We start from the raw sequence: 230,686 nt of genomic DNA, 5'->3' as shown, positions 1-230,686 counted from the left end.
TAACGGATTTTGTCTTGCAAAGTCCGGGCATAGCCTACACTCGTCAGAAAATGTATGATTATCAGGAGGAGGCTATAGCATTAATAAGAGCGTTTCCCGCATCGGAGGCGAGAGACGCTCTAGAAGGTTTGGTCCGTTTTGTCACGGAGCGCAAAAAGTAAGGATTTAGCGGGGGCGGCCTGCAATAACGGCCTCAATCCGATGATCGAGGCGGGCCTTATTGCCCTTCCAACTTAATTCTCTATAATTGGCGGCGTCCATGATATTGCCGATTAGGCAAAGGCCGCCCGTAAAAAAATAGAGAATGCCCATGCCTATTTGGCCCAAAATCAGGCGATGTACACCTGAAAATGCGAAGAAAATGCCAATCAGGGCAAAAGCAAGGACCAAGTTGGGATTCACTCGATCATGCTGATAGCGTGTAAAGACCTCTTCCTTTTGGGCGGGGCTGAGGTCGGCTATGCTCTTTCTGAAATAAGCAATTTCTAGGGCATCGGCCTTTGGTAATTTAGTAATGAGTTGTTCTACTTGCATAAATGGGCAAATTAAAAGACCACTCCACCACCGCCATGCAAACTGCCATAAATCTCATCGGCAATTTTGCGGTTGTGTTCCCAGGCCATACTCTTGTGATTAACCGCATCAATGATGTTACCAATCATACAAAGTCCACCCGTTAGCAAATAGAGGATGCCCATACCAATTTGGCCCATCATAAAACGATGAATGCCAGAAATACCAGCAAGAGGAGCTCCAATAGAAAGGCCCAAAACAAGTATAGGATCTAATCTTCGTCCCTTATAAATGCGCAAAAAACTCTTGCGGTCCGCATCATCCATATCGTGAACAATGCCCGCCAAATATTCAACTTCTGCGGATTCTGCTTTAGGTAGCAGGACCATAATATCTTTTCTCATGGGAATGTTTTGTTTTAAAATGTTTTCTGTGCTAAAAGATGCAACTAATTTTCTTCTTGCGCAACAAAGTCAACCAAAAGTTGAAGTTCTCTAGGGTTAAGCGGGACCCAAACCGTGGTCCACTGCCCTTCTTCAAAGTACAAACGGTCCAACTTTTTGCCCGTATAAACATAGCCAATTTTCATTCGGTCAAAAATCTCAGAATGCTGCATGCTCCCCATACGATTAAAGAGCTCTTTGGTCATTTCCTGATTATGATTGACATAAAGTTTTGGCTTGCCCAACTCAAATAACAACTCCTCGCCTTCTAGTTTCCAACTTCCTTCTACAAGGGTAAAATACTTTCCACCACCCGGAATTTCATTTTTGCTATAGCGCTTAAAAGAGTGGTCTTTTTCTAGGATCAAATAAGAGTCTGTGCCCAAGCGGCTTTGCATCCAGCCCCCAATCAAACTTTCCTCCGATTGGTCAAAGTCTGGACCACAAGAAAATAGCGCTAGGCATAAAATAATCGCTAAATATCGCATCTAGAGTTCGGTTTTTTTGCTGTGTTCTTTACGAAATTGCTCCATTTCCTGAATTTCGCTACTGCTGGCGGGCTTCCAGCCCACTCCATCCAATTGCAGTTTGTCATTTTTTTGGCCCGTACAAGAAAAGCTAACTTCTTGGTCCTCCAAGGCTTCCATATTCAGCTCTGGAGCGATCAATTCAATGGCTTTTTCAATGGTTTTTGCACTTCCTTCTGTCGCAATTTCAGGCGTTCCCTTATACTGAATGCGCAATTCCTCATTTTCCAAGCTCCAGCTTCCTCTAGCCACCATCAGCGCCTTGCCGCCCATCGGAATATTGACCTGAATATAGTTGGTTACGCTATGGTCGGCCCCAAATTCCATATAATTTTTCGAGACCAAAGTCACTTGCTTCCATTGCCCCACCACCTGCCGCTCGGCATCGCTCAATAAAAGGCTACAACTGCTCAATAAAAAGAGCAAAATAAAAGAAAAACTGTAGGCTACTACTTTCATAAAGGTTTATGGTTTAATTATTTATGTTCTTTTAGAAAATCTTCAAGCAAATCAATATTAGCCTGGCTATAAGCTGGTATAACTTGCCTCTCCTCTCCTTCTCCTATCGCTAAATCCCCCTCCTCTGTAATTTCATAGAAATGCTCCGTAGCAAAATCCTCTTCCAAACCCTTCAAAAAATCATCCCGCATTTCATTTATTTTCATCCGCATAGCAGTATTCTTCAATGCCGAGTTAATGGCTATTTCTGGAGGATCTTTTTTGTCGAAGCGCAAAGATAACTTCCCATCAATCAGCTCCCAATTCATCTTTACCTTCATAAGAAATTCACCCGTAAATAGATTCGAATAAAAAAAGTAAAAGTTTGCCTGATGATTAGGATTGAGCTGTAGGCATAATATAGCATCATCCTTCTCCTCTCCCCAATTTCCCAACAGCTGCTGCTCTTCCTGAGAAGGTTGAAAAAGACAAGTGACTACAGTAATAGCAAGTAGAACAAATACACTAATTTTAACTAAGGTTTTCATATTTTAAATTTGTTGTTTTTTGTTTGGGGCTGCCCCGCCCTGCGGGCGGGTCGGGCTGTTTCGCAGCTCGCTGTTCGCTCGGCCCTGCGCCGCCTTTGGCGGCTGGGTCTGGCCTTCGGCCACTGCTGTCCATCCCTCAGCCTGCGGCCCTTCGGGCCTGCTCACCGCAAGAGGAGCTAAGCTTTCTAGGCCAACTATTTTTTAAGGGCATAGCCTTCGCTATAGCGGAGAAAAATAGGGCCGACTAGCGAGAAATTGCTGCAAACTATAAAAGTGAGTGCGTTTAAATCTGGCTATTGCCTGCGGCCCTGCTCGCCGCAAAAGGAGCTATGCTTTCCAGGCCAGACGAATAAGTCGATAAATGCGGTGTAAAAGGATAGCAATAGCGGGCAAACCCAAAGGGTGCATTTCCCAAGATTTGGCCAAATTGCCTTGCAGTGCAAAGGCTACCGATCGGCCCAAACCACAACCCCAACAGCTATCAAAACCAATAGCTCGATAAACACAAATACTAAAATGTTCTATCGCATCGGGCTGGGCAAAGAGGGCCAAATAGATTAGCGCAAATAACCAAACAGCTAATTCAAAATAGCCGCGAAAAAGTTTCCGAAGGATCACAATAATCTTAAAATTTCTTTAACGCCCTGCTGAAAAAAAGGCAGAGGCGTCCGATGTCCATGCTCTCCCCAAAGGTAATGCAACTGCTCTTTTTTGGACCAATTGGCCGCCAAAAAGGCTTGGCTGCTAGTCGGCGCAATCAATTGGTCATTTTGGCCAAAAGCCAAAAGCAACAAAGGCGTTTTTTCTCCACTCTGATCGGCCTTTACCTTAACAGAGCGTACGCCCAAGGCGGGATTAAACAACAAGGCGGGAAGATCTAGCAAACGAGCCAGATGATAGGCAAAATAGCCGCCCATACTACTCCCTACCAAAAGTTCTATCTCTTGCTCTAGCACTGCTTTTTGGGTCATTTCAAATAAAAGGGGCTGGCTCTTATATGGCATGGGCGGCGCCCAAACCTCATGGCCCTCTGCTTGGAGCCAGTTGGGTTTGGGGCCGCCCACCTTAGATTCTAGCCCATGGAAATAGGCAATTTTCATCTGCTTATTTTTGGACAATGCTCATGGTAATTACGCCCTTGGCCTTAAAGCCCTTATCAGAAGGATCGTATTTTCTTTTGAGCGCACATTTTTCTAAAAGATCAATTTCTACCGCCTTGGTAAACTGCGCATTTTGAGGAAAATCCTTTACGCTAGCCATCTTGGCCTCAATTACATTTCCATCAGAATCTACCAAGATTTCAATATAAGCGGTACGGTTGCCCGACTCAAACTGAGAGAGTTGGTTGGCGCTCAATTCACAATTACAAGCGCTAAGACAATTTCGGCCAGCGCCCAATTCTCCTGTGCCTTCGCCTTCTTTTCCTTTACCAATTCCGCCTAGGTCATCTTTTTTCCCGGCAGGAGTTCCCTGCTGGCCGGGGCCTGTTTTGTTTCCATTTCCAGCACCAGGAAAGCTAGGCGTATAGGTATTAGAAGAGCTAGATGAAGAGGAAGAAGAATTATTATTGTTGGTGTTTTCGCTAGGTGTATTTTGAGGTGGTGTGGGTGTGGGTTCTGTTTTCACAGCCTCCGACTCCATATTATCATCCGTTTGGACCTCCTCAATTTCTTGGGTAGTTGGCGTAGGATTATTTTCCTCCTGGGGTTGAGGATCTGTAGTTGGCGTAGGATTTTCGGAAGCGCTACCGCCTGCAATTTGAACATTACCAAAAGAGGCTTCTAGTCCACCAGCCTCCTTAAGCGGATATTCATAGCTAAAGAACCGCCAAAAAATAAGCGTGAGCAGGAGAATCAGAAAGACCAGAGCCCCAATGCGGGCAATATTTCGGTCTTTGCTTTGGCTCAGATGATCTGCGCCGGGTTGAAATTCCATTTCTTGAGTAGACATAAGGCTAGATTTTCTAACTAAAATAAGAGTGGTTTGGGCCTATTTCCGCGTTTTGCAGGCCCGATAGGGCCGCAGGCCACAACAAGGCTGCAAGCCGCAGTTCGACGACCAAAGGGAGTAACCGATGTGCAGCAGTGGCCGAAGGCCAGACCGAAGCCTGAAAGGCTGAAGGGCCGAGCGAGCAGCGAGCTGCGAAACGTAGCGCCTGCCGCAGGCAGGAGGCCCCAAAACAGCAGCGAGCTGCGAAACGACAACAAGGCCGTTAGGCCGCAGTTCGACGACCGAAGGGAGTAACCGCCGACGAGCGAAGCGAGGCAGAGGCCCCAAAACAACATACTATATAACATATATAGCCCTAAGCAAAAAATTAGTTCCTCGGCAGGGTATAGAGTTGCAGTTCGGCCTGTTCGAAGGCGTTGGCGACCTGAATGAGGGGGGCTATATCTTGGGCAGTTGCTTTGGGGGGCAAATAAAAGTGGATTTGCATATTGGGGTTAAGATCTTGGTAGCGCTCGACCTTTTGTCGAAGTTTGGGGGCAAAGCCCTCAAAATCTACGGTATCTCCTTGGACCCAATAGCGGCCCTGCGGCAGGCATTCGACTCTGAGAATAGTCGTTTTGTAGCTTTGCAGCAGGGCTTGAGTAAAGAAGTAGAAGAAGCCCCCCATCCCTAAGATGACCAAAAGGAGCAAATAGATGCGCCAGGAAGACAATTTTTGCGGGGCAAGGTTTTGTCGGAATCTGGGCATAGGGCTATAATCGGGTGGCCAAAATCATTTTGACGCCCACATCATTGAGGGCATCGACGACCGAAACCAGGGTTTGGGCATCGACCTTGGGATGTACATCTAGGATGACGGTTACCTCGCCAGCGGCTCGGCCATCGGCGAGGACATATTGGCCAATTTTGGCTTTGAGGGCGGGAATATCCACCTTGAGTTGATTAAATCGAATTTCCTTAGTTTCATTAACCACAATAATTGCGGGTTTATTGGAGGAAATTGGTTTGGAACGGCTGGAGTTGGGCAACTTGAGGTTGATCGCTGTTGGGTTAACCAAAGAAGAGGTCAGCATGAAGAAAATCAACAACAAGAAGATAATATCGGTCAGCGAGGACATATTAAACTCGGCCGAAACCTCTGTACGTTTTTTCAGTCCCATAATAAATTGGAGCTTTTGAGGCCTTAAGGATCGGTGGCCAAGATGAGGCGAGCCTTATGTTTGTTGCTCAGCGCCATGATTTCGACGATGGTGCTGGTGGGCTCATTTTTGTCTAGATTGAGGACAATAGTCACCTCGGTTTTGATTCCTTTTTGACGATTCTTTTCTCTTTCCTCGATAATCCGAAGTTCCATTCGGCGGTCCAAATTTTCTTTAGTGACCAGCTCCGACTCTATAAAATACTCACCTTCGGGGGTAACCGAAAGGGCAATATTTTGGGGAGAAGGGGTAGTACTGCTAGAAATTGGGCGATCGAGATTTTTGAGATTGGGGCTCGTCAGGCTAGAAGTAAGCATAAAAAAGATGAGCAGCAGAAAGATGATATCGGTCAGTGAAGACATATTAAATTCGGCCGATACCGAGCTGCGTTTACTGAGTCCCATAAGCTAAAAGGTTTTGCTCAGGGGCCTAGGCGGGCTCCTGTAGTAGGTCCATAAATTCAACGGTGGCAGCTTCCATCTTAAAGATGACGCGGCCCATGCTTGCGATCAGTGAGTTATAGCCGATAAAGGCGATAATTCCGACAAAAAGACCAAAAGCTGTAGTAATTAGGGCTTGGTAAATACCGCCTGCTAGGGCTTCTGTACTTACATCTCCGCCGGCCATATTCATAAAAGAGAGAATCATTCCGGTTACGGTACCAAAAAAGCCAATCATGGGTGCGGCACCAGAAATAGTGGCCAAAGTAGAGAGGCGTTTTTCGAGTTGGAAGATTTCTAGGTTACCTACATTTTCTACGGCGGCATTGATATCCTCTAGGGGTTTGCCGATGCGTTGTAGGCCTTTGGCGACCAAACGAGCTACGGGCGTATTGGTTTGGCGGCAAAGCGCTAGGGCCGATTCTACATCTCCAGTTTGGACAAAGCCGCGAATTTGGGCCATAAAATTTTCGTCTAGATCACCAGCGCGCTTAATAGTAAGATAGCGCTCGATCAGGATATAAACGGCCATAACGGCTAAGAGGAGCAGAATTACTGCAATGACAACCCCAATAGGGCCACCCGAAAAAATGACCTCAATGAGGGAAAAGCTTACCTCTTCAGGAACTACTTCGCCGCCATCGGTGGCCGTAGTCGTAGGGTCTTGAAACAGAAAGAATGGAAACATAATCTGCCAGTAGATTTAGGGTTAAAAATCGGTATGATGGGCTAGGAAGCTAGCAATTTTAGCAATAATAAATAATATTTCGACAAGAAAAAGGCTTTGAAGGTTTAATTTCTATTTAAAGGCCTTTAATCTGCTGGATTCTATTTTTTACGTCTAGCAGGGCGCAAAGCGCCCGCAGGCAATAGCCAGATTTAAACGCACTCACTTTTATAGTTTGCAGCAATTTCTCGCTAGTCGGCCCTATTTTTCTCCACCATAGCGAAGGCTATGCCCTTAAAAAATAGCTGGCCTAGCCAAAAATTCATAGCAAACTATAGCCAAAGCAGCGCGATTAAATCTGGCTGAGGGATAGATAGCAGTGGCCCGAAGGGCCAGACCAAGGCGGCACAGCCGCCGCAGGGCCGAGCAGACCTGCGAGCTGCGGCACAGCCCGACCCGAAGGCCCATAGGGCCGAAGGGGAAGCCCCACAAAAAATTGATCAAAGAGAGATAAAATTAGAATATTGATTTGGTTAATAAAAGCTTGTATCAGAAGCTTAATAATAACATTTATTTATTAACGACGGCTTAATAAGAAGCCTCCACTTCTTCATGAAGAGCTAAACTTCTGCTAAAATACGGCTAAGACTAGAAGCGTAGCTTTGCAGCAGATTTTTCACCAAAATTATCTTCCATGAACTATTTTCATCTACTACTTTTCAGTTTTTGGGCCAGCTTGGCTGTTGCTCAGGGCTCCGTTGAGGGCATTTTGATTGATGCGAATACCGAACAGCCGCTTATTTCGGCTTCTGTATTTGTAAAAGGAACGGCCAAAGGGACCGTTAGCGACTTTGACGGTTATTTTCGGCTTAGCGGCCTAAATGAAGGACCAAAAACCTTGGTCTTTTCTTATTTGGGCTATGAGGCCATTGAAAAAGAGGTCGATATTAAGGCTGGCGAACCCCTAAAGCTGGGTCAGATCAGTTTGAGCCCTTCTTCGGTGGGTATTGAGGAGGTCAAAGTCATTGCTTCTTTGGCTATTGATCGTAAAACGCCGGTGGCCGTCTCTTCTGTAGATGCCGATTATATTGAAGATAAACTGGGGAACCAGGAATTTCCAGAAATTTTGCGCAACACCCCCTCTATTTATGCGACAAAATCTGGCGGAGGCTGGGGTGATGCCCGAATCAATGTTCGTGGATTTGACCAACGAAATACAGCTGTACTCATTAACGGTATTCCGGTTAATGATATGGAAAATGGCTGGGTGTATTGGTCCAATTGGGCCGGCCTGAGCGAAGTGACCCGCCAAATGCAAGTGCAGCGCGGTTTGGGGGCCTCTCGTTTGGCCATCTCTTCTATTGGAGGTACCATTAACATTATTACGAGAACAACCGACCAGAAAAAAGGCGGTAGCTTTACCTCTATGGTCGGTAATGATGGCTATCTGCGCAATGCCCTTACACTTTCTACGGGCCGACTAAAAGGCGGCTGGGCCATTACGGTTTCTGGCGCCTATACGCAAGGAAATGGCTACATCGATGGCACTAGCTTTTTGGGCGGCTCTTATTTTGCCTCTATTGCTAAAGAATTTGGCGAAAAACACCGGCTCGTTTTTACAGCCATTGGTGCTCCCCAAAGCCATGGCCAAAGAACCTTTAGAGAAAGCCTGATGACCTATGACTCTATCCGCGATTATCGCTATAACTCTGATTGGGGCTACCTAGACGGCAAAGAATACAATATGCGCCGCAACTTTTACCACAAACCCCAAATGGCGCTCAACCACTATTGGACCATCAACGAGAAACTCTTTCTCTCTACTTCTGCCTACTATTCTGTGGGCCGTGGTGGTGGAACTGGCGACCGTGGAAGCATTGATGGCCGAGGCAGCTGGGGCTACCGAGATGATCAAGGCCTCCTCCGTATGGATGATATTGTGGCCTGGAACCAAGGAAGCGATAATATCAGTGGCTTTCCGAGCAGCGGAAAATATCAGGTGGCTGGACTAGGATCTGTGGCCGGAGAAAATGATGGCCTAATTCGCCGTACCTCTGTCAACTCACACAACTGGGCCGGCTTGCTCTCTAACCTGACCTATAATATCAATGAGCAATTTACGGCCTCTGGCGGAGTTGATCTGCGTTACTATAAAGGCATTCACTACCGAGAAGTTAATGATCTTTTGGGCAACGATTATTGGTTGGACTCTAGAGATATTAACGCCCAAAGCGATAGCGTCGACCTGAATGGCGATGGCCAAATTGACCGCAGAGAAAGAGGGGCCTTAAAACAAGAAGGCGACAAAATCCAATACTACAATGATGGCGTTGTGGGCTGGCAAGGCGTTTTTGGCCAACTAGAATATGATAACCAAAGCGGACTCACGGCCTTTTTCTCTGGCGCCCTCTCCAATACCTCTTATAAAAGAGTAGATTACTTCCAATACGAAGAAGGTAATCAGGAAAGTGAGAGCTACAATTTTATTGGATATACCGCCAAAGCTGGCGCCAACTACAATATCAACAAGGCCCATAATGTCTTTGCCAACATTGGCTACTTCTCTAGAGCGCCTATTTTTGATGTGGTTTTTCCCAACTACAACAATGACGCTAATGAAGAAGCCAAAAATGAAAAAACCTTTGGTGCTGAAATTGGCTACGGGCTCCGCCTCCAAAAAGTGATGGCCAATGTCAACCTTTATCACACTCGCTGGATGGATAAGTCCTTTATCCGTGGCTACCAAGATAGCCAAGGCGATAATTTTACGGCCAACCTTACTGGCCTAAATGCTATTCACCAAGGGATCGAAATTGATGGAAAAGCCCTTTTGGCCAAAGATCTCTACCTTACTTTTATGGCCTCTTTTGGCGACTGGCAATGGACCAATAATGTAGAGGCCCTCATCAGTGATGATGATAATGTAGTCATTGATACCGCTTTTGTTTATGCCAAGGGCCTCAAGGTCGGCGATGCCGCCCAAACGACCATGAGCCTCGGTCTAGACTACAAACTTCCCTTTGGCCTACAACTAGATGCCAACTATTATTATGCGGCCAATCTATACGCCAACTTTGACCCCGTTGATTATAACAGCAGCGCAGCAGAAGGTCGCCAAGCCCTAAAATTGCCTAGCTACGGCCTACTCAATGGCGGTATTGGCTACCGTTTTGCCTTCAATAAAGTAGCGCTAAAACTTCGCGCCAATGTCAATAACATCTTGGATAGCAAGTATGTAGCCGAGGCCGACAATTTCTATGCGCCCAATATGAGCAATGAACAAATGTTGCAATCGGCCACAGGTTTCTATGGTTTTGGCCGCACATGGAATATTGCCCTAAAACTTGAGTTCTAAGTCAATTAGAGAAGTTGATATTTATCTTTTCTGCCCTAGTAGTTTATTCTACTGGGGCTTTTTTGGGGGCTGCCCACTCGCTTCGCTCGGGTCGGGCTGTGCCGCAGCTCGCAGGTTTGCTCGGCCCTGCGGCGGCTCTGCCGCCTTGGTCTGGCCCTTCGGGCCACTGCTATCCATCCCTCAGCCTGCGGGCCTTCGGCCCTGTTTACTGCAGCAGGAAACCCAGAGGAGAGTATAATATTTTGTATCTGCCCTTTCCTGCGCCTAGGCGATGATTGGCTGAATTAGGTCCTCTAAGTCCATTGGGTACGTCCCTATACCCCATTGGGCACGTCCTGAACTCCATGAGATACGTTCCTATACCCCATTGGGTACGTCCTGAACTCCATTAGATACGTCCCTAAACCCCATTGGGTACGTTCCTATACTCCATTAGATACGTTCTGAACTCCATCAGATACGTCCCTATACTCCGTCAGATACGTCCCTATACCCCATTGGGTACGTTCCTATACTCCATTAGATACGTTCTGAACTCCATTGGATAGGTTTCTCAACCCCATTAGATACCTCCCTATACCCCATTGGGTACGTTCCTCAACCCCATTAAGTAGGTCTAGGGACCTCCAAATAGACGTCCAGGGACGTCTATTTGGGGTCTTACAACCTATACGATGGACTTCCACAACCTATATGATGGACTTTAACCACCTCTATCATACAGTAAAGGACCGCATCAGAGCAGTACAGCTACTGCATAGCAACAGTAAATGAGTAGAACCAAAGACTAAAGAAGAGGAATAAGGGACTGTTCAGGATGTTGTGTATTAGAATAAAATTTGGGTCTTTAGCCTATTAGGATTTGGCCAATAGTCGCCTAGGGACAAGCCCCTAGGCTAATCCAATGGAGTCAGGCCTCAACTGCTGATATACAAGGCCTTGTTCAGTTATTGTCGCAAAGAAAAACCTCATCCAAAGGCCCTCTTTAGAGGGCTGTCTGAAAAAGCTAGCCTAGGGGCTTGCCCCTAGGCAGCAAAAAGGCGAAACACAAAATGTTAAACAGTTTTTCTTTTCCAAATCTAAGCAGCAAAGAAGCGGCGAAGCCGCCATGGCCGAAGGCCAAACGGCCCAGCGCTGCGGAGCGGGTGGCCGAAGGCCAGACCAAAGGCAGGCATCGCCTGCCTGCAGGGCCGAACAGACCTGTGAGCCCCGCAGCATAGCGGCGGCCGACCTAGGCGGAGCCTAGCCGGCCGCGGGCCCCACCCCCCTCCCTTTATCCTCCTAGCTGTTAAAAAAAACTAAAAGCTTGTTCAATTTATAGGGGCTTGGGGATAGGGTTCATCTTTTGGGCAGAAACAACTTTAATTGAAATCATGAAAGCACTAAAATTTGACAAGAGCCAGCAGCTCGAATTTGTGCGCCAGCTCAGGGCGCGGGTACAAGATTATTTTGCAGAGCAGGAAAAGCGGCCCTCTGGAAATCGGCAATTGTACTTAAAAGCAGTTTTGATGTTGGCCCTTTATGTTCTGCCTTTATTGGCTCTTTTTATTTTTCAGCCTAGTCATTATGTCCTTATTTTGGGCCTCTACTTTTTGATGGGTTTGGGGATGGTTGGCATTGGGGTGAGCGTGATGCATGATGCCGTGCATGCCTCTTTTTCATCAAAATCTTGGGTCAATCGCCTATTTGCCCATAGTATGGAGTTGGTGGGGGGCTCCTCCTTCAATTGGCAGGTGCAGCATAATGTTTTGCACCATAGCTACACGAATATTTCGGGTTGGGATGAAGACATTAGTCATAAGGCGATTTTGCGCTTAGAGCCCGAAGAGCCTTGGCGGGCGATGCATCGTTACCAGCATATTTATGCCTTACCGATCTATAGTTTGCTCACTTTGAGCTGGATCATTTGGGGAGATTATCAGTCGCTTTACCGTTATACCAAAAAGAATTTGCTTTTGGGCAAAAAGCCCTTGGCCGTATGGGCAAAACTGATTGCTTTTAAGCTAGCCTATCTTTTTGTGCAATTTATTTTGCCCATTTTTATTTTGGGGATACCTGCTTTGGCGGTCATTTTGGGCTTTCTGCTCATGCACTTGGTAGCGGGTTTTCTGCTCTCTAGTATTTTTCAGTTGGCGCATGTGGTAGAAGGACCAGATTATCCTCAGGCCGATGAAAATGGGCGTCTTGCGAAAAGCTGGATGGCTCATCAGCTAGCCACCACAGCCAATTTTTCTAGAGGAAAAGCCTGGATATCTTGGTGTATTGGGGGACTCAACTACCAGATTGAGCACCATCTTTTTCCACATATTTCTCATGTGCACTATCCCAAACTGGCTCCTATTGTCCAGCAAACGGCAGCCGAATTTGGTCTACCCTACCATGAGCATCCTAGTTTTTTCAAGGCCTTACAATCGCATTTGCGTTGCCTAAAAAGCCTGGGAAATCAGCCTTAGTGGGTAAAAAGAGAAAGCCAAGGACAGAAGTTCTTGGCTTTTTCTTTTTTTGACGCAAATTTGGGCCTAAAGGCCAGCGGCTTCTCTTTGTTTTTTCAGCCAGGCGATAGCTTCGGCCTCATTAGTAAACATCTTGATAGGATGCTTATGTTTGTTGATGCGAATCATAAAATTGCCTAGAATTTTAGATGCTCCGCTATTGATCAATGCGGCCACGGCATGAAAGTTTGCGTCCTTGGCATCTGCGGCAGTCACTTTACGGGCTTCTTTGCTCATTCCTTTTACTGCACGCATATCGGAAAGGAAATAAATAGGTTCCTTTCCCTTGAGCTGAAAACACTGATCAAAGCAATCGTAGGAATCTTGGGCTTCCAGATAAGCGCCCTCATCCATTCTTTGGATAACAATTCCATTAGCTTCATCTACAATCAGCCAGCTTTTTTTTAATCGTACTTTTTTTTCCATTTTCTCTTATAGTGTGTTTAGCTGACAAAGATAAGGGTTTTCCTTCATTTTTCTAGCTTAAAACTGGACAAAATAGGCTGACGAATAAAGCCTTCTTAAAAAAAGCATAGCCTTAGTTGCGCTTTAGCTAAAATGCCTTTATATTTAAGAAAGACCCAAAACACCTAAGACAATCAGCGACTTTGCCTTTTCGGCTAAGTTTGCCATCTATTTAAATACAGAAGCAGGAGCGCAGCAAGCGTTTCTGCCAGCTACTTTATAACTGGGTCTAGCTGCCAAATGGCAGCTAGGCCTTTTTTTTTACCTCAAACAATAAGATTATGACTTACCCTCATCATTTGCTTCCTGATTTTCAAGCACGTCTTCAAGACTTACCGCAAGAAGACCAGATTCGAATCCGTAAAAGAATTCAGTTTATCAAAGAGAACTTTGACCGAAATTCGAGCCGATTTCAGGGAAAGCATTTCAACAAGGACATTCGGAAAGAAAAAGTAGGACGTTCAGAAAACGTCTATCGGTTAATTTATAAAATTGAAGCAGAGCAACTTTTTTTTCTCACAATTTTTAAGCGAAAAGATAAAAATTATAACAAGATCTATCCTGAAACAGAGAGTTGGTACAACAAGCATTTTTTGGAAGATGTGGAGGCGCTAAAAGCGCAGCAAATTAGTCCGACTAATAAAATGCAGGCCCTAAGAGAAGCACTGCCGCCACCTTTTGACAAAATGCTACAAGAGGTAAAAAACGAAAAGCCCATACTTTCTTTTTTTGAGGCCAAAAACTGGCGCAAAACCATCAGGAAGCACTTTAATGCTAGTTCTAGGATCAAGGTCTTTCTCTATGACCTAATTGAAGCCAATTTAGACAGCTACGATTATAAGGAGTATAATCACAACAGTCTGATCTTTGGAAAGGAAGGACATTATATTTTGGCTGCTCAATTGGCCCAAGACGAAAGCGAGCAGCGGGTGGGCTACCTGCTCTATGCCTTTGGGACCAAAGCAGAAATGGAGAACTACCTAGCCACCTTTGAAAAGCAGCTCATTAGTTTTAAAGAAGACAGTCAGGCCAAAAAACTAGACCGTTTGGCGGTTCGGGCCTATGGCGAGGAAGTCTTATATTCTGATGAACTTTGGGAAATGATTGTGCCCAAACAAATTCAAGACTTTAAGGAAAACATCAACTTGGCCCTTAGTCCGGAGCAAGAGCAGCTTTTGCGTACATTTGACTTTCCGCTAATGATTGATGGACAGGCGGGCAGTGGAAAATCGACCATGCTCTACTATTTATATCGCAACATTCTCAAGGTCTACTTAGAAAAACCTGCTCAGCTTTCCGCTGAGGGCTGGTCGCTACATATTGATCCACCGCTCTACCTCAGCTATAATAAAAAACTGCTCAAGGCAGCAGAGAACACGATTCGCAACCTCTTACGCAGTTCTTCTGAAGAAAGCATGGAATTAGAAAAGAGAATCCAGGCCGAAGACTTTCAACGCTTCTTTTCTTCTTTTAGAGACCTCTTACTAAAGATTTATCGACAGGCCAGCGAAGACCGACAGCAATACAAAGCCCTAAAGTATGTTGATTTTGCCCGCTTTTCTGAGGAATATGCCGCAGACTGTAAAGACGCCAGCAAGGTTTCGGCAGAAGTAGCCTGGTACATTATCCGTAGCTATATCAAAGGCTATCAGAAAGAGATTTTAGGAGAAGACGACTTCAATTTGATTAGTAAAAAGGACCGAAGCATTATCAATCCAGAGCTCTTTAAGCGAGTACATCAGGGGCCCTACAAATGGTATAAGCGCCGTTGTGAGGAGCGTGGGCTTTGGGATGAGCAAGACCTTGTTCGAGAAATTTTAATTAAAGGCTGGTATACCGATAGCAGCTATAGTTTTTTGGTTTGCGATGAGTCGCAGGATTTTTCTCGGCTAGAAATCAACCTCTTACTGCGTCTTTCTCAGTATAGCAACTTCAATTTAGAAGATGTTCGACAATTGCCGCTCATTTTTGCAGGAGACCCCTTTCAGGCGGTCAATCCTACAGGTTTTCGTTGGGCTTTGCTCAAAGGAAGTCTAGGCAATTTGTTGGGCGAAATGCAAGAACAACTCAGCCGAGAGCATTTGTCTCCGCCCGATATTGAGCCTTTGCACCACAACTACCGCTCGACCAGCAGCATTATTCAGTTGGCCAATATTATTCAGTACAAAAGGAGAGATTTTCCCGCCAGCAAAGATATTCTCCCCCAAACCGTATATAAAGATGCAGAAGGGAGCCTAGCCCCCTCGGTCTTTTGTTTTGGCCCGGCAGAACAGGAGGTCAATAGTGAGCTGCTCAAGCGCTTAGATGCCACCACCTTTCTGTTGCCCTTTGACCGTATAGAAGGCGTACAACTCAGTGAACTAGAAGAGAGCGCTATTCCTATGTTTGAGGCTTTGGCCCTAGCTTTTGGGCAGGAGGAAACGAAGAACAAACCCATTTCTAACCTAGAAACGGCCCTTTCGGCCAAGGGACTAGAGTACCCCAACATTATTCTCTATGGCTTTGGGGCCTATTTGGCCGAGCAAGGGCTCAGCCTAGACCTGCTTATTGAGCAACTGAGCGATGAGCAACAGTTCAAACTCAACTATTTTTACAATAAGCTTTATGTGGCCCTAACTAGAGCCAAAGACCGCCTTTATATCATTGATAACCAAGCAGGTATTTCGGCCCTTTGGAGCATTCTCCAAAAAGGCAGAACATTGCTAGAAGAGAAGCAAGAAAACCATAAAGACTGGCTCAACTTTGAATTTGAAGACCGCCTGATCCAACTCAATACCCCCGCCCAAGAACTCGATCATATTGAGCAAAAACCTCTAGAAATTGCTGAAGAACACCGCCAACAGGCCGAAAATGCGGACAATAAGCAGATTGAGGCCAATGCCTACCGCAAAGCGGTCTACTTTTACAATAAAGCCCTCGATAATCCAGAATACAATAATGTCTATAAAGAGATTAGCAGCAAGCGAGATGAGTCGGAAGCCAAAATGCTCTTGGCCGAAGGCCAATATGAGGCCGCCGCTGAAAAATTCAAACAGATGGGCAATCGAAAAGCCGTTTTAGAAGCCTACCTCTGTGGTTGTCTGCTAGACAATGCCCTCAAAGTAGCCAAACAACAAAATGATAAGTTTTGGGAGAAAGTACTAACCTTTATGCTACAGCCCAAAGAAAGAAATCTGGCCGTCTGCCTAGAGCAGCATATACAAAGTAAATTGTTTTTCGAGCTCGACCCCCTGGTCTATCCCAAACGCCAAGCCCTTTTGCTCGAAATGCAAAAGCAATTATTGGCCTTTTTCCAAAAGCAAAAAGATAATCATCGCTTTGATCGCTATGCCTTGCTGGCCCGAAATATCGCCCAACTAGAGGAAGAAGAAATTTCTAAACAGCTACAACTGCATTTGGCCAACAGATACTTCCAAATGCAGCAATACCAAGAAGCACTTGAAATTTGGCAGTATGTTGACCCCAAAATGAAAAGTACTGAAAAACTACTGGCCCAAGTCCGAACGACTAAAGACCCACAAGAAAAAGTACGCATTCTAGACCGAAATGCCAGTGAACCCGCCCTCCTACAAGAACTCTACAGAATCTGGTTGCTAAAAGTAAAAGACAATATACAATATAGCGAGGCCCAACAAAGAGAACTCATCCGCTTAATGATTCGGAAAGAAGAACGCTATATCACCATCATTGAGGCCCACGATATCAAACGAAATATCAAGTTCGATATCTTGTCGCTAGATACCCAAATCAACTACCGAAGTAAACAACAGCTTGCACTCAAGCGCAAACTACTCGACTATTATTTGGAAAAAGAGGACCGCCTAGAACGCCTAGAAGCAGGCAAAAACTTAAGCTGGCTGCTCGAAATTTTAGCCGACCACAAACAGCTAGAAGAACTGCTCTCTGATCAACTCGTTTTGCCCCTCTTCGCTAAAATTCGAGGAAAAAAAGAACGGGCCTACTTGCTCCCCAAATTCCTGAAGTTGGTCCAAGAACGCATGGCTATGCAAAAAGACCCCAATGCCTGGCGATTCAATATTGAACAAGAACCTATGGACCCCAACCTCCGAGGCGAATTGCTAGCCGGTATGCGCCTCTGGCTGGAAGATTTGGCCATAGACAAAGATTGGAGCAATTTTGCCACATATAAAGAAGAGGTTTTCGACTTCTTTGAATGGGTCCAAATGCGCCCATACAAAAAAGGCCGCTTTGGCAGCCCTAGCGATAAGTTTGAAGAACAACTCCAAAGCGTCAACCCCAACATAAAAACATATATCCGAAAACGAAAAGAGCAGTTCAATAAAGACCTACAGCGCTACAAGCAAAGCATTAAACGCAATAAGGACCAAGATGAACTGAACGAAAATAAGCAAGGACAAACTTCTGCCTGGGAAAACCTATTCCCCATTATCATCGACCCCAAACAAGCCAATTTTAGCCCAAGCCTCATGCACTTCGAAAAACAACGACTAGAGGCCAAATGGGGCGATATGAAACTTAAATTCTACCCCAAAAAACTTAAAATTAGCTGGAGTAGCCCAGAGGGAGATGTCGACCTTACCGTTGATTGGAACCAAAGCCCAAAACTCCTCTCCGATGATTATGAAATTGAACACAAAAATGACCGCTACCTCGCCAAGGAAATCGATTTTAGCCTGCAGATTATCTCTACGGAGGTCCTAGAACTTCAAGCCGAAAACAAAAAACTTCGCTTCCAACTAAAGTAAGTTAAGCCAAAAGCAGCCCCCCAAGGGCTGCTTTTTTATTTTAATCCTTACTGTTTAAATAGAGTGGACTATTCTTCTTGATCTTTGAGTTAAATCATTATTTAACCATTATCTAGTATCAAATGAAACTATCTTACCACTCTTTACTTCCCTTATGTCTAGCCCTAATTTTCTTTAGTAGCTGCGAACCAATCAACACCACACCCCCCAAAATCCAAGTTAATACAACGCCCAGTATAACTGCTACCAGCAGCCCAGCAGCTCAAAAAGAAGAACAAAAAAAAGGGAAACCCCTAAATTTAATTGCTCATGACCTACTCATGGAGCAACAAGAATACTTGCATCCATCTTTTGATAGTTTAATTAAATCAAAAAAATTCTATGAGGCCATTGAGGTCCTTAATTTGGCTGCAGAGATGAGCGCCGAACAAACCTTTCAAGACCAACTCAGTGTTCTTCGCAAAAAAGTTTACTTCTTACAGGAAACAAAATTTGACTACGCTTACTACGGTGTTCCTAACGATAGCCTTATCATTGTTGAATCTAAAGGAAAATATGGACTATACAGTACAAAAGGTAAAGAGCTATACCCTCCAACTTTTGACGAGTTAATGCCTTACTTTACTGACAGCTTGCTTATTGTAGAACAAAATAACCTTACTGGATTTCTAAGCTATGAAGGTAAACTTATCCATCCTACCGTATTTTCAGCTATTGATCCCCAAAGCTTCCATCCCCTAATTTTGGTTCATAAAAACAACCGATTTGGCTTTTTAGACCAGTCGGGCAAGGTCGTTCGCCCACTGCAATATAAAAATATTGGCATGGGCGTCTCTGATGGAGTTATCTTTGTCCAAGAAAATAATCTTTGGGGCGGTATAGATACATTCGGACAAACTATTTTTCCCCCTAAGTTTGACAGCCTAGATTTCTCTTTTAATCCTGATGGCCTCGCCCTAGCCCACTTAAATGGTAATCAGTTTTTCATTAACACAAAAGGCGAAAAAGTAGAAAACCCCGCTTTTAAATAATTTTTTCACATTCATATAAAACCACAATATGAAGAAACTTTTATTTCTACTACCTATTACGCTTACATGCTTAGCCTGTGAGAATCCTAATGCACGTAAAGAAAAAGAGTTAATAGAAAGAGAGTTGGCCGTAGCCAAAAAAGAACTTGCCTTAAAAGAGAAAGAGCTCCAAAAACACAAAGACCAAGCAAGCAAAACCTTGGTTTTTACCACAAAAGACCTAAAACAAAAGCCTGATAAAGCACTCTATATTTCAGGACGTCCCTATGAATTAGATGTTGTTCAAAAAAAAACCTCTGATGGCAATCCACCATTTTCTACCCAAACCACTTTTGTCTTTACAGAGATGAATGTCCATCAGTTTGAACAAGCCTCCTCTTTACCTAATTTAAGAATCAATAGTGCGGCGGGAACTCCCATAGCAAAAGACCTAAATGCAGATGGTTTAGAAGAGCTTATCTTCCCCCTTTCTCCTGGGAATGGAACCTGGGGCTCTATTGCAATCTATGCACTAAACAAACAGAAAAAATGGCAACTTGTTAGTAGCTTTTCTCGATGGGCCTTTAGTGAATGTGACGCAAAAGTTTATTGGTTGCCCGCAAGCCAGCAATTAGAAATTTTTAGCGACCAAATGACAGATGAAACTGTTGACTGTAATAAAAAAGAAGTTGTTAACTGGAACATAGATTAACTTTGCCAGAAGCAGCCCCCCAAGGGCTGCTTTTTTACGCCCTCTATTCCCTCTCCTTCAGCAAAGAGACAAGCAAATTCAAGCTATCGTTCTTTGAAAAATGCTCCATATAGCTCCTAGGAAGACTTTGGGTTTTCTCATAAAGAAATCCATAATCAACAGATACATAATATAATGGATCATCTAGCCCCGCCCGCTGCTGACGCAACTCATAAACCCAAAATTCTCGCCCATCCCCAAGCCGATAACGTTTATAGGCCTGAACATAGAGCGGAATGCTGTCTACAGTCAAATCCTCCAAATCATAGGCAATCAATAAGGCAGCTTTATTCTCCTCTTGCCTAGGCAGTTGATACTCCATTTTGTAGCCCTGCAACCCATAAGTATAAATATACAGACTGTCGGTCGTCCAACTTTCCTGATCCAAAATGCTAAACTGCTTAAGCTCTATTTTTTTATCCCTACCCAAACTAATCGTCACTCGCCTAAAATAAGCTGCCGAAGCGCCTTCCCTTTCACAAGAAAATAAAGTGGTTGCCAGAACAAATAGACTGCTGCACAAAAGGAGGATACATCTAGTTTTCATTTTTCTATTTTTTGGGGCTGCCCCTGCGGCCTACGGCCTTGGGTCGGGCCATTGCGCAGCTCGCAAGTCTGCTCGGCCCTGCAGCGGCTGCGCCGCTTTGGTCTGCCGCCTGCGGCGGCCCTGCTACAGCCCCTCAGCCAGATTTAATTGCGCTGCTTTGGCCATGGTTTGCTATGAATTTTCTGCTAGGCCAGCTATTTTTTAAGGGCATAGCCAGCGCTATGGCCGAGAAAAATAGGGCCGACTAGCGGGAAATTGCTGCAAACTATAAAAGTGAGTGCGTTTAAATCTGGCTATTGCCTGCGGCGGCTTCGCCGCCTGCTAGCTGTACCTCTAGGCGGAAACCTAAACACAATGATTTAAGGGCCAAAGAAGAAGGCCCAAAGTAAAAACGCCCCGATGAGCGGCCCAGCGCTGCGGAGGGGTGGCCGAAGGCCAGACCGAGCTTTTGAGCAAAGCGAAAAAGCGAAGGGCCGAACAGCCTTGTGAGCCCCGCAGCATAGCGGCGGCCGGCTTGCCGGCCGCGGGCCCCAAATCCCTATCCTACTCCCCTTTCAAGGCTTTCATTTCTGCCAATCGCTCTTTGGCCGAACGAGGCTGTTTGTTGTAGTTATCGGTTTCTACCAAACCATCTTTTAGGCGAATAATGCGGTGGGTATGCTCGGCAATATCGGGCTCATGCGTCACCACAATAATGGTGTTGCCCTGCGCATGCAGCTCCTCAAAAAGGGCCATAATTTCTACCGAAGTGCGGCTATCGAGGTTTCCCGTGGGTTCATCGGCCAAAATAATCGAGGGTTTATTGACCAAGGCCCGAGCCACAGCCACCCGCTGCCGCTGCCCCCCCGAAAGCTCATTGGGCTTGTGGTCCATACGGCTGCCCAAACCCACAGCCGTCAAGACTTCGGCCGCCCGCTCTAGGCGTTTGCGCTTGCTCATGCCCGCATAAATCAAGGGCAAGGCCACATTTTCTAAAGAAGACAGGCGGGGAATCAAATTAAAGGTCTGAAAAACAAAACCAATTTCTCGGTTCCGAATCTCGGCCAGCTCATCCTCCGTCATCCCACTCACATCCTGCCCATTGAGCAGATAATGCCCCCCGCTAGGCGTATCCAAACAACCCAACATATTCATTAAAGTCGATTTGCCCGAGCCCGAAGGCCCCATCAAAGAGACATAGTCGTTCTCGTAAATATCCAAACTAATTGATTGCAAGGCCCGCACCTCTTGGCCACCCATCTGGTAAACCTTGCTGATGTCTTGAATATTAATAATGCTTTTATTAGAGTTTGCCATAGGGAATCTGCTGATAATCAAAAAGGTAAAGAAGCCGGCCCCAAAAAGAGCTAGCTAAAAGTACAAATTAGAATGGTTTTTTAGGGATAAAAAAATTATTTTAGCCGCAAATTAACGCTTATCGTAAATCAAAATACCTTATGTCTAAAGAGCAACTGCCCTACAAGCATATTGTAGTGGCCGGAAATATTGGGGCCGGAAAAACCTCACTCTGTCGTTTGTTAGGAGAAGAATTTGGCTGGACCGTCAATTATGAATCTACCGATGACAACCCTTATCTAGAAGATTTTTACAATGATATGGGCCGCTGGTCCTTCAACCTACAGGTCTACTTCCTCAATAGCCGATATAGACAGGTACTGAAAATCAAGGCGGGCAATGAAGTGGTCATTCAGGACCGCTCTTTGTATGAAGATGCCCATATCTTTGCCGCCAACCTCCACGAAATGGACCTGATGTCGGTCAGAGATTTTAAAAACTATTTTGACCTCTTCCTCCTCATGGAGTCGCAAATTACCCCTCCCGACCTCATGATTTATCTCAAGTCTAGCGTGCCCACTCTGGTCAAACATATCCAGAAAAGAGGCCGTAGCTATGAGTCGAATATGAGCCTGCACTATCTGCAATCCCTCAACGATCGCTACGAAAACTGGATCGCCGAATACTCCGCAGGTAAATTGCTCACCCTCAGCGCCGACCAACTCGATTATGTGGGCAATGAGGAAGACCGCAAAAAAGTGATTGCTCAGGTCAAAGCCGCCCTAGACGGCTAACCCCCAAAATAACTATCCCCCTAAATCACTAAACTCTATATCTTATGAAAGTCCGAAACCTCTTTTTTGTCCTCCTTTGGCTCCTTAGCCTGACGATTGCCTGCAATACCCAAGAAGCCCCCAAAACCCCAGAAAATGCAGCCCTAGAAGAAGGCCAACTCAGCCAAACAGAAACCGCCCCGCAAAATAATTCTAGCCTAGAAGGAGAAGAATTTCCCGACCGCCCCGGCTTTAAAGGCCGACACAATGATTATGTCTTCTTTATCGAAATGCTCGACAATCAAGAGGTCAAGGGCTTTGTCCGCCATAAAGACCAAAATATCGAAAATGAACTCTCTGGTAAAATGTCCTCTCCCTTCGCCTTCGAAGCCGAAGAATTAGGCGAGGACCCAGATGGCGACGAATTGGTCTGGGCCAAGGTCCGTGGCAAAATCTCGGATGACCCCAACAAAATTGAATTAGACTACAACGATAGCCAAAGCGCTAGCTCTTTTCGCCTAGACCTAAAACGTTAAGTTTTTCGTCTAAGTTCTGAAATTATTGCTTAGCTTTGCCTAGACAAGCAGTGGACGCTTCCGCTGCTTTTTTTTATCTACTGACCAAATGTAAATTATTATGGAAGTACGTAACGATTGGACTACGGCCGAGATTGAGGAAATCTACAACCGCCCCATTCTAGACTTGGTCTATGAGGCCGCTACGGTCCATCGAAAATATCACGAGGCCAGAGAAGTACAGGTTTGTACTTTGCTCTCTATTAAAACCGGTGGCTGCCCCGAAGATTGCGCCTATTGCCCTCAGGCCGCCCGATACAATACCGATGTAGACCACCAATCTCTGCTAGAAGTAGATGAGGTCCTCACTAAAGCAAGTATCGCAAAATCTAATGGCGCTACCCGCTTTTGTATGGGCGCCGCCTGGCGACATGTCAAAAATAATAAGCAGTTTGACCGCGTCCTCCAAATGGTCCAAGGCGTAAATAGCCTCGGTATGGAGGTTTGCTGTACCCTCGGTATGCTGACCGAAGAACAGGCCCAACGACTCAAAGAGGCCGGCCTCTACGCCTATAACCACAACCTCGATACCTCTGAGGAAAATTACGAGAATATTATCACTACCCGAGAGTATCAAGATCGTCTCGATACCATCGATAATGTCCGTAATACGGGCATCTCGGTCTGCTCTGGCGGTATTATCGGCCTTGGCGAAACCGACCAAGACCGTATCGCTATGCTGCACACTCTAGCCAATATGCCTAAGCATCCCGAATCTGTGCCCGTGAACGCCCTCGTCCGTGTGCCTGGCACGCCTCTAGAGGACCAAAAACGGATCACGCTTTGGGAAATGCTCCGCATGATCGCTACCGCCCGCATCATTATGCCCCTCTCTCAGGTCCGCCTATCCGCTGGCCGCGAGGAAATGAGCATCGAGGAGCAGGCCTTCTGCTTTATGGCTGGCGCTAGCTCTATCTTTGCCGGCGAAAAACTACTCACTACCCCTAATCCCGATGTGGATCAGGACCGCCAGATGTTCCAGCTGCTCGGCCTACAACCCCGTGCAGCCTTCAAAGGACAAGAAAACGAAATGGAAGCCGGTAAGTTTGTCTAAACTCCTCCCCCTTCTATAAAAGATACAGATTAGCAGAAAGGCTTTGGCTTTTCTGCTTTTTTTTGGGGGCTGCCCCGCCCTGCGGGCGGGTCGGGCCATTTCGCAGCTCGCAGGTCTGCTCGGCCCTGCGGCGGCTGCGCCGCCTAGGTCTGCCGCCTTCGGCGGCCCTGCTACAGCCCCTCAGCCGGCGGCTTCGCCGCCTCTAGACGCAGAATGGCTTCCTCCTCTTTACAAATGCCGTTTCACAAATTGCGAATAGCGTACCCCGCTTTACAATTGCCATTTCACAAATTGCGAATAGCACACCCCACTTTACAATTGCCATTTCACAAATTGCGAATAGCACACCCCACTTTACAATTGCCATTTCACAAATTGCGAATAGCATAACCCACTTTACAATTGCCATTTCACAAATTCCGAATAGCTTAGCCCGCTTTACAATTGCCATTTCACAAATTGCGAATAGCTTCCCCCGCTTTACAATTGCCGTTTCACAAATTGCAAATAGCTTCCCCCGCTTTACAATTGCCATTTCACAAATTGCGAATAGCACACCCCACTTTACAATTGCCATTTCACAAATTGCGAATAGCATCCCCCACTTTACAATTGCCATTTCACAAATTGCGAATAGCATCCCCCACTTTACAATTGCCATTTCACAAATTGCGAATAGCATCCCCCACTTTACAATTGCCATTTCACAAATTGCGAATAGCTTAGCCCGCTTTACAAATGCCGTTTCACAAATTGCGAATAGCATAACCCACTTTACAATTGCCGTTTCACAAATTGCGAATAGCATCCCCCACTTTACAATTGCCATTTCACAAATTGCGAATAGCTTAGCGCAACTGTAGGATACTGTTTTGCAGCTGCAGAATAGGGCGTAAAGGTTTTGTTGGGCTATTTGTCCTTCGGCCATGGCGGCTGCGCCGCTATCTGCAGCCTAAAGGCCGCAGCCAATTTAGTTGGGCCATCATCTTGCTCGCCGCAGGAGCTTAAAAAGCCCCTGCTTCCAAGATAGAAGGCAGGGGCTTTGGTTTTTCAGGACCTGCGGCTTTTAAGCTGCAGGCCAAGGGGCAGCCAAAAGCTTGCTTAGCTGTTCCAAAATTGGCTGCGGGTTTCAACCCGCAGGTCTATATGTCCATCCTACAGGCCCAAAGGGCCGCAGGCCTAGCGATGCGAAAGGGGGCGGCGAAGCCGCAGACCAAGGCCGTCAGGCCGCAGGGCCGAGCGAGCAGCGAGCCCTGAAGCGTAGCGCCCGCCGAAGGCGGGAGGCCCCAAAAAATAAATAGCTTTCAATTCAAACTGAAAGTTTTAAAAACTGTTAGTTAGGCAAGCCACTAAAAAATGCTAAATTTGCGGCGCATTAGCCATGAAACGAAAACTAGAGATATGTCTACAGCCATTGATACCTTACTGAATGATAGCGCATTAGATGCAGGACTACGTCAGATTGCCCAAGCGGTACAGCAAGAAAAACGCTTGACCGTAGATCAGGGCATTTACTTATATGAGCATGCGCCCTTGGGCTACCTAGGGGTTTTGGCCAACTTTATTCGGGAAAAGAAGCATGCAGATAAAACCTACTTCAACCGAAACTTTCATTTGGAGCCCACCAATGTTTGTTTATATACCTGTACCTTTTGTTCTTACTCTCGCCGAATTAAGAAGCGGGAAGATGGTTGGGAACTGACCTTAGAAGAGATGATGGAAATCATCAAAAAGTATGATGAGGAGCCAGTTACCGAGGTGCATATTGTAGGTGGGGTTTTGCCGCAGTACGATCTAGAATTTTACAGCCAGTTGTTTAGCCAAATCCGTGCACATCGTCCCGACCTGCATGTAAAGGCCCTCACGCCAGTAGAATATCACTACATTTTCAAAAAGGCCAAGGTCTCTTATGAAGAAGGTATGCGCCTAATGAAAGAGGCCGGTTTGCAGTCTATGCCCGGCGGAGGAGCCGAGATTTTCCATCCCGAAATTCGAGAGCAAATTGCAGGCGGAAAATGTACGGGCGAGCAATGGCTGCGCATTCATGAAATCTGGCATGAGCTGGGTATGCGCTCTAATGCTACCATGCTTTACGGACATATTGAAGAGTTTAAGCATCGGGTGGACCATATGGAGCAATTGCGTCAGTTGCAGGATAAAACGGGGGGCTTTCAGACCTTTATTCCCCTTAAGTTCCGCAACCAAAATAATGAGATGTCTCATTTGCCGGAGTCTTCTGCCGTAGAGGATTTGCGCAACTACGCCATTGCCCGTATTTATATGGACAACTTTGAGCATATCAAGGCCTATTGGCCCATGATTGGGCGCACCACCGCTCAGCTTTCGCTAGCTTTTGGGGTAGATGATATTGATGGGACCATTGATGATACCACCAAAATCTATAGTATGGCGGGTTCTGAAGAGCAAAACCCCGCCCTAAGTACCGAAGAATTGGTGCAATTGATTAAGGCCGTGGGTCGCCATCCTATTGAAAGAGGCACCCTATATAATGTGGTCCAAGATTATCAGGATTTTGATTTCAGCCAGCAGCCCAAAAAGGTCAAAAAAGGCTTTGTGGGACTGCCCGTCATTGATAAGACCAAAGCATAAATGACCAAAAAAACGCTATATATCTACCGACATGGCCGCACCCAATACAATTTAGAGCATCGGGTGCAGGGTCGTGGCGTCAACTCTTCCTTAGATGCCCATGGCTTGGCCCAAAGAGATGCCTTTTTTGAGCATTACAAAAGCGAGGGCTTTGAGCTCTTGCTGGCCTCTTCGCTCAAGCGTAGCCAAGAAAGCATAGCGCCCTTTGGGCTAAAGTTGGAGCAAGATATTTGGCATTGGCCCGAATTAGACGAGGTCTCTTGGGGCATTTTTGAGGGGCAGGCCTCTACTCCCGAAATGCACCAAAACTACAAAGCCCTGATGAATGCTTGGGGCCGCGGAGAATATAGCGCCAAAATTCCGCAGGGCGAATCGGCCCTAGAAATGGCGGGCCGTCTGCGCCTTGCCCTACACAAAATCGAACAACTCCCCCAACAGAAAATCTTAATTTGTACGCATGGGGCCACCCTCTCCTTTTTATCGGCCCTGCTTCAGGGGCAAGAACTCAAGGCCTTGCGACAATACAAACACCATAATACGGGCCTCTCTATTTTTGAACAAGATGGGCCGCATTATCGCCTGAAGGCCCAAAACGAAATAGAGCACCTCAGGCTTAGAAATCTGCTCGATTGAGCCCTAGCACTATGAAGAAAAAAATCCGCCTCTCCATTGTCTCCTACCTCAACTCCAAACCCTTTTTATACGGCCTGTTTCGCCACAACCTCGATCAAGAGGTCGACCTTAGCCTAGATATCCCCGCCGATTGTGCCAAAAAACTACTAAACAATCAGGCGGACTTGGGCCTGGTCCCCGTGGCTATTTTGCCCCAATTGGCCCATTATGAATTGGTTAGCGACTATTGCATTGGGGCCTCCTCCCCCGTCAAAACGGTCTGCATTTATAGCCAATGCCCCATAGAAGAAATAGAAACGCTTTACCTAGATTATCAATCGAGAAGCTCGGTGGCCCTGGCCCAGATTCTTCTTAAAAAGTACTGGAAACTTAGTCCCAAAATTGCCCAAGCGAGCAGCGACTATATCCAAAAGCTAGGCGGCAAAACGGCTGGGGTCGTCATTGGCGACCGCTGCATGGGCCTAGAAAAAGACTTTGCTTATGTCTATGATTTAGCCGAAGTTTGGATGCAATATAGCGGCCTGCCCTTTGTTTTTGCGGCCTGGGTGGCCAATAAAACGCTGGCCCCTAGCTTTGTCCAAAAATTTAATGCCGCCCTAGCTGAAGGACTAAATCAGCGACAACAATTGCTGGCCCTACTCCCTCCCCAAAAACAATTTAGCCTAGAGGAGTATTACTATAAAAACATTGACTATCAGCTAGACGAGGCCAAAAGAAAAGGCCTAGAGAAATTTCTTCAAGAGGGTGTAGAACTGGGGTTGTTGTAAGTTGTTTTTTGGGGCCTCCCCCTCCCTTCGGTCGTCGGCGGTTACTCCCTTTGGTCGTCGAACTGCGGCCTAAAGGCCTTGTTGTCGTTTCAGGGCTCGCAGGTCTGCTCGGCCCTTCGCCTGCTTGGTCTGGCCCTACGGGCCACTGCTGCACATCGCTAGGCCATTTACTACAATCGTCAAGAAAAGGTCAAGAAAATAAAAAAGCTTTTGCATCTCTGCTTTATGGCCTATCTTGGCCCTTGCTCAGAGAGCCAAAAATAAAAGTCATCTATGCGCGAATTAGCTTATTTAAATAAATACTTTTACAAATACCGCTGGCGATTTTTGCTGGGGGTTTTGTTTGTTTTGGCCTCCAATTACTTTCGGGTTTTGCAGCCACAGGTCATCCGCTATGCCCTAGATTTAGTCATTGACAATGTCTATTTCTACCGCTTATTGGAGGGCAGCCGCTTACAGGCTGATTTCTTTGGGCAGTTGGCTAAGATTTTACTCTTTTTTGGGGGACTCACGCTCTTGTTTGCCCTTCTGATGGGCCTATTTATGTATTTCATGCGGCAAACCCTCATTGTTATGTCTCGTTTGATTGAGCGCGACCTCAGACAAGAGATTTTCCAGCATTATGAGCGCCTACATCTAGCCTTTTATCGCAAAAACAATACGGGGGACCTCATGGCCCGCCTCACCGAAGATGTGAGTAAGGTCCGTATGTATTTGGGACCAGCCGTAATGTATGGGGTCAATCTCGTCTTTCTGATGGTCATGGTCATTGGGGCCATGCTTTCGGTGAGTGTAGAGCTCACGCTCTATTCCTTGATTCCCTTGCCTATTCTCTCCTTCTCTATTTATTATGTCACCAGCATTATCAATAAAAAGAGTGAGGCCATTCAGGGGCAGCTCTCCACCATCAACAGTTTGGCCCAAGAGGTCTACTCTGGCATTCGAGTGGTCAAATCTTATGGGCGAGAAGAAGCCATGGCCGACTTCTTTGATGAGGAGATTGAAGACTATAAAGAGAAGTCGCTCAGTTTGGTCCGTGTAGAGGCCATGTTCCGCCCCTTGATGATTATTTTGATTGGGGCCAGTACTATTATTAGTGTGCTAGTGGGCGGTATGCTTGTGATTGATGGGAAAATCTCGGCGGGAAACATTGCCGAGTTTATCATTTATATTAACATGCTCACTTGGCCCGTCACTTCTATTGGTTGGGTGGCCTCTATTGTTCAAAGAGCGGCCGCTTCTCAAAAGCGCATCAATGAGTTTTTAAAAACTGCCGTAGCCGTAGAAGATGAGGCCCAAGGACAAACAGCTCCGCCCTTGAAAGGAGCCATTGAATTTAAAAATGTAAGCTTCCGCTATCCAGATACGGGTATTTTGGCCCTAAAAGACCTCAACTTTAGCCTAAAAGCAGGCGAGCGCATGGCCATTATTGGCCGCACGGGCTCGGGCAAAAGCACCATAGCCGACCTTTTACTGCGGATGTACGATATAGATGAAGGCCAAATCTTGGTGGATGGCCAAAGCATTCGGGCCTATCCCTTGGACCAATTGCGGCAGCAAATTGCCTATGTTCCTCAGGATGTCTTCCTCTTTTCTGATACCATTAGTAATAATATTGCCTTTGGTGCTCCCGGAAAAAGCCAGGAAGAAATTGAGCAGGCCGCCCGCTATGCCGCCGTATATGAAGATATCATGAGTTTGGACCAAGGTTTTGCTAGTCAGGTGGGCGAAAGAGGCGTCACCCTATCGGGGGGACAAAAACAGCGGGTATCCTTGGCCCGCGCCCTGATCAAAGACCCTAGTTTGCTCCTATTAGATGATTGTCTTTCTGCGGTGGATACCAAAACAGAGGCAGAAATTACGCAGTACCTCAAAACGGTTTGTGCAGACAAAACCACCATTATTATTACCCATCGGCTATATGCCTCTTTGGCCTTTGACAAAATTATGGTCCTAGAAGAAGGCCAAGTAGTAGAGATAGGCAGCCATGAAGAACTAATTGCAAAAAAAGAAGGCTACTATTACGAGCTTTACGAAAAGCAAAGAGTAGAAGAATTAGAAAAATAAAACAGTAACTACAATGAAATCAACTAAGTCAGCAGCACTATACGCAGAGGCCAAAGGCTATTTTCCGGGTGGAGTGAGCTCTCCTGTACGGGCCTTTAAATCGGTAAAAGGAGTACCTCTTTTCATTAAAGAAGGAAAGGGCGCCAAAGTATGGGATGAAGACGATAATGAATTCATCGACTTTTGTGGCTCTTGGGGTCCCCTTATTTTGGGCCACAACAATGATGAAATCCGAGAGAATATCTATGCCGCCGTGGCCAAAGGGACTTCTTTTGGCACCCCCACTCGTTGGGAAAACAAATTGGGGCAGTTGCTTCTAGAAAACAACCGCTTTGTAGAGAAAATCCGTTTTGTTAGCTCTGGAACAGAAGCCGTGATGTCGGCTATTCGTTTGGCCAGAGGAGTAACGGGCAAAGACAAAATCATCAAGTTTGAGGGTTGTTATCATGGGCATGTAGACTCGCTTTTGGTGAAGGCGGGTTCTGGCTTGGTTACTTTTGGAGAAAGCACCAGTGCGGGTATTCCCGATTCTTTTGCCAAAGAAACCTTGGTCCTCCCATTAGACCGTCCTGACCTCTTGGAAGAATGTCTCAGAGAGTATGGCGAAGAAGTAGCTGCCGTAATCATTGAGCCCGTACCAGCCAACAATGGCCTTTTGCTTCAGCAAAAGAGCTTTTTGGAAGAATTGCGTCGCTTGACCAAAGCTTATGACTGTCTCCTTATTTTTGATGAGGTGATTTCGGGTTTTCGAGTAGGTTTTGAGGGAGCGGCTGGCTACTATGGCATTCAGCCCGACATCATTACTTATGGTAAAATCATTGGTGGAGGAATGCCTGTGGGGGCCTATGGTGCTTCTGCTGAAATCATGGGCCATGTAGCCCCTGATGGTCCAGTTTATCAGGCGGGAACCTTATCGGGTAATCCGGTGGCTATGGCTGCGGGTTATGCTTCGGCCAAACAGTTGTTGGTCCCAGGTTTTTATGAGGAGATGGAAGCCAAAACGCAGGCTTTTGTAAAGAATATTCAGGATTTCTGTGATGAGCGGGAGTATCCTGTACATATTTCGACCATTGGTTCTATTTTCTGGATGGCCTTTGACCGCAGTACGATTCGCCGGGCAGACCAAATTGATGCGGCGAGCATGGAGCACTTTAAGGCTCTACATGCTGATCTTTTGGACCATGGCGTTTATTTGGGTCCTTCTGGTTATGAGGTAGGCTTTATTTCGGCAGCACATACGCCCGAGATTTTAGCCGAGGCTGCCGAAAAAATCAAGGCGAGCTTGGGCCGTGTATTTTAGGTCCTTGCGCATGTATAGCTAAAGCGCCATCAGCCTGAGGCTGATGGCGCTTTTTTTGGGCCCGAAGGGCTTTTGTTTGGCCTAGCGATGTGCAGGGGTGGCCGCAGGCCAGACCGAGGCGGCACAGCCGCCGAAGGGCCGAGCAGACCTGCGAGCCCCGAAACGTAGCGCCGACGAGCGAAGCGAGGCGGAGGCCCCAAAACAGCAGCGAGCCCCGCAACGACAACAAGAACTTTAGTTCGCAGTTCGACGACCGAAGGGAGTAACCGCCGCAGCAAAGCTGCGGAGGCCCCAAAAAACAGTAAGAAAGGGGCAGAAAAAAGCCCCAATTCACGCTTGTAAATTGGGGCTTAAAATCGAATTAGCTTATGGATTAGGCAACAAAGTGATCTTCTAGATTACCTTCTTCATTACCAAGACCTTTAGGATTGCGACCATATTGGTTTTCGCCATGTTCACTATCAGAAACAGCCAAGATGAAGTTGTAGATAGGAATTAGCATAAACCAACCGCTTTTTCCTACATCATGCATACGGCGAACGGCCACAGCGATAGTGGGAACAAGCGTAACGAGCGAGAATATGCTGCCTAAAAAGACACCTGATTCGCCCATAATAGCGATACCTACTCCTGACAATACTTGTTGAATAACTGCGTTGATGATGACGAACATCCAGTACTCTTTTCTTCTGGCTCTACCAGAGAATGTGGCAAACTTTTGCCATGGGGCTAAATACCATTCCATAGATTAAGGTTTTGTTGGTTAGGGATTAAACAATAGTTTAATTTATGGCTAAATATTTAGACTTGCAATTGTTTTTGTGAAAATTATCACAAAACTACAGAATTAAGGCTAATTGGCATCGATAACTTGGCCAGAGCCAGTTGCTGTAACAGTTTTGGCGGGGTTGCCTTTATAATAGAGATTTCCGCTTGAGGAGAGGTTGGCATCTAATAAACTAGAGACCTGGCATTCAATCTGGCCGCTACCTGCATGTTGGTAGCTTCCGTTTTGGCTCAGGAAGTTGAAGCCTGCATAGCTACCACTACCGCTAATATTGACGGATTCGCTGGGGCTATAGCCGCTAATATTGCAGCTACCGCTCCCATTTAGGTAGGCCTCCCATTGATTAGTTTGCAGATCTGGGATCAGGATATTTCCGCTGCCTGTAATTTGGCCGACAGCTCGGCTAGCGCTACCTTCAAAAGAGATATTTCCGGAGCCTGTTATTTCTAAAAAGAGCGCATCTTGTACTGTAATTGCATTTTGGCAATTGATATCACCGGAGCCAGAAGTTTTGAGAACAAGGCTATCAAAATTGGCGGTTCCATCGGTAAAGAGCTGCATATTTCCGCTGCCAGAATTTTCAAAATAGAAGCCTTGGGGGGTATAGACGGTCACCTTTAGTTCGTAGGCGCCATAATTGCCTTGGTCTAAATCTAGCTCTAGGATGCCCTCACTATTGACGGTCCAGAAAATGCGTTTAATAAAATTGGCATGTCCTTCTGCAATCACTTCTAGTTGGGGGCCATATTGGACATCGACATCATAGTCGGCTTCTAGCTCTACGCCAGCCAGGGGACCTTCTACGGGCAGTTGGCTATCGACAATATCGCCTTCCCCTTCAATAGTGCAGCTCATGAGGCTAATAAAAAGGGCCAAAAACAAAAAGGAGTACTTCATAGGGGTTGTAATTAGTGAATAAATTGTTCTAAGCGCTGGCCATCCTCTACTTTATGGATGCTCAGGCGTTTTTGATTGGGGCTGAGTTGCTCAATCAATAACTTATCTTTGTAGGCCGATAGCCAGAAATAGTTATAAAAAGCTTGGCCTACTTTGGGGCGTTGACTTTTGGGTTCAAGCAATTGGCGCCAAAGCAATTTTTCCTCGCTTAGGGAAATGGCCAAGAGCAGCGCACCGGGGGCTCTTTCGTTAAATACGATGGCGTAGAGGGTATCATTTATCAACAAAGTCTTCATTTCTTCATAGCGTTGGATCTGCTCTATGGGCAGGGCAAAAGACTGTTGTTTATAAAGGATTTGAAGTTGTTGATTATCTGGAAGAATTTGCAGAAAGCCTCTAATTTCGCTATCTGTGGCCTCATCCCAAATGAGTCCATCAAAACTAAAGTCGTATTCGCTCAGCTGTCCTTTCTCTAGGTCTAGGACCACCGATTTTTGTTTGCTCTCTAAATAGGAATTGAAGACCAGTTGCTTGCTGCTGTGGCTAAAATAGTTGAGATAGGGCCGAGAGTAGCGCAATTGGGCGTAGCTCACGGAATCGGAATGGGGAATTTTCAGGCCAAAGACCTCTTCGCCTGCAGCATTATATTTATAGACCTTATAGCCTTCGGCTCCTTTGAGGTGCTTAACGCAAACGGCCCCATCTTGGGCCAAAAGCAAAAAGTTTTGGCCCCCACTCAAGGCTTTTTCTTCTCGGTTGAGCAAAGGTTTAGCGGCCTTAGAGCTGAGGTCGGTCATCAGAACGCCCTGCCCAGCAGTGAGCTCAAATAGTTGGCCCTTAAAGGCAATTTTATCTATAGATAAGCCATCAAAACGGCTATGGTATTTGCTTTCGGTCTTAAAGCTCTGGGCGGCGATGTTCTCCGATTCATAGGGCCGCAGTTGGTCCAATTGTACATAACGGCCCGCAAAGGGATAAATGGATAGGGCCAGACTATCTTGGGCAGCCAAGAGGCCCGGCAAACACAAAAGAAGGCAAAAAAAGAAGATCTTATTCATAGTTAAGCTTAGGCAGGTTGAAAATACTGCCCAAAGATACAGAAGTCTCGCCAATTTAGGGCAGTAAGATAAAAAAGGAGCTGGCATTAAGCCAGCTCCTTTTCCTTTAGCGATAAGGCTTTACCACCCCAAAACCAACGCTCGTTCCCTGCCCCAAACCGATAAAGTTGGGCAAAAAGACATTGGTCTCAAAGTCTAAGGTATAGGCCTCTTTCTTGATGCCTTTATAAGATACCCGCTTCAAATCTAGCGGCTCGGTAATATGCACCTCTAGCTCTTCTTCTAAATGCACGCCCATGGCCCCATAAAAGTTGAGGATGTGGTTGCGCAAAATCCGCTCGAGCAGCTCCAAACGCTCCCGCAAGCTGCGGCAAGCCTTTATGGCCCGATAGTTTTCACTGTTTAGGGCCAGCCAATTGTGGAGGCGATACAAACGCGGATGCTCCCAATAATGTAGGTTGTACTCCTGCAAATGCAAGCGATGAATCCGCATATCATGCTGCTTGTCGCCAATCTTAAGGCTCCAATCCGATTGCGTAAAAAAGTGATGAGCCTCCTCTACCCCCCGATCAATGCAAAGCAATAGGGGCCGTCTTTTGTGCAATTTGTACTGAATCAAAGGGTAGCGATAATGAAAACTCTCTTCTTTTTGCTCATCTTCATTGTTGTGGTTGTGAAACCAGTCGTTTTCTAAGCCCACCTTATGGGCCATCGCTCCTCTAAATTTACTCAGTTCCCAAGGCTGCAAATAGGTCTGAAAACTCACTTCTAGCATCCTTAGTTTTTTTAGGGAGGTCTTGTTGTTTGTCATATTGATTGGTTTAGTCAAAAGATTTAGTTCCATACCGGAATCGGCATTTGCGCCATCACACTATAACGATCGCCCAAATTTTCCAGCACGCTTTTCCATAATAATTCATTCTGTGGCTGAAAGATGTAGTTGCGGTCGCTCTCAGCCAATATCCAAGTCTGCACCTCTATTTCTTCCTGCAATTGGCCCTCGCCCCAACCACTATAGCCCACAAAAAAAGTAATGTCGTTTTGCTCCAATAATCCCTGCCGAATCAAGACCTTGAGCTGCTCATAGTTCCCGCCCCAATACAATCCTTCCTCAATTTTCATGGCCCCTTCCAGTAATTCTCCCTTGGTATGCACATAATGTATGCTGTCGGTCTGCACCGGCCCGCCAAAATGTACTTCCGCAGAAAAATCCGGAAAATCATTGACCAAATCCTTAATATCTAGCCCCATAGGCTTGTTCAACACAAAACCTACGCTGCCCTCCCGCTCATGGTCGCAGAGCAAAATTACGGCCCGCTTAAAATGATGATCAGACATAAAGGGCTCGGCCAATAATAAACGCCCCGCCTGCAAACTCAACTTCTCGATGACTGCTGTTTTTAGTATAAAAAAAGATGCCCCTAAGGGCCTTGGGCTAATTTAGTAGAATTCAACTAATTTTTCGCTTTTTCTTTTTCATTTCTACTTTTGGGGCCTTACTCCTTTCAGTCGTCGAAGACGAACTAAAGTTCTTGTTGTCGTTGCGCAGCTCGCTGCTGTTTTGGGGCCTCCGCCTCGCTGCGCTCGTCGGCGCTACGTTTCGCAGCTCGCAGGTCTGCTCGGCCCTTCGGCCTGCGGCCTCGGTCTGGCCTAACGGCCACTGCTACACATCGCTAGGCCAAGCCCCTCTAGGCCCCCTAGCCCAGCCCCTAACAACCAACTCCGCCCCTCCCTTGGTCGAAAAAAAAGCAGGCCCTTGCTTTTTCTCTTAAATTAGCCCTATTTTTCGACCCATTTACACGCCTAGAAAAACTACCTTCAGATTTGAAGCCTTCTACTATATATTATAGCGTCCTTCTTGGACTTTTTTGCCTTTTTGCCGCTCCCCATCTCGCTGCCCAAAACTGCCCCCAACAGGATAGTAGCCAAGCCTTTGCCGCCTTTGAATCCGCAAAAAAGGCCATGGGCCAAGGCCAAGCCGGCCAAGCCTTTGACCAAATGGAGAAGGCCAAAAACCTACTGGCCCAAGCCGGCTGCTGGGAAAACTGGACCCGCATCTCCTATAATAAGGCCATTATGCACAAAAGAGCCGGCCAAATGCAAGCCATGAAAAATGAGCTCCGCCTGGCCCAAACTACCGCCCTCCAACAATTGCCCGAAAATGACCCCTGGCAGGGCCATATCGCCTACCTCTTTGGCCGATTTTATATGGGCCAAGGTGCCCTAGATACCGCCAAACTCTATTTCCTGCAGTCTCGATTTACCTATAAGTTTGCCCAGTCTTGGAACGATTACGCCCAAGCCTCTAGAGCCCTAGCCGAAACGAGCCTCTATATGCAGGATTATAGACTCATGGAACGCTATTTAGATGATGCCTTTACCGTTACTCAAGAACAGCTCAATAATGATTTGCCTTCTTTGCGCAAAATCCTACAGCTCTATGGGGCCCTCTATTACCGAACTGGAGATTATGAATCGGCCCTAGACCGAACCAAAACTACCCTAGAAATTGTCAAGGAAGCTATGCAGTCTAGACAAGATTCTATCGAGGTGGCTTCTTATTATAATAATATTGGCCTGCTCTATATAGAAATTGGCGATGTGGATAAGGCCGAGGATTATTGCCGCAATGCCCTCAATTTGTCTAGCCAATTAGGCGACCTTTTCCGCATTGCCAATACCTACACCAACCTGGCCGAACTCACTCGCAAAAAGGCCGCCTATAGCCGAGCCTATAATAACTTTAAGAAGGCCGAAGATGCCCTCAATAGAATGTCGCCCAAAGAACAGGCCGCCAATGCCGCTATCCAAGCCCGTATCCAACTCAATTTGGGCTGGGCCGAGGTGGCCTGGGAAATCGGAAAGAAGAAAGAGGCTTTTGCCCTCTTGGCCCAAACCGAAAATTGGCAAAAACGCCTGCGCTTCAAAACCGAATCTACCTTTTTGCTCTATGGCCGCTTTTTTCGCCTGCAAAAAGATTGGGAACAAGCCAAAAACAAACTCGATAAAGCCCTAGAAGAAGGCCAAAAGACCTATAGCTCGGGCAAACATCCCGATTTGGCCCGCATTTACCTAGAACGCGCCCTGCTCTTTGCCCAACAACCCAAAACCGAAATCGGCCAGGCGCTTATGGCCCTAGAACAGGCCACAGAAGCCCTGCAAATGAAGGCGGGCCTAGCCGCTACCGAAGAACTCTCTGCCGTTTCGGACCGAGAACTGCTGCTAGAAGTCATGGAGGTCCAAATTAAACTCTACGACCAAGCCGGCCAAGAAGAAATGGCCTACCGCCTCGCCCTAAAGGCCGCTAGCCTCGCCTATGAACTCCGAAATAGCTTTAAGTCGGAAGGCTCTCGCCTCTTTTTGCTCCAACGCCTGATTCCTATCTATGAGCAGGCCCTGGCCATTGTCTATAAACGCTACCAAAAGCAACCCAAAACAGACTATCTCTTAGAGGCCTTTCAGTTGGTGGAACGCAGCAAGGCCCTACTGCTCTTAGAGGCCCTACAAACCGAAAATGCCCGCGCCTTTGGGGGCCTACCCAAAAAGCTCCTCAAAGAGGAGCGCCGCCTCAGCCGAGAATTGGCCAAAAAACGCAAGCAGTATTTTGAAGCCCAATTGGCCAATAATGCGGCCCAAATGGATGCCCTAGACAAAGAACTGCTGGCCCTAAAAAGAGAAAGCCAACGCCTACAAGATACCCTAGAGGCCAATTACTACGATTATTTCCGCCTTAAGTATGAGGATAAAACTCCTAGCCTAGAGCAACTGCAGAAAAAACTCGATACCGGCGAACGCTTCTTAGAGTATTTTTCGGCCCAAGATGGCTTTTACCTACTGGCCCTTAGCCCCCAGTCTGGAGAGCTCTTTTATTTGCCCAAAGGCGAAGATTTTAACCGCAAAATGCGCAACTTTCGCCTAGCACTGACCAATAGCAGCTGGCTCAAGGAGGAACAAAAAACCTTGGCCCTCAAGCAGCTCCTCATTGCCGAGGGCTGGGACCTCTACCAGCAGTTTGTAGCTCCCGCCCTAAAAGCTGAGGGCATCGATAAAATTCTCTTGGTCCCCGATGGCCTCCTCAATTATATTCCCTTCGAGGTCCTGCTCTCTGAAGCCCCCGCCCCAGAAGAAGTCCGTCAGCCTAGCTTTAAGACCCTGCCCTATTTGCTTAAGCGCTATAATGTGCATTATCATTATTCGGCCGCCTTGCTCTTATATGAAAGGCCCAAAATTAAGTCAGGCCGAGTGCTGGGCATGGCCCCCTCCTATGCCTATGATGCCCAGGCCCATGCCTCGGGAACCGATAGCCGACAGCATCATATTCGCAGCTCGGTAGATGATCTGCCTGGGGCCAAAGCCGAGATTCAGCAGCTCAGTAAGGCGTTTAAAGGGCTCTTTTTGTATGGCCAACAAGCCAATGAGACCGAATTTAAAAAGCAAATTAGCAAAGAAGAATATGCCCTGATTCATTTGGCCATGCACGGCTGGGTAGATGAAGAGCGGCCCGAATACTCTAATTTGGTCTTTAGCCACCGCCACGATAGCCTAGAAGATGATCTCTTACATGCCTATGAGCTCAACTTACTAAAGATTAGGGCCAACTTGGTGGTCCTCTCGGCCTGCGAAACGGGCTTTGGCAAATATGAAAGAGGCGAAGGGGTGGTCAGTCTGGGCAGAGGCTTTATGTATGCCGGAGTGCCCGCCCTAGTCATGACCCTTTGGCCCATTAACGACCAAGCTACAGCCATCTTGATGCAAGACTTTTATGAGGGACTGAGCGCAGGAAAAAGCAAATCGGAAGCCCTGCGACAAGCCAAGCTCAACTACCTAGATGCGGCTGGCGATATCAGTAGCCACCCCTTCTTTTGGGCCTCCTTTATTGAGCTGGGCGACGACCGCCCGATCAAACTTAGTCGGGCCGGCAACTGGAAACTCTATTTGCTGCTCACTGCCCTGATTATCCTGCTTTTGGGCCTTTTGGCTCGTTATTTTCGGCCACAATCAGGAAATTAAAGGCAGTATTTGGATATGCCAAGGGCTTTTTATATTATTGCGCCCAATTAAACAGAATACCTTTTACTACAATAATAAAAAACAAACTAATGGCAACTAATAAAACGCTGACCATGATCAAGCCCGATGCTGTAAAAGCTGGGCACACTGGCGCTATCTTGGCCCAAATCAATGAAGCAGGTTTCCGTATTGTGGCCCTAAAAATGACCCAGTTGAGCACTGCTGCTGCTGAGCGTTTTTATGCTGTACACAAGGAGCGTCCCTTCTTTGGCGAACTCGTTGAGTTTATGACTTCTGGTCCTATCGTGGCCGCCATTTTGGAAAAAGACAATGCCGTAGCTGACTTCCGTACGCTTATCGGTAGCACCAACCCTGCTGAGGCCGCAGAAGGTACTATCCGCGCTAAGTATGCTACTAGCATCGGAGAAAATGCTATCCACGGTTCTGACTCTGACGAAAACGCCCAAATTGAAGGCGATTTCCACTTTGCTGGACTAGAGCAGTTCTAAGCGATTTTTTCCGCTTGTGCATTAAGCCAAGTTCTCTTTTTAGAGGACTTGGCTTTTTTTGTTTTGGGGCCTGCCGCCTTCGGCGGCCGGGCCCTTGCAGGGCTCGCAGGTCTGCTCGGCCCTTCAGCCCTGCGGGCTTCGGTCTGGCCTACGGCCACCCTTTCAGGCCCCTAGGCCTGCGGCCCTTCGGGCCTTTTAACTGTAGGTTGAAACCTACAGCAAGAATGGTATTGCTTCGCAAGAATCTATAAATGAGGGTTGAAACCCTCATGAAATTAACTTCTCGGCCATCCTTTGATAAAAATTTCAGGCTAGTCAAGGCATTTTTTAAAGGCATAGCCCTAGCTATGGCTGAGAAAAATAACGCTGAATAGCAAGAAATTAAAACAAAGGATAGAAGGGGCAGGGCTTTCATTTGGCCTTTGCCGACGGGCCTTCGGGCCTGTAGGATGGAGTCTGTTTAAAATTTTGTGTTTCTCCTTTTTGCTGCCTAGGGACAAGCCCCTAGGCTAGCTTTTTTAGACAGCCCTCTAAAGAGGGCCTTTGGATAAGATTCTTCTTTGCTATAATCATTTAGCAAGACCTTGTATATCGGCAGTTGAGGCCCTTTAGGGCTGAAGCCTAGGGGCTTGTCCCTAGGCGACTATTGGCCAAATTCTAAGCAGCTAAAGGCCAAAATTTTATTATGATACACAAAATCCTGAACAGTCTCCAGCCAGATCTACTCGGCTAGCAGCCAGACCTACTCGGCTAGCAGCCAGACCTACTCAGCTAGCAGCCAGACCTACTCAGCTAGCAGCCAGACCTACTCAGCTAGCAGCCAGACCTACTCAGCTAGCAGCCAGACCTACTCGGCTAGCAGCCAGACCTACTCGGCTAGCAGCCAGACCTAACTTTTGCCCTTTTTGATTTTGTTACATTATTTCTATTTTTAACAATTCACTAACAGTTGGTCCTAAAATTCCTGTTTCTGCAGCCTAAAGGCCGCAGCCAGTCTCTTGGGCCATCATCTTTCTCGCCGCAGGAGCTTAAAAGCCCCTGCTTCATTGGAGATGGGCGAAAGCATTTGGTTTTCAGGTCCTGCGGCTTTTAAGCTGCAGGCCATGGGGCGGCCAAAATCTAGCTTAGTCGTTCCGAAATTGGCTGCGGCTTTTAAGCTGCAGCTATCATGGCCGTCAGGCCAAACGGCCTAGCGATGCGAAAGGGGGCGGCGAAGCCGCAGACCAAGGCCGTCAGGCCGCAGGGCCGAGCAGACCTGCGAGCCCTGAAGCGTAGCGCCGACGACCGAAGGGAGGCGGAGGCCCCAAAAAATAAAGCAGTATCAAATCCGTTTTAAATGCGGCTCGGGAAAAAGCGGAAGGCCTACAAATTGGGTCAACTTGTTTATCTTTGCGGGCAGTTATTCTATTTGGTCGCTATATCAAGAACTTTCATGCCCTATTCTTCGCTACTTCTTCCGTTTCTTTTTCTTCTCTCTCCCCTATTGTTGTTGGCTCAGGAGCGGCCGAGTTTTGCTTGGGGGCAAATGTTATCTAGTCAGACGCAGTATGGGGGGCAGGCAGAAGGTTTGGATCTTTATTTGGGGCCTCGTGGCGAGCTTTATTTGCTGGGTTACTTTAATGGCAGCATTGATTTTGATCCTTCGGCGGATAATCAGGCCTTGCGGAAGGCCAAGGGGAAGAACGATTTATTTGTGGCCAAATACAACCGTCGGGGGGATTTTCAGTGGGTATTGCCCTTGGGCAGTTATGGCAATGATGCGGCTCAGGCCATTGATTTGAATGCGCAGGGGGAGCTCTTGGTGACCGGTTATTTTTCGGACAGCTTATATTGGTCGGAGCAAGACTATTTATTGAGTGCGGGGGCGGAAGACGTCTTCATTCTGCGCATTTCGGAGGAGGGCGAGGCCTTGGAGGCGGTTTCTTTTGGGGGCAAAGGTAGTGATCAGGGATTAGACATCAAGGCCTACAACCACAGCATTTATATTACGGGAGAATATCGGGAAGAATTTAGTGCTTTGGGGAAGAAGCGGCCGGCCTTTGGGGGCTCGGATATTTTTGTGGGGCAGATTGAGGGCTTTTCGGATTGGCGTTGGTTGCGGACCTTGGGGAGCAAGGGGGCGGATTTGAGTACGGCTCTTTCCTTGAGCAGTTTGGGGGAGCTTTATTTGGCGGGGACGGCCAAGGGGAGTTTTATCTATGACGACTTTAGTCTAGACAGTTTGCAGGCGCCAGAGAGCGGGGCCGCCCTTTTGCTCAAGTACTCTCCTTTGGGCGATTTAATTTGGAAAGAAACCCTAGCGGCCACGGAGGGAATGGAGCTGAGAGACATTGTAGTCAACTCGGTGGGGGAAGCCTTTATGACGGGTAGTTTTCGGGGAGAGCTAGAGGGGTTAAAGAGTCGGGGCGAATCGGATATTTTTCTGGCCCAATTTCACAGAAAGGGGCAGTTGAATTGGATCAAGCGTTTTGGTGGAGCAGGAGATGATCGGGGGCAATGTATAGAAATTGTGGGACGAAAGCTCTTGGGGATAGCGGGGCGTTTTTCGGGGCAGATTTTGGAGGGCCAGCAAGAAATTCGGGCGCAGGGCGAGCAGTCGGACCTCTTTATTGCCCAATACAGTTTTGAGGGGGACTTTAAGCGGATGCAAGCCTTTGGGGGCCCCTTGTATGAGGAAGTGCAGGCCATGAAACTCAACCTAGAGGGGCAAGTCTTTTTGACGGGCAGTTTTGAGGGGGCGGCAGATTTTGATCCCTCGCCCAAGCAGGCCTTATTGAACAGCAATGCCATACAGACCTTATTTGTGGCCCATTATCAGGCCGAGAGTTTGGCCTATGACTTTGCCTTTGCCATGGGTTATCGCTACGATGCCTCTTTATCGAGAATAGAGGCCCTTTATCCTAGGGCATCGGGAGAAATTCTGACGGCGGTTTATTTTGAGGGGGCCCTCTCTATCAATTCCGATAGTTTGCTCAAGAGCAAGGGACGTTGGGGCGACATCTTGATTAGTCAGTACGACTCTTTGGGGCGTTTGCGTTGGTTTCGGCAATTTGGGGGCTTGGGGGCCGACAAGGCCGAGGCCTTATATCAGAGCGAGGCGGCAGAAAGTTTTTTGGGGGGAAGTTATGGGGCCGACTTCTGTTTGTCGGACAGTCTTTGTTGGCAGGCCGAGGGCAAGCAAGACGCCTTTTTGCTCAAGCTGGATAGTTTGGGCGAGCTCCTTTGGGCCAAAGAATGGAAAAGTTTGGGGGTGGTAGATTTGCTGGCCATCAAGCAGCAGCCCAATGGAGAGCTATTAGTTTTGCTGAGTCATCGGGGCGATCGTTTAGTGTATGAGGGGCAGACCTTATTGGATAAATCGGGGTTTTTGCTCTTATCGCTTTCGGTAGATTCGGGCCGCTTGGGCTGGTTTAAAACCTTTGATTGTGTGGCGCCGAATCGGGGGCGTTTGGCCTTAGATGAGCAGGGGCAGATTTATTTGGGCTTATCCTTTTCGGAGCAGCTCAAGTTGGGGCATCGGCAGAACCAGCTTTTGCGGGCTGCTGGCGAGCAGGACCTGGCCATTTTGGCCTTAGATCGGGGGGGAGATTTTCGATGGGCGCGGCTATTGGGCGGCCGTTCGGATGAGCGCTTGGGGGAGCTCCTATACCTCCCTAAGTTAGGAGTTTATTTGGGCGGAAGTTTTGAGGGGACGGCCGCATTTGGTCCGAGGACCTATAGTGCTAAGGGGAGTCGCGATGCCTTTTTGGTCCATTACAGCAAGGCGGGAGATTTTCGATGGGTCAAGCCTTGGGGCAGTGATCAGAAAACGAGAATTACGGCCATGGCGGCGGTAGACAGTCAGCAAATTTTGTTGACGGGTTATTTTCAGGGAGAAATGCCTGCTTCGGACAGCCTCATCTTGAAGACCAGCAACCTCTTAAAATCAGATATTTTTTTGATGGAAGTATCGGCCAAGGATGCCCGCTTGAGTTGGGCCAAAGCCTTGGATGGCAGTGGGAACGACCGGACCAAAGCCCTGGTGGTCAGCAACAAAAGCAGCATTTACTTAGGGGCTTCTTTTGAGTCTCGTTTTGATGCCGATCCGAGTAAGGGCGAGCGGATTTTTGAGAACAAAGGCTTGGTATCTACGGCCTTGCTGCTCAAATACCTCAACTTTGCCTTTCAGAAGCTGGAGTTAGTGGCTTTTCGGGCCAAGCGCAAAAACATCAGGGAAGTAGAGTTGCGTTGGACCACCCCTAGAGAGACCGAGAACAAGGGATTTTTGGTAGAGCGTCGTTTGGAGGGCAGTGAAGACTTTCATGCGGTGGGATTTATTCCGGGTTTTGGCAACAGCGAGGCGCCCACCAACTATCGGTTTACGGATGTCAATGCTTTTGATGGGAACAGCTACTATCGGTTTCGGCAATTGTCTAATCATGGGCAGGAGGCCTATTCGGAGGTAGTATTTGTGCGGGGATGGAAGAGCAAAGAGGGGGGCAGTTGGCCATTTACCCTAATCCGGTGCAAAAAGAATTGAATTTGCGCTTTGGTCGTTTGGGCAAGAAGATGAAATCGGCGAGGATACGGATTTACGATCAGCAGCGGCGGATCAAACTGGAGTTAAAGGCGGGTTTGAGTTCTAATGAATTATTGATCTTGGAGGATGTTTCGGACTTAGAGGCTGGGGCTTATATTTTAGAAATCAGGTACAACAACAGGAAGAAGCGGGAGATTGAGTTTATTAAGGCCTAGGGGCCCGCGGCCGGCAGGCTTCGCCTGGCCTGGCCGCCGCTATGCTGCGGGGCTCACAGGTCTGTTCGGCCCTGCAGCCGCCTGCGGCGGCTTTGGTCTGGCCTTCGGCCACCCCTCCGCAGCGCTGGGCCGCTCATCGGGGGGGGGAACTTTTGGGGGAATGCTTTGGCCGTTTAAATTTAGGGGGAACCATGTTAAACTGCTCCCCTATTTGCGGTAGATTTGTTTGCAGATAGCAGGCTGAGGGGCTGTAGCAGGGCCGCCGCAGGCGGCAGACCAAAGCGGCGCAGCCGCTGCAGGGCCGAGCGAGCAGCGAGCTGCGCAATGGCCCGACCCAGCCGAAGGCTGGGGCAGCCCCTAAAAAAGAAGATAATTGTTTATACAATAAAAAATATGACAAGAAAATATGCGGTAAGAGATTTAAAAACAGCCAATTAAGTGGGCTTAGGTATTTTGCCTATAGAGTTCGGGGGAATACACTTAAAAATCGGGGTTAGAAATTGCTTATATTCGGGCGTCAAAATGCAAAATTACCAACAAAGTTTAGGGCAAGAGAAGCTATGAGAACAGAAATGCAATTAAAAAAGAGTTTGCTTTATATGGATGAGCAGACTGGGATTTTGGTCCAGCGAGTGGGCCAGGGAGCTTATTTAGAGGCCGAGGATTCTTTGGAGTGGATAGAGGCCGCCTATCAGATTCGGGGGAGTCAACCATTATATTTTTTGGTGGACATGCGTGGATTGAAGGGGCAGTCTAAGGAATCTAGGCGAGTATCTGGGGACAAAGACCCGCGATTGAACATTGCTGCGGGGGCTGGATTGATTAACAATGGGGCTTCTAAAATACTGGGGAACTTCATGTTAAGTTTAAACAAAATCTCGCATCCGATTCGGTTATTTACCAATGAGCAAGAAGCTATAGATTGGTTATTAGAGATCAAGAAAAAGAACGGGCATTAGCCTAGTTAGCGAAAGAGAGCGGGATAGCGTAGGGGCTATTTCGCTCTTTTTTTTTTGTTTTTGGTTTTGGGGGGAAATGGCTATATTGGGTTTGCATACTAAACCCTTTGCAGGCGAAGCAGCAAAACCCAAAAAGGGGCAGCGAATGATCATTCGCTGCCCCTTTTTTTGCCCCCCCCTCCCCTAGGGGCAAAAAAAAAGCACGCAAGATGCGTGCTTAGCGGTCTGGACGGGACTCGAACCCGCGACCCCCTGCGTGACAGGCAGGTATTCTAACCAACTGAACTACCAGACCAAATTGGTTATTCCCTCTGGGAACGACACAAATATAGGCGCTCCTTTTGGCTTTTCCAAACCTATTTTTTAACAACAGCTTAAATATAAGAATAACCCACTGATTTTGAGTAAACTATTTTTTTATTTTTTTTCGGGCCGAAGATAACTGCCAAAACTGAAAAAATAAGTTGTGCCGGCCCAGCGCTGCGCAGCAGTGCCGCGAAGCGGCAGACCAAGGCCGCAGGCCGAAGGGCCGAGCAGACCTGCGAGCTGCAGAGCATAGCGGCGGCCAAGGGAGGCCAAAGGCCGAACTGGCCGCGGGCCCCAAAACAAACATAAAAAACTCATAGTGAACAGATTAAAACAAAAGTACCGCCTAAAACTATTAGTTTAAACAAAAAATAAAGCGCAGCAACAGCTATTATTTGACAATATTCATAAAAGGTTGTACTTTAGGAACGCTATTGTTCTACAAAAACTAAAGACTAAAATATGGATGCGATCAGCCAGCGCCTAAAAGGGCAACTGACACATATTATCTACCGAAATGAGGAAAATGGCTATACAGTAGCTCGTTTTCAGCCAGATGATGGGGGGACACAAACGGTGGTGGTCGGTAGTCTTTTGGGAGTAGAAAAAGGCGAAAAACTAATTTGTCAGGGCTATTGGACCAATAATAAACGGCATGGCAAACAGTTTCAGGTAGAGCAATTTGAACAACAACTGCCCCAAAGTCCCGAAGATATTGAGCGCTATTTGAGCTCGGGCCAAATTCGAGGCGTTGGCCCAACTTTCGCTAAGCGAATTGTGGCCAAATTTGGTAAGGAGACCCTTGATGTTATCGAAAATTCGCCAGAAAAACTGCTGGATGTTCGAGGGATTAGCCAAAATAAACTGGACCTCATTATTAGCTCTTGGCAGGAGCAACAAAAGGCCCGTAGCCTCATTATTTTCTTGCAAAAAAATGGAATTTCTCCAGCTTTTGCCCAAAAAATATACAAAAAATACGGCTCGGAAAGCATTGCTAAAATTAAGCAAAATCCTTACTGCCTCGCCAATGATATTGAAGGGATCGGCTTTACAAAAGCAGATGAAATAGCAAAGAAAATGGGCCTGCAACAAGAGGACCCCAAACGAGTTTCGGCCGCTTTGCTCTACCTTTTGCAAGAGCTAGCTAGCCAAGGACATAGCTGCTATCCGCTTCAAAGTTTTTTGCAAGAAGGCGGCCAAATGCTGGCCCTTGGACAAGAGCAATTGCAAGGGCCATTGGCCCAACTCAAAGACAAAAAGGAGGTTTTTGTTGAAAGATTTTGGGATGAAAGTAAGGGGCAGGATGAACGCCTGATTTGGAGCAAAAGCCTCTATTATCAAGAAAAAGATATTATTGAGCAGCTCGATCGCCTGAATAAATATCCCCAAACTTGGGCCGAAGATATTGATATTGAGGCAGAACTAGAATTGGCCCAAAAAAATACGGCCATTGACCTAGCCCCCGAACAACTAGAGGCCGTCCGCCGAAGCCTGAGCCATAAGTTACATATTATCACGGGGGGACCCGGGACGGGCAAAAGTACGATTACCAAAATTATCCTCAATATTCTTAGCCGACATAGCGATACGATCTGCTTGGCCGCACCCACCGGCCGAGCCGCAAAACGCCTAGCCGAAGTGACCGGTCAGGAGGCCAGCACGATCCACTCTCTGCTTTCGATTGGAATTGGCGCCTACTACAATCAGCATATTCGCAATATGGAAGAGCTGGATTGTGACGTACTGATTGTGGATGAGGCCAGTATGATTGATACTACCCTGATGGCGATTTTGCTGCATGCCCTGCCGCATCATGCCAAACTCATTTTGGTGGGCGATGTGGACCAGCTGCCTAGCGTGGGGCCCGGCAACGTTTTAGATGATTTGATGGGCTCGGATAAACTAGCCGTGACCCGCCTCAAAGAAATTTTTCGACAAGCGGCTAATTCGAAAATTGTACGCAATGCGCACAAAATCAATCAAGGTATTTTTCCCGATATTCAGACCGAAGCCGATGCCGACTTTTTCTTCATCCCTAAAGCCGATGCCGCAGAGGCCGCCCAGATGATTCCGGAACTTATGGCCAAACGACTGCCCAAACGTTATAATTTTGATGCAAAAAAGGATATTCAGCTCCTCTGCCCTATCCATAAAGGCGATCTGGGCACCCGAGCCCTCAATAAAAGCCTACAAAAAGCCCTCAATCCCAATGGGCCAAAAAAGGACAAAATTGAAAGGGGCGAACAGGTTTTTTATCTGGGCGATAAGGTCATGCAGCTAAAAAATGACTACGAAAAAGGCGTTTATAATGGCGATATTGGCTATATCCGCAAAATTACTCCCGCCGAAAAGACGTTTATGGTCGAAATGGATGGAAAAACCATGATTGAATACCAATATCAGGACCTCCAAAATATGGACCTCGCCTATGCCGTTAGTGTACATAAGTACCAAGGGAGCGAGGCGCCCTGCATCCTGATGCCCATACATGAGTCTCAATATAGCCTGCTTTTCCGCAATTTGGTCTATACCGCAATCACCCGAGGCAAGCGGCTGGTGGTCCTTATCGGCAGCAAAAAAGCCCTGCATATTGCCGTGCGCAACCAAAGAATGCGCAAACGCTATTCGGGTTTGCTCTGGCTGTTGCAAGACCCTAGCGAAAAAAAACTACCTGCTATTCAAATTGCCCCCCTACCCAATAGTCCCGAATATCCCGACTGGTTAGAGCGGCATTTTCCCGATGAAGTCTAAGGCCTATGTCAAATCTACGCCCCAAAAAGTTAGCTCAGTTTACCACACTTTTTCTGCTTTTATTGGGCAGCTTTTTTGTGCTCATCATGCTCAATATTGCCCTGCCTTATCTGCTGCCCCCCTTCCCTACCGATATCGATTTTTTGGCCAATAAAGAGGATTATCTGACCCAAGATGCCTTTTATATGTCGGCTTTTTATACCCATATTACTAGCAGTTGCCTGGTTTTGGCCTTGGGGCTCCCCCTTTTTTGGCCCTATTTTTTGCAGAAATTTCCGCTTTGGCACCGCCGTTTGGGCCGTTATTATAGCTATTTACTGCTTTTTTTGGCCGCTCCTTCTGGACTCATTATGGCTTTTTCGGGCAGTGGCGGAATATGGGCCAAGGTTGCTTTTGTTTGCCAGGCCTTGCTTTGGTGGGCCCTCACGGCCCAAGCGTTTCGACTCGCCTTGGCCAAAAATTTTCGGGGCCATGCCGCTTTCATGATCCGCTCCTACGCCTTCAGCCTCTCGGCCATCAGCCTGCGCCTCTTCAGCTACCTCATCAGTTATTTGCGCTACCAATACGATATTCCCTGCCCTTCCGAGAGCTTTCCCTACCTCTGTTTTCCCCAAATTTACGTTTTCGAGGCCTGGGGCAGCTGGCTCTTCAATGCCCTCATTGCCGAAATTCTAATCGCCAAAGGACTCATTCGCCTCTATCTTGGTCCAAAATTTAATTAAGTTTTTTATTTTTTTGGGCCTCCCGCCTACGGCGGGCGCTACGTTACGCAGCTCGCTATTCGCTCGGCCCTTCGCCGCTTTCAGCGGCTCGGTCTGGCCTGCGGCCACTGCTCCACATCGCTAGGCCGCACAACAGCCGTTTTCACTTTTGGCCTTTCGGCTTTGGCTCCAAAGCAAAACAGCCCGCTCTTTGCAGAGCGGGCTGTTTTTTTTATCCTCTATTAAACTAGATATCTCTATTGAGGTCAAAAGCTTCTAGATAATCTCCTACACGACGAAGGAAAGAACCGCCAAGCATACCATCCACCACTCGGTGGTCATAAGATAGCGAGAGGAACATCATATGGCGAATACCAATGGTATCTCCAGTAGGGGTTTCAATTACTGCGGGCTTTTTGCGAATTGCGCCCACGGCCAAAATAGCCACCTGAGGTTGGTTAATAATGGGAGTGCCCATTACATTACCAAAAGTACCGACATTGGTCAAAGTGAAGGTACCGCCTTTAATTTCTTCGGGCTTGAGTTTATTTCCTCTAGCGCGATTGGCCAAATCATTTACCTTTTTGGTCAAGCCCACCAAATTGAGCATATCGGCATTCTTAATCACGGGCACAATGAGGTTGCCAGTGGGCAAAGCTGCCGCCATACCAATATTGATATCTTTATAGCGAACAATTTGGTCTCCTTTTACGGCTACATTCACCATAGGATAATCTTGTAGGGCCTTCGTTACGGCTTCTACAAAAATGGGCGTAAAGGTAATTTTCTCGCCATATTTTTCGGCATAAACGGCCTTGGCCTTTTTGCGCCATTGTACGATATTGGTTACATCTACTTCTACAAAAGAAGTCACATGCGGAGAAACATGCTTAGACATGACCATATGATCCGCAATGAGCTTGCGCATGCGGTCCATCTCAATAATTTCTACATTTCCAGAAGTATCTACTGGGGGCAAATTGAACTGCTGTACCGCCATTTGCTGCCCATTATTGGCAGGAGCTACCGCTTTGGGCGCTTCTTTTTTCACAGGAGCCGCCGCTTGAGGCGCTTTTTTGCGATTTTCCAAATAGGCCAAAACATCATGCTTCGTCACTCGGCCATTTTGGCCCGTTCCGCTAATGTTGTCCAATTCGTCTAAGCCAATCCCCTCTTCCTTAGCAATGCTTTTCACCAAAGGAGAGTAAAAACGATCCGATTGGCTAAAATCTGTAGCCACAACAGCCGCCGTCTCTGGCTGAGGAGCTGCACTGCTTTCTTCTTTGGCCTGAGGCGCTTCCGCCACAGCAGGAGAAGCTTCAACGCCCTCCGCTTCTGTTTCAATAATAGCAATTGGGGCTCCCACGGCCACCGTGGCGCCATCAGGATGCAGAATTTCCAGCAAGACCCCTTCCACAGGAGAAGGCACTTCTGTATCCACCTTATCGGTGGCAATCGTTAAGACGTTTTCGTCTAGCTCTACGCTTTCGCCTACCTCTTTTTCCCAAGATAAGATAGTGGCCTCAATGATACTTTCTCCCAATTTGGGCATGATTAACTCAACTTTTGCCATTGCTGATTTCTGTTTATGTTGAACAACTTTGAGCAGCGGACTGCACAAGGCGGTTCAGTGGTTGCTAACTTATTTTTTCTTCTGCCCAAAAGCTGCTTGGGCGCCCAAAGTTAAAAAATCTCCTCTGTTATTAAAAATCTTATAGTAGGCTTCTCTTTTTTTTAATAGAGCAGGCCTCTATATTTTTATTTGGAACAGCCATAAATAAAAAATGTTCGACCAATTTATCTTTGGCCGAACATCTAAAAATCTAAATATAATTCCCAATTACTCTTTATAATTAAAACGGACGCAGCCAAAACCCATTGCATTTTTAGCGCCTAGGCCACCTAAATAAGCCAAACGCAAAATTTCTGCTGGTCCTTGTAGCTCAAAATCAAAGAGATAGCCAATTACTCGTTCTGCAAATCGGGGATTATGCGGTTGCAGGTCGGTCCCTTTTCGGCTAATATCTTCTTTTTTAGAAAGCAGCTTAAAGTTTAATTCTGGACCATTGATGAGCTCTTGAGCTGGGGCAAGTAGCCCATGCGGAGAAGCCAATTGATAATTATCAATCAAACGATCGAGCAAAATCTTATGATACCCTTGGTCCATTGGATGCAGATACTGCGGCACCATTTTGCCCTTATGTTCCTCCATACGGCTCAAAATCATAGGGGTTTGGGTGCGCATAGGCGCCGCCCCATCTTCAATATTGGGCATTTGGAGCTCTTCCACCTTAATCACTTCTAGCTCAATGCCCATGCGGCCATCGCCAAGGCGAAGGCGGCGCTGCTCAAAGGCCATCATGATATTTTCCTTTTCCTCTTCTTGGACCAAAAAGCGCAGCTCTAGTTTGACCTCCTCGGCCCAAACTTCCAAGTAGCGCTTAAAGACCTTCCGTCCCTCTTGTGGAATAGACAAGCGAGAGAAGCTCATCAGCTTAAATTGATGTTTGGAGCGACGAAAAGCCCCATAATACAAAAATTTAGAAAAGTTGCGCTTGCCTCGGCTCAGGCAGTAGTAAATCCATTCCGCCAAATTGTATTGGTAGGAAAAGGGGAGCTTTTGTCCCGGTCGAAGGACCTTAAAAGTGAGTTCAATTCGCATTTAATTTGGGTTTTTAACTACTCTAAATATTAAGTTTATTCTAAGGTAGGTAATAATATCTAGATGTTCAAGGGCTCCCCTATTTTTTTTAAGCGCTGGCCGACTTAATTTAAGGGCAAGAATTCGGTTCGGCGGTTGGCTTGTCGCCCCTCTGCCGTATTATTATCGGCAATAGGTCGGCTTTCGCCAAAGCCCTGAGCTTCTAAGCGATCGGCGGCAATGCCTCGCTCAATAAGGTATTGGCGGACGGCCTCTGCTCGACGTTGAGAGAGGGCGAGGTTATCGGCCTGCTCTCCTTCATTATCGGTATGGCCCTGCAAGCGGATGCGCATTTTAGGTTGTTCTATTAACAGGCTTCTTAGCTGTTCTAGCTCTGCTCTGGAGCTGGGCTGCAAGCTAGCCGAATTTGTAGCAAAAAAGACATTTTTCAGTAAAATGGGCGCCACAGAATCTGTTTTACTGGGGTTGGTTTTTAGGGCCTGCAAAGGCATTGGTAGCTGATAGGGCGTTTGGCGGCTATTCGCTGCAGAGAGCTCAAAATGTTCGGAGGCAAAGAGGTAGCCTTTTTCCTTAACGTGTAGGGCATAATCTTGGCCTAGGGGCAGGCAAAGCAAAAACTTTCCTTCTGCATTGGTCCGAATGGCACAAACGGTATCCTGAGCCTGCAAATCAATCAAATAGACCAGTGCTTGATCTAAATTGGCCTTGCTTTCTGCATCAAAAACATGGGCCTCTAAATAAGTAACGGCTTTGGGCCGCAGGGCTTCGGGCAGTTCAAAGCTGTATAGGTCCAAAGAGCCATAGCCTCCAGCTCTTTCGGCAGCCAGATAGGCGAGCTCTCCAGAAAGGCCCACCACAATGGCTTCCTCAATGCCTTCGGTATTGATGGGATAGCCTAAATTGACCGGGGCGCCCCATTTGCCATCTTCGCCTTTTCGGCTAATGAAGAGGTCCTTTTTGCCCATACCGGGATAGCCCTCAGAGCTAAAGTAAAGAGTTTGGCCATCGGGATGGATACAGGGGGCGGTTTCATCATAATCGGTATTGAGCTCAGACAATGGCTGAGGCGTTCCCCAACTGCCGTCCAAATTTCGGTAGCTCATCCAAAGGTCCTTATCGCCTTGGTTGCGGGCGCCCCCACGAGTAAAGTAGAGGGCTTGTGCATTGGCAGAAAGAGAGGGTTGCGACTCCCAATTTCCCGTATTGATATTGGGCCCCATATTTTGGGGGCGGCTCCAGCCTTGGCCCTCCCAAACGCAATAATATAAATCGCAGCTTCCATAATCGCCGGGGCGGTTGCAGACTGTAAAGACCAGATATTGGCCATCGGCGGAGATGCTTTGGGCTCCTTCATTTTCGGGGGTATTTACTTCGGGCAAGGGCTTGGCGGGGGTCCATTCTCCATTGACTTTAAAGCTTTGGTAGAGGTCCTCTTGGGCCTGACGGCCTTCGCCAATGAGTACATTAAAGACAATCTTTTTTTCGTTGGCTGTTACGCTAGGAAAATACTCTCTTTGGTGGCTATTGATATTGGGCCCCATATTTTGAGGTTGAAAAGAGACGGGATTGGCCATGGCTTGGGGCCGAAAGCGGGCATCGGCCAAAAGGCGTTCGGCTGCGGGCCGCAATTTGCTGTTTTTGGGGGCTTTTTCTAAGAACAAGCTCAGCTGCTGCCCCGCCTCTACATAAGTGGCCGATTGCATGGCCAATTGGCCCAAACGATAATGCGAAATCGGCTTATAATCTGGTGCAATTTCTAGGGCCTGCTCAAAACAAGCCTTGGCCTTTTCCCACTCTTTGAGCAACAAATAGCAATCGGCCTCCAATAAATAGGCATTGACAAAACGAGGAGCCTTTTTCTGAATCTTGTCCAGCTGCTTTATGGCCTCCTTATATTTAAAGGCATTATAGCTAGAGAAGGCCTCTCGGTACTTTTTCTTGATCTTATTAGAAATGTCTTGGGTGGTCTGATAGTCTTTTTGCGCCCAAAGCGAAGTGGAGGTCAAGAATATCATCAAAAAAAGGAAGTATCGCATAAATTAGTATTAAGGAATCATCTAAATGGATGTAGAGGCGAGCGCAGCGAGCCTGGCCTAGCGATGTGGCGGGGTGGCCCGAAGGGCCAGACCTAGGCGGCAAAGCCGCCGCAGGGCCGAGCAGACCTGCGAGCCCCAAAACGTAGCGCCCGCCGCAGGCGGGAGGCCCCAAAAAACAGTTATCTACAGGCTCGTTCACAGGCTTCTAAACTGCCATATTGGGCGCTATCTAGGGCTACCTGCAAGCAATTTTGGCCATCGCAAACATAGCCAATGGTATCCGGGACACAGCCCAGTTGCATACAAAGTTCGTAGCTGCTATACTGTGCATTATCGGCAATGGGAATGCAGTTGCCACCCACGCAGCTATAGCCTTGAGTGCCTGGTGTACAGGCAAAAATACTGAGCAAAATACTCAGTGAAATAAAAAGTCGCATAGTTGTAATTTTTCTCAAAAACACAAAAAAAAAGCCGAAAACAAAAATGTTTTCGGCCCCTTAAACAGAATATTTTGAGCGCGCAAATTACTTACCGCCTCGGCTAGAAGAGCGAGAGCGAGAAGAAGAGCCGCTGCTATAGCGAGAAGAAGAGCGAGAGCGTTTAGAAGAAGAGCTACTTACGCTACTGCGTTTGCCTCCTGTGGCCCGAGCGCTGCTTCGGCTAATGCTATTGTTTACTCGGCTTTTTAGGGCAGAGTTGCTTTTCATGCGTTGAGCAAAACTAGGGTTGCTCTTGGCGGCATGGGCAGAACCCGTTCCGTAGCTATATTTTCCAGAAGAATTTACGGAACCATAATAAGGGCGGCGGCCATAATAGCCCCCATAATAGCTGCTATATCCGCCATAACGAACGGGGCTCATGAGGTTGAACATCGTATTGAGGAACATATAACGGCCATAAAATGCCCAGAAAGAATCTCCTGTGCTGGGGTTGGTTTTCCATTGTCCGTAGCGAGAATTGCCCACATATTGGCTGTAGCCGGGAGGGGCTGCTACCTTGGTCAAATCGCCCTCTTTTTTCGACATGATTTCCATGCCCATATTGCTAGAGTGATAGTCAAAATCGGAAGGGCTAACCTCTTTCCAGTCGGTAATTTTTTCTACAATGCCCAAATCGGCGGGACTGGTGGTGCTATCTGCTAGGGCCGTGCTATCTAGGCTAGTGGCTTCGGGAATTTCGGCAGTTTGTTGAATGACCTTATACTTATGGTAGTATTTTTTGTCCTTCACATCCATATCATACAAGATGATTGAAAAGTTCTTGACCGAATCCATAGATTGGGCGATTTTGTCGGCGGGAAAAGCCATGTATTTTTCGTCAGCAGAGCTCCCGCAGCTGCTCATGCTTAGGGCCAAGGCCAAAAATAGAAAGGCCGAAAAAGAAAATATTTTTGTTTTCATTGTTAAAATTTAGTGGTGTTTTAGGCTTGTTCTCTAGGTGTCAAATTACTAAAGGCTTGTTCGGGCTTCCAAGTTCCCAAAGCGGCCTCAAAAGTATTATCGTCCCATTGTTCAATATTTAGGCATTTTTCATCACTATCATCCCAATAATCCCAAAGCATAAATTCCTGAGATTTGGAGTCCTTAATATTCCGCCAAAAGCCTGGATATTCGCCATCAAAATAGTAGCGAATGCCATTCACTTGTAGTTGGCGGGGGGGCTTGCCATTGCTTTTTACGGCGGCCTCAATTTCATCGGCCTGTGGCAGAGTTGAAAAGCGCATTTTTTCAAAAATGACACAATTCAATCCATCATCTTCCTCAATAGACAAAAAGAGTTGTTGGCCGCTGCCATTGTCTAACAAAAACTCATAGGAAAAGTCCTGGTTTCCCCAGTCATATTCATATTCCTCAATGGCCTCCCAGGTCTGAAAATCATAATCGACAAACCAACCTTTGCGCAGGTCGGTGATCCGCAAATTTGTGGGGTCATAATGCGGTTCTTCCTTTTTTTTCTTTCTTCTAAAGAATCCAAACATAGTATACTGTAGTTTATGTTCTATTTATTTTAAGCAATTTTTTGGGGCCTCCCGCCTTCGGCGGGCGCTACGCTGCAGGGCTCGCAGGTCTGCTCGGCCCTTCGTCGCTTCGCTCCTTGGTCTGCGGCTTCGCCGCCCCCTTTCGCATCGCTAGGCCAATTGGACCTTCTTCGCTTCCATCCCCAAAGTTCGCCTTTAAATTAGAATAATTCTGCTAGATAAGCCACCAAAACCCCTAAATAGTTCGCTAGGGCGAGGCCCAAAAGTGAAAAAGCAATAGCGGGCGCTAGTAAGCTCCTATTTTTCAGGCTACTAGAGATCTGGGCCACAAAAGGCGGGCCCATGACCGTAGCGGTAGAGCAAATCATAAAGCTATCTCGATCGATTCGGAAAATATAGGCCCAAAAGAGCTGCAGCAGCAGTAAAAGGCCCAAAAAGCTAGCATTGAGCAGTAAATAACTAGCTCCATCTTGGGCCAATTCTGAAAAATTGGCCAAATAACCTGCGCCTAGACCAAAAACCAGGAGTAAATAATCGGCAAAGGGGTAAACGCCCTGCCAGTTTTTGGTTGGTCCAAAAAACGACAGCAAGATACTGCCTGTTGTGATCGCCAACAACAAAATACTGCTATTGATTTCTCCTTGGGCATTGGGCCAATAGAGGGCCGGCAAGACAGAAAGGCCCAAAATGACAAGGGCCAGCCCTAAGGCCCAAATAATTTGTTTGACATTATATTGCTCTACGCTTATAGCGGGCGCTTCTTCTTCCCCCTCTCCTTTTGGCTTAAATTTAGGCAGCAAACGGCCCAAAAGGCTATTGCCCAAACTGAGCAGCAATAAAAAATAAAGGCCCGAGCAAAGTACATCTGTTGCATTTAATAGTACAAAGAGTCCATCTTCGGCCTCCAAAGCCTGCGAAACAGCCACCATATTGGGTGTGCCGCCAATATAGACGCCCGTAAACATGCCCAAAATAGTGGGCAGCTCTTCATAGGGACCATCGGCTAGGGCGTAGGCAAAAGCCAGGGCCAAAATTAGGGTAGAGCCCAGCATGATAAAGAATACTTTTCCCAAATGGCCCAAATAGCGCAGCCATGAGCGCAGGTCTGAAGTCATGAGTAAAAGCGGCAAGGCCAAAAGCACCGACACAAAAGCGATCAATTTGGCTGTTTCTGCGCTTTGGGCGCCCAGACTTTCGCCAAGGAGTAGCGGCTGCGCATTGCCCAGCAACATCCCCAAAGCATAGCAAATAATAATATTACTCAGGTACTTTTGAAGGCCCAAAAAGGCGTTGATTTGGGCCAAAAGGTAGGGAAGCGCAAAAAACAAAAGCAATTGCGCCAAAAGAAATAAGAGGTCCATAAAACTAAACAATTGTTCAATTTTAAAGCTAATCATTTTTGCCTAAAAAAAGCGCCAGCTCTAAAAAGAACTGACGCTAAAGTTAAGCAATTATTTTGCGTCTTGCAGGGCCGAAGGCCCGCAGGCCTAGCGATGCGAAAGGGGGCGGCGCAGCCGCAGACCAAGGCCGTCAGGCCGCAGGGCCGAGCAGACCTGCGAGCCCTGAAGCGTAGCGCCGAGGAGCGAAGCGAAGCGGAGGCCCCAAAACCAACTACTTTTTGGTCCCTGTCCAGTCTTCGCGCCATTCTCCAGCACGGCCATAGCGCCATTTTCCGGTAAAGCTTTTTTTATCGGCAGAGAGGATGAGTTCGACCTCTCCCCCATCGTCGGGCATGCTATAGCTGGGTGATTCGGACCAAGTTCCGAAGAAGCGGCCATTGCGGAGTTCGCCTTCAATTCGGCCATTATCATGGGTATAAGTTCCTTGGATTTTGCCCTCTTTAAACTCTATGCACATAGTTCCCCAGCTACTTTCCCAGCAGCCCAGATAGGGTTCGATAGCGGCCATATCGTTGCCTGCATCATTTTGGCCAATTTGGCCCATGCTGCCGTCTTGGCAAAGGCCTTGCCCTAGGGCTTGGATGCCTCTATTGGTTTTGCCCAGCACATCCACTAAGAAAACTGCTGGATCATTTTCATGATAATAAGAAATGGCGACGACCACAATTTGGCCATTTTTTTCGTAGCTGCTATACATACATTGAAAGGAGCCAAAATCGTAGAGATAATCGGCAGGAGCTTTGGCGGCATTTGGCGCCGACTCCTTCTCGAAATGTTCTAGGAAAAAGCCCGTATCATCGTAGTGTTTGCTATATAAGCGCTTATAATTTCGGTCTTTGACCAGAATGCTATCAATCAGATAATGCAGATATTTGGGCTTTAGGCCCTCAGCGGTATAGAAGGTAGAAGTTTGGGCCGTTTTGAGGCTGATTTTCTTCCCTTTAGCGCCAAAATAATAGTAATCTGTATTTTTGAGTACATAGGCATCTCGGGCCTTAATTTGTTTGGGTAAATCCCAGCCCACCCCATTTTCTAGGGCATAGGGAAAGCCTTGGTAAACTACGGGCTTATTTGCTTTCACTGTTTCTAGGACCACTCGGGGAAATTCTTCGGGATAGGCGGCAGAGACCATCAGGACCGCCAGCGTTTTGCCATTGGTATAGAGGCTATACCAGACATGATTGCCATAAACTCCTTGATACAATTTGCTGAGCGACTCGGCATTTTTAGGGTCTTGGCCGGTATACAAATAATCAATCATTTGGATCCCGCATTCTTCTTCGCCACGGCAGCGATAAAACTGTTTGTATCCTGCTTGGCAGAGTTGGTCCTCATAATAGGCCTGTAATTTTTCAGCCGAAACTCCTTTGGGCATTTTGTGATTTACGCCTTTCCAACTTCCGCTAATTTGCTGCATATCTTTTTCGCCATCGCCAAAATTGGCTTTACGATGCGGGCGAACGCCTAGGGTATAGAGGTAGGCGGGCTGCTCTTTTTTGGCAGAAAAGACCTCGGAGCCTCCGGGATAGGGCTGGATGTTTTGGCTCCAGCTCTGGGGAGCAAACAGTAGGGCCATCATGGCCAATAACCATAGTTTTTTCATGGGAAAAAATTTAAGTAATGAGATAAAATAGGGGGAGCTAAATTTAATAACATTCATATTTTTGGACTGAGAAATAGCGCATTTCGCCAGGGGGGCAAGGCGAATTGGGGTCTTCTTCCCGAGTTTTGCTGCTATACTCGCCCCAAACGCGGATATTTTCGCAAGAGCGAGGCGCTTCTTCCTCGCCTTCCCAGCAGAGGTAGGTTTTTTCTCCTTTTTGGTCTACTAGCTCGCCAGCTTGAAAGCAATAGCAACTAATTTTTGACTTTACGCCAGTGCGGTTGCGGTACTGCCCTTCTAGCTGGATCGCTTGGGGTTCATTCATATTTGTTTGTTGTGTTTGTTCTGGAGTTTGGCAGGCTAGAGCCGTTAAGCTGAGGCCAATAAGTAGCATTTTTTTGAGCATCTTATTTTCGTTTTCTTAATAATACAAATAGGGCAAAAAGGAACAGCGGTAGGGCCAATAAAATATAATTCCAAGAGCTCTCTTTTTCTTTGATGAGCAAGCTTTTTTCGTCCCCTAATAAAATAAAGGCCGACCAGAGATTAGGGTGTTTGGCCAACTCCTCTGTTTGTTCCTTAAGGTAAGAAAGTTTGGCCTGTTGTAGGGCTTCGGCTTTATTCGCTCCTTGGGCCAACTGAGCATAAAATTGATGCATAATATAGGCCGTTGATTGATCATTGACCTGCCAAAGCGAGACCAATAAGGCGGGGCTACCCGCGTACATAAATGCTCTGGCCAAAGAGGCGGTTCCATTGCCTCGCTCAAAGCGTCCTTGCCCTGTTTGGCAGGCAGAAAGGACCACCAAATCGGCCTGCAGTTCCATTTGAGCAATTTCGTAAGCTTGCAAAAAGTTATTTTCGCTACTATCGTTATCTTCGGTAAAGGCCAGGGCCGATAAACTAGGGTTTTGCTCGTCTAATAGGCCGTGCATGGCCAAATGCAAAACGGCATAATCTCTTGCTTTTTCCTTAAATAGTGATTCTGTAGCCGACTCTCCAATAAAAAAGTCGCCTTGATAGTAATGACTTAGGTGCTTAATTTCTTCTTTGGCTGCGGGCAAATCTTGCAAAACAGATCGCCAATTTTGAGCTTTGGGCGCCCTTTGCTCCGCGGCTTCTCCTTGATAGCTAGCGGCAAGGCCTAAAATTAACCCATTGTTCTTTCGCTTGCTACTATTTTTGTTGTCTAACCAGAGTGCCGCCGAGTAATTATAGCTTATCGCCAAATCTTTGAGGTAGTAAGGCAAATCGCTGTAATTATCCGCTTTGGCTTGTTCAGATAATAGCAGACCAAAGGGAATAAAGGAGAGCTCGGCATCGGGCAAAATGAGCAGCTGCTCAAGTTCTGCAGGAAGAAAACCGAGCAGTTCCTCCCCTAATGTTTGGGCCAACTGCATATAGCTAGTTTTTAGGGCTAGAGCCTCCTCTTTTTTGCGGGGTTTATAATGGCTTAAATTCTTATAGAGTTGGTTCAGCTCTTTAATCAACTGCCCATTTTTTAGGGAGCGACTAATTAAGCGGCTATTATCTTTGTCTAGATAAAGAATGTAGAGCTTTTCTTGCCCCATAAAGTAATCGAGCAGGGCCATTTTTGGCCCCAAAGCGGCCTGTAGATCCTTTATTTTGGGGGTGGCTGTTTGGTAGTAACTAGCGGCTAAGTCTGGATAATTGCTCTGTAGTTCTTTTCTAAACTGATCCAGCTCTCGGTTGCTTTGATTCAAGGCTGCCAAAAGTGCTTCCTGCTGCTTCGCTCCAGCATTCAAATAGGCGCCCCTTAAATTGGCTTGTTTTTGCTCCAACTGATCTTTTCTCTGCTGCCAGTCTTTGGGCAAAGCAGGAGCCGATTGTGCCTGCAAAAGCAAAACGGCCTTGGTCCGTTCTATTAAATCAATGGCCTGATCTACTTCTTCTTCAGCTAATAAGGAAAGGCCTTTTTCTACCCAGCTAGCAGTCTCTTTCAAAAAAAAGAACTGATTATTGGCCTGAGTGGTATTGGCCCGTTCGTTCTCTAGTAGATCCAAAGCCAAATCTACAATAGCTAGTTGTTGCTGCTTTTGTCCCTTTTTGCTGGCCAAAAGGTCTACCCAAACCGCCAAGCTAGACAAATATTCTTCTAGGTAGTTGCTGGCCGGAAAAGCATGAGCTCGCATTTGGTCCAAATAATCCGCTCCCGCCTCCATAGACCAAGAAAGCGAACTATTGGCCACTAGGGCCTCTTTTAAAACCGGAACTGCTTTTTTCGACTGCCCTAGGGCAATAAACATACTGGCTTCTCGATTTAAAGCCGCTAAACGATAATAATGCTTTGGCCCCAAAGCCTGAAGATATCGCTCTTCCGCTCGGCTATAAATAAGCAGTGCTTTTTGATAGTCGCCTTGTTTACTCAAGACATTGGCTTTTCGCATCATGCAGCTGGTTATTACATGATGATCAGCCGGATATATTTGCTGATAAATCGCTATCGCCTGAGTACTTAGGCTAATCGCTTCGGCATAATTTTCCTGAATTTCTGCATTTCCCGACATAGAGAGCAGCAAGCCCGCATACTGGGCCGTTACGGTCCAATTATTCGCTATAAATATGGCCTGCGCCCGCTGATAATATTCCTTCCCCTTTCTCCACTTTCCCATCGTCGAATAAAAGCGAGCCAAGCCCATTAAGGTCACCCCATAGTTCAAATCCTTGGGGCCCAATACCTCTCGGTCAATTTTCTCCGCCTCTAAAAGTAAGGGCTCGGCCTCCTCCATTCTCCGCATCCGCATATAAAGGTCTGCCAAATTGAGCAAACTAGCCGAATAATTCTGATGCTTTTTCCCCAATTCCCGTGCATCTACGGCCAAACTTTCTAAATAATAGTCCTCGGCATCCAACCAACGCCCTTCTGTTTTGGCTAAGTTAGCCAAGCTGTTTAAGCTGTTGCTATAGTCTAACTGATTTCCATTTTTCTGAACCCCCAATGCCATTTTATAAAAGGTTTTTGCCTTGGCCAACTGCCCCAACTGCTCCTCTACATTCCCACAATAAAATAACAATAAGGCATAGTCAACCAGATGTTTTTCACGCACCGCCTCCAAACTCTCTAAGGCTTGCGAATAGTAGGCTTTTGCCTTTTGAGGGTCTCCCAATGCCACATCATAACAATCGCCCATCGCCATTAAGGTCATGGCCAAATCATAGGCCGGCGCCCCAGAAGCTAGCTGCCAATCTACGGCCTGCTCATATAAGGCTAAAGCCCCCTCTGCATCTTCCAAAACATAGTCTATTCCATAGGCTTTATAATAAAGTAAACGCGCCAAACTGCTATCGCCTGCAGGCAAGACCGCCTTTCCTTTTAGGTAGGCCGCATCGGCATAGACTTTCATCAAGGCATAATCTTCTGCCTGCTGGGCCAAAAAGGCTTTTGCCGCTAAATCGGACCAATGATAAACCTGCAAGCTGTCTTGCGCCTGCAATTTAAATAGGACCAAAAAGAGTAGGCCCAAACTAAAGAAAATCTGTTTCATCTGTTTTGAATATGGTAAAGCTATAGGGATTTATTTTAACGCCTTTTTTTCCTAAATAGACTTAGCAAAGCTGTTATTTTTTTAACTATTCTCGATTTTTTGGGGCCTCCTGCCTGCGGCAGGCGCTACGTTTCGCAGCTCGCTATTCGCTCGGCCCTTCGCCAGCAAGCTGGCTCGGTCTGGCCTGCGGCCACTGCTGCACATCGCTAGGCCGTTTGGCCTGCGGCCAAGGGGCTTCGCCCCTGCTGGACCAAAAAAAAATACTCAGCAGACAAAACTACTGAGTATTCAACTTATTTTCTGCGCTTTTTATAAAAACGGCGATACTTCCGCTTTTTCCAGCAACCCATCTTTATCGCTTTGGGCGCCGGAAAGCTATAAGGCGCTCGACAATCCGTTTTTTCATCGGTCATGCCGTTTACCTTATATAAGGTTACCGCTTTTCCTTTTTGCAAGGTATAAGCATAATTGGCCGCTACTGGCCAAGGTCCCTCTGCTCCTGGAAAATCAGCTAGATCTACCTTGGCATCTGGCTCAAAGGTTCCTCTTTCTACATAGCCCGAACTCCAGACCTTATGTTCGGTTACCTGCACCGAATAGCGCTCGGCATCCCAAGAGCAAGGCACAATTTCTAGAGACTTAATTTCTACTAAATACCCCTTTACCTTTTTATTATCGTATTCTCTAGCCACATCATCGCAGCAATCACAATAATCAAGGATAAAAGGATTTTTTTCCAAATAGGTTTTTAGGGCTTCCGCCTCTGTTTTGCTCATACAATCCCAAGGATCAGCCGAGGCCAAAAAAGGAAGGCTTAGCGCCAAAAAGAGCAGGGATAATTTTAGGTAATTCATTGAAGGATAAGTTTAGCGTATTCTCGATAATATTCACTATTTGCAAGGATAGGACCAAGTCTTTCTCTGCCCACAAACAGTATTGTCCAATAAGCACTCTAATAAAAAAAGACCGCTACAATAAAGCAGCAGTCTTTTTTAGATTCGTTTCAGCTAAATTGAATTAGCCAGCTACTACCTTATTCACAAGGTCAGCCGCTTCTTGAAGCGTTACTGCAGAGTGAACAGCTAGGCCAGACTCATCAATAATTCCCTTCGCTTTGTCGGCGCCATTACCTTGAAGGCGAACCACGATAGGCACATTGATGTCTCCAATATTTTTGTAGGCATCTACCACACCCTGAGCAATGCGCTCACAGCGAACAATACCTCCAAATACATTGATCAAGATAGCTTTGATAGCTGGATCGCGCAAAATAATGCGGAAAGCATTTTCTACACGCTGAGCATCGGCAGTACCTCCAACATCAAGGAAGTTAGCAGGCTCTCCACCAGAAAGCTTAATGATGTCCATAGTCGCCATGGCCAAACCAGCGCCGTTTACCATACAACCTACATTTCCGTCTAGTTTAACGAAGTTAAGGCCATACTTTTTAGCTTCTACTTCTGTAGGATCTTCCTCTGTTTCGTCATTCCATTCTGCCAAGTCCTTGTGGCGATACAAAGCGTTCTCATCTAGAGACACTTTAGAGTCAGCCGCAACGATTTTGTTGTCAGAAGTTTTGAGACAAGGATTGATTTCTACCAAAGAAGCATCGGCACCAACGAAAGCAGCATAAAGGCTGTTTACAAATTTGGTCATGCTCTTGTAAGCAGCACCACTAAGGCCCAAGTTAAAGGCAATGCGGCGCATTTGGAAACCTTGTAGGCCCAAATGAGGATGTACATACTCTTTGTGTACAAGATGAGGCGTCTTTTCAGCTACCTCCTCGATGTCCATTCCACCTTCTGTAGAATAAACGATCACATTACACTCCTTGGCACGGTCAGTTAGGATACTCATATAGAATTCATTGGTATCCATTTCGCCCGTTTCAGGATCGGGGTAATACACATCTTCTGTTAGTAGTACCTTACGAACCAATTTACCAGGACCCTCAAGGCCACCTGGAGTTTGAGGCGTTTTTAGCATCATGCCTAGAATATTGTCGACATGCGTCTTCACCTCATCTAGGTTTTTGGCCAATTTAACTCCTCCGCCTTTGCCACGTCCACCTGCGTGAATTTGTGCTTTAACAACAGCCCAAGTGGTTCCTGTTTCTTCTTGGAGCTGAGCGAAAGCTTTTTCGGCATCTTCTTTTTGCTCAATCAGCACCCCTCTTTGGATAGGCACACCATAGCGGTTGAGGAGCAATTTTGCCTGATATTCATGTAGATTCATTACAATTGGTTGTATTAGGTTAGCAATAGAAGTCTGATACAATTGTTGTTGCCCAAAACTAAAAGATTTCGGCTGCTTTTCAAAGAAAGGATAACTTTAATTTCCAGCTTTTATCTAATTTCCTCTATATAAAATGCCCTTCTTTTCTGGCCCTAAATCAAATTAAATCACTAGTTTAGGGGCCTATATTTTCTATCTTTTTAATGCTTTTACCCATGAAAAAAATCTTATTCCCCGCCTTGCTCTTGCTATTTTTAGCCTGCCAAGGCCCAAGCCCAGAAAAAGAAGTAGAACAAGCCCCTAGCCCTAAGGAAGAGGTCGAGCCAGCCCCCTCCAAGGAAGAGGCCGCCCCAAGCAAAAACCTAAGCCTTAATGCCTATAAGTCGGGCGAACAAGAAACTAAGGTCCTTAGCGAAAATGGCTGGCCCAGTAAAGAAGGCGAAACGGTAGTTTGGACAACTGCAGAACAATCGGTGGCTATCCGCTATCAAACAGAGTTTCAGCCAGGCGGAATCTCAGAGTTGCTGCATTTTCAACTGCAAGATGAAGCTGGACAGCCCCTTGGTCCTCCTCTCCTACTCTATATTGGCGAATATAGCGATAGAGATGCCCCAAGCAGCATTATCCGTAGCCAAGCTCAACTAAACTTGAGTTCTGCTGGCCTAGTTTATGAATTTCAGTCTTATGAAGAAAATCTAGATACAGAGGAAAAAACCATTTTACAAGAACGCAATAGCCATTTCCTTTTTGGCGGCAAAGAAGGCTTTCAAGAGAAAAAATAAGGAGCGTACAGGGCCAAAGGCCCGCAGGCCTAGCGATGTGAAAGGGGGCGGCGAAGCCGCAGACCAAGGAGCAAAGCGACGAAGGGCCGAGCAGACCTGCGAGCCCTGAAACGTAGCGCCGCAAGGCGAAGCCGCAGCGGAGGCCCCAAAAAATATCCCTCAAAAAAAGAAGGGCTAGCCAAATCATCGGCAGCCCTTCTGTTATTTTTTAAAATCGGTTTCGGGGATCATCAAATGGTCGGTCTATGGGCTCTTTGAGCAGGTCGCTTTGGGCCATGAGCTCGATCGGCAGACTAAGTACGAGATGATCTGCGGCCCCATCGCCTTTTTTGCGAGACAATACCGCTCTGTTTTGTGAGCTGCTCGCCGCATAGTCCTTCTCCTTGGGCAAAGGCAGGCCTTCTTGCAGCCAATTCGAGGGATCAAAACGCTTGTAGGCCACTAAAAACTTATAGACTACTTGGGCCTTTTTGTGTGTCACAGCAATATGTCGGCTATCAAAAATAGGTGGATATTTTTTCAGCTCTCCAATATCTACTTTCAACTGATTATTTTTGGCCGTTTGGGCATCATAGGCCGCAAATTCGGTACTGCCCAAGGGCGTTTTGCAAATGATAGAATAATCATAACCCAAAAAGAGCGTAGAAGCAAAAATTGGACTGGCCGAAGAAGAAGATTGTTGGCGCAAAATCATGCTGCTCATAAACTCTTTTTCATAGCCTCCTTCTGCTAATAAGTAGCTCAATTTCAGGCTTTCTACTTTGCGGCCCTCTGCATCTTCCCAATAGTAAAAGGGCGATTGATCTTGCGTACGGATATATAAAGTATGCCAGTTATTCTGCAACTTAAAGCTCAAACTAAACTGATAATCGGCCAACATGTTTTTAACTCCCGGATGAGGGTTTTCTAGCCTTTTGAGCTGCTCCCAACGACTAATGCTCCGCAATTGGGCCAAAACGCTAAAGGCGGACTCCTCTGAGGTGTTTGCGGTTCCTCTAAGCAGTACAATTTCGGGATTTTTACCGTCACAAATATAATAGCGGCCATCATCGATACGAAGCTGATAAGGCGCTTCTGGCCCAGCATTCCAATCGATAAATTTACGATAGTAATTGGCTGCGGGACTCGCCTCAATCTGCTGCTTAAAAGGGTTGTCAAAACCAGCTTCAGGCTCCAAATAGGCCTTTTCGCCCAGCGTCCAAAGCATAAGCGCAATTTGTTGCTGCGCCTGCATGGCATCGGGGACCCAAAGGTCTTCTAGATCTAGTTGCTCGGCCACTTTGATGCTGTCTCCAGATTCATTGAGGAAAAAGCCATTGCCCGATCCTAAATTGATTTTGAAGAAAGCCTGTCCGCTAGATCGGGGTTTAGCTTTATTGTCTTTCCAAGCCGTATGCAATCTGCTCCAAAGACTGTCCTGATTGGGGCCATTTTCCTGCGGCTGGATATAATCGCCCAGGTTTAGGCTGCGAAAAGCTGGCTTTTTGTAATAGACAAACTCAACAAAAGCCTCGGCTTGCCCCTTAGGATAAAAACGGAAATTTCCATTTTTTAGCTCAATAGTATAGCTGGCCTCCGCCTGATTTTCAGTCAAATGTGGACGCAAACTATCACTCACAATCACCTCATAGCGGTTGCTCTTGGGCAAATGCAGCGGAAGCTGTTGGCTGCTGTATTTTTGGTCCACAAAGGCTTTTAACCCAGTGGTTGAACTGGGAGGCGCCTGCTCAAACTCCACCACAGAAGCCTCGGCCATCACATAAGTAATGCGGCCATCAAAAACCAAATTGGGGCGGGCAGGATCATAAGCTTTTAACGGAATAAATTGGCCTTGACGCAAAACAGGCAGGCCCAAAAAGGCGCCCATATCAATTCGCCATTGCTGACTCTCTTTTTTATAAATGAGGTTAACTTCTCCCTCTTTTTTGCTCATTTGTCCACCCAAAAAGCGCTCGTAACGCCGACCAGCTGGACCTTTTACATACAAACTAGGCGATTGCTCAAAAGCGCCATCAATGCTCAGTTTTGCTTGGTTGAACAAATCATGATAAGAGATCTCTCCCTGATATTTTGAGAGAATTTTGATAATTGTATTGGTAAACACCCCTCCTTTTTGGCCATCGGCATGCCGAATTTCATAGGCATACTCTTCTTTTCCACAGGCCGACATATGAATTTGGTTGCCTTCGGGATAAGCTATTTCAAAAGGGGGCTTTTTTGAGCCTCTAGCGCTTGGGGCGGCCGAGCGGCTGCTTCCTCTGCCAGCGCTTCGGCTTGTACGGGCTGTTTCTTCGGCTTCTTTCATGGCCGAGCGGGCCTCTTCATCAAAGAAATCCATTTCTTCCGCTTTGCGATATTGGCCCAATTGTTCGGGCTCGGCGGGGAGCATGCGAGCTTGGACCAGCAATTCCTCGCCGCTATTTTCTGTAGGCTCTGGCCCTTCTTCCTGAAGTTCACTCAAAAAGTCCATGCCCCCATCTTCAGTAGCAAGCTCGGGGGCCTCGGGCGTTTCTTCAAAGCTCATTTCTGCCGTATTCCCTGGCTCTTTCCCGCTCATTACGCCAGAAAGCTCCTTCATTTTCTTTTCCAAATCGCTACGAGTTGCTCCCGCCGAATGGCAACTATCTTGCACAAAAACAATATCGACCTGCTCCTGGCCCGCCACCCAAATTTGGCGAATCAAAAAGCGAATTTCCTTGTCCAAGACATCCTTCACCTTTTTGCCATCTTTAATAGAGCGAGAATCTGCCGCCACTAAGGTCTGCAACTGCCCTGGAGACTCCTCAAAATAAGGATGCGCTTTTTCGGTAGAACCATGGCCTGCGTAAAAAAGAAAAAAAGTATCGCCTGGCTGTACTTTTTGCACATAGCTTTTGATGCTAGACAAAATAATATTTCGATCAGGAGCCTTAACCTGAGCAAAATCGTATTGATATTTTTGCAAATCGGCGGCAATACCCTCCTTTTTACTTTCCGGGGGGCTCAACAAAAGCTGGGGCTCAAATTGATATTTATTGCGGTCCAGATTTCTGGCCAAATACTTAAACATAGACAGGGCATCATTCACGCAACCATTTAGGGAGGTCACGGCAGGATTATAGGCATCGATACCTATAAAAAGGGCATGGAACTTTTGGCTCATAGGAATTTTAGATTTTTTATTTATTGTTTTGGGGCTGCCCCGCCCTGTGGGCGGGTCGGGCTGTGTCGTGGCTCGCAAGTCTGCTCGGCCCTGCAGTTTTTTCGCTACGCTCAAAAACTTGGGTCTGCGGCTGCGCCGCCCCACTTTCCATCCCTCAGCCTGCGGCCCTTTGGGCCTGCAATGCGCAATTTAGTTGCCTCCTAGGGCCCGTTTTTTGGCGGCATTGGTTAATTTGCCATAGCGGGCTTTATAGGTCCGAATAATTTGGTCGGCTCTTCGTTTTGGGCTATTGCTTTGGCCAATATAATCATTTCTAGAATTGACCACTTGATTAAGCACAGTGGTCGCTTCGGTATTTGTGGGGTCCATTTCATAGGCTTCTCTTGCCAACTGAAAGGCCAATTTGGGGTTTTTATCTTTATCTAAAGCATAATGTGCCTTAGAGGAAAGGATCCGAGACTGACTTTTGACCAAAGAGGCCTCTCTATTTTTGAGTTCTTTTTCTTTTTTCTCGATTTTCTCTTGCAAATTATTGCTTCCTCCTCTTTGGGTCTGAGCTTCTAAGGTCCGGGCTCTAGCTTTAAGGGTTACATTTTCCTCGGTTACCGTTTCTAGGGCTTGTTCTAAAGAGTCTCTAGAGGCCACCAACTGTTTGATTAACTCTTCTTTTTCTTTTTCTGAAATTTGGAGCAGGCCTTCGCCTTTTTCTAAAGTTTGGGCCAGAGAATCTACTCTTCTTTTTACTTTTCTGAGGCTATCGAGGACCACCCTATTTTCATCATTAGAGCGTTTGAGCGAGGCCCGAGCTTCTTCTACTTTTGCCCGGCTAGCCACGGCCCAAATGGCCAGGGCGGCCAGAATAATAATAATACTACCGACCAGAAAATTTTTCCAGAAAATCTTATTGGCTACGGCTTTTCTAGATTTATCGACAAAAGCTCTTTCTTCTGGGCGAAGATCTAGGCGATGCAAATGCTTTCTAGAGCCTTGGTCAATATAGCTGAGGTCCTCTTTGGTCAATAAATTTTTATTGTCCAAATAGAACTGATAGCGGCTTCGGATAAAGCCCAAGATTTTGAGGCGTAACTTATCCTCTGTAGAGGCTCGCTCGTAGATAGCGCGGGCGATAGTATCATGCGAGAGTTCAAATTTCACGGTAGTTCTTAGCTTATAGTGGTAGTAGCGAATTATTTCTTGCGTCTTCGAAGGATGGGGGCACCTTTGAGGCCCTCCAATTCTTTACGCCAGGCTTTAGCCTCATCTTCTATTTCCTTTACCTCGGAGCGCAGTTCATTTTTTTCTTGGTTGCTGGCTTTGAGGGCTTCTTTTAAGGAGTCTTGTGTTCGTTGTAGTTCGAGCAGCAGGGCATTTTTTTCATCTTCGCTCATATTGAGTAGGCCTTCCTGTTCCAGTTTTTCTTTTTGGGCCTTTCGGAGTTCGTCAAAAGTTTGTCGGAGTCGGTGGTGGGTCTCATGCAATTGATCATGTGTTCTTTGGGCCTCATGCCAACCCCAAAGGGCAAAGGCGGCACTGGCTGAAAGCAAAAGCACTGTAGAGGCGACAAGCCCCACCCTAATTTTATATTTTCGGTTGACGGCCAGCTCGCTATTTCGGATAAACTGCTGCACCTCCTGCTCTAACTCTAATTGAGGAAGGTAGCGTTTAATATATTCCAGGTCCTCTTTATTCAGTAAGCTTTTATGCTCATTAAAGTACTGATGGCGGCCTTTAATAAAGTTAGCGACTTTGAGTCGCATTTTATCTGCCGTAGAAGCCTGATCGTAGACCACCTTGGCTAGGGCATCATGAGAGAGTTCAAATTTCACAGCAAGATATTCTTTTTGGGTAAGCCATTAAAGGAGGCCGTTTTAACAATGGGGAGAGCTCTGCCGATGAAGGCCTAGCGATGTGCAGCAGTGGCCGTTAGGCCAGACCGAAGCCCGAAGGGCTGAAGGGCCGAGCGAATAGCGAGCTGCGAAACGTAGCGCCCGCCGAAGGCGGGAGGCCCCAAAACATTATTATTCTACTTTTTCTAAGGCAATATCTAACTTCAGTTCAGGTTGAATTTTGATGGCTTCCTCTTTGGTGCGGTAGCCTTTTCGTTTGACTTCTAGGACAATATTTTTCTTGGTCAGGTCTATGGGGTGCAGGACCAGATTGAATTTAAAAAACCCTTTGGGGTCGCTGCGAACCTGGGCGCCCATAAAGAAAATTTGGGCATTGGAGAGGCCTTGGCCATTTTCGTCTTTAACTTGGCCCTCGATAAATAGGCTAGCGTAGCCAATTTCGAGTTGGGCGGTGCCGCCTTCCGATTCGGGGGGCAGGGGTTTAATTTTGAGGTTGCCACTTTTGGTAATTGCTTTGCGGAAGACCTCATTTTCCTTTTTAACTTCCTCGGCTTTTTTGTGTGCCATGGCGGCTTCAGTTTGGGCCAAAGAGGCATTATACCAGCCCCAAACGGCAAAGGGAGTCATGATGAGGGTGGCGCCCATTAGGATAATCGCATTTTTGCGCATCCTATTTTGGCGCTCTTGGCGGTCTAAGATTGCTTGGCTTTTACTAATAAAGGCTCGTTCTTCGGTCCGAAGATTTAGCTCTTCAAGAAAGGGGTTAATGAAAGAAAGTTCGGCTTGGCCCAGGACCATATTTTCATTCATTTTATAGTAGAAAAAGCGATTTTGGAGCATACTAAGGGCTTTCATCCGGGCTTTCACTTCCGCAGATGTTTTCTCATAAATAATGAGGGCGAGGCTATCGTGTACGATTTCTACTTTCATATTGGGGGAATTTTATTCGTTCAATTCGCGAAGAATGCGCATCTCTTTAAAACGAGAGATGCAAAAATCGACCACCTTGGGGTCAATGTTCTTTGCTCTTTTCAACTCTTTTTTGACATTATCGAGTTCCACCGCCTGTTTGGTCCCATTATCGGTGACCATGCTAAAGAGAATATCCATAGGGATGCCCTCTTCAGAGACGCCCATTTCATTTTGCAACTCTTTTTCTAGTTCGCTCAATTGTTCTTCAAGGAAAAAGGCCATTACATTTTCGAGGTTGCCACTTTTTTTGAGCAGTTCCAGATCAAAGCGGATCGGGCGATCCTCCTCTCCTCTTCTTTCGACATCTAGGCGATAAAGTCGGTCCAAATACACTTGCAGGGTGGCCAAATCGACCTGTTTATCTTTACCTTTTACCTTTTCGATCATTTTTTGGACCAATTCCGCTTCATTTTTGACCTGAATATCAAAGGCTTTGAGCGTATTGAGGATCACATCCTGCAAATTTTTGAGGCTCATGCGTTCAATGCGTAGGCGATTATCCCAAAGGCTGGGATAAATATTCTCAAATTCGGAGAGTTGAGCGATATACTCCTCCCGCATCGAGATAATGATCTTCACATTGAGATCCCGCTCTTCAATTTGATACAATAACTCGAAGAAATCCTCTTGTTCTTGGCGGCTGCCCAGAATAAAAATCTCTTCAAACTGATCAAAGATCAGGTAGATGGGTTTATAATAATCGAGGTACAAAGAATGCAAAAGGTGGATAGAATTGCTTTCTTCGGGTAATTTTCTTACGGCATGTCGATGTAATTCTTGTTTAATCGACTGCATAATATTATCGCGGCGTCGGATAAAAATGGGGAACCAATCGCTGGCTCTAAATTCATTTCCTAAACCACAGTTAATCAGGCTGGTTTTTCCAGTTCCAGAGGCTCCATATAAGAGGACCACATTGGTTTCAAAGAGGCGGTCATAGAGCTCTTGTGTTTCTTGTTCACGGCCAAAGAAGATATCTCGATCAGATTGATCGTAGGCATCTAGAAATTTAAACGGACTTTTTATCTGCTTCCCCATAAGGCTACATCTATATTTAGAAAACTGCGTGGGCGATGAATGGAATTAAGTTTGGGTTTATCGGCTGAGGTCTTCTTCAAAGAGAGAAAACAATTCTTTGAGGATATCCAATGGGCTTTGTGGTTCCTCTTCGTTTCTTCTTCGGTTTCTGGAAGATCTTCTTCGGCGATCTCGGCCGCCTCTAGCCGCTCTGGGCTGTTCGCTGGCGGTCGTAAGTTGGTCTTTGGGCCGTTCATGCACCCGATAAATGGAGTAGATGGTACTAAAGTAGCGAAACTCTTCTCCTTCTCGGTAGGCGTAGGTAAACAGCTGCTGTTCTGTGGCTCGATCTTCTGTCATCCCTTCGCCAAAAGCATTTTTATCAATGATAAAGGGAGAAAGATTGAGAAAATCTTTAGGATCTTGCATATTTCGGCTCAAAATGACCGAAGCATTATTGGCGTAATCCTTATAAGAGCGAGCTTGTAGGGCCTTGCTCACGGCCAAATCATTTACTTTGGCATTGAGGCGAGCGATATAGTGGTCAAACTTAGGATCTTGATAGCGATAGCTAATCACTCGAATATCTCGGATGGTCAGTAAATCATAATTGACCAAAAATGCCGATTTAATCAAAATAGCCGACAAAAAATATTCGCCATCGGCACAAAGCTGCGGCAGTTCTGCCGCCAATTGTTCGGGCGTTTGCTGACGAATTTTCGCTCGTAGCGACTCTAAATAGAGGTAAGCATCATAGAACTCATTTTTATCTTCAAAAGCTTGTTGCATCTCTGCAAATTCCTCTACAAAAAGGGCTTTATTTTCTTTTTGCAACAGCTGCACAATAGAGATAAAATGCTTGAGATAATCAAAGTGCTGATAAGTTCGAGCATCATGATGCAAAAGGTCCATGAGGTAAGGCCGCACACTGATGTTGCTCTTCCGTTTTTCGTCCCAAAGCTGAGAGAGCGCAATGTAATAGAGAAATTGGGTGGTATAGACATAAGTGCTCAGCAACTGCTCTAAGCGCTCCATCGATAATTCATCTATAGCCGATTCTTTAGAGAGCAACAAACGCACTTGCACCCCAATGGGCCAAGGAAAATGTTCGATGATTAGGGCCAAGGCCAAACGCTCATCCAATTCGCCACTAAAAGAATCTTCCGCCAAAGGTTTAAGCTTAGGGTCATAATGACACATCTCGTCAAAAACATCCAGCATATAGGTATTTACGGTATAGTCTGGATTGGCTGGCGGCTTGATATTATCGATTTCCGTTACAGAAGTAGGCAAACTCCAATCTAAAACAGCTCTGGCTTCTTTATTTAAGAACAACCCCCAAGGCATGGCCGCAGAACGGTCAAATTCCTCGCCCTGAATAAATATTCGGGCCGTAAAGCTATTGCCAAAATGGGTGCGCAAAGCGCCTACAGCAAATTGAAAAGCCGAATCGATAGTCGAGCGATTGGCTAGAGCGCGATAAAAGGTTTCAGAAAAAAGCAAAGCTTTATCGTCTGCAATGGCCACAGAAGTAGCAATCACGGCCTTTACCCCTTTTTCCAACAAATAATCTACCTGGGCTTGCGTAGAGCAGCCATTGAGAAATACAAATTTAAGATTGGGCAATTGGCCCAACAACTCGGCCAAACCCACCGCTTCGGCAGTATCTCCATCAAAATGCAGGCTGTTGCCATCGGCATGGCCCGCATAATGAAAAACAATAATGCGCTCCTTAAAACGATTGAGGGCCTTGATCAACTGATCCACATTAACATTCTCCTCTCTATAGAGTTCTATGCTGCCCTGATCATGAGCGATGCTCAAGATATCATTGAGGCGGCTACTCTCCTCTTTGAGTAGATCCAAATGCGCATCTTGCTGATTGGCAAAGTTGAGTAAAATAACTGGACGTTCGTTCATGATAGTCTGTAGAGTACTAGAAATTCGTACAATTAAAGGCGTTTATTATGCGAGTAACTTTTTTGCACTTGCCGCCCATTGGTCCAACAAGTCTTGCGGAATGTTGAGCTCCTGAGCCACCGCCTGATAACTTAAATGTACTATTTCCTGATAGCTATGTACTCCCGCTTTTTCCAATTTGGCTTGCCAAGCGGGACTCATACCTTCTATTTTAGATAAATCATCTTTTTGTTCTTCTCCCAAAAGTTCATCTTCGGGAATGCTGCCATAAAAACCTTCTTGATTCAAGGCAGCCTCGGCCAATTGCAAAGCCGATTGCATTTCTAGTGCTTGGCCTTCATCCACCAAAATTTCTTCTTCTTTTGGGGCCAAACCTCTAGCGGCGGGTTCTTCTTCGGGCAAAAGCGCCAGTTGTTCTTCCAACTTGGCCATATCTTCTACCACTTCTTCTTCGGCTTGTTCTAAAGCGGCATTATCCTGGGCCATCAATAAAGCTTCTTCGGCTTTTTCTTCTATAGATAATTCTTCTTCGCCTAAAATTACCGCTTCTTGCATGGGCGCAAAAAATCCTTCGGCCTGCATGCTTTCGCTGGCTCGACTAAGGGCGGCTTCCATCTGCGCCGCTTCTTCTTCAGAAATTTCGATAGCCGCTGCTAATGCTCTTGTTTGAGGCTCTTCTTCCGGAACCTGGGCCAATTGTTCTTCCAATTTGGCCATATCTTCAATAAAATCAGTTTCTTCCTGTTCTATTTCCATATTGGCCGCCGCCAATTCCAAAGCCGCTTGCATTTGTTCTTCTTCCGAAAGCGTTTCGCTATTTTCGGCTTCTAAAATGACGGCTTCATCAAAGGCTTCAAAAAATCCAGCCAGTTGCATGCTGTTTTCCGCCTGAGCCAAAGCTTCTTCTAGGGCAGCTGCTTCTTCGGCTTCCAATTCTTCTACAAATTCAGCTTCCTCTTCTGCTTTCTCCAATGAAATTTCAGCCAGTTTTTCATTCAGTAGTTCTTCATCTTCTACCAAATTGGCTTCTGGAATTTCTTCATAGAAATGCGCTTCGGCCATGGCGCTTTGGGCAAATTCAAGCAGCTCATCAATTCTTTGGTCCAATTCGGGGTCTTCGGGCAAAGTTTCTTCCTGAAATTGGTCCAATTGCTTGAGTTGGCTCTCCAATTCCTCAAAAGCTTCTTTGAGCTGTTCGTTTTCTTCTGCCAAAATATTGGGCTGCTCGGCCTGAGCCGCCAATTCATTCAAAGCCTGACCCAATTCCGTTTGCAAGTCTTCAATTTCGCTTTTGCGCATCTCCAACTCTTCTTCCGCCCAATGCAAGGCCGATTTTTGCTCTTCATACTGGCGCAAAAGTGCTTCTCTTTCTTCCTCAATCTGTTTCATCAAGGCTTTTGAGCTATCCATTTCTTTTTGCGCCTTGGCCTGAATCTCTTCCGCCAATGCTTCGGCTTCTTTGGCCCCCAAACTTTCGCGCTGCGCATGTTTATAGAGCTGTTTTAACTCGGCCAATTCTTGTTCGGCCGCTTTTTTGGCCTGTTCTGCAGCCGCCTTGGCTTGCTTCAAAGATTTTTCTTGCGCACTTAAATCCTGCGCCATTTTTGTCTGTATCGCCAGCGCTTTCTCTCTTTTGCGCTCTTCTACTTGCAACTGACGCAATTCGGCAGACAAAACCTGTAGCTTGTCTTCTGCTTCTTCCTGTTCTTTGCGCTGCTTGAGCAATTCTTCATTCAATTGCGCCAATTTGCGTTCATAACGCTTTCTTTGCGGTCGCTGCACAATCAGCCACCAAAAGAATAGGCCCAACAAAAAGCTGAGCAATAAAATAAAGCCAAAGGCTAGGCCTTGACTAGAGCTGTCAAAGCTAAAAAGGTTGTTGAGGGCTTCTTGAAAAGTCATTTAGTTCAATTCAATGGTTGTCCAATGGAGAAACCCTAAAATATAAAGTTTTCTTAGAAAAACACTGTTTTTTTTCATCTCCTTTTGCCCCAATAAACAGATGCCTTTTATTTTCAGCCGCTTTTTCTCTGCCCCCCATTTTTTTAGGGCCTCTCTCTTTTTTATACCTTATATATAGTATCCCTTTTTGTTATTTTATTTTTTGGGGCCTCCCGCCTGCGGCGGGCGCTACGCTTCAGGGCTCGCAGGGCTGCTCGGCCCTGCGGCCTAACGGCCTTGGTCTGCGGCTTCGCCGCCCCCTTTCGCATCGCTAGGCCGCTCATCTATTTTTTTTCTTTGAGCTTTTTTCTTCGGCGGTTTTGGTTTTGTTGTTTTTTTCTTGGAGCCAATTTTTTCCCATTTTCCAGCAAACAAGGGCTTTAGCCCATGGCCGTAAAATAATTCCATACTAAAAATTCAGAAATAAAAACAATTGCTATTATTTCTGCCCCATAAATTTCATAGGAACCCCAGGGCCAAGGCCCTAGGCTAAGGAAAAAATTATCATCCCCTCATTCGAGGGATTTTTTTTGTGGGTTGTGGTTGGGCAGTTGTTTTTTTGAATCTGTGGGTTGAAACCCACAGCCATACAACAATTCCATTCTACATCTATAGTGCGGAGAGGATTAAAATCCTCTGCCGCTTTGAACATGATGATTTTTGGTCCATTGATTTTTTCCAAGAGAAATTTTCATCCCTGTTTTTTTATGGAGGTTTTTAAACCTCCATTTAAAATGAAATGCCTTTTTGTTGTCTGGCTGTAGGTTTCAACCTACAGACCACCGCAGTTTTTCTGCTGCAGAAAAATTTTGTTGTTTTTTAACCCCATTGCTAATTGAAAGCCGCTATTTGAAAGTTTTTTTTCTTGGAGCTAAATTTTTTTCCATTTTCCAGCAAACAAGAGCTTTAGCCCGCTCTTTGCATAGCCCCGCAACCATGGGCTTCAGCCCATGGGCCAAAACTACCCAGCCACTAAAAGACGCTTTCTTTATCTCTCCTTTTTTCAAAACGCCCAAGAAAAAATTGAGGGACTATCAGGCAGCTATCCTTACCACCCTAGGCTGAAGCCCAGGGTTATTAACTGAGCGAACTGACGGACTAAAGTCCTTGTTCGCTTTTTCTACTTGTAGCTTTCCATTAAGCTTCAGTCCAAAACCGCCCAGCCACTAAAAGATGCTTTCTTTTCCTCCCTTTTCCAAAACGCCCAAGAAAAAGTTGAGGGACTAATATTAAAATATTGTATGCGCCCCTTTTTACCGCCTAGGGACAAGCCCCTAGGCGATGAATGGCAGGCGGCAAAGCCGCCGCAAAGGAGCGAAGCGACTGGCCTAGCGATGGTAGGCAGTGCGGCAAAGCCGCAGACCAAGCGGGCATTGCCCGCGCAGGGCCGAGCGAGCAGCGAGCTGCCGAACGTAGCGCCGACGAGCGAAGCGAGGCGGAGGCCCCCAAAAACACCAAAAAAATGTATCTTAACATCTAGAGGAGTATTAAAGAAGTATTGAGAACATTAAAAACTAAAAACATGAGAACATTTATTGCGCTCCTCTTCCTTGGATGGAGTCTCCCTATTTTTGCCCAAATTGAATTTTCTTCCGATAAAGTCCGAGACCTTTATGAAAAGGGGCTAGAGCGACATGATGCGGGGAATTATGACAAAGCTATTGAGCTCTACCTAGAAGGGCTAAAGTTTTGCAGCAAAGAAAACAAAGACCTGTTTTACAGCGAATTATCTTTTAGCTACGGCCTAAAAAATGAGCTCGATCAATCGAATAAGTATGCCTTTAAGGTACTAAAGAGTAGCGACCGGCTTTATAACTATGCCTTTCAGCGTATATCCAATAACTATTTGGTGCAGAAAGAGTATAAAAAGCTACGCAAGCTGACCAAAAAAGCGATTAAAAAGCATGGTGAACGGGTCATTTTTTTGCGCAACTACGCTTTTCTTGAGCTAAGAGCAGAGCAGTTTGAAGAAAGTCAAAAATGGCTAAAAAAGATCTGCCTAAGCGGCGATGGGGTTGGTCGCGACTTTGTTTTATTAGGTATGGTAGAAAATAAGTTGGCTCATATGGATGCAGCTCTTATGGCCATGACCTTCGGTCTTTTTTTGGACCCAGAAAACAGCAAGGCCGATGTGGCCATCAGTTTTTTAGAGCAATACCTTTTTGGCAAGAGTTGGGAAAAAGATTGCCAAGAACTGCTAAAGGCCAAAGAAGAAAAACGAGCTCCGCAAATGAATATCACACTTCCTCCTCTATCGGAGGGAGAGGATTTTAATGCCAACTCCTTAGAATTTATGATGCCGCTTAGTCGAGCAGTCTTATTGAGCAATGATGAAATTAACATCTGTGCAAAAAATCATTTTGAGCAATTGGCAGTATTAACCGAAACGGCCTGGGGTATCCTCTTATCAGAAGGTAGCGCCTTGCAAGAAGAAGAAAAAGAACTGTACACCGAGGTCTATCAGCCCTTTTTTAAGGAATTTGAAAAAGAAGGACGGAAGAAACTCTACTCCTACTATATTTTTTCGGGCACCGAAGAAGGGAAAGACAATATGCTCAATGATACCGAGCTGCGGGTTATCATTCAGAAAATAGAAGAAGAACGAGGGCAAGATTAAGAGAGAAATGGCCGCTAGATAGAAGTCTAGCGGCCATTTTTTAATGGTCTATAACTTAACACCTGTCAGTTCGTAGGCCGTAGAAAGAGCATCCTTCATACTGCCTCTAGTGCTAATTTCTTCCGTATTGACGCCTAATTCTACCACCGTTTGGGCCACTGCAGGAGAAATTCCCGAGATAATACAATGGCAGCCCATCAAGCGAGCCGCTTTAGAGATCTTAATAATATGATTGGCCACTGCGGTATCGACCACCGCCACCCCAGAAATATCTAAGATAAAAACCTTGGCCTGAGTTTCCCCAATTTTAGACAAGACCGTCTGCATAATATCCTGAGCCCGTTTAGAGTCAATAATACCCACAATGGGGAGCATCAAAATATCGTCCCAAAGCTGAGCCACTGGCGTAGAAAGCGCCTCATTTTGGGCCTTGAGCACCTCATTGGTCATCGCATTATAGCTATCGACCACCAAGGCCACATCTAAATCCTGTCTTTGGCTATAAGCCGATAGTAGTTCGTAGCTCGCAATACCCAAGCGCTCAAAAAGCTGCTTAAACAAATGATTAAACAAGACCACCCCATCATAATAAAGATCTAGTGGAAGGCCAATGCGGGCATGCACTTCCCCAATTCGCTTGCGGTCAGTAATATAAGCCTCATCCACAGCGGCCTGCCAGAAAGAGGTCCAATACCCTTTATGCAAGCCCTCTAAGCGCTGAATATGCTGTTGAGAGCTAAAGTATTGTGAAAAGTCGGGATGCTTAAGCATTTCTTCATAAAAGGCCTCAATAATTTTGGGCAGCTCGGGCATAATCTTAGGGGCTGCAGCTCCAATTTGTGCAATGGTCCAGTCCGTTACATAAAAGCGGGCGCAATACTCTTGAGCAGTATATAAACTCATATGGGGCAGTTGAAAAAGTAGAAGGAAATGTTAACTGAGATGGAGTATAAACAGGCAAAAGAGTCAAGGGTTGCAATTTTGTTTAAGTTTTTGAGCTGAAAACCAAATTAAGTTTAGACAAAGCTGGGCCAAGGCGGCATGTTCTAGAATTTTCATCAAACATCTATAAAATAAAGGGACTCATCTATTTTTTAGCGGCCTAAAACCTTAGTTAAAGGCCGTAAATTGCTGTCTATCAATTTAAAAGGGCAAAAACTTAAGAAATCATAAAGTTTTGTAAATGGATGTATGCACAACAAAAAAAAAGCGAAAACTGTTAGCTTTGCGCTATTGATAACCAAAATGATGTTTGAAACACCCTTTATATGCTTCGCCAAATTATTATTGCTGCAGTAGCAGTGCTTATCTTAGTTCTTTCCTTCATTATGGCAGGAGGACTATCTAAGCGTGCAGAAACGCCAAAGAAGGCTGAGACAGCCGCTATTTTGAAAAAGGTTCAGGCCATTCCGGTAGAGAACCAGGAGATACAGACCGAGGTACAGTTGTACGGTCGCCTTATTCCCTTTGAAAAGACCGAGCTTTTTTCTGAGGTGGGCGGTCGTTTACTAGCTAGCTCCAAGCCCTTTAGAGTAGGGACTCGCTTTGCCAAGGGCGAACTGCTCATTAAGGTGGACCAAAAGGAGGCCGAGCTCAACTTGAGTGCCCAGCGTGCTCAGCTATTGAGTACGATTACCAGTATGTTGCCCGATATCAAGATTGATTTTCCGGAGAGTTTGGAGCAGTGGGAGAGCTATCGCAGCCAGCTCAATCCCAAAAGTTCTATTGCCGATTTGCCCGAGCCTAAATCAGAGCGGGAGAAAGACTTTTTGGCCCTCAAGAACATCTATAATCAATATTATAGTATTAAGAGTGCCGAAGAGCGATTGAGTAAATATGAATTGCGGGCGCCTTTTTCTGGGGAGCTCACAGAGGCCCTGATCAATACGGGTTCTTTGATTCGGGCAGGCCAAAAGATTGGCAGTTTGATGAACATCAATGCTTATGAGTTGCAGGCTTCTGTTCCTTTGGTCGATCTGAAGTACATTAACTTGGGCGATAAGGTCCAATTGCAATCGGAAGATATTGCTGGGCAATGGGATGGCAGCATCAGCCGAATTTCTAGTACCATTGATGCGAGCAGCCAAACCGTAAAAATCTTTATCCGAGTGGCTGGTCCAAAACTCAAAGAAAATATGTTTTTGACTGGAGAGGTGGCCGCCAGCCGCCTAGCCAATGTGGTTGAGATTCCTCGTAAGCTTTTGCGTGGAGATACGGCCGTTTTTGTTATTCAAGGCGGTAAAGAGAAAAGCTTAGCCTTGGCTGCTGTTCAGACGGTAAAAATCTCGGAGCAAACGGCCCTTGTTAGAGGTTTAGAAGATGGCCAAGCCCTATTGGCGGAGCCTTTTCCGGCAGCCTATGAAGGCATGAAAGTAGAATTGGCCCAATAAGGCGGCGCAGCCGCCTCAGGCCCGAAGGGCCAACGGCTGAGGGATGGTAATGGGTGGCCGAAGGCCAGACCGAGCTTTTTGAGCAAAGCGAAAAAAGCGATGGGCCGAGCGACCCGACCAACGGGAGCCGACGCAGCGAAGCAAGTAACAGCGAGCCCATGCACAGCCCGACCTGGCCAAAGGCCAGGGCAGCCCCAAAAACATATTCTAACGATAAGCTCATTATGAAATCTATAGTATCCTTTTTTATTAAAAACTCGATTGCGGGCAATATCCTGATGGTCGTGATTTTACTCTTTGGCTTTTTTGGCCTGAAGAATATGAAATCGACCTTTTTTCCGCCTGCCCCCGAGAAATTTATTAACATACAAGCCGTTTTGCCCGGGGCCTCTCCCGAAGAAATTGAGCAAGGGATTGTATTAAAAATTGAGGAGAACCTCAAAGGTTTGACCGGTATTGAACAGGTCAATTCGGTCTCTTCTGAAAATGCCGCCTCCGTTACCGTTGAAATCAATAGTAGCTTTAATATTGATTTGGTGAAACAGGATGTGGAAAATGCCGTGAATCAGATTAGCTCTTTTCCGGCTGGTATGGAATCGCTGCGGATATTCAAGCAAGAAAACCGCAACTTTACCTTTAGCTTTGCCCTGAGTGGGAATGTGCCCCTGAAAACTCTAAAAATGGAAGCTCGGCAGATTGAGGACGAGCTCAGAGCCACCCCAATTATGTCTAAAGTGACCCTTTCTGGCTTTCCAGAAGAAGAAATTGAAGTGGCTTTTCGAGAAGAGGACCTCATTCGCTACGGCATTAGCTTTCAGCAGGCGGCCGCAGCCGTTCGAGCCAGCAACCTAGAGATTACTGGAGGAAGCATTAAGGGCCAAGAAGAAGAGCTTTTGGTGCGGGCCCGAAACAAAGGCTATTATGCTGAAGAGCTGAAGAATATTCCGGTCCGAAATACAGCCGATGGAGGGATTATTTACCTTTATCAATTAGCCGATATTGAGGATAAATGGGCCGATGACCCCGAGCGCAGCTTTATGAATGGGGAGGCATCGGTGGTGATCACCATTCAAAATACCGATGAAGAGGACCTTTTGACCATTGCAGAATACATGCGCAATTATGTCGATGAATACAACCAACAAGCAGGCCCTATTCGAGCCACGACGATCCGAGATGGCTCGGTGACCTTGCAGCAACGGATTGACCTCTTGGTAGAAAATGGGGTGATCGGCTTTATTTTGGTCCTTTTGGCCCTAGGCTTCTTTTTGCACTGGAGTATTGCCTTTTGGGTGGCTGCGGCCATTCCCATTTCCTTTGCCGGTATGTTTATTATTGGTAGCTCTGCCGATTTGACCATCAATGTCGTCTCGCTCTTTGGGATGATCCTCGTGATTGGTATTCTGGTTGATGATGGAATTGTAATTGGCGAAAATATTTATGCCAAATATGAGCAAGGGATGGACCGAAACCAAGCCGCCTTAGAAGGGACCATGGAGGTTTTGCCCGCTGTAATTTCAGCCATTTTAACGACGGTGGTTGCCTTCTCTATGTTCTTCTTTATTGAGGGCCGAATTGGAGATATCTTTGGCAATATGGCCTTTGTGGTGATCATGACGCTCATCTTTTCTTTGGTGGAGGGCATGCTCATTTTGCCGGCCCACTTGGCACATTCTAGAGCCATGGCCAGAGATGCTAAAAAGACGCTTTTCGAGCAGTTTTTTGACCGCCTAATTGGGGGTATGGATGCCCTGATGGGCTGGATGAGAGACCGTCTTTTCTCTCCTGTTCTTCGGCTTTGCCTAACGGGCCTACAAAGAAGTTTGCCCGTGGCCGTTTTGCTTGGCCTGATGATTCTATCTATTGCAGCAGTCCGTGGGGGCTTGGTCAAAACCACCTTTTTCCCATTCATTGAGCGTGATAATGTAGATGTCACGCTGACTATACCCGCAGGAACTCGAGAACAAAGTACCAATGAACTCCTTACTTATATCGAGAAAAAAGCCTGGGAGGTCAACGAAGATTATAAGGCCCAAAGAGAAGATGGCCAAGATATTATTGAGAAAATTGAACGCAGTCTAGGTCCCGCTAGCTACAATGGCAAACTGGCCATTACGCTGATGGATGGCGAGCAACGCGCTACCCCCGTTCTCGAAATTCAGGATGCCATCCGCAAAAAAGTAGGGCAACTCATGGGGCCCGAAAGCCTCTCTTATGGAAGTAGTTCGGTCTTTGGCAAGCCCGTTTCGGTGGCGGTTTTAGGCGATAATCTCAAGGATTTGGACCTAGCCGTAGAGGCCCTCAAAAAGGAGCTTGACGCTATCGAGGGGCTCAAGGATGTATTGGATGACAACCAGCCTGGCCTCCGAGAAATCAATGTTTCTCTCAATGATAAAGGCCGCCAACTAGGCCTGAATCTCCAAGAGGTGCTGGCCCAGGTTCGTGGCGGTTTCTTTGGTGCCGAGGCCCAACGCCTACAAAGAGGCCGAGATGAGGTCCGCGTTTGGGTGCGCTACAAAACAGAAGACCGCTCTAATATCGGTCAGCTAGAGAATATGCGCATTCGCTTTGCCGATGGCCGCGAATTCCCCCTCTCCGAAATTGCCAACTTTAAGGTAGAACGCGGGGTGGTGAGCATTAAGCACCTCGACGGAAAAAGAGAGGTGAAGGTAGAAGCCGATATTGCCAATAAAAAGGTCTCGGTTTCTGATATCACTACAGAAATTAAGGAGGAAATTGCCCCCCGCCTAGAGGCGCAGTTCCCCTCTGTAGAGTTCTCTTTTGAAGGCCAAAATAAGGAGCAAATGAAGAGCGCCAACTCTATCAAACAGGTCTTGCCGATTATCCTCATCCTGATGTTTATCATCGTGGCCCTTACTTTCAACTCTATCGGCCAAGCGGTGATTGTCTTTGCCATGATTCCCTTTGGACTGATTGGTGTGGTTTGGGGACACTGGTTTTTGGATGCGCCAATTAGCTTTTTCTCGGTGCTCGGAATTATCGCCCTGATCGGAATTATGGTCAATGATGCGCTGGTTCTCGTTTCGGCCTACAATGGCTTTATCAAAGAGGGCCTAGAACCCATGCAGGCCGCCTTTGAAGCGGGCCGCTCTCGCTTCCGGGCGATTGTACTGACCACTCTAACAACGGTTTTGGGCCTCGGCCCACTGATGCTAGAAACTAGTTTCCAAGCGCAGTTCCTCATTCCGATGGCTATTTCGGTGGCCTTTGGTTTGTTGGTGGCCACGGTGGTTACGCTCTTGCTTTTGCCCGCCTGTCTGCTCTTGGCCAACCGCTACAAATGGTTGCTGGCCCAGTTCTGGACCGGAGAGCAGTTTTCGCCCATCGAGGTGGAAGCCGCCCACAAAGGCCGAAGAAACCACTTTTTCCTTTGGCTTTTTGGCCTAGTGGTAATCATCGCTTTCTTCGTCCTGATTATGAATTTATTCTAATCCTACTCAACTAATTTTAGAAGCCTCAGCTTTTGCTGGGGCTTTTTTTGTTTTTGGGGCCTCCGCTGCGGCTTCGCCTTGCGGCGCTACGTTTCGCAGCTCGCAGGTCTGCTCGGCCCTGCGCCGCCAAAGGCGGCTGGGTCTGGCCTTCGGCCACTGCTGCACATCGCTAGGCCGTTTGGCCTTCGGCCATGGCGGCTTCGCCGCCTGCCATTCATCGCCTAGGGACAAGCCCCTAGGCTAATCCAATAGAGTCAGCCCTAAAGGGCCTCCACTGCTGATATAGCTGCTCTTGCTCTCTAAAGGATGGCCCAAAAGTTAATTTCATGAGGGTTTTAACCCTCATTTATAGGTCATTGCGAAGCAATACCATCTGGCTGTAGGTTTTAACCTACAGGAAAAAGGCCCGAAGGGCCGTCGGCCTAGGGGCCTGAAAGGGGGCCGCGCAGCGGCAGACCCAGGGCGAAGCCCGCAGGGCCGAGCAGACCTGCGAGCCCTGCAAGGGCCCGGCCGCCGAAGGCGGCAGGCCCCAAAAAAAGACAAAAAAATAGCCCTAACTTTCGCTAGGGCTATAAAAAGCTAAGTAAATTCTCTTAGACTATCGGGCATTGCGGATCAGGTGAATTACGCCCTTAAGTGGGGCCACCTTATCGCAATCCATACAATTAATTTGCAATTTGCAAGTGTAATAATACACATCTTCGGCTAGGTCTTGGCCCGTCTGCTGGTCCTTTCCATCCCAATTGATGGCGGGATTTTCTGTGCGGAAAACCTCCTGGCCCCAGCGGTTAAAGACCCGGAAATCTACGGCCTCGATATAGCGACTAGGCAAACAAGGACCAAAAAAGTCGTTGGCGTTGTCATTATTGGGCGTAAAGACATTGGGCAGCTCATAGAAGGGACAGTTATCGCTTTGGACCACTGTACTGGGCACACTCTCATTGCCGCCCCCATTGGCTTCTACAGAATCTACAGTAGTTACATAATAGCAGCCCGCTAGATTGTAATCGGCAGGTTGGTGGATAAAGAAGGTATCGCTAAGATCCGTAATTTCGGCTACCAATTCATAGGCTGTGCTATCACAATAGGGGGCAAAATATAGGCGATAAGCAGCAATATCGAGTCCACAACTATCCGTAGGCCGCTGCCAGCTAATCGTATTGGCCATATCGGTTTGTTCTCGGATAAAGCCCTCGCAAAGTCCGCGATTTTCTTTATCAGAATCATCATCAAAAGCCTCACAGCCCGAAAGCGCCGCCACCGCAATAGGGGGGCAAGGGGCCAAGGTATCTAGCGGAGAACCACAGGCCCGCTGCGATTTATTGAGCAAAGGCGAAAAGACATCGGGAATGCCGTAGCTACCGATACTTTCTACATAATAGCAGTAGGTTTCTCCATTTTCTAGCTCTTCATGCACATAAGTGGGGCTGTTCACGGTATCGAGGACCGTATAGCTATTGCTGCCTGTGGGAGTTTCTAAGAAAACGACATATTCCGTATTGGTCCAAGGCACATTTTCGGTCCAGACCAGCTCATTGGTTTGGTCTGTAGCATTGACCGTTAGGTAGATAGAAGAGGCCAGACTAGTGGCGCCAACTGTATCCCCATTGGCATAAAAAGCGACCCGATAAGAGTAGGCATTTTCCTCAGTATTTAGTCCTGTATCCAAAAAGCTAAGGGTATCGGCTAGGGCCGAGTAGCTATTAAAGTTAGTGGAGCTAAAGATGGGTGTAGACAGAAAATTAGCGCCATTTTGTCCTTCTGAGCGGAAGAGCTCGTAGCGATAAGGTGGCACCGTAAAGTTGGTATCTAGTTCGGCGGCTCTAGGTTTGGCCCAACGGACCAAGATATCGCCATTGGCCAAATCGGTACTTTCTACATCTGCATTTGTCATTAGGGGAAGGTCTTGGGCCATTTGCACACAAAGCTCGGCAGAGCTACGGCCAGAGACAGGTCCTAAAAAGTTATTGGTTCCAGGAACGGGGGTCGCAAATTCAGGCAAAACCCGATAACTATAAATCCCGCCAGACTGCACGTTGGGGTCGGTAAACTCAAAATTCCCTGAGGTTGCGGCTGTAGTGACTAAGGCCCCAAAGTTAATTTGGGTATAGCCCAGGCCAGGCAGGCCAACCGTACAAGAATCTAGTTCGGTATTATCGCAGCTAGATTTTCGCCAGACCGAAAAGCCCAAAAAGCCTGCAGAGCTCTCACAAAGATAGGGGGCATCCCAGCTAAGGTCCACTTGGCCGGGACTAACAGTAGACTGTAAGTTTTGGACCGGAGGGGCTACTACTTTAATGCGCAGCACCTTAAAGGTGGCCAAAGAGGCATCTAGGCCATTATTGGTCATCAAAGAATCTCTAGCTTTAAATACCACCTGCCAAGCCTGTTGTTGGATATGCTCGCAATTGGTTTGCCAGCGGAAGCGGCTAGAAACGGGGGTAAAACCAGTAGTATTACTAAAGGTAGCGGCCCCATTGGTCAATTCTAGAGGGCCACCTGTAGCGGTAAGCGTAATGGGTTGAACGGGGATATCGCTATCTAGGGCGATGGCATCAAAATCGATGAGTTCGCCAGCCTCCACACAAATTTCCTCGGGTACTTGTAGTTCGGGGGGGGTGTTTTGGGCATTTCTAATTTCGATTTGGATATCTCGGATGATACCGCCTAAGTAAGCGCCATTTCGGTAAGATTTGACGCGGATAGCGATGTTATACTCTCCTGCCACCTGCGGGGTATTCCAAGTAAAGAGCCCTGTTTGTTGGTCAAAGGTATAAGTATTATTAGCGCCTGGGCCAATAGCGTTTACGGGTAAAAAGCCAGGAACTGGATTATTCAGATCGCTAAGGCAGGTCACTAATTCGTAGGCCACACTATCTCCATCGGGGTCATAGCCATTGGGCGTATGTTGAAATACTTGGCCCACCACCCCAAAATCGATTGGGGGTTCGAGTAAGATGGGCGAGTTATTATTGCCATAAATAGAAGTGGGAAAAAGGAAAACCTCTGTTTGCACATAGAAGGCTACATTCACCGAGTTTCCGTTATTTACATTAAGAATATCGGCATTTCGGTTAGGATCTTGCATGCCCATTACATAAGGTTGGCCGCCGGGGTTGGGGCCGGGATAGCTATGCGTAGCGGTATAGACATTCATCCGAATATCTTGGTGTAGCATAACAAAATAATCTCTGGGCACCGTAGAGGAAGTCCCATCTCCCCAACTCAAATCGAGTTCGGTGCGATCGGCATGAATAGACTGTCCACTAATCTTTGTATAGGTAACAATAGTGGCCTCGATACTGAGGGGACCAGTTTGGCGGTAAGTAATTTCTCCTGCACGGTTATGAGTAGCCCAGAGCATAGACAAATTGGCGAGGAGAAAAAGCGATGATAAGAAAAGCTGCTTCATAGATAATAGTTAGAGCGTTTAAGGTCAAGCTAGGGAAAAAGTTTTCTTTTTTTAGTGACCAGACTGACAAGTTTAGCCATTTATTGGCTATAGCCATATTATAGGAAGAAGTGGCTAATAGAAAACGAACAGCTGATAGCCTTTGCTAAGGATTCAACAAAAATTGTCCCACATAGGTTTAACGTACCATGTGGGACAATTAGTTAGGCCAAGGCCTTAATTTAAGGGCAAGCCCTTAATTCTTTGTTTTTCGGAGTTGGTCTAGGGGCAGCTTATGAATTAGGTCAAAGCAGCTTTTGAGCTCGGCAAAGATGCGTTGCAGCATTTCATTATCGGCGGTGAGGCTTTTGTGTAGTTCTGGTTCAAAGAGGCGTTCATGGCTTAAGGGGATTGCAATATAGAGTTGTTGATCTTGGAAGGCCAAAGAAATTTGGCTTTCAAAGGTTTCTCGGATCCAAAGCACAGAGTTGATGAGTTCTTGAGTAAGAATCATCTTAGCTTCTGGAATATTTGTAGAATAGATAGCAAATTTATTCTCAAAATCGGGTGCATTGTCAAGATGGAGCAAATCGCCCTCTCGGAGTACATCCAGTTGGTCCTGAATTTTAACGGCTAGTTGGCCCAACCACTGTTCATAGTTATCGGGAACAATAAAGGTGGCTCCTTTTAGTTGGGTTTCAATATCTAAGACCATAAAGATCCCGTTAAATAGGGTTACTTCATTTTTGCCTACTAGCTGCTGAGCATTTACCTCTGAAAAGCGCATATTCATGCCTGCTACTACGCCAGAAAAATAGTCCTCTCCAGTGTAGCCCTCATTGGCTTTACCATGAAAAAGGTGGCTTTTGTAGAAATCTACCTTGGGCACATAGTTATTGGGTTGATAGTGCATACTGGGGTAGAAATTGGCGACCATTTCCTTAAAGAACTGTGATTTGAACTGTTCTCTATACAGCTGTTTGGGTTTTTGGAGTTGTTGGACATACATCCAGCCCAAAAGTGCCGAAGCGCCTACCATTAGAGCAATGGCCAAATACCAAAACTGAGGAATAATGAGCATACTTGCTGCGGCAGCAACAAATAATACAATAGGAATAACAAGGAGCTTTTGAATGAGCTTAAAGGCGGACAATTGTCGTTTCCGCTCTGTTTCTAAGCGCTCGATGACCTCTTGCATAGAGGATTTTAACTGTTCAAGGTTTTTCATCAATTAGGTCTTATGATAATACGAATCGCAAATATAACTTTTCCCTTTGTTTTTTCCCTAAAATGATGGGTCTAGCTTTTTTAAAATTCCTTTAATCTTCTTCTGCTTTGCCTAGAGCGAAGCCGTTCCTCGGCCCAGCGCTGCGGAGCGGGTGGCCGCAGGCCAGACCCAGGGCGAAACGAAGTGGAGCCCGCAGGGCCGAGCAGACCTGCGAGCCCCGCAGCATAGCGGCGGCCAGCTTGCTGGCCGCGGGCCCCAAAAAAACAGTTAAAAGAACTGTAAAATTGTACTTAAGACAAAAAAAATATCCCTTAAATTAGAGTAGAGTTCCCCCAGCTATTATTTACCCTTTAATCCTTTTTTCATGCTCAAACCATTGCAGTTTTTGCTGGTCTACCTCCTGTTTTCGACCAGCCTTTGGGCCCAGTATCCCCAAGCCAAAGTAGCTGATAACTACGCCTATGTTGAATCTTCTAAGCGGGGGCTCGACCCTCAGTATGCCGAGGATGGATTTAATGGCCTTATCTTTAGCAAAAAGAATAAATGGGCTGGTGAATTTATTGAAAATTACAAAAATCAGTTGGTCTATTTGGGTTTTGCCTATAAGAAAATGGCGATTCCTGAAGAGGTGGCCAAGCTTGAGCGCCTAGATGAATTTGAACTAGGGCAGGATGCCTTGAATGCCAAAAAGCGGAGCAAGCAAAAGTATCAGTTGCCCAGTAGTATTTCTGCCTTAAAGGTAAAAAAGCTCCAACTTGCTGGGCAAATTACGCCCTTTTCGACCTTAGAAGAATGGCTATTGAAAAATGATGCCTTAGAAGAATTGGATCTAGGATTTGGGACCGCTTTTCGGGCAAGCAAACTACAGGCCTTGCTCGAGCAGCCCAAACTTAAGCAAGTCAACATTGTTGTAGATGGATCCGCTCAGCTAGCTAGCGCAAGTATAAGTCCCCAACTAGAGGTCCTAAAAATCTTCCCTAAAGACAGCAAAAACCCCTTGCCGATTCGCCTATCGGGAAAAGGATTGCCCTTGCTCAAAGTTGCTTTGGCTCCCTTTGACCTCAATGATAAGGCTACGGCGGCTGTTTTGGCTGCTTCGCCAAACTTAGAAGAGCTGACGCTTGCCGAAAGTGCAAGCCTAGCCGATGGTCTGGCCCTGCTACAACAAATTAAGTCATTGCGTTGCCAGCTGAGCAATTTGAGCAGTACAGAAATTGAGCAACTGGCCAAATTGGGCCAACTGAAAGAACTCTATATTGTTGTTGGCAACAAAAGTATAGCCGTCAGCACCCTAGCCGAATTCAAGCAATTAGGCCAATTGAAAAAGCTGACTATCGCTTATAAAAAGAGCAGCAAAAAAGTGAAAGCCGACAGCCTAAAGGAGCTACAGAAAGCCCTCCCTACGGTTGAAGTACAGGTATTTTAGTCTAGCTTAAGGATGAAAAACAAAAAGCAACTAGCCCTTTCGGACTAGTTGCTTTTTTATGTTCCTAAAACTAACTTAATGCCTAGGCATTAGCAATTTCTTCACGGATTTTATTGAGGGCAGAACCAGCCTTCACCCATTCGATCTGCTGTGCATTGTAAGAATGTTGTACCTCGATGTTATCAACGGTACCATCAGCATGCTTGAGCTCGATATTGAGGGTTTTGCCAGGCGCAAAAGTCTCAAAGTTAGTGATGCTCACCAGGTCATCTTGGCGAACCAAGTCATAGTCGGCAGGATTCACAAAAGTGAGGGCCAACATTCCTTGTTTCTTCAGGTTAGTTTCGTGGATACGGGCAAAAGATTTTACCACAACGGCCTTAACGCCCAAGAAACGGGGCTCCATAGCCGCATGCTCACGAGAAGAACCTTCACCTAGGTTATCTTCACCGAAAACGATGGTTCCGATACCTTTTTTCTGATACGTTTTGGCTGAATCGGGAACGGCCATGTAGTTAGCTTCTGCGCCTTCAGCGTAGTTAGCTACATTGTTGGTTTCTTCATTGAAGAAGTTTACCGCACCGATATAGCAGTTACCAGAGATATTCTCTAGGTGACCGCGGTAAGTCAACCAAGGACCAGCCATAGAGATGTGGTCGGTAGTACACTTCCCTTTGGCTTTGATCAACAAGCGCATGCCAGTTACTTCCTCTTTTTGGATGGGCGTAAAGGGCGTAAGCAATTGTAGGCGATCAGATTCGGGATTTACCGTTACATTGATTCCAGAACCATCTTCGGCAGGAGCAACATAGCCCGCATCTTCTACATCAAAGCCTTTGGGAGGAAGCTCCACACCTGTGGGAGGATCGAGCATGACTTCTTCGCCATTCTCATTGATCAATTTGTCTGTGAGGGGGTTGAAGCACATATCGCCAGAGATCGTCATGGCGGTTACCAACTCAGGAGAAGCTACAAAAGCTTGGGTGTTGGGGTTACCATCGGCACGTTTGGCAAAGTTACGGTTGAAAGAGTGAATGATAGCATTCTTCTCTTTTTTCTCGGCACCAACACGGTCCCACATACCAATACAAGGACCGCAAGCATTGGCCAAAACCATACCTCCGATTTCCTCAAAATTGTCTAGCAAACCATCGCGCTCGGCAGTAAAGCGAACCAATTCCGAACCGGGAGTGATAGTAAACTCTGCCTTAGCTTTAAGGTTTTTGGCAGCAGCCTGACGAGCCACAGAGGCCGCACGGCTCAAATCTTCATAAGAAGAGTTGGTACAAGAACCAATCAAACCTACAGACAATACTGAAGGGAAGTCATTTTCTTTTACCGCTTTGGCAAACTCAGAAATAGGCCAAGCACGGTCGGGAGTGAAAGGACCATTGAGGTGGGGCTCCAACTCAGTCAAGTTGATTTCAATCACTTGATCAAAGTATTGGCTAGGATCTGCATAAACAGCAGCATCACCAGTGAGATGCTCTTTTACGCCCTCGGCCAATTCAGCTACATCGGCACGGCCAGTAGCCTCTAGGTAGCGCTTCATAGAAGCATCATAACCAAAAGTAGAAGTAGTAGCTCCAATTTCAGCCCCCATGTTACAGATGGTTCCTTTACCTGTACAAGACATGCTCTCGGCACCTTCACCAAAGTACTCTACGATATAACCTGTACCGCCTTTGGCACCAATAATACCTGCTACTTTGAGGATAACATCCTTGGGCGAGGTCCAACCACCCAATTTACCTGTCAATTTTACCCCAATCAATTTGGGCATTTTAAGCTCCCAAGGGAGGCCAGCCATTACGTCTACGGCATCGGCACCACCAATACCAATAGCAACCATACCCAAACCACCAGCATTTACAGTATGAGAATCGGTACCGATCATCATACCACCGGGGAAGGCATAGTTTTCCAAAACAATCTGGTGAATGATACCCGCTCCTGGCTTCCAGAAACCAATACCATATTTATTAGAGACAGAGCTAAGGAAGTCATAAACTTCTTCGTTCTTGTCGTTGGCTACTTCCAAATCTTTGTCCGCACCCACCTTAGCCTGAATCAAGTGATCACAGTGTACAGTAGAAGGTGCAGCCACCTTGTCGCGGCCCGCCATCATAAACTGCAAAAGCGCCATTTGGGCAGTAGCATCTTGCATCGCCACTCGATCGGGAGAGAAGAATACATAATCCTTGGCCCGGCCATAATTCTCCAAAGGAGAAGCTTGATCCAAGTGAGTGTAAAGAATTTTTTCGGTTAGCGTGAGCGGACGGCCCAAACGTTCGCGCACAGCCTCAATTTTTTTGGGTAAAGCAGCATAAACCGCTTTGATCATATCAATGTCGAATGCCATAGGATACGCTAAATTTTTGCAATGAAAAAAAAGGTGTTCAGAACCCCAGACCAAATAATGTTCGCCTGAGGTTCCCTATTCTAGTCGTTGCGAAAATACATTTTTTTAGTCATTTTTCAGCGCCAAATCTTTTTTTTCGTTTTCCTTAATCTATTTTTTTAGATATAGTTTTTGCTTTTCTGCTGCTGCTGCTTTTTTTGGGGCCTCCGCTGCGGCTTCGCCTTGCGGCGGTTACTCCCTTCGGTCGTCGAACTGCGGCCTGAAGGCCTTGTTGTCGTTGCGCAGCTCGCTGTTCGCTCGGCCCTGCGCGGGCTGCGCCCGCTTGGTCTGCGGCTGCGCCGCACTGCTGCACATCGCTAGGCCGTTTGGCCTTCGGCCATGGCGGCTTTGCCGCCAGCTAGCTGTAGCTTAAAAGCCGCAGGGCCTGAAAACGAGACTGTTTAAAATTTTGTATTTCTCCTTTTTGCTGCCTAGGGACAAGCCCCTAGGCGATTATATAATGTGAAGATCTCTGGGGTAAAACCATCGGCCCATAACAAGCTCTAATAAACAGCAAACCAGGGCTTTAGCCCGCCAGTTTACATGGCCCCACAAGCATGGGCTTCAGCCCATGGCCAGAAAACCAACTAATTCTAAAGAGGTTACTCCCCTCTCTAAAGGCACAAGAAAAAGTTGAAGGACTAATGTCCTGCACCTAGGCGACTATTAGCCTAAGCTAGTTTACTCCCAGACATAACTTTTGCCTTTTTTCATTTTGTTACGTTTTTTCAGTTTTTAACACAACCCTAACACATAAGCCTAAAAACGGTCCTTATTCTGCGTCTAGAGGCGGCGAAGCCGCCGGCTGAGGGGCTGTAGCAGGGCCGCCGAAGGCGGCAGACCGAGGAGCCAAAGGCGACGAAGGGCCGAGCAGACCTGCGAGCTGCGCAATGGCCCGACCCGCCCGATAATTCATGAGGGTTTCAACCCTCATTTTGTATAGCTTCGCAAAGCGATGCCGCTTTGCGCTGGGTTTCAACCTAGCGGAAGGGGCAGCCCCAAAAAAAAAGCAAGCAGCTTCCCCAAGCTACTTGCTATAGAACTCTAGTGAGTTCAAATGTTAATCCCCATGATTTACCCCAAACTTAATTGGATGACAAGGTATTTCCGTCTTGTCTATGACAAAGATAGGGCAGTGATTCGGTGGTTTTCTCTTTAGATTACCTAATGCCTAAAAATGGGTTATTTACCTAAGGGCCTAGCTATTTGACCATTTCCTCTAGGCGGTCGAGGGCGGCTTGATTGGCGGGCAGGAGGATCGCTGAGAGGATATCTAGTTTTTCTCTGGCCGTTAGGTGCAGGCTCAAAGAGGCCTTTTGTTCTAGGGTGGTGGGGCGATAGACAAAGCGAACAATATCCAGTTGCTCCTCCCCCATTTGGGCCTGCAATTGGCCCAGCATAGCATCCTGCTGATAATCTTGGAGGTTGCCCACATCGAAGACGGCAGAAAGCGGGCTAAAAATAGTGCTGCCTAGGCCGGGGCGCTCGGCCTGCTCGATGGGCTCCACCTTTTCGTTTCCTCGGATCGAAATAATGAGGACCCCAGAGGTATTCTTCTTGATCCATTCTTTAAAATTGGCTGAAAAGCGCAGGGCCGTTTCTACCCCATAATTATCTCTAAAGCCGGCATCCATGGCCTCTAAAACGGGGGTAGAGGGTAGTTGGACATTTGGGAAGATCACGGGAAAGGTCGAGCTCATCCGCAGGGCCGAGCAAAAGCGCAGATTATAGGGATTTTGTTCTTGAAAAAGGGCCCCAAAATCTACGGCATCCACCTCTGCATAATCTTTGGCAAAGGCGGGCCGCATCATATAGCTCAGGGGTTGGGGCGAGATATAGAGGTAGCGGCCATCATTGATAATAATGGGGCTAAGAATCATCATGGGAATTTGGCCATTAAACTCGGGCTCCATATAATCTTGGAGGTTGCGGTTCATTAGGCCCTCTGTATTTTCTATAAACTGTTGCTCCCAGCTATAGCCTCGGTCTTGTTTGTAGGTATAGCCATTTACCTTTCGTTTGACCCAAGGCACAAAGGCATCATTGACCAAAAAGGTAAACATGGGCGCATTAGACAGGTCTTTGCCCACATTGACCAAATAGCTACTATCTAAGAGATTAACCTCTCGGCCCAACTGTTTTTGATAATAGAGCTCTCGGAAATAGGCCGAGCCCCACATGCCCCCAGAAGCGCCCGTCATCAGGACCGTATGCGGCATGAGCTTGCCCTCTAGGCGCTTTTCAATTTCTCGGAGCACATGCATACTCCAAAGGGCCGCCCGTTGTCCGCCTCCGCTCACGGCCACACAGATGAGTTTGGGCTTGCGCAAAAAGCGGCCCTTAGGAAACTGCTTGCGCCAATTTTCTAAAATCTGCAACTGATGTTTTTTGTCCGCAATCATTTGCTCGGGCCGAGCAAGACTATCTAAAACTGCATAATTGTAGCGGGCCTTTTTGCTGTAATCCATACCATAGGCGGCATTTTCATAGCTCAGCCAGCCATCTTTGAGCAAAGAATTGGTCAGCAAGAGCAAAATGACCAAAACCGGGCTGCGCCAAGCATTTAGCCAATAGCTGAGCGCTCCCAAAAAGGTCGTCAGCACCGAAAGCAAAATGAGCACACTAGCCGCCGTGGGAATCCGAAAATAGGGAACATCCACAAAGGCACTCATGAGAATGAGGGCCGTAATGCTCAGGCTTTGGATAAGCAGGGCATTGGCGTGATTTTGCTTAAAGATTTGCTCCAATAGCTTAAAATCATAATGCTTTACCGAGCGAGTTGGGCGAAAATGCAGGCGCTCCGTCAAATAATAATCGGTTCTTAAAGCATTAAGGTAGGGATTGGCCTTGGCCTCGGCCAGCATGCGCTCATTTTTGCGCAAAATGAGCGCTTTGAGCGGAGCCGAAAGCTTTAGCTGTTGTTTTTGCTGCAAAAAATACAGCTCGCTATTGGTCCAGCGAAAATACAAGAGGCTCAAAAAAATCAGGCTCGAAAAGCCCAAAATAAGGCCCAAACAGTAGTAAATCAGGCTGTACTCATCGGCAAACTCATTATACCACTGAAAATGAATTAGGCTGCCCAAATAATAAAGGATAAACAGGCCTGGCAAAGCAAAGTTATTGAGGCTAAACTTGGCAAAGGGGCGCGACAAAGAGGCCAAAAAGGGAAACTTAGGACTATATAATATATAAGTCGTGCTGTTCCAGGCCATATAGAACATACCCAGTGTTAGCCCAATAATAAAAAAGCTCCAAAAGCTTACAGCCCCCATATATTCGGGGTCTAGCATAAAATAACGAAAGCCCATACTGCTCCCAAATTGCCCGGCTAATACCCCAAACAAAAAGAGCCAAAGGAGCAAAAAGAGCAACTGGCTTTTAAAGTGCAGGAGCAGGAGCTGAACAGGAAAGCTGTACATCAAGAGGCTGAGGTACTTGCGAAAAAAGGCTTGCATCTTCGGCATTAGATCTAGATAAATTTGGATCTATTGGGGTCAATAAAAAAAGGCTAGCCCGCAAGAAGCAGACCAGCCCAAAAATAAGCATATCTCTGAAATAAGCGTTTATTTTGCCTTAATCGCCTCTACTTTTTTAATCAAAGCAATATTATCCTTTTCTAAAGGACTCAAAAAGGCGGTCACATCAGAGGCCAAAGCCTGATAGCCCTGCGCTTTAAAATGAGCCTTCAAGCGCTCATCCTTAAACTTATAGCCATAGGCCGCAAAAACCTCATTGCGCATCAAGCTCAGTTCTTCCAAGCTTTTATCCTTGAGCTCCGAGGGCTGCAAGGGCCGAGTGGAAATAGCCATCTCTTTGCGCTCTGGATTGGCTATATTTTGCAAACTCAGATGAATATTTCGCTTTGGATTATTGAGCGGTTGCCCGACCTTAAGCACATCCTCCACAATAAGGGGCTCCATCTCTTCGCTAGAGTTCTCTACCCGCATGACATAATCCTCATAAGAAGAAGGACCAACATCAGTGGGGATTTCTTTGCCATTGGGCTTACCATAATAGTGGCGTTGGGTCTTAAAATGAATCTTATCCCCTTTTACTTCCCATTCGCCAGTATATAAAGAAGGCTTATATTCGTCTGGGCTAAGGCTATAAATAAAGCGGCCATCATCTAGTAAGTAGTAGTACTCAAAAATTTTCATATAATGGTCGCGCGCATAATACTTGCCCGCTACCGGATGATCTCGCTTGGCCCTTTGCTCTTCTTTGGGCAGTTCGGGGGCCTTCAAATCGGCATAAGGACCGCTCAGCTCTTCTTGGGCCTCTCCTTCTATCTCCGAAACGCTAGTTGCCGTGTTTTCTCCCGCACAGGCGGCAAGTAGTAGGAGCAATAAGGCCCCTAGAATAGTCTTTTTATACATGAGTTTAATGTTTAGTTTGTTCCTTTTTAATCGTTTCTACCTGCTTAATCAAAGCAATATTATCCTTTTCTAAGGGACTCAAAAAGGCGGTTACATCAGAGGAGTGGCTTTTAAAGCCCTGCGCTTTAAAATGCGCAGCCAAGGCCTTATCCTTAAACTTATAGCTATAGGCCGCAAAGACCTCATTGCGCATCAAACGCAGCTCTTCCAAACTTTTGTTCTTGAGCTCCGAGGGCTGCAAGGGCCGATTAGAGACCTCTGCAGAACTCCGCTTGCTATCCTTTGCACGCAAAAAGGTATGAATATCCGAACTTTTCAGCCCATGCTCATAGACCTCAAAGGGTAGTTCCTCGCCCTGTCCCTCTTTAATATCTATAGGGTCTATAGCCCTGCTGTAGCTCTTCATTTCCATAATGTAATCTGCATAGGTACAGCTGGAGCCGCAGGGCGGAATTATTGGTCCATTTGGCTTACCATAATAATGAGCATCTGGTTTAAAGCTAATTTTATTGCCTTGGGCACTCCACTCACCAGTCATGACAGAAGGAATATAATCCGAATTTATGGTATACATAAAACGGCCATCATCAAAAAAGTAGTAGCTCTCAAATGTAGAGGCATAGGCCATTGCATAATGTTTGCCCACCACCTCATGCTCTACCTTTGGCCCTGCTTCTTTTTTGGGCAGTTCGGGGGCCTTCAAATGGGCATAAGGATCGGCGGCTGTTTCTGTTTGTACAGCGCTTTCGCTGCTTGTTGAGGTAGTGGTTGTTTCGGCTTCGCCAGCACAGGCGGCCAAAAACAGGCCTAAAAAGGCCAGGGGGATCATCTTTTTGTACATCTTTTATCTAGATTTTTAGCTTATTTCTTTTTAATGGCTTCCACCTTCTTAATCAAGGCAATATTATCCTTTTCTAAGGGACTCAAAAAGGCATTTACATCAGATGAATGTCCATAAAATCCTTGGTTGCGAAAATGTTTTTTTAGGGCCTCATCCTTAAACTTATAGCCATAGGCCGCAAAAACCTCATTGCGCATCAAGCGCAGCTCCTCCGCGGTTTTATCCTTCAATTCGGAGGGTTGCAAGGGCCGCTCAGAAACCTCTAGGTAGCTTCGCTTGCTGTCTGCGGCTCGCAAAAAAGCGTGAATATCAGAGCTTTTTAGGCCATGTGGAGACACATTAAAGGGAAATTCATCGCCTAGGCCCATATCAATGTCTATAGGGTCAATGCCTTGGCTGTATTTTTCTACTCGCATGCCATAATCATCATAGGTGCAGACAGAGCCACAGGGCGGAATCATCTTCCCGGTCGGTTTGCCATAATAATGAACCACATTCTTAAAGCTAATTTTAGGGCCTTCGGCGGTCCAATCGCCAGTCAGTATAGAGGGGCTATACTCCGAGCTGCTCGCATAAACAAAGCGGCCATCATCAAAAAAGTAGTAATTGTCTTCGGTAGAAGCATAGGCCACCGAATAATGCTGGCCCACCGCCTTATGTTGCACCTTAGGCCTTTGTTCTGTTTGAGAAATTTCTGGCGCCTTCAAATCGGCATAAGGATCGGCGGCTGTTTCTGTTTTCATCGGGCTTTCACTGCTTGCTGCCGCTTTTTCGGCCTCGCCAGCGCAGCTCGCTAAAAATAGGCCCAAAAAGGCCAGGGGGATCATCTTTTTGTACATGGGAATATTGGTTTTAGTTAACTATATAAAGTTATTATAAATATCTTAAGATTGCAAAGCTTTTTGATTTTTTGGGGCTGCCCCGCCTAAAGGCGGGTCGGGCTGTCTCGCAGCTCGCAGGTCTGCTCGGCCCTGCGCCGCCTTTGGCGGCTGGGTCTGCCGCTTCGCGGCCCTGCTGCCCATCCCTCAGCCGGGCGCTGCGCGCCTAGGCGGGCCTTGCCCGCCTTTGGTCCTTTTTGGGCTTGGGTCTCCCCTTCAAAAGCTAAAAAATCCATATCTTGCAAAAAACAATTACGCTATGGCCAAGGAACAACAATCTGTTCTGCTCGAAAAATACGTAGAGCAACTGCTTGCCCTGCAAGCCAAAAAACAAGAAGCGCCCCTCAATCTTGCCGAGCTCAAGGAAATTGCCGAGAGCATTGGCCTTTCTGAATCAGATTGGCAGGAGGCCCAAAATACGGTGCGCCAACAGACCAAAATTGGGCAGCAACATATTGCGGTGGCCAATTTTCCCGCGGCCATTCAGGCCCTACAGCTAGCCGTCAATATTAACCCCCTAGCTGAACAGGCCCTTTTTTATTTGGCCCAAGCTCATCAATTGCAGTTTGCCCAAACGGGCAAAAAAGAAAACCTTTTGGCCGCCCAAGAATATGCCCAAAGGGTACTGCTCAATAGTAACCCCCAACTCGATAGCGCTAGCATCGAGCTGATGAAAACGATTAAGGATAGTGAGCAAAAGCAGAAAAAAGGAAAATGGCTGCGCTTGGGCATTTTTAGTGCTGTTCTGCTACTTTTTGGCCTAGGCCTCAACTTCTATTACTTTAGTAGCCGACAGGCTGTTTTGCAAGAAGAACAAGAAGTACAAAAACAATGGGCCCAGGTCGAAAATGTCTATCAGCGGCGCTTAGATTTGGTCCCTAAATTAGGACAGCTTTTGTCTCAGGAAGAAAGCGCTAGCCAAGCCAAATTGGCCGAAATCCAAGCCCTAGAACGCCAACTCAAACAAACAGATTTGGAGCAATATGCCCAGCAACAAGCCGAGCTGAGCAAAAAAATCAATGAGCTGCTTCAAGGGATAGAACAAAAAGGTCAGCTCTACCGAGATATCCAAATCCAAATTGAAGGGGCCGAAAATAGAATTTCGGTAGAAAAGCGTAAGTACAACGAAAAAGTAGGCGAATACAATCAGTTTATTATTCAGTTTCCCTACAACCTCATGGGCTATACCCCCAAAGCCTATTACCAAACTTCGGCGGCGGGTAAAGATGCCCAGCTCATCCACTAAACAAACTGCGGCGGACAGGGCGCAAAGCGCCCGCAGGCTGAGGGATAGAAAGCAGTGGCCGAAGGACAGACCCAGTTTTTTTGAGCGAAGCGAAAAAAAACGCAGGGCCGAGCAGAACTGCGAGCTGCGATATAGCCCGACCCGAGCCAAAGGCGAGGGGCAGCCCCAAAAACATCCCCTTCCAACCTTCAGAAAATTCATATCGTCAGAAGAAAAAAACAATAGCACAGCATGTACCTCTTGCTTTCTCCAGCCAAAACGCTGGACTTCTCGCCTACGGCTATTTCTCAGTTTACGGAGGCCGATTTTTTAACCCAGTCTGCTGAATTGATTGATATTTTGGCTGATTATGGACCAGAAGATATTGCTCATTTGATGAAAATTAGCGATAAACTGGCCGAGCTCAACCATCAGCGCTTTGCCGATTGGCAGCCGCCCAAGGAGCTAAACCCTGGCAAACAGGCCCTTTTGGCCTTTCGGGGCGATGTATACAAAGGCTTGCAGGCCGATGATTTTGGACCAGAAGAACTGGCTTTTGCTCAGGAACATCTGGGTATTTTGTCGGGCCTCTATGGCTTGCTGCGTCCCTTGGACCTCATTTTGCCTTACCGCCTAGAGATGAAGACCAAATTGCCCAACCCCAAAGGAAAAAACCTTTATGCTTTTTGGGGCGAGCAACTCACCAAGGCCGTTAATGAGCGTGCTCAGGGCCCTATTGTCAACCTGGCCTCTAAAGAATATTTTTCGGCCCTACAGCCCAAGGCCCTAGAACAGCCCCTTTATCAAATTGATTTTAAGGAGGTTAATGCAGAGGGCAAGGCTCGAATTATTGCCGTGCATGCCAAAAAAGCGAGAGGGCTGATGGCCCGTTATATTATTCAAGAGCAATTAGAAAAAATAGAAGACCTCAAGGGCTTTGCCGAAGCAAATTACGCCTTTGATGAAGAGCGCTCTAGCGATTTTCACTGGGTCTTTAGTCGTTAATACCGCCCCTCCCCGCTTCCCTATCAAAAAGCATTGTCTATGAAGATTTTACAGCTCAGCAAAAAGTTTCCTTATCCGCTAAAAGATGGCGAATCCTTGGCCATTACCTATATGGCCCAGGCTCTTCATGAGCTAGGGGCAGAGGTAGATTTGTTGAGTATGAATACCAGTAAACACTATTTTGACATCAAAGAGCTGCCCGAAGATTTTAGGCATTATGGCAAAATAAAACTGGTGGATATTGATAATCGCCTAGATCCTAAGGCGGCTTTGCTCAACCTTTTTTCTAATAAGTCTTACCATATAGAGCGCTTTGAATCGGCTCATTATGCCGCGGCCCTAAAAGAGCTTTTGCAGGCCAAAGACTATGATGTGGTGCAATTAGAAACCCTTTATTTGGCCCCTTATATTCCCGTGATTCGGCAGTATTCTAAGGCCAAAGTGGTCATGCGTTCGCATAATGTAGAGCATGAAATCTGGGAGCGGATTCGAGACAACTGCTCTTTTGGGCCAAAAAAATGGTACTTACAGCTACTGAGCAAGCGTTTAGCGGACTATGAGCTCAAGCAACTCAATAATTACGATCTCTTTTTGGCCATTACGGCCAGAGACCTGCAGCGCTTTCGGGATTTGGGCCTAAAAACAGCTGCGCAGGTGGTGCCTATTGGTCTAGACCTCAGCAAATACCCCAAGCGGCCCCTGCCTGCTGCGCCCAAAAAAATTCGCTTTAGCTTTATTGGTTCTTTAGATTGGATGCCCAACATTGAGGGCCTACGCTGGCTACTCGATGAGGTCTGGCCGCAGTTTGTGGCCCAACATCCCGAGGCCGAATTTCATGTTGCAGGCCGAAACAGCCCCGATTGGCTAAATAATCTGCGCCTAAAAGGCCTAAAAGTGCATGGGGAAGTCCCTTCTGCCCAGTCCTTTATTCAAGAATATGAAATTATGCTGGTGCCCCTCAAATCGGGCAGCGGAATGCGGGTAAAAATCCTAGAAGCTATGGGCATGGGCCGCCTGGTCCTCAGTACTAGCATTGGCCTAGAGGGCATTCATGCCCAAGATGGCCAAGAGGTCCTCATTGCCGATGATGCCGCCGCCTTTTTGCAGCAGATGAAGAGCATTTATCAGCAACCCTATAAGTTATCAGAATTGGCCGCCAAGGGCCGGCAGTTTATTCATCAAAATTATGATAAACTGCGGATCGCCCAAGGCGTTCTTGAGGCCTACGAGCGACTACAGCCGCAGCCGGTCGACTAAAAAGAACGGTTTATTTTCAAAAAGCCAAGCTAAAAAGCTTGGCTTTTTTCATATCTTAATGGCTCAACAAAAAACAGCATATGGCGGTCCCTCCCCAACACAAACTGATTAAGAATTCCCTCAAAGAGCGCTATCATATTGATTTGGAGCGCTACCGCACCGATGTCATTGCCGATAGCGTCATTGGCTACATCGATGCCCCTTTCACGATTATGGTCCACCTCATCCTTTGGCCCGTTTTGACCATTGGTCTTTTGGGCTATTTGGGCATTGCCTACGTTTGGCCAATCAGCTATATTTTGGGCATTGTTTGGCTGCTCTTGGCCATTTTGCTGGGGGGAGTCAGTAGCCTGATTACCGCCGCTTTTTTTGTGGCTTGGAACCTAATGGACCATACCAAAAACCTCTATGAGGCCACCGCCGACACCCTAGAGGTCATTATTGATGACATGCGCGACCGACAGGTCCAATTGCCTCCTCACCAACGCCACTACCCTACTTTCAAAGAATGGGTGCAGGTGGTTCGGCTGGGGCTCTTTGTCCCCACGATCCGAGAGGTCATTCGGGCCAAATTGGGCTGGCCCATTGGCGACTGGATAGGCAATTTGGCCGTTAAGATTTTGGGTGGCAGTACCGACCGCAGCTTGTCGGCCATGCCGCCAGAGGTCCGTGATAGCCCCGATTATACCCCCGACCGCCTAGATGTTTATTGCGACAAAATGAAGGGCCGCATTCAGCTATTCAAAAGTAAATCGGAGAAAGTGTATACCGCTGCCGCCTGGGTTACGCTCATGCCTTTGCGCATCCTGATGTTTGTCTTTTTGGCCCTAGATGTTATCTGTTTTTTGGGCCTTTGGTGGTTTTTAGTGGGCTAATGATTTGGGGCCTCCGCCTCGCTACGCTCGTCGGCGTTACGCTTTGGGGCTCGCAGGTCTGCTCGGCCCTTCGTTTTTTCGCTACGCTCAAAAAACTCGGTCTGGCCTGCGGCCACCCCGCCGCATCACTAGGCCGCTCCACTGCCGTTTTTTTTCTTAATAGTAATTTTACAGCCGCAAATAGCAACTTCTTTGTTGGGCCTTTACCTTTGTAAAAAAAAGAAAAGGCCATGCAAAAAAAATTAGGCATTTTAGGGGGCGGACAATTGGGGCGCATGCTCATTCAGTCGGCCACAGATTTTAATATTCAGATGGGTATTTTGGATAGCCAGCTTGAGGCGCCAGCTTCTTCTTTGGCCAAGCATTTTGTCCAAGGCGATTTATTGGATGAGGAAACGGTATATGCTTTTGGGCAAGATTACGACTTAATTTCTATAGAAATCGAGAAAGTCAATACAGCGGCCCTCAAGCGATTGGAGGCCGAGGGCAAGGAAGTTTATCCGCAGGCGGCTATTATTGAGCTGATTCAGGACAAAGGCAAACAAAAAGAATTCTATCGGGCGCAGGGCTTTCCTACGGCCGATTTTTTATTGCTCGCCAATAAGGAAGAGCTTTTGGCACAAACAGACTTTTTGCCAGCGGTCCAAAAGCTCCGCAGAGATGGCTATGATGGCAAGGGGGTCCAAGTTTTGCGGCAAGAAAGTGATTTAGGAAAGGCCTTTGAGGCCCCTTCGGTCCTAGAAAAACTGGTGGATATTCAGCAAGAGATAGCGGTCATTGTGGCTCGTTCTGCATCTGGAGAAATACGGACCTATCCTGCGGTAGAGATGATTTTTCATCCAGAGGCCAATTTGGTAGAATATCTATTTAGCCCCGCCAGAATTGAGGAAAATATGGCCCAAAAAGCCGATCAGATGGCTAAAGATTTAATAGAAAAGCTGGGCATGGTGGGGTTACTGGCTGTAGAGTTCTTTATTGATCGATCGGGGAACTTATTGGTTAATGAGGTGGCCCCTCGTCCGCATAATAGTGGGCACCAAAGCATAGAGGGCAATGTTTGTTCTCAGTTTGAGCAGCATTTGCGGGCCATTTATGATTGGCCCTTGGGCGATAGTCAAATACAGACTCCTTCTATTCTCCTCAACTTATTGGGGGAAGAGGGCTTTCATGGTCCGGCCAAACTAGAGGGATTGAAAGAGGTATTGGCCATTTCGGGGGTGCATTTGCATTTGTATGGTAAAGAAGACTGCAAGCCCTTTCGGAAAATGGGCCATATTACGGTAACCGACCAAAACTTAGAGCGCTTAATGGAGAAGGCGCGCTTTGTAAAAAACACATTAAAAATCCGCGGCTTGCACCGCATCTAAAACGAGATAAAAATGAAAAAAGTAGCCATTTTGATGGGCAGTGATTCTGATTTGCCCGTCATGCAAGCCGCCGCCCATTTTTTGGACCAATTGGGTTTGCCTTATGAGATGAGTATTATTTCGGCGCATCGTACGCCCCAACGTTTATTTGAGTTTGCTCCCAAGGCGAGAGAAAAGGGTTATGGGGTAATTATTGCGGGGGCTGGCGGGGCCGCCCATTTGCCTGGGATGCTTGCCTCTTTGAGCAGCTTGCCGGTTATTGGTGTGCCGATTAAGTCGAGTAATTCTATTGATGGCTGGGATTCTGTTTTGTCTATTTTGCAAATGCCCAATGGGGTGCCTGTGGCTACCGTTGCCTTGAATGGGGCCAAGAATGCGGGCATTTTGGCGGCCCAAATTCTGAGCGTTAATGATGTAAAAATTGCTCAAAAGCTAGATGCATTTAAGGCTAAAATGAGCGAGCAAGTCATGGCCAAGGTCCAGCGTTTGGATGAAGAACAGGCCGACAGACATGAGGCGCCAAAACTTCGGCCTTAAGGCCAAGGGCTGGCTGGCCTAGCGATGTGCAGCAGTGGCCCGCAGGGCCAGACCGAAGCCCGAAGGGCTGAAGGGCCGAGCGAACAGCGAGCTGCGCAACGTAGCGCCGCAAGGCGAAGCCGCAGCGGAGGCCCCAAAAACCAAAAAAAATTGATATCTTGAGGGATGAACAGAAGAATCCCCCTAGCAGCTATTTGTGTAGTTTTGTTTGGCCTCCTTTTTTTGTCGAGCTGTCGCTCTTCAAAGGAGCTCAGTTTATCCCTAAAAGAAGAGAATATGGAAAACAAAGCCTTGATTGACAAGTTTTACAAGGCCTTTGCGGCGGCTGACTATGAGACGATGGCCAGTTGTTATCATCCTGAGGTTGTTTTTGAAGATCCTGCTTTTGGTCGTTTGCAAGGCGATCGGGCCAAAAAAATGTGGGAAATGTTGTTGACGCAGAGCAAAGACAGCATTTTGATTCGGCATAGCGAGCTATCGGCTGATGCGGAAAAGGGGCAGGCCAAATGGGTTGCGGATTATAAATATGGCGACAAAAGGCGGCCCGTTCATAACATTGTTCAGGCCCAATTTCGCTTTAAGGATGGTTTAATCATTGAGCATCGGGATCAATTTAACCTTTGGCGTTGGAGCAAACAAGCCTTGGGGACGACTGGGCATTTGCTGGGTTGGTCGGGTTTTTTCCGAAAGAAAATGCAGCAAACGACCAATGGAATGTTGGATAAATACATGGCGAAGCAAGAAAAATAAAGAAAAGGCGATTGGAGGGTTTCCAATCGCCTTTTTGCGTTTTAGAGTTGGTTTCCGCTTTCCTTGATGGCCCATTTTAGGGCATCTTTCATGCTGCCTGTGGTTTCGATTTCGTCAATAGCGATACCGAGTTCGACAATTGTTTGGGCGATATTGCCTGAAATGCCCGAGATGACACATTTTGCGCCCATCAGGCGGGCGGCTTTGGTCATCTTGATGAGGTGATTGGCTACGGCAGTATCGACAATAGCCACTCCAGAAATATCGAGGATAAAAAACTTAGCTTGTTTGTCGGCGATATTGTCTAGCATGGCCTCCATAACATCCTTAGAGCGCTTAGAATCGATAAAGCCGACTAGTGGAAGCAGCAGAATATTTTCCCAGATTTGGGCCACGGGAGTAGAGAGTTCTCTTAGGGCTTCATTTTGTTTTTCGAGGTCTCTAGTCATTTTCTCTCGATACTCCTTGGCTAGAATATCGAGATCGACCTGGTTAAACTTTTTATAGGCTAGAATAAGGTTTAGAGCATTTTTATTATGCTTAATAAAAAGCTTAGTAATGCCTTCATGGAAGCGGACCAAAAGCTGAGTAAAAGACTCTAGGCTCACGCCTGCTGCCAAAAAATTGCGTCTAATTTCTGAGTGTCGTTCAATATATCTGGCAGATAGACGGGCACCAACTAAATCGGCTAAAATATCCTCTTTATGAATAACTGAAGCTGTAATTGTAATTTCAGGAAAAAGATTGGATGCCTCCATCCAATCAATTATGCCTTGAAAAACAACTTCCTTTTCTTTATAAGGAATTTTATCCGCAGCTAATTGTAATGCCTCTAGTTCTTCTTCTGTCAGGAAGTAAGTCGTTTTGTAATAGTCATAAAGTTGTTCGTAGGTAGAGTTTTCCTGCATATTATTTGCCTTTTGTCTTAAGATAGGCAGTAGTTATTTATTATTTGAATGTTCAACCTAAAAACTATTTATAGAAAATAGTTGGGCTTTTCTTAGAGTTGATTTCCGCTTTCCTTGATGGCCCATTTTAGGGCATCCTTCATGCTGCCTGTGGTTTCGATTTCGTCAATAGCGATACCGAGTTCGACAATAGTTTGGGCGATATTGCCCGAAATGCCCGAGATGATACATTTTGCGCCCATTAGGCGGGCGGCTTTGGTCATTTTGATGAGGTGATTGGCTACGGCAGTATCGACAATAGCCACTCCAGAAATATCGAGGATAAAAAACTTAGCTTGTTTGTCGGCGATATTGTCTAGCATGGCCTCCATAATATCCTTAGAGCGCTTAGAATCGATAAAGCCGACCAGTGGAAGCAGCAGGATATTTTCCCAGATTTGGGCCACGGGAGTAGAGAGTTCGCGTAGGGCGGTATTTTGCTCTTCTAGGTCCTGCAGTGTTTTTTTGCGGTATTCTTTGGCCAGAATATCGAGATCGATGAGATTGTATTTTTTGCAAGCGATGGCTAGTTGGACATCATCGGGATAATGCTTTTGCAAAACGGCATAGACACTCTCATGAAAGCGGACCAGCAGGGTGGTAAAGGCCTTGAGGGTAACGCCTGCCTCTAGATATTGCCGTCGGATGCCGGCATGCCGTTCCAGATAGCCCTCGCCGAGAACCTCTAGGCTAGAATCCGTAATAATAAAGTCTCGCGCTTGAATGGTTGCTTGAATGATTGGCTCGGGGAAGCGGTCGCTCAGTTCTCCTTCTCTCATCCAAACCATAGTGGCATCAAAGGTTTGTTGAAAATCTTCAAAGGGGATTGCTTGACTTCTTTTTCGGATGAGTTGGATTTCCTCTTCAGAGAGAAAATAGGCCTTTTTATACTCATCTAGGCTGTTAAATTCACCTTGAATGTAGTGCATGTTGGAGTAGGGTTGTTGCTATTTAGCGGGGTTAGCTAGATAGAGGGGAACAATGGTATCTACTAGCTTTAAAATACAAATTTTTCATTGTAAATAGCATTCAACGCAAAATACTTTTTGATGAAAAAAGCAGCCACAGCTATATATTTTTTCCTAGGGCCAAAAGTAGTCCTTTGGCCTTGAGCAGGCATTCCTCATATTCGGCTTCAGCAATTGAGTCATAGACAATGGCGCCCCCCACCTGAAAAGAGAGGTACTCTTTTTCTTGTTGATAGACTAAGCTTCTGATGACCACATTAAAATCGGAATTTCCCTCTGGCGAAAAATAGCCTACTGCGCCAGAATACAAACCTCTTTGTTGCTGTTCGTAGCGCTCAATAATTTTCATACTCATAATTTTAGGCGCGCCGGTCATTGAGCCCATGGGAAAAGCCTTTTTTAGGGCCTGCAGGGGGCTACAATCGGCTCGCCGTTCGGCTTCTACGGTAGAGATCATCTGTTGCAATTGGGGAAAAGCGTAAATGCCAAACAGCTCGCTCACTTCTACGGTGGCAGGCGCTGCTGATTGGGCCAAATCGTTGCGCAGCAGGTCCACAATCATGACATGCTCCGCCAAATCTTTTTCGCTATGTCTCAGGCTATTGGCTAGTGCTTGATCTTCGGCTTCATTTTTTCCTCGGCCAATGGTTCCCTTAATCGGTTGGGCGATGAGTCGGCTTCCTCTTTGGGCCAAAAAGCGTTCTGGACTAGCCGAGATTAAATGCTCATTTTCCCATTGATAGTAGGCCGAAAAAGGGCTGGGGCTCAATTTCATTAGTCGCCAATAAAGAGGCAATGGGGCAATTTTGGCCCCTTCCATAAAAAACTCTTGGCAAAAATTGACCTCATAAATGTCTCCCGCCAGAATATGTTCTTTAAGAGCGGCAATGGTCGCTATATAGTCGGCCTTAGTAATCCGAGCTTGTAATTCGGGCAAAGCTAGGGGCTTTTCTCCTTGTAAAGCCGATGCCTCCAAACAGTTTTCCCAAACCGCCTGAGGATCTTCTGCCTCTATTTCAATCGCTCCATTTGGCCGAATCAAAATCCGAACCGCTGGCTGAAAAAAAGCCAATTTTGGAAAGCTCAAGGGATCGATATTCTCCGAGCTCAGCTCCTCCAAATCGTTTTTGAGCTCATAGGAAAAATAGCCCAACCACCAAGCCTTGGGATCGGCCTGCATCGCGGCCTCTAGAGGGGCAAAACAATCGGCCCGAAGGCTACGACGAGCAGCAGCACCCAGCAGCCATTCCACTTCATGAAAAGCATCCTCCTTAAATTCATTATTATCAAGGACCAATAGGGGCTGATCATCTTGAAAAACGCTTAGGGCTTGCGCCTTAAATTGGGCCAAAGAAAGTCCCTGGGGCAAAGAAAAATGAGCTATCGCCATTAAGTATAGGTTTTGAACAAAAAGATGAGCAAAGGATACAAAATTAAGAGGCCATCCCAATAAAAAGAAAAGAAGAAATCATTTTGTTGCGCATGGGTTCTAGAAAGCAGGACAAAGATAAGCAGCAAACAAATGCTACTGGCCAATAGCATAAAAAAAGGGGCGGTATAGGCCTGCATTCCCCACCAAATTAGGGCTAGGGCAGCAATGAAGTAGCGACTCCTTTTTTCGCCCAAACTAGAAACCAGAGTGGGCACTCCTGCCTTGGCTTCTTGTTCCAAATCTCGCAAATCAAAAGGCAAGGTAATCAATAAAACAAAGAGGGCCCGTTCAAAAAATAAGTAAGGAGAAATGGGCCGTCCCAATTCTAAAGCGGGCAGCACCGTAGCCACAAAAGACCAGACCCCAGCAATCAGAAAAATTTTCAGCCAGGGAATATCTCTCAGTCGCCAGCCCTTATAAATAGGCAGCACATAGGCCAAAGAAAGCAAGGCGGGCAAAAGCAACCATCGGAGCAAGGCAAAAGGCAGTTGACTAGCTAAATACAGCAGGACCCCAGGCAGCAAAAGCAGCAATCCCCAATTCCAAGCACGATATTTTTGCAAAATAGCTTGTCGCTCCGCCTTCATCTTATCCGAACGGTTCGAGTAAATTCGGTGCAGGGCATAAATCCACCAACAGGCAAAAAAGGCCAGCGGCAAACTCCAGCCCTCTATTGGCCGTCCCCATTGCCAAAAACTACTAGCGGTCAGCAGGGCAGCCCCTAGGGCAATGTGCAGGTGAGTATAAACAGAGAAAGAAAGCAGGCCGCGCATGGGTAGTATTTAGAAAATCAGGCCCTAAAATAGTCATTTTTGCAGGGAGTTTATGGTCCTTTTTCCCCTCTCCTCAAAATCTTCTACTCTTTATTTTTTCTTTTTTGGGGCCTGCCGCCTTTGGCGGCCGGGCCCTTGCAGGGCTCGCAGGTCTGCTCGGCCCTGCGCCGCTTTCAGCGGCTGGGTCTGGCCTGCGGCCACCCTTTCAGGCCCCTAGGCCGTTTGGCCTTCGGCCATCCCTAGGGCCAAGGCCCTAGGCTATTGAAAAAATCGCCATCCCCTCATTCGAGGGGATTTGCGGTTTCACTAGGCTCCATCGGCAAACAAGGGCTTTAGCCCGCCAGTTTGCATAGTCCCACAACCATGGGCTTCAGCCCATGGGCCAAAGCCGCCCAGCCGCCGAAGAAAACAGCCCAAAGAAAAAAGACAGTTGAGCGGCATAGCGATGGTAGGCAGTGCGGCAAAGCCGCAGACCCAGCAAAAACTTGTTTTTTGCGCAGGGCCGAGCGACCCGACCAACGGGAGCCGACGCAGCGAAGCAAGTAACAGCGAGCTGCCGAACGACAACAAGAACTTTAGTTCGCAGTTCGACGACCGAAGGGAGTAACCGCCGCAAGGCGAAGCCGCAGCGGAGGCCCCAAAAAAAAGGAGAAAAAGCCAAGCTTCTTCTCCTCTTCCGCCCGCTTATTGCGCAGGGGGATTGGGTGGGGTGTCCTGATCTGGATCAGGATGTTCAGTGTAATTTTTCATAGAAATTGTGTTTTTGTTAAAAATTAGGTTGTTTAGTTTGGTTAGATTTATTTTACTTATTTAGGCTACTCATCCTCTGGATTATTTTTTTCCATATTGCTGCTAAAAGCCGCGATATCCATTCCCGGATAAAATTGCGCCATCTCCTGCAGACAATCCTCCACCTTGTCCAGAGCGCCAGTCACTTTATACAATTTTGTCTGCATCCGCAGGCCTTCCACACTCAACTGATGGCGATTGGCTTGCTCGCAAAAAAAGAGTGCCCCCTCATGCAAACCCAAAGCATAAAAATCTTGGGCCTTCTCCAGAAAAATTCGGTCCTGGCTCATTTGGGGTTGCTGCAAACTGTTGTGGTAGCTGCACCAAGCCTGGGCCGCCGCCAAATCTTGTTTTAGGTCCTGCAAAAGCTGCGCATATTCCGACATATAGCCGATCGGATCTGCCGCCTTTTCGGTCAAGGTTTTTAAATAGGGAAGCGCTTTTTCGCCCTCTCCAAAAGCAATATGCAAGCGGCAAAGCAGCTCAAAACAGTCTTCCTCAAATTCGGTGTTACAAATCGGCGATAAGAGGGAAATTCCCTGCAAATATTCGCCTTCTTCCAAGGCAATAGCTGCCAAAAAATAGCAGCTTTCTGCAGTGGGCGCCGCCAAATTTTCGAGCAAAATTTTGGCCTTGGGCAGATCTTCTTCCAACAAAAAAAGCAACTTGGCTTGGGCCAAATCGGCCTGTTCATCGCCCTGCCCCTGCTCATAATAATGAAGCGCCAAATCATAGCGCCCCTCTTCTTCCATCAATTGGCCAAACAAAAAATACAGGGGTCCTTTTTCAGCAGAACGCTTTTGGCCCAACTGCAAACAACGCTTGGCATTCAAATAGTTAGGCGATTCTTTTTCGAGCTCCACCTTCACCCAATAATAATATGGCGCTGAGCTTTTTGCTCCTGCAGCCATTAATTTTTCGGCTAATTCCTGACAAGCCGTCAGCTCATCTAGGTCAAATAGTTCGGTTAATAAGGTCTCATTTTTTTTCATGCTGTCTTTTTGCCCCATGCTAGAGCATGGGTTTGGGAAAAAATCTTTTGGGAAAACTACGCCCTCCAATTAAAACCATTTTCAACTTGCGCCTCCACTCTTGGCATAGCTGTTAAAGCATTTTATTAAAGTCCATCATCTACTAAAATGCCGATCTATTCTTTAATGTCACTTAAGTCCATTTTGTGAACTTTATTTTCCGATTTTTTTAAAAAATTTAATTAAAACTGCATTTCTGCCACAAAACAAATAGCTATTTAGCTCTAAAATTAGTTAAATTCGGTTTGAAAAACAAGCTATTTAAACCCTCCTTTACAACTGATTACCAAACAGTTAGATCTATATTTTATTTTTCTTTTTCTGGGGCCTGCCGCCTTTGGCGGCCGGGCCCTTGCAGGGCTCGCAGGTCTGCTCGGCCCTGCGCCAGCAAGCTGGCTGGGTCTGCCGCTGCGCGGCACCCTTTCAGGCCCCTAGGCCAAGTCGCTTCGCTCCTTTGCGGCGGCTTCGCCGCCTGCTAGCTGTGGCTGCAGGTTGAAACCAGCAGCCAATTTAGGTACAGCAGAGCCCACTCCTGACCAACAACTGGCCTGCAGCTTAAAAGCCGCAGGACCTGAAAACAAAATAGCTCCTTTTCATATACAAGGCTTTTTTTTCACTTTCCCCTCTCCTCTTTACACAGAAAAAGTTGAGGGACTAATGAAAAGTCGCAGGACCCAAAACCTACTAGTTCTGAAGAGACTCATCTCCCCTCTAAAGGCAGAAGAAAAAGTTGAGGGACTAATAAAGGAGCTATTTAGCATCTTCTTCTACAGCTTGGGGCTTGTTCCTAGCCGATGAATAGCAGGCGGCTAAGCCGCCATGGCCGAAGGCCAAAGGGCCACAAAAAGGGCTTTAGCCCGCCAGTTTGCATAGTCCCACAACCATAGGCTGAAGCCCATGGGCCCAAAACTGCCCAGCCGTTAAAAGACGCATTCTTCACTTTTTCCTCCTCTTCTATCTCCACAGAAAAAGTTGAGGGACTAGGTTTATTTTTTGGGGCCTGTAGCATGGATATATGTACCTGTAGGTTGAAACCCACAGCAACAAAGGAGAACAGACTAAGCGCAATAAAATGAGCCGATAGTTTTAAAACCATCGGCCCATAACACATTCTAATATAAAGCTTTATCAGTAAAAGGCTTATTCTCATTCCTCTCCCTTCCTTCAAAAATCTCAAGAAAAAGTTGAGGGACTAATAAAAGCTATCTCCATACGGCCTCCTGCTCCGCTGCTTAGGGACAAGCCCCTAGGCTAGCTTTTTTCAGACAGCCCTCTAAAGAGGGCCTTTGGATATGGCCCTCCCCTGCAATAACAATGGAGCAAAGCAGTAGGTCATAATTTGAGGCCCTTTAGGGCTCACTCCATTGAATTAGCCTAGGGGCTTTTGTCCCTGGGCGATTATTGGCTGAATGGGTTTAGTATCGTAAAAGCTTTTTACACTCCTACGATCTAAAAAGTTTCAATGCTGCTTCGCCTGCAATGGGTTTAGTATTATCAAGCAGTTAGTTTCTTTAGTGGATATTGCTTCGTTTCAATGCTGCTTCGCCTGCAATGGGTTTAGTATCACCATCCTTGTGGATGAGGTACACGAGCAGAATAGTTTCAATGCTGCTTCGCCTGCAATGGGTTTAGTATGTGAGAGAAAATTCTACCTGTGGGTTGCTCTGGCCCGGTTTCAATGCTGCTTCGCCTGCAATGGGTTTAGTATCGTAGCGTAGCTCACGCTTATTGTTGGCTACGATTCAGTTTCAATGCTGCTTCGCCTGCAATGGGTTTAGTATATGGGGAACTTGGGGTCACGTATTTCCGTAGGCAGTTTCAATGCTGCTTCGCCTGCAATGGGTTTAGTATTTGCGCAGGGCTAGGTTAGAAAACGCAATTTTGCGGCACAGTTTCAATGCTGCTTCGCCTGCAATGGGTTTAGTATTAAGTAATCAGAGATCTCCCGACCTTTGTCTGGAGAAGTTTCAATGCTGCTTCGCCTGCAATGGGTTTAGTATGAAATAAAGAGTCATAAGAAATAAAATTTAAAAATGTTTCAATGCTGCTTCGCCTGCAATGGGTTTAGTATAGAATTATTGATTTTTGCCTGAAATTGTTTAGGGCGTTTCAATGCTGCTTCGCCTGCAATGGGTTTAGTATTATATATTTGGTGTGTAGCCCCTCATCTTTCCCAGGTTTCAATGCTGCTTCGCCTGCAATGGGTTTAGTATATCTCCACGTGGGGAGGTGCTGATTTCCCAAGCGTGGTTTCAATGCTGCTTCGCCTGCAATGGGTTTAGTATTAAAACATTTCAGCGACGTAAGGAGTAACCCAAGTTTCAATGCTGCTTCGCCTGCAATGGGTTTAGTATGGCAAAGAGCTATGCGTCGATAGCTCTGCTCAGAGTTTCAATGCTGCTTCGCCTGCAATGGGTTTAGTATGCTGCCTCTTTCTTAATTTCAGACTCTGTCCCTAGTTTCAATGCTGCTTCGCCTGCAATGGGTTTAGTATAAGTAGCACTTACAGTACAGCGAACCCAATGCTGCAGTTTCAATGCTGCTTCGCCTGCAATGGGTTTAGTATTGGCTTTGATGGCAATGAGAGCTGATGCGGTAACAGTTTCAATGCTGCTTCGCCTGCAATGGGTTTAGTATTTAGCCCTTCCCTCTACAGCCCCCTTAGCGTTAGTTTCAATGCTGCTTCGCCTGCAATGGGTTTAGTATAAAAGACTTATTCCTTTCTCCTACAGCCTGGGAGAGTTTCAATGCTGCTTAGCCTGCAAAGGGTTTAGTATTTGGACTTGTTAAGCCCTAAGCTTATGCCGTCCCAGTTTCAATGCTGCTTAGCCTGCAAAGGGTTTAGTATACAAACGACAACTGCCATCTTCGTTAGGAGCAACGAGGAAGTTTCAATGCTGCTTAGCCTGCAATGGGTTTAGTATGCAAATTAGACTCAGAATCAACTAAAACTGTAAATGTTTCAATGCTGCTTTGCCTGCAATGGGTTTAGTATTTGTACCTGCACCATCAGGCAAGCATTTGGCTGAGTTTCAATGCTGCTTTGCCTGCAATGGGTTTAGTATATCAAGGAAGCTCCGAAAAGGACTACACCCTTAACTGTTTCAATGCTGCTTTGCCTGCAATGGGTTTAGTATGGGGCTGGCATCGGCTGCTCTGCTGATATTATGGAGTTTCAATGCTGCTTTGCCTGCAATGGGTTTAGTATTGGACAGTAATATCTCTAAATTTAAAAATTATAGTTTCAATGCTGCTTTGCCTGCAATGGGTTTAGTATGAGTTATCACATGTGTTGTACCGTTCGTGGTACGGTTTCAATGCTGCTTTGCCTGCAATGGGTTTAGTATTAATATCAAGAGATTATTACACAGGTACAGAAGGTTTCAATGCTGCTTTGCCTGCAATGGGTTTAGTATTACGTCCACAAAGATTTGTATGAACCTACAAGATGTTTCAATGCTGCTTTGCCTGCAATGGGTTTAGTATGGGGCTGGCATCGGCTGCTCTGCTGATATTATGGAGTTTCAATGCTGCTTTGCCTGCAATGGGTTTAGTATAGAAGTACGTCGCAGACGGAGAGCTGCGCAACGGAAGTTTCAATGCTGCTTTGCCTGCAATGGGTTTAGTATATGCCTAATAGCTATCGCTATGATAGCTATGATGTTTCAATGCTGCTTTGCCTGCAATGGGTTTAGTATATAGGCTTGAGCTGAGACTGCTGTTCGTCCCAGCTGTTTCAATGCTGCTTTGCCTGCAATGGGTTTAGTATTCTATACGCCCCGGAAAACCACGGGACGTTAGATGTTTCAATGCTGCTTTGCCTGCAATGGGTTTAGTATAGAAATAACAGGCTCAGGAGGAGCCACGACGGGCGTTTCAATGCTGCTTTGCCTGCAATGGGTTTAGTATTATTTCCCAGAAATGGGGACTACAAGTAGAGATGTTTCAATGCTGCTTTGCCTGCAATGGGTTTAGTATGTCTGCAGTTCAATATCTTCTGGTACTGCTACAAAGTTTCAATGCTGCTTTGCCTGCAATGGGTTTAGTATTTGTCTCTGCGTCATAAAGACAGTACCATCTTCGGGTTTCAATGCTGCTTTGCCTGCAATGGGTTTAGTATTCCACCAGCTAGGCATATAGGAAACTAGTAAGGATGTTTCAATGCTGCTTTGCCTGCAATGGGTTTAGTATTCTCCAGATTAAGGAGGGATCTTCGGGATGCGGAAGTTTCAATGCTGCTTTGCCTGCAATGGGTTTAGTATATATATAATGTCCAAAAAACCCAAATATTTGGGACGTTTCAATGCTGCTTTGCCTGCAATGGGTTTAGTATATTTTAATAGGAGTATTACCCAAATAACCTATGAAGTTTCAATGCTGCTTTGCCTGCAATGGGTTTAGTATTAGTAATTTTAATATATTCTTCATAAGCTTTTCTTTGTTTCAATGCTGCTTTGCCTGCAATGGGTTTAGTATAGCAATTAAAAACACTCATAATTCAGATTTAAAAGTTTCAATGCTGCTTTGCCTGCAATGGGTTTAGTATTTGGCTCTCGATAGAGCTGCTGCTGTGTTGGCTCTTGTTTCAATGCTGCTTTGCCTGCAATGGGTTTAGTATTGCAGCAGTGTTGGTGTAACGGTAGTCCCCACCAAGTTTCAATGCTGCTTTGCCTGCAATGGGTTTAGTATTCGATATTGTAAATAACTAAAATTAAAATAATGAAGTTTCAATGCTGCTTTGCCTGCAATGGGTTTAGTATAGTTGCTCCAGCAAAATATATTTTCCAAGGCGATGTTTCAATGCTGCTTTGCCTGCAATGGGTTTAGTATAAATACTTCCTGTAGGATCAGGAATGAAATCTGTTGTGTTTCAATGCTGCTTTGCCTGCAATGGGTTTAGTATTTTTAAAGGTTACGGAGGACTGACTTTTAAAAGTTGTTTCAATGCTGCTTTGCCTGCAATGGGTTTAGTATATTGCCAACGAGGCAAAAGATGTCTTGAGAGAGTGTTTCAATGCTGCTTTGCCTGCAATGGGTTTAGTATTCAAGTTGAGGTGTTGATTCACCATCACCGTATAAGTTTCAATGCTGCTTTGCCTGCAATGGGTTTAGTATTTTAACCAATATAAGAAGTATAACAATATTCTTATGTTGTTTCAATGCTGCTTTGCCTGCAATGGGTTTAGTATCTGGTATCATCTGTCTTCTCTAAGCAGACTCTTAGTTTCAATGCTGCTTTGCCTGCAATGGGTTTAGTATTTGCGGGATGAGCGTATCAGTCTAGAGGAACTAGAACGTTTCAATGCTGCTTTGCCTGCAATGGGTTTAGTATACAACATAAGAAGGCAAAGGTACTTCTTGCTTATGTTTCAATGCTGCTTTGCCTGCAATGGGTTTAGTATTGATTCCTTTTCAAGACTCAATGTTTGACCTTGAAGTTTCAATGCTGCTTTGCCTGCAATGGGTTTAGTATTCACCAACAGACTTACATATTGTTGAATATAGATGGGTTTCAATGCTGCTTTGCCTGCAATGGGTTTAGTATCAATGATAAAAGACCTCCTAAATTTAAGAAAATGTGTTTCAATGCTGCTTTGCCTGCAATGGGTTTAGTATGACACTGCTGTCTCTCCCTATAGGAGGTCATACAGTTTCAATGCTGCTTTGCCTGCAATGGGTTTAGTATTTTTCTGGGGAGAAAACAAAGATTGTAGTAGCTAAGGTTTCAATGCTGCTTTGCCTGCAATGGGTTTAGTATAGTACTCCCTCAATATAACAAGTAGTACTAATTCCGTTTCAATGCTGCTTTGCCTGCAATGGGTTTAGTATAACAAATAATTAGGGAAAAAATTATAAAAAAGTTGTTTCAATGCTGCTTTACCTGCAATGGGTTTAGTATCTGGTAGCCAAACTAGGCTATCGGGCAGTTCAATGCCTGTTTCAATGCTGCTTTGCCTGCAATGGGTTTAGTATTTTTATTTACCTTTAATCATAGCTGATATGATTAGAGGTTTCAATGCTGCTTTGCCTGCAATGGGTTTAGTATAAGACAGTATTGTGGGACTCGGAGTTTAGTCGACGTTTCAATGCTGCTTTGCCTGCAATGGGTTTAGTATTAAATATTTAGGCAATTTGCCTTTGATGAGTTTTTGCCTGTTTCAATGCTGCTTTGCCTGCAATGGGTTTAGTATATAACGATCCAAGTCGGCCCCACACTCGCAAGGAGGTTTCAATGCTGCTTTGCCTGCAATGGGTTTAGTATTTGCCTATGCAATCAGAGGACATCCCACACCTTAGTTTCAATGCTGCTTTGCCTGCAATGGGTTTAGTATCTCTAAGCATTTTACACCCCAGCCCCCGTTCTGCACAGTTTCAATGCTGCTTTGCCTGCAATGGGTTTAGTATACTTAAACTCCGTTATCTGCTGCATACGGTAGCGGTTTCAATGCTGCTTTGCCTGCAATGGGTTTAGTATAAGCCTAAAAGGGTTTGTTGCTGAATTGGCTCAAGTGTTTCAATGCTGCTTTGCCTGCAATGGGTTTAGTATTTGTGGTACTAAAGCAAGCGAAGCAAGCACGTGGCGGTTTCAATGCTGCTTTGCCTGCAATGGGTTTAGTATTCTCTATTGCTAATTTACTTAGAAATACTAGGTTACAGTTTCAATGCTGCTTTGCCTGCAATGGGTTTAGTATCTTTCTTTCATTTTAATATTATTTTTGTTTTGGTTTGTTTCAATGCTGCTTTGCCTGCAATGGGTTTAGTATTTGATTTGGCTAAGGCGATGTTGGCGGCTAAGCGTAAGTTTCAATGCTGCTTTGCCTGCAATGGGTTTAGTATGTACTTTTCTTCAGACTTAGCTTATCCAAGGCAAGTTTCAATGCTGCTTTGCCTGCAATGGGTTTAGTATTGTCCAAAGGCCCAAACAAAGCAATTCTCAAGCGTGTTTCAATGCTGCTTTGCCTGCAATGGGTTTAGTATAGGTTCCACTTCACTGAAAAAGATTGGGTAAAATTCGTTTCAATGCTGCTTTGCCTGCAATGGGTTTAGTATCAGCAATCGCACTAAGGCGACCAATTCTACTGCGTTTCAATGCTGCTTTGCCTGCAATGGGTTTAGTATCTAACCACTGGAAGCTTTCCTTATCTCAGAGGTAGTTTCAATGCTGCTTTGCCTGCAATGGGTTTAGTATATGAAATCATCCGCCGTATTGAAACTTCTTCAGGTTGTTTCAATGCTGCTTTGCCTGCAATGGGTTTAGTATTAGTAAAGAAACTGATCAACCGCTTTGGCGGTAGTAGTTTCAATGCTGCTTTGCCTGCAATGGGTTTAGTATCCTCTCTATCATAGAACATGATGGAGAGCGAATAGTTTCAATGCTGCTTTGCCTGCAATGGGTTTAGTATAATATCCCTTTGTCTAATAAGACACGTATCCCAATAGTTTCAATGCTGCTTTGCCTGCAATGGGTTTAGTATACCCCATGAATGTACAATTGTTAAACAAAGAGTTGTTTCAATGCTGCTTTGCCTGCAATGGGTTTAGTATAGAGAGCGCCTTCTTTTACTTTCCGGACGAAGAAGTTTCAATGCTGCTTTGCCTGCAATGGGTTTAGTATTTAGATAGTTTGTTATTTCGCCTGTCTTCGAATTGTTTCAATGCTGCTTTGCCTGCAATGGGTTTAGTATATTGTTTTGCCGTCTCAATACCCATTCCTAATAAATGTTTCAATGCTGCTTTGCCTGCAATGGGTTTAGTATTAGACAATTAAGGCCAAAGCGGCGCCGCCTCCCAAGTTTCAATGCTGCTTTGCCTGCAATGGGTTTAGTATATGAGAAGCAGCAAAAGATCTGCTAAAGTTTTCTCCTGTTTCAATGCTGCTTTGCCTGCAATGGGTTTAGTATTCTAGTGGCGTAGAGATTATTAAAATTGTGGGGGTGTTTCAATGCTGCTTTGCCTGCAATGGGTTTAGTATCTGGGAAACTAGGTTTCTCAGTGTAACTTTCATTGGAGTTTCAATGCTGCTTTGCCTGCAATGGGTTTAGTATTGTTGTTGGAATTAATTTGTCCAACAAATAATTTGTTTCAATGCTGCTTTGCCTGCAATGGGTTTAGTATAAAACACGGACGTTTTTCAAAAGACGATGACGGGTTTCAATGCTGCTTTGCCTGCAATGGGTTTAGTATACAGAAAATCTTTCTGAATTTAAAGAACATCTTGTTTCAATGCTGCTTTGCCTGCAATGGGTTTAGTATATAACCTCTCTTTAATTTATTAAAAAAAACTTTATGTTTCAATGCTGCTTTGCCTGCAATGGGTTTAGTATGATCTTTTATCGAAAAGATGAACCAAGGTGGGGAAGGTTTCAATGCTGCTTTGCCTGCAATGGGTTTAGTATACAGTAATTAAAATATTATGGACTTAGTCAAGCAGTTTCAATGCTGCTTTGCCTGCAATGGGTTTAGTATCAAATTGCCCGATTTGCGGGAATGGGGCCAGAGGGTTTCAATGCTGCTTTGCCTGCAATGGGTTTAGTATTTGAAATGATTAATAATTGTTAATTAAAAAAAGAATATAGTTTCAATGCTGCTTTGCCTGCAATGGGTTTAGTATTGAATTGCGTGTAACTGCTCGGGCCGATGCGGAGTTTCAATGCTGCTTTGCCTGCAATGGGTTTAGTATACTGCTTTTATTCCTCTCTTCTCCAGCCTGTCCATGTTTCAATGCTGCTTTGCCTGCAATGGGTTTAGTATTCCAAGAATAAGAGGGTGTTGATCAGGTGTGGATAAGTTTCAATGCTGCTTTGCCTGCAATGGGTTTAGTATGCATCGGTATGGTGTTCGTTGCACTCACTTGTTTTTGTTTCAATGCTGCTTTGCCTGCAATGGGTTTAGTATTTACATAGTCCTTAGCGATTTGCTCAAGCAAGTCAGTTTCAATGCTGCTTTGCCTGCAATGGGTTTAGTATAGAGGAATCTTGGAGATGGGGGCGAACTAGCCCCTGTTTCAATGCTGCTTTGCCTGCAATGGGTTTAGTATACGACTTCCCTGGCTCTCCCTTTTTCCAGTACGAAGTTTCAATGCTGCTTTGCCTGCAATGGGTTTAGTATAAATAGCATTTAGGCTCAGAGCGTTGCCTTCGGGCAGTTTCAATGCTGCTTTGCCTGCAATGGGTTTAGTATAAGACTGGGTAAAGGTCGTAACTTCCAGTTATTGCGTTTCAATGCTGCTTTGCCTGCAATGGGTTTAGTATGGATCTGCATAAAGGAGTCAACATAGTCGGAGAAGGTTTCAATGCTGCTTTGCCTGCAATGGGTTTAGTATTAAACTCTATGATGAGTTGATGTCTAAATTTTACAGTTTCAATGCTGCTTTGCCTGCAATGGGTTTAGTATTGTTGTACGTTAGATAGGATTCGAACCTATTATATGGTTTCAATGCTGCTTTGCCTGCAATGGGTTTAGTATTGGCGCAGGTTGAAGCAGAAGTAGAACGGGGTATGGTTTCAATGCTGCTTTGCCTGCAATGGGTTTAGTATAGGCTTCAACAGACGACCTCAGCAACCCCAATATTGTTTCAATGCTGCTTTGCCTGCAATGGGTTTAGTATTTTGGCCGCCGCCGCATCTTTTTTGGCGGCTGAAGTTTCAATGCTGCTTTGCCTGCAATGGGTTTAGTATCTGTATCCTTTTCTAGAGGACGATGCTGGGAAAGTTTCAATGCTGCTTTGCCTGCAATGGGTTTAGTATGTAGTTGTTCTGTAACCACAGCGAAGCGGTTGATGTTTCAATGCTGCTTTGCCTGCAATGGGTTTAGTATGAAATCCTTTCTAAACCATTTACCATGCAAAAAAGTTTCAATGCTGCTTTGCCTGCAATGGGTTTAGTATTTTGGAGGGGAGCCTTTTTTCCTTGGTTTGTTGAGCGGTTTCAATGCTGCTTTGCCTGCAATGGGTTTAGTATCCTTTTAAGTCTCTATGAGTCAACAAAGACATTGTAGGTTTCAATGCTGCTTTGCCTGCAATGGGTTTAGTATTGCCTTCACAGGATTTTGGAATGCTGCCAGAAAAGTTTCAATGCTGCTTTGCCTGCAATGGGTTTAGTATTTATCTGGCTCGGTCGAGGATGTGGTGGATAAATTGTTTCAATGCTGCTTTGCCTGCAATGGGTTTAGTATAAAAGTATCTGTAGCATAATCATAACCGTTTAGATGTTTCAATGCTGCTTTGCCTGCAATGGGTTTAGTATTTTATCCACCTCCCCCAGTGCAATGCTGGGGGAGTTTCAATGCTGCTTTGCCTGCAATGGGTTTAGTATGCCGTTGAAGGCCGTGCAAATTTCGAGATTTACGAAGTTTCAATGCTGCTTTGCCTGCAATGGGTTTAGTATAAGCTGCAGGTGCAGCAAACGCTGCTTGCCTGCATGTTTCAATGCTGCTTTGCCTGCAATGGGTTTAGTATTAAACTTCTTCCATATAGATATATTTTAGAAGTGTTTCAATGCTGCTTTGCCTGCAATGGGTTTAGTATCTGATGTAGCTGTAATTTTCCACAGCTTAGACCAGTTTCAATGCTGCTTTGCCTGCAATGGGTTTAGTATGGCTTCTGTTACGCCTTCTGTTTCGGCGGGCGGCGGTTTCAATGCTGCTTTGCCTGCAATGGGTTTAGTATCGCTCAGGGTCGGTCGTGTAGCAGGTTCCGTACGTAGTTTCAATGCTGCTTTGCCTGCAATGGGTTTAGTATACAGAGTCAGTCCATACTAAAGAGAAAATTATGTCGTTTCAATGCTGCTTTGCCTGCAATGGGTTTAGTATAGTAAAACTATCATATAATTTAAAAAGCCATAAGAGCGCCACAGCCTACAGTAGAGCTATGCAACCCCAAAATATACCGCAAAGCCTCCAAACACCTTTTTTTCATTTTAAGAAAGTTTTAAGATTTAGATTTCTCCTCCTCTTAGCGCTAATTTCTGCCACAATATAAAACTTCTCCCCTATACTTCCTAATTTAATTTCATCCCCCTTTCCGCGCCCTACAGGCGGCAAAGCCGCCGCCGGCTGAGCTGCCGTAGCAGGGCCGCGCAAGCGGCAGACCAAGGAGCAAAGCGACGCAGGGCCGAGCAGACCTGCGAGCTGCGAAGTGGAGCGACCCGAGCAAAGCGAGGGGCAGCCCCAAATCCCCCCTCCCAACAGACAAAAAAATAGGAAAGCCCCTCTCCTAGCTCCCCTATTTTCGCATTTTTTCTAGCCCTTACTGACGGACAAATTTTAAACTCTGCTGGCTTCCCCCAGCCCGAATCCGCAACAAATATACACCCTTGGCCAAATCCGTAGGCAAATCAAATTGCCACTGATAATCGCCAGCCGACAAATTAGCGGTCTCCAAAATGCCCAAAGAACGACCCAATACATCCAGTAATTCTAGCTCGATCGGCTGGGCCTCCAATAAGTGAATAGATAAGTTTAACTGATTGCCCGACAAGGGATTAGGCCACAATTTAGCCTCCCCCAAACTGCTCCCCAAAACCGCCAAAGCAGAAGGCGCACAGCCCGCCGCCTGATTCGGACAATATAAACGCTTGGCCAAACTGCAATCCAAAACAAAGGGATTCGCCTTGCCATCCTGATAAGTCGCAATCAACTGGCTGCGGTCCCATTCCGCCTGATCCACAGGGTCCAATTCATGCCAATCACAAAGCACCGCCTGCTGCGGCCCAAAAAAATTGGGATCGCTGCCCTGCGCCTCATTGCGGTAAATCGTGTAAAAATAAAACATGGCCCGCGCCACATTCCCCTTGAAATCCTCCCGGGGCTCAAATGCCTGATTCATGACCAATTCACTGTAGTTGTCCCGATCAAAAACAGGCACGCCCTGCGCATTATAAGTCAAATAAAACCAGTTGGTTACAGCCGTATCCGCCAGCTCCGCAAAAGGCAAATTGCCCCGCATATTGTTGGTCTCATTTCGACATGCAAAAAGATGATGCAAATCACTGCGCGCATTGCCATTGGCCGCCCCCCGACTCTGCGGATAAGTATGCTCCACATTCATCCCATTGGGCGCATTATTGTCCGACATATAACTGTCCGGATCCTGCGTCGGATCCAACCATTTTTGCAAACCCGTATATACACAAGTCACCGTATCATTCTGATTATCAATGACTTTAAACAAGGTATCCTTGGCATTATTCCAAGCCAAAACCGTATCGGGCCGATAATGCAATTGCACAGAATCTAACAAATCTGCCGTGCTCAAACCCGGAAATACATCCTGATGCTGCCCCCATAAAATAGGTCCCGCCCCCAGAAAAATCATGCAGTAAATTAATCGTTTCATCGCTTTTTTTTATTGGTCAATAAAGCCCAATTTACCGCTTTTTTGCCCCTCTCGCAGCCCCAAATTATAAATTAAAGTTGATTTAATTTTTCTACTGTTTTTTTGGGGCCTCCGCTGCGGCTTCGCCTTGCGGCGCTACGCTTTGGGGCTCGCTATTCGCTCGGCCCTGCGGCGGCTGCGCCGCCTGGGTCTGGCCTGACGGCCACCCCGCCGCATCGCTAGGCCAGTCGCTTCGCTCCTTCTAGACGCTAAAAAAGGAAAAGCCCAACAATAATTTGCAGTTTACAAACAAAGGTTATATCTTTGTTCAGGTACAAAAATAAAAGATATGCTCATAAAAGCCTTTGCAAGCGCCGTTCATGGCGTAGACGCACAAACTATTACTATAGAAGTAGATACAGGCGGCCCCTTGGCCCAAGGAAAACCGGGTTATTCTCTAGTCGGTTTGCCCGACAATGCCGTTCGAGAAAGTTATTGGCGGGTAGAAAGCGCCATTAAAGCGATTGGTTATCGCATTCCTCGCATTCGCATTGTGGTCAATATGGCCCCAGCGGACCTCAGAAAAGAGGGCTCGCATTATGATTTGCCCCTAGCCTTGGGCATTTTGGCCGCTACAGGCCAGATCCAAAGCGATTTACTCGAAAAATACATCCTCATGGGAGAGCTCTCCCTAGATGGTAGCATCCGCCCGATCAAAGGCGCTTTGCCCATTGCCATCCAAGCCCGCAAAGAGGGTTTTGAGGGCCTCATTCTCCCCAAAGTCAATGCAAGAGAGGGGGCCATCGTCAACCAGCTCGAAGTCTTTGGGCTCAGCCACCTAGCCGAGGTGGTCGCCTTTTTAGATGGGGGCGAAAAGCCAGAAGCCGTCTTTGTCGATACTCGCAAAGAATTTGAACAACAAGCCCCCCACCTCCTCGTCGATTTTATGGATGTAAAGGGCCAAGAACAGGTCAAAAGAGCCTTAGAAGTGGCTGCAGCGGGAGGCCATAATGCCATCCTGATCGGCCCACCCGGCGCAGGCAAAAGTATGTTGGCCAAGCGCCTGCCCACCATTCTCCCCCCGCTTTCGCTCAAAGAAGCCCTAGAAACCACCAAAATTCATTCGGTGGTGGGCCTCATGCCTGAAAATGCCTCCCTAATTTCTAAGCGCTCTTTTCGCAGTCCTCACCACACCATTAGTGATGTGGCCCTAGTGGGCGGCGGGGTTCACCCCAAACCCGGAGAAATCTCTCTGGCCCATAATGGCGTCCTCTTTATGGACGAGCTGCCCGAGTTCAAACGGACCGTTTTGGAGGTCTTGCGCCAACCCATGGAAAGCCGCCAAATTACCATCTCTCGCTCTAGATTCACCGTAGATTATCCAGCCAATTTCATGCTCCTAGCCGCCATGAATCCCTGTCCCTGCGGCTACTACACCCACCCTACTAAAGATTGCGTTTGTGCGCCCCAGGCCGTGCATCGCTACCTCAACAAAATCTCTGGACCGCTATTGGACCGCATCGACATTCATGTAGAAGTAGAGCCTGTAGATTTTGAGACCATCAGTTCTTCTCAGCTCAAAGGCGAAAGTAGCGCCTCCATCCGAGAGCGAGTGAATCGGGCCAGAAAAATACAGGAAGAGCGTTTTGCCAGTTATCCCGGCATTCATTGCAATGCCCAAATGAACAGCCGCCTCATCCGAGAGTATTGCCAATTGGACCAGGCGGGCAGTAAATTGCTCAAGCAAGCCATGCAGGTCCGGCAGCTTTCTGCCCGCGCCTATGACCGCATCCTCAAAGTGGCCCGCAGCGTAGCCGATTTGGCGGGCTCGGCCCGCATTCAGCTAGAGCACATCGCCGAGGCCGTAGACTACCGCAACTTAGACAAAGAAAACTGGGTCCAATAAGGACCAAAGCCAAAGGCCCGCAAGGAAAATTCCTTGCGGGCCTTTAGTGTTTTTTGGGGGCTGTTAAGCCTCATCCTCTGCTAGGCAAGCAAACAAAAAGGCATACTCTAAAGCGAGCTCCTTATAGGCTTGGAAGCGGCCAGAAGCACCTCCATGACCAGCTTCTAAATTGGTATGTAGCAAAAGCGTATTTTGGTCCAACTTTTTGTCTCTTAATTCGGCGACCCATTTGGCGGGCTCCCAATATTGCACCTGAGAATCATGATAGCCCGTAGTGACCAAGATGGCGCAATAATATTGCGCTTGTACATTTTCGTAGGGAGAGTAGGACAAAATATAGCGGTAGGCCTCCTCTTCTTCGGGATTGCCCCATTGGTCATATTCATTGGTGGTTAGGGGAATACTAGCATCTGACATCGTGTTGAGGACATCCACAAAAGGGACAGCCGCCACTAAGCCCCGAAAAGCCGTAGGGGCCATATTGGCCACAGCGCCCATCAGCAGGCCGCCAGCGCTACCGCCCATACCAAAGAGCTTTTCGGCAGAGCTATATTGTTGTAGGCAAAGGCTTTGGGCCACATCAATAAAGTCGTAGAAGCTATTCTTTTTATTAAATACACGGCCCTGCTCAAACCAATCTCGGCCCAAAGCCTGCCCACCCCGAACATGCGCAATGGCAAAGGCAAATCCTCGGTCCAAAAGGCTGAGGCGAGCAGCACTAAAATACGGATCAATAGTATGCCCATAAGCGCCATAAGCATAGAGCAAAAGGGGGCTCTTGCCATCTTTTTTAAAGCCTTTTTTGTAGACCAATGAAACGGGCACCTTGGCCCCATCTCGGGCTTCTACCCAAAGGCGCTCCGTTTGGTAATTGGCGGGAGTATGGCCACCGACCACCTCTTGCTGCTTGAGCAATTCTTTGCGCCCATCCTCCAAATGATAGGCATAGACGCTATTGGGCGTGGTCATCGAGCCATAGATATAGCGGAAATTTTGCTCTTCAAAATGATGATTTTGGCCCATAGAAACCATATACACCTCTTCCTCAAAAGAGAGATATTCGTCTTTATCTGCAGTGATTAGGCGAAGATGCGTTTGACCTTCCTTGCGTTCTTGCAGTACATAAAAATCTTTAAAGACCGTTAGGTCCTCTAAAAAGACGGTGGGGCGATGCGGTAAAATGAGGCTCCAATTGGCTTGTTGGGCCGTATTTTCCTTGCTAGCGTGCAAGAGCTTAAAGTTGGGGGCCTCCTGATTGGAGAGGATATAAAAGCCGCCTTGGCCATCTGCAGCAATACTATACTCATGATTGGCTTGGCGGGGCATAAAGTTCCAAAACTGGCCCAGCGGCTGATCGGCCTCTAGCAGCTGATAATCGCTACTGAGGGTGCTGCTGTTCCAGATAATAATGTATTCTTGGCAGCGGCTTCTATACACCCCAGTATAAAAACTTTTATCTTCTTCCTCATAGACCAAAACGGCTTCCTCCTGCTTTTGGCCAAGGCGGTAGCGATAGACCTTTTCGGAGAGTAGGGTTTCGGGATTGCGGGCCGTAAAAAAGAGATGTTCATTATCACTGGCCCAGGCAATATCGCCGCTACAGCCTTGGAGGACAATGGGGCTAGTCGTTTTGCTTTGCAGATCGACAAAGGCCATTTTATAGATACGGCGGCCGCTATCGTCAAAAGTGTAGGCTAGTTTTTGGCCATTGGGACTCACCTTAAAGCTAGCGAGTTGAAAAAAGGCTTTATCGGCCGCTAGGGCATTGAGGTCCAAAAGGATTTCCTCTTCTGTTTGGCCCGCCTTAATGCGGTAATAAATAGGATATTCTTGGCCCTCTTCATAGCGTTGGCCATAAGTATAGCCGCCCATTTGGTAAGGAACAGATTCTTCTCTTTGGGGCAGGCGGCCAATCATTTCTTGATAAATCTCTTCTTGGAGGGCTTTAAAAGGGGCCATTTTTTGGGCCGTATATTCATTTTCGGCCTGTAGATAAGCTAAAACCTCTTGGGTTTGGGCATCTGGGGTTTCGGCCATTTTTTGGGCATCGCTAAGGCGCATCCAGTGATAATTATCGATGCGTTCTTCGCCATGTTGGCTTATTTTATATGGCCGTTTATTGGCCTTGGGTGCATTTAGCATATCGTCTATATTTTTAGAAAACTCCTTTAAAATTGTGTGCTGTTTAGGGAGGCTCAAAATAGCTTTTCTTTTGGCATCTTGCAAATTGCGTTTGGGCATTTTGGAGGGTACAGGCGGCGAAGCCGCCGCAGGCTATGCCCTCAAAAAATAGCTGGCCTAGCCAAAAACTCCTAGCAAACAATGCCCAAAGCAGCGCGATTACATCTGGCCTAGGGATGGAAAGTGGGGCGGCGCAGCCGCAGACCCAGCGGGCGCAGCCCGCGCAGGGCCGAGCGAACAGCGAGCCACGACACAGCCCGGCCGCCGCAGGCGGCAGGCCCCAAAAAAACAGCAGAATAATTCAGATAAAGGCCTAAAATAAAGCCGTCTAAAGCATAAAAGCTAATTTTAAATTTATAAATTGGGAGAATAAAATCATTAGTAGGTCATGAAAGAACAGCAAGAAATAAGAACTCCGATAGCCAAGGTTAAGCCTATTGCGCCCGGCATTGTCAGGGTAACCTACAATGAGGCTGTTTTGGACCCTGCCGATGTATATGCGCATATTGAGCAGCTGCGACAGACATTTGGGGAGGGGCTTTGGTTGCTTTCTGACTTGCGGCAGATGAAAAAAACGAATCAGGAAGTGCGCTCGGCCCTGAGTTCGGGAAAAATTGTGGCCATAGGTGCCGCAGTTATGATGGGCAGTGGCCTATCTAAAATTATTGGGAACCTTTTTCTGAAATTTAGCAAACCTAACATTACAACTCGTATCTTTACCGATGAAGAGAAGGCGATTGAGTGGTTGAAGGAGCAAGTAGCTAAATAAATAAGGTTTGAAAAGAGATTATTCTGCCCCCAAAATTGAATTTCCCCAAGCAAAATTGCAGTGGTCTGCAGAAGCAGAAGGCGTATTAGAGCTGTATTTTGAGGAAAAGTTAAAGATGAATTTGGAGCAAGCCCAAGACTACTATGAAAGTCTGTGCAAAATGGCGGAGGCTCAGGAAAAAAACATCTTCATTTATATCGATGTATCAACTATTGGCGGTATTTCGGCGGATGCCCGGAAATACTTTGCCAAGGCCGTTAACCCTAGATCTAGAGCCTGTGCGCTTTTGGTAGGTAGTGGAATTAGCCGTATATTGGGCAACTTTTTGGTGGGCTTTAATAAACCGCCCATTCCCACTCGTTTGTTTAGCAATAAAGAAAAAGCCCTGCAGTGGTTGGCCGAATGGCAGCGCAAAACTCCTTAGAAATTATTATCCTAAAAGCTCCCTAAACAAAAATGACTTGAAAAGAGATTATTCTGCCCAAGAGCTACGATTCCCCCAAGCAAAATTGCAGTGGTCTGCAGAAGCAGTAGGCGTATTAGAGTTGTATTTTGAGGACAAGCTGAGCATGAACTTAGAACAAGCGATTAGTTACAATGAGGCTATTAAGGAAATGGCAAAAGCTCAAAATCAAAATATTTTTATTTATATTGATGGGAGTGGCTTAAAAGGAGTGTCGAAAGAAGCTAGGCAATACTTTGCCCAAGCTTCAACCTCAAGATCTAGAGCCTGTGCGCTTTTGGTAGGTAGTGGAATTAGCCGTATATTGGGCAACTTTTTGGTGGGCTTTAATAAACCGCCCATTCCCACTCGTTTGTTTACCGATAAAGAAAAAGCCCTGCAGTGGTTGGCCGAATGGCAGCGCAAAACCCCTTAGAATGGAAAAAGAACTGATGATCACCCCTATTGCCAAACTTTGGCAGTTGGGTCCTAAACTATTGAGGGTAGAATACCTGCCCGTAGTGACCGAAACAGAAAAAATAGACGCTCATTTTGCGCTTTTGACCGAGCATTTTGGCAAAGAGCTCTATATGCTCGTAGATATTCGGCAAGTGCGCTCGGCCAATGCCAAGGCGCGGCGACATATTGCCAAAAATAATGATGTGACCGCCGCCGCGGCCATTATTGTAAACAATGGCCCCTCTGCAATTATTGGCAACTTTTTTTTGCGCTTTGATGGCCCTCCTTTCCCCGCTAAATTGTTTACCCAAGAAGAAAAAGCCCTAAATTGGCTGAATAAACAAAACTAACCCCCCATAATTAAGATGAATCCCCAAACCGACAATGAAGTAGCCCGCACCTTTTTGCTAGAAAAGCAAATTGTAGAAGAAGTGTATAAGGCTGTAACCATCGACTTAGCCATGATGAAAAGCCATATTGAAGACTCTTTGCAGGCCTATGGCCGAGACTGCTGGTACCTTTCAGATATTAGCCTGCTCAAATCTACAAAACGAGAGGCCAGAGACTATCTGGCCAAAAACTCTATTGCCGCAGGGGCCGCTATTCTAACCAATAGCCCCATTTCTAAAATGGTGGGTAACCTATTTCTCAAGTTCAATAAACCCGACTTTCCCACCAAGCTATTTACCGATAGAGAAAAAGCCCTGCTCTGGATCAAGGAACAAATAGAGCTAGCTAAAAAAGTATAATTTCCTTTATTGATTGAATAACTATTTAATTACCTTTGCGGCAGAACAAATTAGCTCTTCAATTCATGCGCGAACTAAAAATTAGCAGCCCGCTAGCCACCACAAGGCAGCGAGAAGATGGGATCATTCATGAAGTTTATCATCCCGTCAAGGTCAATTTAAAAGATTTAGAAGCTCATATCGAGGCCTCTCGCCAAGCTTTTGGCACAGAAGGCTATTATATTTCCGATATTCGGCAACTGAAATCCGTTTGTCAGCAATCTAGAAAGCATCTGGCCCATCATTCGGTGGCCAAGGCCAGCGCAGTCATTGTGAGCAGTGGTTTTTCTACCATTGTCGGCAATATTTTCCTCAAATTCAACCAGCCTAACTTTGCCAGCAAGCTATTTACTAGCGAAGAAAAAGCCTTGGCTTGGATTAAGGAACAACAGGCTTTGGATAAATAACAAAAAGCGCCCTAATGGGCGCTTTTTTTAGTTTAACTTCAGCTGGCCATTGGCCTGTTCGACCAGCTCTTCATTGTCTAGAAGTTGCTGCAAAACCGCAAGGGCCTTATTTTCTAAATTGGAGGGGAAACGCCCAATCAATTCCCGCAAAGACTGAGGCTGCTTCCCAATTTGCTCCAGCATATAGCTCCGCATTTTTTTATACTCCTCTGGGCTGGGGCGACTATCATGTCGGCCCAGACAGACATCGCATTGCCCGCAGGCGGGCGCATCCAATTCATTAAAATAGGCCAAGAGCATTTGCGAGCGACAGCGCTTTTCCTCCGCATAGGCCAAGGCCGCCTGCATCCGCTTTTCTTGCCGCTCTTTCAAAAAGCGATAGCTGGCCCCATCAAAGAGCAGATCGCCCTTGGCCAAACGCGGCTTGAGATAATAGATATAAGGATTCTCTTTTTGTGGATGATAATAGAGCAAACCCGCCTGCTGCAATTGGCCCAACTGCTTTTTCACTTCGGAAATGGTCGACTTGGTTCCCTTGGCAATTTTCTCTTCTCGAATATTGACCGATTGCTGAAACGCCCCCTGATAGGTCCGCAAGATAAACTGGACCAAACGCTCATAGGGCTTGTAGCGCAAAGCAAAGTCATAAACCTGCCGATTGTTAAGCCGAAACTGAATGCTGGCGGGAAAAAATAGGGATTCCGATAAGATCAAATACTCATTTTGCATCAAGATGCGCAAGGCCGAAAGGACCAAAATAGGATTCATTTTATAGTGCTGGCAAAAGCCCCCCAAAGGAAAATCAAAGCTCTGCCCCTCTCCCCCACCAATGGCCAACTGGAAAAAACTCCCCAAAGCCTGATAGACCTGCCGAACAAGGTCTAAGGTCGGATAACTCTGCTCATATTGCTGCAATAAACGGGCTTTGTCGGTGCTGTTGTACAACAATACCGCATAGGCCTTTTTTCCATCCCGGCCCGCTCGGCCCGCTTCCTGAAAATAAGCCTCCAGATTATCCGGCAAGGTCAAATGCACCACCAAACGCACATCGGGCTTGTCAATCCCCATCCCAAAGGCATTGGTGGCCACAATGACCCGAATATCATTGGCGATCCAAGCCTGCTGAATCTGCGAACGCTGCTCTACCAAGCGGCCCGCATGATAGTAGTCTGCCGAAATATTATTCTTTTGTAAGTAGCTGGCGATTTCTCGACAAGCACGGCGGTTGAGCACATAAACGACGGCCGTTCCCGGCACTTTTTGTAGCATATCGAGCAGCTTGGCCAGTTTGTTCTCTTCTTCCAAAACTACATAGGCCAGATTATCTCGCCCAAAGCTCTTTCTAAATACTGCCTTGGCCTCTTCTCTAAAGGCCAATTTCTCTTGTATATCGACCACCACCTGCTCGGTGGCCGTGGCCGTTAGGGCAATGACGGGCACCTTAGGCAAAGCAGGCCGAATCTCCGCAATTTTGAGGTAGGCCGGCCGAAAATCATAGCCCCACTGAGAAATACAATGCGCCTCGTCTACCGCCAACAAACGAATAGGCAGACGGTCCAAACGCATTTGCAACATCTCGGTCCCTAAACGCTCTGGAGAAACATACAAAAAGGAAATATGCCCATGTACGGCCAATTCCAATATCCGATCAATATCCGAGCGACGCATACCCGTATAAATGGCCTCGGCCGAAATGCCCCGCCGCTTGAGCTGCTCCACCTGATCCTTCATCAGGGCAATCAAGGGAGAAACCACCAGACAAAGCCCCCCCAAACAAAGGGCCGGTACCTGAAAACAAACCGATTTGCCCCCACCCGTCGGCAATAGGGCCAAACAATCTTGCCCCGCCAAAACTGCATCTACAATATCTTCCTGCAAGGGCCGAAAACTCGGATAGCCCCAATACTTCTTCAATATTTCTCTTGCCGCTACTGACATCCTTTTTTCTTCCTTATTTTTGAGTTTTCTAAGGGCCAGCTTGGCCCCTTTCAACAAATCTAATCATTTTTTCTATGAAGTCGACTAGGCAGACATCACTCTTGTATATATTTTTTTTCGGACTTTTATTCACCGCCTGCAAAAAAGAAGAGCCCAGCCAAACCAACAAGGGTTTTGCCCAAGGCATTCTGATCACTAATGAGGGCTTATATAACCAAACCTCCGGCACAATCAGCCATTATGATCCCGAACAGCAGTTGGTCCAAAATCGCATTTTTAAAACGACCAACCAAAGAGACCTAGGCAATGTGGTCCAATCCCTCAACCGCTTTGGCGAGCATACTTATATTGTGGTCAATAATTCCAATAAGATCGAATGGGTCAATCCCCAAACCTTTGCCGAAGAAGGCCAGCTCCTCCAGCTCCAACAACCCCGATATATCAGCCCCATCAATGATAGCCTCGCCTATATTAGCCAATGGGGCAACGATCTGCTCTCGGGCAGTATCGCCATTTTTAATTACCAAAAAGGCGAACAAATTGGCCAAATTGATGGCCTCGGCAAGGGCCCCGAACGCCTGCTGCCCTACAATAATATGGTCTTTGTCTGTCTAGTGGGCGGACTCGATACCGACCAACGCCTAGCCGTCATCAATAGCCAAACGCATCAAATTGATCAGTATATTACAGTAGATGATGCCCCCAATAGCTTGCAACTAGACCAAAACGGCCTGCTCTGGGTCGCCTGCTCGGGCAAAACCATCTACAATAATTATCCCCAAATCGATACCGCCAACAGCACAATGGGCAGCCTGATCGCTATAAATCCCAATACAAAGCAAATTGTACATCGCCTAAATTTAGCCAAAGGCCAAGGCGCCAAACAGCTTATCCGCAATGCCAACGGCAACCAGCTCTTTTTTATCCACAAAAATGCCATCTACCAACTCGACCCCAATCTGCAAACGATCCGTGAAATTAAATCTGGCCATTATTACGGACTTGGCTTTGATAATGAAAACAATATACTTTATGCCGCTCGCTATATGGGCACCGAATCCGCTTGGGTCGATCGCCTAAGTTCCCCCAATTTTATCCTGCAAGATTCATTTAGAGCTGGAATTTTTGCCAATGATTTTCATTTTCAGTAGGTTTTTTATAAAAAAATCGTGTTATTTAAACTGCATTAAAAAGTAGAACTTTTTGCCTCCGTTCTGCCTTTTTATAGTAGAAAAAATCAAACCCTACCTTATCAAAAGTAAAGTATTATGAGTAACCTATCTGACTTTATGAACCGCCCGGTCAGCGATATCATGACGACCAAAATTAAAGCGCTTATCCCTACGGATAGCCTCGAAAAAGTAAAGGAGCTTTTCGATAACAATGAGATCCACCACATTCCCGTGGTCCGCTTCAAAGAGTTGGTCGGTATCATCAGCCATAGCGATTTTGAAAAGGCCATCCATGGCGCCCGCCTTCATGGCGAAGCCCAAGCCGAAGCCGATAACAAAGAACTTTTGGCCAAGTATACCGTTGCCGATCTCATGACCACTAAGGTGGTGCATATCGCCCCCGATGCCAAAATTGGCGTAGCCGCCGAACTCCTCCTCATTAACTATTTTCACGCCCTACCCATCGTCTCTGAAGAAGGCGAACTAGTAGGAATCGTTAGCTCTCATGATGTCCTCAAGGCCGTCTACAAAAAAGCTTACCCCTCTGAAGATATTTAGGCCAAACACTCTTTTCCGCCTATACATAAGAACCTTTCCCTTAGCTTTGGGGAAGGTTCTTTTTTTGTTTTGGGGCCTCCGCCTCCCTTCGGTCGTCGGCGCTACGCTTTGGGGCTCGCAGGTCTGCTCGGCCCTGCGTCGCCTTCGGCTCCTTGGTCTGGCCTGACGGCCACCCCGCCGCATCGCTAGGCCTGCGGCGGCTTCGCCGCCTGCTATCCCTAGCTGCAGCTTAAAAGCCGCAGCCAATTTCGGAACCACTAAGCTAGACTCTGGCTGCCCCATGGCCTGCAGCTTAAAAGCCGCAGGACCTGAAAACCGAATGCTTGCGCCCATCTCCAATGAAGCAGGGGCTTTTAAGCCGCTGCGGCGAGAAAAATGATGGCCCAAGAGATTGGCTGCGGCCTTTAGGCTGCAGAAACAGGGATTTTAGCCCCCAATTGTTAGGGAATTGTTAAAAATAGAAATAATGTAACAAAATCAAAAAGGGCAAAAGTTATGTCTGGAACATAACTGGCTATGTCTGGAACATAACTAGCTATGTCTGGAACATAACTGGCTATGTCTGGAACATAACTAGCTATGTCTGGAACATAACTGGCTATGTCTGAAACATAACTGGCTATGTCTGGAACATAACTAGCTATGTCTGAAACATAACTGGCTATGTCTGGAACATAACTAGCTATGTCTGAAACATAACTGGCTATGTCTGAAACATAACTGGCTATGTCTGAAACATAACTGGCTATGTCTGGAACATAACTAGCTATGTCTGGAACATAACTAGCTATGTCTGGAACATAACTGGCTATGTCTGGAACATAACTGGCTATGTCTGGAACATAACTGGCTATATAAAAGGGCCAATTTTGCGGTTTTGAACCTGGGACTGTTCAGAATTTTGGTCTTTAGCTGCTTAGGACTCAGCCAATCATCGCCTAGGGACAAGCCCCTAGGCTAATCCAATGGAGTCAGCCCTCTGCGAGGGCCTCAACTGCTGATGTATAAGGCCTTGCTAAATGATTATAGCAGAGAAGAACCTTATCCAAAGGCCCTCTTTAGAGGGCTGTCTGAAAAAGCTAGCCTAAGGGCTTGTCCCTAGGCGCAGGAAAGGGGCTTGTCCCTAGGCGCAGGAAGAGCAGGGCCGCAGGCAACAAAAAAGGCCCAAACCCCTCGGTTTGGACCTCCTGCATCTCTATGCTATTTCCCCTCATAAAAGTAGGCCTGCAATAAGGCCCCAAATAAATCCTCCGCCGATTGCTGGGCCGACTGAATGAGCGCCTTTTGCCGCTCTATCCGCTCTACCAATTGCGCAAATTGCTGCTGTAAAGGAAGTGGGGGGAGGGGGATGGGAAAGGCCTTTATTTGCTTAAAATTAAAAGCTTCTCTAGTCCCGCCACCTGCAATATTCATTAGCATTGCTTGATAGTTCGCATTACTAAGCGTATATAAAATATATGAAGATATTGCCGTCTTTTTTAGTCGAATAATACAAACATGCTGATTAACATTACCCATGTGATTTTCTCGATCATAAATTGCAACACGTCCGATACTTGCTCCTGTAATATTTAGAAGAACATCATTTTTTTCTAACCATGTTCTCTTCATCTTATGATGAATTTCTTCAGAGATATAATACATGTCACTATAATCAACACGTCCTCCTCTAACATTTTGACTACGTATAAAATAATACCCTTCTCGATCATAAACTGACTGACCGCCCTTAGGAGTACTTCCACTGCCCACCTTTTTCGCTAGCTCCCCCAACTTCACAACCTCCCAGCCCTTAGGATTGAGCACGGGATCCCCAAACATATCCAGAAAGCTGGCCGCCAGCAAACGATCATAATCTGCTAGGCTTTGGGCCAGGTCCTGCCGTAGCTTATCCGCCCGATCGAGCTGGGCCGCTATGGCCTTTTGCTCTGCTAGGGGGGGAAGTCTAAAAGAGATTTCATCAAAAGTCTTTCTTGTAATAGAATTAAATACTGCACCGTATGAATTAGACTTCAACTGTGGCAATAAAAAAGCTAGCAAATAATATAGATAATGATTGTCTAAAACTCCAGACTGTCCATCTAAACCATAATTTGATTGATTGAATGCCATAGGTTTACCAATCATAGCAACTACACCAACCGTCCCCCTTGCAGAAATAATGAGCTGATCTTTTTTTAGAATCTTTGCAGATGAGTTTTTCAGTCCTAATTCTGTAATTTTTTTGGCTGCTTCATAAACATACTTCTTCCCTGTATTAAAATCTGCAACTGACAACCATGGAATCTCTCCGTTCCAATATTCATCTACTGAAGTTTTAGGTGTCCCGCCTCCGATTATTTCCACAACCTCCCCCAGCTTTACCTTTTTCCAATCTTTATTCTTCATTTCTTTGATTTATTTGGCTAAACAATTGGGCCTCAGCGGCAAGGGGGCGCAGCCCCCTTGGGCCCGACAGGGCCATTGGCCCAGCGCTGCGGAGCGGGTGGCCGTCAGGCCAGACCCAGGCGGCGAAGCCGCCGCAGGGCCGAACAGACCTGTGAGCCCCGCAGCATAGCGGCGGCCGCCCCAAATTGAAGGGCGGCCGCGGGCCCCAAATCCTAAAAATAATCTAGATAATTGGCAATATCTAGTTCTTCATCCAAAGCTTTTTGCTGCAGCAAATGGGCCGACAACTGCGCCGAGCAATAAGGGGCCAAATAGCTGCCCTTGGCGCCCAAACCATTAAAAATATACAACTGCGGATGCTGCGGATGTGCCCCCAAAATAGGGCGGCGCTTACGCTGAATTGGGCGGGCCGCCGCCTGATGGTCCAAGACCTTAAAAGAATGCCCCTCCAGCAACTGCTCCAACTGCCCCAAAAGGCGGTAGCGCTCGGCCTGCGTGGGGGCCAGAGAATCATACTGATGCTGGTAAGAACTGCCCACCCAATAGCGCTGCTGCCCCAAGGGAATAATGAAAATTCCGTCCTTAACCATCTTATTATCAAAGGGATAATCGGGAATTTCGACAAAGAGGACCTCCCCCTTGGCGGGATAAAAAGGCAGGGCCTTGAAATAGGGGTTTTGCTGCGCCTTGGCCCCCTCGCAAAAAATGATCGCCTTGGCCTGTAGGGACTTATAAGCGAGCCCATTTTCTAGCAACTCTAAGGCCTCAAAATCAAAGGCTTCTTCTAGCAAAAGCTGGCCCTGCTCCTGCCAATACGCCCTGTATCGGGCAATGAGCAAAGGCAGATTGAGGCGGCCCGCAGGCGAAAACTCCACCCCCCCAGCCAAGGCCCCAAAGCTGTGTTCATAGGCATTTTGATCAAAATTGGGCGAGACAAAAGGCTGCAAATTCGGATCGGTAGAGCGGGCCATCCAATTATTGGCCAGCTCCGGAAATCGGAACAACATAGCCACCTCCTTTTCGTCTAGCAAGGGGCAGCCCAGCCGCTGCTCCAGCTGCCGATAATAGGCAAAAGCGATGGGCAAAAGCCTCTCCATCTGCCAGCTTTTGGTAAACCAACGGCCCGTAATGGGGTTAATAATGCCCGCCGCCAACTGTGAAGAAGCCTGTTGATGTCCCGCATCAATTAGGGCCACTTTTTGGCCAGCCTGCCAGAGGCGGTCCGCCAAAAGGCTACCCGCCAAGCCTTGGCCCAGAATCAAATAATCTAGCTGAGGCATAGCTTAAAAATTGTAAATTTTGCGGTACTTCTCTTCTAGATAAGCCAAGAAAAACTCGACCGAAAGGCCTTGGCCCGTGAGCTGCTGGCAAAGGGTTTCGGAGCTATAGTGACGGCCCTTTTCATGAATTTCTTTGCGCAACCATTCGCGCAGGGGCAGCAATTCGCCTTGGGCAATCTGGCTTTGCAGCTCGGGCATAGCCTTTTGGGCGGCGGCAAAAAACTGGCTAGCATAAAGGCTGCCGAGGCTGTAGGTGGGAAAATAGCCCCAGAGTCCAGCCGACCAATGAATATCTTGCAAAACGCCCAATTGGGGATTATCGGGACGGATGCCCAGCTCTCGTTCGTAAGCCTCATTCCAGGCGGCTTCTAATTGGTCCACCTCTAGTTCTCCGCCAATCAGTTGTTTTTCCAGTTGGTAGCGGATGCCCACATGCAAATGATAGTGGACCTCATCGGCCTCGGTGCGGATAAAATTGGGGGCCAGATAATTGATCGCTCGATAAAAATCTTGGGCCTTTACCCCAGACAATTGGGAGGGAAATAAGCTTTGCAGGCGATCAAAATTATGTTGCCAATAGGCCTCAGAGCCTGCCACATTTTGCTCCCAAAGGCGAGATTGCGACTCATGAATAGAGAGGGAAACGGCTTCGCCTAGGGGCAGGCCATATTCCGAGCTCAGTAAGCCTTGTTCATAGAGAGCGTGGCCGCCTTCATGGATCGAGCTGCCGAGGCAAGACATCAGGTCCTCCTCATCAATGCGGCTAGTAATGCGGACATCCTCGGCCCCGAAAGAAGTCGTAAAAGGGTGGGTAGAAGCATCTTGTCGGCCTGCTTCAAAATCGTAGCCCATCTGCTCGAGCAATTCGAGGCTAAAGGCCCATTGTTGGTCGGCGGGAAAGCGGTGGTTTAAAAACTCTTTTTTGGGAGGGTTTCCCTGGGCGGCAATCTTGGCCAAAAGCTGTCGGATACCACTGCTTAGCTGCTCAAAAATAGGATCTAAGCGGGCCACGGTAGCTTCCTTTTCATAGCTGCGCAAAAGGCTATCGTAGAGATGGCCTTGTCCTGCTTTTGCGCGGATTTTGGCCTCTTCTCTTTTGGCGGCCAGCAGTTCGCTCAGGGGTTGGGCAAAGAGAGAAAAATCTTTGGCTTGGCGGGCCTTTTGCCAGGCGGCTTGGGCCTTAGAGGTCAGCAAAGAGAGTTGCTCGACAAATTGGGGGCTTAATTTCTGAGCCTCTTGATAATCCTCCCAAGAGAGTTCTAGATTCCGCTGTTCTGCGGGGCTAAACTGTTCTTTTTGGGCCAATAAATTTTCTAGGAGTTCGCCTAATTCGGGGGCTTGGGCCTTTTCTTGGGCCAATCGGCCAAGAGTGGCTAATTGTCGGCTGCGTTGTTGCAGGCCCTTAGCGGGCATAAAGGTTTCCATATCCCAATGCAAAACGGCTTGGGCAGCTTGTAGGTCCTTGATTTCTTGCAAGGCGGCCTTATATTTTTGGTAGCTCATAGTTCTTGTAAATTTTGCAACAAAAGTACAGTTTTATGAGCGGCTTTAAAAGAGGAGATGAACTTTGGGGGGAAATTGGAGGCTTGGGTTGTTTATAATTATGGGCTGAAGGTTTTAACCTTCAGCCCATTTTATTAGGTTGAGAATAGCCTCCCCTTTAATCCTTAGTAGACCTCAATTTTCGCATAAATTCGTTGTACACCCTTACTTTATTGCGTTCCGTCACCTCATGGACTTCTGCCGTGCACCAACGGTAGGGCGTAGCATCTAGAGGTTTTATGGATTGATCAACCAGCTCCTTCAGGCCCTTTTCTTTCATCTGCAGATACCAAGCTTGATAGACTGCTGTTAGTTGCTCAAGAAAGGCTTCATTTACTGTAATATTTAAGTCCGCAATAGGCATTCCACAGCTCGCCCTATTGTAATCATAGCCTTCTTTCTGAAAATATGCAGGGAAAGACCTGCAAGAGTCTTCTGCATAAACCTCATAGTGTTTCAATACATAATATTCAATAGCATCATCAAAAGCCAGCTTATCAATCAAATACATTAAGACTATTTTTTTGGCGGGCACTTCCAAAATTAAGTCATACGGAAGCCCATATTCAGACCGAAAATCTCTGAGCGAGTCATTCAGCGTCAAGGGCCAACTACAGAGGAAGTAATTATCCGCCTGTTTTAAGCGCAACATCAGCTCTGCAATCAATTGCTCCTTTTGGGCTAGGCTTAATTCTCCCGCTAGCTGATCAACATACTCATATTCCTCTAAAAGGCTATCTACAGTTTCCTTGGGAGTTTGCGCTAGGGCCCAGTAAGGAAACAACAGGGCCAATAAATAAGGGTATAGTTTGTTCATTATTTTTCTTTTCGTTCTCAAAATAGCTAGTTATTCTCTGCCAGCTCCTCCTCTAAGTGCCTTCAATACCTTTTCAGAACTCATCTCTGGCAGACCCCAAGAAAACCCTCCTTTTTCTAGGGGAAACTGCTTCTGCTCCCCCTTGGCCCAGGCTTTCATCTCCTCTACAAGAAGCTCAAAAGCGGGATCGCTAGGCTTCAGTTCTCGCTTATTTTCATCATCATAAATACAAAATTGACGGCTAAATCTATTCGTTCGATAATGAAGGGCCGAAAGAATATACATAGCGGCTAACCGCCTTTCTATTTTCTTACGAACAGTCACTGTATTGAGCTCTACAAAGGATTCATCCTTGCTATTTTCATAATGCAAAAAAGAGATTTGCCTTGCGGTATCGCCTAAGTACTGCAGTAGCTGCAGTTTCAAAGCCTGATGGGCAGCTGTATCACAGGCAGCAAGCGTATATAGCCAATTATACTCCTTCAATAAGATCAAGCTATCTAAATGGTAGTCTTCTTTTGCTTGTATATCTCGAAGATTCCTGCAGGGACAGCTATCAAGCCCCCAATACAACTCTCCTTCCGCTAAGGGAAAGCGCTTCTGCTCGCCCTTGGCCCAGGCCTTCATCTCCTCTACAAGAAGCTCAAAAGCGGGAGTATTGCTCCTCAACTCCTGCTTGTTTCTATAGTCATAAATACTTAATTCATCAGCAAAGGTATCATTTCCACGATGAAGTACCGAAAGGAGATAAATGACCACAAGCTGCCTTTCTGTTTGCACAAAATATTTGCTCTGCCCCTCCCTGTTCCGATACAAAACATACTGTTTAGTCGTATCCCCTAAGTAGTCTAGCAGTTCTAGTTTCAAAGCCTGATGAGCGGCTGTATCCTGCGCCAAAATAGTTGAACAATATGCATTTAGCCGCAGACTATTCTTCAATAAAACAGCGCTTGCTAAATGGTCAGTTTCTTGGGCCGTTGCAAGAAAAGAAAAACAGAGCAGTAGGGGCAAAAGTAATTTATTCATGGGGATGTTTCTAAAGGTTTAGGACTCAATTAAGCAAATTGTCTAATCATTAGGAAGTAAATCAGAATAATTTGGGGCCTCCGCTGCGGCTTCGCCTTGCGGCGCTACGGTTACTCCCTTTGGTCGTCGAACTGCGGACTAAAGTCCTTGTTGTCAGGGCTCGCAGGTCTGCTCGGCCCTGCGGCCTAACGGCCTTGGTCTGCGGCTGCGCCGCCCCCTTTCGCATCGCTAGGCCGTTTGGCCTTCGGCCATATTGGCTGTGGCCTTTAGCAGGCAGTTTTGGGGCAAAAAACCATCAAACAAGATATTTCCAACGGACCAATTTCTACAATTTATTTAAAACGTTTATATTTAGGCGTCTAAACAAAAAAAGCGATGAAAAAACAATCTGTTTTTAGAGCCTATAATTATTCGGATGCTCAATTATTTGAGCAGGCCATGGAGCTCCTCATTCAGCTCAAGGAGGACCAAAAAGAGTTTGCCCAGTATGGCATTTTATCGGGGCATATAGCGGCCTTTGAGCAATTGGTCAAAGACTTCTCTGATATTCCCACTGATGAGGAATTGATGGGCGAGCAAATGGTGGCCACAGAAAAGAAGCAAGATGCTGCGGCAGAAGTGCGTCGTTTGATTCGGGGCATCATGAACCGAGTGGGCCAAAAGTACCATAGCAAATCGGGCCGTTACCGTAAGTTTGGGACCAGCAAGCTCAGTGATATGAGTGACCCCAAGCTATACTTATGTGCCAAAAGAGTTATTCGGGTGGGGCAACAGAGTCTGGCCCATTTGGAAGATGTGGGCCTCAATCAGCCGCAGCTCGATGAGCTGCATCGGGCCAACCAAGCCTTTGAGCTGGCCTTACACATCAAAGCCGATCGGGTATCGGACCGAGATATTTCTGTAGAAAATCGGGTAATTTTGGGCAACCGTTTATATGAGCAAATGCTCAAAATGGGCCAAGTGGGCAAAGATATTTGGCAGGGCGTCAATACCGCCAAATATGAGCGCTACTGCACTTATGAAAGCTCCTTTATACGGGAAGAGAAGCGCAAGAGCCAAAAAGAAGATTAGCGCGGGCCTCGGCTGAGGGATGGTAGGGGGTGGCCGCAGGCCAGACCCAGCTTTTGAGCGTAGCGAAAAAGCGCAGGGCCGAGCGAACAGCGAGCCCCCGCACAGCCCGACCCGGCCAACGGCCGGGGCAGCCCCAAAAAATCAATCTACTACAGCAAGTCCTCCCCTTTTGGCTGAGGAAAATAATTTTTTTGAAAAAATTAGATGTCTATACATCAATTGTCAAAACAATGCTTATATTTGCAATAGGCAACAAATAAAGTCGAGAGATATAAAACTATTTACTCGGCCTGCTGTTTGTCAAGTTCGTTAATTCTAGCAAAACAATTCAAATTTAGAAGACTTATGAAAACACTATTTCGCAGCTTATTTTTGATGATGGCCCTTGGATTTGTAGTAACCTCTTGCGTAGAGGCTCCTGAGGGGGAGAAAGTAGAGGCTAATGAGGCCAAAGCTGTAGATACCGAAAAAGCTGCCGAGGCCAAGACATTGGCTGTAGATGTGGCCAGCTCTAAAGTAGAGTGGGTAGGAAACAAAGTATCGGGCAGCCACAATGGCGACTTGAAATTGCAGTCTGGAGAATTGCAGGTAAAAGAGGGTCAGCTTATTGGCGGTAGCTTTGTGTTGGATATGGCCAGCATCAATGTGTTGGATTTGGAGGCTGGTTCTGGTAAAGAGGACCTAGAAGGCCACTTGAAGACGGGTGATTTCTTTGAGGTAGAGAAATTTCCTACTGCTACATTCACTATTACTTCGGTAGAAGCCGTAGAAGGGGAAGAGGGCGTTACTCACCGCATTGAGGGTAACCTTAAAATGCGCGACATTGAGAAGAGCGTAACTATTCCGGCCAATGTTAGCCTAGGCGATTCTGGTTTGAAAGCGAGCACTCCTCAGTTCACAATCAAGCGTTCTGTATGGGGTATTGACTTTGAAGGAAAGAAAGACGACCTCATTGCTGACGAAATGGGGCTAAAAATTAGCTTGGCTGCAAAATAAGCCAATTTGCTAATTGTCAAGCACTTAAGCCGCTAAGCCCAACCGCTTAGCGGCTTTTTTTTATTTTTTTTTAAAAAACTTGCCTTTGGAGGGTAACAAAAACGGGAATACAGTCATAAAGGTACGAGAAGCACAAAAAGCTTCTTTTTATACCTCCTGAAAAAGTTCTTACAAAGTTAGTTAAGTTAGGTCTAAGGTGTTAAGCAAAGATTGCTTAGCACCTTTTTTTTTGGGCCTATAGTTAGCTCGGCCTTAAAATCGCCTCTTCTTTTAGATAGATTTTGTACCTTAGCGGAAAATTTAGGAGGTCCTGACATCAAGCGGGGCTTTCGTCTTAAAGTTCTTACCATCATCTTTGGCAAAACACAATAATGCTAAGTAGAAACAACATCCGGATTAAGGTATTGCAGACCCTTTATGCGCAGTCTGTAAAAGAAGACAACACCGCAGTTGCCGAGCGCAATTTTTTGAAAGCCGTACAGGAGAGTTATCGGCTGTATTTGCTCAGCGTACATTATATTACGCAGATTGCATTTTTTAGCCGCAAGGACTATGAAATCAAGAGCAACAAATTTGTCCCTACAGAGCTAGACAAAAAAGCGTCTAGAAAACTATATGAGAATCCGGTCATTGCTGCGATCAGAGAAAATGAGGCTTTTCAGAAGCTCATTAAGAAAGAAGGCATTTTGCAGATGGTAGACCAGGACACTGTTCGTCGTTTGTTTAAGAAATTTACTGCAGAAGAATATTACGAGAGCTACCGCGAAATGGAGAATACGCCAATTCGGGAGCATCAGTATGCCTTGGTTCGTTTGTATATGTGCATGCGAGAGGATGAGGTCTTTATGGAGCAGATGACGGATTATTTTCCGACTTGGCCCGATGATGAATCGCTTATTTATGGGGCCATTAAGCGTTCTTTGCGTGCTTTGCCCGATAACAAGGAGTTTTTCTTGAGCCAAAAGCCCAACCCTGAGTTTGTGGAGGATTTGGGCAAGGAGTTGCTTTATTTGGTGTTGCGCAAAGAAGAGCAATTGACCGAATTGATTGCCAGCCGTTTGAACAACTGGCAGGAAGATCGGGTTGCCGTTATTGATATGACCTTGATGAAGATGGGCCTTTGCGAATTCCTTTATTTCCCTTCTATTCCGACCAAGGTGACTATTAACGAATATGTTAATTTGGCCAAAACCTATAGTACTGACAAAAGTAAACGCTTTATTAATGGCATTCTTGACCGCCTGATGCAGGAACTACAGAAAGAGGGCCGCATCAATAAGGAAGGTCGAGGTCTTTTGGATAAATAATCAAAGCACTCCCCCTTATGAAAAAAATCACTGTTTTATTTTTTGCGCTCTTGGCTAATGCTGGGCTTTTTGCCCAATCTGCCGAGCAGCGGCATGCTATTTCGGCCAAAGTATTGGCCCATGATTATGTCTCTTTAGATGAGTCGCATAAAATGCGTACAGATCGGTTTTTGGCCCCTCAAGATTGGACCTTTGGGGGGGAGTTTGCTTATCGCTATTACTTGAATCCCTCCTTTAATTTATCGGCGGGCTTGCGCTTGGGCACTATTGATGCCTACCATGAGGATAGTCGGATTTTGTGTGTCACGACCCCTTGCGAAGAGCGCATCTACCCTAATGAGTTAGGAATTGGTTTAGATTTGCAGGCCCATTATAAGTTTGCCAATGGCTATATCCTCTCTGAGGAGGCGGCTGTACAACCTTATATTTTGGCGGGACTTGCCCCTGTTTATATGACAGAGCGAGAAAACAATCCCTTGGACCTGCAGATTCCCTTGGGCTTGGGAGCAAAAGTTCCTCTAAACGATAAGATCAGCCTAGAGCTGCAAGCCGAATACCGAGCCTCCTTGCTTACGCAAAAGTCAAACTTTGCACTAGGGCTGGGCGCTGTATTCCAATTGGGCAAAAAGGAAGAGAAGGCGATTCCGCCTCCCCCTCCCCCCAAAGACAGCGATGGAGATGGCATTATCGACGAGCAGGATGATTGTCCCCAAACAGCGGGCTTGGCCGAGTTTAAGGGCTGCCCCGATACAGATGGGGACGGAATTCCAGATAAGAAAGATGATTGTCCAGAACAAGCCGGCTTAGCCGAATTCAAGGGCTGCCCCGATACAGATGGCGATGGGATTCCAGACAAGGAAGACAACTGCCCCGAAGAAGCTGGCCCCAAAGAAAACCAAGGTTGTCCCGAAATCAAAAAAGCCGATCAAGACATCTTGGATCGGGCCATGAAAGAGGTACACTTTGAGACGGGCAATGCCGTTTTGTTGCCTAGCTCTAAAGAAATACTGAAAGAGATGGCCGACTTGCTCAAGCGCTATCCCGAGCATCAGCTCAAGATCCAGGGACATACCGATAACTTGGGCGGAACGAGCAATAACCTGCTTTTGTCTAGAAAACGCGCCAAAGCTTGCTACGACTTCCTGATCCAAGAAGGAATTTCGGCTAGTCGACTTTCTCACAAAGGGTTTGGCGAGACCCAGCCTTTGGTCTCTAATGATACTAAAGAAGGTCGTGCTCAAAACCGACGTGTAGAATTTATTCTCTTTAAATAGAATCTTGGGGGCGAGGCGCTGGCCTCGCCCTCAAATCACTGGACCAAAGATCTATAGACTATGAAAAAACTGCTATTTCCCTTACTGCTGCTTTTGGGCGCCTGCCAAACTCCCTCGGCAGATATGCCCTCTGCACAGGATGTGCAGGACAGCAAACCTTTGGGCAAAACAAAACTCTACCACAACCCTATTTCAGCCGATAAGCCCTTGGACCCCAATGAGGCGGCCAAAATGGTCTTTGAAGAAATGGCCTTTGATTTTGGCGAAATCAAAGAGGGCGAATCTGTAGAACATGTCTTCAAGTTTAAGAATACGGGCAAATCGCCGCTCAATATTACCAATGCTAGAGGCAACTGCGGCTGTACCGTCCCGCAATGGCCCAAAGAGCCTTTGGCCCCCGGTGAAGCTGGCGAAATTCGGGTAGTATTTAATTCTACAGGGAAAAAAGGCATCCAAGAAAAAGATGTGTATATTACCGCCAATACCATCCCCAACAAAACTGTTTTGAAAATACGAGCCAATGTGGCTAACTAATTTTTTATTAAGCTAATAATATGCAAAAGTTCTCTTTATTCCTTTGGCAGGCTGCCGATTCTGGCGCTGCAGGTTGGACCAATTTACTCTTTCTTTTTGGGGCCATTATCATCATCTATTTCTTGATGATCCGCCCTCAACAACAAGAGCGCAAAAAACAAAAAAGCTTCTTCGGCTCACTTAAAAAAGGCCAGAAAGTGGTCACTATGGGTGGTGTACATGGTAGCATTGCCAATATTACCGAAAATACCATTGAGCTGATCATTGCCCCCAAAACAATGATTACTATCCAAAGAGAAGCCGTTTCTAAAGATATGACACAAGCTGTTTATGGCGATGAAGATGCCAAAGATGCCAAATAGGCAGGAGATTAAGGCCTTCTTGAAGACCGATCGGGCAATACTGATGATTTGCATTGGTATTGCCTTCATCTTTTGGCTCTTTACCAAACTTTCCTACAATTATCGAAGCACCCTCAACTTTGCCCTAGAATACAAACTGCCAGAAGATAAGGTCCTCAGTTTGCCCCCTCCCGATAATATCGATATTGATGTGGAGGCTAGCGGCTGGGATCTGCTCGGCCGCTGGTTTTCTAGAGGAGAATTTGTACTCGACCTCAATATTCATGATGATAATCCCCAGACGCTCAACGCCATGAATATCAAAAGTCGAATTAGTCGACAGTTGAGCGATGATATCAAAATTCTAGAAATTCGCCCCGATTTTATTCAATTGCAGCCCGAAGCACCTGCCGAAAAGGAGATTCCTCTGGTCCTAGATAATCAGCTGGAGTTGGCTCCTCAGCATCATTTTAAATCGGAAATTCAGCTACAGCCCGCCACGGTAAAAATTCATGGGCCGGCCTCTGTAGTCAGCGAAATTAAGAGTTGGCCCACCGTCCCGCTCATCCAACAAAAGGTAAATTCTAGCCTCATTCAAACGGTGCGCCTCAAACCCCACCCCAACAGCAATGTCCGCTTTGAACCCGATGAGGTCAAGATGATTGCCAGCGTAGAGCCCACCACAGAAAAACGCTTGGCGGTGGAGATACAAAAAAAGGGCATTCCAGACAGTTTATTGCTGGTCCTCTTGCCCAAAAAGGTCGAAATTAGCTGCATTGTCGGCCTTAGTGATTATGATCGTTTATCGGCTAGAGATTTTGAAATTATTGCCGATTTCTCCAAAATTGATCCCACCCAAAACAAAAGCATTCGCCTACAATTGAAGCGCAAGCCCAAATCGGTGAGCTACTTACAATATCAACCCAAAAAGGTCGATTACATCATCCGTAGCAAAACACTGATGGCCCAAGATAGTGCAAAGGTCGATTAAGTTTTTTTCTTTTTTGGGGCCTGCCGCCTTCGGCGGCCGGGCCCTTGCAGGGCTCGCAGGTCTGCTCGGCCCTGCGGGCTTCGCCCTAGGTCTGCCGCTGCGCGGCCCCCTTTCAGGCCCCTAGGCCGATTTGGCCTTCGGCCAACCCTAGGGCCAAGGCCCTAGGCTATTGAAAAATTGTCATCCCCTCATTCGAGGGGATTTTCTGTTTCCCTAGGCCACATCAGCAAACAAGGGCTTTAGCCCGCCAGTTTGCATAGCCCCACAACCATGGGCTTTAGTCCATGGCCCCAAAACTGACTAGTTCTGAAAAGGCTTCTTCTCTATTATCTCTTTCCCGCCCTTCATAACTAGCAAGAAAAAGTTGAGGGACTAACAGGCAGCTATCCTTACCGCCCTGGGCTGAAGCCCAGGGTTATTAACTGAGCGAACTGAAGGACTAAAGTCCTTGTTCGCTTTTTCTACTTTTAAGGACCCAAAACTGCCCAACCGCCGAAGAAAACAGCCCAAAGAAAAAAGACTGTTGAGCGGCCTAGCGATGTGAAAGGGGGCGGCGAAGCCGCAGACCAAGGCCGTCAGGCCGCAGGGCCGAGCAGAGCTGCGAGCCCTGAAACGTAGCGCCCGCAGCTTGCTGCGGGAGGCCCCAAAAACAGCACTTAAAAAAACATTTTCAAAAAAAAGGGCAAAAAAATTTGACTTTAGGGGAAAAGCTGCATCTTCAATGCGGAAATCATTACTTCATGCTGCAATTCAAGACAAATTGCATCTAATTCCCTCATTAAGATATGTCTATACCCAAAAGCCAAGCTGCCCAAATTATTCAGCCCGGCCATTTTGAAGCCGACAAGCACTGGTATCCCAAAGCATTAAATGCGACCATTCACCCTATGGTGAATTTCTTTTTGAACTTAGATCAGGAGCGGATTTTAAGACGCTATTGCCATATTCACCCCAAAGTAAGCTACGATAGCTTGCGCACTATTCTCAACTATCAGCCGCAGCAATTTCGCTGGGCGGGGGCCGACCTCATTCATGTGACTACCGAAAAGGGGAACCGCAAAATGGTGGTGATTGAGACCAACTCTTGTCCCTCTGGCCAAAAATCTATGCCCCTGACCGATGATTTTCAGGAGCAAGGCGGTTATCGTTTACTCATGGAAAAAACCTTTGCCCCCCTACTCAAAAGAGGAAAAGTAAAGGGAGGTTTGGCCGTTGTTTATGACAAAAACCCCATGGAAGCCTCTGGCTATGCCGCCGCTATGGCCGATGTGATGCAAGAAAAGGTCTATTATGTGGCTTTTCCCAAAGACGATCCCGATCCCTCGGTTCGTTTTGTAGATGCCCAAATGGAAGTTCGAGATGAAGCGGGCAACTGGCAGCCCATTCGGGCGGCTTTCCGCTACCTCACTCAGCGGCCTTGGGACCGTCTGCCGATTTATAGCAAGACCAAAATTCTCAATCCGTCTATTGCCTGTTTGGCTGGTGGACGCAACAAAATGGTGGCCGCCAAAGCCTACGACATTTACAACTCAGAAATTGCCGATTCGGGCCTCAATATCCTTACGCCCGAAACCATTTGGGATGTCTCTAAGAATGAGATTCCGCTTTGGGTCCGCAAACTAGGTGGACAAGCCGTGATCAAGGTGCCTTATAGCAATGCGGGGCAGGGCGTTTATACCATTGTGAGCCAAAAAGAGCTAGATGATTTCATGAAGCTAGAATTTGAATACGATCAATTTATTGTACAGAGCTTGATTGGCAACTACAACTGGAGCTCCACCAGTAAATTGGGAAAACTCTATCATGTGGGCACCCTACCCAATGCCAAAGGACAAAGCTTTGTGGCTGATCTTCGCGTAATGGTTCAGGCCACTGCAGATGGAATTCGCCCGCTTTGCGTCTATGCTCGTCGGGCGGCCCTCCCCTTGGCTCAAGAACTCATTGATGGGACCGACTCTTGGGGTATGCTAGGCACCAACCTCTCAATCAAGCGAGAAGATGGGGGTTGGGACAGCGACACCAACCGTTTGATTTTGATGGACCGCAGAGACTTTAATAAACTGGGGATAGGTCTAGATGACTTGATTGAAGCCTACATTCAGACCACACTTTCTATGATTGCCATTGATAAAATGGCCAGCACACTACTCAACAGCAAAGGGCGGATGCGTACAAAGCTATTTGAATCGCTAAACAACGACAGCCAGCTCCTCAACCAAATTCTACACTAATCTATGTCTTATAAAATCCTCATCCTCACGGATCCTAGTCGCCATACAGCGACCAACTCTCTTTATGGTTTGGCCCAAACCCTTAGCCAACATCCTAAGGTAGCGGCGGTGCATCTAGCGAGTAGAGCCTTGGCCCAAAATGCCCCTTTTTTCTATCAGATGAGTAGCCAGCAACTGCAGCTGGCCGAAGTAAAGGCGGACTTTGCCTTTAGGGAGGACCAAAGCTGTTTTGCGCCTAGCTTTTCGGGCCAATTGAGTGATTACGATTTTATCTTTCTTCGTCTGCCCCGCCCCCTAGCCGATGGTTTTTTGGAGTGGTTGGGGCAGGTTTTTCCAGAAGAACGAATTATTAACCGCCCCTCGGGGATTTTGCAAACCAGCTCCAAAGCTTTTTTGCTAGAGATTGCCGAGCATTGCCCGCCAATGGCAAGAATTCGCTCTTTGGCAGAATTAGAGGCCTTTAAGGCTCGCTTTCCGATTGTGCTCAAGCCTTTGCTCAACTATGGCGGGCAGGGCGTTTTGCGCATTCTCGACGATTATGTTTGGGAGGGCAACAACAAGCAACCCTATGCCGAATGGGCCAGCCAACAAAAGGAGCTCGATTATCTGGGCATGGAATATATGCAGCGAGTGGCCGAGGGCGACAAGCGCATTGTCGTTTGTAATGGCCAAATTATTACGGCCGCCCTGCGTTTTCCGGCCAAAGATTCTTGGATGTGCAATGTGGCACAGGGCGGACATGCCGAAGCCAGCCAGGCCAGCCCCGAAGAAAAAGCCATGGTGGCCGCCCTCCACCCTATTCTTCAGGAAAAAGGCATCTTATTGTATGGGCTCGACACCCTAATGGGGGCAGATGGCCAGCGCCTACTGTCCGAACTCAACACCTTGAGTATTGGTGGCATTGCTCCTGCGGGAGCAGCGGCCCTAAACGATACGATAGAGGGACTTATTCACTACTTTGATTCTATTTAATGAAAGCAGCTAAAATCAAGCAAATCGATTTGGATCTTCTGGAAAAAGGGAAGATCTACCGCTTTTGGCTCAGCCTTACCTCCGATGGCTTTGGCGACCCTTTGTCTATTCCCATTTTTGTGGCGCAGGGCGCCAAGCCTGGGCCTATATTGGGCCTAAGTTCGGCCATTCATGGCAATGAGATTAACGGGATTCCCGTAATTCAGCAACTATTTAGAGAGCTCGATCCCAGCCAACTTTCTGGGACCATTTTGGCTGCGCCTGTGGTCAATATTCCCTCTTTTCTCCGAAAACGCCGTCGGTTTCAGGACAATGTAGACCTCAACCACATTATGCCGGGCAAAGCTCGGGGCAATGTGAGTCAGGCCTACGCCTATGCTTTTTTCCACAAATTTGTGGAACAGGTCGATTATCTCGTTGATTTTCATACGGCTAGTTTTGGCCGCATCAACTCCTATTACATTCGGGCCGACATGAGCAATCAGGTCAGTGCTGAAATGGCTCGTCGGCAGAACCCGCAGATTATCTTACACAACCCCGCCGTCAATGGCACCTTAAGAGGGGCGGCCGAGGCGATTGGGATTCCCGCCATCACCTTAGAGTTGGGCAACCCCAATGTATTTCAGCCCGCCATTATTGCCCAAAGTCTGGAGGGCGTTTACAATGTTTTGGCCATGCTCAATATGTTCGATCATGCCTATGAATCTCAGGAGGGGGCCAACATTCCCGTTTGTCAGTCCTCCAAATGGATTTACACCCGCAAGGGCGGGCTTTTGCATGTTCACCCCAAAGTGACCGATTATATTGAAAAGGGGCAGCTCATTGCGCATCAGGAAAATATCTTTGGCGATCGCATTGCAGAATATCGCGCTCCGCAGGCGGGTATTATTATTGGCAAAAGCGTCAGTCCGGTCAATAGTTCTGGTGGCCGCATTTTGCATTTGGGCATTTTGAAGTAGTTTTTTTAGGGGCCTGCCGCCTTTGGCGGCCGGGCTGTGTCAGGGCTCGCAGGTCTGCTCGGCCCTTCGCAAAATTCGCTACGCTCATTTTGCTTGGTCTGCGGCTTCGCCGCCCCCTTTTCCATCCCTAGGCCGACGGGCCTTCGGCCCTTTTAACTGTAGGTTGAAACCTACAGCCATACAACAACCCCATTCTATATCTATAGTACGGAGAGGATTAAAATCCTCTACCGCTTTGAACAAGGGTTATTTTTTCTTCGGTAGTTTGATTTTTCTCCCCCATAAATTTCATAGGAACCCTAGGGCCAAGGCCCTAGGCTATTGAAAAAATTGTCATCCCCTCATTCGAGGGGATTTTTCTTTGCGGTTGTGGTTGGATGGTTGTTGTTTTTCTTGGAGCTAAATTTTTTTCCATTTTCCAGCAAAGAAGGGCTTTAGCCTGCCGGTTTGCATAGGCCCACAAGCATGGGCTTCAGCCCATGGCCCCAAAACTGACTAGTTCTAAAAAGGCTTCTTCTCTATTATCTCTTTCCCTCCCTTCATAACTAACAAGAAAAAGTTGAGGGACTAATATTAAAATCTTGTGTGCGCCCCTTTTTGCCGCCTAGGGACAAGCCCCTAGGCTAGCTTTTTTAGACAGCCCTCTGCGAGGGCCTTTGGATATGGCCCTTCTCTGCAAAAACAGATGAGCAAGGCCAATTATATAAGCAGTTGAGGCCCTTTAGGGCTGACTCCATGGGATTAGCCTAGGGGCTTGTCCCTAGGCGATGAATGGCAGGCGGCAAAGCCGCCATGGCCGAAGGCCAAACGGCCTAGCGATGGGGAGCAGTGCGGCAAAGCCGCAGACCAAGGCAGCTTTGCTGCCGCAGGGCCGAGCGAGCAGCGAGCTGCGGACCGTAGCGCCGACGAGCGAAGCGAGGCGGAGGCCCCAAATCCCTCCCCCACAAAATATTTTAGGCATTTCTCCCCTACTTATGCTTAGGGCTTCTTACATTTGCGAGAATCTAATACAGCGAACATTTGGAAAAGAAGGAACTACCCAAAATATCTATTGTTACCGTAGCTTATAATTGCGAAGCGGTTTTGGCCCAAACCATGGAATCGGTGGCGGCGCAGGATTATCCCAATATGGAATACCTCATTATTGATGGGGGAAGTAAGGATAATACGCTAAAGATTGTAGAGCAATATGGGGAGCAGGTGGATTTTTTGCTCTCGGAGCCAGACAAAAATAATTATGATGCCATGAATAAGGGCATGAAGCACGCCACTGGCGATTATGTCTGGTTTTTGCATGCTGGCGATCTGGCCCTAGAACCCACTACCCTCAGCCAAGCTTTTGCGGCTGGACAAAATGAGGATTTTGTCTATGGCCGAGTGAAAGTACTGGATGAAGCCGGGACCGAAATTCCTTGGCATAAACAGCATCCCTCGCCAGAGGAGCTGAGCTGGAAAAGCTTTCGGAATGGAATGGTGATCTGCCATCAGGCCATGTTTCCGCATAAAGATATTTGGACCGATTACCGCTTTGAGGATTATGGCCTAGTGGCCGATCTCGATTGGTCGATCCGTACGCTCCAACAAGCCAAAAGCTTTCGAGATACCGAAACGGTACTTTGTTCCTTTCTCAAAGGGGGACTCTCGGCCAGAAACCGCAGAGCTTCTCTGATTGAGCGATTCCATATTCTTCGCCAGCATTTTGGCCTCTTCCCCACCCTATGGGAGCATGTTCAGATCTTTGGGCAGGCCATCAAAAGAGGTAAAATTTCACACTAAAGTTAAGTTAGCGTCTCATGAAAAAAGCATTAATTACGGGTATTAACGGACAAGACGGCTCCTATTTGGCCGAGTTTCTCCTTGATAAAGGTTATGAAGTTTGGGGAATCCTCAAGCGAAATTCTGTTGCCGAAAATCAAACCTATCGCCTCAATGATATTTATGGACACGAGCGCCTAAAATTGGCTTATGCCGATATGCTCGATATGGCCTCGCTGATTCAGGTTTTGCAAAAGGCCCAGCCCTGCGAAATCTATAATTTGGCCGCCCAATCTCATGTTCGCATTAGCTTTGACCAGCCTATTTATACCGCTCAGGTGACAGGTATGGGTACTCTGAATTTGCTGGAGGCCGTGCGCCTAACTTGTCCCGATGCCCGCATCTATCAAGCAAGCTCTTCGGAGATGTTTGGCAATAATATCGATGCCGACGGCTACCAAAGAGAGACCACGCCCATGAACCCGGTTTCGCCTTATGGTTGTGCCAAGGTGTTCTCTTATAATATCTGCCGCAATTATCGCAACTCTTACAAAATGTATATCTCTAATGGCATTCTTTTTAACCATGAGTCGCCTAGACGGGGAGTTAATTTTGTAACGAATAAAGTGGCTAAAGAGGCGGTGCGCATCAAATTGGGCTATACCGATAAGTTGGTTTTGGGCAATACGCAGGCTACCCGAGATTGGGGACATGCCAAGGATTATGTGCGCGCCATGTGGATGATTTTGCAGCATGAGCAGGCCGATGATTTTGTTTGCGCTACGGGCATTTCGCATTCGGTCCAATATCTAGTCGATTATGTTTTTGATCGCTTAGGGTTGGATACCGAGACGCAGCTGACGACTTCTGAGCGCTATTTCCGCCCCGAAGAATTGCACGACCTAAAAGGAGATGCTGGCAAAGCTAAAGAATTGCTCGGCTGGACCCCCGAATATAGCTTTGAGCAGATGATGGACGAGATGGTCGATCACTGGTTTGATTTCTATGAGAAAAATCCTAATATCCGCAATTAAGTTATGGCAAAACGATTAGTGACTGGCGGCACGGGCATGGTGGGTTCTGCTATTCCGGCCGACCTAAAAATTGGCCGTAAAGATTGCAATTTGGGCGATTGGCAGGCCGTTAATGCCTTTTTTGAAAAAGAAAAGCCCGAGGAGGTCATTCATACCGCCGCTAAGGTGGGTGGAGTTTGGGCCAATATGCACCAAAAAGGAGATTTCTTTCGGGAAAATGTTTTGATGAACACCCATGTTATTGAGGCCGCTCGCCTGCATGGAACCAAGCGCTTACTAGCCTTTTTGTCCACCTGTGTGTTTCCCGACCAAGTGAGTTATCCTCTCGATCCGCAAAAGATCCATTTGGGTCCCCCACACCGCTCTAATGACGCCTATGCCTATGCCAAACGCATGGTCGATGTGCAGTTGCAGGCCTATCGGGAGCAGTATGGTTTGGAGTATATTTCGGTCATTCCCACCAATATTTATGGGCCCAACGACCTCTTTGATTTGGAGAATGGGCATGTGGTGCCTGCTCTCATTCATCGCTGCTTTTTGGCCCGTGAAAAAGGCGAAGATTTATCGGTTTGGGGATCGGGCAAACCGCTCAGAGAGTTCATTTTTTCAGAAGATGTGGCACAGCTGAGTGATTGGGCGGTCAGCAATTATACCGAGGCCGAACCTTTGATTTTCTCTACTTCCGAGGAGGTCTCTATCAAAGAAATGGTCGAGATGATTGTCGAGCTCTTAAACTTTAAGGGTAAGCTCATTTGGCAAAGCGACAAGCCCGATGGGCAGTTTCGCAAACCCAGCGATAACAGTAAAATTCGTTCGCTGCTGCCCGACTTTCAATTTACGCCCGTTTATGAGGGCCTAAAGAAAACGATTAGCTGGTTTGAGGAAAATTATCCGCAGATCCGAAAGTAATTAGGCCGCTGTTTATTATTGTTGTTTTGGGGCCTCCGCTGCGGCTACGCCTTGCGGCGCTACGTTTCGGGGCTCGCAGGTCTGCTCGGCCCTTCGCTTTTTTCGCTTTGCTCAAAAAGCTCGGTCTGGCCTTCGGCCACCCCTACACATCGCTAGGCCAGGCCTCCCTTCGGTCGGCCTTCGCAAAAGCTTAAGGGAATATTAAACTTTATGGTCCAAAAAGGCTCGAAGCAATAGTTTCGAGTCTTTTTTTATGCTTGGCAACAAATACTATTTTTTTATTTAAAAAAATGTACATTAGTGGAAAGAACATCAATCCCCAAATAATTATGATGACAGAAGAACTCATCCGCCTAAAATCTATCGGGCCTATAGATTACTATCTGCGGCCAAATAAAATTCTTCAGGGTAAATTTACCGACAGCAGCCCCAAAATATCTGCTGAAGATATTAGCAACACCCTACTTTTCTTTCAAGAGTACTCCTCTAAAAAAGGAGAACCGCTTTGCATACTCATTAACTTTAGTGCGCTCAAGCAGTTGCCTATTAAGGCTAGGCATCATCTAAGGAGTGAGCAGGTAAAAGCTTTTGCGCCTTACAGCAAAGGCATTGCCCTAGTGATAGAAAACTCTATATCTAGGCTACTAGGTAATGTTTTACTTTCGGTAGTAAAGGACTATAATCTCAAGCTTTTTACCAATGAAGAAAAAGCGATTGACTGGCTAAAACAGCTCTAAAGGATTAGCCTAAAATTAACAGTTAGTTCATTATTCTAATGAAATGATTTCATTAGTTTCGGCCCTTGAACAATACTAAAAAGTCTGATGAACAACAAACAGCTAGAACTACTCAAAACTATTGGCCCAACAAAATACTATAGAACAGCCGATAATTTCATATACTTAAATTCAGAACAAGAAAATGTTCCCTTAGAATTAGAGCATATGAAAAGCAGTTATCTCTACTTAAAAGAGCTGTCTATTCAAGAAAACAGGCCCTTAAAAATACTTGTCGATTTTTCTAAAGTGCGAAGAATTGCTAAAGAGACTAGAGAGTATATGCGTAGTGCAGAAGCAAAAAGCTTCTCTCCTTATATTAAAGGTACTGCACTAATTACCTCTAGCCAACTTTCTAAAATGCTTGGGAATTTTGTCTTAGGCACCCTAAAAGGAGATCAAGAAACTAGGCTTTTCACCAATGAAGAAAAAGCGATTGACTGGTTAAAACAGCTCTAAAGGAGTATAAAAATTTAGCATTTTTTATTTAGTTTTGTTACCTTGGGTTTTACAAGGGCCTTCTGGCCATAAAACAACATAAAGATGGACTTTCTTAACGATGAAGATCGCTTAAATAACCTCATTGAAGTCATTAGTGGAATGGCTGGCCTTGACTTTTCACAAAAGGCCCTAGTTGATGAGTCTGACAACCCACTAAACACAATTGCTCTAGGTATCAATATGTTAGCAGAGGAACTAGAATCTTCTGTAGTTAGTCGTTCTGAGTTAGAGTCTCAGAATGAAGAGCTAGAGCGTTTGACCCGTGAGCAGGAAGGGGCGCTACTCGAGATGTCGACGCCTATTGCCCAGCTTTGGGAGGGGATTTTGTTACTTCCTTTGGTTGGTTTTATGGATGCTAAGCGGGCCGAGGATGTCTTGCATACGGTTTTGCATGAAATTGCTCGCAGTCAGGCCAAAATTTTTATCCTAGATATTTCTGGTGTCACGGTAGTAGACACTTTTGTGGCCAATCATTTTATTAAGATTGCCAAAGCGACTCGCTTGATGGGTTGCCGCTCTATTTTGTCGGGTATTACGCCTGCAGTTTCTCAAACTATTGTGGACCTAGGCATTGATATTGACAAATTGAAGACGACGGGCAGCATGAAAGATGCCCTAGATTATGCCTTCCGTCAAACGGGCTTTCAGTTGGAGCGCCAAGATGAAGAAGAAGATTAAATCAGCTGCTCAAAAAGAATATTCAGCCATTTTCTGTCTAAGTTGCCAGAAAATGGCTTTTCTTTGCCCCTAAGAAAAGGGGCTTTTGGTCCAAGTAGCGGCTTTAGCCGCTATATCATAAAAATGCCTTTGGCGGCGGAATCGCCGCATCGGCTGAGGGATGGATAGCAGTGGCCGCAGGCCAGACCCAGGCGGCGCAGCCGCCGCAGGGCCGAGCAGACCTGCGAGCTGCGACACAGCCCGACCCGACCGATAATTCATGAGGGTTTCCACCCTCATTTTGTATTGCTTCGCAAAGCGATACCGCTTTGCGCTGGCTTTCAAGCCAGCGGAAGGGGCAGCCCCAAAAACAGCAGAAAAAATAAATACTCGTGAGTAAGTATCAAAAAATACAGATTAAGCAGGCCGTAGGTGTAGTGGGGGCCGGTAGTTTTGGCCTGACCATAGCGGGTTTGCTGGCCGAAAATGTGGAGGATATTCTGATTTATACCCGCCGAGAGGAAAACAAGGCTAAAATGCAGGCTCGAGAAGGGGAATATGCCCAGCTTTCGCCCAAAATTAGGGTGACAACCTCTTTAGAAGAAGTGGCCAAGGATTGCCAGCTCATTTTTCCGGTGGTTCCCTCTAAGGGCTTTAGAAATATGATGCAGCAATTGGGCCCCTTGCTCAATCCGCAACACTTTTTGATTCATGCCACCAAGGGTTTGGATAGTTCTTTGGCGCCTAAGGAAGGAAAAATCAAGCCCGAGCATATTAAAACCATGAGCCAGTTGATTGAACTGGAGAGTTTGGCTTGTCGGGTAGGCTGTCTTTCTGGCCCTAATTTGGCCTCCGAAATTCAGGAACATCAGCCAGCGGCTACCCTCATTGCCAGCAAATATACCGAAGTCATTAAGATGGGACAGGCGGCCTTGCGCAGCCCTCGTTTTCAGGTTTATGGCACCCATGATATTTTGGGCGCCGAGCTAGCAGGTGCCTTGAAGAATGTAGTCGCTTTGGCGGCTGGACTGTTGGGGGGGAAAGGCTTGGGCATGAACATTTGGGCCTTATTGGTCACTCGTGGACTTTCGGAGATGATTCATATTGGCAAAGCCATGGGCGCTGATGTAAAAGCCTTTTTGGGCGTGGCGGGAATTGGCGATTTGATTGCCACCGCCTCTTCGACCAAAAGCCGAAATTATAAGGCGGGAGTGGCTTTGGCCCAAGGAACGCCCATGCAAGAAATTGTGGGGGCAGATGGCGATATGGTAGAGGGGTTTCGGACCTTGGAGATTATCAACCAGCTTTGTCAGGCCCTAGAAATCAATAGCCCCATTTTTGAAATTGTGCATCGGGTGGTGTTTAAGGGGATGGAGCTAGAGCGGGCCATTCATTTTTTGATGACCTACCCTTATGCGGTAGATGTAGACTTTTTGTAGGATGCGGTATTATTGGCAAATTTTGGGCATCTTGATTTTGCTTTGGCTGGGCCTTTTTGCCTTGGCCAAAATAGAACTGCCGCCAAGTTGGAGTATTTCATTTGATGCGCCTGGCCTAAGAGCCTGGCTGCAAGAAGAAGAAGTAGAAGGAGAAGTATTTACTCCCTACAGTCTGCCCCCAGCAGATAGTTTGGAACAAGAGGAGGAGCAAAAAGAAGATAAAACGGCGGCCAAAAGTCAGCAAGATAGCAGCTCAAAATATATCTTATTGGCTGGCGATTCGATGATTGAGCATTTTAAGGCGACCATTAAAAAGGAAGCTAGGGCTCATGGACATCAAATCATTAGTTGTATTTGGTATGGCTCGCATACGACCCAATGGAGCAAAAAGAAAAAGCTCAAGGAGTTAATCAAGGACTATCAGCCCGATATTATTTTCTTTTCGGTGGGGGGAAATGAAACCCTCTTTAGAAATATAGAAGATCGGCGGCCTTATATCAAAGACATCAAGGCGCAGGCCAAGGGAATTCCCTTTATTTGGATTGGTCCGCCCAACTGGAAAGAGGATAATGGTTTTAACCAAATTTTGAAAGAAGAAATTGGCGATAGCTGCTACTACCCTTCTATTGAGTTGCGCGATCAATTGGCCCGCAAAAGCGATGGGGCGCATCCTACTCGAAAGGCCAGTGTCATTTGGGCCAAGGCCTATTTAAAATGGTTTGCCGAGCAAAGTGCCTATAAAAACCACTGCTGGATTTGGCCGCCCTTGCCCAAATCAGAACGAAGAACCTATGTAAAAACCGAATTAGATAGCCTATTGCCAGAGCGAGCATTGGGACATTCGGTTCGTATTCTAGAACTCAACAAATAAGCGAGATGCAAGCCCTCTTAGACCTGCTGACTTATCAGGAGAATATGCCCTTTATCTTTAATAGTGGCCGTTTTCTCTTCTTTTTCAGCCTTTTATTTGCGGCCTATGGCTTGGTGGTTGGCCATAAAACGGCTCGCTTGGCCTATTTGACGGCCTTTAGTCTGCTGTTCTACTATATTTCTAGTGGGGGCTTTATCTTCTTGTTGCTCTTTTGTATCCTGTTCAATTTCTTTTTTGCCCAATTACTCCCTCCTAAAGAGGAGGAAAAATCGCCGCCAGCACTCTTAAGCCTAGGTATTTTGGTCAATCTTAGCTTTTTGCTCTATTATAAGTACGCCAATTTTTTTATTGGCAACCTCCATGCTTTAGACTTGGGCGTTCCTTTGATTCACAATCTGGTCTTGCCCGTGGGCATTTCCTTTTTCACCTTTCAGACGATTAGTTATTTGGTGGATGTGCGGCAGGGAAAGATTCCTGTAGCGACTTCTTTGCTTGATTTTGCCTTTTACCTCAGTTTTTTCCCCCAATTGGTGGCGGGGCCCATTGTTCGGGCTATTGATTTTCTGCCCCAATTGGGACGCAAAATTTATTATCGGCCCGCTCGGGAAGATGAGGCCAATAGCAGCGCTTTTTTCTTAGATAAAGCGCTTTTGGGGACTGGACTTTTCCTTATTCTGAAGGGCTTGCTCAAAAAGGCGCTTTTAGCGGATTATTTGGGCCAATATGTAGATTTGGTTTTTAGTCAGCCCGAAGGGCAAACGGCCTTAGAGGCTTTGCTTGGCATTTACGCCTATACCGTCCAGATTTATGGCGATTTTTCGGGCTATTCGGATATGGCGATTGGCCTTGCCTTACTTTTGGGTTTTGAGTTGCCCGACAACTTTCGTCGGCCCTATCGCGCCTTGAATATTACGGATTTTTGGCGGCGTTGGCACATCAGTTTATCTTCTTGGTTGCGCGATTATATCTATATTCCCTTGGGGGGCAACCGCAAGGGGCCGCTTAAGCAATACCTCTTTTTGATGATTACCATGTTGGTCGGTGGTTTTTGGCATGGAGCCTCTTGGGCCTTTGTATTTTGGGGTGGCATGCATGGTTTGGGCTTGATGTTGCACAAAGCCTGGAAACTTTGGGCCAATCGGCCCAAGGGAAAAATTTGGGCGGTTTTGGCTTGGGGCCTCAACTTTCATTTTGTGGCCTTTCTTTGGGTCTATTTTCGGATGGGCAGTTTTGAGGGCAGCAATTTATTGATTGGCCGCTTGTTTACGAATTGGCAGTTGGCCCAATGGGATGCTTTTTGGCTGGCGCGGCCTACTGTGGTCATCTTTTTGGGCTTGGCCCTTTTGCTGCATTTGTTTTCGGATAAAGACAAGCAGAATATGCAACACTTTTTTGGGCAGCTGCCCTGGGCCTTTCAGGCCTTAATATTTTTGTTGGCCCTTGTCCTCATTTTTCAGTTTCAATCGGCTGATGTGGCGCCTTTTATCTACTTTCAGTTTTAGCCGCTAAAAAGGTCCTTTCTAGAGTAGAAAGGACCTTTTTAGCGGCTCGCCAATTAAGATTTATCGCTTAATAAACTGCTTTGTGGCTTGTTGGCCTTGCTCGCTTTGTAGCAAGATATGATAGATTCCGGCCTCCAAGTTTTGGACATCAATTTGTTTTTGCTGGCCAGAAAACTGTCCTTGCCCTAGCAATTGGCCCAAATTATTGTAAATGCGGTATTGCCCAAGCTGAGCTTCTTCCAAACTGATTGTTAGGCTGTGGCTAGTAGGATTGGGAAAGAGCCCAAAGTCAAAAGTGGCGCTTTCTACTTCTGTCAAGTTGTTGAGCAGTTGGGTATTCCAAATGACCAAAACCTCAGGAGAAAAGCCCACGGGAAATGTCCCTAGGCTATCGCCAGAAAGGTTGTAGCGAATGCCGGTGTTGCTGCTTTGGTTGCCAAAGTTTACTTGACTTACATACAAAAACCCATTTTGTGCATCTAGGGCAAAAGCGCCAGAAGCGTAGGGAATTAAAGCGGTATCAATTACGGTATTATTGATTAAATCATAGCTACCGATAGCGCCATTATAAACGGTGTAGGCGATGCCGTTTTGGTCCAACTGAACCCCATTGCCATAGCTAGGCGCCTGAAAGTTTACGGCAGCGCTCTGCGTCCATTTTTGTCCGCTATTGATATTCAAATAAGAGAGGCTGTTGCTTTCGTTATTGATGCCAATAATGAGGCTATCGCCTAGGCTGAATAGGCGGCCTAGCTCGTTGCCTGTGCTGCTCAAAGTATCATTACCCAGATAGCTGTTATCGGTCAAATTGACCTTGGCCAAATAGCCCAAAGTATCAGTATAGCTAGCGGTGCTGCTATTTTGCGCAATATAAAGGGTGTCGCCAAGCACAACAAAATCCTTCACGCCCTTATCAATTTGGCTGATAGAGCTCTGAAAGCTCAGGTCGCTTTTATCAAAGATGCGCAGATTATCGGAGCTGCTGCCATACCAGTTGCCCACCAATAATTTGTTCTGATAAAGGCCCAATTTGATGGTACTAACGCTACCAAAAGCGGCGGCAGCTAGGCGGTCGCCCGTTTGCAAATCATATTTATAGATACTGTCTTGAGCCGCCACATAGGCATATTGATCGTCCTCAATCAAAAGATCTTGCACGGAATTGGTCCCCATACTATCCAAAAACTGATAGCTATCATCGGCGGGATCATAAACGCCCAAATTGGCGGTTTCTGTGGCCGAGCCAAACAAGCCCCCGTTCAAAACCAATAATTTTTGGCCCCAAAGGCCGGTGCTCAAAAGAGCAAAGCAGCATAAACTTAATAAGCGCATAGATAAAGATTAAGTATAAAAAAATAGCGCAAAGTATACACAGCTCGCCCCCCTTTGTGCAGACAAAGCAGGCCCAAGCCGCCCATCTTTGACGCGAAGATGTTCTGGCGGAAACCTCAGGGCAGCGATCCGGCTTTACGGTTGCGCGACAGCAAGGGAGTTTCACCCTTTTCCCTTTTAACTTGCCCATTTTTGGACAAGACCCTTAGGTTCTTGAATCGGAAAAATCTAGTTGTTTTTGTTTTGGGGCTGCCCCTCCCTTTGGTCGGGTCGGGCTGTGTCAGGGCTCGCTATTCGCTCGGCCCTGCGGCGGCAAAGCCGCCTGGGTCTGGCCCTTTGGGCCACCCTTTTCCATCCCTCAGCCGAGGCGCTGGCTGCTGGCCAGCGCCTTCTAGGTCCAAAAAGATCTTTCCTTCATTTGGCCGCAAAGCTAGTAGTTTTTGGCAGCTTTGCAACTTATATCTTTGTTAAAAATGGAGGAAATGGCCTCGCCATTGTCCTTGGCTGTTGTATTCTAGGGCCGGAAAAGGCAGTTTAAAGACATTGAGCATCATGAAAAAGGACTTTAAGCTTTTAGATTTAGTTGGGATTCGCTCAAAGTCTACATCTAAGGATAAATAGTATTGGCTCATGCGGGGATAATTGGCGGGGGCCTCAAAAACGGCCAAATCTTCATTGTACCAGCGGTTGCGCTCGGCCCCAAAAACGTTTTCTATGCCATAGCCAAAGGCGATATTGAGCCAGGGAGGCAGGTATTTTGGGCGTTGGGGCAGAAAGGAAGCAATATTGACCGACATCCAGATGGTTTGCCCATTATATTCCTTAAAAAAGAGTTCGGGAAAGCTGCTCCCATAGAGTTGGTTGGCTCGTTCTTGCAGACTAGTTTGGGCCAAAGGATTGTTACGGGCGTAGATGGGCGAATTGGCGTAATTGGGCCGATGCACAGAGAGTTTAAAGAGTACTCTCTGCTCTTCCCAAAAGAGTTCTTGGGCCAAATAGGCCGAGGCGCCCAGAGTATTAAAGCCAACATCTCCCCAACTGAAGCCCCAGGCCTCAGAATAGCCATCCATTAGCTCTATGGTGCCTTGGAAGAGCATGCTGCCGCCAAAGCCGACCCAAGCCGCCTGTTTTTTGGGCATTCCGGCCCAATGGTATAAATGGCCCAGCCATTTGGCTTCAAAGTTAGTAGTCATGAGATGGCCCATTTTATCCATTTGTCGCCAGCCATAATTATCATTAAAGAAATGGAAAGAGCTTCGGTCATAATTGGCGTACCAAGCTCTGGCCAGGGCATAAGAAGTGGCGGTATAGCCTGCTCCGACCGTTCCCGTTACGGTCCAAAAGCGGCCCCGATGAAATTGGGGCGCAGGCTGCCAAAACGAAAGCTGGCTACTATCTTGGGCAAAACTGCCTAGGGCCAAGCAAGAAAAGAGGAGGAGAAGAAGTAGTTTTTTCATGCCTAAAAATAAAGAACTCTGTCAAGAAGATTGGCTTAGTGGACTTTAAATAAGGGGAAGTTGGGCCTTTTTGCGGCGGATAGTTGCTGGTCCAGAAAGGCGCGAAGCGCCTTGGCCTAGCGATGTGCAGGGGTGGCCGCAGGCCAGACCGAGGCGGCAAAGCCGCCGAAGGGCCGAGCGAACAGCGAGCCCCGAAACGTAGCGCCGCAAGGCGAAGCCGCAGCGGAGGCCCCAAAACAGCAGCGAGCCCCGACAACCAGCCCCTATAGGGGCGCCAGTTCGACGACCAAAGGGAGTAAACGTAGCGCCCGCCGAAGGCGGGAGGCCCCAAAAAAGAAAAAGGTCCCTCCTTAGAAAGGAAGGACCTAATAGTTTAGATCAAAAGAGATCGATCTTATTGTTTAACAAACTGCTGGCTGAGTTGCTGGCCGTTATTGGTTTGCAAAACGAGCTGGTAGAAGCCAGCGTTTAGGCTAGCTGTGTTAATTTCTTCTTGTTGGCCGACAAACTGTCCTTGCGCCACCAACTGGCCCAAAGCGTTATAGATGCGGTATTGTTCGGCCTCTACTTCTTTCAAGCTAACCGTTAGCTTAGATTGGGTAGGATTGGGGAAAAGGCGGAAAGCGGTTTGGGCTTCGGCGATGATATCATTAGATAGTGTGGGGTTGCTATAAGCAGCAGTAAGGTTGAAGATAGCGGCCACCTCTTGGGCGTTGATCGCGCGGCTATAGATCATAGGATCGTCAAAAGCGGCTACTCCAGCATCGCCAAAACCGGCAGCACCAAACTGGATAAACTCTAGACTAGGGCCACCACAAACATTAGGGCTAGGCGCTGTGGTAGAGACCATTACCGTGTCCACATAAAGGCGCATTGTATCATTGACTCGAGTTAGGGCCACAAGATGCCAGTTTCCATCGCCAATATCCATAGTATTCACATCAGAAGAGACAGATCCGACTGAACTGCAAGGAATTGTTGCCTCTTCTGAATTTTGGCTAGCATCTACAGTAACGGTAGAGCCAGATCCCGCCAATTCTAGTGCTATAGCGTTCACTGCATTAGGGTTACTGATGTTAGTGCCGTTGATATAAACCAAGCGGCCATCATTTGTTGTTGCGGCCTGCTTGACCCAAACCACGATACTATAATGAGTTTCATCGAGCAAGACACCGCCGCCCAAATTGCCCCCATACAGGCGTCCATTAGTGGTATTATTGACATAGCTAAAAGCGGCATCGGCATTACCAAAGCGGTCGGCCACTAGGGTAAGGTCGGCTCCTACGGTCAAGTCGTTAGGGGCTACAGTACTTCCAGAGAGGTCTTCTCCACTGTTATTACAGGGGTAGTAAGCCTCTAGGCCATTGGCCAAGTCTACTTGAGCATAAAGGCCTTGCATAGAGAAACAAAGCAAGAAAGCGAATAGGGATAGGTTTTTCATCTATTTAGATTGAATAGTTATATAATGTTCTTTTAAGTTCGTTGGCCTCAAATGTAAATAAAAAAGCCAAAGCGATGAAATATCAGGCTTTGACTTTTTATTGAAAAGAAAATTTAAAATTAGGCTAACATAAAAGAACAGGTCCTTAGTCTATTTTAAAATCTAGGCTATTGAGCCATTCAAACTTTTGGATGCTACCATCTGGATTTTTGCATTCTACAGCAGGTGGATTTCCGGGGCCTTCTCCCCCGGCATAGCTGAGGATATATTTTTGAGGTTTGCCTTGAAACTGCACCGTACTGCCGTAATAGACGCCCATATCGGTTCGTTGTTCTTCGCTAGAGATTAGTTTTTCGAACTTCTGGCGTTTATCGGAAGCATAATAAATGTTTTTCCCTTCATTTTTGAAGTAGAGATATTCGGTGCTACCATCTGCATTTTTGCAGCGGAACATGCCTCGGCTACCTTCGGCCTCCCAAAGTGATTTAAACTCCTGTTTGCTTCCGTCGGGATTGACAGAGATTAGGCCACAGGGTCCGCAGGGGCGGTAAACTTTGTAGACCGTTTTTTGGCCAGGGAAGCTAAAGCCGGGGGCCTTTTTGGGATCTTCTAGCAGCATATCCTCCCATTTTCCAGCGACCAACTGCAGTTCTACCCCTTTGGGGTATTTTTTAGAATGATACATCAGCTTATTGCTAGCGGTTAGTTTGAGCAGCTCCTTGCCTAGGCCGGGACTAGAAGAGACAAAAACATCTGTATATTCCTTTTCTTGATAATCAAAGGGAAGCGCTTCTGGCTGCTCGCCTATGAGTTGGATGCCTTTGGGGGCCGCTTCTTTGGGGGCCGCTTCGCTTGGGCCCTCGCTTTGGTTGTTGGTGGTAGCGGCCGTTGTTTGTTTTTCTTGGGGCGCTTGTGTTTTTTCGGCGCCGCAGGCCATGAGCAATAGGGCTAAGCTAAGGGGCAGCCAAATCCATTTTAGTTTTTGCATCGGGTAAATTTTGAGGATGAAATAAGGGGATTATTTTGCTATCTTGCAATAATCTCATTTTACAGCCAAAAGATAAGAAGATGTTTCTTAAACGCCTAAAAATACCTGACTTCAAAGTCTTACAAAATATTGATATCGAATATGAGCGGCATGATGGTCGGCCGACCTATCCTGTGATTAGTTTGAATGGTGGGGGAAAGAGTACCCTGCTGCAGTTTATATTTACGATGCTGCATTGCTCTTTTGATGCAGAGCGGCAGTTTGCCGTGCAAAACCTTTTGGAAGGGTATGAGCCGAAGGGGGCTGTAGGGGAAAAGCAGTTGTTTGCCCAGTTTGTGCTGGAGATTGAGAGGGATGGGGTAAAGGAAGATATGGAGCTAAATTTTTGGGTGGAGCCGATAGTAAAAGGCGTTATCCAGAGGGCTATGACAGTAGAAGAAGTTAAGGAGCTTAAAGAAGCTCATGAGGCTTTACTTATATTAACAGATCTAAAAAGCCTTGGCATATCTGGTTTTCTTGCTATCCCCCAACCTCAAATCATACAAGCTCTTCAGGATTTGGCGATAACTGATTTTGAAAAGCAACTAGCCCTACATATTGAAAAAAACATAAGTAACCCAGAAGCAATTTGGGAAAACTTTCTAAATTTCTGCACCCTTACATTCAAACACCTTAACTTCAGGAATGAAAAAGAATTAAATTACGATATATCTATTTTAAATGATATATCATACGCTATAGGCAATACTATAAATTTTAACAGTGAAATAACCTATATACTACCCAACCTAATCTTATCCTACGATTACAACTATGATTATTGGAATCCCACCTCCATCTCCAATAAAATCTACCTAGCTGGCCCTAGAACACAGGTCTTTCAATTTTTAGATAAAAAAGCCTATGAACTCCTTTTTGAGCAAATAGAAGGTAAGTCTTACGAACAGGAAATTCAAGAAGTTAAGAAGAAGCTGCCCAATTTTTTCACTTATGAGTTTGCTTCTAGTCAAATGATTTTGGATCTATTTAAGGCCGCTCGAGACAACGACTTCAAAAAAGCACTAGAAACGGGAGAATACGGCAATCAGCTCAACCTTACAAAAAATAGTCTGCATGACTTTCTACGTGGAAAATCGATTAGCATTGATGGGGACATCACCAAAGTCATTTTCAACGACCTAATCAGCGGCAAAGAATTCAAAGCCCGCGACTTCTCTCATGGGGAGCTCAAAAAGCTCAGTATTTTTGTTTGGCTGCGGCATCTTGTTCCCAAGGGCTCCTTGGTCCTTATGGATGAAATTGATATTGGCTTGCATCCTAAATGGCAGTATGAGATTACGGAAGAACTAAAGGAATGGGGAGGCGAAAACCAGTATTTGCTAGCCACGCATTCGCCACAAATTATTGGGGCGGCGCATTATAAAAACCTAGTGGTTTTGGACCGTATTGATGAGGGAAATCATTCTACGGCTCGGCAGTTTAAGCAACCCTTAGTTGATGTAGACCTCAATACTATTGTTGAGCGAATTATGGGAGCCCAATACACTCCTCAAGCCGTCCTAGATCTTCATAAGAAATACCGTAAACTCGTAGAAGAAGCAAAGGAAGAAACTCCTGAAGGGAAAAAACTAAAAGCCCAAATCTTAGAGTACGAAAGTGAGCAATCTTCTTTTTTACAGGAAATGAAATTCTTCATCCAGTTCAGAGACTAAGACCCAATGAAACACATAGAAAAGAAAGCCCCGCCTAGATCTTTTACAGAGCATATTCCTAGCTCAGGAAAATGGGCAGAATTTAGTCGAACAAGAAAAAAGCATACTAAACAATATATGCTAGAGCAAGAGCAGAATCATCTTTGCTGCTATTGCGAGAAGAATATAAAGGGCGCAGATGCTCATATTGAACATATTCGGCCTAAGAGAGACTATCCAGAGCTGACCTTTGAGTATAGCAATCTACTCGTTTCTTGTCAGGGAACACATTGCAGTCCCGATGAAGAAGATACCACCGTCTATATTTGTGGCCACAAGAAGGATTCAAATTTTGATGAAGATCTTTTTTTAGATCCTAGCCAACTTAGAGATATTAGCGCTTATTTCGAATTTGATGATAATGGTGGGATCTCTCCCTCTGCAAAAGATCCCATCAAAGCTAGCTATATGATTAACTTACTACAGCTCAATGAGCCTCAACTCGCTCAAAGTCGAGAAAATGTAGCTAAAGGTATTCGCATCAACTTAATGAAAGCAGGAGCTAATCCAGCAAGTCGGCAAAAACTAAAAACCATTTTAGCAAATGAATCTCAAGACTTCATTAGCTTTCTTCGCCATTATTTCAATCCTATAGTCTCCTAACCCAAAAGGCCCAAGCTGCTTCAGCTTGGGCCTTTTTCTGCTCCCCTACTTATTTTTCCGCCCCAGTTCCTCTACCTTCTTGAGCCAATTGGCTCTAAAGGCATCTTTAGACATTCGGACAGGGCCAATAGAAGTGATTTTCACCGATTTCACGCCAATGAAATTCATGGTCAATTTTTTCATGGCATTATGGCTAGGCGCTTTATATATCCAGTTATAATACCAGTTAGGTTGATCCATGGTCGAGATGATTCTAGAGGTTTTTCCAGTAAAAAACTTATCCCACCACAAAGAGTCATCTCGCTTCTTAAAGGCAAAGCCTGGCAACAACACCCGATCTAAAAAGCCTTTCATAATGGCGGGAACAGAACCCCACCAAACGGGATACACCCAAACAATATGATCGGCCCACTTTAGGGTTTCTTGGCTGTGGAGTAGATCCGGCTCTAATTCGGTCCGCTTTCGGTAACCGTATTCTAGGTTGGGATTAAAATTTAAGTCCCGAATATTGATTTCTCGAACTTCGGCTCCCGATTGCTCGGCCCCCGCTTTATAAGCTGCAGCCAAGCTAAAGTTGTAGCTTTCCTTATCGGGATGCCCAACGATAATCACAATTTTCTTTTTCATACATTTTTTTAAGGCGTAATTGAACTACCTCAGCGCCCTCAAGGCCTGTGCCGCCTTTGCATTTCCTGCCAAACGTTCCAATAGGGCTTTGGCGGCTGCCTTATTGCCCTCTCTTACTGACAAAGCGGCTTTGTTGAAAACAGCCGATTCTTGCAGGGGGTCCAAGTCCAAAGCCTTATCATAAAAGTAGTGAGCCCGCTGAAAGTTGCCTTTTTGGGCGGCAATAAAACCTAGGTTGGCATAGGTCAAGGGTCGTTTGCGATCCTCTAAAAGGACCTCCTGAAATAGTTGCTCGGCCTTGGCAGTTTGCCCCAAACGCGCATAGCAAACGCCCAGCTTTTCTCTAAAATCTAAATGGTAAGGCAATAAAGCGACGGCCTGACTGAAAAAGGGCAAAGCCTTGGCCCAATTCTGCTGCCGATAACAAGCCTCGCCCAAACGATAGGCGGTCCAAGCATCTTTTTCTTCCGCTGCCTTGGCCTGCAAAGCCAGCTCTTCTAGGGCCGTATAACGACCCGCAGCAAAAAGTAAGTGGATTTTGGTCTGCCGCTGCAATTCATTTTCTTCCTTTTCCTGATCCAAATAGTATCGAGCCGAATCTAAAACGGCTGATTGCCCCATAAATTTGTCGTAAAGGGCCAAATAGCCCCTGGCCATGTCCAAATTGCTGGGCGAGTCTTTGCTCAAACAAGCTAAACCCAAAAAGGCCGCTACCTCTTCGGTCTCTTCTTGGGTTAGGGCCATGGCCGATCGAGCCGTTGCCTTGGATATATTGTGGTCCGTAATGGTCACATGCGGAATATCAATGCTGCCCGATCGAGGCATATGACAACTCACGCAATCGTCTTGCTTTTCTAAACGCTTGGCGGGCTCTACCGAACAAAAGTTGGGCGCAGTGGGTGCATGACAACTCAAACAGCTTTCATTGTAACGGTTTTCGGTCCTCGATTTTACATCATGATGCGGATTATGGCAGCTAATACATGATAGTTCTTCGCTTTTTAGGTAGCAGGGACTCAAACGCAGACGGTCGGCCTGTGAGGCCATAATAAAACGCTTGTCCGAATTGCTAAAACGAGGCAAAAAGACTTGCATGACCGATGATAAGGGCATACCTGGCTTAAAATCATAGAAGCTTTTGCCCGGATTCAAGACCGCTACGCCCTGCAAATGACAACGCTGACAAAGGTCCATTTGTAGCTCTCTCGACAAATGCCGCGGATTGACTATGCTGTAATCGATCTGCTTGCTGGTATCTACAATTAAACCCGCCAATTTCTCTTTAACATGAATGCTCCCCGGCCCATGACAACGCTCGCACTCTATCCCCTCGGGCATTTCTAGGTATTTGTTCAGCCCGCCTTCCTCCGCCTTGGGCAAATGGTTGTGGCAGGTCAAACATTCATGCGCAATCAAACGATCAAAGCGACTGTTTTGCCCCTCCTCAAAGCCCGGCGCCAAGTCCCAACGCCCATCCTGCGTATAGTAGGTCACTGGCGCCTGATATACATAGCCGTTGCGGTTGATTAAATGGGAGTTGGTATGATGCCCCGAACCAATAATGTAGCTAATTTGCTCCAAATGCTTATGGGTGGTGTCGCCTTCTGGCCCCAAACGATATTCTAAGACATAAAGCTGCGAGTCTCGAGCAAAGGGCAGATAATAGTACTGGCTAGCCGTATCAAATATGCTTTGATGCCCCGCCCAATCTGCCGCAGAATTAGCCTGATGCGCCTTGGCAAAGGATCGGCCCATGCCCGTTTTCACATAGCTCTGATGCACATTAGCATGGCAACTCTGGCAAGTCGTCATGCCCACATAAGTCGCCGAATCCCCCAAATTCCGAAAGCGATGATCTGCCCTCACGGCCTTTTCTTCTCCTCCCCCACTACAATAAACCAACAAAAGCGCCAGCGCAAAGCCCAGCATATATATCCATTTTTTCATGCCTTTCTTTTCTCCCAAATATACAAACTGTAAAAGATTTTCTGATCATTTCTGTTTTTTTGGGGCTGCCCCTCGCCTTTGGCTCGGGTCGGGCTATGTCGCAGCTCGCAGGTCTGCTCGGCCCTGCGTTTTTTTTCGCTACGCTCAAAAAAACTGGGTCTGGCCTTCGGCCACTGCTTTCTATCCCTCAGCCGCTCATCTAATTTTTTCAGGCCATTATTTTTTTCTTCGGCGGTTTTTTCTAATAGAGGCTTTATCAGCAAAAAAGCTTCTTCTCTATTTCCTCTACTCCCCACAGAAAAAGTTGAGGGACTAATAAAGAACAGAGGCTATTCAAAATTTTGTGCTGCCCTCTTTTGCGGCCTAGGGACAAGCCCCTAGGCGACTATATGATATGAAGACCAGTGGGTTAAAACCCACTGCTACAAAAAAGACCAAACTAAACCCAATAAATATGAGCCGAAGGTTAAAACCATCGGCCCATAACGAATTCTAATAAAAGCAAACAAGGGCTTCAGCCCGCCTGTTTGCATAGACTCACAACCATGGGCTTCAGCCCATGGACCTAAACCAACTAGCTAAAAGAACTCTTCCCTACACCCACACAGAAAAAGTTGAGGGACTAATAAGCGGCTATGCTTACCGCCCTGGGCTGAAGCCCAGGGTTCTTGCCTGAGCGAACTGACGGACTAAAGTCCTTGTTCGCTTTCCCTACTTCTAAGGACCAAAAACTGCCCAGCTCAGCCTTTTTCTCCATTCTCAAATCCCCACAGAAAAAGTTGAGGGACTAATAAAATAACTTTTAGGCTCAATATAGCGCTCCAATAAGTACAAAAAGGGAGCTAACACAAAATATCGAACAGTATCAGAGTTCTCTATTATTTTTGCGAACTTGGGCCCCTGCAAAACTAATCTGGGGAAACCAGCTGGTCCAGAGGCGGGCGAAGCCCGCCCGGCTTAGGGATGGATAGCAGTGGCCCGAAGGGCCAGACCCAAGTTTTTTGAAGCGAAGCGAAAAAAACTGCAGGGCCGAGCAGACCTGCGAGCTGCGACACAGCCCGACCCGAGCAAAGCGAGGGGAAGCCCCAAAAATAGAAAACAATATACCCTTGAATAAAAAACAGCATATTAGCATCCTGCTAGCCACTGCCCTGATTAGCCTTTTTATGCTTTGGGGCATCATTAGCCGAATACAATTTGATTTTGATCTGCGAAATTTTTATCCCTTAGAGCATGAAGAAACCGAATATTTTGAGGGATATGTAGAGCGTTTTGGCTGGGATAACAATTATATTTTGTTGGGCGTAGAATGCAAGGGGGCACATATTTATCAGCCGGCTTTTCTAAAAGAGGTGGATAGTTTGAGCAATAGTTTGCTGCAATTGGAGGAAATTGTGCAGCTAATTGGTCCAACAAAGCAAGAAATTTATCGCTATGTTCCTTTTATGGACCTGATGAATAGCAGCCCTTTATTGGCCCTAGATAGCTCGGCCGCCCGCCTAGCAGAGGATAGCCTAAAGGTGGTGGAGCGGCCCGATTTGTTGGGCCAACTTTTTGCCGAAGACCAACAATCTGTCTTGATTTTGATGCAGCAAAAAGAAGGCATGCAATATGAAGATTGCAAGCGGCTAATTGGGCGGATAGATAGTCTGATTCAGCCTTTTGAGGAGTTTAAGGCCCTGCATTTTGCGGGAAAATGCTATGGACAAACCACTTTTGTCGACTTGTCTAGACAGGAGGTAGCCACCTTTGTCGGCCTCTCTATTTTGGTCATTATTATTGCCCTTTTCTTTAGTTATAGAAGGTTTTGGGGCGTTTGGATGCCGCTTTCGGTAGTAGGGGTTACCGTACTTTGGACCCTAGGAACGATGATGTGGCTAGGGTTTTCGTTAGACTTTATCTCCAACATGATTCCCACGATTATCCTCATTATTGGGATTTCTAATGTGATTCATTTATTTAGTAAATTTTTGCTCGGATTGCAGGCCGGGCAGGCCAAAAAGCTAGCGCTCAAGCGGGCCATCAAAGAAGTTGGGCGGGCCACCATTTTGACCAGCGGGACCACGATTATCGGCTTTTTGAGCCTACTATTTTCCAATGTGAGTCCATTGATTAACCTAGGTGCTTTTGCGGCTTTGGGCCTTATTTATGCCTTTTTACTGACCTATAGTTTTTTTCCCGCCCTGCTCATGATCAGCCAGGCAAACTTCCAACTAAAAGCCGCCAAAGACGACTTTTGGCAGCAGCAATTGGGCCGTTTGGCGCTTTGGGTAGAGAGGCATTATGGGAAAATCATCATCGGTTCTCTTTTGCTGATGGCTCTAGGGCTTTGGGGCAGTAGTCAGTTGCGGATCAACCAGCATGTCCTGGATGATTTGAGTGAGCGGCACCCACAGATTGTAGACTCTCGTTTTTTTGAAAATGAGTTTAAGGGAACCCGTCAATTTGAGATGGAAATCATCTTGCGAGACAGCAGCAAAAGCCTGTCAGATACCGCAGTTTTGCGGGCTTTGGACCCACTAGAGCGCTACCTGCTGGAGGATTATGGTTTGGGGAGTATGTTTAGTCCTTTGGCCCGATTAAAAATGGCCAATCGGATGACGCATTCGGGCAAGGCAGACTATTATCGGCTACCTCAGAGTCGGTCCGAATGGAAAAAGGCCCAAAAAATCGAGGCTAATTTCTTGGCCAATGGACGTTATCCCTTGGTCGTTTTGGCTAATGGAAAAAGGGGACGTTTTGCGGGAAAAATGCCCGATATGGGCAGTTTGGAGGCCCAAAAGCGGCATGCGGCCTTGGCCCAATTTATCCGAGAGCAAGAGCTCGACCAGCTCATTGATTATCGGTTGACGGGCTCTGCCTATTTGATGGACATCAACAACCAGTGCATTGCCGATAATGTCTTTTATGGGCTCTTGCTCTGTTTTCTCTTTATTTTTCTGCTCATGCTCTACCTCTTTCGCTCTTGGCGGATGGCGAGCATTGCGCTTTTGCCCAACATTTTGCCCTTAGCCTTGGTAGGCGCATTAATGGCCTGGAATGGCGTAGACATCAAGATTTCCACCTCGATCCTATTCATTATTGCCTTTGGCATTGCGGTCGATGACTCCATTCATTTTATGGCGGCCTATCGCTTGGCCAGCCAAGAAGCCAAAAGCAAAGCCGAGGCGCTACGAAGCTGTTTTCGGGGTACGGGCAAGGCCATTGTCGTCACCACTTTGATCTTGGTTAGCGGCTTTAGTTGCCTGCTCTTTTCTAGCTTTATGGGCACCTTTTACATTGGCTTATACACCAGTATTTGTTTGTTTTTGGCCCTTTTAGCGGATTTATTGCTCTTGCCTGCCTTGATTTTGCGTTTTGGGGAAGAGCTGCAGGAGTAATTCGTCATTTAAATGATCCTATTTTTTTGGGGCCTGCCGCCTTTGGCGGCCGGGCCCTTTCAGGGCTCGCAGGTCTGCTCGGCCCTGCGCCGCTTTCAGCGGCTGGGTCTGGCCTGCGGCCCCCCTTTCAGGCCCCTAGGCCTGCGGCCCTTCGGGCCTGTAGGATGGATATATACATCTGTAGGTTGAAACCTACAGCAACAAAGGAGAGCAGACTAAGCGCAATGAAAATGAGCCGATGGTTAAAACCATCGGCCCATAATGAGTTCTAATAAACAGCAAACAAGGGCTTTAGCCCGCTAGTTTGCATAGCCCCACAAGCATGGGCTTCAGCCCATGGGCCTAAAACTGCCCAGCAGCCAAAAGAAAAAATACAGTTGAGCGGCCTAGCGATGTGCAGGGGTGGCCGTAGGCCAGACCAAGCGGGCGCAGCCCGCGCAGGGCCGAGCGAGCAGCGAGCCCCGAAACGACAACAAGAACTTTAGTTCGCAGTTCGACGACCAAAGGGAGTAACCGCCCGCCGAAGGCGGGAGGCCCCAAAAAATATCCCCTATTAAGGAATTTAAATTTAGAGAAAAGGTTTAGAGTGCCTATTAGGAAACCTTTGCTCAAAAAATAGAAAATTTAAGATGGATGTTATAGCAATAGGCACGAATCAGCCAGCTTATGTTGAGGGAATTCTACCCTCGGATTATGAGATTTACTGGGATTATAAGCTGCTAAACACAAATTCTGAATGTGGTTTAGCGCTCTTGCAAAAGCATTATAGCTATCAGGCTTTGGGAGTGCTTATGAAGTCAGGCGACAACTCGGAAACAGATGCCTCGCATGGAATTATAGCGGATATTTTAGCTTTTCACCTAGGCGAAACTGCAACTTGTCCGTTCTTTGATTTTTTAGAGGCCTTAGCGCCTATTTTGACGGAAAAAAATGCTTGTTGCCTGTCTTTTTCTATCGATTGGGATGATGAAGGAATTCCAGTTCGCTTGCATAGAGTAAGTATTTCCGAGGCAAAGGAGCGTTTAAATTGTTTTACGGTTTGGACAGAGGTTTATTATCAGATGGAAGAGGATCTGTATATCTCTTGTAATGAGTATCCGCTTCTTTTTCAACTATATAATGAATAGGTTATGGATGTTATAGCAATAGGCACGAATCAGCCAGCTTATGTTGAGGGAATTCTACCCTCGGATTATGAGATTTATTGGGATTACAAGTCGCTGAACACAAATTCTGAATATGGTTTAGCGCTTTTGCAAAAGCATTATGGCTATCAGGCTTTGGGAGTGCTTATGAAGCCTAGTTCTGCTGCTGGTATTTCTCAGGGAATTGTGCAAGAGCTTTTAGGATTCTATTTGGGGAAAACAGAAAGCTGTCCATTTTTTGATTTTTTAGAGGCCTTAGCGCCTATTTTGACTGAAGAAAAGGCTTGTTGTCTTTCTTTTTCCGCTTCTTGGCAGAAGGCCATTCCGGTACGTCTCAAAGCCTATACTATTGCGGAGACCAAAGCGGCATTAAATAATTTTAGTAGCTGGAGGGAAGTTTTTTATCTGCTCAAAGAAGAGCTGACGATTCCCTACAATAATATTCCTCTCTTGATTGAATTAAAGGCTTGACTTATGCTTCAACTGAACAAAAAAGAACTGCTTCAACTAGATCGGCTGCTCTATCTAATTGCGTCTACAACAGCTTGGGGACTGACTATTCAAGAGATTGCTAAATTGGTTAACTTAGCACCTTACCAAGCTTGGCAGGAAACAAAAGAAGCTAGTCCTCAGAAACTTATGAAAATAGAACAACAGCTCAATTATTTGATTAGACAGGGATTAGTCGCAAAAGTGGTAGAAGAGAAAACCTATTATATCTCCACAATAGAAGCTGCGCTTGTGCATCAACAAGCTGGTTTTGAAAAATGGTATCTAAACAAGATAGCAGAAGAAGAGCAGCAAGCTAAACAGCTCGTTTATTGGAGGCAAAAAGTCAAAAGAATAGAAATATTGAGTATTTGTTGCTTTTTGCTTCTTTTGCTGATTTTGGGCGTTCAAATTTATATGCAGCTTGGCCTTTCATCAATCTAATCTTAAAAATTGGGGAACAGCTAGCGCCTATTTTTAGTTAGGAGCTAGATATATTTAACATTACAATTTTGGCTATGATAAAACTAAATTTTAAACCTATTGATAAGCCCTTGGAATATATAGTAGATTACTACGATTATTATCGTCCTTTTATTATTAGTCTAATCCCCCCCCCATAGCACATTTGATATTTATTGGTAATTATAATGAAAGCAGTGGTCCAAGGTTCATTCAATCCGCTTTTGACTCTTGCAGTAAAACTCTGTCTGAAATTGAACTTATCTCATTAAATAATGAAAAAATAAAAAAACTAGAGGATGATGAATTTAATCGTTTAGAGTTGAGTGATGAGTTTTATAGCTGTTCTTTAGGGATAGACACAGGCGACGACCTGCATCTGCGGAGGCATTGGATGATGACTGCTTTTATGAACGAAACGGCTATGCTTATAACGATTGGAGAAAGTAGGGGGCCAATTAAGTATTACCGAATAAGTGAAAGTATTTATCTTGGAACAGACCCTGATTCATGTTGGTGCGCCATCTTGCTTTTAGATTTAAGCGAAGCGGATATTAGAGAGATTAAGTTGCTGTAGAAGAGAAGTACTAAAATGTTTTAGTCCAAAAAATAATTAACCTTTGTCATGAAAAACAAAAAACTAGAAATAATTTGCATTTACTGCTCTATAATGGATGGTGGTCCTGAATGTAATTTTTCCGAATTGAAAGAAGGGAGATGTTCAATGGCTGAGTATGATTTAAAAGCAGATAATTTTGACTATATCTTAGGTGGTTTTCTTGTGGCAATAGATGGCTACAAAATAATTTTTAGAGAAATGAATTTTTACACGCTGCTTAAACCAATGACATTTTTGATGGAAACTTTATATTGGTTAGCTGGCCGAACTACGAATATATTCGATGTCGATGAGGATGATCCCTCAAGGCTTGTGTTGGAAACAATGAGTGCAGAAAAATTAGTCTTAACTAATATAGGAGATGGAAAGCTAACACTAAGCTTTTTGGCCGCTAATAAAGAACAGGAAAAGCGCAGAGGAAAAAATTATTTTAGAGATGTAGTCATAAAGGCAGAAGACTGGAAAGAAGCTGTTACTCTAGCTTTGGAAGAATATTTTTATTTCGCCGAACAAGCGCTTAAGGAAAACCCTAAGTCTGAAAGAGCATATCTTTTAAGTCGTTATATTAGCTTATGGAAAAATATCGTTTGAGCAACTCTATTCTTAGCTGATAAGGCATAGGGCTAAATGTCTACTCCAAATATGAAGAACAAAAAACTAGAAATAATCTGTATTTATAAGTCTAAGTTTGGCGATGAATTTGACTTTCCTCATCCAATAGGTTGTATTGAAGATGACGAGATCGCTAACTTTGAGGGAATTACAGGAGGATTTTTTGTAACGCTAAATGGCTATGAAGTCATTTTTAGAAAGGCTGACTTTGATACATTATTACAAGCTATCTCTTTTTTACTAGACAGCTTGTATTGGTTGAAGGAGAGCCCCCCTGCTGAGCGAAAGACTGTTGAGGATGACCTCTTAACGCTTGTGTTAGAAACAATGAGTGGCGAAAAATTAGTCTTAACTAAGGTAGAGGATGGAAAGCTAACACTAAGCTTTTTGGCCGCTAATAAAGAACAGGAGGACAGGAGAGGATATTATTATTGCTCGGATATTCTCATTGACACAAAAGACTGGAAAGAAGCGACTAACAAGGCTTTAGAAGAGTATTTTACCCTTGCCCAAAAGGTGATTTCTATAAACGAAGGTCAAAGTTCAAGGACTTTAAATGAATGCATTGACCTTTGGGAAAAAGTCAGATTTAAACGGGAAAAAGTCAGACTTAAACGGTCTTCTTTGCTAAATTCTATTTGTCAGCTATTCCATAAGTGGAAGCTAAATTAACGATAGGATCATTTTTTTTCTTGAGAAGTTTTGGGGCCTGCCGCCTAAGGCGGCCGGGCCCTTTCAGGGCTCGCAGGTCTGCTCGGCCCTGCGCCGCTTTCAGCGGCTGGGTCTGGCCTGCGCCCCCCCTTTCAGGCCCCTAGGCCTGCGGCCCTTCGGGCCTGTAGGATGGATATATACATCTGTAGGTTGAAACCTACAGCAACAAAGGAGAGCAGACTAAGCGCAATGAAAATGAGCCGATGGTTAAAACCATCGGCCCATAATGAGTTCTAATAAACAGCAAACAAGGGCTTTAGCCCGCTAGTTTGCTCAGTCTACAACCATGGGCTTCAGCCCATGGGCCAAAACTACCCAGCCGCCAAAAGAAAAAATACAGTTGAGCGGCCTAGCGATGTGCAGGGGTGGCCGTAGGCCAGACCAAGCGGGCGCAGCCCGCGCAGGGCCGAGCGAGCAGCGAGCCCCGAAACGTAGCGCCCGCCGAAGGCGGGAGGCCCCTGCTGCACATCAATATTAGATGGGGCTACTAGTAAGAATGAACATCCATCCACTTAAAAAGTATAGGTTCCTCTACCTCTTCTAAAGAAATCTTCCTTTTATTACTATCCTCAATAACAATCCCCCCACCCTTTCTAATTTTAATTTTCTTTTCAACGTCTCCATTTAATTTATAATACACCCAAACTCCCTTTTTATTACCATCTTTATCAAAAAGAGAAACACCTCGTAAATCTCCATTTTTATAAAAGTATTTCCATTTCCCGACCTTCTGTAAGGTAGTATTTATTTTTCCTTCTGCTTTTATTTGTTGCGTTCCTATATAAAAATACCTTACAAAATTCTTAACTCTTATATACTCAACTATTGGTTCTTGGGCTTTTATCTCAAAAAAAGAGATACACATTATAATTATTATTCCAATAAACTTCATATTCACATTTTTATACAAAGAGGTTGTTTAAAAATTTCGTTTTAAGAAAATAAGGGCCTTGTTGCATAAATCGTAATTTACTGACTAGCAGCAACTTCTAACTCAATAGCAGTAAACTCATTTAAAATTTGAATACGCATCAGCACTTCTTGTTTCTGCATTTTAGTGGCCGTAAGGACAAAGCTTGGCCACGACCAAAGAGAGAAGCAGCTAGGCTAGAAGTTAATCTGACTCATCCCATTTTCCTTTTTTAGAAGAATAGACCGTGCTTTCTCCTAAGGCAGTTCCAAAATAAACAATATACTCATTAGGCCCTTGTTTCAGATAATAAAGAGGGCCTTCATCATTTGACGATTCTCCAAACTCTACTAAAGAAGAGGGTAATGAATCCTTTGCGGACCTAAATTGCTCTATCTTTTCTATTAACAAATCCCCCTCTCTCATTAGTTTTTGTGATCTACTCTCGCATCCAGCAACTAACAAAAGGAATAAAATATATTTACTCATAACAAATGACATTTTTCTCTCTCGCCATATACTCTCAAGAAAAAGTTGTGGGACTAATAATTAGCTATGCTTACCGCTCTGGGCTAAAGCCCAGGGTTGCTTGACTTGAGCGAACTGACGGACTAAAGTCCTTGTTCGCTTTCATTGCTTCTAAGGACCGAAAACTGCCCAACCGCCGAAGAGAACAGCAAAAAGAAAAAAGACAGTTGAGCGGCCTAGCGATGGGGAGCAGTGCGGCGAAGCCGCAGACCAAGGCAGCTTTGCTGCCGCAGGGCCGAGCAGACCTGCGAGCCCCGCAACGTAGCGCCGACGAGCGAAGCGAGGCGGAGGCCTCTAATCTTCTATTTTAAACGCTTTTGCACGAGCTTCATAATCTCCATTTTGAACTTTAAGGGTATATAAAACATCTTCCTCCCTATAAAACCAAATAGAGTTTTCTAGCGACTCTAGTTCTCCATAACCGATCACTTTTTCGGGTGCATTTATATGCCTAAGCAAAAAAATACTCCCAGATTCACATTGATCAAATTTATTAAACAGTATCCCTAGCTTAATGCAGTCTAATTTATGTAAAAAAACATCATAGCAGTTTGTATCTATCGCTGATCGAACAACTTCAGGGATTAACTCATCTATAGTTAGTGGCTCTCGATATCCATCCACAATAATATTAGCACTACTATCCTCTTTTTGCGCATACAAAATAGAAGGAGCGTAACATAAAACTAAAAACAATAGGCTAAATCTAATCATCATTGAGCTATTTAGTATGAAAATAGGTGTAGATAAAAGATGCCTAAATGATAATTAAAGTTGTGTGTGGCTGGCAAAAGCCTTTTACTCTTGATAAACAGGGAGCAGCAAAAAAGAGCGGGCCTCTTGGATCGAGCGGAACAACAAATCGTATTCTTTATCGGTATAAGCGCCCTCAAAAATGTCCTTATCGCTAGAGGCCAAAGAAAGGCGCAGGCGAGAGCCTTTTTGCAACTGCCAAGCCACTGGCAAAAGCTGCAAACGCAATTCTAGCCATTGCTGGGCAACAACCGCCTGGGCATCTTTGCGCAAATGGCTCGATTGCCAGGCAGTTTTGGGGCGATGACTGGCCCGCAATTGGCCCTCCGTGATATAATGAAGACTGCCATCGGCCTTGAGCTCGGAAAGATAGACGTAGATATCGGCCAAATCTTCGGTAGATTGTAACTGCAACTGCAATTTGCTCTCCCCTACAATTTCTAGCGGCGACTCTAAAAGAGGACCATCAAAATGCAGTAAAGAGGCGGAGCGCTGGGCCCAATCGGCATAAGTGTAGGGACTTTTCACCTTGCCATTCACGGCGGTCCAGCGATTCACCTCCCCCGTACCAAACTGATGGTCGGCTACTATTTTTTGCTCACTTAAGGGGGCAAAACTAGACTGCAAACCCGCATCCGACAAAAATAAACTGTCCCAAACGACTGCCGCAGGAGGCCAAGTTTGAGCCGCCCGCCAGCGCTCGGCCCCAATGCTATAATAATGTATGGGCGCTTCTTGGACCAAAGCATTTTTTTGCCCCTTCAAATGATAATCGAAGAACTTGAGCAGCTCGCCCGCATGATCGAATTTGGCCAAAGACGGACAATAGGGACTAATATTGTAGGCGCCGCCATGCTCCCAAGGACCCAACATCAATTTGTGTGCCCCGGCCCCCAAATCTAAATGCCGCTTGATGGCCGCCTCGGCATAGGCCCCATCCTGCCAGCCGCTATAAGAGTAAACCGCCACCCCAGAAGCACGCAGGGCATCAATATAATGGTGGGGACTAAAATAATCGACTTTGCGGCCCGCCCCTTGCCGAGGACGATCATCTCGAAAATCAACTTCTAAAGCCCCTTCATGCACATTTTTATTCTCTTCATGGCTGCTAACCGCCCGACCCAATTGCTTCTTTTTTTTGCGCACAGGCGCCACCCCCTTGATCAACCATTTGTAGGCCTCGGCATTGGGGGGCAACTCATTGGCATCCATCAAGGCATTGGCATCGCCCCAATTAGAAGTAAACCAGCGGTTATGAATGCCGCCCGGAAAAGCATTGTCCGCATACACATCATATAAAGAAAACATCAGGGCCACCGCCTTGAGATTAGGATGCTGCTGTATGGCCAAAAACTCGGCAGCCGTGCCCCCATAAGAAACGCCCAAACTCCCAATCTGGCCATTGGACCAGGGCTGCGCCACAATCCAATCCAAAATTTCGGCTCCATCGGCCTGCTCCTCTGGGCTCCAAGGGTGCAAACGCTGCCCAAAAGAAGCCCCAGAACCCCGAACATCTACATTCACAATCGCATAGCCCTCATCCAAAAAACGCTCTACCATCTTGCCCGTTCGGCCCAATAAGCCCTTAGAAAACAGACTAAAGGGAAAGCGCAACTGCGGCCGCCGCCAATAACGAGTCTGCCGTACAATGGTCGGCAAACGATCTCCCGCCTTTATGTTTTTAGGCAAATAGAGGTCTATCGCCAAAGCCGTGCTATCTCGCATGTATAAATAAAAAGAACGCATCCGCATCCCCTTATAAGGATCTTCACGAGGCTGATGCGCCGATAATAAATCATTGGCCGCATCACAGGCTGGCAACTTCTTAATCGCCTTTTTAGATAAAGGCTGCGCCCACAAAAAACTGCTAATCAAGCAAATAAATAAAACCAGGGGAAATCGACTAAGCATAAATTAAGTCTCTAAACGTAAAACATAAGGTTTGTCCTCTACAAAATATATTAACTAAACGGTTGTTCAAATTAAAAAGCAAAGAAAGTCTAGCGCAAGGCTATTTTTTAGCAATTTTTTCAAAAAGTCTTTTGCAAACCGAGCTTTTTTATTAGTTTGAAAAAATGCCCTAAATTTTTTAACCAAAAAACATAGCTAATGAAAACTAAAAAAGCAATTGTAGAAAACTGGCTCCCACGCTATACCAATACCCCACTAGAAGAATTTGGCAAGTATATTTTGCTCACCAATTTTAGCAATTATGTACAGCTTTTTGCCGACCGCTATGGCGTAGAGGTCAAAGGAAAAGGCAAGGCCATGCAAACCGCCACCGCCGACGGCATTACGATCATCAATTTTGGAATGGGAAGCCCCAACGCAGCCACAATCATGGACCTGCTTTCGGCCATCAAACCCAAAGCCTGCCTTTTCTTGGGCAAATGTGGAGGCTTGCGCAACCGTAAAAATAAGGTGGGCGACTGGATCCTGCCTATCGCCGCTATCCGTGGAGAAGGTACCTCTAATGACTATTTCCCACCAGAAATTCCAGCCCTCCCCTCTTTTGCCCTCCAAAAAGCGATCTCGACCACTATCCGCGACCATAATCTAGATTATTGGACCGGTACGGTATATACCACCAACCGCCGCGTTTGGGAGTATGATGAAGATTTTAAGGAGTATCTCCGCAGAATGCGCTGCCTCGCTATCGATATGGAAACCGCTACCCTATTTATTACCGCTTTCAAAAATAAGATTTCTGCAGGCGCTCTCTTGCTCGTTTCCGATATGCCCATGACCCCAGAAGGCGTAAAAACCGATAGCAGCGACCATAAGGTGACCGCCAATTATGTTGAAGAACATCTCGATATGGGCATTGGCTCGCTCAAGCAAATCATGAACGATGGCTTGACCGTTCGCCACCTCAAATTCTAAGGCATTTTTTGCAATAATTCGGGCCGATATTCAAAGTGCATGGTATCATAATGATACCATTTGCCGCCCCAAATAAAACCGTATTCCTCAAATAAAAGGACGAGCTCCATCGGAATCCGGTTTTTATAGGCAATGATCCGCTTTCCCTCCGGATCATTGCCTTTGACGGCCCAACGCCAATAGTTCGAATAGGCCACATTGATATCGATGGTCATCCCAAAACTATGCATGCTCTGCCTGTCGGTCCCCGCAATTTTTCGCCAATTAAAGGTCCCTCCCGGATTTTGTAAGTATTTATGCAAATGAGGCATCGTATCCAAACGATTAGATAGGGCCTGCAACTTATCGGCCACCCCATTCACCCCCGTCATTTGTAGCTTGATCCCCAAGGTTTTAGGCAACCAAATTACCGTTTTTAAGTTGTTGCGCACCTCTGCCGCCGAAGCCCCATACATCTTCTTAAAGAAGGGTTCATAACGCACCCGACCAGGATCTTCTCCACGCAAAGGCGCCTTGCTCCAACCCCGAGGATAAGGCATGGCCGCAATTTGATCCTCCAAATCTGGCTCCGTCAATAGCTGCAAAAATGTTTTTTTTCGCCCATCGTCAAAGGGCATGCGGCTGCCGTCTTTCCAAATAATCTCCCGCTCATTTACTTCCAAAAAAGCATCGGGATAAGCCGCTTCTAAGGCCTTTAAGGCCGCTTGTTTTTGCCCCCAAAGCCAGCTAGACATAGCCAGCAAAAAAAGGGTACTTACTGTTTTTATCATCTTATTTTTGTTTTTTTGGCGTTACTCCTTTCAGTCGTCGAACTGCAGACTAAAGTTCTTGTTGTCGCAGCTCGCTGCTGTTTTGGGGCCTCCGCTGCGGCTTCGCCTTGCGGCGCTACGTTCCGCAGCTCGCTATTCGCTCGGCCCTGCGCCAGCAAGCTGGCTTGGTCTGGCCTTCGGCCACTGCTGCACATCGCTAGGCCAGCGGGCTGCGCCCGCTTCTAAACGCAAAATAGTTTTGGCCCTTAGCAAAGCAAGAAGTTCCCTTAATTTTCGTAAATTGGCCCTCTAAAATTACGATAAAAAATGAATTACCTTAGTGTAGAGGGCCTGAATAAAGCCTATGGCGATCGCGTCCTCTTTACCGATATTACCTTCTATATCAATCAAGGCGACAAAGTAGCTTTGGTGGCCAAAAATGGAACGGGCAAAACCTCTTTGCTCCGTACCCTTGCCGGCGAAGAAAGCCCAGAAGGCGGCAAAGTTTGGCTACACCCCAATATTCAAACCGTTTTTCTTAAGCAAGAGCCCAATATGAGCCCCCTGCTCACGGTCTTTGAAGCGGTCTACCAATCTGCCAACCCCATTATGCAAGCCCTGGCCAATTATGAAAAGGCCATGAAGCATCCAGAAGATGGCGACCGCCTCCAACAGGCCCTTAGCGATATGGACCGCCTAAATGCTTGGAATTATGACCAAAAGGTCAAAATGATCCTCTCGGTCCTTAAAGTAGATTATCTGGACCGCCCCCTCGGCCAACTTTCTGGTGGACAAAAAAAACGGGTGGCCCTCGCCAAAGTCCTTATCGACGAACCCGATTTCCTCATCCTAGATGAACCCACCAACCACCTCGATCTCGATATGATCGAATGGCTGCAAGATTATCTCAAACAAGCTAAAATCACCTTGCTGACCGTTACCCACGACCGCTATTTCTTAGATGCCGTTTGTAACCAAATCCTAGAACTGGACCAGCAAGAACTCTTTAAATATAGCGGCAATTATAGCCAGTTTTTAGAGAAAAAAGCCCTGCGCCAAGCCAATGAAGCCGCCAATTTGGCCCGAACCAAAAAACTCTATAAAAAAGAGCTGGAATGGATGCGCAGACAACCCCAAGCCCGAGGCACTAAAGCCAAATCTCGTGTAGATGATTTCTACCAAATTGAAGCCAAGGCCAAGAAAAAAACCGAAGAAGGCGAACTCGAACTGGATATCCAAATGAGCCGCCTGGGCTCCAAAATTCTAGAACTCCATAATGTCTCTAAAAGCTATCGTGGACAAGTTTTGTTCGAGAAGCTAGATTATAAGTTCAGAAAACGAGACCGCCTAGGCATTATTGGCCGAAATGGTACGGGGAAATCTACCCTACTCAATATTATTACCCAAAACCTGGCCTCCGATACAGGAAAAGTAGTGCATGGGGAAACCCTTAAAATTGGCTATTATACCCAAGCCAATATGCAAATCAAAACCGATAAAAAGGCCCTAGATGTGGTCCGCGATATTGCCGATTATATTCCCATGAATGGCGGCAAAAAGCTATCGGCCTCCCAACTGATGGAGCGCTTTTTATTTGACCCCAGCAAACAACAAACCTTCATTTCTAAATTGAGTGGTGGAGAGCTGCGCCGTCTGCATTTGCTCTGCATCCTCATGGATAACCCCAACTTCCTGATTCTGGATGAGCCCACCAACGATTTAGATATTGTTAGTTTGCAGGTCCTAGAAGAGTTTTTGCAAGAGTTTCCTGGCTGCGTGCTTTTGGTTTCTCACGACCGCTATTTTATGGACCGCATTGTAGAACATGTCTTTGTTTTGGGCGAGGGCAGTCAGGTCCGTGATTTTCCTGGCAACTATACCGACTATCGCCTAGCCCAAGCCGAGGCCCAAAAAGCCGAACAGCTACAAAAAGAAGCCGAAAAAAAGGCCGAAAAGCAAAAAGTAGAAGTCAAAAAAAGCCGAAACCCCTCTAAAGAGGAACGCAAAGAAATCAAAAAGCTAGAGCGCCAAATCGAAAAGCTGGAAGAGAAAAAACAAAAACTTTCTGAAGGCTTTAATGATAGCAGCCTGAGCGCCGAGCAAATTGTAGAACTATCTAAAGAACTCAATGCGATCCAAGAAGAGCTAGACGAAAAAGAAATGCAGTGGATGGAACTCGTTGAAGAACTTAGTTAAACCCAATTCCCCATGGCCCAATCTCCTCTTAGCCCCCCAGAAGCGAGTCACCGCATTGCCTCCTTCCTCATTGATCTGGTCTTTTTAGCCATTCTTACCGGATTTATTAGCTTTTACTTCATTGAAGAAACTACTTTAGATAGAAGTATTCATCGGTTTTGGCAGTTTTCTAGATCTGATGAAGAATTTGTGTTGGTCTGGATTATTCATCTTGGCATTGCCTTAGGCTATCATTTTGTTTTGGAACAAGGCCGCTGGCAAGCTTCTGCGGCCAAACGTTTATTTGGCCTTCGCCTAGTGAATATGCAGGGCGAAAAAGCCAGTACTAAACAGCTTATTTTGCGGTTGCTCATTAAAGGCTTTTTGCTCAACTTAGGGTTATTGGCTGTTTTCATAAATGATGATAATGCCTTTCCCTTCTTTCTCTTTTATTATTTGGGCCTATTTTCCCTTAATTTGGTCATTTTGTCTAATAATAAGGAGGCCAGAGCCATTCCAGAGCTTTTAACGGGCTTGCGTTGGGTGAAAAACAAATAAGTTGGTCCAATTGGCCCGCAGGGCCAAACGGCTGAGGGATGGAAAGGGTGGCGCAAAGCGCCAGACCGAGCTGGCGCAGCCAGCGATGGGCCGAGCAGACCTGCGAGCCCGGCACAGCCCGACCCGACCGAAGGGAGGGGCAGCCCCAAAAAAAATTAAAAAACTCTATAAAAAGAGGTAGCCACCTCTAAAAAACATATACATGTCTAAATCAGCATCTTTTTTAGTAGAGGGCAATGCCCAACTATCGGGCAGTATTCGCCCACAAGGCGCCAAAAATGAGGCCCTGCAAGTTATTTGTGCCGTATTGCTGACGGCCGAAAAAGTAAGCATCAGCAATGTTCCGAATATTCGGGATGTGGTCCGTTTGATTGAACTTTTGCAAGGCTTGGGCGTAGCGGTAGAAAAAGTGAGTGACAACCGCTATACCTTTAAAGCCGAAAACATTGATCTGGATTATCTGCAGACCCAAGAATTTGTGCAAAAAGCCAGTAGTATTCGGGGTTCTGTGATGATTATGGGGCCCCTTTTGGCCCGTTTTGGCAAGGCGGTTTTGCCCAAACCCGGAGGCGATAAAATTGGTCGCCGCCGTATGGATACCCACCTCAATGGCCTACAATATTTGAATGTAGACTACCGCTATGTGCGGGAGGAGCATATCTTTTTGCTCGAAACCGAGGGCCTCAAAGGCAATTTCATCCTAATGGAGGAGATTTCGGTAACGGGTACGGCCAATGTCCTGATGGCCGCTAGTATGGCCAAAGGCGTGACGACCATTTACAATGCTGCCTGCGAGCCTTATTTGCAGCAATTGGCCAAAATGCTCAATAGCATGGGGGCCAGAATTACGGGCTTGGGTTCTAACCGCCTAGTGGTTGAGGGGGTAGACCAACTTTATGGTACGGGCCACCGCTGCCTACCCGATATGATTGAAATTGGGAGCTTTATTGGCCTAGCCGCTATGACCAAATCGGCCATTACGATTGAGCAAGCTCGGGTAGATATGCTCGGCAATATTTTGCCCACTTTTGAGCGCTTTGGCATCCAACTCGAAATTCAGGGCGACAATATTCATGTGCCTGCCCAAGATATTTACGAGATCCAAAACTTTATTGATGGCTCGGTCCTCAATGTCTATGACTCGCCCTGGCCCGGCTTTCCGCCCGACCTGATGAGTATTTTGTTGGTGGTGGCCACCCAAGCCAGAGGCAGCGTCCTCATTCATCAAAAAATGTTTGAAAGCCGCCTCTTTTTTGTCGATAAACTCATTGATATGGGCGCTCAGATTATTCTTTGCGACCCGCATCGGGCAACCGTAATTGGCCTAGAGCGCAAATCTCAGCTCAAAGGCATTGAAATGACCTCTCCCGATATTCGGGCGGGCGTTTCTTTGCTCATTGCGGCCCTTTCGGCCAAAGGAAATAGCCGAATTCATCAAATTCATCAAATTGACCGAGGCTATGAGCGGATTGATGAGCGTTTGAATGCCCTTGGGGCCAATATTCAACGCATCGAACAATAATAGTCGATTTAAAAATTACTAGCTTTGCGCTAAGTTAAAAATAGAAACCTATGAAATTACTAGCCGGAAAAGTGGCCCTAGTCACTGGTGGTTCTCGTGGAATTGGATCCGCTATTGTGAAAAAATTTGCCGAACAAGGCGCTCATGTGGTCTTTACTTACCGCTCTTCTTCTGAGCAGGCAGAGGCCTTGGCCAAAGAGGCCGAAGCCCTTTCTGAGGGGATTAAGGTCCTTGCCTACCAATCTGATGCTGCTGATTTTGATCAGGCGGCTCAACTAATTAAGGATATTGTGAAGGAGTTTGGCCAAATCGATGTGTTGGTCAATAATGCGGGCATCACTCGCGACAATCTGCTCCTTCGTATGAATGAGCAACAATGGGATGATGTGATGACTACAAACCTCAAGTCGGTCTTCAATTTGTGCAAACATGCCGCCCGCCCCATGCTCAAGGCCCGTAGCGGCAGCATCATCAATATTACGTCTATTGTGGGCGTAAATGGCAACCCTGGCCAAGCCAATTATGCCGCATCTAAGGCGGGGATGATCGGATTTACCAAGTCTTTGGCCTACGAAATGGGCTCTAGAGGTATCCGCTGCAATGCTATTGCCCCCGGCTTTATTGCTACCGAAATGACGGACAAACTCAGCGATGAGCTCAAGGAGCAAATGATCAAGAATACGGCCCTGCAACGCCTTGGCCAAGGTGAAGAAATTGCCAATGTTTGCCTTTTCTTGGCCTCTGAGCTCTCTTCTTATGTGACTGGCGATACGATTATGGTGACTGGCGGTATGCGCTAGTCGACTCCAGTTTTCGCCCAGCTAAATAGCTAATCCAATGATTTGGGTTAGCTATTTTTTTTGGGGCCTGCCGCCTTTGGCGGCCGGGCTGTGTCGCAGCTCGCTGTTCGCTCGGCCCTTCGGCGCTTTCAGCGCCTTGGTCTGGCCTAACGGCCACTGCTATCCATCCCTAGGCCTGCGGCGGCTTCGCCGCCTGTAGGATGGATATATATACCTGTAGGTTGAAACCTACAGCCATGCAACAACCCCATTCTACATCATATAGTGCGGAGAGGATTAAAATCCTCTACCGCTTTGAACAAGGGTTGTTGTTTTCTTCGGTAGTTTGATTTTGTTTTTGTCTCCCCCATAAATTTCATAGAACCCCTAGGGCCAAGGCCCTAGGCTATCGAAAAAATCGCCATCCCCTCATTCGAGGGGATTTTTCTTTGCGGTTGTGGTTGGACGGTTGTTTTTTTTTAGACCAGTGGGTTGAAACCCACAGCAACAAAAGAGGCCATACTAAACGCAATAATATGAGCCGATGGTTAAAACCATCGGCCCATAACTAGCGGAACTAATTTCTTGCGTCTAGAAGGAGCGAAGCGACTGGCCTAGCGATGGTAGGCAGTGCGGCAAAGCCGCAGACCAAGGCCGTCAGGCCGCAGGGCCGAGCGAACAGCGAGCTGCCGAACGTAGCGCCGCAAGGCGAAGCCGCAGCGGAGGCCCCAAAACAAGATGCTTCTCCTTCCCCTTAGCCTTATCAAAATCAAAAAGGGGGTTAAAAATAGGCTATAATAGGGCGGCATTTAGTAGATTACTAGCACAACAAGCAAACAAACTTGCTAAAAGCGGAGCGCATTGAGCTTCTGGCTGAAGTGAGTATCATCATCAAACGAAAAGCAATTTTTTATGCAGTACAAATTGACGCTGGCCTTTTTGGCCTTAGTGTTTGGCTTGCAAGCCCAGACCAACTATGGGCTCAACCTACTCTCCAATTTTGATTATGCCGAGGATGGCAATGATATTTGGGGCTGGGTGCATCCCACAACAGGGGTAGAATATGCCTTGATGGGCACCCGAGAGAAAACCTCTATTGTGAGTTTGGCCAATCCCGCCGCTCCGGTAGAAGTGCAGACGATTAGCGGCTCTAACTCTATCTGGCGCGATATTAAAACCTGGGGCAACTATGCCTATGTGACCACCGACCAAGGCAATGACGGTTTGTTGATCATTGACCTTTCGGGCCTGCCCAACAACATTAGCTACAACTTCTGGAAGCCCGAATTAACCATTAACAATAATACCGATACCCTTCTTCGGGCGCACAACATCTATATTGATGAGGGGGGCTACGCCTATATTGCGGGCAGTAATATCTCTAATGGAGAGCCTTTCTTTTTGGACCTCAATGCCAATCCCGCCCAGCCTACTTTAGCGGGTTTTGTGCCTCCTATCTATGCACATGATGTCTATGCCAGAGGCGATACCCTTTGGACCTCAGACATTTACACTGGAGAATTTACGGGCTATGATGTAAGCAACAAAGCCAACCCCATTGCCTTGGGTAGTCAGGCCACCCCCGATAACTTCACGCATAATGCCTGGATTTCGGATGATGGCAACACCCTTTTCACCACCGATGAACGGGCCAATGCCTATATTGGCAGCTATGATGTTTCTGATATGAGTAATATTGTAGAACTAGACCGCTGGCAGCCTTATGAAACCATTGGCGAGGGCGTGATTCCGCATAATGTGCATGTCAAAGATGAGTTTTTGATTATCTCTTATTATACCGACGGCTTGATTGTAGTTGACGCCCAGCGTCCCGACAACCTGGTGGAAGTGGCCAAATACGATACTTATACGGGCCAAAATAGCGGCTTTTTTGGCTGCTAGGGAGCTTACCCCTTCTTTAGCTCGGGTAAAATCTTGGCTGCCGACATCAATACGGGCCTTTATGTTTTTGACGCCAACTACCAAAGAGCCTGCTGGTTAGAGGGTTTGGTTAGGGATAGCGTTTCGGGTAACCCTATTTTTGGCGCTCATGTAGAAATCAATAACACCGCTGTTTTTGATGACTCTCGCATCACGGGAGAGTACAAAACGGGTTATGGCGTAGCGGGGAGCTATAGCGTGACCTTTAGCAAGGCGGGCTATTTTCCCAAGACCATTTCGGTCAATTTGGCCCATGGCCAAGTCAGTCAGGAAAATGTAGAGTTGGTTCCCATGCAGGCCTTTAGCTTTTCGGGCCAAGTTATTGACTCGCTTAGTGGCAGTCCCATTGCCAACGCCATTGTAGAGCTAAAATCGCCAGATTACAGCCATACAGTCAATACAGACAACAGCGGGAATTTCAATATTCCTAGCATGTTCCAAGATAACTACAGCATTTATGTGGGCAAATGGGGACATCATACCAAGCTCCTCAGCCAAAACATCAATGCCAATACGGGCCAATTGACCGCAGAATTGGTTTCAGGTTACCGCGATGAGTTTGCCCTAGATTTGGGCTGGACCAGTAGCGCTACCGCAACTACAGGACTTTGGGCCCGCGCCAACTCTGAGGGCCTTAGCTACAATGGTAGCCCCGCCACACCTGATGGCGACCTCAATTTTGACCTTGGAGAGCTTTGCTATATTACTGGAGACCAAAATAATGGGGCCGTTGGCGGCGATGATATTGATGGCGGCGACGTTATTCTGCGCTCTCCCAATTTTGATGTTTTAGATTATGGCGATGCCTATATTAACTTCTACGCCTGGTTCTACAATGGCGGCGGAAGCGGAGCAGCTAACGATTCCATGGTCGTCACGCTACACAACGGACTCAACTCTGCCGTTTTGGCTGTTTATACCAACACCAACGGCTGGACAGGCCTGCAGAGCTTCCGCATTGCCGATTACCTTCCTCCTGTCAATAATATGTGGATAGAGGTTTTGGCTTTTGACCGTAATGGCGGCCATATTGCCGAGGGCGCTATTGATCTCTTTTCGGTGGTCGATGCCTCTCCTACTGGCCTTGAGGCGCCTCAAGAGCTGAGTCAGAACAAAATTCAGGTACATCCCAATCCTAGTCAGCATTCTTTTATGCTTCGTTTAGAGCAGCCCCTGGCCCAGGACCAAATGATTATGGTCTACAATAGTTTGGGCCAATTAATGGCAGAACAAAAGATGACTGCGGGTCAACAACAGCTAGAAATTGGCGCTCATTGGCCAAGAGGAACCTATTATCTCCGTTTGGGCCAAGAAAAAGCCATCTTGCTTCAAAAGTTAGATTAATTACTGTGGATAACTATAAAGCCTAGCGCTTTTGATTTGAGCCTCAACAGTTTACTGTTGGGGCTTTTTATAAAAAAAGCCAGTAACTTAAAAGTTACTGGCTTTAATATCTATTAGTAGTAGCTACCCAATTATTAAATATAACTTTCTAAATGCTTTTGAAAGCGCTTAAAGTCGTCTTCAATCGTAGGATTCTTCATTACATCAAAACTGGCAAAAGTAGGTAGGCCTTTCATGCCAAAAAAGCGGAAATTAGCATGCTGAGGGAGCAGTAAATCATCAACAGATTTGCCCTGAAAAAGGTATTCCTCTTGATTATCAAAAGCCTCTTTGGGCGCATTAAAGCTAACAGAAATCATGTACTTGCTTTCTGATAGGTTTCCTCCCGTTCCATAGTTTTTCTTAGGCTCAGCTGCCGTTCGTCCATCATTATTACACAACTTACCCATCATTCCGGCAGTATAGACATCGTCCATATACTTTTTGAAGCTCCAAGGCATTCCCATCCAATTTATAGGGGATTGTAAAAAAACAATATCTGCCCAAAGATGCTTTTCTATTTCTTCCTCTACTTCATACTGCTCTGCTGTTTTACTAAACTTTAGCTGGTATCCTTTTTCACTGAAAAAAGAGGCAGCCATTTCGCAAAAACTAGCATTTAATCGCCCTTCAGAAAAAGGATAAGGCTGATGAGCATTGATAATGAGTACATTTTTCATTGGTCTTATCATTTAATTTTTAAAAAAGTCTAATGCATATACAGCATCTAGAGCTGGGCGAGTCGTATAATCAGGATTAGTTTCCACATATTGAATAACCCCATCTTGGTCCACAAAAAAACGAGCAGGCATAGGAAGTGTCCAATCAGAATGCCCCTGATGTTTATCCAAATCAATCTTAAATTTATCGGCATATAATGCCTTTAATTCTGTGGGTAGAGAGAATCGAAGTCCCAACTCCTGCCCCAACTCACTTTTAAAGTCATGCAGCAAATCAAAATCTAGCTTTTGCTGCTGTTTAGTTTTTTGCAAAAAGGCTGGAAGCTCTGGCGATATAGCAAAGAGTTGCACGCCCAATTCGGCTAGCTTTTCTTTATTTTGCTTCAAATACCCTAAATCCATATTGCAGTAAGGGCACCAAATGCCTCTATAAAAAGTAAATAATACAGGGCCTTTTTTGAAAATCTCTACACTTTGAATAGGCGATCCATCTTGATTCTTTAAGGTGAAAGCGGGAAATTTATCCCCAACTTTTAATACCCTCTCCTGAATCCCAGAAGCCCGCAAATCTGCAGTGGCCTTATGCATAATTTGGATATAATCTGCAGGCATTCTCCCCTCTAATTTTTTTTGGAGTGCAGCCATTTTTTCTTGAAAACTTTTCATTGCTTCTAGTTTTTAAACCCTTCACAGGCCAAATAATAAAATTTAGGCAAGAGAATATTGCCTGTTGCAAAGTAAAGCAATACCTTTAGATCGTCAAAATAGAATATTGTAATAACAGTTATCGATAAAATAGATCATGAACCTGCAGTTTGTCAAATACTTTGTCCTATTAGCCGAGAGCAAGAGCTTTACCCTAGCCGCAAAACGAGCACATGTTGTGCAGTCTACCTTCTCCTCGGGCATCAAAAAATTGGAAGAGCAGCTCAACTGTCTTCTTTTCTTCAGAGATAAAAGAAATGTATTCCTTACTACAGAGGGGCAAGAACTCTTGCCCAAAGCCAAAAAACTGTTGGCCCACTGGGAGGAGATGCAAACATTTAAAGAAAAAACAAGTCGGCAAGTTCTAAAATTAGGCCTTAGCCCAGACCTTGACTTTACGGCTATTCTCCCCCTCATCAAGCAATTTCACAAACGTTACCCAAGCTATGAGGTCCAATTGGTGGAAAAAAGCTGCGCACTGGAGCTGCTAGAAACGCTAAAAAAGAATGAAATTCATGCCCTCTTCAGCAAAACGGCTCTTTCTCTAGATCATGTTCAGCAAGAACTCATTAGAGAAGACCCTCTGGGGCTGGCCGTTCCACTCAACCACCCTTTCGCCCAACTCCCTCAGGTGGATGTTCGCCTCTTAGATCAATCCAATTTTATTGAGCGAAGCAATTGTAGTAAGAGAGACGAAATTCTAGACTTCTTCCAAAGCCACCAAATCAAAATCAACACTGTATTTAAAGCTAAAGGAGACGAAATGGCGAGGGCTTTAGTTAGCGCAGGCCTCGGCATTTCCTTAATTCCCGTTTTAGAGAAAAAGCCAAAAAACTACAAGATTATTCCACTCAAAGCCGCTAATTTCAAACGTAAGATATTTCTTCAATGGGCAAAAGACAACCTTGCCCCCCCACTCAAATATTTTTTAGAAGAAGTGCAGTTTTTTCAAGATCAGTTGGCTTTGGTTTGATATTTTTTGGGGCCTCCTGCCTGCGGCAGGCGCTACGTTCCGCAGCTCGCTGTTCGCTCGGCCCTTCGCCAGCAAGCTGGCTCGGTCTGGCCCTGCGGGCCACTGCTGCACATCGCTAGGCCGATTGCAACTACAATCTTTGCCCCTACTCAAAAATAAACTCAATATGAGGGTATTTTTGGCTTAGCGCCCTCTGTTTTTTAGTGGGAACGGGATTACCAGCCAAATTGATTTTCTTCAAATTGGGTAGGCGTTTAAAGAAGATAGAGGGAATTGTACGCAATTGGTTATGGCGTAGGTCCATTTCTTCCAATTGGGCCAAGTTAGCAATTCGGATAGGCAAATGCTTGAGCTCTGTATTGACTAAACGAATAGTTTTTAGCCGCTGAAATCGGTTAAAACTGCTCCACTGCTCTGTTTGTAGCCCTAGGTCCATATCCTTAATGAGCAGCTCTTCTCGTATTGTAGCTTGGGGGTCCTCCCACCAAGGAATAGGCTTTTCTTCTTCGGGAATATCCTCCATTCTGGGAAAGAAGAAAAAGGCCCAGCTTCCTAAGAGGAGAAAACCGACAAGGCTATAGCTAATAAACCCTAAACCAAAAATATTGTAATTGACAAATAGCAAAGTAGAAAGTCCGACTAAGCCGCCAAAAAGGGTACCGCCAGAGAGCAACCATTGTTTGGCTTTGCGGTCATCTTTCATCGGGCTAGCGATCCAGAGGACAAAGGCCAAGAGCAAGGCGATTAAGCTTCCTGCGGGTAGGGCTTCGCCTAGAACCCCAGGCCAAAAGAGGGTAAAAAATAGGCTAGCAATAAAGAGGGGGATGGTCTTGGCAAAACTCTCATCATTGAACCAGACGGTTTTCTGAAACAGATGTTTGGCTCCCTTTAGCCAGCTCCAGAAGACCAAAAACAGCCCCAGCAGCACTGGCCAGCGCCAAGCTGAAATATCAAAGGTGAAGGCCTCCTTACTAAAGAGCATAAAGCTTTCGCTTCCATTGCTAAGGAGCAAAAAGTGTAAAATAAGTGCTAGAGTTGGTCCAGCAATCAGATAAGTAGTTTTGGCCCATGATTTTCGGCGGGCGGCGGCATTATAATAAATAGAGAGCAGGACAAAAGGCAGGAGTAAATAGCGCCAAAGTTCTTGATCTAGGAACCAAAGGGCTAGGCTGCATTGCAGGGCGGCGGCTAGCGGAGACATCCAATCATAGACATCTAACCAATAGCGAAAATCGGCGGGGCGAGCGAGCTCTGGTTGCCGCCAGCGCAACAAATGAATGATGGCCCGTCTAAGGAAGGTGGTGGTATAGCTGCCCTTAAAGCCTTCGGCCCATTGTACGTCCTGTTCTTTGCTTTCCGACAAGAGGGGGCGGTTGCGTTCTTGGGCCAATTGGCGGCGCCAACTGGGGTCTATACTTTTAGATTGGAAATCGCGGCTGAGGGCGCCCGAAGGGCGCCTTTGGCCCAAGGGGAACTGAGCGGCCATCTTTTGTTTTTGGCGGCGATTGCGGCGGCTGCGCCAAAAATATAAGAAAATAAATATCCAGCTAGGTAGCAAAAACTGCCAGTAGCGAGGGATATAATTATTATAGTCGCTATAATCAAATTCTTCTTCGGCCAGTATTTCTTCTTCGAGTGGTACGGCTTCTTCCATGGCTTGGCGGGCAAGCTCTTCCATGGCCTTAGCCTGCCGTTCTTCTTCCTCTGCCAATAGGCGCATGCGTTCGGCTTCTTGGGCTTCTTGGGCTTCTTGGGCTTCTTGGGCTGCTGCGGTTTCTTGAGCGGTTAGCCAAGCTTGATCTGCGCTATCTTGGAGCTGCTGTAAATAGGCCAATTCTTTTTCTTCCGCTGTTTTTTGGAGATAGCGGTTAAAGGCCAGCGCCCAACTAGAATCGGGATTGGCGGGAGGCGAAAAATACTGTTTTGGAACTACGGCAGGCGTACTATCTTGAACCAAAGTAGTATCAGCTATGGCAGGAACAACTCCTTCTGCTGTTTTTTTGGGGCCATAAAAATGGCCTAGGGCAATCCACCAACTACAGATAACAAAAATAGCCAGTAGATAGGGCCAGGCTGCTGTTTTATTGGGTTGGTAAATTGTTCTCAAGAGGAAAGGGATTTTGGCAAAATGGGGAGGAAAATTGGGCGGCGAAGCCGCCCTGGCCGCAGGCCAAACGGCCTAGCGATGTGCAGCAGTGGCCGTCAGGCCAGACCGAAGCGCGCAGCGCTGAAGGGCCGAGCGAAGAGCGAGCTGCGAAACGTAGCGCCCGCCGAAGGCGGGAGGCCCCAAAAAAATACTATCTATGAGTAGAACTAGCTTTTTGGAAGGCCACCAATTGGTCGTAGCGGCCACCGAAGGGGCGATAATAGACTAAAAATAAGTAATCATTTTCGGTTTCAAAGCGATTGCCCTCCAATTCTTCTTGGTCCAATTGTTTTTCTCCATCTCGGAGCAGGCCGTAGCCATAATCATAAAAGCCATTTTTGAAGAGGAGGATGCCTTCGTATTGGCCTTTTTCGGCATTGTAATTTAGTTCGTATTGGGGGTAGGCTTGAAAATCGGAGAAGCCGCCATAGACAAAAATGCGGGCATCGGGATATTCGGGGCTTTTGAATTGGAAAAACAGCTGGCCATACTCGCCTCTTTCTTCGGGGTTGGGGGCATCGTAGGAAGCGATGATAAACTTGCCGTTGAGGTCGTTGGTAAAGAGATAAGGGCTATATTTTCGTTCTTTTTCGGGAAAGAGCAGCAGCTCGAAGCCCTCATTGGTGCGGGCCAGATTTTGGACCTGTGGACCACGGTGGCGGAAGCTGCGGATATCGAGTGGGCGAAACTCTCTTTGGCCGGGGAAAACGATTTGGCCTTGGCGGTCGAAATGGATCACTTCTTCTTCTACAAAAGTGGGGGCTAGATTTTTAAGGGCTTTGGGCCAGTTCCAGTTTTGGACCACCGTCAGTTTGATATCTTGGTTGGGGTTGCTCACATTCATGCCTGCATGTTGGAGTTGGCAGCTCAGTTCTTGATGGGTTTGGCCATAGGGCGGAATGGCCGAGCGGCGGGTGGTCACCTCCACATTCATTTGAGGTTCATAGACCAGAAAGCGGCGACTGAGGACCAGATCTTCTTCATCATCATTGAGGTAAACCAGCAGCAAATAATTGCCAGATTTGGTCCATTTGACATCATCGTTGGGGAGTTCTAGCTGATAATGCAGGTACTCCGTGCGGGTACCAAAAGAGCTCAGGCTTTCATAGAATCGATTTTCCTGAAAGCCATCAATATAGTCTAGGGCATCGATATCCTCGGAGGGTTCCCAGTTTCGGTTGCAATGGATAATTTTGTAGTTATAATCCTTATTATCGGCATCTAGGTCATCAAACTCTAAAATGAGTTTATTGGGGCTAGCGAGTTGGACGACGGGATAATCGACCTCGGAATCATCGGGATAAAAACGGCAGGAGGCCACAAAATCGCGATAAATATAGTCTGTATATTGCAATTCAGAAATGACATAATCATCTTGGGCCTGCAAATTTTGCAAGCTCAAGAAAAAGAGAAAAGCGAGCGATAAATAGCGCATAAATCAAATTAGTTCTTGTGAATTTCCTCATCCTTGGCCTTCATAAAATCGGCCAGCGAACGAAGCATAAAAGCTAAGCCCATCAGCGAAAAATAGGCCAAGAGCAGCACAATAAAGATGCTGCGGTTATCAGCTGCTCCTTCAAAGATGCTTTGGCCAGAAATCAGTTGGGCCAGGCCGCCAAGCGCAATAAACAGGAACATCGTTCCATAAATAGAGAACTGATAATAGCGCATGCGCTGAGCCGCAAAGATGCTGAGTACGCTGTTAATTAGGGCATAAAACATCAGCATAGCGCCCGCCACCATCCAGCTCCAATTGGCGCTGCCAGAAAAGCCTCCGGCCAGCATCATGAGTAGCGCAACGCCAAAAATACCTATAACTTGAGCAATAGGGCTAGGGATTTTCCCTTTGCCAAACTGATTATCGATAAAGAGCATTTTCCAGTTCATAGTCAAAAATTTTAGCTAGGGGCAAGATACAAAAAAGCCCGTGAAAAAAATTTGGGGGAAAAGAGGCAAAATCCATAGTTTTCGGCCTATTTTCCCACCAAACTATGCTAGTTATCGTTCAAGGAAGGTAATCCCATTCACCAGCTAATTTTAAAAGATGCGCTATTTCCTCTTCTTCGCCTGTTTGTTTCTGGCTGTAAGCAGCCAAGCCCAAGACTTAATTTACAAAAAAGACGGTAAAATATTGGGGGCTCGAGTTTTAAGGACAGACAGCAACTTTGTCTATTTCAGGCATACAGAGCCTCCCAAGCAGCTCGACAGCATTGCTCAGTCTGATTTGACAAAAATTGAGTTTGATTATCGCAAGGATTTTTTTGTGCCGACTAAAAAGCTAGCCAACAATGCGGTCTCCATCTCTTTGGGCGGCACCTCCGTTTTGCTCGGCATTTCCTACGATCGCATTATTGGTCGAGAGCGAAATTATCATTTTTCGGGCCGCCTAGGCATTGGGAGTTTGGTGGAGCAAACCAATATCAACGGGCACCTGAGCTTTAATTTTCACCTCAATAAGGCCAAAACGCAGTTTTTTGAGCTAGGGGCGGGCCTTGCCGTTCCAATTAACGAACGCAATACGGGAAATGGCTACTACAATATATACATAACGGCTCCTATGCTGGGCTATCGACTTCAACGTTTTGAGGGCTTTTTCTTTAGGGTCTATATTTCGGGCCTCTATATGCGGGATGCTGGAGGCAATAACTGGATGCCCAACAGGCTGTATATTCCCACTTTGGGGCTAGATTTTGGCTACTCTTTCTAGTGCAGCAAAGGCTTATGTGCGCTTTATTGCTTTAAGACAATGATAAGTTTGTATTTTTGTCCAAATCAACACCAACTATGAGCGTATCTACTAATAAAAAAAGCCTGCGGCGGCATATTTTCGATGTTATTGACCTCGAACAAGAGGAGTCGAGTTTGCCCGCTAGGATCTTTGAGACCAGCATTACTATTCTCATTATCCTGAGTATTTTGGCCATTATTGCGGAGTCTTTTATTAACTACCGCTATGAGGGAAATATCATAGACTGGATCGAGAGAAGCCAGCAAAACACAATCATTAGTCACTATTTTTCGCTTTTTGAGAATACGACTTTGGTCATTTTTACGGCCGAGTTTTTTCTTCGTTTGTTTACTGCAGATTTTAAATATCCCGAAGAGAAATCTTTTCGCGCTGCGGCCTGGCGCTTTTTTAAATCTAGTGGGGGCCTCATTGATTTTTTGGCCATTTCGCCTTTTCTTTTCCAGTTGGCCCATGTCGATTTCCGCTTTCTTCGGGCGCTCAAAATTTCTCGTTTGCTGCGGGTGCTCAAACTCAGCTCCCTCACTCGATCTATTGTTATTGTGGGCGATGTTTTTATCGACAAGCGCAACGAGCTGGGCATTACGCTCTTTGTTACTTTCGTGATGCTCTTGGTCTCTTCTACCCTGATGTGGTATGTGGAAGGAAATGTCCAACCCAGGGCTTTTCCCAATATTATTGCCACCTTCTGGTGGGCTATTGCTACCCTAACCACCGTGGGCTATGGCGATGTTTTTCCCATTACTTCTGCAGGCAAGTTGCTTTCGGGCATTATCGCTATTTTGGGCATTGGTATTGTGGCCCTGCCGGCGGGTATTCTTTCTTCGGCCTTTATTGAGCGCCTAGAGCGCGATCCCAATATGAGCCTAGAGCAGCCAAAGGATGGCGAAGAGCCTCGCCAAACTGCGCCCACTCCTGAATCCGCTCCTGTTTTGGCCCAAACGGCCAATGATTGTAGTGATCAGTTTGGTCAAAAATTTAAATTTTGTCCTTATTGTGGCCAAGCCCTAGACCAAAACGGGCAGCATCTTCATCAGTAGTTTATTCTTTTTTTTGGGGCCCGCGGCCAGCTAGGCTTTGCCTAGCTGGCCGCCGCTATGCTGCGCCGCTCGCAGGTCTGCTCGGCCCTGCGTCGCTTTGCTCCTTGGTCTGGCCTGCGGCCACGGCTGCGCAGCGCTGGGCCAGTCATCTTTTTTTTTCAGTTTTGGCGGTATTGTCCCCTCTCCTGGCCCTCCCTTAAAGCGGCATTCGTCGCTTCGCTCCTCATCCGTTAATAGGTCCCCGCCCACCCACCCCTCTGCGGGATTCCCTAAGGAATCCCTTGGGGAGGCTGGGCTTTTTGCAGATAAAGCTAGATGGTCCAGCATTTTCGGCCCGCAAAAAAGGCCCATCGGGCCGTCGGCTGAGGGATGGATAGCAGTGGCCAAAGGCCAGACCCAGCTTTTGAGCGTAGCGAAAAAGCGCAGGGCCGAGCAGACCTGCGAGCTGCGGTACAGCCCGACCCGCCCACAGGGCGGGGCAGCCCCAAATCAAAAAGAAAACTTTGAATACGCCAAAACACCAAAAGAGCGGCATCTAAAGAAAAAACAATCTAGTATGAGAACAATTTTTCTATCTCTTTTTTTGGCCCTAAGCTGCGGATTAAGCGCACAGGTCCAACTTAGTCCACAAGCCGAAAAGGACTACAAACTGGGCAAAGATTACTTCTTTAAAGCCGATTATCGGGCCGCCCTCAATGAATTTCAGGAAGGGAAAAAACAGGCGGAAGCCGAAAACCGCGATCTCTTTCAGCTAGAAATTGCACATTGTCATTTGCGCCTCAAAGAATATGAAAAGGCCGAAAAAGCCTTTAAGCCGCTCATCAAAAAGGGGGGGCGTTTGCTGCCCTCTGCATTTCAGTCGCTATCAAGTTTGTACATTGACCAAAAAGAGACAAAAAAGCTCAAGCGCCTAACCGACAAGGCCGTTCGTTTGCAAGGCGAGCAGATCGCTTTTTTGCGCAATTATTTTTATTTGGCCAGTTTGGAAAAGGACCAAAAAGCTCAGCAAAAGTACCTAGAAAAAATCTGTGCGCTGCCTCAGGCCACAGGAGGAGATTTTATTCAATTGGCCCAATTGGCCCAGCAAGAAAATGAGGTGGAACTGGCTGTTATGGCCGCCAGTTATGGCCTCGTTAGAGAGCCCAGAAGTAGCTATAAAAAAGCCGCTTTGCAAATTTTGGAGCAGCAGCTTATGGGACCCAATTGGACCAACTATTGCGAAATTGCCCAAAAAGCCGCTCAGGCAAAACAACAGCCCGATTTTGGCCTCGATTTTTCGCCCCTGCAAACCGCTGCCCCCACTTCCGAGCAGTTTGAGCTGATTGTTCCATTGCGGGCCGCTCAATTGCTAAAAGATAGCAGCCAAGCTCTTTATGCGGCCAATCCAAGCCAGCAACTTAGCGAGCTCATTAGCTTGAGTTGGTTGTTTTTGGGCCAGCATCCTCGGGCAAAATATTGGGAAAAAACGAAGCTCTACCAAAATGTTTATCAAGAGTTTCTAGAAAAAGTAAAAGTACCCCAAAAGCGAAAACTATTTAGTCATTTAGCTTTGGTTGGTCGAGAGGAAGGACTACATAACTTACTCTCTAAGAAAGATTTGGTCGAGATGATGAAGGCCAAATAAAGGCTGCTGTAGATAAAAAAACAGGCCCCAAGGCAATGCCTTGGGGCCTGTTTTCATTTTGGTCCAGCTTTAGGGCCGAATTACCGTAAACTTCTTGGTGGTTTTAAAATTGGCATTGCCAATTTGCAAGAAATAAGGAGCTGCGGGTAAATCATGCAGATCGAAGCGAGCGCTTTGGCTGCCTGCCTCTAGCTGGCCTTGGGCCAATACTCTTCCCTGCAAGTCGATTAAGGACCACTGAAAATCTTGGCTGAGCGGCTGCGCAAACAACAACTGCGTATAATTTACCGCAGGATTTGGCGAAAGCAAAGCCGTATTGATCTGATGAGCTTCGGCCTGCGCCTCGGCTAGTTCAGTAGTGCTCAAGGCATTCACATATTCGGTAATATCTCGGGTCCTCACCGCCTGATAAATCGTTCGGCTAGTGGGGGCATCCTCCTGCACAAAGGCAATGGCCTCCAGATGAGCCGTATCGATATTATTGGGGTTGTAGGTCCAAACCTCCGAAAGCTGAACGCTATCGCCAGGCAGCCAAGATTGGCTAAAGCGGGTTCCTGCGGCATCGGGCAACATCTTGCGGAGCAAAGAGTGCGTATGGAAATTTACCCCATTAGAAAAATATACGGCTGAATCTTCGGTCACCACTAGCTGCAAATCATAATCTGCAGCGGCCAGGGTATCCTTAGCGATTAGGGTCGCATTGATTTGCAGATTATTATTCCCAATAAAGGCAATCGGCTCGAGACGAATATCAAAACGAGCATCTTCTAGCATGTCCGTTTCAAAATCCTCCTGTCTCAAATCGGCAGAATTGGGTGGATTGTTGCTATAGCGGCGACCATCGACTACCGCCTTAGCGCTTACGCCATCAATACCATAAATAGAGGTTCTGGCCGAGGGATCGTCTCGGTTCAGGCTGTTCATGGGGTCAAAAGCGGGGTCTTCATTATTGATTTGTAGTAAAATCACATCTCGAACGGCAGGCGTACGATAGACCAGATTATAAACATATTGGTTGATTGGGTCCATATTGACCACCCCAGCATTAGAGAAATGCTCGAGCAGTACATTGCGTTCTCGGTTCCCGATCCAAACATTATCGAAGGCAAAGCCACGAAGAGGCGTTTGTGAGGCCCCGATAGCGCCAAAGGCCACTCTAAAGCGGAAATTCTCAAAGTTGCGGAAAGCATCTAGGGTATAGCGGGCATCTTGCCAGCCATTACTTATGCCAGACCAGCCTTTAGGGGCTAAATCTTGTACCCCAGGACGGCCAGCTACTACCGCCTGATTATACCAATTGATGCCTCGGTTGACATTTCCTAAGGGCAACCATTTCTCTGTTTGGGGATTAAAATATTCGATCACCGTTCCGTCATTACCTTCATCGGTTTCATTAAAGAAATCCAGTTTGAGCATGGGACGTTCGAGGGCGGTTAGGTCGATACAAGGGCTATACACCCAACCACTTTCATCTGGGCCATAGGTACTATCTGTTCGGGTGATCCAAACTTGGCCATGATCCTGAGCAATATCTAGATCGGCGGGCATACCCCACTCCCAGAGGTTACTCGATTGGGCTTGGCCTTCGGCCTCTTCAACCCAACCATTGGCGCTAGCATCAAAGTCTTCACTATAAGGAACTAGCGCATTGGGCTGTTCATTGGGCAAAACTAAGACCCGAATAGTATCCGAATCGCTGCAATAGTTATTATTTTCGACAAAGAGCGAGGCCTCAAAAATGCCAGGACTACTATACTGATAATTAAAAGTTGGAAACTGATTATTATTATCATAGCTAGCGGCAAAGCTGTTGCCATCGCCCATATTCCAAACCGCGGTAGTGATAGAATCGTAAAGGGTGGTGGTTCCAGGAATTGTTCCGACCAAATTCATACTATCATTATCGATCTCAAAGAGGACGGAATCGCTAGAGCAGCTATTATCTGCGCTCAGTTTTACATTAGGCAAACTATGCACATTAAAGCTAGCCCAAGCGGTATCCAGACAAGAAACAAAGACATTGCTAGTATCTTGGAAAACCGCCTGAATCTGGTGCGTACCCACTCCTGCAATATTAGAAATCATAAACTCTTTTTCAAAGAGCACACCGGGACCGCTATAATTCAAGACATTTCCAGTGAGCAAATTGGGATAGAAAAAGAGCGTATCTCGGCCAAAGCAAGCATCTGCTGTAGCATCTGCGGGCAGACCTTGAGTGTCATGAGTGGCAAAAAAGCTATACTCTGGATGCGGATGAATATTGACAATTTGAGTATCTCGGGCAGTACAAGTAAGCGCTTCCGTTTCATAGATAATGGTATCTCGGACCAAAGCGGGATAGCGTGTACTATCCGAGTAGTTCGGATTGGGCCAATATTGTCCATTGATAAGGGCCCCATGAATAATTCCTGCCGTGGCAGAAGTATCCCCAAAGAAATAGCGCCCACCGGTGGGCAAGCCAAAGAGCTCTTGCGGTTCATCGGCTTGGCAGAAATGATAGCTCGCCATACTGAAGTTGGAGCTAGGTAGCGGGTTAATCGTCACTTCAATTTCTACCGTATCCTTACAAAGGGTAGTAGGATCTTGATAAACATAGGCATAATTGACATAACCAGGGGTATTCGGCAAAATGGGACTATAGACCACCGAGGGATTAAACTGATCATCTGTTGGTCCAGAAATCGTTGGTCCAGAATAAGCCCCACCGGAGGGAGTTCCCGTTAAAATACCGATTGTATCATCGGCACAATAGGTGGTATCGGCTTCATCGGTTTCTAGTCCGGCAATAGGCGCCAAATTCACCGTAAAGGTAGAATCTAAAGAAGAAACACAACCATACTGGCTAATATAAGTGAAGGTAATTGTTTTTGGTCCTGTTCCTGATGCAGCAGGATTAAAAAGTGGTCCATTACCTACAATACCAGGTCCGCTAAAGTTGGCCTGAGAAGCAATCAAAGAATCTAGCGAATTATAGGAGGCGGGAGAAGGTATCCCCGAAAGCAGATCTACGCCACCATTGGTGCAATAGCGGTTGTTTTGGTTACCCAAAGAGCTAGAGTTTCGGCCAGAAATGGCTAGGGCTACATCTCCAAGGATGCGGACATTAGCGGTATCTCTAGCCGCACAGTTTCCTTGTCCCGCCTCATAAATGAGGTAGTAGTTAACATCAGTGGTCTCATTACTAGCCGTATAAATTGCATTAGGGTTAAAAATAGACCCTAGCGTAGTGGAAGTATTGGCTGCATTTCCGTTTCTGGCGGTAATATAATGTACTCCATTAGCGGGGCTAGAGCCACCTAAATTGACAAAGGTTTCATAATTACAGTAATTCTCTGCAATTGTAGAATCTATAGCCACTTCGGGCGGGTCCACTACATAAACTACCTCTTCATAGCGCACAACCAATTGCTGATCTGGAGAAGTACTAGAAACGGTATTCGTAGAAGAGTTGTAAGTCTGAGATCTTGTTTCTCGATAATAAGAAATGGTCACCGTTACACTATCTATCCCCGGAGCAGGAGACAAGGAGTACTCCTCCTGCCCTGCTGTTCCGTTTAGGGTCGTTAAAGCAGAGGAAGGGTTGGCCGACACGGTCATCACATACTCTCGACTCTGTGTGGTTCGTGTATTTGAGGCGCTAGCGTTGGGACCAACCCAGCTAGGATCCCAAGGAAAGGTCGTTGTATCTCGACCAAAAACTAAGGGCGGATCCAAACGACAATGCGTCTCTGGCAATACACGAGGAGGAACATCTAGAATCTCTGCGGTATCCGATAGCAGGGCCGTACAACCATTATTATTGTACAAAATACCAATTTCATAACGACCAGAATCTGCAGTAGCCCCCAAAAAACGATCGTTTAATACATAAACACCAGAATAACTGACCGGAATAGGAGGATTAGAGTTAATCAAGCTCGCAAAATAGGTAGGATCACTGGAGCTAATGCTAATCGGTACGGTATCCGAGTTGTTAGTCAATGGAGCCAAACGAACAGAGTCAATACTATTGTTGTAAATTCTTGTGCTAGTCGTATAGGTAATAGCATTACAAGTGGCCGCTGTAGTGGCCATATAGGGCGTATACACATAGCGCAGACGTATATCCCGGCTGGCCAAGTTTTGCGTGAGTGGCGTCGTACCAGCATTCAAGCCATCTGGAATAAGGTCATGGCTAGCCCCAATATAAGCAGGTTGCGCCGAAGGGCTTTGCAAATAGGCCCCCGTTACCGGGCCTCCGCCTCCATCCTGTACCGTTAGTGAGGTGCCCGTAGGAAAACCACTGCTCGGACTTGGACTCAACTGAATTGGAATAGTGTCTCTAGAACAAATAGTGTTGGCCAAACCCACAATGTCTAGCTCGGGCCGAACCACAATGAGGAAAAAACTATCAATAGGAGCAGCAATATCACCTCCGCCAAATCCATTCTCATCATGCTCATAAAAGACAATCTTACAAGATTTCATGTCAGAGGGAATCGTAAAGGGGATGCTCCCATTTTTTGGAATAGCCGCACTTTGAGTGGCCCCAGAAACAAAGAGGGCATTCACATCTCCACTCCCATCTCTTCTTGTTTGGCCAGTGGGTCCTCCCAAATCTCCCGTCAAATCGTCAATATCTTCTTCTGCCTCACTATCTGTTGCAGAAAAATTGCCCTGATACAAATCGCCCTCTCTAATAATCACTGCCGAATTGGTCCCATCGGTATGCTCTACATAAAAGTAGTCTGGCCAATAGATTAAGTTGGTATAATTAAAAACCACCGCATCTCCGGGACAAACCTCAAATATGGCCCCAGGATGACTGATGTTATTCATCGTCACTGTTCCTTGGGCATAGAGAACAGGCCCCATTATAAATAAGGCAAAAAAGAATAGTAATGTTTGCTTCATAGTGTATGACAGTTTAACGGGCAAAATCCCTTATTATGAACAGCTTGCTTTCATCTTAAGGCATTTATCTGTAGGTAGTTTTGCTTTATAGACCTTAGATAGTCTGATTTCTAAAAAAACGAATTTTTTAAGAGAAAAGGCCACTGCCTTCTCCCTTTTATCCCTTTTTTTTTAGCAAGGACTTAACTTTTAAGTCCAGCAACTAATTTCTCGATAAAATTTATCTTGCCTGCAAAAAGCCGTAATTTTCCAACTGGACATTCTAATGACAAAGCCAATGAATCAACGTTCTATCAATATTTTGCTCTATTTGGTCATGGCCTATATCCTATTAGCAGGCAGTTGGTGGGCCTATTTGTTGCAAACAAAAACGGAGGCCGTTTGGAGCGCACAACAAGCAGAAATCCAAGCCATTCACCCAGATGTTAGCAAACAGCAGTTGCAAGCTTTGCCTAGTTTTCAGGCGGCCCAAAGCCATTACCATCGCCAACGGATGATGATTATGGGCGAAGGGCTGGTTTTTCTCTCCCTCCTCCTTCTCGGCGTCTACAAAATTGTGCAAAGCCAACGCAAACAATGGGCGCTGGCCCAACAACAACAAAATTTCTTGCTTTCTATTACGCATGAGCTCAAATCGCCCATCGCCTCGGTCCAATTGATTCTAGAAACTTTTCAAAAGCGCCAACTTAGCCCCGAGCAAATCCAACGCCTGAGCAAAAATGCCCTGCAAGATAACCAAAGACTCCACAAGCTGGTCCAAGATCTCTTGCTGGCCGCCCGGGTAGAAGGCGGCCACCAATATATTTTCGAATGCCTCGATCTCAAACAATTGCTCCAAGAGGTCATCCAATGGGTGCAGCCCCGCTTCCCCAAGGAAATTCGATTTATCTATGATGATCAACTAGATTGTATGCCCCAAGGCGACCGCAGTATGCTGCAATCTGCCTTTCATAATTTGCTCGATAATGCCCTGAAATACGCTGGCCAAAGCCCCTTTTTATCCGTGGAGCTGCGCCAAAAAAAAGACCATTATCTGATCGAATTTAAGGACCAAGGGCCCGGCATTCCCAAAACCGAACGCCAAGCCATTTTTCAAAAGTTTTATCGCATTGGCGATGAACGCACCCGCAAAAGCAAGGGCACCGGCCTGGGCCTCTATATTCTCCAAAAAGTGGTGGCCGCCCATCATGGCCAAATCCAAATCCGAGAGAACCAACCCCAAGGCAGCATTTTTTCGATCAAGTTGCCGATTAAATAATTTTTTGTTTTTTTGGGGCTGCCCCTGCGGCCTGCGGCCTTGGGTCGGGCTCTGTCGCAGCTCGCAGGTCTGCTCGGCCCTGCAGGCTTTTTCGCTTTGCTTCAAAAGCCTTTGGTCTGCCGCCTTCGGCGGCCCTGCTTTCCATCCCTCAGCCATAAATTAGCCCGCCCAAAACAGTTTACTAAACTTATACTATATATATGGACCATATTGCTCGAATCCTTTTGGTAGAAGATGAAGAAAATATCCGCGAAACCCTTAGCCTCAATCTAGAACTAGAGGGCTATGAGGTCTTGGCCCTTGCCGATGGCAAAAGCGTGCTGCCCCAGTTTTTGGGCCAACACTTTGACCTCATTCTACTCGATATTATGCTGCCCGAAATGGACGGCCTAGATGTTTGCGAACAAATTCGCCTGCACGATAGCGAAACCCCCATTATTTTCCTCACCGCCAAAGATAGTAGCGCCGATAAGATCCAAGGCCTGCGCAAAGGGGCCGATGATTATATTACCAAACCCTTTATGCTAGAGGAGTTGCTGCTCCGCATTCAGATTTTGCTCAAAAGAAGCCAAAACCACCGCGCCAATACCCTAGAAGAGTATCATTTTGGGCCAAATTATGTCAATTTTCAAGAGCAAAGCGCCAAGGGCCAAGATGGCCAAGATTTTAAACTGACCAAAAAAGAAGGAATGCTCCTCAAGCTACTCATAGAACGAGCAGGAGAAGCCGTTTCTCGACAACAGATTTTACAGGCCGTTTGGGGCTATGATGTCTACCCTTCTACCCGCACGATCGATAATTTTATCCTTTCTTTTCGCAAGTATTTTGAAGAAGATCCCAAAAATCCCCAATTTTTTCTCTCGGTCCGTGGCGTAGGCTATAAGTTCCAAGCCCCAGAAGAAGATTAGGCCCAAAAAGAGCAGCGAGCGAAGCGAGCTGCTTGGCCCGAAGGGCCAGTTGGCCCAGCGCTGCGCAGCCGTGGCCGCAGGCCAGACCCAGTTTTTTTGAGCAAAGCGAAAAAAAACGCAGGGCCGAGCAGACCTGCGAGCGGCGAAGCCTAGCGGCGGCCGCCCCAAATTAAAGGGCGGCCGCGGGCCCCAAAATAAAAAACACCAACAAAGAGTTGCAAAAGCAAAAAAAGGCCACTAATTTGTTGCAAAATTAAAGAAATGGCTAAAGCGCAGAAAAGTTTTGTATGTACCGAATGCGGCAATGTTTCGCTAAAATGGGAGGGCCGCTGTAGTGCTTGTGGCGAGTGGAATAGCTTGCAAGAGGAGGTCACAGTAAAGGGCAGTGCCAAGCAGGAGGCCAAAAAGGCGACCCAGGGCGCTTGGACCCAAAAAAGAGGGCGAAAACAAGAGCATGCCCGCCCTACACATATTACTAAGGTGCAGGGCGATGGAACAGTGCGAAGGCCCACCGATGATGAAGAATTGAACCGGGTTTTGGGCGGCGGTATCGTGAGTGGATCGATTGTCTTGATTGGTGGAGAACCCGGTGTTGGAAAATCGACCCTGATGCTGCAATTGGCCCTGAGTTTTTCGGGCAAAGTGCTTTATGTTTCGGGCGAGGAAAGCGAACAACAGATTAAAATGCGGGCCGAACGCCTCGGGCTGCGCGATAATGACTGCTTTTTGATGGCCGAAACCAATTTGACTAACCTTTTGATGCAGGCGGCCACTTTGAACCCCGATGTTTTGGTGGTCGATTCGATTCAAACGCTGAGCTCGCAATATGTTGAATCGCCTCCGGGCTCCGTTTCTCAGGTGCGAGAATGCGCTTCTGAATTGCAACGCTTTGCCAAAGAGACCAATATTCCCGTCTTTGTGATTGGCCACATCAATAAAGATGGGGCGATTGCGGGACCCAAACTGCTGGAGCATATTGTGGATGTGGTGCTGCAATTTGAAGGCGACCGAAATTATACCCACCGCATTTTGCGGACCATCAAAAACCGCTTTGGCTCTACGGCCGAACTCGGTATTTATGAAATGCAGGGCCGCGGTTTGCGCGAAGTTTCTAATCCTTCAGAACTTTTGCTCACCCAAAAAGAAGAGGATCTCAGCGGTTCGGCAATTACCGCCACGGTAGAGGGCATTCGCCCCATGCTGATCGAAATTCAGGCTTTGGTTTCTACTTCTGTTTTTAGCTCGCCCCAACGCTCGGCCACGGGTTTCGATCTCCGCCGATTGAGTATGCTTTTGGCGGTTTTGGAAAAACGCTGCGGTTTTCAGTTTGGCAATAATGATGTCTTTCTCAATGTAGCCGGGGGACTAAAAGTGAGCGATCCCGCTATTGATATGGCCGTGGTGGCCGCCCTCCTCTCCTCTTTGGAAGATGTGGCCATGCCCTCTAATGTTTGTTTTGCAGGAGAAATTGGTTTGTCTGGAGAAATTCGCTCGGTCCAACGCATCGAACAACGCATACAAGAAGCCAATCGCCTCGGCTTTGAAAAAATTTACGTTTCTAAGTTTAATATGAAAGGGATCGATCCCGCCAATTACGATATAGAAATTGTTCCACTCTCTAAGGTAGAGCAACTTTTTGAGGATCTGTTTCAGTAGAATAGAAAAGCCGAAGAGATGATCTTCGGCTTTTTTTGTTTTCCAGTCTGCATCAAAAAGCTATTGAAAGGAATCATTACCGCCATCCTTGGATAAAAATTTAAGCTAGTTAATAGATTTTTTAAGAAAAAATTGAATAATAGGTATCTTATTCAAGTAGTTAGTCTCACTTTAAAATCTATTAAATAATGAAATACCTACTCTGTCTAAGCCTAACATTCTACTTTTCCCTAATGCTTGCCCAACAAAAAGAAATTGTTTTAGTTGGAACAATGCACATGCTACCTAAACGCCTAAAAAACAGCTATAAACCCCTATTTAAAAAATCTTTAGCCTATCAACCAGAAGCTATTTTTGTTGAAACTGTTAGGCCGGAAGACTCTTTGAGCTGGGCCTACCTAAAAAATGGCCATAATGAGAGCCTCAAAAATTTTTATCAGTATTCACTAAAAGTAAGAGAAGAGTTTGACTTTAATCAAGACACCCTAGAGCATCTGTTGAGCAAAGATTTTCAGCAAATGACTAAAGACGATTTCAAAAAAATTTGCCTTTCATTTGCTTATCAACTCGATTACCCTAATTTTTACTACTATAGATATGTTCAGGATTATTTCCCAGAGGGCCATAAAAAGTCTAAACGACATGAAAACTATGAACTATCTCGTAAACTAGCGCTGAAACTAGGACATAAAAAATTATATGCCTCCGATGATCAACAAACCAATGCTGAATTTCATCAACACTGGCAAGCCTGCGAAAAAGCAATAGACAAGACCCCTGTAAAAAGAAAAGAAAAAAAAATAATCCGAAAAATAGTCCTGCGAGAAGTTTTCCCCTCAATTTTTGGCCGATACGGAATTGTCAATAATAAACCTAAACATCTTGAGCTACTAGATAGCTTAAGTGGCCTAAAATATACAGACATGGAACAGCCTGATTGTGCAAAAGCCGTAGACTACTTTAAGCAGCGAAATAAACGTTTTGCGTATAACCTTGGCCGACAAATTGAAGCCAATACATTCAGAAAAAATATATTATTTGTTGGAGCATCTCATATTGTTGGCTTAAAAAAAGAGTTGAACAAGCAATTTCCCAATATAAAAGTGATTCTGTTTAATGAACTCTAAGGATTAAAGTATCTAAATAAAGCGGGTAGCATAAGCCAAGACTAAAAACTATCCGCCCATAAAAATTTAGTGGGTAGCTGAGGATTTTTATCCTTGGCTACTTTTTTTATGGCCTTTGTCTCCCTGCTCTAGCATTCGTTTTTCTAAAACTCCCTTGCCTTTTTAGAAAGTTTGGAGGAGCAAGAGTGATTTCTTCTTTTCTTTTTTTTCTGGGGCTTGCCCGCCCTGCGGCCGGGCCGGGCTGTTCGCGGGCTCGCTGCTCGCTCGGCCCTGCGTTTTTTTCGCTGCGCTCAAAAAAACTGGGTCTGGCCTGCGGCCACCCGCTGCCATCCCTAAGCCGCTCATCTATTTTTTTTCTTTTGGCTTTTTTCTTCGGCAGTTTTGGCCGCTGTTTTTTTCTCCGCTCCGGCTAAACTGGGCTTTTTTTATTTCGGCAGAAAAATGCAGTCGTTTTTTGAGCTACAGCCTAATTGAAAGCCGCTAATTGAAAGGGATTACAATCAGATCCAATAGTTTTTCATGCTCTAAATCAATATTAAAATATTAACTTGAGGAAGTAGAGTACCGCTTTTAGCGCTACATCATTTTTCATCGCCCCTAAAAACCTTAAGGCCCAATGGACATCAACTCCTTACTCAAAGAATTTCAGGCCCTCCCAAAAAAGAAAAAAACATTCCTTGAGATATGCAAGTACCCTGCTAGCCGCTTTGAAGAGGTCTGCAGTAGAATTTTATGCTTTTATTTCTCTCCCAAAGAAGAACATGGCTTTCAGGATTTATTCCTACGCTCTCTCTTTGAATTATTGGAGGCAGAGGACATAAGTTTCTATGAGGATGAAATTCAAGTAATTCCAGAAGACTATGCAGAGGGCAAAAGATTAGATATTGTCATCACTGGTTCAGACTTTGTCATTGGTATAGAGAATAAAATTACCGCCAGTCTTTACAACCCTCTAGATAAATACAAAGCCAGAACTGATGCCTACGGTAAAGAGCAGTCTTTTAATCTCGTTCTTTCTGTTTACGAAATTACTAAGGCAGAAGAGTTGGAGAAAATGGCCACTAATGACTTTAAAGCCTTCACTTATGCTGACTTCTTCTTCTATCTCAAGAAAAATTTAGGCGACTATTCCGCAGACTGCAACCAGCGCTATCTAACACATTTACAAGACTTTATAGAAACCATTGAAAATATGTCCACAAATGACTCCATAGACCGAAAAAATTCTGATTTCTTCTTTGATAACAGCAAGGAAATCAACGAGCTGATCAGCCAATATGAAGCCTACAAAAAATCTAGACTAGATCTCCAACATGAAAATTTACGGAAGATCAAAAAGCAAATAGGAGCTCAAACTGATCCCAAATGGTTTATCCACGACGGGAAAACAGCATTCTATTTAGTGTATAATAAATTCACTTCTAAGAAGTACGAAATTGGAATTGAATCCCTCTACAAGGAAACAAAAGAAAATGCATTAGGAGAATACCTCATACAAATCACCACATGGGATTTGGAAAATTGGAAAACTTTTAAGGAGCGCATCCTTAAAAAATATCCTAACTGCCCTTTAGATGAAGGAACTACTCACAAAAACAGAGTCTATCTTGATGTCGAAAAAATAATTGCGCCCGAGACAGAGATAAGCATAGACACCATTGTCAGTAGACTAAAATTTCATTTTGAAAATTTAAAGGCAATTGTTGGCGGGGAGTAATTTGAGCGCTGGGGCAAAAAAAGGCCGAAAAATCTGAGTGATTTTTTGGCCTTTGAAAAAGACTACCTCTATGGCGAATGGACATGGAATAAAGGCCTATTAACCTTAACAATTCCTATCTCCTTTATTGCCTTAGGACTAGCTTTTTGGAAACGAAGTTTGCTCATGGGCCTAGCCGTCATTGTCCTCATGGCAACGGGCAAAATGATTTGGAGTCTTCAAAATGCAGCCGAAGCAGGAAAATCAATATTGATTCCCGCCATTTTAGGCTTATTCATTTGCTGCGGCCTAATTTACTATGGCTTTAAACGATTAAAAGGCTAAAGAAGGCCTTTATATAACTATGATCAGTTATTTCTTCTCCGTCGAAAAAACATAAATTGGTGAGGCTTTTTCTTCTTCAAAATTTTTAACGCTTTTTCTAAAGCCTCATCTTTGTTTATATCATGTTGAGGCACATAATATTTGGGAATATAGGCCTCTCTTGCTATTCCATTGACATGAAATATCTTTTCTTTAGCTATACGATATTGATAGTTTTGATATAAAAAAGGAATTCCATACATACTACCAGCTAGTCTTTCCATTTCGGTCCCAACGACTAATCCAACATCTAATGCCTCCAATCCTATTGCAAGCCCTTCTCCCATACTGCCTGTCCACCGACCAACAAGTACAATTACTGGCTGATGATAAGTTTTTGCCCTAGCTGTGACAAACTCTTGCCAACTTCGGGGAATCTTAGGACCACTTCCATATTGTTCTTCTATCCAATGTACTTGATAGGGAAGTCGCTCAGTTATAAAACGCCCCATAATTCCCCTAGCTACATATGTATTGCCTCCACCAACGGTATTCCGAAGGTCCAAAATTAACCCATCTGTATCGATAAAGCTATCTAATGCACGATCAAAATCACGAATTAAATCATTATTACCCAATGAATTATTAATTCGGATATATCCAAAATCACCTATTTTTTTACACGACAAATTAGACGAGTTTGGATGGTAGTTAAAACTATCTAGATTGATGGTAATCTGTTTGCCATCTGCTAAAGCTAATTTTACCTTTCGTGTTTCACTATATCGTCCAGCTAATACTTTATTTGCAATCCACTCTCGAATAATAGGGTTATTTTTATCCTGACAATGAGTAGGGAATGAATCAATGACCGAATCAAAATCTTGGTGATTAAATGTAAGAACTTTTGCCCCTAAAATATTTTCGTCTAAGTTAGAAATTTGAGATAGCCAGACTTGTTGTATATAAAAATCACCCTCTCGTATTTGACAATAAACTGGAGAATGAAGACGATATGAATAATAACTATTCGCATTTAGCATCAGATGGCTGTCATAAAATTCATCTAATAAATATTCAAATAATAAAAGTGCCTCTTGTTTTGTGCTTACAAGCTTAATTCGTTGACTGTAAAAATCTCTAAGACAAGAGATATCAATATGCTTATCTTCAAAATAAACATATGAAGACTCCAAATCATTTAGCATCTGATTAAGGTCTATCCTGAGGCTATCATGATTAACTAAATGTTGTTGCGTAAAAGCAATATCAATTGGAGCCATTAAATAAATCAAAAGAACACCTACTAATTGTTTCATTACTTTTTATAATTGTAAAACGAATGTTGCTGTGCAATAATCTTACTTAAATAATTTCTTTCATAGAAAGAAAAGCATGGCCTTTCTAAATTTAATCACCTTAAAAAGCCAAAAATAATCTATAAAACACGCACTCCTATCGGTACAGCAATTTTTTTTTCGCTGTTTTAAGCCCTAGCGATCCGAACGGCCTCACATTAGCCCATGAAAATTTTTAGTAAAAACCATTCTTTTTTTTGCAGTAGAAAAACTAAGCGGCCTGCCCCAACAACTTCCTGGGCAATTTTTTCATTTCCTGTCCCACCATAGCCTCCCAAGCTTGAAAAAGCAACTGATAATAGAGCGCAATAAAGCGGTTGAGCAAGGCCAGCGGCTCTTCCAAAGGCCGTAAAATAGGCGCAGCGGACCGTCTTTTGTTTGTTGTTATTTCTTTTTGCGGCAACTCTTTTTGAGAGGCCCCTTGCAAAAGGCCCAGCGCCAAAAGTTGTTCATAAATTTGTGCCAGCTCTTCTAGCTCCTTATAAATTTGCTCAGGCTGGCCCAAGGCCTTAAAAATGAGCAAAAACTCCCCAAACAAAAATTTTCTGCGGCCAATAAATGCTTCCAAACCCGCAGCCCTTAGGCGTTTACGCAAAGTAGGATAAGAAATACCATAAAAGGCCTTGAGCATTTTTTTGCTCAGCTTATAATCCTGAAACTTTTTATCCAACTGGCCCATAAGTCTTTATATTTTTTGTTGCTTTTTAAAGCTAAGTTTATTTTTTGGGGATTGCAAAGGTAGTAGCAAAAAAAAGGCCGAAAAATCTGAGTGATTTTTCGGCCTTTTGCTATTTGAAAGCCGCTAATTGAAAGGGCTATTAAATTAACTGATCGGCCTCTTTCGACAATTTTTTTATTAACTCTGTAAAACTTAATTCTTGCTGTGCTTCCATTTCTTTCATGAGAATAAATCTTATCTGCTTGACATACTTTGGAATAATATGACTTAGCTTAATATTAGCATGTGAAGTTACTTCTCCTCCATGAATGTAGGCATTTCGAAGCTCATAGAACTCCTCTAATATCTGACAGTAATAGTTATATTCCGTCTTGAGCTCTTTATGGGCATTTTTATATGCATCTCTAGTTTCCTTAATCATTGGATACTGCTCCTCAAATGCTGCTGAAGTTTCATATATAAGCTTAGGATTAACTTCTGGCCAAGCCATTTTATTAAGCTCTGTCCTCGAAATATCATCCTCATGAGTAGGTAACTTTGACAACACTATAAGAAGATTTATAATCGCTTCAGCATAATGTCTCCTTATATTTTTTTTGTAATACAACAGTAACATTTTTGCACAAATAGCCTTTACTTGTTTTTTCCCATCTCGTAATGGAATTAAGGCTTCTAAATACTGCCATAAGAGAGTAACTTCTTTAGAGGTAACTGCTAACTCATATATTTTTTCCTTTGACTGAAAAGATATTAAGGCCTCTGAAGTATACTGACAAAAGAAGGGGGAATCGTATTGCAATGAATCAAAATCGAGCTCAGTCAATTGTGAACTTGATTTATCCCACGACCAAGAGTTAATACAAGAAATAAAATCCTCAGTCACTAAATAACAGCTTCTATCTACATAACTATTCAATTGATTCTTCACATTAAAATAGCCTAAAATTCTTTCTAAATCTTCCAAAAGTGATTTAGCCTGGTTACTATTTCTAGTATTACCCTCTATAACTGCTATAGAAATATTTTCTTCTAAAAAGAACTCTGAATTTCTTTTATCATCTCTTAATAACTTAAACTTTAAATCATCTGCTGGATGAAATTTAATTCCATTATAGTCAAAAACTTTACCCTCAGGAAGAATAAACCCATAGACTTTGTACAAGTAGCACCCTTTATTCTTTTTTTCCTTAAAGTTAAGAATACCTTCAAACTGTTCTGTAAAAGTCCGATTAGCAAAAAAGTTTTCTACAATTGATAGAAAATCTTCTTGGCTTCGTTTTTCTTCTATATGAGAGGGTAATGGGAAAGTTTGATGCCTTTTACTCATCAATTTATGTATTAACTGACTAACCCCTTTTTCGGATAAATCTGAAAACTTCAAATCAGAGTTAATCATGCAAGCTAAAAACCTTAAGTCCTGTTTATGCTCTGATTCCTCTAAAGAGTGCTGACACTGTAATCTGTTGTTAAGCAGATTCACAAGTACCTCCAGTTGTTTTTCTTCTAATTCTTGGGCAAAGGCTTTTATTACAGGTAAATTTGCATAATAGTTATCTCTAAGTTGTTCTTCCAATTGCTTTTTGAGCTTATTTTTATTAGCGCTATCAATCTTGACCTTACAGTTTTGATAGTTTGTCATCCATTCTTTAGCAGCTTCATAATGGCTAAAATTTTTAATCGATAAATAATCCTCTAAAAATTTAAGATCAAGATATGGGTGTGCCATATAGTTATGTATATAGCCCATCCATTTATCAGGATTATTTTCTAGCTGAAAAATTATTTTTACCACAAGTGTATAGGGCGTTTCAAATCTTAAATGACTGTATCGACCTAAATACTTGTTCGCATAGAGATAATAGTCTGCAAAAAAATTAACTTTCCTTTCGACTTCCTTATTGGGTTTGAATTCTATTAGGGATAACATTTTTATGTATTTACTTTTGTAAGTGATTGTTCAAGAGTAGTTTTTATCTTTCAAAAAGTCAAGCTTTAGTCTACAATTTTGTTACATCATATCTAAGAAGCTATTTCACTGCTCTTCCTCTCCTCCCCCACAAATCCTCTCCCTTCAAAATAAATTCATTATCTTTTGGCCCAAACTCCGCTCCTTTTTTTTTGGAGGGGACAGGCGGCGAAGCCGCCGCAAAGGAGCGCAGCGAGGCGGCTGAGGGATGGACAGCAGTGGCCGAAGGCCAGACCTAGCAAAAAACTTGTTTTTTTGCGCAGGGCCGAGCGAACAGCGAGCTGCGCAACAGCCCGACCCGACCGATAATTCATGAGGGTTTTAACCCTCATTTTGTATAGCTTCGCAAAGCGATGCCGCTTTGCGCTGGGTTTCAACCCAGCGGAAGGGGCAGCCCCAAAAAATTAGAATTAGAAAAAAAATCAATGCAAAAAAAATTATTCCTACTCGATGCGATGGCCCTAATTTATCGGGCACATTTTGCTTTTATCAAAAACCCATTGATTAACTCTAAAGGCTTGAATGTATCGGCCATGAATGGCTTTACTTCTACCCTTTGGGAATTATTGCGCAAAGAAAAACCTACGCATATTGCCGTGGCTTTTGATTTGCCCGGCGGGACCTTTCGACATGAAATGTATGAACCCTATAAAGCGAATCGGGAGGAGCAACCGGAGGATATTCGCTTGGCGATTCCCTATGTTAAGCAAATTATTGAGGCCTTTAATATTCCGGTGGTGGCCGTGCCCAATTATGAGGCCGATGATGTGATTGGGACCTTGGCCAAACAGGCCGCCCGAGAAGGCTTTTCGGTTTATATGATGACGCCCGATAAGGATTATGCGCAATTGGTGGAAGATCAGATCTTTTTGTATAAACCCGCTCGTTTTGGCAATAAGTTTTCTGTTTTGGGCAAGGCGGAGGTCTTGGAAAAATGGAAAATTGAACGGGTAGAACAGGTGATTGATGTTTTGGGCTTGCAAGGCGATGCGGTGGATAATATTCCGGGCATTCCGGGTATTGGTCCCAAAACGGCCCAAAAATTATTGGCCAAATATGGCAGCATCGAAAATTTGTTGGAGCATACGCATGAGCTCAAAGGCAAACAAAAAGAACGAGTAGAGGAAAATAAAGAACAGGCGCTTTTGTCTAAGGAATTGGCGACCATTAAGTTGGATGTGCCCGTGCAATTTGATGCGGAAAAATATGCCTTGGAAGAATTTAATCGAGAAGCCCTATCCGAAATTTTTAAGGAGCTGGAGTTTAGAAGTCTGAGCAAACGGATTTTGGGCCAAGAAGCCGCGGCCAAAGCCCCTCAACAGGTCGATCTTTTTGGGCAGCCCATCGAGGAAGCGCCCAAGAAAAAACTCAAGGCCGCCAATGAATTATTGGTCGATCATACGCATAGCAATACCCAGCACGAATATATTTTGCTGGATACAGCCGAAAAAAGAGCGGCCCTGATTGCCGAGATCAAAAAAGCAGGCATTTTTTGCTTCGATAGTGAGACGACGGGCCTAGAATTGGGCTCCGAAATTGTGGGCCTTTCTTTTGCCCTGCAAGCCCATAAGGCCTATTATTTGGCCCTGCCCGAAGATCAGGCGGCCACAAAAACACTGCTCGAAGAGTTTCGCCCCATCTTTGAAGATCCCGAAATTGCCAAGGTGGGCCAAAACCTAAAATTTGACCTGCTCATGCTCCGCTTTTACGATATAAAAGTGGCGGGCAAACTTTGGGATAGCATGCTGATGCACTATTTGTTGGAGCCCGATAAAAAACATAGTCTGGATTATTTATCGGAAACTTACCTCAATTATTCGCCCATTCCCATCGAAAACCTCTTGGGCAAAGGCCGCAAGAAAAAACGCAGTATGCGAGATGTGCCTTTAGAAAAGGTCATTGAATATGCCGCCGAAGATGCCGACATTAGCTGGCAACTTTATGAAAAATTGCGTCCCCAATTGTCTAAAGAATTATTGGCCCTCTATAATGAAATGGAAGCGCCTTTGATTTATGTTTTGGTGGATATGGAATTTGAAGGGGTGGCTTTGGATAGCGACTTTTTGAACAATTATGCCGAAGAGCTCAAGCAAGAAAGCGATGTCTTGGTCAAAAAGATTTTAGAAAAGGCCGAGGCCCCCTTGCTCAATTTGGACTCGCCTAAACAGTTGGGCGAATTGCTTTTTGATAAATTGGAAATCCCCTACCGCTGGAGAAAAACCAAAACCGGCCAATATTCGACCAATGAAGAAAAATTGAGCGAATTGGCCCCTAAATATGAAATTATTGCCTGGATTTTAGAGTATCGCCAATTGGCCAAATTGCGTTCGACTTATGTGGAGGCCCTGCCCCGTTTGGTCAATAAATTTACGGGCCGTTTGCATAGCTCATTCAATCAAGCCCTGACCACAACGGGCCGTTTGAGTTCTAATAATCCGAATTTGCAAAATATTCCGATTCGTACGCCCAGAGGCCGAGAAATTCGCAAGGCTTTTGTTGCTAGAGACGAAAATCATTGCTTGTTGGCGGCGGATTACTCGCAGATTGAGTTGCGCCTAATTGCCGAAATTAGCGGCGATGAGGCCATGTTGGCCGCATTTAAGGCGGGCCAAGATATTCACTCGGCCACGGCGGCCCGCATTTATGAGGTGGATATTGAAGAAGTGACCAAAGAACAGCGTTACAATGCCAAAACGGTCAACTTTAGTATCATTTATGGCGCTGGGGCTTTTAATCTTTCGCAAAATTTGGACATCAAGCGCAAGGAAGCTGCCGAGCTCATTGAGCAATATTTCAAGCAGTATCCCGGCCTCAAAAAATATATGGAGCAAACCGTAGAAACGGCCAAGGAAAAAGGTTATGTGGAAACCTTGTTGGGTCGCCGCCGCTATCTCCGCGATATCAAATCAAAAAATGCGGTAGTGCGCGGACATGCCGAGCGAAATGCCATCAATAGCCCCATTCAGGGCACCGCTGCCGATATGATTAAACTGGCCATGATTAAGGTGCAAAATCGCCTCAAAGCCGAAGGCTTGCAGAGCAAAATGATCCTTCAGGTGCATGATGAACTCCTTTTTGATGTGCCCAAATCAGAATTGGCCAAACTTCGCCAATTGGTGGAGGAAGAAATGAAAACCGCTTTGCCCAATTTGCAGGTGCCCATTTTGGTCGGCATCGATGAAGGCGATAATTGGTTGGAAGCGCATTAGGAAGCTGTTTTGGGGCGTTACTCCCGTTGGTCGTCGAACTGCGGCTTGCGCCTTGTTGTCGCCTCGCTTCGCTCATCGGCGGTTACTCCCTTTGGTCGTCGAAGACGGACTAAAGTCCTTGTTGTCGTTTCAGAGCTCGCTGCTGTTTTGGGGCCTCCGCCTCGCTTCGCTCGTCGGCGCTACGTTTCGCAGCTCGCTGTTCGCTCGGCCCTGCGCGGGCTGCGCCCGCTGGGTCTGGCCTTCGGCCACTGCTGCACATCGCTAGGCCGTTTGGCCTTCGGCCATAGCTGTAGGTTGAAACCTACAGCCAATTAACGAATGCATTTTATGTTCCATGGAGGGTTAAAACCCTCCATAAATAAACATCTTATAGCCTTTGTTTGCTATTTATTACAACTTATTATGGGCCGATGGTTTTAACCGTCGGCTCATTTTTATTGCACTTAGTATGGCCGCTTTTGTTGCTGTGGGTTTCAACCCACAGGTATATATATCCATCCTAAAGGCTTAATTTTTCTTTAGCCTTTTGGTTGTTGAGCAGAAGAGCCGCCAGCTTTAAAGCTGGCGGCTCCTTTTCTTTAGCCAAAATGGGCCTTAATATGTTGGGCTACTTCTTTGGCATGAGAGACAATCATATAATGTGTAGCGTCTTCTACCCAATAATCTGCCTGTGCTTTTTTGGCGGGAAAAACATGGTCCTTTTTGCCATGAATATGCAAAACTTGGCCAGCGGGGGCGCTATTGGACCAATGAACGGCAGCATCGCGGGCCCAGCGCAGCATTTTTGGGGTCCAAGTTCGCAACATTTTTTTGTAGAGCTCATAACCGTCTTTATCAGAAATCACGCCCGCCCAATAACTAATTCTGGGCACCATCTCCCAACTAAAGATGGCGGGAACCAACCAATAAAGCGGTAAAATTTTGCCCAAAGAAAAAATAAAGGGCGCTTCATCATTGGTTTTAATGGTAGAGACCAAAATCAATTGGCTGTCTGGAAAATGATGCTGTAAACGAGTCGCTAATAATCCTCCTAAAGAAAGGCCCATAAAATTGGGTTGCTCTCCTGCTTTTAATTCACTTTGCAATTGCGGCAGCAAATGGGCCAGATAATCATCACAGCCCTTGCCCGGGCGGCAATATTCTTCTTTATAATCCAAAAAGCGAACATCTTCAAAGGGGAGCAAAGGCAAAAGCTGCTCAAAAATCCGATGATCGGTTCCTAAGCCAGGCAAACAATAAAGCGGCTGCTGATAAATAGAGGATTTAGGCATTATCTTGATTTAGTGCAGATTTATAAGTGGCCAAACAACGCTGCCGAGCAAATTTATGCTCTACAATGGGCTGAGGATAGTGGCGGCTGCCATATTCTTTCACCCATTTTTTGACATATTTCAGCTCGGCATCAAACTTTTTGAGTTGGCTTTCGGGACTAAAAATGCGGAAATAGGGGGCGGCATCGGTGCCAGAGCCTGCGGCCCATTGCCAACCGCCATTATTGCTGGCCAAATCAAAATCGAGTAGTTTTTCGGCAAAATAGGCTTCTCCCCAGCGCCAATCAATCAATAAATGTTTGCACAAAAAGCTGGCCACCAGCATCCGTACTCGGTTGTGCATATAGCCCGTAGCATTGAGCTCTCGCATTCCGGCATCGACCAAGGGATAGCCGGTTTTTCCTTGGCACCAGGCCTCAAACTCCTCCTCATTATTGCGCCATTCGATTTGGTCGTATTGGGGGCGGAAGCTCTGCCCGACCACTTGGGGAAAATTGGCCAAAATTTGCGCATAGAAATCTCGCCAGATCAATTCATTGAGGTAAGTAGCATTGAGTTTTTGAGCTTTTCGGGCCTTTTCACGGATCGAGATGGTCCCAAAGCGGAAATGCAGGCCCAAACGAGAAGTCCCCTCTTCTAGAGCGGGAAAATTTCGGGTTTCCTCATATTTTTTGATGCGTTTTTGCTTGAGCAATCGGCTGGGGAAATTTAGTTGGCTGGGCGCAAAGCCCATACTTTCTAGGCTGGGGATCTCAAAATTGCCGGGGAGGCTAGCGTAATTTTGTTGATAATTTTCATTGGGATAAGATTGCAGATAAAAGGATTCGCCTGCGGCTGTTTTTTTGCTGTCCAACTTGGCCTTCCATTGTTTGCTATAAGGGGTAAAAACGGTATAAGGACCAGAAGTTTTCTTTTCTACCTCTAGCGCTTCAAAAATGACATGGTCCTTTTTGGTTAGCAAGGGAATATTTTCTTTTTGGAGAAGTTCGGCGATGGCGGCATCTCTTTTTTTGGCGTAGGGTTCATAATCTCGGTTGGTATAGACCTTCTCAATGGGCCAATCTTGCAGCAATTGAGTCCAGACTGCTTTTGGGCGGCCATAAAGGACCAATAAATCGCTGCCAAGCTCTCGCAGCTCCTTTTGCAGCCGCTGCAACTCCTGATGAATAAAATCTACTCGCGCATCTTGGCGATTGTTTAAATCCTCTAGAATATTTTGGTCAAAAATAAAGATAGACAAAACAGGGCCGCCCGCCTTGAGCGCTTGATACAAAGCCGCATTATCATTTAGGCGAAGATCTCTGCGGTGCCAAAAGATGCTATATTTCATAGTAGCGATAAGTTATTTTTTTAAACAGCTTTTGAACAGCAAAAAAGAGAAAGGGTTTAAGCCAAAAAATTCTGCGTTTAGAGGAGGGCGCGCAGCGGCCGACGGCCTAGGGGCCTGAAAAGGGGCCGCGCAGCGGCAGACCAAGGGCGAAGCCCGCAGGGCCGAGCAGACCTGCGAGCCCTGAAAGGGCCCGGCCGCCGCAGGCGGCAGGCCCCAAAAAATAGATCTTAGAAAAAGAACAAAAATTGCCTTTTTTTTATTAAGTTTATAAGCTAGTTAGCCTAGAATGTATAATTGCTTAAGCAAAAGCAAAAATAATATGGAACCGACAATAACGTCAGCGAGCCAAGGATTTAATCGTCCTTGCTCGCTTTTTTATAACATAGAGGCAAGAATTACTGCCGCCTCAAAACAGTGGATTATTTATGAGCAAAACACAACTATATCCTGCACGCTACACCCTCCGAACCTTGTCCTTAATCATTGATTTCATGGCTGTTGTCTTGCTGCTTTGGCTAGCGAGAGGCATAGAAAACGACTGTCTTTATGGCATGTTGGGGCGCTTACAAGCCGAAAATTTGGCCAAAGAAGAATGGGATCATCTGGCTTATGTGGGGAGTACGCCAGTTAATTTATGGCGAGAAGTCATTAATGGCTTGCCCCTAAAAGTGGCCTTGGCCTTAGCTTATTGTACCGTTTTTGAGCAATCATCTATGCGGGCCACCCCCGTCAAATGGTTATTGGGATTAAGAGTAGTGGATGAAAAAAACCAACGACTCGATTTTTGGACCAGCCTAAAACGCAACAGCCTTAAAGTGGGCCTGCTCTTTTTTCCTTATATTCTTATTAGCTACATTTCTGATGAATTTCAGCCCTTTCTCTTCTTTTGGCTGCTCCTTAGCCTTGGTCTTTGGATAAATGGGAGCCAAGAAGCCAACAAACAAATGTTCTACGACCGCTGGCTGCATACTTATGTCAAAGTCATGCGATAAAGCTTATTTAGAATGAGTCAAAGAAAGGCAAGCCATCCTAATTTTATTTGTTCATCTTGTCTGTAGAAGTTATATTTGTGCGAAAATTGGACAGAAAAGTCTTGAAACGAAAAATAAAACTGAACAACAGATATGAATTTTGAACTAAGCGAACAGCATTTGGCTGTAAGAGAGGCGGCTAGAGATTTTGCCCGTCAAGAATGTCTACCCGGTGTTATTGAGCGTGATAGCAATATGACTCACCCCACAGAAATCTTGAAAAAGATGGGTGAAATGGGCTTTCTGGGCATGATGGTCGACCCCAAATACGGGGGAGGCGGAATGGATTCTCTCTCTTATGCCATCGCCATGGAAGAGTTCTCTAAAATTGACAACTCTTGCTCAGTGGTTATGTCTGTTAATAACTCTTTGGTTTGCTGGGGAATCGAAACCTTTGGCACAGAGGAGCAAAAGCAAAAGTATTTGCCAAAATTGGCTACTGGCGAATGGATTGGCGCTTTTTGCCTTTCTGAGCCCGAAGCGGGTTCTGATGCCACTTCTCAGCGCACCACTGCTGTAGATATGGGCGACCATTATATCTTGAACGGAACCAAAAACTGGATTACCAACGGCGGTACTTCTCAGCTCCATTTGGTAATTGCACAAACTAATCCTGAATTGGGTCACCGTGGCATCAACTGCCTTATCGTAGAAACTTCTTGGGATGGTGTTGTTGTTGGCGCCAAGGAAGACAAGCTTGGTATCCGCTCTTCTGATACGCATACGATCATGTACAATGATGTGAAAGTACCTAAAGAAAACCGCGTAGGCGAGGATGGCTTCGGCTTTAAGTTTGCCATGAAAACGCTTTCTGGTGGACGTATCGGTATTGCTGCCCAGGCTCTCGGTATTGCCGCCGGTTCTTATGAGTTGGCCGCTGCTTATGCCAAAGAAAGAGTGGCTTTTGGCAAGCCTATTATCAAGCACCAAGGCGTTTCTTTCAAATTGGCCGATATGGCCATGCAGGTAGAAGCAGCCCGTATGTTGGTTTATCGCTCGGCTTGGCTCAAAGACCAAGGCATGGAGTACGATATGGCTAGCTCTATGGCCAAACTTGCGGCCTCAGAAGCGGCTATGAAGGTCTCTGTAGAGGCTGTTCAGGTGCATGGTGGCTACGGTTTCGTTAAAGAATATCATGTAGAACGCCTCATGCGCGATGCTAAAATTACACAAATCTATGAAGGAACCTCAGAGGTGCAGCGCATCGTTTTGGGCCGCTTTGTAGAAAACGGAAAGCTCTATTTGCCTGATCACAAATAGATCGCTTAGCCAATAACTTAAGATAAGGGACGCCAGTTTTGGGGTCCCTTTTTTTTGGGGCTGCCCCGCCCTCTGGGCGGGTCGGGCCATTCCGCAGCTCGCTGTTCGCTCGGCCCTGCGCGGGCTACGCCCGCTAGGTCTGCCGCCTGCGGCGGCCCTGCTACAGCCCCTCAGCCTGCGGCCCTTCGGGCCTGCTAGAGGCAGAAGGACAAAAAAAAGGCGCCCAATTGGGCGCCTTTTACATATTATCGAATCACCACAAAGGGCAACACCTTTCGGAATCCCTTTTCGGGGACAGAAAGGACCAACCAATAATTTCCAGCCTCAAAAACAGCGGGTAAATTATAAGTGTATCGCCCTTGGGCAAAGGGTACCTTTTCGGACCAGATTTTTTGGCCCAGTACATTTACGGCAGTCAATTCAATAGCTAAGTCTTCATTCAGCCAGCCATCAATATTGATCTGAGATCCAGTTCGACTAGGATTGGGATAAAGCGTAAACACATTCGGATTCAATGCACCTTCCTGATAGTCTATAGCGACTAAGTTAGAATAGTAGAAGCTGCCATCAAAATCTTCTTGCTTATAGCGGTAGTATTGAATACCGGGCTGCAATTGCTCGTCCCAAAACTCATAGGAAGTCGTTTGTTGGCTATAGCCTTGTCCAGCTACCCAACCTAAAACTTCCCAATTCAAGCCATCTCGGCTCTTCTGAATTTCAAAACCCTCACAGCCAATTTCGGCAAAGGTTTGCCAATGTAATCGCCCTTTTTGGCCCTCTTTCTCTGCATAAAGCGGAGAGGCCTCTATGGGTAAGACAATTACTGTAGACAAGCTAATTACGGCACAAGCTCCTTGGTCATCAGCATAAGAACGGCTGTAGGTTCCACTTCCCCCAGAGGCCGAGGCCAAAAACTGAGGACAAGACAGCCCATCGTCCAAATAAGCGTACTGTGCACCAGAAGCTCGTTCACCAGAAAACTGCAGACAGTTAATTGCCGCAGGCATAAAGGCATTGGATTGGCCAGAAAGACTATCTCCTGTAAACTGTATACAGTTGATCGCCGCAGCCAACATCGCCTGATTTTGCCCCGAACTGCTATCTCCTGTAAACTGAATACAGTTGACCGCCGCAGCCAGCATGGCCTGCGCATGCCCAGAACCTCCATTTACCGATGAACTCGTAAAACTACTACAAGCAAATCCACCTATTCCCGAACTGTCTACCCCAGAACCGCTGCCCCCAACAAATTGCCCATAAAGCACAAAAGGGAAGCAACATAAAAAGAGATAAATATATCGCATAAGGAATAAGTTTTTTAACGGACGCCACGGCCTCCAATATAATTTAGACGAGTACCATCATCGGCATAGGTCGTTCCGTAATAACGCTCAGAAACACGCAAGTAAACCGGAGTCATATAGTAACTACCTCCGCGAAGCATTCGACCAGGAGCCGTACTTGCAGATATAGCTGCCTCTGGACGAGGCCAAGAGGCCTGATTGGCATGTCCTGCATTAGGAGGAGTAGAAATTTCTCCATCACCAGGCTCTCCCTTATAGTCTTTTCCATCACTATATGAGTGTACTACCTGCTCACAAACATTACCCGACATATCCATTACGCCATAATAAGTAGCTCCCGCCTGCTGACGACTAGTACCTGGCTTAGCGGCATAACCACAACGCATAGGACCACCAACACTGCTGTTTCCGTAGTTGCAAAGTCCACCACCTGCAGTAACAGTATTAGAAGCAGTCTCTGTAGCCGTACCATCATTGATCAAAGTATTCGCATCAGTCACTACAGATGAGCCCCAAGCATATTCTCCAGCAACAGGAGTAACAGGACCACGGCAAATTTTTTCATACTCAAATTCAGTCATGGGACGCAAAGCTGCCCAATCCAAATAAGCCAACATATCGGCCCAGCCCAAATAGCCCATAGCTCGGTGAGGCGTATTGGCTACAATCACAGGCCAATTACCCGAGATATTGGTCCGGCTAGTTGCTGAACCTGTTACTCTTCTAGTTGCCGCCTGATCTGACTGCAAAGAGTTCACAAAATCGACATACTGCCCCTGAGAAATCTCATACTTCATGCAGTATACCTCTGCAAAACCTTTAGGAAAATCAGCAGCAATTGATGCAGTAATTGCTCTAGAAGAAGCATATAGCTTTCCGGCCGTATTCCCATAGGCAATTGCGCCCTCAGAGGTTACTTGATAAGGTGTTGTAGCTGCTCCATTTCTAAAAGAAGAACCAGATACAGCCCCATCGCCCAAATAAAAGGCGCCTTCGGGAATATTCACCATCTCAATCCCAAATACACGGAAATCAAACTGGCCGGGAATCAAGCCCACCATGCGCAAAGAAACACTTACACTACTAATGTTCCCTACGCCATCCGTTTTGCGACGAACAAAAATTCCTTTGGCCACCGAACTGCTGTCCTTGCCATCTACATAGGCCTCTAGGGGACTACCAGTACTATGGTCTCCTACAGTAGCACTCAAATCGGTATGGCTCCACTGGCTAGAAGCACAATCTCGCTTCTTTACAAAAAGCCAAACGGCATCATGGTTATAAGGAGGGGTTCCATCTAGGCGCCAGCTATTCTCCCAGCTAATGCTGAAGGTCAAGGTGGAGTCATTGGTTAGCGTCACATTGCTAATCTGTAGGTTGTTGGCCCACAAACTGAAACTCAGGCTGCAAAAAAGCAGCAGAGGTAAAAGCTGTTTCATACTCAAAGTTAAATTAGGTAGTAAAATTAGTCGTTTATTAAAATAGGCCCCATAGTGCCTATATTTCTGTGATCAATTACACTTTAGTGTAGTGTAAGTTGACTATTCCATTGGCAAAAGTTTCTGTTTTCTCCAACTGCCAGTCCATAGCCGGATAAGTAGCCGGAAATAAAGGAATCCCCTCCCCCAACAAACGAGGAATAATAGAAATGATCATTTCATCAATAGCGCCTAAACGCAAAAACTCTCGAATCAAGGCGCCGCCCCCCACTAACCAAATTCCTTTTTTACTAAGCTGCCTTAAGCTCGCTATAGTGGGAGCATCTAGCGTATTTAAATGTCGGCAGTCTGGCTGGGCAGAAGAAAGTTCCTCGGCC

177 protein-coding genes, 1 tRNA gene, 1 CRISPR repeat array and 1 riboswitch (2 of these 180 only partly in view) are annotated in these 230,686 nt (G+C 46.1%); of the genes, 90 read left to right on the top strand and 88 right to left on the bottom strand.

Annotation, left to right across the window (positions count from 1 at the left end):
- Positions 1-161: the 3' portion of a polyprenyl synthetase family protein gene (locus OP864_RS14915; protein WP_270098948.1), read on the top strand. The gene continues 820 nt to the left of window position 1, outside the view; 161 of the gene's 981 nt are visible here — the last part of the coding sequence; its start codon lies beyond the left edge, outside the window; it ends in the stop codon at positions 159-161.
- Positions 162-165: 4 nt separating this feature from the next.
- On the opposite strand, the gene OP864_RS14910 is transcribed toward OP864_RS14915, so the two are convergent.
- The 12 genes from OP864_RS14910 to OP864_RS14855 all read right to left on the bottom strand — a co-directional run bounded on the left by OP864_RS14910 (position 166) and on the right by OP864_RS14855 (position 6,746).
- Entirely contained in the window at positions 166-534 is a 369-nt protein-coding gene (locus OP864_RS14910; RefSeq protein ID WP_270098947.1) for a TM2 domain-containing protein, read from the bottom strand.
- A gap of 11 nt (positions 535-545) precedes the next feature.
- Positions 546-917 carry a TM2 domain-containing protein gene (locus OP864_RS14905; protein ID WP_270098946.1) on the bottom strand — a complete coding sequence of 124 codons (372 nt, stop codon included), beginning with the start codon at positions 915-917 and terminating at the stop codon, positions 546-548.
- 44 nt (positions 918-961) lie between these two features.
- The gene (locus OP864_RS14900; RefSeq protein ID WP_270098945.1) at positions 962-1,444 is read right to left on the bottom strand and encodes a hypothetical protein; all 483 of its coding nucleotides are present in this window, start codon (positions 1,442-1,444) and stop codon (positions 962-964) included.
- Positions 1,445-1,942 carry a hypothetical protein gene (locus OP864_RS14895; RefSeq protein WP_270098944.1) on the bottom strand — a complete coding sequence of 166 codons (498 nt, stop codon included), beginning with the start codon at positions 1,940-1,942 and terminating at the stop codon, positions 1,445-1,447.
- A gap of 17 nt (positions 1,943-1,959) precedes the next feature.
- A complete protein-coding gene (locus OP864_RS14890) occupies positions 1,960-2,469 on the bottom strand; it encodes a hypothetical protein (protein WP_270098943.1) in 510 nt (169 codons plus the stop codon).
- Positions 2,470-2,796: 327 nt separating this feature from the next.
- Positions 2,797-3,087, bottom strand: coding sequence for a DUF2752 domain-containing protein (locus tag OP864_RS14885; protein ID WP_270098942.1), 291 nt, complete (start codon positions 3,085-3,087; stop codon positions 2,797-2,799).
- Positions 3,084-3,569: a YqiA/YcfP family alpha/beta fold hydrolase gene (locus OP864_RS14880; RefSeq protein ID WP_270098941.1), complete on the bottom strand. Its 486-nt coding sequence runs from the start codon at positions 3,567-3,569 to the stop codon at positions 3,084-3,086. Before OP864_RS14880 ends, OP864_RS14885 begins: the two co-directional genes overlap by 4 nt.
- 4 nt (positions 3,570-3,573) lie before the next feature.
- Positions 3,574-4,419 (bottom strand): hypothetical protein, encoded by an 846-nt coding sequence (locus OP864_RS14875; RefSeq protein WP_270098940.1) that lies wholly within the window; start codon positions 4,417-4,419, stop codon positions 3,574-3,576.
- 367 nt (positions 4,420-4,786) lie between these two features.
- On the bottom strand, positions 4,787-5,131 hold the full coding sequence (locus tag OP864_RS14870; protein WP_270098939.1) for a hypothetical protein: 345 nt from the start codon (positions 5,129-5,131) through the stop codon (positions 4,787-4,789).
- Positions 5,132-5,171: 40 nt separating this feature from the next.
- Complete coding sequence (locus tag OP864_RS14865) at positions 5,172-5,579, bottom strand: ExbD/TolR family protein (RefSeq protein ID WP_270098938.1); 408 nt, start codon at positions 5,577-5,579, stop codon at positions 5,172-5,174.
- 23 nt (positions 5,580-5,602) lie between these two features.
- On the bottom strand, positions 5,603-6,022 hold the full coding sequence (locus OP864_RS14860; RefSeq protein ID WP_002660361.1) for an ExbD/TolR family protein: 420 nt from the start codon (positions 6,020-6,022) through the stop codon (positions 5,603-5,605).
- Between the two features lie 25 nt (positions 6,023-6,047).
- Positions 6,048-6,746 (bottom strand): MotA/TolQ/ExbB proton channel family protein, encoded by a 699-nt coding sequence (locus OP864_RS14855; protein WP_002660359.1) that lies wholly within the window; start codon positions 6,744-6,746, stop codon positions 6,048-6,050.
- Between the two features lie 673 nt (positions 6,747-7,419).
- Here OP864_RS14855 and OP864_RS14850 point away from each other — a divergent pair.
- Together OP864_RS14850 and OP864_RS14845 are read left to right on the top strand one after the other, a co-directional pair.
- On the top strand, positions 7,420-10,080 hold the full coding sequence (locus OP864_RS14850; RefSeq protein WP_270098937.1) for a TonB-dependent receptor: 2,661 nt from the start codon (positions 7,420-7,422) through the stop codon (positions 10,078-10,080).
- A gap of 1,373 nt (positions 10,081-11,453) precedes the next feature.
- The gene (locus OP864_RS14845) at positions 11,454-12,533 is read left to right on the top strand and encodes a fatty acid desaturase family protein (RefSeq protein ID WP_270098936.1); all 1,080 of its coding nucleotides are present in this window, start codon (positions 11,454-11,456) and stop codon (positions 12,531-12,533) included.
- A 66-nt stretch (positions 12,534-12,599) separates the two neighbouring features.
- Here the strand turns inward: OP864_RS14845 and OP864_RS14840 are convergent, their stop codons facing one another.
- Positions 12,600-12,998: a DUF7793 family protein gene (locus OP864_RS14840; protein WP_015694042.1), complete on the bottom strand. Its 399-nt coding sequence runs from the start codon at positions 12,996-12,998 to the stop codon at positions 12,600-12,602.
- A 320-nt stretch (positions 12,999-13,318) separates the two neighbouring features.
- On the opposite strand from OP864_RS14840, the gene OP864_RS14835 reads away from it, so the two are divergent.
- The 3 genes from OP864_RS14835 (at position 13,319) to OP864_RS14825 (ending at position 19,486) form a co-directional block, all read left to right on the top strand.
- Positions 13,319-17,764 (top strand): helicase C-terminal domain-containing protein, encoded by a 4,446-nt coding sequence (locus OP864_RS14835; protein ID WP_270098935.1) that lies wholly within the window; start codon positions 13,319-13,321, stop codon positions 17,762-17,764.
- A 122-nt stretch (positions 17,765-17,886) separates the two neighbouring features.
- A complete protein-coding gene (locus tag OP864_RS14830) occupies positions 17,887-18,795 on the top strand; it encodes a WG repeat-containing protein (RefSeq protein ID WP_270098934.1) in 909 nt (302 codons plus the stop codon).
- A gap of 28 nt (positions 18,796-18,823) precedes the next feature.
- Positions 18,824-19,486: a hypothetical protein gene (locus OP864_RS14825; RefSeq protein WP_270098932.1), complete on the top strand. Its 663-nt coding sequence runs from the start codon at positions 18,824-18,826 to the stop codon at positions 19,484-19,486.
- A 43-nt stretch (positions 19,487-19,529) separates the two neighbouring features.
- On the opposite strand, the gene OP864_RS14820 is transcribed toward OP864_RS14825, so the two are convergent.
- Positions 19,530-20,072, bottom strand: a complete 543-nt coding sequence (locus OP864_RS14820; RefSeq protein WP_270098931.1) for a hypothetical protein — start codon at positions 20,070-20,072, stop codon at positions 19,530-19,532.
- Positions 20,073-20,615: 543 nt separating this feature from the next.
- On the bottom strand, positions 20,616-21,368 hold the full coding sequence (locus OP864_RS14815) for an ABC transporter ATP-binding protein (RefSeq protein ID WP_270098930.1): 753 nt from the start codon (positions 21,366-21,368) through the stop codon (positions 20,616-20,618).
- Positions 21,369-21,508: 140 nt separating this feature from the next.
- Here OP864_RS14815 and OP864_RS14810 point away from each other — a divergent pair, with 140 nt between their 5' ends.
- The 3 genes from OP864_RS14810 to bioB all read left to right on the top strand — a co-directional run bounded on the left by OP864_RS14810 (position 21,509) and on the right by bioB (position 23,749).
- Complete coding sequence (locus OP864_RS14810) at positions 21,509-22,141, top strand: deoxynucleoside kinase (RefSeq protein ID WP_270098929.1); 633 nt, start codon at positions 21,509-21,511, stop codon at positions 22,139-22,141.
- Between the two features lie 44 nt (positions 22,142-22,185).
- Complete coding sequence (locus OP864_RS14805; RefSeq protein ID WP_270098928.1) at positions 22,186-22,656, top strand: hypothetical protein; 471 nt, start codon at positions 22,186-22,188, stop codon at positions 22,654-22,656.
- A gap of 100 nt (positions 22,657-22,756) precedes the next feature.
- On the top strand, positions 22,757-23,749 hold the full coding sequence (gene bioB / locus OP864_RS14800) for a biotin synthase BioB (RefSeq protein ID WP_015694036.1): 993 nt from the start codon (positions 22,757-22,759) through the stop codon (positions 23,747-23,749).
- A gap of 202 nt (positions 23,750-23,951) precedes the next feature.
- On the opposite strand, the gene OP864_RS14795 is transcribed toward bioB, so the two are convergent.
- The gene (locus tag OP864_RS14795; protein ID WP_270098927.1) at positions 23,952-24,578 is read right to left on the bottom strand and encodes a hypothetical protein; all 627 of its coding nucleotides are present in this window, start codon (positions 24,576-24,578) and stop codon (positions 23,952-23,954) included.
- A gap of 572 nt (positions 24,579-25,150) precedes the next feature.
- Here OP864_RS14795 and mqnE point away from each other — a divergent pair.
- The 5 genes from mqnE (at position 25,151) to hemL (ending at position 31,126) form a co-directional block, all read left to right on the top strand.
- Positions 25,151-26,359 (top strand): aminofutalosine synthase MqnE, encoded by a 1,209-nt coding sequence (gene mqnE / locus OP864_RS14790; protein WP_270098926.1) that lies wholly within the window; start codon positions 25,151-25,153, stop codon positions 26,357-26,359.
- Complete coding sequence (locus OP864_RS14785) at positions 26,360-26,992, top strand: histidine phosphatase family protein (protein WP_270098925.1); 633 nt, start codon at positions 26,360-26,362, stop codon at positions 26,990-26,992.
- Between the two features lie 11 nt (positions 26,993-27,003).
- Positions 27,004-27,759, top strand: coding sequence for a menaquinone biosynthetic enzyme MqnA/MqnD family protein (locus OP864_RS14780; protein ID WP_270098924.1), 756 nt, complete (start codon positions 27,004-27,006; stop codon positions 27,757-27,759).
- Between the two features lie 273 nt (positions 27,760-28,032).
- On the top strand, positions 28,033-29,826 hold the full coding sequence (locus tag OP864_RS14775) for an ABC transporter ATP-binding protein (protein WP_270098923.1): 1,794 nt from the start codon (positions 28,033-28,035) through the stop codon (positions 29,824-29,826).
- A 13-nt stretch (positions 29,827-29,839) separates the two neighbouring features.
- Positions 29,840-31,126 (top strand): glutamate-1-semialdehyde 2,1-aminomutase, encoded by a 1,287-nt coding sequence (hemL, locus tag OP864_RS14770; protein WP_270098922.1) that lies wholly within the window; start codon positions 29,840-29,842, stop codon positions 31,124-31,126.
- Positions 31,127-31,499: 373 nt separating this feature from the next.
- Here hemL and OP864_RS14765 read toward each other — a convergent pair whose 3' ends face one another.
- The 5 genes from OP864_RS14765 to OP864_RS14745 form a co-directional block, all read right to left on the bottom strand.
- Positions 31,500-31,871, bottom strand: coding sequence for a DUF805 domain-containing protein (locus OP864_RS14765; protein WP_270098921.1), 372 nt, complete (start codon positions 31,869-31,871; stop codon positions 31,500-31,502).
- A 108-nt stretch (positions 31,872-31,979) separates the two neighbouring features.
- Positions 31,980-32,810, bottom strand: a complete 831-nt coding sequence (locus OP864_RS14760) for a GIN domain-containing protein (protein WP_270098920.1) — start codon at positions 32,808-32,810, stop codon at positions 31,980-31,982.
- Positions 32,811-32,821: 11 nt separating this feature from the next.
- The gene (locus tag OP864_RS14755; protein ID WP_270098919.1) at positions 32,822-33,868 is read right to left on the bottom strand and encodes a hypothetical protein; all 1,047 of its coding nucleotides are present in this window, start codon (positions 33,866-33,868) and stop codon (positions 32,822-32,824) included.
- 106 nt (positions 33,869-33,974) lie between these two features.
- Positions 33,975-34,679, bottom strand: a complete 705-nt coding sequence (locus OP864_RS14750) for a CRISPR-associated endonuclease Cas6 (RefSeq protein ID WP_270098918.1) — start codon at positions 34,677-34,679, stop codon at positions 33,975-33,977.
- A 23-nt stretch (positions 34,680-34,702) separates the two neighbouring features.
- Entirely contained in the window at positions 34,703-35,221 is a 519-nt protein-coding gene (locus OP864_RS14745; RefSeq protein ID WP_489886456.1) for a YqgE/AlgH family protein, read from the bottom strand.
- Positions 35,222-35,692: 471 nt separating this feature from the next.
- On the opposite strand from OP864_RS14745, the gene OP864_RS14740 reads away from it, so the two are divergent.
- The 5 genes from OP864_RS14740 to OP864_RS14720 all read left to right on the top strand — a co-directional run bounded on the left by OP864_RS14740 (position 35,693) and on the right by OP864_RS14720 (position 45,080).
- Positions 35,693-38,878 carry a CHAT domain-containing protein gene (locus OP864_RS14740; RefSeq protein ID WP_270098917.1) on the top strand — a complete coding sequence of 1,062 codons (3,186 nt, stop codon included), beginning with the start codon at positions 35,693-35,695 and terminating at the stop codon, positions 38,876-38,878.
- Between the two features lie 89 nt (positions 38,879-38,967).
- On the top strand, positions 38,968-39,387 hold the full coding sequence (locus OP864_RS14735) for a nucleoside-diphosphate kinase (RefSeq protein WP_015694019.1): 420 nt from the start codon (positions 38,968-38,970) through the stop codon (positions 39,385-39,387).
- 1,432 nt (positions 39,388-40,819) lie between these two features.
- Complete coding sequence (locus tag OP864_RS14730; RefSeq protein ID WP_270098916.1) at positions 40,820-43,906, top strand: T9SS C-terminal target domain-containing protein; 3,087 nt, start codon at positions 40,820-40,822, stop codon at positions 43,904-43,906.
- Complete coding sequence (locus tag OP864_RS14725; protein ID WP_270098915.1) at positions 43,846-44,121, top strand: T9SS type A sorting domain-containing protein; 276 nt, start codon at positions 43,846-43,848, stop codon at positions 44,119-44,121. The genes OP864_RS14730 and OP864_RS14725 overlap by 61 nt, the downstream gene beginning before the upstream one ends.
- 599 nt (positions 44,122-44,720) lie before the next feature.
- Positions 44,721-45,080: a DUF7793 family protein gene (locus OP864_RS14720; RefSeq protein WP_270098914.1), complete on the top strand. Its 360-nt coding sequence runs from the start codon at positions 44,721-44,723 to the stop codon at positions 45,078-45,080.
- 221 nt (positions 45,081-45,301) lie between these two features.
- On the opposite strand, the gene OP864_RS14715 is transcribed toward OP864_RS14720, so the two are convergent.
- Positions 45,302-45,375, bottom strand: a tRNA-Asp gene (locus OP864_RS14715).
- A gap of 473 nt (positions 45,376-45,848) precedes the next feature.
- Between OP864_RS14715 and recD2 the strand changes: the two genes are divergently transcribed.
- Entirely contained in the window at positions 45,849-48,137 is a 2,289-nt protein-coding gene (gene recD2 / locus OP864_RS14710) for an SF1B family DNA helicase RecD2 (RefSeq protein ID WP_270098913.1), read from the top strand.
- Between the two features lie 5 nt (positions 48,138-48,142).
- A complete protein-coding gene (locus OP864_RS14705; RefSeq protein ID WP_270098912.1) occupies positions 48,143-48,859 on the top strand; it encodes a DUF2306 domain-containing protein in 717 nt (238 codons plus the stop codon).
- A gap of 226 nt (positions 48,860-49,085) precedes the next feature.
- Here OP864_RS14705 and OP864_RS14700 read toward each other — a convergent pair whose 3' ends face one another.
- The 12 genes from OP864_RS14700 to sucC form a co-directional block, all read right to left on the bottom strand.
- A complete protein-coding gene (locus tag OP864_RS14700) occupies positions 49,086-50,411 on the bottom strand; it encodes a dihydrolipoamide acetyltransferase family protein (protein ID WP_270098911.1) in 1,326 nt (441 codons plus the stop codon).
- A 267-nt stretch (positions 50,412-50,678) separates the two neighbouring features.
- Positions 50,679-51,500 carry a CRISPR-associated endoribonuclease Cas6 gene (gene cas6 / locus OP864_RS14695; RefSeq protein ID WP_270098910.1) on the bottom strand — a complete coding sequence of 274 codons (822 nt, stop codon included), beginning with the start codon at positions 51,498-51,500 and terminating at the stop codon, positions 50,679-50,681.
- A 104-nt stretch (positions 51,501-51,604) separates the two neighbouring features.
- Positions 51,605-53,536: an OmpA family protein gene (locus OP864_RS14690; protein ID WP_270098909.1), complete on the bottom strand. Its 1,932-nt coding sequence runs from the start codon at positions 53,534-53,536 to the stop codon at positions 51,605-51,607.
- A 179-nt stretch (positions 53,537-53,715) separates the two neighbouring features.
- Positions 53,716-53,973 (bottom strand): hypothetical protein, encoded by a 258-nt coding sequence (locus OP864_RS14685; protein ID WP_270098908.1) that lies wholly within the window; start codon positions 53,971-53,973, stop codon positions 53,716-53,718.
- Between the two features lie 87 nt (positions 53,974-54,060).
- Positions 54,061-54,936 carry a hypothetical protein gene (locus OP864_RS14680; RefSeq protein WP_270098907.1) on the bottom strand — a complete coding sequence of 292 codons (876 nt, stop codon included), beginning with the start codon at positions 54,934-54,936 and terminating at the stop codon, positions 54,061-54,063.
- A 20-nt stretch (positions 54,937-54,956) separates the two neighbouring features.
- Positions 54,957-55,514 (bottom strand): DUF4178 domain-containing protein, encoded by a 558-nt coding sequence (locus OP864_RS14675; RefSeq protein ID WP_270098906.1) that lies wholly within the window; start codon positions 55,512-55,514, stop codon positions 54,957-54,959.
- Positions 55,515-55,714: 200 nt separating this feature from the next.
- Complete coding sequence (locus tag OP864_RS14670) at positions 55,715-56,911, bottom strand: DUF819 family protein (RefSeq protein WP_270098905.1); 1,197 nt, start codon at positions 56,909-56,911, stop codon at positions 55,715-55,717.
- Between the two features lie 214 nt (positions 56,912-57,125).
- The gene (locus OP864_RS14665) at positions 57,126-58,517 is read right to left on the bottom strand and encodes a hypothetical protein (RefSeq protein ID WP_270098904.1); all 1,392 of its coding nucleotides are present in this window, start codon (positions 58,515-58,517) and stop codon (positions 57,126-57,128) included.
- Positions 58,518-58,560: 43 nt separating this feature from the next.
- Positions 58,561-58,923 carry a hypothetical protein gene (locus tag OP864_RS14660; protein WP_270098903.1) on the bottom strand — a complete coding sequence of 121 codons (363 nt, stop codon included), beginning with the start codon at positions 58,921-58,923 and terminating at the stop codon, positions 58,561-58,563.
- 1 nt (position 58,924) lies between these two features.
- Positions 58,925-62,023, bottom strand: coding sequence for a CHAT domain-containing tetratricopeptide repeat protein (locus OP864_RS14655; RefSeq protein ID WP_270098902.1), 3,099 nt, complete (start codon positions 62,021-62,023; stop codon positions 58,925-58,927).
- Positions 62,024-62,316: 293 nt separating this feature from the next.
- The gene (locus OP864_RS14650) at positions 62,317-62,877 is read right to left on the bottom strand and encodes a hypothetical protein (protein ID WP_270098901.1); all 561 of its coding nucleotides are present in this window, start codon (positions 62,875-62,877) and stop codon (positions 62,317-62,319) included.
- A gap of 163 nt (positions 62,878-63,040) precedes the next feature.
- Positions 63,041-64,258, bottom strand: coding sequence for an ADP-forming succinate--CoA ligase subunit beta (gene sucC / locus OP864_RS14645; RefSeq protein ID WP_015693998.1), 1,218 nt, complete (start codon positions 64,256-64,258; stop codon positions 63,041-63,043).
- Between the two features lie 215 nt (positions 64,259-64,473).
- On the opposite strand from sucC, the gene OP864_RS14640 reads away from it, so the two are divergent.
- Positions 64,474-65,040: a hypothetical protein gene (locus tag OP864_RS14640; RefSeq protein ID WP_270098900.1), complete on the top strand. Its 567-nt coding sequence runs from the start codon at positions 64,474-64,476 to the stop codon at positions 65,038-65,040.
- Positions 65,041-65,248: 208 nt separating this feature from the next.
- Here the strand turns inward: OP864_RS14640 and OP864_RS14635 are convergent, their stop codons facing one another.
- The 8 genes from OP864_RS14635 to OP864_RS14600 all read right to left on the bottom strand — a co-directional run bounded on the left by OP864_RS14635 (position 65,249) and on the right by OP864_RS14600 (position 76,254).
- Positions 65,249-68,182 carry a caspase family protein gene (locus OP864_RS14635; protein WP_270098899.1) on the bottom strand — a complete coding sequence of 978 codons (2,934 nt, stop codon included), beginning with the start codon at positions 68,180-68,182 and terminating at the stop codon, positions 65,249-65,251.
- 189 nt (positions 68,183-68,371) lie between these two features.
- A complete protein-coding gene (locus OP864_RS14630) occupies positions 68,372-69,337 on the bottom strand; it encodes a hypothetical protein (RefSeq protein ID WP_270098898.1) in 966 nt (321 codons plus the stop codon).
- Between the two features lie 32 nt (positions 69,338-69,369).
- The gene (locus tag OP864_RS14625) at positions 69,370-70,008 is read right to left on the bottom strand and encodes a hypothetical protein (RefSeq protein ID WP_270098897.1); all 639 of its coding nucleotides are present in this window, start codon (positions 70,006-70,008) and stop codon (positions 69,370-69,372) included.
- 192 nt (positions 70,009-70,200) lie between these two features.
- Positions 70,201-70,959 (bottom strand): carboxypeptidase-like regulatory domain-containing protein, encoded by a 759-nt coding sequence (locus OP864_RS14620; RefSeq protein WP_270098896.1) that lies wholly within the window; start codon positions 70,957-70,959, stop codon positions 70,201-70,203.
- 12 nt (positions 70,960-70,971) lie between these two features.
- The gene (locus tag OP864_RS14615) at positions 70,972-72,039 is read right to left on the bottom strand and encodes an ATP-binding protein (RefSeq protein WP_270098895.1); all 1,068 of its coding nucleotides are present in this window, start codon (positions 72,037-72,039) and stop codon (positions 70,972-70,974) included.
- 57 nt (positions 72,040-72,096) lie between these two features.
- The gene (locus OP864_RS14610) at positions 72,097-73,938 is read right to left on the bottom strand and encodes a CHAT domain-containing protein (RefSeq protein WP_270098894.1); all 1,842 of its coding nucleotides are present in this window, start codon (positions 73,936-73,938) and stop codon (positions 72,097-72,099) included.
- 45 nt (positions 73,939-73,983) lie between these two features.
- A complete protein-coding gene (locus OP864_RS14605) occupies positions 73,984-75,840 on the bottom strand; it encodes a coiled-coil domain-containing protein (RefSeq protein ID WP_270098893.1) in 1,857 nt (618 codons plus the stop codon).
- 267 nt (positions 75,841-76,107) lie between these two features.
- Entirely contained in the window at positions 76,108-76,254 is a 147-nt protein-coding gene (locus OP864_RS14600; RefSeq protein ID WP_270098892.1) for a hypothetical protein, read from the bottom strand.
- A 1,147-nt stretch (positions 76,255-77,401) separates the two neighbouring features.
- Between OP864_RS14600 and OP864_RS14595 the strand changes: the two genes are divergently transcribed.
- On the top strand, positions 77,402-78,496 hold the full coding sequence (locus tag OP864_RS14595; RefSeq protein ID WP_270098891.1) for a tetratricopeptide repeat protein: 1,095 nt from the start codon (positions 77,402-77,404) through the stop codon (positions 78,494-78,496).
- A 48-nt stretch (positions 78,497-78,544) separates the two neighbouring features.
- Here OP864_RS14595 and OP864_RS14590 read toward each other — a convergent pair whose 3' ends face one another.
- Complete coding sequence (locus OP864_RS14590; RefSeq protein WP_270098890.1) at positions 78,545-79,399, bottom strand: protoglobin domain-containing protein; 855 nt, start codon at positions 79,397-79,399, stop codon at positions 78,545-78,547.
- 365 nt (positions 79,400-79,764) lie between these two features.
- On the opposite strand from OP864_RS14590, the gene OP864_RS14585 reads away from it, so the two are divergent.
- Both OP864_RS14585 and OP864_RS14580 read left to right on the top strand, forming a co-directional pair.
- On the top strand, positions 79,765-80,886 hold the full coding sequence (locus OP864_RS14585) for an efflux RND transporter periplasmic adaptor subunit (RefSeq protein ID WP_270098889.1): 1,122 nt from the start codon (positions 79,765-79,767) through the stop codon (positions 80,884-80,886).
- Between the two features lie 224 nt (positions 80,887-81,110).
- The gene (locus OP864_RS14580) at positions 81,111-84,338 is read left to right on the top strand and encodes an efflux RND transporter permease subunit (protein ID WP_270098888.1); all 3,228 of its coding nucleotides are present in this window, start codon (positions 81,111-81,113) and stop codon (positions 84,336-84,338) included.
- Between the two features lie 598 nt (positions 84,339-84,936).
- On the opposite strand, the gene OP864_RS14575 is transcribed toward OP864_RS14580, so the two are convergent.
- Both OP864_RS14575 and OP864_RS14570 read right to left on the bottom strand, forming a co-directional pair.
- Positions 84,937-87,750 (bottom strand): T9SS type B sorting domain-containing protein, encoded by a 2,814-nt coding sequence (locus tag OP864_RS14575; RefSeq protein WP_270098887.1) that lies wholly within the window; start codon positions 87,748-87,750, stop codon positions 84,937-84,939.
- A 235-nt stretch (positions 87,751-87,985) separates the two neighbouring features.
- Positions 87,986-88,957 (bottom strand): DUF3137 domain-containing protein, encoded by a 972-nt coding sequence (locus OP864_RS14570; protein WP_270098886.1) that lies wholly within the window; start codon positions 88,955-88,957, stop codon positions 87,986-87,988.
- A 364-nt stretch (positions 88,958-89,321) separates the two neighbouring features.
- Between OP864_RS14570 and OP864_RS14565 the strand changes: the two genes are divergently transcribed.
- Entirely contained in the window at positions 89,322-90,383 is a 1,062-nt protein-coding gene (locus tag OP864_RS14565) for a leucine-rich repeat domain-containing protein (protein WP_270098885.1), read from the top strand.
- 82 nt (positions 90,384-90,465) lie between these two features.
- Here OP864_RS14565 and OP864_RS14560 read toward each other — a convergent pair whose 3' ends face one another.
- The 5 genes from OP864_RS14560 to OP864_RS14540 form a co-directional block, all read right to left on the bottom strand.
- The gene (locus OP864_RS14560) at positions 90,466-92,745 is read right to left on the bottom strand and encodes an aconitate hydratase (protein WP_270098884.1); all 2,280 of its coding nucleotides are present in this window, start codon (positions 92,743-92,745) and stop codon (positions 90,466-90,468) included.
- A gap of 1,241 nt (positions 92,746-93,986) precedes the next feature.
- Entirely contained in the window at positions 93,987-96,239 is a 2,253-nt protein-coding gene (locus tag OP864_RS14555; RefSeq protein ID WP_270098883.1) for a patatin-like phospholipase family protein, read from the bottom strand.
- Positions 96,240-96,347: 108 nt separating this feature from the next.
- Positions 96,348-97,160 carry a YARHG domain-containing protein gene (locus OP864_RS14550; RefSeq protein WP_270098882.1) on the bottom strand — a complete coding sequence of 271 codons (813 nt, stop codon included), beginning with the start codon at positions 97,158-97,160 and terminating at the stop codon, positions 96,348-96,350.
- A gap of 4 nt (positions 97,161-97,164) precedes the next feature.
- On the bottom strand, positions 97,165-98,001 hold the full coding sequence (locus OP864_RS14545) for a YARHG domain-containing protein (RefSeq protein ID WP_270098881.1): 837 nt from the start codon (positions 97,999-98,001) through the stop codon (positions 97,165-97,167).
- 20 nt (positions 98,002-98,021) lie between these two features.
- Positions 98,022-98,840, bottom strand: a complete 819-nt coding sequence (locus OP864_RS14540) for a YARHG domain-containing protein (RefSeq protein WP_270098880.1) — start codon at positions 98,838-98,840, stop codon at positions 98,022-98,024.
- Positions 98,841-99,138: 298 nt separating this feature from the next.
- On the opposite strand from OP864_RS14540, the gene OP864_RS14535 reads away from it, so the two are divergent.
- From OP864_RS14535 to OP864_RS14505, 7 genes are all read left to right on the top strand, one after another.
- A complete protein-coding gene (locus tag OP864_RS14535) occupies positions 99,139-100,125 on the top strand; it encodes a LemA family protein (protein ID WP_270098879.1) in 987 nt (328 codons plus the stop codon).
- 231 nt (positions 100,126-100,356) lie between these two features.
- A complete protein-coding gene (gene yaaA, locus OP864_RS14530; protein WP_270098878.1) occupies positions 100,357-101,109 on the top strand; it encodes a peroxide stress protein YaaA in 753 nt (250 codons plus the stop codon).
- A 39-nt stretch (positions 101,110-101,148) separates the two neighbouring features.
- The gene (locus tag OP864_RS14525) at positions 101,149-102,366 is read left to right on the top strand and encodes a glycosyltransferase family 4 protein (protein ID WP_270098877.1); all 1,218 of its coding nucleotides are present in this window, start codon (positions 101,149-101,151) and stop codon (positions 102,364-102,366) included.
- A gap of 80 nt (positions 102,367-102,446) precedes the next feature.
- Complete coding sequence (locus OP864_RS14520) at positions 102,447-103,241, top strand: hypothetical protein (RefSeq protein WP_015693967.1); 795 nt, start codon at positions 102,447-102,449, stop codon at positions 103,239-103,241.
- A 230-nt stretch (positions 103,242-103,471) separates the two neighbouring features.
- On the top strand, positions 103,472-104,608 hold the full coding sequence (locus OP864_RS14515; RefSeq protein WP_270098876.1) for a 5-(carboxyamino)imidazole ribonucleotide synthase: 1,137 nt from the start codon (positions 103,472-103,474) through the stop codon (positions 104,606-104,608).
- 12 nt (positions 104,609-104,620) lie between these two features.
- Complete coding sequence (purE, locus tag OP864_RS14510; RefSeq protein ID WP_270098875.1) at positions 104,621-105,145, top strand: 5-(carboxyamino)imidazole ribonucleotide mutase; 525 nt, start codon at positions 104,621-104,623, stop codon at positions 105,143-105,145.
- A 165-nt stretch (positions 105,146-105,310) separates the two neighbouring features.
- Positions 105,311-105,895, top strand: coding sequence for a nuclear transport factor 2 family protein (locus tag OP864_RS14505; RefSeq protein WP_270098874.1), 585 nt, complete (start codon positions 105,311-105,313; stop codon positions 105,893-105,895).
- 41 nt (positions 105,896-105,936) lie between these two features.
- On the opposite strand, the gene OP864_RS14500 is transcribed toward OP864_RS14505, so the two are convergent.
- The 6 genes from OP864_RS14500 to OP864_RS14475 form a co-directional block, all read right to left on the bottom strand.
- Positions 105,937-106,803: an STAS domain-containing protein gene (locus OP864_RS14500; protein WP_270098873.1), complete on the bottom strand. Its 867-nt coding sequence runs from the start codon at positions 106,801-106,803 to the stop codon at positions 105,937-105,939.
- A 92-nt stretch (positions 106,804-106,895) separates the two neighbouring features.
- Positions 106,896-107,771: an STAS domain-containing protein gene (locus tag OP864_RS14495; protein WP_270098872.1), complete on the bottom strand. Its 876-nt coding sequence runs from the start codon at positions 107,769-107,771 to the stop codon at positions 106,896-106,898.
- A 139-nt stretch (positions 107,772-107,910) separates the two neighbouring features.
- Positions 107,911-109,200 (bottom strand): anthranilate synthase component I family protein, encoded by a 1,290-nt coding sequence (locus OP864_RS14490; protein WP_270098871.1) that lies wholly within the window; start codon positions 109,198-109,200, stop codon positions 107,911-107,913.
- Positions 109,200-110,015 (bottom strand): UbiA family prenyltransferase, encoded by an 816-nt coding sequence (locus tag OP864_RS14485; protein WP_270098870.1) that lies wholly within the window; start codon positions 110,013-110,015, stop codon positions 109,200-109,202. The genes OP864_RS14490 and OP864_RS14485 overlap by 1 nt, the downstream gene beginning before the upstream one ends.
- An 815-nt stretch (positions 110,016-110,830) precedes the next feature.
- Positions 110,831-111,796, bottom strand: coding sequence for a tetratricopeptide repeat protein (locus OP864_RS14480; protein WP_270098869.1), 966 nt, complete (start codon positions 111,794-111,796; stop codon positions 110,831-110,833).
- A gap of 1,495 nt (positions 111,797-113,291) precedes the next feature.
- Positions 113,292-122,644: direct repeats of the CRISPR family, unit length 36 nt; unit sequence GTTTCAATGCTGCTTCGCCTGCAATGGGTTTAGTAT.
- A gap of 436 nt (positions 122,645-123,080) precedes the next feature.
- Entirely contained in the window at positions 123,081-124,169 is a 1,089-nt protein-coding gene (locus OP864_RS14475; RefSeq protein ID WP_270098868.1) for an endonuclease, read from the bottom strand.
- Between the two features lie 328 nt (positions 124,170-124,497).
- Between OP864_RS14475 and OP864_RS14470 the strand changes: the two genes are divergently transcribed.
- Complete coding sequence (locus OP864_RS14470) at positions 124,498-126,054, top strand: YifB family Mg chelatase-like AAA ATPase (RefSeq protein ID WP_015693953.1); 1,557 nt, start codon at positions 124,498-124,500, stop codon at positions 126,052-126,054.
- 63 nt (positions 126,055-126,117) lie between these two features.
- Here the strand turns inward: OP864_RS14470 and OP864_RS14465 are convergent, their stop codons facing one another.
- On the bottom strand, positions 126,118-128,196 hold the full coding sequence (locus OP864_RS14465) for a S9 family peptidase (RefSeq protein ID WP_270098867.1): 2,079 nt from the start codon (positions 128,194-128,196) through the stop codon (positions 126,118-126,120).
- A 427-nt stretch (positions 128,197-128,623) separates the two neighbouring features.
- On the opposite strand from OP864_RS14465, the gene OP864_RS14460 reads away from it, so the two are divergent.
- From OP864_RS14460 to OP864_RS14435, 6 genes are all read left to right on the top strand, one after another.
- On the top strand, positions 128,624-129,004 hold the full coding sequence (locus OP864_RS14460; RefSeq protein ID WP_270098866.1) for a DUF7793 family protein: 381 nt from the start codon (positions 128,624-128,626) through the stop codon (positions 129,002-129,004).
- 7 nt (positions 129,005-129,011) lie between these two features.
- Positions 129,012-129,428, top strand: a complete 417-nt coding sequence (locus tag OP864_RS14455) for a DUF7793 family protein (protein WP_270098865.1) — start codon at positions 129,012-129,014, stop codon at positions 129,426-129,428.
- 37 nt (positions 129,429-129,465) lie between these two features.
- Positions 129,466-129,882, top strand: a complete 417-nt coding sequence (locus OP864_RS14450; protein ID WP_270098864.1) for a DUF7793 family protein — start codon at positions 129,466-129,468, stop codon at positions 129,880-129,882.
- 1 nt (position 129,883) lies between these two features.
- The gene (locus tag OP864_RS14445) at positions 129,884-130,255 is read left to right on the top strand and encodes a DUF7793 family protein (protein ID WP_270098862.1); all 372 of its coding nucleotides are present in this window, start codon (positions 129,884-129,886) and stop codon (positions 130,253-130,255) included.
- 15 nt (positions 130,256-130,270) lie between these two features.
- Positions 130,271-130,654, top strand: coding sequence for a DUF7793 family protein (locus OP864_RS14440; RefSeq protein ID WP_270098861.1), 384 nt, complete (start codon positions 130,271-130,273; stop codon positions 130,652-130,654).
- 65 nt (positions 130,655-130,719) lie between these two features.
- Positions 130,720-131,100 (top strand): DUF7793 family protein, encoded by a 381-nt coding sequence (locus OP864_RS14435; RefSeq protein WP_270098860.1) that lies wholly within the window; start codon positions 130,720-130,722, stop codon positions 131,098-131,100.
- A 27-nt stretch (positions 131,101-131,127) separates the two neighbouring features.
- Here the strand turns inward: OP864_RS14435 and OP864_RS14430 are convergent, their stop codons facing one another.
- Entirely contained in the window at positions 131,128-133,095 is a 1,968-nt protein-coding gene (locus tag OP864_RS14430) for a RecQ family ATP-dependent DNA helicase (RefSeq protein ID WP_270098859.1), read from the bottom strand.
- Positions 133,096-133,139: 44 nt separating this feature from the next.
- Between OP864_RS14430 and OP864_RS14425 the strand changes: the two genes are divergently transcribed.
- Together OP864_RS14425 and OP864_RS14420 are read left to right on the top strand one after the other, a co-directional pair.
- Positions 133,140-134,189, top strand: a complete 1,050-nt coding sequence (locus OP864_RS14425; RefSeq protein WP_270098858.1) for a YncE family protein — start codon at positions 133,140-133,142, stop codon at positions 134,187-134,189.
- 117 nt (positions 134,190-134,306) lie between these two features.
- Complete coding sequence (locus OP864_RS14420) at positions 134,307-134,768, top strand: CBS domain-containing protein (RefSeq protein WP_270098857.1); 462 nt, start codon at positions 134,307-134,309, stop codon at positions 134,766-134,768.
- 1,200 nt (positions 134,769-135,968) lie between these two features.
- On the opposite strand, the gene OP864_RS14415 is transcribed toward OP864_RS14420, so the two are convergent.
- The 5 genes from OP864_RS14415 to OP864_RS14395 all read right to left on the bottom strand — a co-directional run bounded on the left by OP864_RS14415 (position 135,969) and on the right by OP864_RS14395 (position 141,821).
- A complete protein-coding gene (locus OP864_RS14415; RefSeq protein WP_270098856.1) occupies positions 135,969-137,156 on the bottom strand; it encodes a restriction endonuclease subunit S in 1,188 nt (395 codons plus the stop codon).
- A gap of 212 nt (positions 137,157-137,368) precedes the next feature.
- The gene (locus OP864_RS14410) at positions 137,369-138,436 is read right to left on the bottom strand and encodes an NAD(P)/FAD-dependent oxidoreductase (RefSeq protein WP_270098855.1); all 1,068 of its coding nucleotides are present in this window, start codon (positions 138,434-138,436) and stop codon (positions 137,369-137,371) included.
- Positions 138,437-138,439: 3 nt separating this feature from the next.
- Positions 138,440-139,939 (bottom strand): carboxypeptidase M32, encoded by a 1,500-nt coding sequence (locus tag OP864_RS14405; protein ID WP_270098854.1) that lies wholly within the window; start codon positions 139,937-139,939, stop codon positions 138,440-138,442.
- 157 nt (positions 139,940-140,096) lie between these two features.
- Positions 140,097-140,795, bottom strand: coding sequence for a hypothetical protein (locus OP864_RS14400; protein WP_270098853.1), 699 nt, complete (start codon positions 140,793-140,795; stop codon positions 140,097-140,099).
- 30 nt (positions 140,796-140,825) lie between these two features.
- The gene (locus OP864_RS14395) at positions 140,826-141,821 is read right to left on the bottom strand and encodes a hypothetical protein (protein WP_270098852.1); all 996 of its coding nucleotides are present in this window, start codon (positions 141,819-141,821) and stop codon (positions 140,826-140,828) included.
- A 375-nt stretch (positions 141,822-142,196) separates the two neighbouring features.
- Here OP864_RS14395 and OP864_RS14390 point away from each other — a divergent pair, with 375 nt between their 5' ends.
- From OP864_RS14390 to OP864_RS14300, 19 genes are all read left to right on the top strand, one after another.
- Positions 142,197-142,892 carry a hypothetical protein gene (locus OP864_RS14390; protein WP_270098851.1) on the top strand — a complete coding sequence of 232 codons (696 nt, stop codon included), beginning with the start codon at positions 142,197-142,199 and terminating at the stop codon, positions 142,890-142,892.
- Between the two features lie 345 nt (positions 142,893-143,237).
- Positions 143,238-143,888 carry a YceI family protein gene (locus OP864_RS14385; RefSeq protein ID WP_270098850.1) on the top strand — a complete coding sequence of 217 codons (651 nt, stop codon included), beginning with the start codon at positions 143,238-143,240 and terminating at the stop codon, positions 143,886-143,888.
- Positions 143,889-144,259: 371 nt separating this feature from the next.
- Positions 144,260-145,195: a transcription antitermination factor NusB gene (nusB, locus tag OP864_RS14380; RefSeq protein ID WP_015693933.1), complete on the top strand. Its 936-nt coding sequence runs from the start codon at positions 144,260-144,262 to the stop codon at positions 145,193-145,195.
- Between the two features lie 17 nt (positions 145,196-145,212).
- Entirely contained in the window at positions 145,213-146,469 is a 1,257-nt protein-coding gene (locus OP864_RS14375) for an OmpA family protein (RefSeq protein ID WP_270098849.1), read from the top strand.
- 60 nt (positions 146,470-146,529) lie between these two features.
- Entirely contained in the window at positions 146,530-147,003 is a 474-nt protein-coding gene (locus tag OP864_RS14370) for a DUF1573 domain-containing protein (RefSeq protein WP_270098848.1), read from the top strand.
- Between the two features lie 20 nt (positions 147,004-147,023).
- Entirely contained in the window at positions 147,024-147,365 is a 342-nt protein-coding gene (yajC, locus tag OP864_RS14365) for a preprotein translocase subunit YajC (RefSeq protein ID WP_270098847.1), read from the top strand.
- Complete coding sequence (locus OP864_RS14360) at positions 147,355-148,335, top strand: CdaR family protein (protein ID WP_270098846.1); 981 nt, start codon at positions 147,355-147,357, stop codon at positions 148,333-148,335. Before yajC ends, OP864_RS14360 begins: the two co-directional genes overlap by 11 nt.
- Before the next feature lie 785 nt (positions 148,336-149,120).
- Entirely contained in the window at positions 149,121-150,566 is a 1,446-nt protein-coding gene (locus OP864_RS14355) for an ATP-grasp domain-containing protein (RefSeq protein ID WP_270098845.1), read from the top strand.
- Between the two features lie 3 nt (positions 150,567-150,569).
- The gene (locus OP864_RS14350) at positions 150,570-151,538 is read left to right on the top strand and encodes an ATP-grasp domain-containing protein (RefSeq protein WP_270098844.1); all 969 of its coding nucleotides are present in this window, start codon (positions 150,570-150,572) and stop codon (positions 151,536-151,538) included.
- Positions 151,538-152,497, top strand: coding sequence for a succinylglutamate desuccinylase/aspartoacylase family protein (locus OP864_RS14345; RefSeq protein ID WP_270098843.1), 960 nt, complete (start codon positions 151,538-151,540; stop codon positions 152,495-152,497). The genes OP864_RS14350 and OP864_RS14345 overlap by 1 nt, the downstream gene beginning before the upstream one ends.
- Before the next feature lie 1,020 nt (positions 152,498-153,517).
- Positions 153,518-154,273 carry a glycosyltransferase family 2 protein gene (locus OP864_RS14340; RefSeq protein ID WP_015693916.1) on the top strand — a complete coding sequence of 252 codons (756 nt, stop codon included), beginning with the start codon at positions 153,518-153,520 and terminating at the stop codon, positions 154,271-154,273.
- A gap of 17 nt (positions 154,274-154,290) precedes the next feature.
- Positions 154,291-155,286 (top strand): GDP-mannose 4,6-dehydratase, encoded by a 996-nt coding sequence (locus OP864_RS14335; RefSeq protein ID WP_270098842.1) that lies wholly within the window; start codon positions 154,291-154,293, stop codon positions 155,284-155,286.
- A gap of 3 nt (positions 155,287-155,289) precedes the next feature.
- Positions 155,290-156,195: a GDP-L-fucose synthase family protein gene (locus OP864_RS14330; RefSeq protein WP_270098841.1), complete on the top strand. Its 906-nt coding sequence runs from the start codon at positions 155,290-155,292 to the stop codon at positions 156,193-156,195.
- A gap of 290 nt (positions 156,196-156,485) precedes the next feature.
- On the top strand, positions 156,486-156,932 hold the full coding sequence (locus OP864_RS14325; RefSeq protein WP_270098840.1) for a DUF7793 family protein: 447 nt from the start codon (positions 156,486-156,488) through the stop codon (positions 156,930-156,932).
- 87 nt (positions 156,933-157,019) lie between these two features.
- A complete protein-coding gene (locus OP864_RS14320) occupies positions 157,020-157,430 on the top strand; it encodes a DUF7793 family protein (protein ID WP_270098839.1) in 411 nt (136 codons plus the stop codon).
- A gap of 84 nt (positions 157,431-157,514) precedes the next feature.
- Complete coding sequence (locus OP864_RS14315; RefSeq protein WP_015693911.1) at positions 157,515-158,150, top strand: STAS domain-containing protein; 636 nt, start codon at positions 157,515-157,517, stop codon at positions 158,148-158,150.
- A 371-nt stretch (positions 158,151-158,521) separates the two neighbouring features.
- Positions 158,522-159,568: an NAD(P)H-dependent glycerol-3-phosphate dehydrogenase gene (locus tag OP864_RS14310; RefSeq protein WP_270098838.1), complete on the top strand. Its 1,047-nt coding sequence runs from the start codon at positions 158,522-158,524 to the stop codon at positions 159,566-159,568.
- Between the two features lies 1 nt (position 159,569).
- Positions 159,570-160,439, top strand: coding sequence for an SGNH/GDSL hydrolase family protein (locus OP864_RS14305; RefSeq protein WP_270098837.1), 870 nt, complete (start codon positions 159,570-159,572; stop codon positions 160,437-160,439).
- Positions 160,440-160,444: 5 nt separating this feature from the next.
- Positions 160,445-161,941, top strand: a complete 1,497-nt coding sequence (locus OP864_RS14300) for an MBOAT family O-acyltransferase (protein WP_270098836.1) — start codon at positions 160,445-160,447, stop codon at positions 161,939-161,941.
- A 60-nt stretch (positions 161,942-162,001) separates the two neighbouring features.
- Here OP864_RS14300 and OP864_RS14295 read toward each other — a convergent pair whose 3' ends face one another.
- The 4 genes from OP864_RS14295 to OP864_RS14280 form a co-directional block, all read right to left on the bottom strand.
- Positions 162,002-163,273 (bottom strand): T9SS type A sorting domain-containing protein, encoded by a 1,272-nt coding sequence (locus tag OP864_RS14295; protein ID WP_270098835.1) that lies wholly within the window; start codon positions 163,271-163,273, stop codon positions 162,002-162,004.
- Positions 163,274-163,376: 103 nt separating this feature from the next.
- A riboswitch (cobalamin riboswitch) is annotated at positions 163,377-163,495 on the bottom strand.
- A 245-nt stretch (positions 163,496-163,740) separates the two neighbouring features.
- Entirely contained in the window at positions 163,741-164,730 is a 990-nt protein-coding gene (locus tag OP864_RS14290; protein ID WP_270098834.1) for a DUF2279 domain-containing protein, read from the bottom strand.
- 394 nt (positions 164,731-165,124) lie between these two features.
- A complete protein-coding gene (locus OP864_RS14285; RefSeq protein WP_270098832.1) occupies positions 165,125-166,171 on the bottom strand; it encodes a T9SS type A sorting domain-containing protein in 1,047 nt (348 codons plus the stop codon).
- A 145-nt stretch (positions 166,172-166,316) separates the two neighbouring features.
- Entirely contained in the window at positions 166,317-167,159 is an 843-nt protein-coding gene (locus OP864_RS14280; RefSeq protein ID WP_270098831.1) for a hypothetical protein, read from the bottom strand.
- Between the two features lie 80 nt (positions 167,160-167,239).
- Here OP864_RS14280 and OP864_RS14275 point away from each other — a divergent pair, with 80 nt between their 5' ends.
- Positions 167,240-168,871 carry an AAA family ATPase gene (locus OP864_RS14275; protein WP_270098830.1) on the top strand — a complete coding sequence of 544 codons (1,632 nt, stop codon included), beginning with the start codon at positions 167,240-167,242 and terminating at the stop codon, positions 168,869-168,871.
- 6 nt (positions 168,872-168,877) lie between these two features.
- The gene (locus OP864_RS14270) at positions 168,878-169,513 is read left to right on the top strand and encodes a retron system putative HNH endonuclease (protein ID WP_270098829.1); all 636 of its coding nucleotides are present in this window, start codon (positions 168,878-168,880) and stop codon (positions 169,511-169,513) included.
- Between the two features lie 45 nt (positions 169,514-169,558).
- Here the strand turns inward: OP864_RS14270 and OP864_RS14265 are convergent, their stop codons facing one another.
- Positions 169,559-170,140: an NAD(P)H-dependent oxidoreductase gene (locus OP864_RS14265; RefSeq protein ID WP_270098828.1), complete on the bottom strand. Its 582-nt coding sequence runs from the start codon at positions 170,138-170,140 to the stop codon at positions 169,559-169,561.
- Positions 170,141-170,164: 24 nt separating this feature from the next.
- The gene (locus tag OP864_RS14260) at positions 170,165-172,087 is read right to left on the bottom strand and encodes a tetratricopeptide repeat protein (protein WP_270098827.1); all 1,923 of its coding nucleotides are present in this window, start codon (positions 172,085-172,087) and stop codon (positions 170,165-170,167) included.
- A gap of 1,109 nt (positions 172,088-173,196) precedes the next feature.
- Here OP864_RS14260 and OP864_RS14255 point away from each other — a divergent pair.
- The 7 genes from OP864_RS14255 to OP864_RS14225 all read left to right on the top strand — a co-directional run bounded on the left by OP864_RS14255 (position 173,197) and on the right by OP864_RS14225 (position 179,466).
- Entirely contained in the window at positions 173,197-175,467 is a 2,271-nt protein-coding gene (locus tag OP864_RS14255; protein ID WP_270098826.1) for an efflux RND transporter permease subunit, read from the top strand.
- A 629-nt stretch (positions 175,468-176,096) separates the two neighbouring features.
- Positions 176,097-176,594 (top strand): hypothetical protein, encoded by a 498-nt coding sequence (locus OP864_RS14250; RefSeq protein ID WP_270098825.1) that lies wholly within the window; start codon positions 176,097-176,099, stop codon positions 176,592-176,594.
- A 3-nt stretch (positions 176,595-176,597) separates the two neighbouring features.
- Positions 176,598-177,083: a hypothetical protein gene (locus OP864_RS14245; RefSeq protein WP_270098824.1), complete on the top strand. Its 486-nt coding sequence runs from the start codon at positions 176,598-176,600 to the stop codon at positions 177,081-177,083.
- 3 nt (positions 177,084-177,086) lie between these two features.
- The gene (locus tag OP864_RS14240; protein WP_270098823.1) at positions 177,087-177,545 is read left to right on the top strand and encodes a hypothetical protein; all 459 of its coding nucleotides are present in this window, start codon (positions 177,087-177,089) and stop codon (positions 177,543-177,545) included.
- 184 nt (positions 177,546-177,729) lie between these two features.
- Positions 177,730-178,140 carry a hypothetical protein gene (locus OP864_RS14235; RefSeq protein WP_270098821.1) on the top strand — a complete coding sequence of 137 codons (411 nt, stop codon included), beginning with the start codon at positions 177,730-177,732 and terminating at the stop codon, positions 178,138-178,140.
- A 48-nt stretch (positions 178,141-178,188) separates the two neighbouring features.
- Complete coding sequence (locus tag OP864_RS14230; RefSeq protein ID WP_270098820.1) at positions 178,189-178,773, top strand: hypothetical protein; 585 nt, start codon at positions 178,189-178,191, stop codon at positions 178,771-178,773.
- Between the two features lie 51 nt (positions 178,774-178,824).
- Positions 178,825-179,466, top strand: a complete 642-nt coding sequence (locus OP864_RS14225) for a hypothetical protein (protein ID WP_270098819.1) — start codon at positions 178,825-178,827, stop codon at positions 179,464-179,466.
- A 526-nt stretch (positions 179,467-179,992) separates the two neighbouring features.
- Here OP864_RS14225 and OP864_RS14220 read toward each other — a convergent pair.
- From OP864_RS14220 to OP864_RS14205, 4 genes are all read right to left on the bottom strand, one after another.
- Positions 179,993-180,397, bottom strand: coding sequence for a hypothetical protein (locus tag OP864_RS14220; protein ID WP_270098818.1), 405 nt, complete (start codon positions 180,395-180,397; stop codon positions 179,993-179,995).
- Between the two features lie 222 nt (positions 180,398-180,619).
- On the bottom strand, positions 180,620-180,904 hold the full coding sequence (locus OP864_RS14215; RefSeq protein ID WP_270098817.1) for a hypothetical protein: 285 nt from the start codon (positions 180,902-180,904) through the stop codon (positions 180,620-180,622).
- 333 nt (positions 180,905-181,237) lie between these two features.
- On the bottom strand, positions 181,238-181,660 hold the full coding sequence (locus OP864_RS14210; RefSeq protein WP_270098816.1) for a hypothetical protein: 423 nt from the start codon (positions 181,658-181,660) through the stop codon (positions 181,238-181,240).
- 81 nt (positions 181,661-181,741) lie between these two features.
- Positions 181,742-183,607, bottom strand: coding sequence for a CocE/NonD family hydrolase (locus OP864_RS14205; protein WP_270098815.1), 1,866 nt, complete (start codon positions 183,605-183,607; stop codon positions 181,742-181,744).
- A gap of 198 nt (positions 183,608-183,805) precedes the next feature.
- Here OP864_RS14205 and OP864_RS14200 point away from each other — a divergent pair, with 198 nt between their 5' ends.
- A complete protein-coding gene (locus OP864_RS14200; RefSeq protein ID WP_270098814.1) occupies positions 183,806-184,579 on the top strand; it encodes an AMP nucleosidase in 774 nt (257 codons plus the stop codon).
- Here OP864_RS14200 and OP864_RS14195 read toward each other — a convergent pair.
- Entirely contained in the window at positions 184,576-185,349 is a 774-nt protein-coding gene (locus tag OP864_RS14195; RefSeq protein ID WP_270098813.1) for a M15 family metallopeptidase, read from the bottom strand. The genes OP864_RS14200 and OP864_RS14195 overlap by 4 nt on opposite strands.
- Positions 185,350-185,655: 306 nt before the next feature.
- On the opposite strand from OP864_RS14195, the gene OP864_RS14190 reads away from it, so the two are divergent.
- The 6 genes from OP864_RS14190 to OP864_RS14165 all read left to right on the top strand — a co-directional run bounded on the left by OP864_RS14190 (position 185,656) and on the right by OP864_RS14165 (position 193,647).
- Positions 185,656-187,524, top strand: coding sequence for an ABC-F family ATP-binding cassette domain-containing protein (locus OP864_RS14190; RefSeq protein WP_270098812.1), 1,869 nt, complete (start codon positions 185,656-185,658; stop codon positions 187,522-187,524).
- A 12-nt stretch (positions 187,525-187,536) separates the two neighbouring features.
- Positions 187,537-188,061 carry an RDD family protein gene (locus OP864_RS14185; RefSeq protein ID WP_270098811.1) on the top strand — a complete coding sequence of 175 codons (525 nt, stop codon included), beginning with the start codon at positions 187,537-187,539 and terminating at the stop codon, positions 188,059-188,061.
- A gap of 202 nt (positions 188,062-188,263) precedes the next feature.
- A complete protein-coding gene (gene murA, locus OP864_RS14180) occupies positions 188,264-189,583 on the top strand; it encodes a UDP-N-acetylglucosamine 1-carboxyvinyltransferase (RefSeq protein ID WP_270098810.1) in 1,320 nt (439 codons plus the stop codon).
- A 50-nt stretch (positions 189,584-189,633) separates the two neighbouring features.
- Positions 189,634-190,383: a 3-oxoacyl-[acyl-carrier-protein] reductase gene (gene fabG, locus OP864_RS14175; protein WP_270098809.1), complete on the top strand. Its 750-nt coding sequence runs from the start codon at positions 189,634-189,636 to the stop codon at positions 190,381-190,383.
- An 891-nt stretch (positions 190,384-191,274) separates the two neighbouring features.
- The gene (locus OP864_RS14170) at positions 191,275-192,264 is read left to right on the top strand and encodes an LVIVD repeat-containing protein (RefSeq protein ID WP_270098808.1); all 990 of its coding nucleotides are present in this window, start codon (positions 191,275-191,277) and stop codon (positions 192,262-192,264) included.
- Between the two features lie 33 nt (positions 192,265-192,297).
- Positions 192,298-193,647 carry a carboxypeptidase regulatory-like domain-containing protein gene (locus OP864_RS14165; RefSeq protein ID WP_270098807.1) on the top strand — a complete coding sequence of 450 codons (1,350 nt, stop codon included), beginning with the start codon at positions 192,298-192,300 and terminating at the stop codon, positions 193,645-193,647.
- Between the two features lie 134 nt (positions 193,648-193,781).
- Here the strand turns inward: OP864_RS14165 and OP864_RS14160 are convergent, their stop codons facing one another.
- Together OP864_RS14160 and OP864_RS14155 are read right to left on the bottom strand one after the other, a co-directional pair.
- Positions 193,782-194,366: an NAD(P)H-dependent oxidoreductase gene (locus OP864_RS14160; protein WP_270098806.1), complete on the bottom strand. Its 585-nt coding sequence runs from the start codon at positions 194,364-194,366 to the stop codon at positions 193,782-193,784.
- A gap of 12 nt (positions 194,367-194,378) precedes the next feature.
- Positions 194,379-195,032 carry a peroxiredoxin-like family protein gene (locus tag OP864_RS14155; protein WP_270098805.1) on the bottom strand — a complete coding sequence of 218 codons (654 nt, stop codon included), beginning with the start codon at positions 195,030-195,032 and terminating at the stop codon, positions 194,379-194,381.
- 136 nt (positions 195,033-195,168) lie between these two features.
- Here OP864_RS14155 and OP864_RS14150 point away from each other — a divergent pair, with 136 nt between their 5' ends.
- Positions 195,169-196,044 carry a LysR family transcriptional regulator gene (locus OP864_RS14150; RefSeq protein WP_270098804.1) on the top strand — a complete coding sequence of 292 codons (876 nt, stop codon included), beginning with the start codon at positions 195,169-195,171 and terminating at the stop codon, positions 196,042-196,044.
- Between the two features lie 145 nt (positions 196,045-196,189).
- Here the strand turns inward: OP864_RS14150 and OP864_RS14145 are convergent, their stop codons facing one another.
- The 3 genes from OP864_RS14145 to OP864_RS14135 all read right to left on the bottom strand — a co-directional run bounded on the left by OP864_RS14145 (position 196,190) and on the right by OP864_RS14135 (position 200,077).
- Positions 196,190-198,151 carry a leucine-rich repeat domain-containing protein gene (locus OP864_RS14145; RefSeq protein ID WP_270098803.1) on the bottom strand — a complete coding sequence of 654 codons (1,962 nt, stop codon included), beginning with the start codon at positions 198,149-198,151 and terminating at the stop codon, positions 196,190-196,192.
- A gap of 190 nt (positions 198,152-198,341) precedes the next feature.
- Complete coding sequence (locus OP864_RS14140; protein ID WP_270098802.1) at positions 198,342-199,625, bottom strand: type IX secretion system plug protein; 1,284 nt, start codon at positions 199,623-199,625, stop codon at positions 198,342-198,344.
- A gap of 8 nt (positions 199,626-199,633) precedes the next feature.
- Positions 199,634-200,077: a hypothetical protein gene (locus tag OP864_RS14135; RefSeq protein WP_270098801.1), complete on the bottom strand. Its 444-nt coding sequence runs from the start codon at positions 200,075-200,077 to the stop codon at positions 199,634-199,636.
- 157 nt (positions 200,078-200,234) lie between these two features.
- Here OP864_RS14135 and OP864_RS14130 point away from each other — a divergent pair, with 157 nt between their 5' ends.
- From OP864_RS14130 to OP864_RS14120, 3 genes are all read left to right on the top strand, one after another.
- Positions 200,235-200,897: a hypothetical protein gene (locus tag OP864_RS14130; protein WP_270098800.1), complete on the top strand. Its 663-nt coding sequence runs from the start codon at positions 200,235-200,237 to the stop codon at positions 200,895-200,897.
- Positions 200,898-200,974: 77 nt separating this feature from the next.
- Positions 200,975-201,976 carry an ion transporter gene (locus OP864_RS14125; RefSeq protein ID WP_270098799.1) on the top strand — a complete coding sequence of 334 codons (1,002 nt, stop codon included), beginning with the start codon at positions 200,975-200,977 and terminating at the stop codon, positions 201,974-201,976.
- A 556-nt stretch (positions 201,977-202,532) separates the two neighbouring features.
- Positions 202,533-203,600: a tetratricopeptide repeat protein gene (locus tag OP864_RS14120; protein ID WP_270098798.1), complete on the top strand. Its 1,068-nt coding sequence runs from the start codon at positions 202,533-202,535 to the stop codon at positions 203,598-203,600.
- 69 nt (positions 203,601-203,669) lie between these two features.
- Here the strand turns inward: OP864_RS14120 and OP864_RS14115 are convergent, their stop codons facing one another.
- Positions 203,670-208,493 (bottom strand): T9SS type A sorting domain-containing protein, encoded by a 4,824-nt coding sequence (locus OP864_RS14115; protein WP_270098797.1) that lies wholly within the window; start codon positions 208,491-208,493, stop codon positions 203,670-203,672.
- 277 nt (positions 208,494-208,770) lie between these two features.
- Between OP864_RS14115 and OP864_RS14110 the strand changes: the two genes are divergently transcribed.
- The 6 genes from OP864_RS14110 to OP864_RS14085 all read left to right on the top strand — a co-directional run bounded on the left by OP864_RS14110 (position 208,771) and on the right by OP864_RS14085 (position 215,483).
- Entirely contained in the window at positions 208,771-209,751 is a 981-nt protein-coding gene (locus OP864_RS14110) for a sensor histidine kinase (RefSeq protein WP_270098796.1), read from the top strand.
- 200 nt (positions 209,752-209,951) lie between these two features.
- Positions 209,952-210,659 carry a response regulator transcription factor gene (locus tag OP864_RS14105; RefSeq protein WP_270098795.1) on the top strand — a complete coding sequence of 236 codons (708 nt, stop codon included), beginning with the start codon at positions 209,952-209,954 and terminating at the stop codon, positions 210,657-210,659.
- A gap of 261 nt (positions 210,660-210,920) precedes the next feature.
- Positions 210,921-212,315 carry a DNA repair protein RadA gene (gene radA, locus OP864_RS14100; RefSeq protein WP_270098794.1) on the top strand — a complete coding sequence of 465 codons (1,395 nt, stop codon included), beginning with the start codon at positions 210,921-210,923 and terminating at the stop codon, positions 212,313-212,315.
- Between the two features lie 188 nt (positions 212,316-212,503).
- On the top strand, positions 212,504-213,442 hold the full coding sequence (locus OP864_RS14095) for a DUF5694 domain-containing protein (protein WP_015693857.1): 939 nt from the start codon (positions 212,504-212,506) through the stop codon (positions 213,440-213,442).
- Positions 213,443-214,058: 616 nt separating this feature from the next.
- Positions 214,059-215,159: a PD-(D/E)XK nuclease family protein gene (locus OP864_RS14090; RefSeq protein WP_270098792.1), complete on the top strand. Its 1,101-nt coding sequence runs from the start codon at positions 214,059-214,061 to the stop codon at positions 215,157-215,159.
- A gap of 45 nt (positions 215,160-215,204) precedes the next feature.
- Complete coding sequence (locus OP864_RS14085) at positions 215,205-215,483, top strand: hypothetical protein (RefSeq protein ID WP_270098791.1); 279 nt, start codon at positions 215,205-215,207, stop codon at positions 215,481-215,483.
- 23 nt (positions 215,484-215,506) lie between these two features.
- On the opposite strand, the gene OP864_RS14080 is transcribed toward OP864_RS14085, so the two are convergent.
- From OP864_RS14080 to OP864_RS14070, 3 genes are all read right to left on the bottom strand, one after another.
- A complete protein-coding gene (locus OP864_RS14080) occupies positions 215,507-216,781 on the bottom strand; it encodes a S41 family peptidase (RefSeq protein ID WP_270098790.1) in 1,275 nt (424 codons plus the stop codon).
- 250 nt (positions 216,782-217,031) lie between these two features.
- Complete coding sequence (locus OP864_RS14075; protein ID WP_270098789.1) at positions 217,032-217,499, bottom strand: hypothetical protein; 468 nt, start codon at positions 217,497-217,499, stop codon at positions 217,032-217,034.
- A gap of 139 nt (positions 217,500-217,638) precedes the next feature.
- Positions 217,639-219,426, bottom strand: a complete 1,788-nt coding sequence (locus tag OP864_RS14070) for a hypothetical protein (RefSeq protein ID WP_270098788.1) — start codon at positions 219,424-219,426, stop codon at positions 217,639-217,641.
- A 464-nt stretch (positions 219,427-219,890) separates the two neighbouring features.
- Here OP864_RS14070 and polA point away from each other — a divergent pair, with 464 nt between their 5' ends.
- On the top strand, positions 219,891-222,674 hold the full coding sequence (polA, locus tag OP864_RS14065) for a DNA polymerase I (RefSeq protein ID WP_270098787.1): 2,784 nt from the start codon (positions 219,891-219,893) through the stop codon (positions 222,672-222,674).
- A gap of 578 nt (positions 222,675-223,252) precedes the next feature.
- Here polA and OP864_RS14060 read toward each other — a convergent pair.
- Entirely contained in the window at positions 223,253-223,945 is a 693-nt protein-coding gene (locus OP864_RS14060; protein ID WP_270098786.1) for an alpha/beta fold hydrolase, read from the bottom strand.
- Positions 223,938-225,275 carry a cryptochrome/photolyase family protein gene (locus OP864_RS14055; protein WP_270098785.1) on the bottom strand — a complete coding sequence of 446 codons (1,338 nt, stop codon included), beginning with the start codon at positions 225,273-225,275 and terminating at the stop codon, positions 223,938-223,940. The genes OP864_RS14060 and OP864_RS14055 overlap by 8 nt, the downstream gene beginning before the upstream one ends.
- A gap of 425 nt (positions 225,276-225,700) precedes the next feature.
- Here OP864_RS14055 and OP864_RS14050 point away from each other — a divergent pair, with 425 nt between their 5' ends.
- Complete coding sequence (locus OP864_RS14050; protein WP_270098784.1) at positions 225,701-226,267, top strand: RDD family protein; 567 nt, start codon at positions 225,701-225,703, stop codon at positions 226,265-226,267.
- 132 nt (positions 226,268-226,399) lie between these two features.
- A complete protein-coding gene (locus tag OP864_RS14045) occupies positions 226,400-227,566 on the top strand; it encodes an acyl-CoA dehydrogenase family protein (protein WP_270098783.1) in 1,167 nt (388 codons plus the stop codon).
- Positions 227,567-227,811: 245 nt separating this feature from the next.
- Here OP864_RS14045 and OP864_RS14040 read toward each other — a convergent pair whose 3' ends face one another.
- The 3 genes from OP864_RS14040 to OP864_RS14030 form a co-directional block, all read right to left on the bottom strand.
- Positions 227,812-228,870, bottom strand: a complete 1,059-nt coding sequence (locus OP864_RS14040) for a T9SS type A sorting domain-containing protein (RefSeq protein ID WP_270098782.1) — start codon at positions 228,868-228,870, stop codon at positions 227,812-227,814.
- A 14-nt stretch (positions 228,871-228,884) separates the two neighbouring features.
- Complete coding sequence (locus tag OP864_RS14035; protein WP_270098781.1) at positions 228,885-230,309, bottom strand: formylglycine-generating enzyme family protein; 1,425 nt, start codon at positions 230,307-230,309, stop codon at positions 228,885-228,887.
- Positions 230,310-230,385: 76 nt separating this feature from the next.
- Positions 230,386-230,686, bottom strand: the 3' portion of a protein-coding gene (locus OP864_RS14030) for a dihydrofolate reductase family protein (protein WP_270098780.1). The gene runs 230 nt beyond the window's last position; only the last 301 of its 531 coding nucleotides appear in the window; its start codon lies beyond the right edge, outside the window — the gene reads right to left on this strand; the stop codon is at positions 230,386-230,388.

Source organism: Saprospira grandis, assembly GCF_027594745.1.
GTDB classification, from domain to species: domain Bacteria; phylum Bacteroidota; class Bacteroidia; order Chitinophagales; family Saprospiraceae; genus Saprospira; species Saprospira grandis.
This window is presented reverse-complemented; position numbering and strand designations above follow the sequence as displayed.

What these genes read in the sequence shown, in the direction of transcription:
- OP864_RS14410 (WP_270098855.1), bottom strand. Translation starts at nt 138,436, where the DNA reads ATGCCTCAGCTAGATTATTTGATTCTGGGCCAAGGCTTGGCGGGTAGC.
- OP864_RS14140 (WP_270098802.1), bottom strand. Translation starts at nt 199,625, where the DNA reads ATGCGCTATTTATCGCTCGCTTTTCTCTTTTTCTTGAGCTTGCAAAAT.
- OP864_RS14535 (WP_270098879.1), top strand. Translation starts at nt 99,139, where the DNA reads ATGGCCAAGGAACAACAATCTGTTCTGCTCGAAAAATACGTAGAGCAA.
- OP864_RS14120 (WP_270098798.1), top strand. Translation starts at nt 202,533, where the DNA reads ATGAGAACAATTTTTCTATCTCTTTTTTTGGCCCTAAGCTGCGGATTA.
- OP864_RS14595 (WP_270098891.1), top strand. Translation starts at nt 77,402, where the DNA reads ATGAGAACATTTATTGCGCTCCTCTTCCTTGGATGGAGTCTCCCTATT.
- OP864_RS14725 (WP_270098915.1), top strand. Translation starts at nt 43,846, where the DNA reads ATGGAAGAGCAAAGAGGGGGGCAGTTGGCCATTTACCCTAATCCGGTG.
- OP864_RS14525 (WP_270098877.1), top strand. Translation starts at nt 101,149, where the DNA reads ATGAAGATTTTACAGCTCAGCAAAAAGTTTCCTTATCCGCTAAAAGAT.
- OP864_RS14095 (WP_015693857.1), top strand. Translation starts at nt 212,504, where the DNA reads ATGAAATACCTACTCTGTCTAAGCCTAACATTCTACTTTTCCCTAATG.
- OP864_RS14220 (WP_270098818.1), bottom strand. Translation starts at nt 180,397, where the DNA reads ATGAAGTTTATTGGAATAATAATTATAATGTGTATCTCTTTTTTTGAG.
- OP864_RS14610 (WP_270098894.1), bottom strand. Translation starts at nt 73,938, where the DNA reads ATGAACGAACGTCCAGTTATTTTACTCAACTTTGCCAATCAGCAAGAT.
- OP864_RS14755 (WP_270098919.1), bottom strand. Translation starts at nt 33,868, where the DNA reads ATGAATAAGATCTTCTTTTTTTGCCTTCTTTTGTGTTTGCCGGGCCTC.
- OP864_RS14545 (WP_270098881.1), bottom strand. Translation starts at nt 98,001, where the DNA reads ATGTACAAAAAGATGATCCCCCTGGCCTTTTTAGGCCTGTTTTTGGCC.
- OP864_RS14290 (WP_270098834.1), bottom strand. Translation starts at nt 164,730, where the DNA reads ATGAAAAAACTACTTCTTCTCCTCCTCTTTTCTTGCTTGGCCCTAGGC.
- OP864_RS14880 (WP_270098941.1), bottom strand. Translation starts at nt 3,569, where the DNA reads ATGAAAATTGCCTATTTCCATGGGCTAGAATCTAAGGTGGGCGGCCCC.
- OP864_RS14515 (WP_270098876.1), top strand. Translation starts at nt 103,472, where the DNA reads ATGCAAAAAAAATTAGGCATTTTAGGGGGCGGACAATTGGGGCGCATG.
- OP864_RS14640 (WP_270098900.1), top strand. Translation starts at nt 64,474, where the DNA reads ATGAAAAAAATCTTATTCCCCGCCTTGCTCTTGCTATTTTTAGCCTGC.
- OP864_RS14295 (WP_270098835.1), bottom strand. Translation starts at nt 163,273, where the DNA reads ATGCGCTTATTAAGTTTATGCTGCTTTGCTCTTTTGAGCACCGGCCTT.
- OP864_RS14260 (WP_270098827.1), bottom strand. Translation starts at nt 172,087, where the DNA reads ATGAAAAAATGGATATATATGCTGGGCTTTGCGCTGGCGCTTTTGTTG.
- OP864_RS14395 (WP_270098852.1), bottom strand. Translation starts at nt 141,821, where the DNA reads ATGAATAAATTACTTTTGCCCCTACTGCTCTGTTTTTCTTTTCTTGCA.
- OP864_RS14620 (WP_270098896.1), bottom strand. Translation starts at nt 70,959, where the DNA reads ATGAAAGTAGAAATCGTACACGATAGCCTCGCCCTCATTATTTATGAG.
- OP864_RS14685 (WP_270098908.1), bottom strand. Translation starts at nt 53,973, where the DNA reads ATGCGACTTTTTATTTCACTGAGTATTTTGCTCAGTATTTTTGCCTGT.
- OP864_RS14185 (WP_270098811.1), top strand. Translation starts at nt 187,537, where the DNA reads ATGGCCCAATCTCCTCTTAGCCCCCCAGAAGCGAGTCACCGCATTGCC.
- OP864_RS14820 (WP_270098931.1), bottom strand. Translation starts at nt 20,072, where the DNA reads ATGAAAACTAGATGTATCCTCCTTTTGTGCAGCAGTCTATTTGTTCTG.
- OP864_RS14565 (WP_270098885.1), top strand. Translation starts at nt 89,322, where the DNA reads ATGCTCAAACCATTGCAGTTTTTGCTGGTCTACCTCCTGTTTTCGACC.
- OP864_RS14150 (WP_270098804.1), top strand. Translation starts at nt 195,169, where the DNA reads ATGAACCTGCAGTTTGTCAAATACTTTGTCCTATTAGCCGAGAGCAAG.
- fabG (WP_270098809.1), top strand. Translation starts at nt 189,634, where the DNA reads ATGAAATTACTAGCCGGAAAAGTGGCCCTAGTCACTGGTGGTTCTCGT.
- OP864_RS14765 (WP_270098921.1), bottom strand. Translation starts at nt 31,871, where the DNA reads ATGGAATGGTATTTAGCCCCATGGCAAAAGTTTGCCACATTCTCTGGT.
- OP864_RS14585 (WP_270098889.1), top strand. Translation starts at nt 79,765, where the DNA reads ATGCTTCGCCAAATTATTATTGCTGCAGTAGCAGTGCTTATCTTAGTT.
- OP864_RS14905 (WP_270098946.1), bottom strand. Translation starts at nt 917, where the DNA reads ATGAGAAAAGATATTATGGTCCTGCTACCTAAAGCAGAATCCGCAGAA.
- bioB (WP_015694036.1), top strand. Translation starts at nt 22,757, where the DNA reads ATGGAAGTACGTAACGATTGGACTACGGCCGAGATTGAGGAAATCTAC.
- OP864_RS14485 (WP_270098870.1), bottom strand. Translation starts at nt 110,015, where the DNA reads ATGCGCGGCCTGCTTTCTTTCTCTGTTTATACTCACCTGCACATTGCC.
- OP864_RS14375 (WP_270098849.1), top strand. Translation starts at nt 145,213, where the DNA reads ATGAAAAAAATCACTGTTTTATTTTTTGCGCTCTTGGCTAATGCTGGG.
- OP864_RS14805 (WP_270098928.1), top strand. Translation starts at nt 22,186, where the DNA reads ATGAAAGTCCGAAACCTCTTTTTTGTCCTCCTTTGGCTCCTTAGCCTG.
- OP864_RS14370 (WP_270098848.1), top strand. Translation starts at nt 146,530, where the DNA reads ATGAAAAAACTGCTATTTCCCTTACTGCTGCTTTTGGGCGCCTGCCAA.
- OP864_RS14280 (WP_270098831.1), bottom strand. Translation starts at nt 167,159, where the DNA reads ATGCAAAAACTAAAATGGATTTGGCTGCCCCTTAGCTTAGCCCTATTG.
- OP864_RS14115 (WP_270098797.1), bottom strand. Translation starts at nt 208,493, where the DNA reads ATGAAGCAAACATTACTATTCTTTTTTGCCTTATTTATAATGGGGCCT.
- OP864_RS14490 (WP_270098871.1), bottom strand. Translation starts at nt 109,200, where the DNA reads ATGGCGATAGCTCATTTTTCTTTGCCCCAGGGACTTTCTTTGGCCCAA.
- OP864_RS14215 (WP_270098817.1), bottom strand. Translation starts at nt 180,904, where the DNA reads ATGAGTAAATATATTTTATTCCTTTTGTTAGTTGCTGGATGCGAGAGT.
- OP864_RS14690 (WP_270098909.1), bottom strand. Translation starts at nt 53,536, where the DNA reads ATGCGATACTTCCTTTTTTTGATGATATTCTTGACCTCCACTTCGCTT.
- OP864_RS14270 (WP_270098829.1), top strand. Translation starts at nt 168,878, where the DNA reads ATGAAACACATAGAAAAGAAAGCCCCGCCTAGATCTTTTACAGAGCAT.
- OP864_RS14570 (WP_270098886.1), bottom strand. Translation starts at nt 88,957, where the DNA reads ATGAAAAACCTTGAACAGTTAAAATCCTCTATGCAAGAGGTCATCGAG.
- OP864_RS14680 (WP_270098907.1), bottom strand. Translation starts at nt 54,936, where the DNA reads ATGAAAACAAAAATATTTTCTTTTTCGGCCTTTCTATTTTTGGCCTTG.
- OP864_RS14350 (WP_270098844.1), top strand. Translation starts at nt 150,570, where the DNA reads ATGTCTTATAAAATCCTCATCCTCACGGATCCTAGTCGCCATACAGCG.
- radA (WP_270098794.1), top strand. Translation starts at nt 210,921, where the DNA reads ATGGCTAAAGCGCAGAAAAGTTTTGTATGTACCGAATGCGGCAATGTT.
- OP864_RS14035 (WP_270098781.1), bottom strand. Translation starts at nt 230,309, where the DNA reads ATGAAACAGCTTTTACCTCTGCTGCTTTTTTGCAGCCTGAGTTTCAGT.
- OP864_RS14860 (WP_002660361.1), bottom strand. Translation starts at nt 6,022, where the DNA reads ATGGGACTCAGTAAACGCAGCTCGGTATCGGCCGAATTTAATATGTCT.
- OP864_RS14190 (WP_270098812.1), top strand. Translation starts at nt 185,656, where the DNA reads ATGAATTACCTTAGTGTAGAGGGCCTGAATAAAGCCTATGGCGATCGC.
- OP864_RS14795 (WP_270098927.1), bottom strand. Translation starts at nt 24,578, where the DNA reads ATGGCAATTGTAAAGTGGGGGATGCTATTCGCAATTTGTGAAACGGCA.
- OP864_RS14325 (WP_270098840.1), top strand. Translation starts at nt 156,486, where the DNA reads ATGTACATTAGTGGAAAGAACATCAATCCCCAAATAATTATGATGACA.
- OP864_RS14655 (WP_270098902.1), bottom strand. Translation starts at nt 62,023, where the DNA reads ATGAAACAGATTTTCTTTAGTTTGGGCCTACTCTTTTTGGTCCTATTT.
- OP864_RS14080 (WP_270098790.1), bottom strand. Translation starts at nt 216,781, where the DNA reads ATGAAACAATTAGTAGGTGTTCTTTTGATTTATTTAATGGCTCCAATT.
- mqnE (WP_270098926.1), top strand. Translation starts at nt 25,151, where the DNA reads ATGTCTACAGCCATTGATACCTTACTGAATGATAGCGCATTAGATGCA.
- OP864_RS14135 (WP_270098801.1), bottom strand. Translation starts at nt 200,077, where the DNA reads ATGAACTGGAAAATGCTCTTTATCGATAATCAGTTTGGCAAAGGGAAA.
- OP864_RS14355 (WP_270098845.1), top strand. Translation starts at nt 149,121, where the DNA reads ATGTCTATACCCAAAAGCCAAGCTGCCCAAATTATTCAGCCCGGCCAT.
- OP864_RS14910 (WP_270098947.1), bottom strand. Translation starts at nt 534, where the DNA reads ATGCAAGTAGAACAACTCATTACTAAATTACCAAAGGCCGATGCCCTA.
- OP864_RS14160 (WP_270098806.1), bottom strand. Translation starts at nt 194,366, where the DNA reads ATGAAAAATGTACTCATTATCAATGCTCATCAGCCTTATCCTTTTTCT.
- yajC (WP_270098847.1), top strand. Translation starts at nt 147,024, where the DNA reads ATGCAAAAGTTCTCTTTATTCCTTTGGCAGGCTGCCGATTCTGGCGCT.
- OP864_RS14705 (WP_270098912.1), top strand. Translation starts at nt 48,143, where the DNA reads ATGTCAAATCTACGCCCCAAAAAGTTAGCTCAGTTTACCACACTTTTT.
- OP864_RS14130 (WP_270098800.1), top strand. Translation starts at nt 200,235, where the DNA reads ATGCGCTATTTCCTCTTCTTCGCCTGTTTGTTTCTGGCTGTAAGCAGC.
- OP864_RS14155 (WP_270098805.1), bottom strand. Translation starts at nt 195,032, where the DNA reads ATGAAAAGTTTTCAAGAAAAAATGGCTGCACTCCAAAAAAAATTAGAG.
- OP864_RS14240 (WP_270098823.1), top strand. Translation starts at nt 177,087, where the DNA reads ATGCTTCAACTGAACAAAAAAGAACTGCTTCAACTAGATCGGCTGCTC.
- OP864_RS14060 (WP_270098786.1), bottom strand. Translation starts at nt 223,945, where the DNA reads ATGCCTAAATCCTCTATTTATCAGCAGCCGCTTTATTGTTTGCCTGGC.
- OP864_RS14730 (WP_270098916.1), top strand. Translation starts at nt 40,820, where the DNA reads ATGCCCTATTCTTCGCTACTTCTTCCGTTTCTTTTTCTTCTCTCTCCC.
- OP864_RS14830 (WP_270098934.1), top strand. Translation starts at nt 17,887, where the DNA reads ATGAAACTATCTTACCACTCTTTACTTCCCTTATGTCTAGCCCTAATT.
- OP864_RS14250 (WP_270098825.1), top strand. Translation starts at nt 176,097, where the DNA reads ATGGATGTTATAGCAATAGGCACGAATCAGCCAGCTTATGTTGAGGGA.
- OP864_RS14650 (WP_270098901.1), bottom strand. Translation starts at nt 62,877, where the DNA reads ATGAATTACCTAAAATTATCCCTGCTCTTTTTGGCGCTAAGCCTTCCT.
- OP864_RS14815 (WP_270098930.1), bottom strand. Translation starts at nt 21,368, where the DNA reads ATGGCAAACTCTAATAAAAGCATTATTAATATTCAAGACATCAGCAAG.
- OP864_RS14500 (WP_270098873.1), bottom strand. Translation starts at nt 106,803, where the DNA reads ATGCAGGAAAACTCTACCTACGAACAACTTTATGACTATTACAAAACG.
- OP864_RS14230 (WP_270098820.1), top strand. Translation starts at nt 178,189, where the DNA reads ATGAAAAACAAAAAACTAGAAATAATTTGCATTTACTGCTCTATAATG.
- OP864_RS14040 (WP_270098782.1), bottom strand. Translation starts at nt 228,870, where the DNA reads ATGCGATATATTTATCTCTTTTTATGTTGCTTCCCTTTTGTGCTTTAT.
- OP864_RS14660 (WP_270098903.1), bottom strand. Translation starts at nt 58,923, where the DNA reads ATGCTCAAAAAAATGCTACTTATTGGCCTCAGCTTAACGGCTCTAGCC.
- OP864_RS14275 (WP_270098830.1), top strand. Translation starts at nt 167,240, where the DNA reads ATGTTTCTTAAACGCCTAAAAATACCTGACTTCAAAGTCTTACAAAAT.
- OP864_RS14785 (WP_270098925.1), top strand. Translation starts at nt 26,360, where the DNA reads ATGACCAAAAAAACGCTATATATCTACCGACATGGCCGCACCCAATAC.
- OP864_RS14390 (WP_270098851.1), top strand. Translation starts at nt 142,197, where the DNA reads ATGAAAAAACAATCTGTTTTTAGAGCCTATAATTATTCGGATGCTCAA.
- OP864_RS14305 (WP_270098837.1), top strand. Translation starts at nt 159,570, where the DNA reads ATGCGGTATTATTGGCAAATTTTGGGCATCTTGATTTTGCTTTGGCTG.
- OP864_RS14550 (WP_270098882.1), bottom strand. Translation starts at nt 97,160, where the DNA reads ATGTATAAAAAGACTATTCTAGGGGCCTTATTGCTCCTACTACTTGCC.
- OP864_RS14075 (WP_270098789.1), bottom strand. Translation starts at nt 217,499, where the DNA reads ATGGGCCAGTTGGATAAAAAGTTTCAGGATTATAAGCTGAGCAAAAAA.
- OP864_RS14435 (WP_270098860.1), top strand. Translation starts at nt 130,720, where the DNA reads ATGCGCGAACTAAAAATTAGCAGCCCGCTAGCCACCACAAGGCAGCGA.
- OP864_RS14345 (WP_270098843.1), top strand. Translation starts at nt 151,538, where the DNA reads ATGAAAGCAGCTAAAATCAAGCAAATCGATTTGGATCTTCTGGAAAAA.
- yaaA (WP_270098878.1), top strand. Translation starts at nt 100,357, where the DNA reads ATGTACCTCTTGCTTTCTCCAGCCAAAACGCTGGACTTCTCGCCTACG.
- OP864_RS14460 (WP_270098866.1), top strand. Translation starts at nt 128,624, where the DNA reads ATGAAAGAACAGCAAGAAATAAGAACTCCGATAGCCAAGGTTAAGCCT.
- OP864_RS14505 (WP_270098874.1), top strand. Translation starts at nt 105,311, where the DNA reads ATGAACAGAAGAATCCCCCTAGCAGCTATTTGTGTAGTTTTGTTTGGC.
- OP864_RS14810 (WP_270098929.1), top strand. Translation starts at nt 21,509, where the DNA reads ATGTCTAAAGAGCAACTGCCCTACAAGCATATTGTAGTGGCCGGAAAT.
- OP864_RS14590 (WP_270098890.1), bottom strand. Translation starts at nt 79,399, where the DNA reads ATGAGTTTATATACTGCTCAAGAGTATTGCGCCCGCTTTTATGTAACG.
- OP864_RS14055 (WP_270098785.1), bottom strand. Translation starts at nt 225,275, where the DNA reads ATGAAATATAGCATCTTTTGGCACCGCAGAGATCTTCGCCTAAATGAT.
- OP864_RS14540 (WP_270098880.1), bottom strand. Translation starts at nt 98,840, where the DNA reads ATGTACAAAAAGATGATCCCCCTGGCCTTTTTGGGCCTATTTTTAGCG.
- OP864_RS14445 (WP_270098862.1), top strand. Translation starts at nt 129,884, where the DNA reads ATGGAAAAAGAACTGATGATCACCCCTATTGCCAAACTTTGGCAGTTG.
- murA (WP_270098810.1), top strand. Translation starts at nt 188,264, where the DNA reads ATGTCTAAATCAGCATCTTTTTTAGTAGAGGGCAATGCCCAACTATCG.
- recD2 (WP_270098913.1), top strand. Translation starts at nt 45,849, where the DNA reads ATGGATGCGATCAGCCAGCGCCTAAAAGGGCAACTGACACATATTATC.
- OP864_RS14775 (WP_270098923.1), top strand. Translation starts at nt 28,033, where the DNA reads ATGCGCGAATTAGCTTATTTAAATAAATACTTTTACAAATACCGCTGG.
- OP864_RS14415 (WP_270098856.1), bottom strand. Translation starts at nt 137,156, where the DNA reads ATGAAGAATAAAGATTGGAAAAAGGTAAAGCTGGGGGAGGTTGTGGAA.
- OP864_RS14470 (WP_015693953.1), top strand. Translation starts at nt 124,498, where the DNA reads ATGCTCATAAAAGCCTTTGCAAGCGCCGTTCATGGCGTAGACGCACAA.
- OP864_RS14840 (WP_015694042.1), bottom strand. Translation starts at nt 12,998, where the DNA reads ATGGAAAAAAAAGTACGATTAAAAAAAAGCTGGCTGATTGTAGATGAA.
- OP864_RS14420 (WP_270098857.1), top strand. Translation starts at nt 134,307, where the DNA reads ATGAGTAACCTATCTGACTTTATGAACCGCCCGGTCAGCGATATCATG.
- OP864_RS14475 (WP_270098868.1), bottom strand. Translation starts at nt 124,169, where the DNA reads ATGAAACGATTAATTTACTGCATGATTTTTCTGGGGGCGGGACCTATT.
- OP864_RS14890 (WP_270098943.1), bottom strand. Translation starts at nt 2,469, where the DNA reads ATGAAAACCTTAGTTAAAATTAGTGTATTTGTTCTACTTGCTATTACT.
- OP864_RS14405 (WP_270098854.1), bottom strand. Translation starts at nt 139,939, where the DNA reads ATGAGCTACCAAAAATATAAGGCCGCCTTGCAAGAAATCAAGGACCTA.
- OP864_RS14360 (WP_270098846.1), top strand. Translation starts at nt 147,355, where the DNA reads ATGCCAAATAGGCAGGAGATTAAGGCCTTCTTGAAGACCGATCGGGCA.
- OP864_RS14110 (WP_270098796.1), top strand. Translation starts at nt 208,771, where the DNA reads ATGAATCAACGTTCTATCAATATTTTGCTCTATTTGGTCATGGCCTAT.
- OP864_RS14225 (WP_270098819.1), top strand. Translation starts at nt 178,825, where the DNA reads ATGAAGAACAAAAAACTAGAAATAATCTGTATTTATAAGTCTAAGTTT.
- OP864_RS14195 (WP_270098813.1), bottom strand. Translation starts at nt 185,349, where the DNA reads ATGATAAAAACAGTAAGTACCCTTTTTTTGCTGGCTATGTCTAGCTGG.
- OP864_RS14265 (WP_270098828.1), bottom strand. Translation starts at nt 170,140, where the DNA reads ATGAAAAAGAAAATTGTGATTATCGTTGGGCATCCCGATAAGGAAAGC.
- OP864_RS14045 (WP_270098783.1), top strand. Translation starts at nt 226,400, where the DNA reads ATGAATTTTGAACTAAGCGAACAGCATTTGGCTGTAAGAGAGGCGGCT.
- sucC (WP_015693998.1), bottom strand. Translation starts at nt 64,258, where the DNA reads ATGAATCTACATGAATATCAGGCAAAATTGCTCCTCAACCGCTATGGT.
- OP864_RS14520 (WP_015693967.1), top strand. Translation starts at nt 102,447, where the DNA reads ATGGCGGTCCCTCCCCAACACAAACTGATTAAGAATTCCCTCAAAGAG.
- OP864_RS14105 (WP_270098795.1), top strand. Translation starts at nt 209,952, where the DNA reads ATGGACCATATTGCTCGAATCCTTTTGGTAGAAGATGAAGAAAATATC.
- purE (WP_270098875.1), top strand. Translation starts at nt 104,621, where the DNA reads ATGAAAAAAGTAGCCATTTTGATGGGCAGTGATTCTGATTTGCCCGTC.
- OP864_RS14440 (WP_270098861.1), top strand. Translation starts at nt 130,271, where the DNA reads ATGAATCCCCAAACCGACAATGAAGTAGCCCGCACCTTTTTGCTAGAA.
- OP864_RS14330 (WP_270098841.1), top strand. Translation starts at nt 155,290, where the DNA reads ATGGCAAAACGATTAGTGACTGGCGGCACGGGCATGGTGGGTTCTGCT.
- polA (WP_270098787.1), top strand. Translation starts at nt 219,891, where the DNA reads ATGCAAAAAAAATTATTCCTACTCGATGCGATGGCCCTAATTTATCGG.
- OP864_RS14780 (WP_270098924.1), top strand. Translation starts at nt 27,004, where the DNA reads ATGAAGAAAAAAATCCGCCTCTCCATTGTCTCCTACCTCAACTCCAAA.
- OP864_RS14635 (WP_270098899.1), bottom strand. Translation starts at nt 68,182, where the DNA reads ATGAGCCAAAAGTTCCATGCCCTTTTTATAGGTATCGATGCCTATAAT.
- OP864_RS14850 (WP_270098937.1), top strand. Translation starts at nt 7,420, where the DNA reads ATGAACTATTTTCATCTACTACTTTTCAGTTTTTGGGCCAGCTTGGCT.
- OP864_RS14210 (WP_270098816.1), bottom strand. Translation starts at nt 181,660, where the DNA reads ATGATGATTAGATTTAGCCTATTGTTTTTAGTTTTATGTTACGCTCCT.
- OP864_RS14760 (WP_270098920.1), bottom strand. Translation starts at nt 32,810, where the DNA reads ATGAAGTACTCCTTTTTGTTTTTGGCCCTTTTTATTAGCCTCATGAGC.
- OP864_RS14875 (WP_270098940.1), bottom strand. Translation starts at nt 4,419, where the DNA reads ATGTCTACTCAAGAAATGGAATTTCAACCCGGCGCAGATCATCTGAGC.
- OP864_RS14285 (WP_270098832.1), bottom strand. Translation starts at nt 166,171, where the DNA reads ATGAAAAACCTATCCCTATTCGCTTTCTTGCTTTGTTTCTCTATGCAA.
- OP864_RS14900 (WP_270098945.1), bottom strand. Translation starts at nt 1,444, where the DNA reads ATGCGATATTTAGCGATTATTTTATGCCTAGCGCTATTTTCTTGTGGT.
- OP864_RS14735 (WP_015694019.1), top strand. Translation starts at nt 38,968, where the DNA reads ATGGCAACTAATAAAACGCTGACCATGATCAAGCCCGATGCTGTAAAA.
- OP864_RS14560 (WP_270098884.1), bottom strand. Translation starts at nt 92,745, where the DNA reads ATGGCATTCGACATTGATATGATCAAAGCGGTTTATGCTGCTTTACCC.
- OP864_RS14665 (WP_270098904.1), bottom strand. Translation starts at nt 58,517, where the DNA reads ATGAAAAAACTATGGTTATTGGCCATGATGGCCCTACTGTTTGCTCCC.
- hemL (WP_270098922.1), top strand. Translation starts at nt 29,840, where the DNA reads ATGAAATCAACTAAGTCAGCAGCACTATACGCAGAGGCCAAAGGCTAT.
- OP864_RS14205 (WP_270098815.1), bottom strand. Translation starts at nt 183,607, where the DNA reads ATGCTTAGTCGATTTCCCCTGGTTTTATTTATTTGCTTGATTAGCAGT.
- cas6 (WP_270098910.1), bottom strand. Translation starts at nt 51,500, where the DNA reads ATGCGAATTGAACTCACTTTTAAGGTCCTTCGACCGGGACAAAAGCTC.
- OP864_RS14720 (WP_270098914.1), top strand. Translation starts at nt 44,721, where the DNA reads ATGGATGAGCAGACTGGGATTTTGGTCCAGCGAGTGGGCCAGGGAGCT.
- OP864_RS14315 (WP_015693911.1), top strand. Translation starts at nt 157,515, where the DNA reads ATGGACTTTCTTAACGATGAAGATCGCTTAAATAACCTCATTGAAGTC.
- OP864_RS14385 (WP_270098850.1), top strand. Translation starts at nt 143,238, where the DNA reads ATGAAAACACTATTTCGCAGCTTATTTTTGATGATGGCCCTTGGATTT.
- OP864_RS14050 (WP_270098784.1), top strand. Translation starts at nt 225,701, where the DNA reads ATGAGCAAAACACAACTATATCCTGCACGCTACACCCTCCGAACCTTG.
- OP864_RS14125 (WP_270098799.1), top strand. Translation starts at nt 200,975, where the DNA reads ATGAGCGTATCTACTAATAAAAAAAGCCTGCGGCGGCATATTTTCGAT.
- OP864_RS14555 (WP_270098883.1), bottom strand. Translation starts at nt 96,239, where the DNA reads ATGCAAGCCTTTTTTCGCAAGTACCTCAGCCTCTTGATGTACAGCTTT.
- OP864_RS14605 (WP_270098893.1), bottom strand. Translation starts at nt 75,840, where the DNA reads ATGACTTTTCAAGAAGCCCTCAACAACCTTTTTAGCTTTGACAGCTCT.
- OP864_RS14675 (WP_270098906.1), bottom strand. Translation starts at nt 55,514, where the DNA reads ATGTTTGGATTCTTTAGAAGAAAGAAAAAAAAGGAAGAACCGCATTAT.
- OP864_RS14465 (WP_270098867.1), bottom strand. Translation starts at nt 128,196, where the DNA reads ATGCTAAATGCACCCAAGGCCAATAAACGGCCATATAAAATAAGCCAA.
- OP864_RS14300 (WP_270098836.1), top strand. Translation starts at nt 160,445, where the DNA reads ATGCAAGCCCTCTTAGACCTGCTGACTTATCAGGAGAATATGCCCTTT.
- OP864_RS14615 (WP_270098895.1), bottom strand. Translation starts at nt 72,039, where the DNA reads ATGGGGAAGCAGATAAAAAGTCCGTTTAAATTTCTAGATGCCTACGAT.
- OP864_RS14580 (WP_270098888.1), top strand. Translation starts at nt 81,111, where the DNA reads ATGAAATCTATAGTATCCTTTTTTATTAAAAACTCGATTGCGGGCAAT.
- OP864_RS14170 (WP_270098808.1), top strand. Translation starts at nt 191,275, where the DNA reads ATGCAGTACAAATTGACGCTGGCCTTTTTGGCCTTAGTGTTTGGCTTG.
- OP864_RS14855 (WP_002660359.1), bottom strand. Translation starts at nt 6,746, where the DNA reads ATGTTTCCATTCTTTCTGTTTCAAGACCCTACGACTACGGCCACCGAT.
- OP864_RS14835 (WP_270098935.1), top strand. Translation starts at nt 13,319, where the DNA reads ATGACTTACCCTCATCATTTGCTTCCTGATTTTCAAGCACGTCTTCAA.
- OP864_RS14750 (WP_270098918.1), bottom strand. Translation starts at nt 34,679, where the DNA reads ATGACAAACAACAAGACCTCCCTAAAAAAACTAAGGATGCTAGAAGTG.
- OP864_RS14480 (WP_270098869.1), bottom strand. Translation starts at nt 111,796, where the DNA reads ATGAAAAAAAATGAGACCTTATTAACCGAACTATTTGACCTAGATGAG.
- OP864_RS14825 (WP_270098932.1), top strand. Translation starts at nt 18,824, where the DNA reads ATGAAGAAACTTTTATTTCTACTACCTATTACGCTTACATGCTTAGCC.
- OP864_RS14400 (WP_270098853.1), bottom strand. Translation starts at nt 140,795, where the DNA reads ATGAACAAACTATACCCTTATTTATTGGCCCTGTTGTTTCCTTACTGG.
- OP864_RS14320 (WP_270098839.1), top strand. Translation starts at nt 157,020, where the DNA reads ATGAACAACAAACAGCTAGAACTACTCAAAACTATTGGCCCAACAAAA.
- OP864_RS14700 (WP_270098911.1), bottom strand. Translation starts at nt 50,411, where the DNA reads ATGGCAAAAGTTGAGTTAATCATGCCCAAATTGGGAGAAAGTATCATT.
- OP864_RS14845 (WP_270098936.1), top strand. Translation starts at nt 11,454, where the DNA reads ATGAAAGCACTAAAATTTGACAAGAGCCAGCAGCTCGAATTTGTGCGC.
- OP864_RS14865 (WP_270098938.1), bottom strand. Translation starts at nt 5,579, where the DNA reads ATGGGACTGAAAAAACGTACAGAGGTTTCGGCCGAGTTTAATATGTCC.
- OP864_RS14335 (WP_270098842.1), top strand. Translation starts at nt 154,291, where the DNA reads ATGAAAAAAGCATTAATTACGGGTATTAACGGACAAGACGGCTCCTAT.
- OP864_RS14495 (WP_270098872.1), bottom strand. Translation starts at nt 107,771, where the DNA reads ATGCACTACATTCAAGGTGAATTTAACAGCCTAGATGAGTATAAAAAG.
- OP864_RS14245 (WP_270098824.1), top strand. Translation starts at nt 176,598, where the DNA reads ATGGATGTTATAGCAATAGGCACGAATCAGCCAGCTTATGTTGAGGGA.
- OP864_RS14070 (WP_270098788.1), bottom strand. Translation starts at nt 219,426, where the DNA reads ATGTTATCCCTAATAGAATTCAAACCCAATAAGGAAGTCGAAAGGAAA.
- OP864_RS14575 (WP_270098887.1), bottom strand. Translation starts at nt 87,750, where the DNA reads ATGAAGCAGCTTTTCTTATCATCGCTTTTTCTCCTCGCCAATTTGTCT.
- OP864_RS14895 (WP_270098944.1), bottom strand. Translation starts at nt 1,942, where the DNA reads ATGAAAGTAGTAGCCTACAGTTTTTCTTTTATTTTGCTCTTTTTATTG.
- OP864_RS14090 (WP_270098792.1), top strand. Translation starts at nt 214,059, where the DNA reads ATGGACATCAACTCCTTACTCAAAGAATTTCAGGCCCTCCCAAAAAAG.
- nusB (WP_015693933.1), top strand. Translation starts at nt 144,260, where the DNA reads ATGCTAAGTAGAAACAACATCCGGATTAAGGTATTGCAGACCCTTTAT.
- OP864_RS14670 (WP_270098905.1), bottom strand. Translation starts at nt 56,911, where the DNA reads ATGATTAGCTTTAAAATTGAACAATTGTTTAGTTTTATGGACCTCTTA.
- OP864_RS14200 (WP_270098814.1), top strand. Translation starts at nt 183,806, where the DNA reads ATGAAAACTAAAAAAGCAATTGTAGAAAACTGGCTCCCACGCTATACC.